Genomic DNA, 213638 nt, shown 5'->3' with positions numbered 1-213638 from the left:
GATAGAGTTACGGCGGTCATGGCGGAGGGGAAACGCCCGGTAACATTCCGAACCCGGAAGCTAAGCCCTCCAGCGCCGATGGTACTGCACTCGGGAGGGTGTGGGAGAGTAGGACGCCGCCGGACAAACATTCCAGTCGAGGGCCGCCCCATGAGGGTCGCCCCTCGACTGCGTAGCGCCGTTGGTGGCGCAATGAGGAAGGATGTACCTGTGAGTTCAGGACCGCAGGGCGGAGACCGTCCGCGCCGCCACGACGACCGTACCGACCGACCCCAGGGGCGCGGCGACAGCCCGCGTCGTGATGACCGGCCCCCTTACCGTGGCGACCGCGACGACCGCGGTGGCGCCCCGCGCGGTGGTGCCGACCGGGGTGGACGCGACGGCGGATTCCGCGGCGGCGACCGGCGTGAAGGTGGCTTCCGGTCGGGTCCGCGTGACGGTGACTCTCGTTCCGGCGGCTTCCGCAGTGGTGACTCCCGTGAGGGTGGCTTCCGCGGCGGCGAGCGTCGTGAGGGTGGCTTCCGGTCGGGTCCGCGCGATGGTGACTCCCGTTCGGGTGGCTTCCGTGAGGGTGGTTTCCGCGGCGGTGACCGTCGTGAGGGCGGTTTCGGCGGTGGCCAGCGTCGTGAAGGCGGCGGCGGCGGTGACCGTCGTGAGGGTGGCTTCCGGTCGGGTCCGCGTGACGGTGACTCCCGTCCGGGCGGCTTCCGCGGCGGTGACTCCCGTGAGGGTGGCTTCCGCGGCGGCGAGCGTCGTGAGGGCGGGTTCCGTTCCGGTCCCCGTGAGGGTGGCTTCCGTGGCGGCGACCGTCGTGAGGGTGGTTTCCGCGGTGGCGACCGCGACGCCGGTGCCCGTGGTGGTGAGCGTCCGAGCGGTGGCTTCCGTGGCGGTGACTCCCGTGAGGGTGGTTTCCGCGGCGGTGACCGTCGCGAGGGTGGCTTCGGCGGCGGCCAGCGTCGTGAGGGTGGTTTCCGCGGTGGCGACCGCGACGCCGGTGCCCGTGGTGGTGAGCGTCCGAGCGGTGGCTTCCGTGGCGGTGACTCCCGTGAGGGTGGCTTCCGTGGCGGTGACCGTCGCGAGGGCGGCTTCCGTTCCGGTCCGCGTGAGGGTGGCTTCCGTGGCGGCGACCGCGACGCCGGTGCCCGTGGTGGTGAGCGTCCGAGCGGTGGCTTCCGTGGCGGCGACTCCCGCGAGGGTGGCTTCCGTGGCGGTGACCGTCGCGAGGGCGGCTTCCGTTCCGGTCCGCGTGAGGGTGGCTTCCGCGGTGGCGACCGCGACGCCGGTGCCCGCGGCGGTGAGCGTCCGAGCGGTGGCTTCCGTGGCGGCGACTCCCGCGAGGGCGGCTTCCGCGGCGGTGACCGTCGCGAGGGCGGCTTCCGGGGTGGCGACCGCGACGCGGGTGCTCGTGGTGGCGAGCGTCGTGAGGGTGGCTTCCGCGGCGGCGACCGCGACGCCGGTGCCCGCGGCGGTGAGCGTCCGAGCGGTGGCTTCCGTGGCGGTGACTCCCGTGAGGGTGGTTTCCGTGGCGGCGACCGTCGCGAGGGCGGCTTCCGTTCCGGTCCCCGTGAGGGTGGCTTCCGTGGCGGCGAGTCCCGTGAGGGTGGCTTCCGTGGTGGTGAGCGTCCGAGCGGTGGCTTCCGTGGCGGTGACTCCCGTGAGGGTGGCTTCCGCGGCGGTGACCGTCGTGAAGGTGGCTTCGCTGGCGGCCAGCGTCGTGAGGGTGGTGCTGGCGGCGGTGAGCGTCGCGAGGGCTTCCGGGGCGGCGACGCCCAGCGGCCCGACCGGGGCGGCGAGCGTCGCCCGTACGGCGACCGCCAGGGTCGGGAGGACCGTCCGGGCTTCGACGACCGGCGTCGCGAGGGCGGGTTCGGCCCGGACCGCGAGCGGCGGGACGAGGTCGAGGGCGGGCGTACGGCCGCGCCGGCGCTGCCGGACGAGATCTCCGCGAGCGACCTGGACACAGCCGTCCGCGCCGAGCTTCTGTCGCTGAACAAGCCGGTGGCGGAGACCGTCGCCCGGCACCTGGTCGCGACCGGCCAGCTGATCGACGAGGACCCGGCCGAGGCACTCGCCCACGCCATGGCGGCGCGCCGGATGGCCTCGCGGATCTCCGCGGTGCGTGAGGCGGTCGGCCTGGCCGCGTACCACGCGGGGGAGTGGCAGACGGCCATCGCCGAGCTGCGCACCTACCACCGGATGAGCGGCCTGCAGAGTCACCTGGCCGTGCTCGCCGACTGCGAGCGGGCGTTGGGGCGTCCGGAGCGGGCCATCGACCTGTTCCGCGGCGCCGACCAGGAGAAGCTCGACCAGGCCACCGCCATCGAGCTGCTGATCGTGGCGGCCGGTGCCCGGGGTGACCTCGGGCAGAAGGACGCCGCCGTGGCGATGCTCCAGGTCCGTGAGCTGACCGCCGACTCGACCGAGCCGTGGACGGCCCGGCTGCGCTACGCGTACGCCGACGCGCTTCTCGCGGTCGGCCGTCGCGAGGAGGCCCGGGAGTGGTTCTCCCGCGCCGCCGACTCGGACACCGAGGGGGAGACCGACGCCGCGGAGCGGCTGCTCGAACTCGACGGCGTGGTGATCGAGGGTGACGAGGAGGACGACGAGCCGGCCGAGGAGATCGCCGCCGGTCCGGGTGCTCCCGGCGCGGTGCCGGCCCGGCCGGATGCCGACCTGTCCACCGCCGACCAGCGGGACGACGAGGACGACGACGACCTCGACGAGGACGAGGACGAAGACGAGGACGACCTCGACGACGAGGACGACGAGCTCGACGGCGACGAGGACGACGGCGACGAGGACCGGGGCACCGACGACGAGCTCACCGACGGGGCGGCCGCCGAGCGGGCCGGCGCCGACGACGCACCGGCAACCGCCGAGCCGACCGGTCGAGGTCCGGACGACGACCCGGCTGCCGCCGACGACGCGTCCACCGACCGCCGCGGGTCGGAGTCGGAGTCGGAGTCGGACCAGCGATGACCGAGGTCGCCGGGGATCGGTTGGTTGACGGGTACGCCCTGGTCGTGTTTGACCTGGACGGTGTGATCTACCTGATCGACCGGCCGATCCCCGGCGCGGTCGACGCCGTCGGCCGGCTGCGGGCCGACGGCCGCGCGGTGGCGTTCGCGACCAACAACGCCTCCCGCCGCTCCAGCGAGGTCGCCGACCTGCTCACCGGGATGGGCGTGCCGGCCGAGCCGCAGGAGGTGTTCACCTCCGCGGCGGCCGCCGCCGAGCTGCTGCGGGACCGGCTGCCGGCCGGTGCCGCCGTGCTGGTGGTCGGGGCGGAAGCGCTGCGCGCCGAGATCCGCGCCGCGGGCCTCACCCCGGTCGCCAAGGCCGACGAGTCACCCGCCGCGGTGGTGCAGGGGTACGGGCCGCAGGTGGGCTGGGTGGACCTGGCCGAGGCGTCGGTCGCGATCCGGGCCGGCGCCATCTGGGTCGCCACCAACACCGACCGCACCCTGCCCAGCGGCCGAGGCCCGTTGCCGGGCAACGGCTCGCTCGTGGCGGCGCTACGGCACGCCTTGGACCGCGCGCCCGACCTGGTGGTCGGCAAGCCCGAGCCGGCGCTGTTCGCCACCGCCGCCCGACGGGCCGGCGAGGGCCGGACCCTGGTGGTCGGCGACCGGCTCGACACGGACATCGAGGGCGCCCGCCGCGCCGGGCTGGACAGCCTGCTGGTACTCACCGGCGTGAGCGACGTCGCCGAGCTGCTGGCCGCTCCCGAGGGGCGGCGACCGACGTACGTCTCGGCGGACCTGGCGGGGCTCTTCGACCCGGCGGCGGTGGTGTCGGTGCCGGGGCGACCGGATTCCGGCGGCTGGTCCGCGACGGTGGTCGACGGCGGGCTGGAGCTGCGGGGCGCGGGACGGCCGCTGGACGCGTTGGCGGCGCTCTGCGCGGCGGCCTGGTCGCGGCCCGCGCTCGGGTCCGACGTGCGGCCGGGCTCTCCGGAGGCGGAACGGGCCCTCGAGGCCCTCGGTCTGGCGGACTGACCCGCCCCGGCGGGCGGGCCCCGTCAGAGCAGCTTGCGCAGTTTCATCAGATCGAACGGGTTCGCCTTGATGGAGACCCGGCGGGAGGCGACCGCCTTGGTGACGTCGAGCTGACCGTGCACCAGCGCGACCAGGTCGTCGCTGTTGGTGACCAGTGCGATCTTGGCCTTCGGGTCGTCGCCGTCGCTCAGGTCGACCAGCCGGCCACCGGCGATCCGGCCGTGGAACGCGGTCTCGAGATCGGTGACCCGGCAGGCGAGCGTCCGGTCGAGGTCGATCTTGCCCTGCACGTCGGCGTGCCGGTCCAACCGGGCGGCCAGATCCTGCAACGCCTGCCGGCACTCGTCCACGCTGGCCACATCCCGCTCCTCATCGCACGCCACGCCGTTCCCCGGCACCGTACCGCAATGGACCTCTCGGGGCGCCCGGTAGCGTGAGACCTGCACACCCCCCGCCCCCACGGAAGGACTCAGGTATGCAGGACGCGTGGCGCGCCTACCTCGAGCTGGCGACGGGCCTGACGGAGGCGCCCCGGAAGCGGGCCCAGGACGCCGTACGGCGACTGGTCGGCACCGGCGGCGCCACCGCCGCCCAGGTCCAGGCGCTCGCCGAGGAACTCGTCTCGACCGGCGCGGCCAACCGCGAGGCGCTCACCAAGCTGGTCCGCTTCGAGGTGGACCGGGCCCTCGGCGCGGTGGGGCTGGCCACCGCCGACGAGGTGGCCGAGCTGACCCGCCGGGTGCACGAACTGGAACGCCAGCTGCGCGAGGCCAAGGCCGGCCCCAGCCCGCTGCTCCCCGGCGCTCCGGCGGCCGCACCCGGCGCCGTGCCGCCGGCCGGCCCGGCCGCGCCGGTGGCGCCCGAGTCCGGCCCGGGTGCGTCAGGAGCACCCGCCCCCGCCGCCGGTACGTCGGCCTCCGCCGGGCCGGTCACCCCGCCGACCAAGGCGGTGGCGAAGAAGACCGTGGCGAAGAAGGCCATCGCGAAGAGGCCGCCGGCCGCGGTGAGCACCACCGACGGCCCGGCGCCGGTGGCCCGGCCGGTGAAGAAGGCCGTCCCGCGCAAGCGCCCGCCCGGCGGTGACGAGTGACCGCCGCCGGCCGGAGCCGGTCGTGACCGGCCCGTACCGGCCCGGTCCGCCGCCGGGGCCACGTCCGGGCCCGCCGCCCGGCGCCCGGCCCGGTCCGGCGCCGGCCGTCGACCTGGACGACGCCCACCACCCCGCCGTCGACGCCGCCGTGCAGGCGATGATCAACGCCGAGGGACTGCCCCCGGCCGACCAGATCGCCCAGTACGAGGCGGCGTACCAGACGCTGCGGGAAACCCTCGCCACCATCGACCAGTCCTGAACCGACCGGAGAACCACCCCATGGCACGTCGTACCCGGCTCGACGCCGAACTCGTCCGTCGCGGCCTGGCCCGCTCCCGGGAGCAGGCCGGCGCGCTGGTGGAGGCCGGCCGGGTCCAGCTGCGCGGGGTGGTGGCGCGCAAGGCCGCCGCGATGGTCGACCCGGCCGACCCGCTGCTGGTCACCGGCGAGGACCCCACCGCCGAGTACGTCTCCCGGGGCGGGCACAAGCTGGCCGGCGCGCTCGCCGCGTTCGCGCCGGGCGGGCTGACCGTCGCCGGCCGGCGCTGCCTCGACGCGGGCGCCTCCACGGGCGGCTTCACCGACGTGCTGCTGCGCGCCGACGCCGCCGAGGTGGTGGCCGTGGACGTCGGCTACGGCCAGCTCGCCTGGCCGCTGCGTACCGACGAGCGGGTCCGGGTCCTCGAGCGGACCAACGTGCGCACCCTCACCCCGGAGCTCATCGGCGGCGAGGTCGACCTGACCGTCGCCGACCTGTCGTTCATCTCGCTGCGGCTGGTGCTGCCGGCCCTCGCCGGCTGTACCCGGGCCGACGGCGACCTCGCGCTGATGGTCAAGCCGCAGTTCGAGGTGGGCAAGGAGCGGGTCGGCACCGGCGGCGTGGTCCGCGACCCGGCGCTGCGGGCCGAGGCGGTGCTCGACGTGGCGGCCGCGGCGGCCGGGCTCGGGCTCGGCCTGGCGGACGTGGCGGCCAGCCCGCTGCCCGGGCCGAGCGGCAACGTCGAGTTCTTCGTATGGTTACGCCGGGACGCACCACCGGCCGACCCGGACCGGGTACGGGCCGTGGTGGCGGCGGGACCGGAGGGTCCGGCGCCGTCCGGCGACCTGCCGGACGCGACCACCGAGGAGGTGGCAGGGTGAGCGCGGTGGGCGCGTGGCGGGGTCACGTGATCGTGGCGGAGAGGCGGGACCCGGTGGGCTTCAGGGACTGGGCGAGCCGGGTCGGCACCGACGGGCGGTCCTCCCGGTGAGCCGGACCGCTCTGCTGGTGACGCACACCGGGCGGCGACGCAGCACCGAACACGCCCGCGCTGTCGCCGCGGACCTGATCAGCGCCGGCTTCGAGGTGCGGGTGGTGGCCGAGGAGGCCGACGACCTGGACCTGCCCGGCGTGGTGCCGGTGACCGGCCCCGAGGCGGCCGAGGGCGCCGAGATCGTCTTCGCGCTCGGCGGCGACGGCACCTTCCTGCGTGCCGCCGAGCTGGCCCGGCCGGCCAAGGTGCCGCTGCTCGGCATCAATCTCGGCAAGGTCGGCTTCCTCGCGGAGGCGGAGATCAACGACCTCGACGTGGCGGTCCGCGACGTGGTCGGGCGCAACTACACCGTGGACGAGCGGCTCACCCTCGACGTCACCGCGGAGTTCGAGGGCGGGCCGACCATCGAGTCCTGGGCGCTGAACGAGATCAGCGTCGAGAAGGGCGAGCGGGCCCAGATGCTGGAGCTGCTCGTCGACGTGGACGGCCGCCCGCTGTCGCGGTACGGCTGCGACGGCGTGGTCTGCGCCACCCCCACCGGTTCCACCGCGTACGCCTTCTCCGGTGGCGGTCCGGTGGTCTGGCCCGAGGTGGAGGCGTTGCTACTGGTGCCGATCAGCGCGCACGCGCTGTTCAGCCGCCCACTGGTCACCGCGCCGACCTCGACCTTCGTCATCACCGTGGACCCGTTCACCACCCTGGCCGTGCTCAGCTGCGACGGCCGGCGGGTCTTCGACCTGCCCCCGGGCGCCAAGGTGACGGTGCGGCGGGGCGCCCTGCCGGTGCGCATCGTGCGGCTGCGGGACCGGCCGTTCACCGACCGGCTGGTCGCCAAGTTCGACCTTCCGGTGCAGGGCTGGCGCGGCAGCCGCCGCTGACCGGCCCGTCCCGACCAGCGCCGTCCGACCGGGCGGGAGCCACGGCTCCCGCCCGGTTCGCGCGCTCACCCGCCCGCGCCCGGGCGGTCCTCGCCCCGCCCCGCGCCACACCGCCCGCGCTCGGCCCCGCGCCCACCGCTGTCGTCGGGTGACGTGCTGTCACCGCAGGTCGGCGGCGTCCACCCCCGGTCGTGTCCAGCTGGCGACATGTCGCCGGTGCGGCGGGCCCGGGGTAGTGACCCGTGGTTGATCTCCATCGCAGACTCCGACTGGCCGCCGGCGCGCCGGCGGCCGAGTCGTCAGCGAAGGAGTATCCATGAACTGGCCCCCGCGTTGGTTCGCCCTCGGCGCCGCCGCCGTGCTGGTGACCGGCGTCGCCGCCCCGGCGTCCGCCGAACCGCCGCCCCCGCCGTCCCGACCGGCCCCGCCGGCCACCACCGGTGGACCGGCCCCGGCCCGGGTCACCCTGATCACCGGTGACGTCGTCGAGCTGGACCGGGCCGCCCCCGGCCGGACGGCGGCCACCGTCCGACCCGCGGCCGGCCGCGAGCAGATCAGCTTCCATACCCTCTCCGTCGACGGGCAGCTCCGGGTGCTCCCCAGCGACGTCGTGCCGTACCTCGCCAGCGGGGTGCTCGACCCGAACCTGTTCGACGTCGAGGAGCTCGTCGCGGACGGCTACGGCGACGCCGCCGCCGGCCGGTTGCCGCTGATCGTCCGCTACCGCGACGGCAGCGGGGAACGGGCCGGCGCGTTCGCCGCCGCCGCCGCGACCGACGTACGCCCGCTGCCGAGCATCGACGGCGCCGCCCTCGCGGTCGGCAAGAGCGACCTGGCCGGCCTCTGGTCGCAGCTGCACGCCCCGCAGGCCGGGCGGGCCGCCGCCACCGAGAGCGGCCGGCTCGGCGCCGGCATCGAACGGATCTGGCTGGACGGCCGGGTCCGGCCGGTGCTGGACCGCAGCGTGGCGCAGATCGGCGCGCCGGCCGCCTGGGCCGCCGGCCGGGACGGCGCCGGGGTCGAGGTCGCGGTGCTGGACACCGGCGTCGACGCCGGCCACCCCGACCTGGCGGGACGGATCGCCGACAGCCGGGACTTCACCGACAGCGGCAGCGTCGCCGACGGGCACGGCCACGGCACCCACGTCGCGTCCACCATCGCCGGCAGCGGCGCCGCCGCCGGCGGTACCCGCAAGGGCGTCGCCCCGGGCGCCCGGCTCCTGGTCGGCAAGGTGCTCGACAACTACGGCAGCGGGTACGACTCGTGGATCATCGCGGGCATGGAGTGGGCGGCCCACTCGGGCGCCCGGGTGGTCAGCATGAGCCTCGGCGGCGCGCCCACCGACGGCACCGACCCGATGAGCCAGGCCGTCAACGACCTCACCGCCGAGACCGGCACCCTGTTCGTGGTGGCCGCCGGCAACTCCGGCGCGGACTACACCGTCGGGGCGCCCGGCGCGGCGGACGCGGCCCTCACCGTGGGCGCCGTGGACCGGGACGACGCGCTGGCCGAGTTCTCCAGTCGCGGTCCCCGGTTGGGCGACAACGCGGTCAAGCCGGAGATCACCGCGCCCGGCGTCGGCATCGTCGCCGCCCGGGCCGCCGGCACCACGATGGGCTCACCGGTCGACGACCGGTACACCGCGGCGTCCGGCACCTCGATGGCCACCCCGCACGTGGCCGGCGCCGCCGCGATCCTGGCCCAGGAACACCCCGACTGGCGGGCCGCCCAGCTCAAGGACGCCCTGGCGAGCACCGCCCGGGCGACCGCCGGGCAGACCGTGTTCGCGCAGGGCGCGGGCCGGGTCGACGTGGCCCGGGCGTACGGCCAGCGGGTGTACGCCTCGGCGGTGGCCGACTTCCGCCGGATCGAGCCCGGCACCACCGGTGACGGGCTGCGTCGCGAGGTGGCGTACACCAACGCCGGCGGCGTCGCGCAGACCCTGCGCCTGCGGCTCGACGTCCGCAACATCGACCGCGGCGCCGACGAGCCGGACGGCTTCGCCCTCGCCGGCGACCAGGTGACCGTGCCGGCCGGCGCGACCGTGCGGGTACCCGTCACCGCCGACCCGGCGAAGCTGGACCGCGGCCGGCACGGCGGCTGGCTGATCGCCACCGGTGCCGACGGCATCGAGACGCGGACCGCGCTGGCCGCCACCCTGAGCGGCCCCCGCCACACGGTCACCCTGCGCGCGGTGGACCGGGCGGGCCGGCCGACCGGCGTCCCCGTGGTGTCCCTCTTCGGCGAGCAGCCCGAGTCGGACAGCCTCGGTTGGATCGCCGAGGGCGGACAGGTCACGTTCACCGTCGAGGAGGGCCCGTACCTGCTGCACGCGCTGATCGAGGACGGCGTCCCGCTGGACGAGCAGTCGACCCTGGTCGTCGATCCGCAGCTGCCGGTGAACCGGGACCTGGAGATCGTGCTGGACGCCCGTAAGGGCACTCCGGTGCGGATCGAGACGCCGCGCCCCGCCGAGCAGCAGACCACCCTCGCGTACTACGCGCACCGGGTGTTCGGCAACGGCCGGCAGGTCGACCACGGGGTGATGCAGTTCAGCACCGTCCAGCAGCTCAACGTCACGCCGACCCGCCGGGCGACCGAGGGCGAGTTCGAGTTCGCCTCCCGCTGGCAGTTGGTGGCGCCCATGGTGGACGCCCAGGTGACCGGCGTGACCGGGCCGCTGGACGTGAACCTGCTCTACCAGTCGCCGGACGCCGACCTGCGCCGCGACCTGCGGCTGGTCGACGCGGGCGCCGGCGCGCCGAACGAGCTGACCGGGGTCCGCGACGCCGCGGCGCTGATCTCGGTCAGCCCCGACCGGTCCGAGGAGGAGCAGATCGCCGCCGCGGCCGCCGCCGGCGCCGCCGCGGTGATGATCGTCCGGCCGGCCGACTGGAGCGCCTGGACCGCGTGGCGTCCGCTCGGCGACCGGTTCCCGGTGCCGGCCGTGGTGCTGCCGTACGACGACGGGCAGCGGGTGTTGGCGGCGGCGAAGACCGGTCAGGCCCGGGTGCGGCTCGCCATCACCGTCTCCAGCCCCTACCTGTACGACGTCTTCCAGGTCTCGCGTCAGCAGGTGCCGGCGACTGTGGTGCACCGGGTCACCGCCGACAACTCGGTCCGGCTGACCAGCCGGTACGTCGACACCGGCGGCTTCGCCTGGGCCAAGGAGCAGCGGTTCGGCTGGCGGCCCTGGCAGTCCGTCGCGCTGGAGTCGCAGCGGATCGTGCGGACCGGGACCGAACGCGAGGAGTGGGTCAGCGCAGGGGACTCGCTGTGGCGGCAGTGGGCCAGCCACCTCTACGTGTGGGACGAGATGGGCCCGATGCTCAGCGGGGCGAGCGAACCGCTGCGCCGGTACACCGGCGGGACCCGCGCCACCCAGAGCTGGTTCGCACCGGTGGTCCGGCCGGCCCTGGCCGGCGGCGGCGCGTCGGCGGCGCGCCGGACCGGTGACGTGCTCGAGCTGCGGGTGGCGCCGTTCGTGGACGCCGACGGGCACTGGGCGGGCGGTGAGCCGGACGACGCCTTGCAGGCCGTCCTGTCCCGCGACGGCGCGCCGATCGCCGACCTCTCCACCGGCTGGGCGCCGGTCACCACCACGCCGGACGCCGCGCGGTACCGGCTGGAGCTGACCACCGACCGCCCCGCCGAGGAGTGGCGCTGGGCGGGGCGGACCAGCACCGCCTGGGAGTTCACCTCGGCCCGACCCACCGGGCCGGACGCCGCACCGCTGCCGCTGCTCCAGCTGGACTACCGGGTCCCGACCGACCTGTCCGGCACCGTCGCCGGCGACCGGCCGCACCGTGTCGGGCTCGCGCTGCGCCACCAGGCCGGCCTTCCGGCGCCGACCGGCACCGCCGTCACCGTCGAGGTCTCCTTCGACGGCGGCGCGCACTGGCGACGCGTCCCGGTCCACGGGGCGGGCACGGCGTACGAGGCCACCGTGCCGGCCGGCGTGGGGAGCGTGTCGCTGCGGGTGCGGGCCACCGACGGCGCGGGCAGCACGATCGAGCAGTCCGTGATCGGGGCGTACGGGCTGCGCTGAAACGACGCCCGCGCGGACTTCCCCCCTTTCCGCGCGGGCGTCCCGCCGGGTCGCCGTGGTTTCCGCCAGGGGGTGGTGGGAACCACGGCGGCGTCCCGGCCGGTGGCCCGGCACGGTCCCGCCTTCGGGTGGCGGTGACCCCCCGGCGTCACCAGCCGGTGGTACGGGGTGTCGGGGAGGTCAGAGCCAGCCGCGGCGCGCGGCCTGGTACGCCAGGCCCGGCCGGGTGTCCACCCCGGCCAGGGTCATCAGGTCGGCGAGCCGCCGCTGGATGGTGCGGCGGCTCACCCCGAGCTGAGAGGCGATGGACTTGTCCGGCACCCCGGCCACGAAGAGCGAGAGCAGCAGCCGTTCGTCGGCGTCCGGGCCGCCGTCGGCGATCGGCGCCGCCCCGGGCAGCAGCGGGGTGGCCGCGTGCCAGTGGCTGTCGAAGAGGGCCAGCAGCGCGTCGAGCAGCTGGCTGCGGCCGATCACCGCCGCGCTGGGCTCGCCGCTGGCCCGGTCGGGCACCAACGGGCAGATCGCGGTGGTCCGGTCGGCCACGGCGAGGCGTACCGGGAGCAGGTTGGTGATCCGGGCCTGCTCGCCGCTGCGGACCGCCTTCTCCACGTCGACCAACGCGCCCGGCTCGGCCAGCAGCTCCCGTTCGTAGATCGCCCGGTAGCTCACCCCGCGGGCCAGCGCGGCGAACTCCTCCACGTTCTCCGGCCCGGGCATGGCCAGCGGGTTGGCCCGGCAGAACCAGAGCACCTCGGTCCGGGCGTCGTCCTGCAACCGCCGCAGCCGGCCGCGCAGCGCGTCGGTGCCGGTGACGATCTCCACCAGGTGGTCGGCGTCGTGCCGCCGTACGCCGGCCCGGTACTCCTCGGTGAGCTGGGCGACCCGGCGGCGGGCGGCCTCCAGGGACTGCTGCTGGCGCAGCAGCTCGTCGCCGAGGGCCACGTCCGGGGGCAGCGGCCGCAACGGCGGGTCGGGCTCGACCCCGGCCGGGGCGACCAGGCCCCGGGCCCGCAGTCCGGCCAGCGCCGCCCCGATCCGCTCGGCGGTCAGCGGCAGCTGCGTCACCAGCTGCGCCCGCCGGGCGGTGGAGAGTCGCAGCAGCGCTCGGTAGACCTGCTCCTCGTCCTCGCCCAGGCCGAGTATCCCCAGCACCTGCCGTCCATCGCTTGACCCGTTCACGAGCGGTGATGGTACGGCCGGCCGCCGCGCCGCCCGCGCCGGCTGGTCAACTGTCGGTGGCCGCGTCTACTGTCGGGTGCTGTGCTGGAAGAGCTGCGCATCACCGGACTGGGCGTCATCGAGGACACCACACTGCCGTTGACCGGTGGGATGAACGTCATCACCGGTGAGACCGGTGCCGGCAAGACCATGGTGGTGACCGGCCTCGGCCTGCTCTTCGGCGGCCGGGCCGACGCCGGGCGGGTGCGCGCCGAGCCGGGCCGGGCGGTGGTCGAGGGGCGGCTGCGCCTCGTCGGCCGGGTCGCCGCGACCGTGCACGCCCGGATCGGGGAGGCCGGCGGCGAGCCCGACGAGGACGGCTCGCTGCTGATGAGCCGGACGGTCACCGTCGAGGGCCGCTCCCGGGCCCACGTGGGTGGGCGCAGCATGCCGGTGTCGATGCTCGGCGAGGTCGGCGAGCAGGTGGTGGCGGTGCACGGCCAGTCCGACCAGCTGCGGCTGCTGCGGCCGGCCGAGCAGCGGGCGGCGCTGGACCGGTTCGCCGGCGCCGAGCACGAGAAGCTGCTCGACGCGCTCCGCGAGTCGTACGGCCGGTGGCGGCAGGTGGTCGACGACCTGGCCGACCGGCGGCGCAACGCCCGCGCGCGCAACCAGGAGGCCGACCTGCTGCGGCTGGGCCTGGACGAGATCACCCGGGTCGACCCGCAGCCCGGCGAGGACGACGAGCTCAAGACGGAGGCGCAGCGGCTGGAGCACGCCGAAGGGCTGCGCGCCGCCGCGCAGCTGGCCCAGCAGTGCGTGGCCGGCGGCGTGGAGGCGGCCGACGACACCCCGGACGCCACCACGCTGCTCGGCGCCGCCCGGCGCACCCTGGAGGCGCAGGCCGGCACCGATCCGGCGCTGGGCGAGCTGGCGCTGCGCCTGGAGGAGGCCGCGACCCTGGTCGGAGACGTCTCCGCGGAGCTGTCGGCGTACCTCGCGGTGCTGGACGCCGACCCGGCCCGGCTCCAGGTCATCTACGAGCGCCGGGCCGCGCTGCGCGCGCTGACCCGCAAGTACGCCGACGACGTCGACGGCGTGGTCGCCTGGGCCGAGCGGGCCCGCACCCGACTGTCCGACCTGGACTCCTCCGACGAACTCCTCGACGAGCTGGACCGGGAGTCGTCCCGCCTCGCCGCCGAGGTGGCCGACCTGGCCGGCCGGGTGTCGGCGTCCCGGCACGAGGCCGCGGTCCGCTTCGCCGAGCAGGTCACCGTCGAGCTGGCCGGGCTGGCCATGCCGCACGCCCGGATCGAGGTGGCGGTGGTGCCCCGGGCGGCGGGGAAGGCCGAGCCGACCCTCACCGTCAACGGCGCGACGGCCGGCATCGGCCCGGACGGCGCGGACGAGGTGGAGCTGCGGCTGCTCGCCCATCCGGGCGCGCCGTCGCTGCCGCTGCAGCGTGGCGCCTCGGGCGGCGAGCTGTCCCGGGTGATGCTCGCCATCGAGGTGGTCTTCGCCGGCTCGGGTGGCCCGCCCACGCTGGTCTTCGACGAGGTGGACGCCGGCGTCGGCGGCACCGCGGCGGTGGAGATCGGTCGCCGGCTGGCCCGGCTGGCCCGCAGCCACCAGGTGCTGGTGGTCACCCACCTGCCGCAGGTGGCCGCCTTCGCCGACCGGCACCTGGTGGTGGCGAAGGACACCGGGGGAGCGGTGACGACCAGCGGGGTACGGGTGGTGGAGGACACCGAGCGGGCCCGGGAGCTGGCCCGTATGCTCGCGGGTTTGCCGGATTCCGACCTGGGTATCGCCCATGCCGAGGAGCTCCTGGCCGTCGCCGCCAAGGAAAGGCGGCCCTGAGCGCGGCGATTGTGAGCGCAAGCACACCGGCCCGCGCCCTCGTGTGCTTCCCTGGGTAGGCGGCCCTGCTCAGGCATGTCGCGACAGAGAAGCCTGCCTCACATGCCAGGATGGTCACGATGCGTCTACCCATGTTGCGCCGGAACCGGAACACGGAACCGGGCTCAGTCCTCGGCACCGCGCGCCTCGACCGTCGGACCAAGCGCCTGGCCGGCCGGCTCCGCCCCGGCGACATCGCGGTCATCGACCACGTCGACCTGGACCGGGTCGCCGCCGACTCGCTGGTCGCCGTCGGTGTCGCCGCGGTGCTCAACGCCAAGCCGTCGGTCTCCGGCCGCTACCCGAACCTCGGCCCCGAGGTGCTGGTGGCCGCGGGCATCCCGCTCCTGGACGACCTGGGCGAGGGGATCTTCGAGCGGGTGCGGGAAGGCGACACGATCCGGATCGAGGGCAACACCGTCTTCGTCGGCGACGAGCCGGTGGCGCACGGCGAGCTGCAGGACGCCGAGACCGTGGCCAAGGCGATGGCCGACGCCCGGGAGGGCCTGTCGGTCCAGCTGGAGGCGTTCGCCGCCAACACCATGGACTACCTGCGCCAGGAGCGCGACCTGCTGCTCGACGGGGTGGGCGTACCGGACATCCAGACCCAGATGCGGGGTCGGCACTGCCTGATCGTGGTCCGCGGCTACGACTACAAGGCCGACCTGGACGTGCTGCGCCCCTACATCCGGGAGTTCAAGCCGGTGCTGATCGGGGTCGACGGCGGGGCCGACGCGCTGGTCGAGGCGGGCTACACCCCCGACATGATCATCGGTGACATGGACTCGGTCACCGACGACGTGCTGCGCTGCGGCGCCGAGGTGATCGTGCACGCGTACCCGGACGGGCGGGCGCCCGGCCTGGCCCGGGTGGAGGGCCTCGGCGTGCCGGCGATCACCTTCCCGGCCGCCGCCACCAGCGAGGACCTGGCCATGCTGCTGGCCGACGAGAAGGGCGCGTCGCTGCTGGTGGCCGTCGGCACCCACGCCACCCTGGTGGAGTTCCTCGACAAGGGCCGCGGCGGCATGGCCTCGACCTTCCTCACCCGGCTCAAGGTCGGTGGCAAGCTGGTCGACGCCAAGGGCGTCAGCCGGCTCTACCGGCAGAGCATCTCGGGTTCGTCGCTGCTGCTGCTGGTCCTCTCGGCGGTCGCCGCGATGGCCTCCGCGGTGGCGGTCTCCACCGTCGGGAAGGCGTATTTGGGCGTGGTCTCCGAGTGGTGGGACAATTTCGTGTTCCAGCTCGGCCAGCTCTTCTAGCTCCCCGACCGATCAAGAGGCTGCAAGCGTGATCAACTTCCGGTACCACGTGGTGTCCCTGACCGCGGTCTTCCTGGCGTTGGCCATCGGCCTGGTGGTCGGCACGGCCGCCCTCAACGGCCCGGTGGCCGACTCGCTCAAGGAGAATGTCAACGCGCTGCGCAAGGACAACCAGCAGATGCGCCAGTCGGTCAACAGCATGCAGAAGGAGCTGGAGCTCGAGGAGGAGTTCGCCGCCCAGATGGCGCAGGTCTACCTGCCGGGCAAGCTCGCCGGCAAGCGGGTCATGGTGCTGAGCCTGCCCGCCGGCCGCGAGCACACCGAGGGCGTGCTGAAGATGCTCCAGCTCGCCGGGGCCAACGTCACCGGCCGGGTCGACGTGCAGGACAAGTTCATCAACCCGGACAACAACACCAACCTGATGGAGCTGGCCGTCACCGCCGCCCGTCCCAGCGCCCCCGCCTCCGCGCTGCCCGGCAACGGCAACGGGGTGGAGACCTCCAGCGCCCTGCTCGCCAGCGTGCTGCTCGACCGGGGCCAGGGCGCCGCCCCGGTCACCGAGGCGGACCGTAGGGCGGTGTTGGCCGCGTACAGCAACGCCGGGTACCTCACCACCGAGGACAAGGTCACCGGGCCGGCCGAGGCCGTCGTGGTGGTCAGCGGGCAGCCGTACGTGGACAAGGACTCCGCCAAGAAGGACGAGTCGGTGGTGAAGATCGCCGAGCAGTTCGACCGGACCGGGGCGATCGTCGTCGGCGGCACCGGCGCCTCCGGCAGCAACCTGGTCGCCGTGGTGCGTGGCGACCCGGTGCTCGCCCAGACCATCTCCACCGTCGACAACGCCAACACCACCCAGGGCCAGCTGGTCACCAGCCTCGCCCTGGTGCAGCAGCTCACCGAGAAGAAGGCCGGCCAGTACGGCGTCGGCGACAATGCCGGCTCGCTGCTGCCTAGACTGCCCCAGTGAGCGAACGACGTACCGCGCTGAGCGGAAGCCGCCCGTCCGTCCCCTCCGGCGGTGCCCGGTGAGCGGGGTGGGGCGGCTGATGGCCGCCGCGCTCGGCGCCGCCGGCACCCGGTACGCGCTGCGCGAGATCCGTACCGCGCCGGTCGCCCCCGCGTTGGAGCGGACCAACTTCCGTGGCCGCACCGTCACCCTCGCCGCCGGGCCGGCGCTGGCCGTCGGCGCGTCCGCCGCCGGCGCGCTGGGCGCACCCAGCGTCCCCGCCGGGGCGGCGGCGCTGGTCGCCGGGCTCGGCGCGGGCGCGGTCGGCCTCTACGACGACGTGGTCGGCAACCGGCCCGAGCAGAAGGCCGCCAAGGGCTTCGCCGGGCACCTCGCCGCGCTGCGCGAGGGGCGGGTCACCGCCGGCATGGTCAAGGTCGGCGGGGTGGGCGCGGCCGGGCTCGCCGCGGCCGTCCTGCTCGTCGCCGACCCGACGGTCGCCGGGCACCGCCGCCGCCAGGGCCAGGGCGCGCTGGGGCGCACGGTCGACGTGCTGCTCGGCGCGGGCGTGGTGGCCGGCACCGCCAACCTGCTCAACCTGCTGGACCTGCGTCCCGGCCGGGCCCTGAAGTCCGGCGTGCTGCTCGGCGCCCCGCTGGCCCGCGGCCCGCACGGCGGGCTCGCCGCCGGCGCGGTCGGCGCGGCGTCCGGGCTGCTCGACGAGGACCTCGGCGAGCGGGTGATGGTCGGCGACAGCGGCGCCAACGCCCTCGGCGCGCTGCTCGGGGTCACCCTCGCGGCCCGCAGCGGCCCGGTCGGCCGGGCCGCGGTCCTGGCCGTCCTGGCCGGGCTCACCGCCGCCAGCGAGAAGGTCAGTTTCACCCAGGTGATCCAGCGCACCCCGGTACTGCGTGAGCTCGACGCGGTGGGCCGGCGATCCGACTGACGTGACCAGACCGGCCCCCCTCGCCGGCGCCGGCCGGGTGGCCGGAGCGGCCGCCCTGATCGCCGTCCTCACCGTGGTCGCCCGGCTCGCCGGCTTCGGCCGCACCGCCGTGTTCACCTTGGTCGTCGAGCGCAGCGACCTCGGCGGCATGTACGTCATCGCCAACACCGTCCCGAACATCATCTTCGAGATCGTCGCCGGCGGCGCGCTGGCCAGCCTGGTCGTACCGCTACTCGCCGGACCGGTCGCGGCCGGCGACCGCCGGGCGGTGGCCGCCACCACCGGCGCGCTGCTGACCTGGACGGTGACCCTGCTGGTGCCCCTCGCGCTGCTGGTGGCGCTGCTCGCCGACCCGATCATCTCGGTGCTCGCCGACGACCGGTCCCCGGCGGAGCTGGCCGCCGGCGCGCGGATGCTGCGGGTCTTCGCGCCGCAGCTGCCGCTCTACGGCGTCGGGATCGTGCTGACCGGGGTGCTCCAGGCGCACCGGCGGTTCGCCTGGCCGGTGATCGCGCCGCTGCTGTCCAGCCTCACCGTGATGGTGGTCTACCTGGTCTTCGGCATCACCGAGGGGCGGGGCGCCACCGTCGCCGGGGTGAGCCGGGCCGGCGAGCTGGTCCTCTCCGGTGGGACCACCCTCGGCGTGGTCGCGCTGTCGCTGTCCCTGCTGATCCCGCTGCGCCGGCTCGGCCTGCGGCTGCGTCCGGGGTACGCCTTCTCCGCCGACGCCCGGGCCAGGGTCGGCGGGCTGGCCCTGGCCGGCGCGGTGACGGTCACCGCCCAGCAGGCCGCCCTGGTGGTCATCCTGAACCGGGTCTCCGGCGGCCCCACCGGCTCGCCGCAGGTCTACAACCTCGCGCAGACCATGTACCTGCTGCCCTGGGCGGTGCTCGCGGTGCCGCTCGCGGTCGCCGCGTACCCGACGCTCTCCGCCGCCTCCGCGGCTGGCGACGAGGACGGCTACCGGCGGACCCTCGCCTCGACGGTGCGTGGGGTGCTGCTGTTCAGCTTCCTCGGCGCGGCGGCCCTGGTCGGCACCGCCGAGCCGGTGGCCCGGTTCTTCTTCGGCGCCGACGGGGTCGGGCCGGCCGCCGCCGCGATCGCCGGGTTCGCCCCCGGCCTGGTCGGCTACGGCCTCTTCGCCGTGCTGTCCCGGGCGCTCTACGCCCGCGGCGCCACCCGGGCGGCGACGGCCGCCATCACCACCGGCTGGCTGGTGGTGCCGGTGGTCGCCGTGCCGCTGGCGGCGCTGCTGCCCCGGGCCGACCGGGTGCTCGCGGTCACCCTGGCCAACTCCGCCGGCATGCTGGTGCTCGGCGTCCTGCTGCTCGGCGCGGTGTTCCGCGCCGCCGGCCGGCCCGCCCTGCACGGGGCCGCCCGGGCCGGGGGCGCCGGACTGCTCGCCGCCGCGCTCGCCGCCCCCGCCGGGGTGGTCGCCGCCCGGTGGCTGGCCGGCCTCGCCGACGGCACCCCGACGAAAGTCGAGGCGCTCGCGCAGGGCATGCTGTCCGGGGCCGTGGTGGGCGTGGTCTTCCTCGCCGTGGCCGGGCTGGCGGACCGGCCGGACGTCCGGCCGCTGTTCGCACGGGTGCGGCGCCGGCTCGGGCGACGACGGGCAGCCCCGCGGCGCGGCCCGCGAAGCGACGGCGTACCCCCGGAGCGGGGTGGTGACGGGAAGGAGACGGTGTCCCCATGACCGACCCGACGTCGGCGGCCCGATGGCGCGGCACGGTGGTCCTGCTGCTGGCCTCCAGCACCGGTGGGGTGGGGCAGCACATCCGGTCGGTGGCCCGTCAGATGACCGCCGCCGGGGTCTCGGTGCTGGTCTGCGGGCCCGCGGCCACCCAGGAACAGTTCGACTTCACCGGCGTCGGCGCCCGCTTCGCCCCGGTGGAGATCCCGGCCAGCCCCACCCCGACCGACGCCCGCGCGGTGGTCGCGCTGCGCCGGGCGCTCGCCGCCGAGCAGGTCCAGGTGGTGCACGCCCACGGCCTGCGCGCCGGGCTGGTCGCTGTCCTCGCCCGGCCGGCCGCCCCGCTGGTGGTGACCTGGCACAACGCGGTACTCGCCGGCGGCCTGCGCGGTCAGCTCTCCCGGCTCGCCGAGCGGACCGTCGCGCGCTCCGCCCGGGTCGCCCTGGGCGCCTCCGCCGACCTGGTGGAGCGGGCCGCCGCCCTCGGCGCCGCCGACGCCCGGCTCGCCCCGGTCGCCGCGCCCGCGCTGCCCGCGCCGCGCCGCCGCCGCGCCGCCGTCCGCGCCGAGTTCGGCGTGGCGCCACACCAGCCGCTGATCCTCTCGGTCGGCCGGCTGCACCCGCAGAAGCGGTACGACGTGCTGATCGACGCCGCCGCGCGGTGGCGTGGCCGGACCCCGCCGCCGGTCGTGGTCATCGCCGGCAGCGGCCCCGCGTACCTGCCGCTGGCCGCCCGGATCTCCACCGCCCGCGCGCCGGTGACCCTGCTCGGGCACCGCACCGACGTGGCGGACCTGCTCGCCGGCGCCGACCTGGCCGTGGTCACCAGCGACTGGGAGGCCCGGCAGCTCTTCGCCCAGGAGGCGCTGCACGCCGGCGTGCCCCTGGTGGCCACCGCGGTCGGCGGCCTGCCCGAGCTGGTCGGGGACGCGGCGGTGCTGGTGCCGGCCGGCGACGTCGACGCGGTCGACGCGGCGGTGCGGTCGCTGCTCGACGACGAGAGCCTCCGCGCCGACCTGGCCCGCCGGGGCGCCGCCCGCGCCGCCACCTGGCCCGCCGAGGAGGACACGGTCACCGCCCTGCTGGCCCTCTACGCCGAGCTGGCCCCGGACGCCGCCGGACCGGCCGGCGCCGACACCTCGTCGACGGGGCGCCGGTGATGCTGCGCCGACTCACCCCGGTCCTGCTCACCCTGCTCGTGGTGGTGCTCGGCGTGACCGCGCTGGCGGCCCGGCCGCGGACCGGCGCGCCCCGGCACACCGCCGACTTCGTGGTGGTCGCCGGCGTCGCCGGGCTGCGCTGGGACGACGTGGATCCGCAGACCACCCCGACGCTGTGGCGGATGGCCGAGCGGGGGTCGATCGGGTCGCTGTCCACCCGCTCCGCGCACCGCCCCACCTGCCCGGTGGACGGCTGGCTCACCCTGGGGGCGGGCAGCTACGCCGCCTGGAACGGCAGCCGCCAGCAGGGCGGCTGCCCGCCGGTCGGGGTGACCGTGGAGCAGCCCGACGGCATCGGCGCGAACCTGCCGGACCAGGAGGGCGTGGTCCGCTACAACGCCGACCGGCTGCCCTGGGGTGCGGTGCCCGGCTCGCTGGCGGAGTCGGTGCGCTGCTCGGTGGCGGTCGGCCCCGGCGCCGCGGTCGCCGCCGCCCGTCCCTTCGGCCGCGTCGACCGGTACGCCCCGGCGCTGCCCGCCGACCCGGCCGGGCTGCTCGGCTCCTGCGTGCTGAGCATCGTCGACCTCGGCACCGTCACCGGTACGGACCCGGTGGCCCGCCGGGCCGACGCCCGCCGCGCCGACGAGGCGCTGGCCCGGGTGCTCGCCGCCCGGCCGGCCCGCTCGATGGTCCTGGTCGCCGGGGTGTCCGACACCGCCGAGCCGGCCCGGCTGCACGTGGCCGTCGCCGACGGGCCGGGCTGGGAGCACGGCTGGCTCACCTCGGCGAGCACCGGCCGGGAGGGGTACCTGCAGCTGGCCGATCTCGCCCCGACGGCGCTCGCCGCGCTCGGCCGGCCGATCCCGGAACGGCTCTTCCTCGGCCGCCCGGCGGTCCGGATCGAGGACCGTCCGGACGACCTGGCCGCCGCCATCGCCGCCCCGGCCGACGCCGACCGCGAGGCGGGCGCCCAGCGCACCGTCGCCGGGTGGTTCTTCGCCCTGCTCGCCGGGGCGCAGGTGGCGCTCGCGGTGGCCGTGCTGCCGCTGCTGCGCCGCGCCCGGCGGCTCGCCGGCCCGCACAGCCCGCCGCCGGTCTCCCGGCGGATCGTGGCGGTCGTGGAGCTGCTGCTGGTGGCCGCCGCGCTGGCCGTCCCCGCCGCCCTGCTCGCCGACGCGGTGCCCTGGTGGCGCGGTGACCACGCCGGCTGGTGGTTCGCGCTGGTCACGGTGGCCCTGATCGGGGCGGCGACCGCCCTGGTCCGGTTCGCCCCCGGGCACGACCGCACCCTCGGCCCGCTCGGCGTGGTGGCCGGCCTGGCCACCCTGGTGGTCGGCGCGGACGTGGTCAGCGGGGCCCGGTTGCAGCTCAACGGCGTGGTCGGCTACTCGGCGCTGGAGGGCGGTCGCTTCTCCGGTCTGGGCACCGTGGGTCTCGGGGTCTTCCTGGCCGGGTCACTGCTCTGCGCCGGCTGGCTGGCGCAGCGGGTCCGCCGGGGCTGGCGGCCGATGGTGGTCGTCGCCGTGGGCGGCGCGGCCGTGGTGGTGGTGGGCAGCCCCTACCTGGGGTCGGACCCGGTCGGCGCGGTGGCGCTCACCGCCGGGGTGGCGGTCGCCGCGGCGATCAGCACCGGCGGTTGGCTCACCGTCAGCCGGCTGGTCTGGGCAGCCATGGCCGGGCTGGCGCTGACCATCGGCTTCGCCGTGGTGGACCTGCGTCGCCCCGCCGACGAGCGCGGCGCCCTGGGCCGGTTCCTGGCCGCCCTCGCCGACGGCACCGGCGGGCTCACCGTGCACCGCTCCAGTACGGCGAACTTCGAGACCCTGGTGAACAGCCCGCTGACCCTGCTGGCCGTGCTGGGGGCGCTGCTGGTCTGGTTCGCCCTGCTCCAGCCCTGGGGCGGGCTGTTGCGGCTGTTCGGCATCTACCCGGCGGTCCGGGCGGCGATGGCCGGCACCGCCGTGGCCGCGGTGATCGGCGGGCTGCTGGGTGGCTCCGCGCTGGACGTGGCCGGGGCGGCGGGTGCGCTGGTGGTGCCGATGGCGGCGCTGGCCTCGCTGCGGGTGCTCGACCATTCCACCGACCGGACCCAGCCCGGCGCCGGCCGGCCGCGCGGGGACGGGCCGGGCGGTGCGTCGGCCGGTGACGCCCCGGACGGCGGCCCGGCCGGAGGTGAGCGGGGCGACGGCGGATCCGCCGGCTCCGGGCGTACCCCCGAGGGTGGTCAGGCCGACGCCGACGCGACCGGGACCGGCGACGCGCAGGCGGCGGACGGACGGCCGGGGGAGGGCGAACGCCGCCCCGGCGCGGTGGCGGTGCCCGCCGCCCGCGCCCCCGGCGACGGCGCCGGGGCATCGACCGAGGTGACGGCGAACTGACCGGCCGACCGACTCCGGGCACGTCACCCCGGGTGCGACGCCGGACCGGGGTCGGGAAGGTGTTACCGTGGAATCCCGTGGATCGCGTGATCACTTTGCTGATCGGCACGGCGGTTCGCTTGACCGCTACGGACGACACGGGAGCAGGCCTTGGCCCCTTCAGCACGCACGACCCGGCACATCTTCGTCACCGGGGGCGTCGCCTCCTCGCTCGGTAAGGGCCTCACCGCCTCCAGCCTCGGCAACCTGCTGAGCGCGCGCGGCTTGCGCGTGGTGATGCAGAAGCTCGACCCGTACCTCAACGTCGACCCCGGGACGATGAACCCGTTCCAGCACGGCGAGGTCTTCGTCACCGAGGACGGCGCCGAGACCGACCTCGACGTCGGCCACTACGAGCGGTTCCTCGACCGGGCGCTCTCCGGCAAGGCCAACGTCACCACCGGCCAGATCTACTCGGACGTGATCGCCAAGGAGCGGCGCGGCGAGTACCTGGGCGACACCGTCCAGGTGATCCCGCACATCACCAACGAGATCAAGTCCCGGATCCTCGGCATGGCCGACCCGGACGCCGACGGCCAGCTGCCGGACGTGGTGATCACCGAGGTGGGCGGCACCGTCGGCGACATCGAGTCGCTGCCGTTCCTGGAGGCGATCCGCCAGGTCCGCCACGACCTCGGCCGGGACAACTGCTTCTACCTGCACGTCTCGCTGGTGCCGTACCTGGCGCCGTCCGGCGAGCTGAAGACCAAGCCGACCCAGCACTCGGTGGCGCAGCTGCGCAGCATCGGCATCCAGCCCGACGCGATCGTGCTGCGCTGCGACCGGGAGATCCCGGAGAAGCTCAAGGAGAAGCTCTCCCTCTACTGCGACGTGGACCGCGAGGCGGTCGTCGCCGCCCCGGACGCGCCGAGCATCTACGACATCCCGAAGGTGCTGCACCGTGAGGGGCTCGACGCGTACGTGGTGCGCCGGCTCGGGCTCTCCTTCCGGGACGTGGACTGGACCAGCTGGGACGACCTGCTGGAGCGGGTGCACCAGCCGCACCACACGGTCACCGTCGCGGTGGTCGGCAAGTACGTCGACCTGCCCGACGCGTACCTGTCGGTCAGCGAGGCGATCCGGGCCGCCGGCTTCGGCCACCGGGCCCGGGTGCAGCTGCGCTGGGTGCCCAGCGACGACTGCGTCACCCCGGCCGGCGCGGCGGCCGCCCTGGCCGGCGTGGACGGCATCCTCATCCCGGGCGGCTTCGGTGTGCGCGGCATCGAGGGCAAGATCGGCACCGCCCGGTACGCCCGGGAGAACGGCATCCCGCTGCTCGGCCTCTGCCTCGGCCTGCAGTGCATGACCATCGAGGTGGCCCGCCACCTCGCCGGCCTCGACGGGGCGAACTCGCTGGAGTTCGACGAGGAGGCGAAGCACCCGGTCATCGCCACCATGGCCGACCAGGAGGACATCGTCGCCGGCAAGGGCGACCTGGGCGGCACCATGCGGCTCGGGGCGTACCCGGCGAAGCTGACCGAGGGCTCGATCGTCGCCGAGGCGTACGGCAGCACCGAGATCAGCGAGCGGCACCGGCACCGGTACGAGGTGAACAACGCCTACCGTGACCAGCTCACCAAGGCCGGCCTGCACTTCTCCGGCACCTCGCCGGACGGCCGGCTGGTCGAGTTCATCGAGCTGGACCGGGACCTGCACCCGTTCTTCGTGGCCACCCAGGCGCACCCGGAGCTGAAGAGCCGCCCGACCCGGCCGCACCCGCTCTTCGCGGCGTTCGTCAAGGCGACCGTGGCGTACTCGGAAGCCGACCAGCTGCCGGTGGACCTCGACGCGGTGGCCGACGCCCCCGCGGCGGAGCAGGCCGCCCGCAACGGCGCCGCGGCGAAGGCCTCCTCCGCCTCGTGAGCGAGCGGAGCGAGCGAACCGGGGGGCTCAGCAGCGCGGCGCGAAGCGCCGTCGAGCACCGCTACGAGTTGCGCGGGCGCACCGAGCGGTACCGCGGCAAGATCTTCGACGTGGTCACCGACGAGGTGACCATGCCGGGTGGCGGGACCGCGCAGCGCGACTACGTCCGGCACGTCGGGGCGGTCGCCGTGGTGGCGCTCGACGACGCCGGCCAGGTGGTGCTGCTGCGGCAGTACCGGCAGCCGGTCGGCCGGCACCTGTGGGAGCTCCCCGCCGGGCTGACGGACGTCGACGGCGAGGACCTGGCGGCGGCCGCCGCGCGGGAGCTCGCCGAGGAGGCCGATCTGGCCGCCGGCACCCTGGACCTGCTGGTCGACGTGCACACCTCGCCGGGCTTCTCCAACGAGGTGGTGCGGGTCTTCCTCGCCCGCGACCTGGCCGACGTCCCCGCCGACCAGCGGCACGAGCGCCGCGAGGAGGAGGCGGACATCCAACTCGTCCGGCTCGACCTGGACGAGGCGGTCGGCATGGTGCTCGCGGGGGAGATCACCAACGGTCCGTGCGTGGCCGGGCTGCTGGCCGCGGCCCGCGCCCGCGACGCCGGCTGGTCGGTGCTGCGCCGGGCCGACGCCCCGCTGCCCCGCTGACCCCGGGTACGCCCGGAAGGGCCGCACGGCACGCCCGTGCGGCCCTTCCGCGTCGTGTCCTGGGGTTTCCGGTGGGCGGCGGCCCCGACGTGGTGCGACGATGGGGCCGGACCGTCGAGTGGAGGCGCCGGCCCGACGCCTGACACACCGTCAGGCGGATCGGGCACCGGATGTCACTGTGCTGGCTCCCGGAGGGTGGCCGCGCGCCTAGACTGCCGCCGGCGGGACCGGTGGACCGCGCCGGCAAAGGGGCCGACGCGGCACCGCGCAGTCGGGGGTGAGCTGCCCCGAGAGAGGTGTCTGCATCGTGAAGGTCGGAATCCCACGCGAGGTCAAGAACCACGAGTACCGCGTGGCGATCACGCCGGCGGGCGTCAACGAGTTCACCCGCCACGGTCACGAGGTCTTCGTCGAGTCCGGTGCCGGTGAGGGGTCGAGCATCACCGACGACGAGTTCGCCGCCGCTGGCGCCAAGATCCTGGCCACCGCCGACGAGGTGTGGGACACCGCCGAGCTGGTGCTCAAGGTCAAGGAGCCGATCGCCGAGGAGTACCACCGGATGCGCGAGGGGCAGGTGCTCTTCACCTACCTGCACCTGGCCGCGTCGAAGGAGTGCACCGACGCGCTGATCGACCGGAAGGTCACCGGCATCGCGTACGAGACCGTCGAGCTGCCGGACCGGTCGCTGCCGCTGCTCGCCCCGATGTCCGAGGTGGCCGGCCGGCTCGCCCCGCAGGTGGGCGCGTTCTACATGATGCGCACCGGCGGCGGGCGGGGCGTGCTGCCCGGCGGCGTCTCCGGCGTGTACGCGGCCAAGACCGTGGTCATCGGCGCCGGTGTCTCCGGCCTGAACGCCGCCGCCATCGCGCTGGGCCTGCAGTCCGAGGTGCTGCTGCTGGACAAGAACGTCGCCCGGCTGCGCCAGGCCGACGCCATCTACCGGGGCCACCTGCAGACCGTCGCCTCGAACGCGTACGAGATCGAGCGGGCCGTGGTCGACGCGGACCTGGTCATCGGCGCGGTGCTGGTCCCCGGCGCGAAGGCCCCGAAGCTGATCTCCAACGAGCTGGTCTCCCGGATGAAGCCGGGCAGCGTGCTCGTCGACATCGCCATCGACCAGGGCGGCTGCTTCGAGGACTCGCGTCCCACCACGCACGCCGACCCGGTCTACAAGGTGCACGAGTCGATCTTCTACTGCGTGGCGAACATGCCCGGCGCGGTGCCGAACACCAGCACCTACGCGCTGACCAACGTCACCCTGCCGTACGCGCTGGAGCTGGCCAACCAGGGCTGGCGCGAGGCGCTGCGCCGCGACCCGGCTCTCGCCCTCGGCCTGAACACCCACGACGGGCGGGTCACCTACGGCCCGGTCGCCGAGGCGCACGGCATGGAGACGCTGCCGCTGTCGGACGTCCTGGCCTGAGGGGCGACGGCTGACCGCAGCACCGGACCTCGGGGCCGGTGCGGGCCCACAGCCCGCGCCGGCCCTGCGCCGTGCCGTCCGCGGCTACCTCGACCACCTCACCGTCGAGCGGGGCCTGTCGGCGAACACCCTCTCGTCGTACCGCCGGGACCTGGAGCGGTACCTGACCACCCTGGCCTCGGCGGGCGTCGCCGACCTGGCCGCCGTCGGCCCCGGCGTGGTCGAGTCGCACCTGGCCCGGCTCCGCGCCGGCGATCCCGACCACCCGCCGCTGGCGGTCTCCTCGGCCGCCCGGGCCGCCTCCGCGGTGCGCGGGCTGCACCGCTTCGCGCTGCGCGAGGGCCTGGCCGGCGCCGATCCCAGCCGGGACGTGCACCCGCCCACCCCGCCGCGCCGGCTGCCCCGGGCCCTGCCGGTCGAGGACGTGGTCCGGCTGCTGGATACCGCCGGCCCGGTCACCGCCACCGGCGACGGGGCGGCGCTCGCGCTGCGCGACCGGGCGCTGCTGGAGTTCCTGTACGGCACCGGCGCCCGCATCTCCGAGGCGGTCGGCGCCGCCATCGACGACCTGGACGTCACCGAGGGCACCGCCCTGCTGCGCGGCAAGGGCGGCCGGACCCGGCTCGTGCCGATCGGCGGGTACGCCGTCGAGGCGCTGCGGGCCTGGCTGGTGCGCGCCCGCCCCGGCCTGGTCGCCGCCGGCCGGGGCACCCCGGCGGTCTTCGTCAACGCCCGCGGCGGCACCCTGACCCGGCAGGGCGCGTGGACCATCCTGCGCCGCGCCGCTGAGCGGGCCGGGCTGCCCGTGGACGGGCCGAGCGCGGTCTCCCCGCACACGCTGCGCCACTCGTACGCCACCCACCTGCTCGACGGCGGCGCCGACGTGCGGGTGGTGCAGGAACTGCTCGGCCACGCCTCGGTGACCACCACCCAGGTGTACACACTGGTCACCGTGGAGCGGCTGCGTGAGGTGTACGCGACCGCCCACCCGCGCGCCCGCGGCTGATCCGTCCCACCGCCGGCGGACCGGCCGGGACGGCCGACACGCCGGAGACCGGTACTGAACGCGCTGCTGGTCGGTGGCGTAGAGTCGGCTTCGGCGCGGACCTCCTGGGGCGACATCCGGGGTGCGCAGCGGCGCCGCGAAGGGTCGGAAGGCTCCGACGCCGGGTGGTCGTCGGGAGGGGGCAACGAGGACATGGCTGGCAACGGTGATCGTGCCGACGCCTGGACGTCGGAGCTCCGCGAGCAGCAGGCGTCGCTCGGCGCGGACCTGGGTCCGGCGGACCCGGCCGCGTACACGATGCGCAAGCCCATTCCGGAGCCGATGCCGACCGACCGGCACGGGCCGGCGCGGATCATCGCGATGGCCAACCAGAAGGGTGGCGTGGGTAAGACCACCACCACCATCAACCTGGGCGCCGCGCTCGCCGAGTACGGCCGCAAGGTGCTGCTGGTTGACTTCGACCCGCAGGGCGCGCTCTCGGTGGGGCTGGGGGTGAACCCGCACAACCTCGACCTGTCGGTCTACAACCTGCTGATGCAGGACGACGTCACCGCCGAGGACGTCCTGATCAAGACCGACGTGGCCGGGTTGCACATTCTGCCGGCCAACATCGACCTCTCCGCGGCCGAGATCCAGCTGGTCAACGAGGTCGCCCGGGAGATGGCCCTGGCCCGGGTGCTGCGCAACGTGCGCAAGGAGTACGACTACATCCTGATCGACTGCCAGCCCTCGCTGGGCCTGCTGGCGATCAACGCGCTCACCGTGGCGCACGGCGTGCTCATCCCGCTGGAGTGCGAGTTCTTCAGCCTCCGGGGCGTGGCGCTGTTGCTGGACACCATCGACAAGGTCCGCGAGCGGCTCAACTTCGACCTGGAGCTCGAGGGCATCCTCGCCACCATGTACGACAGTCGCACCACGCACTGCCGGCAGGTGCTCCAGCGGGTGGTCGAGGCGTTCGGCGACAAGGTCTACCAGACGGTGATCACCAAGACGGTGAAGTTCCCGGAGTCCACGGTGGCCGGTGCCCCGATCACCACGCTCGACCCGGCCTCCTCGGGGGCCCGCAACTACCGGCAGCTGGCCCGTGAGGTGATCGCCGCCCAGGCCGACCGGTAGGCCGGCGTGCACCTTCGCGTCGCCCCGCCCGGAGCGTGGACTACGGTCTTCCGGTGACCGCGCCACCGCTGGACCCGCCGACGACCCCGGAGCAGCCCGCCGTGGTGGCCGCCGAGGTCGCCGCCGAGGTGGCGACGGATCCGGGCGGCGTGCCGCAGGCCGAGGAGGGCACCGGTTTCACCGTCCGGTTGGCGAACTTCACCGGCCCGTTCGACCTGCTGCTGCAACTGATCAGCAAGCACAAGCTGGACGTCACCGAGGTGGCGCTGCACCAGGTCACCGACGAGTTCATCGCCTACATCCGGGCCATGGGCGACCAGTGGGACCTCGACGAGACCAGCGAGTTCCTGCTCATCGCGGCCACCCTGCTCGACCTGAAGGCGGCCCGGCTGCTGCCCTCGGCCGAGGTGGAGGACGAGGAGGACCTCGCCCTGCTGGAGGCGCGGGACCTGCTCTTCGCCCGGCTGCTGCAGTACAAGGCGTACAAGGAGGCGGCGGCGCACATCGCCGAGCTGGAGTCGGTCGGCGGCCGGCGGTACCCGCGCGCGGTCACCCTGGAACCCCACTACGCCGAGGCGCTGCCCGACCTGGTGCTCGGCATCGGCCCGGAGCGGCTGCTGAAGCTCGCCATCAGGGCGATGACCCCGAAGCCGGTGCCCGAGGTCTCCATCGCCCACGTGCACATGGTGCGGGTCAGCGTCCGGGAGCACGCCGCGATCCTCTCCGACCGGCTGCGCCGCGCCGGCATCGCCACGTTCTCGCTGCTCTGCGCCGACTGCGAGATCACCCTGGAGGTGGTCGCCCGGTTTCTGGCGCTGCTGGAGCTGTACCGCGAGGGGCTGGTCGCGTTCGTTCAGGAACAGGCCCTGGAGGAGCTGACCGTCCGCTGGACCGGGCCCGCCGAGGGCGGCGGAGAACTGCACATCGACGAGTACGCCGGCGAGCCGGCGCCGCCGGCCGGGCAGGCCGGGCCGTCCGACCGGGCGGCCCCCGCGACGGACGAGGCGGAACCCCCGGCGCGCCCCGTCCCGCCGGTGGGCGACGGGGACGACCCGGGAGCGACGGAGGAGTGACCCGATGAGTGACGTGGAACGCCCGGACTCCCTGGCCGACCAGGCCGCCGCCTGGGTGCCCCCGTGGGAACGCCGCCCCGCCCCCGTGATCGAGCCCGAGCCCGAGGACGACACCGACCCGGCCGTCGAGTCGGAGGAGACCTCGCCCGCGGCTGCCGAGTCCGCGGCGAGCACCGGTCCGGCCATCGCCGCCGAGCCCGCTTTAGGCGCGGTGGCGGGAGAGGGGAGGGCTGCCCGCGTACCCGGGAAGCAGCCGGCACCCCGGCGGCGGGCGACGCCCGCGCCGGAGCCGGCCCCGGAGCTGGACGACGCGGAGCTGCGCGGCGCCCTGGAGGCGATCCTGCTGGTGGTGGACGAGCCGGTCAGCGAACTGGTCCTGGCCCAGGTGCTGGAGCAGCGGCCGGAGCGGATCGGCCCGGTGCTCGACGACATCGCCGCCGGCTACACGGCCGCCGGGCACGGTTTCGAGCTGCGCCGCGCCGCCGGTGGCTGGCGTCTCTACACCCGCCCGGAATACGCGACCTACGTCGAACGGTTCGTACTGGACGGGCAGTCGGTACGACTGACCCAGGCCGCGCTGGAGACCCTCGCGGTGATCGCCTACAAGCAACCGGTGACCCGTTCGCGGATCTCGGCCATCCGGGGTGTGAACTGTGACGGGGTCATCCGTACCCTGGTCTCCCGCGGGTTGGTCGAGGAGTGCGGCACCGAACCGGACAGCGGGGCGTTCCTCTACCGGACCACCACCATGTTCCTGGAGAAGCTGGGGCTGAACTCGGTGGCCGACCTGCCTCCGCTTGCCCCGTTCCTTCCCGACGACGTAGAAGAGCTTGCCGATGCGACGCGATGACCGTGCCCCGAAACCCGACGCCCCCGTCTACGAGGGGACCGAGCGCCTGCAGAAGGTGCTCGCCGCCGCCGGCGTGGGCTCCCGACGCGCCTGCGAGGACCTGATCTTCCGGCGCCGGGTGACCGTGGACGGCCGGGTCGCCAAGCTCGGCGACAAGGTCGACCCCGCCACCGCCGTGATCCACGTCGACGGCGAGCGCCTCCAGGCCGACAACCGCCTGGTCTACCTGGCGATGAACAAGCCGCGCGGGGTGGTTACCACCATGGCGGACGAGAAGGGACGCACCGAGCTCGCCGACTTCATCGGCAACCGGGTGGAGCAGCGGGTCTACCACGTCGGGCGGCTCGACGCGGACAGCGAGGGCCTGCTGCTGCTCACCAACGACGGCACCCTCGCCCACAAGCTCATGCACCCGTCGTACGAGGTGCTGAAGACCTACCTGGCCGAGGTGGCCGGGCCGATCCCGCGCAACCTGGGCCGGCGGCTGATGGCCGGCGTGGAGCTGGAGGACGGGCCGGTCAAGGTCGACTCGTTCAAGTTGGTGGACACCCTGGGCAAGACCGCCCAGGTGGAGCTGAGCCTGCACGAGGGGCGCAAGCACATCGTCCGGCGCCTGCTGGCCGAGGTCGGGCACCCGGTGGCCCGGCTGGTGCGTACCTCGATCGGGCCGATCCGGCTGGGTGACCTGCGTACCGGGCGGATCCGGCGGTTGACCAACGCCGAGGTCGCCGCCCTGTTCAAGGCCGTGGGTGACTGACCTCCTCGTTCTGGGTAGGTGTGCCGGTAGGCTTCGACGCGGCCCGCGGGCCGGCGGGTGGCGTGGGTCGCCCCCGGCGGCGTCGCGCGCGGCCGACCCGCGAGGCGCGGGATGATTGACAGAGATACACAACCGCTCAACGGCGCCGGAGACACCGGCGACCCGCGAGGTACGGGCTGAGGAGGACAACGGTGGAGGAAAACGTACGGGCCGGGCGCTGCGTGGTCGCTGTGGACGGGCCGTCCGGTTCGGGCAAGTCCACCGTCTCGCGGCGGCTCGCCGTCAGCCTCGGTGCCCGCTATCTGGACACCGGCGCCATGTACCGGGCGATCACCTGGGCGGTACTGCGCTCCGGTGTCGACCTGACCGACGCCGAGTCGGTGGGCAAGGTCGCCGGCGAGGTCGACCTGCGCATCGGCACCGACCCCCAGGGGTACGGCGTGACCGCCGACGGCGTGATCGTCGACAAGGAGATCCGTGGCCCGGAGGTGACCGGGGCGGTCTCCGCCGTGGCCGCCGTGCCGGCCGTCCGCGCCCTGCTGGTGGCCCGGCAGCGCGAGATGATCCTCAACGCCGGCCGGATCGTGGTCGAGGGGCGCGACATCGGTTCCGTGGTGGCCCCCGACGCCGACCTGAAGGTCTACCTGACCGCCTCCGAGGCGGCGCGCGCCCAGCGGCGCAGCGCCGAGGACGCCGCGGACGTCGCGGCGACCGCCGCCGACCTGGCCCGCCGGGACAAGCTGGACTCCACCCGCAAGGCGAACCCGTTGCAGCAGTCCGCCGACGCGGTCGAGCTGGACACCACCGAGCTGGGCATCGACGAGGTCGTCGCCCGACTGCGCGACCTGCTCACCGAGCGGGGTGTGGCATGAGCGAGGACACCGTCGGCTGGGTCGAGCTGCGCGAGCCGGACATCGACGTCGAGGAGCCGACCGGGCCGCAGCCCGTGGTCGCCGTCGTCGGCCGTCCCAACGTGGGCAAGTCGACCCTGGTCAACCGGATCATCGGCCGCCGTCAGGCGGTCGTGGAAGACGTCCCCGGGGTGACCCGGGACCGGGTGCCCTACGACGCCCAGTGGAACGGCCGCTCGTTCACCGTGGTGGACACCGGCGGCTGGGAGCCCGACGCGAAGGACCGCGCCGCGGCGATCGCCGCGCAGGCCGAGACCGCCGTGGTCACCGCCGACGTGGTGCTCTTCGTGGTCGACGCGATGGTCGGTTCGACCGACGTGGACGAGGCCGCGGTGAAGATGCTGCGGCGCAGCGCGAAGCCGGTCATCCTGGTGGCCAACAAGGCCGACAACGCCGCCATCGAGATGGAGGCGACCTCGCTCTGGTCGCTCGGCCTCGGCGAGCCGCACGTGGTGTCGGCGCTGCACGGCCGGGGCTCCGGCGAACTGCTCGACGCCATCCTGGACGCGATGCCCGAGGCGCCGAAGATCGTCGAGAACCGCCCGCGCGGCCCGCGCCGGGTGGCCCTGGTCGGCCGCCCCAACGTCGGCAAGTCCAGCCTGCTCAACCGCTTCTCCGGTGAGGAACGGGCGGTGGTCGACGCGGTCGCCGGCACCACCGTCGACCCGGTCGACAGCCTGGTCGAGATCGGCGGCGAGACCTGGCAGCTGGTGGACACCGCCGGCCTGCGCAAGCGGGTCGGCAAGGCCAGCGGCACCGAGTACTACGCCAGCCTGCGCACCGCCGGGGCGATCGAGGCCGCCGAGGTGGCGGTGGTGCTGCTCGACTCCAGCGAGCCGATCAGCGAGCAGGACCAGCGGATCCTCTCCATGGTCACCGAGGCCGGCCGGGCGCTGGTCATCGCCTTCAACAAGTGGGACCTGGTCGACGCCGACCGCCGGTACTACCTGGACAAGGAGATCGAGCGGGAGCTGCGCCGGATCCCCTGGGCGATCCGGCTCAACCTGTCGGCGCAGACCGGCCGGGCGGTGGACAAGCTCGCCCCGGCGCTGCGCAAGGCGCTGGCGAGCTGGGAGACCCGGGTGCCCACCGCGCAGCTCAACCAGTGGCTCACCGCGCTGGTGCAGGCCACCCCGCACCCGGTGCGCGGCGGCCGGGCCCCGAAGATCCTCTTCGCCACCCAGGCGGGCGTGGCCCCGCCGCGGTTCGTGCTCTTCACCACCGCGCCGCTGGACGCCGGCTACCAGCGCTTCGTCGAGCGCAAGCTCCGCGAGGAGTTCGGCTTCGAGGGCAGCCCGGTGGAGATCTCGGTACGCCCGCGCAAGAAGCTCGGCCCCGGCGGCCGGGGCAAGGCGCACGGCTGACCCTGGTACGTCCCGACGCCGGGTGGCCGCCACGGTCACCCGGCGTCGCCATCTCCGCCGTCAACCCACCCTCCTAGGACGCCTTAGGGGGAGTGGCGTAGGCCGCCGGCGCCGGCGGTCGGTGGTTGGCGGGCCACGGTTCGGGTAGTCACCGGCGCCAGCCGGCGGCGGGCCGGCTCGTCGTCGGCCCGCGGCCGTACCGAGCCGCTGGCCACGCTGCGGGGGTCACGGGCCGATGTCGGATGTGTCGCAGTCCCGGCGCCAGGAGGTCTCCCGGGTCGTCGTGGAGCTGCGGGTCCACGGCGTCTCGGGCGCGGAGGCCGGGCAGGTGCTCGACCGCCCGAACGTCTACCAGGTGGCCGGCGACCGCAGCGGCGGCTTCTACCGCCCCCGGCCCGGCTACCCGGACTCCAAGGGACCGGGCGGGGTGGTGCTGGAGGCGTACCGGTGGAGCGACCTGCCCTCGGGCACCGCCACCCGGACGCTGTCCCTGGTCTTCATGCTGCCGTTCATGCTGAGCAACGTGGCGATCTGGATGCGGCCGGCGGGGCGGGGATCCGGCGCGGGCGTCAAGGTGCTGTGCCGACTCGTCGCGCTCAACCTCACCCTGCTCTACGTGCTCTCCGCAGCCGGTGTCGCCCTCGACCTGATCGCCTGGAAGTGCATGGCCTCCGCGCAGTGCCTCGCGGGTCGCAGCTGGCTGTCCTGGCTGGGCGGTCGCCCGGTCGGACTGCGCCTGGCGGTGCTGACCCTGGTGCCGGTCTCCGCCGTCGCCCTGGTCTGGCTGCTCGGCGCCCGCCCCGGCCGCTCGTACGACGCTTTCCGGACCCCCGGGGGTGAGCCCGGGGGTGACCGGCTCAACGCGGTCGGCCAGTGGGACGCCATGCCGATGGTGGGCCGGTTGCGGGCGATCCACATCGCCGCCGCGTTCGCGGTGCTGGCCCTCACCCTCCTCGCGGCCAGTGGCGCCGCCGGTCCGTCCCCGGTGACGACCGTGTTGGCCGCGCTCGCCGTGCTGGTGCTGGTGGCCTGCGCGGCGCTGCTCTGCGCCCCCACCCTGCTGGAACGGCCCGGGACCGCCCGGACGCCGGACGGGCTGACCTCGGCGTTGCGCGCCACCGCCTGCGGACTGATCGTGGCGGCCGTCGCCGTCGTCGCGCTGAATCGGACCCGGTGGCCGCCGTCGGCCGGGCTGCCCGGGTACGGTCGGATCGTCGGCTGGGTGGTCCTCACCCAGATGTGGCTGCTGGTCGTGCTGGTCGTGCTGGCCCTGTGGCGACGGTCCGGTCGGGACCCTCGTCCGGCGCTGCTGCGCGGGCTGGGAGCGCCGGTCCTCGCGGCGGTCGCGGTGGGCTTGGCCGGCGCGCTCTCCGCCGAGCTGATCTACCGGACGGCGTACTTCCTGAACCGCCGCGCGATCACCGGACGCCCGGACGACCTGGCCGCCCCGCCCCTGGGGTACAAGTGGGCGATCTTCACCTTCTTCTTCACGACGATCGCCGCGGTGCTCGTCGGTGCCGGGAGGACCCTGCTGTCCCGGCGTCGCCGTCGACGGGCCGCCGCGGGGATCGTCGCGGCGGACTTCCCGGCCGCCCCGCCGGCCGCCGCCGCCCGGATGGAGCGCGTCGAGGAGACCATCGCGCGGGCCCGGTTCACCGAACAACTCGGTCCGTTGGCCATCGCGTACGCCTGCCTGACGGCGCTGGGTCTGGCCGCGAGCGTGCTGGGGCTGTTCGGCCTGCAACCCAGCCCGTTGGCCGAACGCTTCCTCGGCGTCCCGAGCGACTTCGTGAACTTCGTGATCACCATCGGCAGCTACCTCATCGCCGGCGTCGTGGTCGCCCTGCTGGTGGGCGGGCTGTTCGCGTACCGGACGGCGGAGTTCCGCCGCTACGTCGGCGTGCTCTGGGACCTGGGGACGTTCTGGCCCCGCGCGGCCCACCCGTTCGCGCCGCCCTGCTATGCCGAGCGGGCCGTGCCGGAGCTGGCGAAGCGAATCTGCTACCTGGCCGACCGGCACGCGGGCGTCCTGCTCACCGGCCACAGTCACGGCTCCGTCCTGCTGGCCGCGACCGTGCTGCAATTGCCGCCGCAGGTGTGCCGGCGGGTCGCGCTGCTGACCTACGGGTCCCCGCTGGACCGCCTGTACGCCCGGCTCTTCCCGGCGTACCTGGGCCGGGACGTGCTGCACGAGGTGGGCGACCGGATCGGCTGGCGCTGGCTGAACCTGTGGCGGGACACCGATCCGATCGGTGGCTGGATGTTCGCCGCCCACCGGCCGGGCGATCCGCCCGCGGGCGACGCGAGCGCCGCCGTGGACCGGCGCCTGCGGGACCCGCAGGACGTGATGGCGCCGGCGGGCGACAGCGTGCCACCACCGATCAAGGGGCACTGGCCGTGCGAGTCGGACGAGCACTTCGCCGACGCCGTCCGCGAGCTGGCCGACCGACTGCGGAACCCGGGCCGGGGCTGAGCCGCCGCCGATGTCACCGTCGCGGCCGGCGGTGCGGAGGCACGGGAGCGGACGGTGAGCGCGGACGATTGCGGCGGCGAACGGTGGGCGCCGGTCTAAGCTCAAAGCTCATGAGGTTTCCGCGCTGGCGCGACGCGAGCCGCGCTCCGGCCGACCGCGTGACCTCGGTCGAGATCTTCTTCGACGTCGTCTTCGTCTTCACGCTGACCCAACTCACCCTGATCCTGGAGACAGACCTGTCGCTGGCCGGCTTCGGCCGCGTCCTGCTGCTCTTCGGAATCCTGTGGTGGATGTTCGACGGGTACGTGTGGCTGGCCAACCACGTGCCGCCGCGGATACCCGCCCAGAAGCTGCTGCTCTTCCTCGGGATGGTGGGCTTCCTGATCGCCGCGATCGGGATCCCGCGGGCCTACACCGACACCGGGCTGGTGTTCGGCGTCGGCTACCTCGTGGTGATCAGCGTCCACCTGCTGCTGTTCACCCAGGCCGACATCGGCCGGGCGTTGGCGTGGCTGGCGGCGTACAACCTGGGATCTGCCCTGCTGGTCGTCGTCGGCGGGTTGACCGAGGGCGCCACCCGGTACGCGCTGTGGCTGGCGGCGTTCGCGGTCCAGTCGGTCATCCCGTACCTGGTGCCACGCTTCTCGTGGGTGAGCGTCCAGGCCCTCTTCCGTATCCAGCCGGCGCACTTCGTCGAGCGGCACGGGCTCCTGGTGATCATCGCGCTGGGCGAGTCGGTCGTGGCCATCGGGATGGGTGTCGACGTCGACCACCTCACCACCGGCACCATTGCCGTCATCGGCCTGGCGCTGGCGCTGCCGGCGGCCCTGTCTGGACCTACTTCACCGACGCGCCGGCGGCGGAGGCCGCCATGGCCGCCGCCGGGCCCGGTCAGCGGGTCGGGCAGGCCGTGCGGCTGCTCTTCTCGCACATCCCGTTGCTGCTGGGCATCGTGGTCACCGCCGCCGGCATCCATGCCGCGGTGGCCCACCCCGGCGACCCGACGTCCTGGCAGTCCGCGTTGGCGCTCTCCGGCGGCGCGGCCCTCTACCTGACGGCGATCGTCGCGATCCGGCGTTCACTGCACATCGCGGCGGTGCGGAGCAGGGTGATCACGACCATCGCCGTGTTCGGCGCCGTGCCCGTCGGCATGGCGACGAACGCGGGACTGCACCTCACCGCGCTGGTCATCGTCGTCGTCGTGATGCTGGTGGTCGATCGCCGATACCATGCCGCCCAGATGCTCCGCGAAGCGTAGGGACAGGCGCTCCTCCGGTCGTGCGTCGACACGCTGCACCTCCGCGGTGGCTTGATCGGCGCGACCCGGTCGGGGCTCAAACTGGTCCGGCGGGGCCTGCGCGCGCGGTGCGAAGATCCTGCGCTAAGCTGTACCGGCTGTCGCGGGGGAAACCACGCGAGGGCATCGGGACGTGGCGCAGCTTGGTAGCGCACTTGACTGGGGGTCAAGGGGTCGTCGGTTCGAATCCGGCCGTCCCGACGCAGGTCAGAGGGCATATCCGATCGATGGATATGCCCTCTCTTCATGCCTGAGTGTCTAACTGAGTGTCTACGCCTCATCGTCGAAGATCCGGTCCATGGCAACGGCACCGCTCAGCAACACCGGGCGCAGTTGGTGACGGTAGACGCTCTCGGTGACGGTCGTGCCGGAGTGGCCGCAGAGGTCGGCGATCTGCTGGATGCTGACGCCGCTGTCGGACAGCAGGGACACGAAGCTGTGCCGCAGCTCGCGGGGCGTCCAGTCGCGCGGGTCGAGGCCCGCTTTGGCGACGACCGGCCGGAAGGCTCGGAGCACGTTGTGCCGGTCGAGGGGAGTGCCGGCAGCGGAGGTGAAGACGAGACGGTCGGCGGAAGGTTCGCCTTGGCGCTCGTGGTGAGTGGTGAGCGCGGTGACGCACCGGGCCGGCAGAGCCAGGGTGCGACGCGACTTCTTGGTCTTGGTGTCTCCATCGGCGCGGACCGAGCGCCATACCTGGATGGACGGGGGCACCGGCGGATTGTTGTCCGGCTTGCCGGTGAGGTCGACGTGTGCCCAGGTGAGAGCGCGGAGTTCCTCGGTGCGAGCGCCGGTCAGCAGTGAGAGCACGATGTAGGCGTGCAACGAGCTGCCCTCGGCAGCGATCAGGAGCGCCTTGGCATGGTCGAGGGTCAGGGACTTGGACGGTCGCCCAGCGCGACCTGTGGGGACAGCGCAGAGGGCTACGACGTTTCGCTTGACCTTGTCTCGCGCCATGGCCCGATTGACCGCGCGGTTCAGCAACGAGTGGAGAAGTCGCAGGGTGCGAGTGCTCAGGTGCTTGGACTTGCTCATGAGCCAGCGATCCACGTCGGTGGCGCTGAGGTCCCGCAGCTTCCTCGCACCGAGGTCGCTGATGACGTGGGAGCGCACAAGGGTGGCATAGTTCGCCTTCGTGCTCTCGGACTGTCTGCTCAGGCCGTAGGCCAGCCAATCGGTGAGAGCGTCGGCCACAGTGTGCCCATCCTGGACCAGGGCGAGGCCGTCTTCGTAGTCGCGGATCTTCTCCCGCAGCTTGGCGCGAGCTTCGGTCTTGGTCTTGCCGCTGCCTCTGCGCATGATCCGCTTGCCGGCCGGGGTGTAGCCGACGGTGACGCTGGCGATCCAGCGCTGCCGGGCTTCGTCCCAGTGCAGGCCGCCTTCTCCTCGGGCGCGGCGCATGGTCATCGGGTGCCTCCTTTCCGAGCTTCCTGTTCGAGTAGGTCGACGTACGCGGTGATCGCGGCGGCGGGGACCAGCCGAGATCGTCCCTGTCGGACGGTGCGCAGCCGGCCGGCCCGGATCTGTTCGTAGATCACGGTCCGAGACAGGCTGAGCAGGTGCATCGCCTCAGTGATGCGATAGAGCGCCCGAGCCGGCGCGTTGATGGTGGGTGCAGTCAATTGGCTCTCCTTTCGTTGCCGGTAGCTATGCGGCGGCCGGCGCGGTGTCGGCCGGGGTGGTGGCGAGTTCGTGGGCTAGTTCCTCCCGGCCGGCGGCTCGTCGCTCTCGCGCCATGGCGGCGGCGGTGTTGGCGAGGAGGGCGTCTCCGGTGGTGTGCCAGCCGACGCCGGCGAAGGTGAGGGTGCCGACGATCAGGGTGCTGTCGTGGTCGACGTGGTCGGCGGCCCGCAGGGTGGCGGTGTGCTCGTCGGCCTGGTGCTCGTGCTCGTGTCGGCGGAAGGTGACCCGGTTGTCCCGCAGAAGTTGGAAGGTCACCGAGTAGCGGCGGGCTTTGGTGAGGAAATGACCTCCGTAGCCGAGCATGTGCGCCCACCGCCGCAGCCGGGCGTAGGGATTGGTGGCCTCGGGGCTGCTGGCCGGCTGGGCGTCAAGGGCGGCTTGACGCTGGGCGATGCAGGTCAGGCAGGCGGGGTAGCGGGTGTGCGCTCCGCAGTCGGGGCACTGCCAGCGGTCGACGAAGCCGGGCAGGGGCCGAGGGTCGCAGGGCCGCTGCGACAGGGGGACCGGGGTGCCGGTGGGTCGGCCGATGCGCCAGCAGGCGTCGATGAGGCGGGCGGTGTGGTCGCCGTCGGGGTCGGCGTAGTCGCCGATCGTTTCGGCGGTGAGGCGGGTGGAGGTGTGCCCGGTGGCCTCGGTGCTCTTGGTGGCGTACTTGGCAAGGTAGCCGGCGACCATGCCGTCGGTGACGTCACCGTCAACTCCGGTGGTGATGGGGCGGATGTCGAGCTGCTCGCCCCAGGTGATGAGCCAGCCCTCGGGCCGGTCCGGGTGCGACGGAGTGCGGAAGGCGACCTGCGCGGCGGCGTGCCGGAACGCGTCGACCAGGTCGGCGATGGTGAACCCGCCCGGCGGCGGGACGATCGCGTCGGGGTCGGCCGGGTCGACGCCGTCGAGGCGGGCGATGGCGTGGAAGTGCACCGCTCCCCGGGCCTGGAGTTCGGCGACCTTCCCGGGTGACAGCCGGATCGGAGATATCTTGCGGGTACGCCCGGTGGCGGTGACGATCTCGACGCGGGGGATGCCTCGGCGGCGGGCGAGTTTGGCGAGCCACCGTTCCGCGGCTTGCTTGGTGCGGTGCCACAGCTCGCCAGAGAACAGGTTCCACACGACCTGGTGGCCGTAGTCGTAGCAGTCCAGGCACAACGGCCGCCCGAGGACGGCGTCATCGGCTTCGTGACGTGCCCAGCAGACGGCGGGCCGGCCATGGGAGCAGAGGCCGGCGGCGGGGTCGGTGGCGCGGCGGGCGTGGCACGGTTCGGCGCGGCAGTCGCAGCGGCGGCGGTTGCCGCAGGTGTGCCGCTTGACCACTCGGGCGTGAACCGGCCCGAACGAGGGGGCGGTGAAGGTCGGAAACACTGCCGGATGCGCGGCGACCGTTTCGGGGATGCCCTTGCCGCCGATGAGGCCGGCGCGCAGGAGTTGGAAGGCATCCCGTTGGTAGGTCTGGGCGCAGGCCGGGCAGACCCTAGACCGACGGTTGCCGCACGCCTTGTAGATGGCGGCGTCGGGCATGGCGTCGGTGTGCCGGGCGTCGAGGAGCCGGCCGGTGGCGGCTTCGACGGTGAGGAGCTGGCCGGCGAGGCGGATTGGTCGGGTGCAGCCGGCGGCGGCGCGGACGTGCTCGATCCAGCCGAAGTAGTCGGGGTCGGTGGCGCGGATGAAGGCGGAGCCGGCAGCGGTGTAACCGACATACGGAGTCATGGTGTCGGCGTTCGAGCCCACACCCCGGGCCGAAGCGCGGGGTGTGAGGTCCAGCGTCGAAACCATCAGGCAGCCCCACCGGGGAGGTGCCGGGTGGTGATGGTGTGTTGGGTGACGATGATCCGGCAGGCGCCGCACTGGCGGTCGGCCGGCTCGTGCCGGTGGCAGGCAATGGTGGCGGTCGTGTCGCCGCAGCGGATGGTGACCGGGGTCCGGCAAGGACCGCCGGGGATGACGTCAACGACGCTGCGTCGGATGTCGTAGGGCTGCGGCTCCTCGTGGGCCGGGCAGGTGTGGGTGACGTAGTCGATGTCGACGACGTGGATGGTCACCGGGCACCACCGACGGGGGTGCCGTTGACGGCCGGGGTGTGGCCGTTGATGGAGTGCAGCAGTTCCCGGGCGATGCCGGGAGTGACGGAGAGCAGGGCGGCGAGTTCGTCGGCGGTGATGGGCCGGCCGTGGGTCTGCTCGTGCTGACGGATGGCGAAGCGGGCGGTCGGTACGAGGTGCGCCGGAACCTCCGGCCGGGTGGCCGGGATCGGGGTGAGCGCGGGTGCCTCGATGACAGCCGGCGCGGCGACCGGCGGGATATCGACGACGGCCGCAGTGCCGACGGCCGGCGGTGTGGTGTCCGGCGTGACAACCGGCGGAATGGTTTCGTTGGTCTGCTCGGGTGTGGCCGCGAGGTTGTGCGCGGCAGTGAGCAGGGCGGCGGCTTCGGCTTCGATGGCGGCGAAGTCGGGGCGGATGCGTCCGGCGACGAGTTCGACGCCAATGACGAGGACGACGACCAGGGCGAAGACCAAGCGCAGGCCGAGGCTGCCGGGCGAGGCGAAGTTGATGGTGGCCGACAGCAGCGCGGCGGCGGCGAAGACGACCAGAGCTCCGCGCTTGGCATCCTTCGCGATGCCGGAGGTGCGCACGACGGTCAGCATCGACACCATCGCGGCGTCGAAGATCAGCGGCACCAGGTAGGCGAAGTAGCCGGCGTCCTGGGTCCACAGGTAGTGGGCCTGGTGCAGGTAGCTGGTCAGCAGCGCACCGAGCAGAACGAACCGGTTGTACCGCTTGATAGACGAGATCGCCTTGAGCATGGCCGGTACGGCGTTGCGGGCGTACTCGGCGGCGAACTGTTCGGTGACGGTTGCCGGGTCAGTGCTCGACATGGGGAGTCACCTCCGGAGCCGGGATGGTGTCCAGCGGGATGAGGTCGACCACGCCGGAGCAGTGGGCGCACATGATCGGGGCCAGGCCGAGGGCGGCCATCTGCTCGCGGAAGCAGGGCAGGCAGGTGAAGTCGGCCGGGAACAGCCCGTCGCCCTCGCACAGTGCGCAGGGGCCGAGGCAGACTGGGCAGGGCTTGTAGACGGGGCCGAGGATGTCGTGGATGCCGGCGGGCGAGCTGCCCTCGATGCACCACAGGCACGGGTCGGAAAGGTGGAAGCTCACGACGGGTTCCCTTCGTGGCAGTCGAGGCAGCAGCCGTAGCGGCGGGGGATGTAGTAGGGCTGCACCACGGCACAGAGGCGGCAGGTGCGGCGGGCCAGGAGCGCTTTGGCGATGGCGGCCCGCTGGGCCTCGGTGGCAGTGCGCTTGGGCGCGGCCATGTCGAGGCGGTAGAGGTAGGCGACGCGCTTGCCGCGCCGCCAGAGGATCTGCGCGACCGGGTCATGTCCGCCCGGTCGAAGGCCGGCGGCGCGCAACTGGCGACGGGTAGCCAACCCGTCCGGGGCGAGGCGGTAGCGGTAGGTGGGGAATTCCTCGTCAGTGCCGGCGAGGTGGTAGGTGATGGTCATGGCTTCTCACCGCCCCAGCGCTGCTGGGCGGCTTGCTTGGAGATGCCGAGCCGGGAGCCGATCTCGGCCCAGGAGTAGCCGAAGGCCCGCAGGCCGACGACGGCGTCTCCGATGGCCTCGTCGAGGTTGGCCGACAGGGCGACAAGGTCGCGGAGGGCTTCGACGTCACCGGCGGCGACGCGGCGGCCGTGGGCGCGGATGATGCGCCGAGCGAACGCGGCGAAGGCGTCGTTCTCGACGACCTCGCGGCGCTTCTGACGTGGGATGCGCGTCAAGGATGCCTTGACGGTGAACATCAGTTCCCGCCTTCCTGGTGGTGAAGGCGGTCCCACTCGTCGGCAGCCGCTTCTAGGGCGGTGATGACCTGCTCGGCGGTGCGGGTCGGGTCGTCGTTCCAGAAGTAGGGGGAAGTGTTCTCGTCGATGACGAAGCCGTCGGAGTTGACGGTGAAAACCGGCGTGGTGGTGTCGAGGTAGTCGACGAACGCGCCAAGGGCGGCGAGGTAGTCGGCCAAGGCGTCGGGGTCGAGCTGGGCGAAGTGCTCGACCTGGTGGCCGGCGCAGGCGATGCCGATGGCCCCGGCGGCGCAGGCCGGCGGGGTGAGGATGTCGGCGGGTGCGTAGTAGGTGCCCTGGTGCCAGCCGTGCCGGCGCAGGTAGAGGGCAGCCATCCGCAGCAGGTCAGCGGGTGTGACCGGTGCTGTGGTGGGCCGGTTGTGGGTAGCCTTCATGGCAGCCACGTCCTTTCAGAGGGCTGTTGGTGGAGGTCGGCAGGACCGGCAGTTGCTGCCAGGCGGTGTCCGGTCCTGTCGGCCGTTTCAGGTGGTGCGCAGCCGCAGGTAGCGGCGGTGGCGGGTGTCGTCGCCGCCCATCGGGGTCGGCGGGGACAGGTAGACGAGTCGGCCGCTAGCGGAGGCGACCTGGACCATGGCCGCGATCTCGGCCGGTTGAGCGACGATCCACAGCTCGACGAACTGCGCGGCCCGCTGGTTGTTGGCCTTGGCGTAGGTGCGTTCGCGGGTGGTCATGCCGCCATCTCCCACTCAGTGGGGTTGACCGCCGGGGTGCTGGTGCCGGTGGGGCGGCGGGTCCAGGCGGCGTAGTCGGCGATGTTGTAGATGTCGGTGTCGGTGAGGTACGCGGCCTTGATGCGGCGAGGTGTGCCGCCTTCGGCCAGGAGGTAGGCCGCGCCCTGGTTGGTGGGGGCGATGTCGGAGGCGGTGTAGCCCTGCTCGGCCCAGCCCTGACCGAGGATGATGTTCGAGCTGTTCAGCGAGGTGCAGCGGAACGCGGCCCGGTAGCCGAACAGGTCCCGCAGCGACGCGGGGATGATGTCCCAGGAGGGCCGTTGGGTGGCGGCGACGACGGGCATGCCGCAGGCGCGGCCGAGGGAGACGAGCCCGCGCAAGAGGGTCGAGAACTCTTCCTGCTGGGCTTTGGTGCCGAGCACCGTGGAGAACATGGCGAGTTCGTCGATGACGGTGAGGATGACCGACATGCCATCACCGGGGCCGAGCTTGCGGCGCCGGTTCGCCAGCAGCCAGGTGTAGCGGTTGGTGGCCACGACCAGGAGACGGCGCAGCACGTCGATGCCCTGGTCGATGTCGGGGCCGATGAACGCATCGGCCAGGTCGCGCCAGGGGCCGAGTTCGACCAGCTTGGCGTCGAACAGCACGAGGCGGGTCTTGTCGCACAGGACGCCGTGTCCGCAGATGTTGTTAACCAGGCCGGACTTCCCGCCTCCGGGCTCACCGGCGGCGAGCAGGTTGTGGTAGACGACGTCGAGGTAGACGGGCTGACCGAACTCGTCGATCCCGATGAACACCGGGTCGAACATCGACAGGCCAGCACCCACCGGCACCGCCTCAGCGGAGGTGGGAGTCGTGGTGGTCATGGGTGCCCTCCTTGGGCGGGGTGTGGGCGCGAGAAGCCACACGAACGAGCCGTCATGGCTCCTCGCGTCCCGGGTTGGTGTGGGTCAGATCCAGTCAGAGGTGTCGTCGTCCGGCGCGGACGACGAGGAAGCCGCGGGCTTGCTGCCGTTGGCGGTGGAGGCCGGCTTCTTCGCCGGCTTGCCCTGGGCCGGGAGAGTGATCGTCGGAGCGTCGACGTCCGGTAGGTCCAGGGCGGTAGGCACCGTCAGCGGTGACGCCGAGACCGGCGCGTTGCGGTCGATGGCATCGACCAGCGGAGAGTTCACCCGGGCGGTGAGCACCTCACGGCGCTTGATGTCGAACCGCAGGTAAGCGGCGTTGTTCTCCGAAGCGCGCTCGAGGAGCACCGTGGAGGCGTGACAGGTGACCGCGATCTTGTCGAGCCGGGATTCCAGGTCCTTGGCCGACAGGCCGGGGCGCAGGTAGACCCAGACCCGCTCGCCGACCGGGGTGGGGCGTGCCCACAGGATCAGAGGGAGGCTGCCGGACTGGTTGGCGATGATGAACTGCGCGAAGCACACGCGCAGCCGGTGGCGCACCACGAGGCACCAGGTCCAGGCGACCACCCGGCGGCGGAACGTGGGGATGGCGGCGGGGACGCCGACGACCAGGGCGACCACGAGCAGGGTCACCACGGTCGGGGTGTGGTTGGCGAGCTGCACCCATACGGTGAGCAGCGCGATCGCGAGGGTGGTTTCGAGGCTCCACCACCACAGCAGCCGGATTACCGGCCATACGCGGACGAGCAGCCAGACCAGGGCACCGGTCGGGACGCCGATCAGGGCACCGACGATCAGGGCCACGATGGGGTGCCAGTAGGAAGCGGCCACCACGGCCGACAGGAGGCCGACGATGACCGCCGTCAGGATGAACGCCATTTTGGCGTTGCGCGCGGAGGATCGGTGAACCTTGGCCTCGATGACCGTCACCGTTCCGGTTGACTTGCCGCCGAAGCGGCGGGGGCTAGACTTGGACACGACGAGTCCTCCCAATGCCAGTTGGGTTGGATGAGTGGGCGGCACCGGGGTCGGCAGACGTAGGAGTCAGTACCGACCCCGGGCCATTTCCTTGGGGTTGTCACCACTGCCAGGTGGCGACCGGACCGGGAGAAGTAGGAGTCAGGAACAACTCCCGGAACCGCATTGAGGTGGGGTTCAGCGGACCATCAGGCCGCTTGCGCGGTGGCCACGGACACCAGTGGCACACACAGCACGTCGTGCGAAGAGACCTACTTGGCCGCAGAACCGTTCTTCGGCTTCAGAGACACCGCCCGGAACGCGACGCCGTTGCGCCCGTTGGTCGCCCACGGAATGGCCTCCAACTGCTCGACCGCCAGGAAGTCGCCCACCTTCACGCTCGGCTTCTCACCCGCCGTGGTGATGGTGATGACCTCCCCGCCGTTCTCGTCGAGAACGAAGACCTGGGTGGACCACATGAGCCGGCCCGTGTTCTTCTCGGACTTCTGGTTGCCGTTCTGGTCGTTCTTCGGCTCCGGGTCCTTCGACGCCGTCACCTGCTTGCTCGTGGTGTCCACGTACAGCTTCACAACAGACCTCCTGTGTCCGAGCGCGTCCCCAGTGGACGACTGCTCTGCAACCAGGAAACCGCAAGAGAGCGGACACAGTAACCACAAGGGATAGTCTTTTCGGGACAGCACTTCCGGGATAGAGTGTCCCTACGGCGTCCCTTCTGCGTCCCGGCTTGGAGATTGACGATGGCAAACGAACGCCTACGGAATGCTCTACGGAGCAACAACCACACCGAGCGAACGTTTGCCGATGACCTAGGTGTTGATCCAAAGACGGTGCAACGCTGGATCACAACCGGCCGGATCCCTCACCAGACGACAGCTCAGCGCGCGGCGAAGTTGCTCGACGTGCCGATGAGTTGGCTATGGCCTGACCTAGACCGGCCGCAGGACACAAGCGCTTCGGCAGAGGTCGTGGGCTTCTATCCCCATCGCTCGGAATCACCGAAGCAACTCTGGTCGGATCTCCTGCTGGCGACGCGCGAGAGGCTGGACCTGGTCGCGTTTGCCAGCCTCTTCCTGCCTGAAGAGAACCCCGAGTCCATCGAGATCATCAAGTACAAGGCGGCCAACGGCGTTAAGGTTCGGATCGCTCTAGGCGAGCCCGGGACGCAGGAGTTGGAGCTGCGGGGACGCGAAGAACGCCTTTACGACGCCATTGACGGGCGAGTGCGGATGGCCCTCGCTTACTATCGCCCGCTGCTAGGCGTTCCCGGCATTACTTTCCACGTGCACAGGACGACGCTCTACAACTCGATTTTCCGATTCGACGATCAAATGCTAATCAACCAGCACATCTTCGGGACGTACGGCTACATGGCTCCGATTCTCCACTTGCGACGGTGCAACAGCTCGACGGACCTGTTCGACACCTACGCAACGAGCTTTGAGCGCATCTGGGAAGAGTCCAAGCCCTACGAGCCGTGAGCACCTGCTCCGTCCGCGACCTGATGTAGGGAGCGCAGAACCAGCTCCGTGTCGGACAGGTCCTCCAGAACGAGGTCGGCACCCGCCTCTCGTAGGGCTTCCACAGCGTCGACGCCGGTCGCAACGGCCAGGACGCGGGCACCACCTTGGACGCCTGCCTCGACATCACGGGTTGTATCGCCAACCAGGACTGTGTTGCCGCGGTCGAACACGGTGCCGTACTTGGTGCCGGCCTTGGCTTGGGCAGCCGCTACCAGGTCAGCGCGGACCATACTGTCGGAGCCGAAGCCCCCTACCTCGAAGTCGAGGTGCTTATGTAATCCGAAGGTGGCTAGCTTGGTGAACGCATTTTCAGGGATGTTGCCGGTAAGCACCGACTGCACGAGCGAGTCGTCCTGACTGACAGCCGTCAGAGCAGCACCAGCACCTGTCAGGGCGTGACCACGAAGCCGGAGTGCGTCAGCGTTCCGCTCCATGGCCTCGACGAGCGTTGCGAAGAGCGCATCACGGTGGGCTTGGGTCATCTCGACACCGTTGGTCGCGAAGAGTTCCGCCATGATTGATTGGTCGGTCCTTCCGTCCGTCTGAGGACGGACCGAAGGCGGATCGCCAACCAGTAGCTCGAAGGCGAGAGCGTAAGTCTCTTTGCTGACGCCACCGTTCTCGATCAACGTGTGGTCGACGTCCCAGAGGATCAGGGTCTTCGGCGTGGTCACGCTGCCATCATCTCAGCTACCTCCGATAACCACACGGTGCCGAACGGCCCTCGCGGGGGCAAGCCAGGTCGGGAGGTGGTGAGGCCGATTTCAGGCCGGCCGCCGGCGATGTGGTTCAAAGTTTCTGTACGTCTTCAAGGCGGCCCTGAACGGGCCGCACGCGCCGCCGCCAGGGCGCGCGCCGGCCGCTGCCGCTGTCGCTCTGCGGCCGTCACGCCTGATGCCCGGCGGCTGGCGCGGAGAGCGGGGAGCCCGGAGAGCCGCCGCAGAACGACAGGCGTTGACCGGTGGAGGGGTGGGCCGGCAGCCGGCCGGGCCGCGCGGCCACGAGCCCGCGCGGCGTAGGGGAGCGCACGCCGGCCGCGTCGGCGAGCTGGCGGCGGTCGCGGGGTTACCGCTACTGCGCCTCCGGCGGGGGCGCTCCGGCTCCAGGATGGCCGGGGCTGCGTCGGCGGGTCACCGTCTGTGGGGGGTTGCGGTAGGCCATCCCGCCTGCCATCGACCCGGGCAAGCCGAGCAGACCACCGCCCGACCCGCCAGCGTCCGTACGAGCCGTCAAGGTCCGCTTGACGTGGCGGGCCGGGCGGCGGCCCGCTCCCCGGGAGGGCGGGTCGAGGGCAGACGGGATGGCAGCTTAGGGTGACTCTAATTCAGCGAACCTTCGCCCTTTCCTTTCGCCAAGGCCTTTTGCGCCATCCCACGGAAGAACCAAGGCTGAGGCGGGCCGACCCAAGAAATCACGGCGGTATTGTCAGGGGTTTTTTCCGCTCCTCGCAGGAGATAAAGATTTCTGCGTGTCCGGCGCATTCGTTCTTCGACCTGCACGAAACGAGCCTCGTTGAGTTGCACCCTGCGGATCAACTCCTCGCTGCTGAGGTCGGCTAGGGATCGCTGTTCCTTCTGAATCCGCTCCCGCATTGCGATGGTGTCTTGAAATTCCTTGAACGCGCTTTCAGCGGCCCCCTCTGCCTGTTCGATCATCCGATTTAGGACATCAGCAGGAACTTCGAGTCTTTGCGGATCTTGTGGCCCGTCCTGCTCGGCAGCCTTGACGGCTTGCCGAATCGTCTCATCGCTAATTTCGGGTTGCAGAAAGGATCGCGCGTGGAACAACAAGGTGTGGGTTTGCATAATAATTGCATGCACTCCGGCGACTCGTCGCGCCTCCGCCACCAGTTCCGGTCTGCCGCAGACCGTCTTCCCGCGAAGCCTAAGAAACCAGTCTTCCTTGGCGTCGCGGGTAACAAAGAGTATGGGAAGCTTTCGGCGAGTTGCCTCCTCAAGCGTTTGAGCCCACACGAGGTAATCGCCGCTACCGTCACTCTTCGTTGCAAAATCCTTGTACCCAGGAGGGACCTTCTCTGCCGCCCTACGGCTCGCCTCTTTGATAGCTTGGAGGCGTTGGTCGGTCGGCATCTCTGATCCAACTCTGCCGTCGAAGACGTTGCGAAGCGTCTGAAGAATAGGGTCATCGACAATTGAATCCGGCTGTAGGCCATGCCGCTTGCGCATCTTGCTGAGGCGCTCCTGCGTCAAGTTCAGTCCATGCATGATGGGCGCGAGGAGACCCTGTCGCTCCCTTTCCGAGAGGCTAACCCTGTTCGCCAGCTCTGCGGCTTTCTGGCCCAAGACTTGCTCAATGGTTGCCCGGAACTCGTCTACAGCTTTGAGGGCTTGATTGTATGAGTCGTCAAAGTTGGCGATGACAGAAAGCCTGTTCTTGTGGAATTCCAAGGCTACTTGGTGCGGTATCCAAAGTCGATCGCCGAGACTCCGCAGAACAGTGAATAGCTGAACCCTTGCAGTCGGCGCAAATCGGTAGGCTTCGAGGAGAACGTTTGTATCGAGGACAACAAGTCCTTGCGTTATCGCTGTCCGGATTTCGCTTTCTGACGGCACTAGAAAGCTTTCAAAGCCGTCGCTCAGTCCCGTCATCCATTCTCCATCCCCAAAGACCAAACACGGATACCATAGAGGCTTCCATGCACTGCCGTCAGCATCCATGGGCGTTCTGCTGCTTCTGCCGTGTGGTGTGTTGGACAGGGCCGCCAGCCCGCGGACAGCGAGCGACACGGAAGCCGCCCCGGCCTGAGGGTCGGATCCTAGCGGGGCTGGCGCGCTGAGTAGCCGCGCGAGTAGCCAACGCGGCGCACGTACCGGGCGGAGCAGTTGAACAGTGCAAGGCGAGGCTGGCCGACCTTAGCCGGCTCTTGGCAGTGTGGGGCACACAGGGGGCACAAGACACCGTCAAATGTCGTCAACCAGCCACTAACGATGGCAGCCCGAGACGCTGCATGAGCAGGTCACACGCCACGTTTCCGCTGCTGGCGGGACAGCCGCTCTGAGTTCCGCTTCAACGTCTGACCGTCGCTCGGGTGGCTGCGGATAGGTTGGCCAGGTGAAGCCTGAAATGCGGCCCCTGCTGTACGAAGACCTAGCGGCGCTCCTCGGACTGAACGTGGTCCTCCACGGGCTGTTGCTGGCAGACCAGCTTCCACCTGGCGTGACGCATCAACTGATCCGACGGCTGACTGAGCACGGGCCGTTGCCAGCAGGAGCCTCAGAAGGTGATCTCAGTCTTCTCCTTCATGACCTGGCCCAGCGTCTTCACTGGGCGATGGGACACGGTGACGAGTACCCCGAAACGACGGCGCGGCAGACCACGTACTGCATCGACCTCCCGAGCCCCGCCGCCGCTGACGCATGCCGTGCAGAGTTGACGGAGTTAGGCGCGCAGCGATTGGCCACGTACCGGCCGGGCCAGACGGGCCGCCCTATGACCAACGACGAGCATGTTGCGGCAGGGTTCCATTGGCAGCTCGTTGTCGCCTTCCCCGAACTCATGCCTAGCCCAGCCTTCGAGGCACGGATGCGAGCCCTGTCCGCGATGGCTGAACGGCACGGTGGCCGCTTCGCCGGCTCCTCGATCGGCTGGCCGAACTAAGAAGCACGGGGCCGTCCCCGGGCCGCCTGGGCCGTCACCGGGCCGTCAAACGCCGACCAGGGATGACCAAAGACGACCAGCAGCAGCCGAAGAAACAGCAGGTCAGCCGCCATGTGACGGCGGCTGGCCTGGTGGGCGACGGACGTGTCGACCTGTACGCCGGATTCAGTTGGAGGCGTGGACGGTCAGCTCGGGCGTTGCCGGCGTTGGTGGGATAGGTCCGTGTGGTGGTGCCCGCCGGGGTGGCTATGCGGATCGGTGTGGACGGTTGCGCTGGTCAGCCGGGGTACGGCGTGGGTGAGCTGGTGTTCGGCGTCGGCGGCGATCTCGTGTGCGGCGATGAGGCTGAGGTGGGCGTCGACGACCAGCTCGGCTTCGGCGTGCAGGCGGTGACCGATCCAGCGCAGCCGCACCGCGGCAACATCCCGCACGCCGTCGATCGTGCGGAGCGTCGTCTCGGCCTGGTCGACGATGGCGGGGTCGACGGCGTCCATGAGGCGGCGGTAGACCTCGCGGGCGGCGTCCTTGAGCACGAAGGTGATGGCGACGGCGATGACCAGGCCGATGGCGGGGTCGGCCCAGCGCCAGCCGAGGGCTGCGCCGCCGGCGGCGGCGAGGACGGCGAGGGAGGTGTAGCCGTCGGTGCGGGCGTGCAGGCCGTCGGCGATCAGTGCGGCGGAGCCGATGCGCCGGCCGACGCGGATGCGGTAGCGGGCGACGAGTTCGTTGCCGGCGAAGCCGACGAGCCCGGCTGCGGCCACCCAGGGCAGGTGGGTCACCTCGGCGGGGTTTAGGAGCCGCGTGATGGCGGTCCAGGCGGCGGCGACGGCGGAGGCGGCGATCACCGCGACGATGACAATGCCGGCGAGGTCTTCGGCCCGGCCGTAGCCGTAGGTGTAGGCGCGGGTCGCGGCCCGGCGGCCGAGCAGGAAGGCGATGCCGAGGGGGACAGCGGTCAGGGCGTCGGCGACGTTGTGCAGGGTGTCGCCGAGCAGGGCGACCGATCCGGACAGCACGACGATGACCGCTTGGGCGACAGCCGTGATCCCGAGGCCGACCAGGGAGATCCACAGGGCGCGTAGCCCTTCCCGGGAGGACTCCAGGGCGGGATCGATTGTGTCGCGGGAGTCGTGCGAGTGCGGCGTGACCGCGTGACGCAGCCGGTGCCACCAGGAGGCGAGGCGACCGCCGCCGTCGTGATGGTCGTGCCCATGCGATTCGTTAGGCCCGTGATCGTGACCGTGGTCATGTCCGTGCTCGTGGTCGTGCATCGGTTCCCCCTACCCCGTTCGGCACGGAAGATCCGGGCCGCCTGTCGCCGGCGATAATATGTGCTCATGTACGCACGCGACAACGTTGCAAATGCCAATGACCTGCAACAACGCCTCCCTGCCGATAGCCAGGTAGAGGCAGCGACCGAGATGTTGCGGATGCTGGGCGACGGCACCCGGCTGCGGTTGATGTCGCTGCTCGTCGAGGGCGAGCATGACGTGACGGCCCTGGTGGCGGCGCTGGGGGTGGCGCGCCCGGCGGTGTCGCAGCACCTGGGCAAGCTGCGCTTGGCCGGGCTGGTCACGGTGCGGCGGGACGGCCGCCGCGTCCTGTATGCCGCCCGAGGTGGCCACGTCCGTCGGCTCGTGACCGAAGTCATGCACGCCGCCTCCCACCGGGTGGCCGGCATCCCCGAGCACGACTGAACGCAGGTGGACTACTCGGCGGGCTTGGAACGCGGGTCGGCGAACCAGTCGCGGGTGAACTCACGGACGGCGTCGACGTCCAGGGTGTCGCAGGCGATGGTGCGGTAGGCGTGGACCGCCTTGACGGCCTCTGTCTGCCCGGCGGCGGGGCCGCCGACGACACGGCCGGAGATGGGATCGGTGACCAAGGCGCGCACCTGGGCGAGCTGATCGGCGGGGAGGTCCGGACGGTAGTTCACGATCACGAAGCCGTCGCCGATGACGTGCCCGAACGAGGTTGCGGGCACTGTCTCGCCCGGCTCGAAGAAGTCCTTGACCGGGTGCCCACCACCGGCCGGGAAGATCTCGGTACGGTTGCGGACGTCGCAGCTGCCCGCAGCCTGGGCGCCGGCCTGGACCGGTCGCAGCGCCTCACCGCCAGAGGTGATAACCAGGACCGCCGCAGCGACCACGCCGACCGCGATCAGCGCGCCATGCGACAGGCGGACATCCCGCAGGCGGGGGAGGTAGTGACGCAGCACGTCACCGAGCATGAACATGGCCACGACCGCGATGAGCTGCCCGATCTCGACGCCGACGTTGAAGGCCAGCACCCGGGGGATCAGCCCGTCCGACGGCAGGCCCACGTCCTGCAACCGGGTGGCCAGGCCCAGCCCATGCACGAGGCCGAAGGCGAGCACGGCCGCGGCGAACCACGCCCAGTTTTTCGGCCTGCCCCGTAGCCCGACCACACCAACGAAGACCAGGCTCAACGCAACCACGATGTCGACCATGACCGGATTGATATGCCAGTCGGCGACCGTCGCGGTGAACAGCGTGACGCTGTGGCCCAGCGCGAACAGCGAGATCAGCTTGGCGGCCCGCCGCATCTCGCCCGACAGCAGCAGGATGCCACCGACGAACAGCAGGTGATCCCACCCGGCAAGCATGTGCTTCGTGCCCAGCCACACGAACCCGCCGACGGTCTCGCTTGATCCACCGACACCGTGTGCCCACGCCACTTGGGGGAACACGAGCATCATGCTCACCAACGCAGCACCGATGACCGCACTCCGTCGCACCGCCAGCATCCGCGCCGCCCCCCATCCCTGATCATCCGCAGGCTCGGGGCCTGCCACGTCCGTCTAGTAGTCGCTGCGCCGACCCGCTTAGTTCCCGCAGTGACCTGGCAGACAAGACGTCGATACTTCCTGGGACTGGCTCCGGGGCGCGGGTGCGTGCGTCAGGAGACGGGTAGTCCCGCTAGGCCGGCCGCAAGGCCGAGGGCAGCGCTGACAGCGAGGATGCGCAGGACTGACCACCGGGCTGGCGGTGCCAAGGTGAGTGTCTAAGTGAGTGACTACGGGTGCGAACACTGCCGCACAACCACGGACGCCGGCGCACCGTTCGCGCAGGTGAGAGGCTCAGCAACGCCAGCTCAGCGAAGCGGAATCGTTGCCTGGGGGTCAAGGGGTCGTCGGTTCGAATCCGGCCGTACCGACCGGTTGACCTGGGAAGATGAAGATCTTCTCCGGTAACGGCGGTAACGCCCGGTAACGGATGATCTTCGTTGGCGGTAACGGCACGGACCGGTGGCCGTCGGTCTGCTGGCCGTGAGACGCGCTGACCTGCTGCTTCGTTTGCGTCTTGGATGAAGCGACATTTTGGTCTCTTGATTCAGCGTCAACCGCTGCAGATGTTGCCACCTGTTGCCGTGTCAGGCGGTTCGACGAGCCCTCGGTGCGCGGCAGGATCGCCGGCTGACCCTGGTCCTGGTCTTCCTGAGGTGGCGGGTGCGCAGTAGAGCCCTGGTGATTCAGCCGCCGCCGTCGGCGTCAGCTGGTAGGCCCAGTGCACGACGATCGCGGGCGGTTCCTGGTCGTCCGGCACCTGGTCGAACCCCGGCACCACGGCCTTCGGGTTCCATCTGGCGAGCAGGAAAGAGAGCGTTGGGGATCTCCACCGCATAGCGGAGTTCGCCGTCGACGTAGGCGCCGCCCGGGGAGAGCGGCGCGCCCGCCCGGGTGCGGCCGAGCCCTTCCGTCGTGGCGAACTTCGGCGGCTGGTTAGTCGCCGACGTAGTGCGGGGCCCAGTTGCCCACCACGACCTGTACCGGGGCGAAGAGTGCGGCTGCAGTGGACGGGATGGCGAGCCCGAGGCGGTGGAAGCGGCCCCGGCGACCGCGCAATAGCGCGACGGCGTACACGCTGGCAATGCCGAAACCGGTGACCAGGAACGCCGCGATGATCATGTGTGCGGTCGGCGGCCCGGTCACCGGGTTGAACATCGCCGCCCAGGGCCGCACGTCGGTCACCTCGCCGGTGACCAGGTCGAAGCCTCGCGGCTGGTTCATCCAGGCGTTCGGGAGACCACGAAGAACGTCGACCCGGGACGTCGATCAGCTCTGCGGCTGTTGCCCCTGCGGTCCTACCAGCCGCGCCGTGACCTGCCTCAATGGCTGGCTGCTGTTGACGATCTTCTTCATCCGTTGCCACGCCGCTCGGGCCGGAGAACTGCCCAGCACGCCACCCAGACCCCCCACACCGCTGCCAGCCGCCGCCCCGCTGTTCTGAGCCAGTTGCTGGGTGGTCTGCCCGAGCTGTTGACCGACCTGCTGGGTGGCCTGCTGCAGCGTCTGCGACAGCGGCCCATTGGGCCCCAGCGCCTCCTGCGCCGTCTGCCCGACGTGGTCGAGCGTTCGCGCTAGCGGCCCCTGCGGCCCGAGCGCCTGCTGAGCTGTCTGCCCGACCTGGTTCACGGCGGTGTCCACCGTCTTCACCACCGACTCGATGATCTGAGGGTTGCGCTCGATGGTACGGAGGGCGCTGTCGAGAATGCCGCGGAGCTCTTCGAGCCGAACCTCGAGCATCGCCTCGGTCTCGACGCCCTTGATGTCGATCTTCACCGTGCCGAGATGCGCCTGAACGCCCACGTCGAGCTGGAGCAGACTACCCAGCCGGGCTCGCAGTGAGACGGAGGCGTCCAGGTTGTCGACCTCGACGTAGATCTGTTCGACCTTGACCTGCGGGATCTGGAGGACGACGTCCGGGTCTGACATCGTCTTGCTGCTGTGCCCGCCAGCCGGCTGAGGAAGGCCGCGCTCACCACTCTGCGGGACGGCGGGGCGTTCGCCGGGGTCGGCAACCGTCGGCCCGCCGGCGGCACCGATGTTCTGGCCCTGACCTGCGACTGCCCCGCCCTCCTCCGCGTCGCGCTGCCGATCGACCTGCTCGCGTGGTTGCGCGGGCGACTCCCGTTTGCCCGTGTCCCGGCTCTCCGGTTCGATCATCCCGCACTCCTCGGCCTCGCCTAGCATGCGGACCGGACGAGCCCATCATCGGTATGTGGCTCCGATCCTCGGCCCATCCCCTCGGACCGGGTCGCGGTCTACCCGTGCGCCGACGCATCAAACGGCTCAGGAGAGCAACCGCCGGTCATGAGGATCATGCCGGTCGCGCTGGTGACGGCCTGCTTGGTGGTCGTCACGTTGTTGAATCGAGCGACAGGCTGTCCCAGAATCACGGGAATTGGTCGAGCTACGCGATGAGCCGCCATCGGGCGACCACCGACCGCTGCTGACCCCGGTCATTGGGGACGACCGTCGGGTTGGCCCGGCCGATCCCTCGGTTAGGCACGCGAGCGCCACCGGTTCGACGCCGATCTCGCCTGGCTCTCGGAGGCGGCCCGCAGGCTGGCCGACCCGACGCCTGAGCGGATGGCGCGACCTCGACCGGCGCCGTCCGCCGAAACGGTCGGTGACGCTACAACATCTCCAGCGGTTGCGGGCCGGCCGGCGACGGGAACGCCGTGTCGAGTGCCGCCGCGTCCTCCTCAGTCAGATGCAGGTTGCGCGCTTCCGCGTTCTCCCTGGTGTGTTCGGGATTGGACGATCGGGGGATGGCCGCAACCATGTCCTGCCGCAGCAGCCAGGCCAGGGCGACCTGAGCGGGCGTGGCCCCGTGCCGGGCGGCGACCTCCGCGACCTGGGGGTGGCCGAGCAGTCGGCCCTGCTCGATCGGTGAATACGCCATCACCGGGATTCGGTGCTCGCGTAGCCACGGCAGCAGGTCGTACTCGGGACCGCGGCGGGTGAGGTTGTACAGAATCTGATTGGTCGCGCAGGAGTTCCCGCCCGCATCGAGTAGCTCCGTCATGTCGGAAAGATCGAAGTTGCTCACGCCCCACTGCCCGATGTCACCGGCGTCGACGAGTTCGGCGAACGCCTCGATCGTCTCCGCGAGTGGATGCGTGCCGCGCCAGTGCAGCAGGTAGAGGTGGATATGGTCGACGCCGAGTCGTTGCAGGCTGCGGCGGCAGGCCTGCACGGTTCCCCGTCGGCTGGCGTTGGACGGCAGCACCTTGTCGACCAGAAAGACCTCGGCGCGTCGTCCGCCGATCGCCTCGCCGACGAGTTCCTCGGAAGCGCCGTCACCGTACATCTCCGCAGTGTCGATCATGGTCATACCCAGGTCGAGCCCGGTGCGTAGGGCGGCTATCTCGTCCCGCCGCCTCGCGGGGCGCTCGCCCAGGTACCACGTTCCCTGGCCCAGCACGGGCATGGTCTGGCCGGACGGCAGCTCGATCGCGTCTGCAGCGAGGGTCATGTCGACCTTTCCGAAAAGCCTCGGTACCAGTGGATTGCCTGCGTTACCCGCAAAGACACTCAGCACACCCTCGTAGCGGGGCCCTTTCCCGCACAGGCCATCGCGCTGTGCAGCCGGCATGTGGCCGGATTATCCACCCTTGAGCGGCGTTCGCTGGCCTGTTTGCCGGTGCCCGCACCGGGAAGGCGACCGCGAGCGAGCGATGCGCCACCGACGGGGTGGCGCCGCGAAGGGAGGCCGCAGAAATGGCGCAGAGCCAGCAGCCACTGACCGGCAAGCGAGTGGCTTGCCTCGCCGCCGACGGGGTGGAGGACGTGGAGTACACCCAGTCCCGGGCCGCCGCGGAGCAGGCGGGGGCAGAGGTCCACCTGATCTCGTTGAAATCCGGCGAGATCCAGTCGATGAACCAGGACATCAATCCGGCCAACCACTATCGGGTGGACCGGACCGTGAACGAGGCCAATGCGGCCGACTACGACGCCCTGTTGCTGCCGGGTGGGACGGTCAACCCCGACCGGCTCCGGATGAACCCGCAGGCGATGGACTTCGTCCGGGCGTTCTTCCAGCAACAGAAGCCGGTGGCGGCGATCTGCCACGGCCCTTGGTCGTTGGTCGAGACCGGGATCGTCAACGGCCGGACCGTCACCTCGTTCCCCAGCCTGCGCACCGACATCCGCAATGCGGGCGGGAACTGGGTGGACGAACAGGTGCAGGTCGACAACGGCCTGGTCACCAGCCGGAGCCCCAGCGACCTTCCGGCCTTCTGCGCCAAGATGGTCGAGGAGTTCGCCGAGGGCAAACACGTTCGCCAGATGGCGACAGCCTGACCGGTGGGGCTCCAGGCCGGGGGGATCAGCCCGGCCGGGAGCCCCGGCCCGGTATCCCCGGCAACCGGATCTGGCGCCGCTTGGGATGCTTTCCGCTTGGGCCTGCCGGCCTGGCTGATCCAGTAGTACGCGTGCACTTGGGCGGTGCCGTGCGTGGCTTCCGGGCCGAACAGCAAGGGAATGAAGCGCTGTCGCCGGTATTCGTACCTCTTGCCGTCCTGTGTGCATAGGCCCAGGTAGTCGGCCCTCCCCAGCCATCCCAGGGCTACACCTTGCCCGGGCGGACCATTGCTGCGCCTGGGTCGGACCGCCAGCCCGCGGTCCCGGCGCCGGCCTCTGTCACGGCGACGGGAAACGACAGCACGACCACATCGAACCTCGCTGCAAGGATCAACGGGAGGGCTTGGTGGCAACGAACCACCGGCTGGCCGACCGCTCGCAGAATCGGCCGCTGCGGATCGCGATGGTGCTCCCGCCCTGGCTGTCGGTGCCTCCACCGGGCTACGGCGGGGTGGAGCACGTGGTGGCCGGGCTCGTGGACGCGCTGGTCGATCGGGGTCACCAGGTGACCCTGTTCGGGGCGGGGCCGCAGCATGGCACCGCCGCCGACTTCGTCTCGACGGTGCCCGAACTGCAGTACGAGCGGCTCGGCGAGACGCTGCCCGAGCTGGCCCACGCGGCCCGAGTCACCCACCTGATCAGCGCGGCTGACTTCGACGTCATTCACGACCACACCACCATCGGCCCGATGATCGCCGGCCGGCGCGGCGTGGCCACCGTGGCGACCGTGCACGGCAACCCGGTAGGCGAGTACGGCGACGTGCTCAGCCTCACCGACCAGAGCACCGTCCCTGGTTGCCATCTCGCACGCCCAGCGTCGAATGAACCCGCGGCTGCCCTGGGCCGGCGCCGTACATGCGATGGACCTCGCCGGCATCGCCCACAAGACGGCGCCCGGCCGGGGGCCGGTGCTCTGGCTGGCCCGGTTCAGCCCTGACAAGGGCCCGGATGTTGCCATCCCGGCGTGCCGGGCCTCCGGCCTGCCGCTGACGCTGGTTGGCAAGTGCAATGAGCCGATCGAACGCCGCTACTACGACGAAGTCATCCGGCCACTGCTCGACGAGGACGTCACGGTGGTGTTCAACGCGGGAGGCCGTGCTGCAGATGCTGATCGACGCCCGCTGCCTGATCATGCCCATCCAGTGGGAGGAGCCCTTCGGCATGGTCATGCTGGAGGCCATGGCGACCGGCACCCCGGTGGTCGCGCTCAACCGCGGCGCCGTCCCGGAACTCGTCCGACCCGGCCTGACCGGCCTGGTCTGCGGAGGCAGACGAGGAACTGCCGGCGGCGCTGCACGAAGCGACCGCACTCGACCCGGCGGCTTGCGTCGCCCACGTGGCGGAGAACTTCTCCGCGCAGCGGATGGCCCGTGGCTACGAGACGATCTACCGGCGCGCTGCGTGAATGTCTAGGACTGGTTGAGCAAATCCCTCCAACCGACTAAGCCGATGTTCGCCGCCTACCGCCGGACTGGATGGCACCCTGTGCACGTGGACTGGGCAGGGAGCTGGGGGAAGGTTGGCATCGGGATCACGGTGAACGGCCTCTGATGCGTACCGCGTCGATCGTAGTAGCCGCGCTGGCGACGGCGGCGGTCGCGGACTTGATCTCCGGCATGCTGGTCCGCCGGGCTGCCCGCGGCCGCTACAAGTGGCTGCTGGAGCCGCTGCGGCACGCATGCCGCCGCCCGACGGCCGCGGTCCTGCTGGTCGGGGCGCTGTACTACGCGCTGCCGCCCGGACCGGCCGAGTGGCAGCGTTATCTGCGGCACACCGCCCTGCTGGTCCTGATCGCCCTCAGCTCGTGGCTGGCGATCAGGATATTGAACGTCGTTGAAAAGGCCGCCTTCACCAAGCTGCCGGGCGATCTGGTCACCAGCCGGCGGATTCGGCGGGCCCGGACCCAGATCCGCCCCGTGCGGCGGCTCACCGTCGCCGTGGTTACGGTCGTCGCGATCGGCCTGATCCTGATCACCTTCCGGCCGGTACGCCTCGCCGGCATCTCCATCCTGACCTCGGCCGGCGTGATCGGCGCGGTGATCGGCCTCTCCGCGCGAACCGCGCTCGGCAACGCGTTCGCCGGCATCCAGATCGCCTTCGCCGACGGGATGCATGTCGGCGACGTGCTGGTCGTGGACGGCGAATGGGGCCGGGTCGAAGAGGTGAAGCTGACCAACGTGGTGATCCGGCTCTGGGACGATCGGGTACTCATCCTGCCGACCACGTACTTCACCGAGCGGCCGTTCCAGAACTGGACCCGCAACGAGTCGCGGGTGCTCGGCAAGGTTCAGGTCCATGTCGACCACACCGCCGACCTGGACGACCTGCGCCAGGAGGCACGCCGACTGGTCGAGTCCTCACCACTGTGGGATCGCGGCCAGTGGGTGCTCCAGATGGTCGACGCCACCCCGCAGACCGTGGTCATCCAGGTGCAGGCCTCGGCCGCGGACGGCGCCAGCGCCTGGGACCTGCGCTGCGACCTACGCGAGGGACTGATCCGCTACCTGCGCGACCACCATCCCCAATGGTTGCCCCGAACCCGCAACCAGTACCAACCCTGACCGCTTCCGTGGCCCGCTCGGCGGCGGGCCCGGCGAAGGGGAGTCAGCGGCCACTGGTAGTGGTCGCTATTCCTGCGCGTGAAGCCTGGTTGATCAGGATCCGCCCAGGCCGGTCACCAGGTTCACGGCCGCGGCGAGGATGACCGTGCCGAACAGGTAGGACAGCAGCGCATGGCCGAGGGCGGTCTTCCGGACCCGCCTACTGGCCGGTTCGCTCTCCGACACGGCAAAAGACATGCCGACGGTGAACGCCATGTAGGCGAAGTCGCTGTAGGCCGGTAGCTCGCTCTGCTTGAAGTCGATCCCGCCATCCTCGAGGTAGAACATGCGCGCGTACTTGAAGGCGAATACGGTGTTCATCAATCCCCAGGACAGGATCGCCGTGAGCACACTCACGATGACCAGGGTGACCGCGAGCGCGTCCTTGCTGCCGGACGAGTGAACGAGGGCCCAGGCCACGGCGCCGAGGCTTGCCACCGCGGCGATCAGCACCGCGCCGTCGGTGGAGCGCGAGCGGCTCTCCTCCTCGGCGAGCCGCTCCGTGCCCTCTGGCCCCTGACGCCAACTGATCCGCCAGACCCAGACCAGCACGACGCTGACGGCCACGTTCCAACCGACCAGCGGAAACAATTCGGGAAACCCGAGCACCGCCACGGCCACGGCGACGACGGCGCCGGCAGCCAGCGAGATGGACAGGCGCCGGACCGAGAGGATCCGGCCCGGCGTTCGCATTTCGACCTGACCCATGGGCCCAGGATTCCAGGCGGTCGGAGAAAGGGCGGCTGATACTCCAACGTCACTTCGCCTGTCTGCACTGGTAATGGGAACGCCGGGCTCGGGCTTGGGACGTTCGCCGCCAGATTCCCGGCGTTCACCGGCCGGTTGCCCGTGACGATGAGTGCCCGTCCGGCGGCCCGGGCCGGCAGTTTCGGTGCAGCGGTCGATTGGCGGGTTCAGGTGGGCCCCGGGGGGTATGCCGCCCCACTATTTCGCGCCCCGGTTCGCCATGAACCGGGATGCTCGGCCAGGTGCGATCGGATACGGAGGCTACCCGTGACTCGACTGGCAGCCCGAGAGGCAGGGAAGGCCAGGCAGGACGAGGTGCAGCGGCGGGGGCGAGGGCTCGGCTGGATGAGTCTCGGTCTGGGCGTGGCACAGCTGGCGGCGCCGGACACGGTGCGCCGGATCAGCGGCGTGGACGACTCCCCGACGTCCCGGGCGGTGGTGCCGCTCGTCGGGGCGCGGGAGCTGGTACACGCGGCCGGGCTCCTGACGAGCCGGCGGAAGAGCGTCTGGACGTGGACCCGGGTCGTGGGCGACGCGATGGACCTGACCTCCCTCGGAAGGGCCATCGCCCACCGTGGCGGGCGTCGCCGGTGGCGGCTCGTCGGCGTCACTGGCGCTGTCGTCGGCATCACGGTGGTGGACCTGCTAACCGCCGTGCAGGCCACCCGGGCGAAGCAGACCGGCTCCGTCCCGGCGATACGAGGCTCACGCAAAGGAGGATCCATGGAGCTGACAGCCACGACAACCATTCGCAAACCCCCGCCGGAGGTCTACGCGTTCTGGCGCGATCTGGGCAACCTCCCGACGTTCATGGCGCATCTCGAGGAGGTCCGCGCCACCGATGACCGTACGAGCCATTGGTCCGCCGCGGCCCCGTTCGGCAAGAACGTCGAGTGGGACGCGGAGATCGTCGACGAGGCGCCCGGCGAGAAGATCGCGTGGCGGTCAACCGGGAACGCCGACGTGCCGAACACCGGTACGGTCCGGTTCGTGCCCGCCCCGGACGGTGTGAGCACCGAAGTGCACGTCGTCCTGGCGTACGACATCCCCGGCGGCACGGTCGGCAAGGCGGTCGCCAGGTACTTCGGCGAGGAACCGCACCAGCAGCTCGACGACGACCTGCGCCGGCTCAAGCAGGTGCTGGAGACCGGCGAGGTGGTCCGGTCCGACGGCGCCCCGTGGGGCAAGCGGGCCCGCAAGGAGTTCCCGCAGCGTCCGGCGCAACCGCTGTCGGATTCCGAGCTCGCGAAGGGAGCGGACGCGTGAGGGCGAACACCTGGGCGGGCCGCAACAAGGTCAAAGTCCGGGACGTGCCGGACCCGAAGATCCTGAACAAGCGCGATGCCATCGTACGGATCACTTCCACCGCGATCTGCGGCTCGGACCTGCACCTGGTCGACGGGTATGTGCCCACGATGCAGGACGGCGACGTCATGGGTCACGAGTTCATGGGTGAGGTGATCGAGGTCGGCCCGGGCGTCGATCCGGATCGGCTGCGCATCGGGGACCGGGTCGTCGTACCGTTCCCGATCGCCTGCGGCGCGTGCGGCGCCTGCGCCGCCAAGCTGTACTCCTGCTGCGAGAACTCCAACCCCAACGCCGGGATCGCGGAGAAGATGTTCGGGCACCCCGTCGCCGGGATCTTCGGCTATTCGCATCTGACCGGCGGCTTCGCGGGCGGTCAGGCGCAATATGCACGAGTGCCGTTCGCCGACGTCGGTCCACTGAAGATCGAGTCCGATCTGACCGACGAGCAGGTGTTGTTCCTCTCCGACATCCTGCCAACCGGCTATATGGGTGCCGAAATGTGCGACATCCAGTCCACCGACGTGGTGGCGGTGTGGGGTGCCGGCCCGGTCGGCCAGTTCGCCATGGACAGCGCCCGGGTGCTCGGCGCCGCGAAGGTCATCGCCATCGACAAGGAGCCGTACCGGCTGCAGATGGCGGAACGGGCGGGCCACACACCGGTGAACTTCGAGGAGGTAGACGTGCGGTCCCGGCTGCTGGAACTGACCGGTGGGCGGGGACCGGACAAGTGCATCGACGCGGTCGGCATGGAGGCCAGCCACGGCAGCGCTCACGTCCACGCCTACGACCGGGTCAAGCAGGCGGTCCGCTCGGAGACCGAGCGCCCGCACGCACTGCGGCAGGCGATCCTGTCGTGCCGCAGCGGTGGCATCGTGTCGGTGATCGGCGTGTACGGCGGCTTCCTCGACAAGTTCCCCGCCGGCGCGTGGATGAACCGCTCGCTGACCCTGCGCACCGGGCAGTGCCACGTGCAGCGCTACATGAAGCCGCTGCTGCAGCGTATCGAGCGCGGGGAAATCGATCCGACCCGGGTCATCACCCACACCCTGCCTCTCGACGAGGCGGAACGCGGCTTCGAGATCTTCAAGAACAAGCAGGACGACTGCGAGAAGGTCGTCCTCAAGCCCTGACCACCGCCCGCATCCGGCCACCGCGACGCGCACGGTGGCCGGATGGGGCGTCTACCGGGGGGACGTCCAGGAGGCGCTCGGCAACTACCGTCACGTCATCCGCTGCTACGTGGTTCCGCCCGTCGGCGGGCGGCAGCTCTACGCCCTCGACCAGCGGGTCGTCCACGACCCTCTAGAGAAGCTGCCGAGGAGCGGGAGCGAGAACAGCGGACCGCTGTCGCCGACCACCGTACTGAGGCAACCCCCCAGGCCCGCCTAGTTCATGATCTGCGCTCTGATCCGCATGGGGACGACGGTGCCCGGCTGTTTGCCGCGGACGCCCCTGGGTAGGCGCGCTTGGTGAGCGGGCCAGAGACGGAGCTCGGCACCCGGTCGGACACCAGCCGTGCCGTGGCGTTCAGCGACGCCATCTTCGCCATCATCATCACGCTGCTGGTCCTGGACCTCCGGGTGCCGAACGTCCCGCCCGGCCGCCTCCTGTCCGGACTGCTCAGCCAGTGGCCGGCGTACGTCGCGTATCTCGCGTCCTACTCGTACGTGGCGGTCGTCTGGCTCAACCACAAGGCGGCGTTCAACCGCATCCAGCAGGTCGATCGCGGCCTGCACTGGATGAACCTGTTCGTGCTGTTCACCACGGCGCTGCTGCCGTTTCCGACCATCGTCGTGTCGCACGCGCTGCAGGAGCACGACAACGCGGACCAGCGTGTGGCCATCGCCTTTTACGCGCTGATCGGCGCGTCGCTGTGCGCGACTTGGCTGGCGTTCTACCACTACCTGGCCCGGAACCCCGACCTGCTGAAGGAACAGGTCAAGGACGGGTTCTTCCCCGTCGAGCGGTTCCGGGCCCTCGCCGGGGTCGTTCTGTACGTCCTGGCGGGGGTGGTCGGCTACCTGGTGGCGCCGTTGGTCGGCCTCGCCATCTTCGTCCTGCTGCCCGTCTTCTACGCCGTCACCAGCGCCGGCCTGTACCAGTTTCGGGTGACCCGCCGGATCACCCGCCGTCCTCCGCCATCGCGCGGCTGAGGGCGACGAACCGCCGTTTCACCCCGGTGGGCGCGGGTACCCGCCGCAATCCGGTTCGAGAGGGGATCCGAGGTGAACTACACCGAGTTCATCCAGTCCGTGGCAGCGCGACCGAAGGTTCCGCCGGGGCAGGCGGAACCGATCACCCGCGCCACGCTCGAGACGTTGGCAGAACGGATCACTGGCGGCCAGGCGAGGGACCTCGCCTCCCAGCTCCCTGAGGAGCTACGAGGCCTGGTGCATAGGCCCACCGAAGATCCGGAACGGTTCGGGCTCGCCGAATTCTTCGAACGGGTGCAGTCGCGGGCCGGGGTCGATCGCCAGGTGGCCGCCGAGGGAGCACAGGCCGTGCTGGATACCCTCCGTGAGTCGGCCAGCGCGAAGGAGTACGGGGACCTTGTCGACCAGTTGCCACAGGAGTTCTGGCAGTTGACCGGGCCGGGAGCGGGACGGCTCGAGCCTCGCCGGGTCGGCACCTAGCCAGGTCGTGTCTTCGCCGGGTCACAACCATTGCAGTAGTGCGGCGATGGTGTCCGTGGCCTGGTGCGAGGCGGCAGTCGTAGCGGGTCGCGACCCTGGGGGCGGACCCGGGGCCGGCCGGGTCCTGGTCGCTTCACCCGGACGGCGGCCATGACGTGGGCGAAGCGGTGCAGTCGTTGACGTTGCCGCCGGAGAGTACGAACGCCGGGGTCGGTGCTGCGGTGGCCCGGTCCAGGCGCGGGCGGCGTGTCGGCGCAGGCTGGCCAGCTCAGGGATCCGCGCTTCCCACAGATGGCGAAACCTTCAGGGGCAACACCAGGCTCGGCCACAGGCGCAGCAGAGTCGCGGCGTCCAGCCACATTGGGTGAGGTCATCCGGGGGCGGTGGCCTCGCGCCGCACGGTGAGGGGGTCGCGTCACCGTGTCGGACCCGTGCAGTCTGCGGATCGATGATCGGAACCGTCGCCGTCGAGGCGATGGAGGAACTCGGTGGAGTGGCTGGCATAGGAAGTGCTTGACGATCCGCGGTAACGAGCTCGGTAAAGAGAAGATCGCAACCTGCGGATGAGGTGGTAAGGCGCGGAACGGAACAGCATTTCGGGCCGTGCGGTTTGTCCCTTTCCAAGGATATTTCGGCCTGTTCGGTCAGGGCGTGACAGAATCGTTGTAAGACTTGGGGGTCAAGGGGTGTCGGTTCGAATCTGGCCGTCCCGACAGTATGTAGATGGGCCGCAACCGGGGCTTTTGCCCTGGTGATGCGGCCTCTACTGTTTACGGCAACCTTCTTGGGGCGAGCTAAACCGCCGGTAGCTGGGATCACTTGGGGACCGGCGAACCTTCAGGTGAGCACTCACCGCCACTCCGGCGTCCGTGATCGACTGGCGATCGGGGTGCAAGTACCGCTGGGTCGTGGTTAGCGACCCGTGCCCGGCGATCGTTCGCAGGACGTGCACCGGCACGCCGGCGTCAGCCATCCAGGTCAGCCCTGCGTGACGCAGATCGTGGCATCGAAGACGTTCGTAGCCCAGGGCAGTCACGACCTCGTCCCGGTGGGTGCTCGGGGCGCCACCCCTTTCTGGAAGGGCTGTGCACTGACCGCGAACCCGCCTAAGAGCTCCTAACTCTTTGAGTGTTGGAGTCGGCGCCAGCCGATGATGGCGCAGGCGAGGGTGAGGAAGGCTTCGTGGATGTCGTCGCGGATCTCCCACCGCACCCGCAGGCGGCGGAACCAGTGCAGCAGGGCGATGGTCTGCTCGACGACCCAGCGTCGGGTGCCGAGTCCGGAGCCGTGTGCGACGCCGCGTCGGGCGATGACGGGTGTGATGCCTCGGGTCCGTAGCGCGCGGCGGTAGATGTCGTAGTCGTAGCCGCGGTCTGCGTAGATCTGGTCGGGCCGTTGCCGGGGTCTGCCGCGGATGCCCTTGATCGGCGGGACTTTGTCGACCAGGGGCATCAGTTGGGTGACGTCATGGCGGTTGCCGCCAGTCAGGCTGACGGCGAGGGGGATGCCGCCCGCGTCGGTGATGACGTGGTGTTTCGAGCCTGGCTTGCGGCGGTCGACCGGGCTCGGGCCGGTTTTGGGCCGCCTTTGAGCGCCCGGATGTGGGAGCCGTCGATCACCGCCCGGGACATGTCCAGCTGCCCGGCAGCGCGCAGTTTGCCCAGCAGCACTTCGTGCAGTTGCTGCCACACGCCGGCGTCGTTCCAGTCCCGCAACCTGCGCCAGCAGGTCATCCCCGACCCGAACCCGAGTTCCTGGGGCAGGTGCTCCCACGGGATCGCCGTGTAGAGCACGAACAAGATCCCGCACAACACCTTGCGGTCATCCAGCGGCTTACGGCCGGGATAGCGACGCCGACGTGGTGGTCGGGGTGGCAGCAACGGCGCGATCTCGGCCCACAACTCGTCCGAGACGATCCACGGCGGCCGCTCACCCCTCCTCACGCCCGAACACTCTAGCCGACCGTCCATCAAGGACGACCGCCCCTAGATCAATCTGTTAGGGGTTCTAAGTCCGGCTGCGGGCGTGACCCGGCCGGGCCTACGTGCCAATCCGGCCGGGTTCGAGCCGGGTGGCCGCAGGCCCCGTCAGCTGCCAGAACTCCTTCGGCAACTGGGCGATGGAGTCCTCGTACTCCTTCGCGCTGACCGCGTCCCGCAGCGTGTCCAGCACGGCGCGCACCCCGTCGGTCGCCGTCTGGAACTCCACCGCGGCGCGTTGCTGCACCCGCTCGAAGAACTCGGGAAGCTCGAACGGTTCGGCCTGCTCATCGGGCTTGCGTAGGTCTCCCCGCAGCTCCTCGGGGAGCTGCGCGGCGAGATCCCGTGCCTGGCCGCCGCTGAGCCGCTCCGCCAGCGTCGCGAGCGTGGCACGGGTGATCGGCTCGGCCAGGGTCGGTGACATCTTCGGTCGCGTGGCCACCGACTGGATGAACTCCGCGTACTCCACCTCGAACCCCCTCCTGCCGCGAATGCTGCGTCTACCCGCGCGTCCAAGGGTGAAACGGCGCCCGCCGCGTCAGTGGCCGGGGGGCTCCGCGACGCGTGCCGCCGCGACGATGGCGCTCACCCCGATCCCGGCCTGGTCCATCAGCTGGGTCGGGGTACCCGAGGTGGGGAGGCCCCGTACCGCCAGGTGCTTCACCCGCACCGGCTCGGCAAGGTCGGCCAGGGACTCGAGGACCGCCGACCCCACGCCACCCTCCGGGTAGTGATCCTCGACCACCAGCAGCCGACCGCCGGTGGCCCGGACGGCGTCGAGCAACCGGTCCCGGTCCAGCGGCTTGACCGAATACAGGTCGATGACCCGGGCCTTGATCCCCTCACGTGCCAGCTCGTCGGCGGCGGCGAGGCAGTTGTGCACCGTCACCCCGGCGCCGATCAGCGCGATGTCGTCGTCGTCGTCGCCGCCGCGGAGGAGTTTGCTGCCGCCGACGGGGAAGGCGTCCTCGTTGTCGTAGAGCACCGGGTACTTGCCGCGGGTGGTGCGCAGGTAGTTGACGCCCTTGCGGTCGACCATCTGCGCGACGAGGGCCGCGCAGGACACCGCGTCGCTGGGATACAGCACCGTCGACCCCTGCACGGCGCGCATGGCAGCCAGGTCCTCCAGCCCCATCTGCGAGGGACCGTCCGCCCCGATCTCCACCCCGGAGTGCGACCCGGACAGGGCGATGTCGGCCCGGGAGATGGCGGCCATCCGCACGAAGTCGTAGGCGCGGGAGAAGAACGCCGCGAAGGTCGCGGCGAAGGGCCGATAGCCGCGTACCTGCAGCCCGACCGCGGCGGCGACCAGTTGCTGTTCGGAGATGAACATCTCGAAGAACCGGTCGGGATACGCCTCGCCGAACTTGTCGGCGCGGGTGGAGTCACTGACCTCACCGTCCAGGGCGACAACGTCCGGCCGCGAGCCCAGCGCGCGCAGCGCGTCACCGTACGCGTTCCGGGTGGCCACCTTCGCCCCCTTGTCGTACCGCGGCAGCGTGGGCGGCTCGCCGGCGGGGGCGCCGGCGGGCGCGGCGGACTCGGGTTGCGGCCCGGTGACGCGGATCTGGCGTACCCCGCCGAGAGCCTCCACGGCCCGCTCGGCCATGTCGGGTTTCAGCGGCTTGCCGTGCCACCCGGGCTGGTTCTCGACCTCCGGAACCCCCTTGCCCTTGACCGTCCGGGCGAGCACCACGGTCGGACCCGTCGCCTGCCGCGCCCGGCCGAACGCCTCGTCGATCGCGGCCAGGTCGTGGCCGTCGATGACGAGCGCCTGGCAGCCGAACGCCTCGACCCGGCGGCGGTAGGTGTCGAGGTCCCATTCCAACTCGGTCGGACCCCGCTGCCCGAACCGGTTGATGTCGACGATCGCGGTGAGGTTGCGCAGCCCGTAGTGGCCGGCCTTGTCCAGCGCCTCCCAGATGGAGCCCTCGGCCATCTCGCTGTCGCCGCACAGCGCCCACACGTGGAACGGCAGGTGGTCGAGGTACCGGCCGGCGAGCGCGATCCCGACCCCGACGGGCAGTCCCTGACCGAGCGACCCGGTGGCCACGTCGACCCAGGGCAGGGCCGGCGTGGGGTGTCCCTGCAGGCGCGACCCGAACTGGCGGTAGGTCTCGACCAACTCCTGATCAGTGATCGCGCCCACCGCTTTGAAGACCGCATACAACAGTGGCGAGGCGTGGCCCTTGGAGAAGATCAGGTGGTCGTTGGTCCGACCGCGCGGGTCCGTCCACTGGTAACGCAGGTGCCGGGAGATCAGTACCGCGAGCAGGTCCGCGGCGGACAGACTCGAGGTCGGATGCCCCGATCCCGCTTTGGTGCTGCACCGGATCGCGTCCACCCGGAGCTGGGCGGCAAGCTCACCCAGTCGGGTGAGTTCCTCCGCGCGCAGGGTGCGCTCTGCTTCCATCGTCACCGGCATCGCCTCCGCAGATACCGTAGTAAGGAAAAGACCCGCATTACGCGGTAACCGACGATTTGCCAGGGGCAGAGCGGGCCGGCCACGACCGGAAGTCGACCAGCCAGCCCGCCACCGCCAGGTACGGCACCGCGGCCAGCGCGAAGGCCACCGCGTTGCCGGCCGCGCCTGACGCCCTCGGCGGCATACCGAGCCAGCCAGTTGTGGATCGTCCGCCGCGACACCCCATACCGGGCGGCGACCTCCGTCTTCGGAGTGCCGCCCAGGCACTCCATCACCCCACTAGGTCAAGCGCCGCGCCGAAACCGACGACCGATCGGCGGCCTCGTAGATCCGTCGTGCTGCCGGGCACGAGCTCAAGCGGGCGGCGTGACCGGGGACCACACGCCGAACCACTGTTCGGCGCCCCACGCCTCGAACCGTTGCACCTCGGTGAACCCCAGCTTCGCCGCGAGGCGCATCGAGCGGTCGTTGGCGGTCTGGGTGCAAAGCACCACCGGCTCGCCGGGAAGCGCGTCGGCGAACCAGCCGAGCGCCGCCGCGCACGCCTCGGCGGCGTACCCGCGTCCCCACGCCTCTGGCAGGAACAGGTAGCCGAGCTCGGCCTCCCCGGCATCCGGACGGACATGACTCCGACGCTCCGCGTCGCGCCGGTTGAGCTCGAGACCAGCAACGCACTCAACTAATGGGTTCTGTCAGCGACATGACCAACGCGGCCAACACCTCGTACGAGGGGCGCGTCACGTCATCGGGCGCAACCGGACGGCACGGGCCGGACCGTCATGAACCTCGATACCGATGAAGCCCGGAGCATCACCCACAGCCCGGATCAAGGCATGTCGAAGGGCGCATCCGCGCGGTAGCGCTTCGACCATCGTCAACGCGCTGGTCAGGCTCGCGCTGCCCCAGTCAGCCCGTGACATGATTGCGCCCATGGGGAAGCAGCAGGACGTCGGCGGGCCCGACCGTCACAGCGGGTCAGGTACCACCGCCCACCGTGCAATCGGTGGCAGCGCCGACGCGCGGCTCGCCCTCGCGCAGGACCCCGCAACGCCACAGATGACCCTCTTCGACTTGGCGTCCGACCCTTCGGCCGTGGTCCGTAAGGCGGTCGCGGCCCGGACCGACGCACCCGCCCAGGCACTGCGACCGCTGACCCGGGACCATGATCGTCAGGTCCGGGAGGCTGTGGCGAGAAACCCTTCGACCTCGGTCGCCAATCTCCTGCGTCTCGTCAAAGACGCCGACCGGTGGGTCCGCTGGGCGGTCGCCGGCAACCCGGCTTGCGACGAGTCGGTTCGCCGGGTGATGTCAGAGGCACCCGACAAGGAGCTTCGTGGCCTCCTGGCGGAGATGCGGGACTTGGAGCCCGATCTGGCCGCCAGGCTGATCGACGACGTCTCACCCGAGGTACGGGAACGACTCGCCACCCACACCCACGACCCCGACGTGATCACCGCGCTGATGGCCGATCGCACCGTACGTGTACGCAAGGGGGTCGCCCGCAACCCGCGGACCACCGCCGAGCAGCGCAGGGCGCTCGCCCAGGACCCCGTGGTCGACGTTCGTGCCGCGCTGGTCCGCGCGGTCGAGCTGGACGAGGCGGATCTGGAACGCCTCGTTGACGATCGTTCCGTGCAGGTCCGACTGGCGATGGCAACATCCGAGGTCATCCCGCCGCACATCCGGCAGGCCCTCGGCCGCGATCCCGACGATATGGTGGCCGGCGCGGCCCGGGATTTCCGCCCGGCGTCTGGCAACTCCCCGGTGACAAGGGCTCCACGCATCGGTCACCGGCGCTCCGGGACCGGCCCAGGTCGACCGGGCGGCGCCGCGCGCTAAGGCCGGCGAGAACTACGCCGACGTGCCGGGAAGAGTGCGTTTCCTTGTCGACCGCTCGTGGCTATGGCAAGAGGTGTTCGAAGCCCTTGGCGGTGCGGGAGGGAACGAACTCTGTCACCGCATACTCGGCAAGGCCGCGCTGGCGGAACGGATCCGAGGCGAGCCTGCGCTCAAGATCTTCTCGTGAGAGGTTCCGAGCCAGAATCACGCCACCGACACGGGGAACCCGACGACCGGAAGCGATGAACACCCCGTCCGCATACTGCTGGTCCAGCCAGGCGGTGTGGTCCTGAAGCGCATCGTCGATCTGGGCGAGATCGGCGAGGTAGGTCAGTATCACCACGAACATTTCATGATCGTATGCTGGCGATGGCCTGCCCTCGTCACGGGTCCCGACGTACGAATCTGCCGGCGTCCGGGCGTTCAGTGGGGAAACGCGCGGGGGATGCGTGCGCTGAGGAGTTCGTCGCGGAACGCTTGGATGCGCGTGATGACCTGTCGCCTGCCGATGGTGTTCTCGATGCGGTCGAGGTACAGGCATCGGGCGGCGAGTTCGTCGAGGTCGACGGTGAAGTAGATTGCCATCAGCGGGTTGATGAACAGGTCGCCGCCGCCGGTGCGCCGGGTGAACCGGACGTCTCCGAACGCGCCGCTGGTGGCGGCGGCGATCTGTCCTTGGACGATGCTCGGCCGGTCCGGGGTGGCGGCCTGGGCGTCGGCAACAGCAGCGCGGTACAGCGCCGCCTCCCGGCTGGAACCGGGGATGGACAGGGCGCCGAGGTAGCCGCCATCACGGTCGAGTGCGGCGAGGTTCTCCAGCACCTGGACGTGGTTGACGCCGTCGTAGGCGTCGATGCCGAAACCGAGACTGGTCACCAGCTTGACCGGCAGGTCCACCGCGGCCACGGCGGCCAGGCTGGTGATGTCCTCCACCGGGGTGCCGAGGTCGCTTTCATCGCCGCGCAGCAGGACATCGGTGCCACCATCGACCAGCACCACAGCATCGATGTTGAGTTGTTCGACCAGGTACCGGTACGCCGCCCGTAACGGCTGGACACCGAGCGGCGGAAAGGCGTACACGGTCGACGGCAGCTCCTGAGCCGCGAACCACCGGGCGAGCGTGCGTTCGGGGAAGTACCAGTCCGGGCTGGTGGTGTCCGGCTGCACCGCGGCGACGTGCTCCGCTACCCACGCGTCCCGGTCGATCAATTCGAGCTGGGAGAAGGACAGGCTGGCCAGGTGCACCTGTGCGCCGCCGCGCCACAGGGCGAACGCCAAGGGCAGGCCGGCGTACACGTCGAACCCCCCGCCCGCTCCGGCGATGAGGATGCTCCGCGCCGGAGCCAGCGCGGCAAACAGCGGCGGAACGGCCAACGAGAACGAACTGGGGGCGGCCGGCAGCGCGGCAGGATTCATCACCGCTCAATGATCAACCACGACCATGCGATCCAAGCCCTCCTGGCCCACCGCGACTGGCAACAACGATCGGGTGTACGCACATGCCGCCGAGGGCGCTCGGCAAAGATGGCTTGCCGGCGAACCCCGGATCGTCGTTGTTGTCTGACCGCGGACATGAGCACAACCGGATCAGGGCCGCGAGCGAACCCGCCCACGGCCCGCAGTGCCTGCTCGATCTCAACGCCAAGGTGCTCCGCCGTCGAGGGCTTCTCAGGTGGTGGCCTTGGCCCATCGGCTGTCGGGCGGTTCGCTGCACGGTTCCTTCGGCAGACCTCAGCTGAGCTGTTCTGCCAGGCCGACGATGATGCCCTCCGGGCCGCGGACGTAGCACAGACGATAGACGTCCTCGTACTGCGCCAGCTCGCCGACGAGCTCGGCGCCGTGGGTACGCAGGCGGGCGACGACGTAATCGATGTCGTCGACGGCGAACATGATGCGACGAATGCCCAGCGTATTCGCCGGTGCATCCTTCGGCTCGGCGCTGATCGCCTTCGGCGTGTGGAACATCGCCAGCTCGATGCGACCGTGGCCGTCCGGGGTGCGCAGCATAGCGACGTCCTGCCGGACGTCGTCGATCCCGATGACACGCTCCACCCAACGTCCCTCGATTGGCCCTTTGCCCTCCAGCTCCATGCCAAGTTCGACGAAGAACGCAATTACAGCGTCGAGGTCGTCGACAACGATGAGGACGTTGTCCATTCGCTGGATCGCCATGCTGGGCCCCTCCCTGTGCGACCACGGTGTCCGGTTCCACTGCTGAGACGGAGCCGCCAGGGCGTTCTCGACAGATCGTGCACCATCTTCTGCGAGAAACCTCATTACGCGGCGGTGCCCATCACGCGCCGGTCGTACCGATGCAGACCAACGCACGGTACGCCCGCCGGCCCCTGAAGCCCTCCCCATAGGCGATCGTCGGCGTGTACTCCATTGCCGGCTGGGGTTTGCCGACCCTCAGCCAGGCGAGTGCCAGACGTATCCACGGCGCTGTGACATATTGCCCACACTCAGGGGCCAGCGAATCCGACAGCCGATACCTACAGTCGGGCCATGAGCACCGACAAAGGCGTGCGGGTCTGGCTCCGCCGGCATGGAGCTGAGCAGATCGCGCATCCCGGGGGCAACCTGTACGCCCACCTATGTCGAGTCAGCGAACGGCTCGCCGTGCTTGGCTGCAGCAGTGAAGTGCAAGCGGCGGGCCTTACCCACGCCGTCTACGGCACCGACGGGTTCGACCTCGTCCTGCTTGATCGGGCCGATCGTGCTGTGCTACGGGATCTCGTCGGTGTCGACGCCGAGGAGCTTGTCTATCTGTATGGCGCCTGCGACCGTAGACGCAGCTGGCGGGAGCTGGCAAAGACCGGCCAGGTGTTCGACCGCTTCGTACGTCAGGTGAGAACGCCGAATGCGGCTCAACTTCGGTCGCTCATGGACCTGAGCATCGTCAACGAACTGGACGTCATCGAGCACGATCCTGCGGTGGCGGACCGGCACGGTACCTACTTCCGGGAACTGTTCGCCTCTTGGGCCCCACTGGCCTCTGAGCAGATCATCCGCGATGCGCAGCGGGTCTTGCGGCCGTGACACCCGAACCATCGGCAGGGCCACGTTCTATAGCACGCACCCCCGGTCGCGTACGCGTGCGAGCCGTCTACCCCGGCAGCTTTGATCCCTTCACTCCCGGGCATTTGAACTGGCCGCGGTGTCTTCGACTGCGGTGCGCACGGGCGCTACCGCGTCGCTGCGTGCGAGTCGCCCTTGACCCCGGAGCCTCCGGCCCTCCGGGCCGGCAGTTGCCGGCGGGCCAGGGGCTTGCCCGGGGTACACGCGCCGCATCCCCACCACGGCTTCATCGCGTAGCAAGCCAACCTCGTCACTGCGTTAAGAGACTGTGAAGTCCGGTTGATGCGTGCGGGTGCCCGCTCCACGGAAGGGTTGTGGTCTAATCGCGCAGCACCGGTGCAAGCAGGTAATCATGACCACGCGATGACAACAGGGCCCAGGTGTGCGGTGGATATCTTCCAGAGTCAGATCGAGGCGGCACAGCGCAGTAGCGAGGATCGGATTGAGGCGGCACGCCGTAGCGGTGCCTCCTCATTGGATCTCAGTGGGCTCTCGTTGGGAACCCTGCCGGAGTCGCTGGGTGACCTGACCACCCTCACCGAGCTGTTGCTGGTCGGCAACCAGCTCACTGCGCTGCCGGAATGGCTGGGTAGCCTGACCACCCTCACCCGACTTGGCCTGGGCGGTAACCAGCTCACTGTGCTGCCGGAGTCGCTGGGTGACCTGACCGCTCTCACCTGGTTGGGCCTTTCTGGTAACCAGCTGTACACGCTGCCGGAGTCGCTTTGCGACTTGACCGCTCTCACCTGGCTGGACTTGGCCAACAACCAGCTGTCAGCACTGCCGCAGCGGGTGGGTAACCTGACCGCCCTCACCCAGCTGGACCTGACCGGAAACCGGCTCACTGCGCTGCCGGAGTCGCTGGGTAACCTGACCGCCCTCACCCGATTGTTCCTGACCGAAAACCAGCTCACCGTACTGCCGGAGTCTCTGGGTGACCTCACAGCCCTCACCCGGCTGGATCTGGCCGGCAACCAGCTCACCGCGCTGCCGGAATGGCTGCGCAACCCCACGGCCGGCGAGCCGGTTAACACACCGTTGCAAGCCTGGATCGACGACACCCGCACCACCGTGGCGGGCCCTGGCGAACTCGACGCCATCCTTGACCGCGTATCGCCCAGCGGCGTGTCGCTGATCAGCGAAGACGGGGCGCGGAGCCTGCACATCACCCTTCACGGGGACCACTCCGCACTGGTGTGGGAATGCGAGGACGAGATCATGCTCAGCTGGGGCCCGGTGCCGCCTGGCGCCCCACCCGGGCAGACAGCCGCCGACGCCGAATACGCATTCTCCGATCCGTGGTTCACCGCTCCAGATGCTGAACCCTTCGAGCTCACCGAAGAGCAGGCTCGTCAAGCAGGGCACGAATTCCTGCGCACCGGCCGGCGCCCCATCAACGTCCAATGGGTTGACAAGCCGTAGGGTTCGCTGAGCGCGGCTCAAGGCCTCTGCACACAGCTCGCCGACCAAGTGACCACCCCTGTCGACCGTGCGTCATCGCTCGGCATCGCACAGCGAGGTCGGGGAGAGAAACGGCTGGAGTGGGCCGTCGTCGACGGTCCCCGACAATCGCCGGGCCACCCCGGCGAGGAGGTCGGCGACCTGAACCCGCGGATCGTCTCGGGAGTCGACTGTCACCAGCCCAGCCAGCGGCGACACCCGGGCCGGCGACGCCCCAGCCTCGTCGGAACCTGCCGGCGACGATCCGGCGCCGTCGGCCAGTACCTGCTGAAGACGCCTCAACCGGCCGGCCGTGAGGGCGCTCTGCTCGTCGTGGATCACCAGCACCTGCCGCTGTCCGCCGCTCCAGAACAAGACGGTCTCGGCCAGCGCCGGCAGCATCGGCTCCAGCGGTGGCGGGATCGACCGGTCGTCGTCGCTCAGCCTGGTCAGGACAGCCCATACGTGGGTCCGGCTGAGCCCGTCGAGGACACCGTCGGCCTGCGCGCTGAGCCCGTTTCGTACCAGCGCATCCCGCGCCTGGAAGAATCGTTCGAAGGCCCGGCTATCCGGCCGATGCCGCCGCTTGATCCGGACCAGCTCGACGAAGGCCGCGAGGAAGACACCCCAGTCGCAACCAGCCGAGCGCCCGGCCCGGTACAAGCTGAGGGCGGCCGGACGGTGGTCCTGGCTCAGGCGGGTACCGGCCGCGTAGGACGGCTCGGCGAGGAACAGGTCGACGATCCTGGTGACGAGGAAGTACTCCTTGTCGACCAGGTGGACGTGCGCCCGGCCACTCAGCGCCGCCAGGAACCACTCCAGCGCCTCACCCGCTTTCGGGTTGCGAAGGAACTGCCCGGACTTGAACTCGTTCGGTGAGTACCGGAACCCGGACCGCAGCGCCGCGATCAGCTCGACCGCCTCGCCGACGCGCAGGTCGACACTCGCGTGCGTGATTACCGGGGTGGCCGGATCGAGCAGATTGGTGCCGGAGAACCCGGACTCGTCACAGGCGATCTCCACGACGGCGCCGGCCACCACATCCACCGGCGGCAGCCCGCCCTGAAGCGGCAACCACACCCGATCCCTCACCATGCCGACCATGCTCGCCCGCCCACCCGGATCAGACCACTGAATTGCGCTCCTCGCCGGGTGCCGGTCGAGGCCGCCCGGGTCGCCGCTGCCGATAGTTCTGCCCGATCGAGAGCACTTGATTCATCGCCGATGTGGTCGCCCAGCCGAGAGCGAGGTCCACTAGGCGCTGTCTGCTTCGAGGGCGGTCAGGGCCCGGTCGAGTTGCGCGATACGGGTCGTGGCGGTGCGGGCGGTGACGAGTTTCAGGATGACCGCGTACTGCTGGGTCTTGCTGAGTGCGCCGAACGCCTGCGCCGCCCTGGGGTTCGCTGCCAGAGCGGCGGCCAGGTCGGCCGGGATGGTGGCGGTACGAGGTGAACTGCACGACGTCCGGGGTTGGCGCCACACCGGCACTGTCGATCGGCGATCCGCCGCGGTTCTACGATGCCCGCGATACGGCTCTGCTCAGCCTGATGGCGTCCGGTCTGGCCACCATCAGTGTGATCATCGGCGTGGTGCTGACGGTGGTCGTGGCTGTCCGACGCCGCTCGCACCGGGTTCGCCCCCGCCAGCAGCCCACCGACGCCGGTCATGGATGACCTCAGGGGAGCCGGTCAGAGGGCTGATCCGGACGGCCGGGTCGGCCCTTTCTGGCGTCCTGGAGACCAAGCTCGGTCAAGTTGGCAGTGAACTGGCGCCCCTCGACCGCCTCGCGCCCGGACACTGCCAAGCCGCCGCAGTTGGGACTGTTCTCAGGCGTACGGAAGGGCGCTCGCTCGGTGGGGATCGGCGCCGGCCGTGGTGGAGCGGTTGTCGCCGTGGTCGCCGTGCCAGTCGAGGACGAGCATGCAGGCGTCGTCGGGCAGGGTGGGGCCGGCGACATCGAGGATTCCATCGCCGAGTACGCGGACGACCTCCCTGGGGTGCAGATCGGCGAGGCCCGGCAGCCGTGCGGGCAGGTCGAGGCGGGCGGCACCGCGTTCCAACATGCCGTCGGTGACCAGGATGAGCCGATCGCCGGGGCGCAGCGGGACGTCGGTCGTGCGGTAGGTGCCCTGACGCCGTACACCGAACGGCGGATCGACCGGTAGCGCGAGGGGCTGGACGGTTCCGTCGCGCACCAGGAGCGGGGTGGGGTGGCCGGCGTTGACCATGGCCAGCACACCGGTGCGCAGATCGAGCCGGCCGAGAAGTCCGGTGGCGAAGGTGAACCCGCCCGGCGGGTTCTCGATCAGCGCCGAGTTCGCGGCACGGGCCTGGTCCAGCAACGTGTGACCCCGGCGGCGGGTGTGCCGCAGGCTCCCGACGCAGAGCGTCGCGGTCAGTGCGCTGTGCACGCCGTGCCCCACGGCGTCGGTGATGCTCAGGTGCAGCAGGTTGCGCGCGAGGCTGTAGTCGAAGGTGTCTCCGCCGATGCTGGCCGCCGGCTCCAGCCACGCCGAGAGGGTGAACGAGCCGGCCTCGCAGGTGAACGAGGAGGGCAGGAGCCGGCGCTGGATCTCCGCGGCGAGGGTGAACGGAGTGGTCCGCTGACCCCATTCGAACAGGTCGGTGTGCCGGCGGGCGGCGATCACCACGAAGGCCAGCGCGTGCGCGGCCCGGGAGATCTCGGCCAGCGCGGCGTCGTCCGGCGCGACCGGCAAGGAGATCTCCAACAGCCCGATCGCCTCGCCTCGTTGCGTGACGGGCGCCATCACGACGTGATCATCTCCGCGCGGACAGACCTGCACGCGCTGGGAGCGCAGCGCCTGTTCCTGTGGCCCGCCGTCGAAAGGCAGCACGGTGGCGACGTCCTCGTCCTGCTGGCGTCTGCCGGGCCGGTCCCCGAATGGAACGTCGTGGGCCAGCCGAACGAGAGCCCGGCCGCTCATGTCCGCGACGAGGAACGACACCCATCGCGCCCCGAGGTCGACGCCGATGCCTCGGGTCACCGCCTCCACCGCGTCGACCGGGGCGGCGTCCTCGGCAGCGCGCAGTACGTTGCCCAGGTCCACGCCGCTCCACCGGTTCTCGTTCACGCGGCAGAGCATAGGCCCACCGACCCGACAAGCCGTCCAGCACGGCCCCGGGCCGGCGCCCGGGCTCAGTTGAGCGCTGCCGGCTTTCCGACCCGTGGCGCTCCGCGCCGAGAAGGTTCTGCCCCTCTGGTGGGTGACGTGCCGGGCGCTGCGATCAGCGCCGAGCTGCCCGCGGGTGCGTCTCGTACATGCGGGCCCAGGCCAGGAGGCCGGAGGCGGCGGTGAGGGCCGCGACGACCCAGATGGCGGCGCGGATGCCGGCGAGGTCGGCGACGGCTCCGGCGAGCAGCGCGCCGACGGCGAATCCGCCGTCGCGCCACAGCCGGTAGACGCCGACGGCGCGGGCCCGCCAGGTGGGGTGGGCGACGTCGCCGACGGCGGCGAGCAGGGTGGGGTAGACGGCGGCGGTGCCGGCGCCGAGCAGCACCGCGGCGGCGGCCCAGCCGGCGAATCCGTCAATGAGGGCGATCCAGGTAAGGGCGACGGCTTGGGCGAGCATCCCGGCGACGATGAACGGTTTACGGCCGTAGCGGTCGGATGCCTGCCCGGTGATGAGCTGCCCGAGCCCCCACACGGCGGGGTAGAGGGCGGCGAGGATGCCGATCTGGGTCAGGGACAGCCCGGCGGTGGCGAACAGCAGCGGGAACAGGCCCCAGGCCAGGCCGTCGTTGAGGTTGTTGACCAGGCCGGCCTGGCTGGCCGAGGAGAGCGCCGGTTCCCGCCAGGAGGCCAGCGCGGCGACCCGGCCGGTGGACAATCCGTGGTGATGCTCGGCCTTGCCGGCGATGTGGGTGGTGGCTTCCAGGTGGGCGTGACCGCGGGTTTCGCGTACGAAGGCCACGGACAGGCCGAGGCCGAGACCGGCATAGGCCAGGGCCAGCAGGAACGGGGCGGGGCGCAGGCCGTGCTCGGCGGCGAGCCAGCCGGTGACCAGGGCGGTGGTGGCCACGGCGAGGTAGCCGGCGGCCTCGTTGAGGCCCATGGCCAGTCCCCGCCGGGAGGGGCCGGCGAGGTCGATCTTCATGATGACGGTGGTGGACCAGGCCAGGCCCTGGCTGACGCCGAGCAGGACGTTCGCGGCGACGATCCAACCCCAGGACGGCGCCCAGATGATCATCAGGGGTACGGGGATGCCGGCGAGCCAGCCCGCGATCAGGACCGGCTTGCGGCCGTACCGGTCGGACAGGGTGCCGGCGAAGAAGTTGGTGACGGCCTTGGTGGCGCCGAAGGCGAGGATGTACGTCAGCGCCGCGGTGTAGGCGGCGAGGTGGAATTCCTGCTCGGCGAGGAGCGGCAGGACGGTGCGTTCCGAGCCGAGCAGCCCGCCGACCAGAGCGTTGACCGCGACGAGCAGCGTGAACTGGGCGGCGTTGGCCCGCAGGCCCAGCCGTAGCGCCGAGGTGCTCATACACCCTTCCTCAGTGTCTGGCCGGTTGGTGGCAGGTGACCGCGGACCGACCCGCGGTCACCTGCCGCTGCGATGTCCGACGCTGGCGTCAGTGTGCGGCGGGGTCGAGCATCGTCTGCCAGGCACCGTAGCCGCCGAGCAGGTCGGAGACGTCCGGCCGGCCGGCGTTGCGCAGCAGGCTGGCCGCGACGGAGGAGCGGTACCCGCCGGCGCAGTGCACCACGACCGGCCGGTCCGCCGGGACCTCGTCGAGGCGGCGGGTCAGCTCGGCGAGCGGGATGTGCAGTGACCCGGCGACGGCGCCCTGCTCGCGTTCGCCGGCGTTGCGCACGTCGAGGACCACCGGCGGCTCGGTGCGGTCGAGCGCGTCGCGCAGCTCGGTCGCGGTGAGCCGGCTGCCCGGGGTCATCTCGGACGCCAGTTCGACCAGCGCCGTCTCCGCGTCGCGGAGGTAACCGGCCACCTGGTCGAAGCCGATCCGGGCGAGCCGTACGACGATCTCCTCCGCCCGGTCCTGCGGCGCCACGACCAGCACCTTGCGGTCCGGCGCGACCACGCTGCCGGCGGTCTCGGCGAACCGGCCGTCGGCCGGGATGTTGATCGCCCCGGTCAGGTGTCCGGCGGCGAACTCCTGCGGGTCGCGGACGTCGAGCACGACCGCGCCCTCGGCGCGGGCCTGGGCGAACTCGCCGGTGGTGAGCGGACGAGCCGCGGCGGTGGAGTCGAACAGTTGGCGCGCCTTGCGGTTGAGCACGGCGTCGAAGGCGAAGTAGCCCGGCGCCGAGGGCTGGCCGCCGGTGACCAGGGCGAGGAACTGCTCCTGGCTCATCGGGGCGCAGGCGTAGTTGGTGCGGCGCTGCTCGCCGATGGTGGACTGCCGCTCGGTGGACAGGTTCTTGCCGCAGGCCGAGCCGGCGCCGTGGGCGGGGAAGACCCGCACCTCGCCGGGGAGACCCATCAGCTTGCGTTGCACGCTGTCGTAGAGCATCGCGCCCAGTTCATCGGCGGTGACGCCGAAGGAGGCGAGCAGGTCGGGCCGGCCGACGTCGCCGATGAACAGGGCGTCGCCGGTCATCACCCCGTACGGCACCGGGTCGTCGGCGTGCTCGTACACCAGCACGCTGACCGACTCCGGGGTGTGGCCCGGGGTTTCCATGATCTCCAGCGTCACGTCACCGAGGCTGATCCGCTCACCGTCGTGGAGCTTGCGGATCGGGTATTCGGTCTCGGCGCGGTGCCCGTAGCCGATCCACGCGCCGGTCGCGTCGGCGACCTCGAGGTGGCCGGCGAGGAAGTCGGCGTGGAAGTGCGTGTTGATGACGCCTTCGATGGTCAGCCCGTGCGCCCGCGCGTCGGTCAGGTACTCGCCGATGTCGCGGCGCGGGTCGACCAGCACGGCGCGGCCGGTGCTCTCGTCGGCAATCAGGTAGGACGCCTGGGACAGGCAGTCCAGGTAGTACTGGGTGAACAACATGGTGCCGAACTCCTTCGCAGCGATGACCAGCGATGCACTAACCATAGCGCATACCCCCGGGGGTATCCCTCGGGTCCAAGGTACCGTCATCGCCGGCCGTGCGGATTGGCGCCGGTGATCCAGGCGGTTCGTGACCTCGATACCGCGGCTGGGGTACGGGCGATCGCCCGTACCCCAGCCGTTTCTCATCCGGAGAGGGCGTCCAGCGCCGCCTGCAGCCGCCGGGTCGCCTCGTCGGCCACCCCCCGCAGGTCGGCGGCGTCACTCAGCCGCACCATCACCTGCGGATCGAGCGCCTGCACCAGCGTGGCGTCCGGCCCGTCGGCGCGCACCACGACGTTGCAGGGCAGGAGGGGGCCGATGTTCCGGTCGGCCTCCACGGCCCGGTGGGCCAGCGGCGGGTTGCAGGCGCCGAGGATGACGTACTCCTCGAGCTCGACCCCGAGCTTCTCGCGCAGCGTGGCCCGCATGTCGATCTCGGTCAGCACGCCGAAGCCCTGGTCCTTCAGTGCCGCCCGCACCCGCTCGACGGTCGGGGTGAATTCGGCGGGCAGCCGGACGGTCATTGCGTAGCTCATGCTCTGCTCTCCCTCAGCTGAGATGGTGCGGAATGTGGGGAATGCACCGTCGACCCTCAGGGTTGACGATACCCATGGGGGTATCCCACTAGCGAGCTGGTACCCCCTGGGGTATGGTTGATGCGGAGGTGGTCATGAAGCTTCGACCGGAGATGACGTCGGATGCGCTGACCCGGCTCAAGCGGGCCCGTGGGCAGCTCAACGCGGTCATCGAGATGATGGAGAGCGGTCAGGACTGCCGCGAGGCGCTGACCCAGCTTGCCGCCGTGTCGAAGGCGATCGACCGGGCGGGCTACAAGATCATTGCATCAGGCATGCGGCATTGTGAGGCTGCCCGCGAACGTGGCGAGGCGCCGGAGATGACCGAGGAGGAGCTGGAGAAGCTCTTCCTGGCCCTCGCCTGAGACGCAACGGCGCCGCCCACGCCGCGTAGCCGGGGCGTGGGCGGGTAACCGCGCGCAGGTCAAGAGCGGGGCGGCAGTGTGTCTCCCACATACCCCCCCGGGTATGCAGGCTTTAGAAGACGTCGGAAGGAGCACGTCACATGGCAGTCGAGGTTTCCGTCATCGCGACGTCCTCGCTCGGCGATCGCAGCTACCTCGCCTCGGACGGGCAGGTGGCGATCGTGGTCGACCCCCAGCGCGACATTGACCGCGTCATGTACCTGGCGGGGGAGAAGGGCGTCCGCATCACCCATGTGGTGGAGACGCACATCCACAACGACTATGTCTCCGGCGGGCTGGAGCTCGCCCGGATCACCGGCGCCCACTACCTGGTGGCCGCGGCCGACGAGGTCGGCTTCGACCGCATGCCGGTCTCCGACGGCGACCAGGTGGCCGTCTCCGATTCGCTGCGGCTGCGGGTGATCGCCACGCCGGGTCACACCTTCCACCACCTGTCGTACGTCCTGGATGAGGCCACCGACGGCGGGTGGCAGCCGGTCGGTGTCTTCACCGGCGGGTCGCTGCTGTTCGGCACCACCGGCCGGACCGACCTGCTCGGCCAGCAGCACGCCCACGAACTGGCCCACCACCAGCACGCCTCGGCGAAGCGGCTGGCTGATCTGTTGCCCGACGGGGCGCAGGTGTGGCCGACGCACGGGTTCGGCAGCTTTTGCTCGGCCAGCCAGGCCGACGCCCCGGAGTCGACCATCGGCCGGGAGAAGGAGAAGAACCAGGTCCTGCGGCTGGCCGCGGACGACTTCGTCACCGAGACCCTCGCCGGTCTCGACGCCTACCCGGCGTACTACGCCCACATGGGCGTGGCGAACTTCGCCGGTCCGGCCCCGGTCGACCTCACCCCGGTGACCCGCGCCGACGCCGCCGAACTGCGCGAGCGGATGGCCGACGGGCAGTGGGTGGTGGACCTACGGCACCGCAAGGCGTACGCCGCCTCGCACCTCGCCGGCACGGTCAGCCTCGGCCTCGACGGCCCGATGTCGACCTGGCTCGGCTGGCTGATCGACTGGGGCGTGCCGATCACCCTGCTCGCCGAGACGCCGGAGCAGGTCGCCGACGCCCAACGCGAGCTGGTCCGCATCGGTATCGACCGCCCGGCCGCGCAGGCCACCGGCGAGGCCGAGCAGTGGGCGGCCGAGCCCGGTCAGCTCCGCGAGCTGCGAATGACCGACTTCCCGGCCCTCGCGGCGGCCCGCGCCGGCCAGGTCCCCGCCGGCCTGCCCGCCGCGGACGTGGTCCTCGACGTGCGGATGACCAACGAGTGGCGGACCAGCCACATCGACGGCGCCGTGCACATCCCGCTGCCCGACCTGCCCGAGCGGCTGGCCGACGTACCGGCCGGCGCCGTCTGGGTGCACTGCGGCTCCGGCTACCGGGCCACCGCAGCAGCCTCCCTGCTGGCGAACGCCGGCCGCGAGGTGGTCGTCATCGACGACAAGTTCAACCAGGCCGAGGACGCCGGCCTGGAAATGGTCACCGACGCCTGACCCGAACAAGCGCGACCACCGGCCGGCGCCGTCCGGCGCCGGCCGGCATCCCCCTGCCCTTACCTGTAGCACTTCGTCCGTGAAAGAGGAGAAATGAGCACTTCCGAGACTGCCCGCCCCGCCACCCTCGACGCCGCCAGCCTGCGCGAGCTGATCGACTCCGGCCACGCGCCGCGCCTGCTGGACGTGCGTACCCCGGCGGAGTTCGAGACCTCGCACATCCCCGGGTCCTACAACGTGCCGCTTGATCTGCTCAAGGAGCACCGGGAGGAGCTGCGCAACCACCTGGACGAGGACGTCGTGCTGATCTGCCGCTCCGGCGCCCGCGCCACCCAGGCCGAGCAGACCCTGGCCGGGGTCGGCCTGCCGAACCTGAAGGTCCTCAACGGCGGCATCATGGCCTGGCAGGCGGCCAACGCGCCGATCAAGCAGGGCGCCCCCCGCTGGGACCTGGAGCGTCAGGTCCGCCTCGTCGCCGGCTCGATCGTGCTGGTCAGCGTCCTCGGCTCGGTGTTCGTGCCGCAGCTGAAGTGGGCGGCCGGATTCATCGGCGCCGGCCTCACCTTCGCCGCGGTCACCAACACCTGCGCCATGGGGATGATGCTCGGCAAGCTGCCCTACAACCGGGGCGCCAGCTGCGACCTGGACACCATCGTCGGCCAGCTGCGCGAAAGCACCGGGGGGCGGGCATGACCGCGACCCTGGCACTGACGATCGGACTGGCCGTCCTGATCGGCGTCAGCCTCGGGCTGCTCGGTGGCGGCGGGTCGATCCTCGCCGTACCGCTGCTGGTCTACGTCGCCGACCTGCCCGCCAAGGAGGCCATCGCGACCTCGCTGCTCGTCGTCGGCGCCACCAGCGCGGTGGGCGTCATTCCGCACGCCCGGGCCCACCGGGTGCGCTGGCGCACCGGCCTGATCTTCGGCTTCGCCGGCATGACCGGCGCCTACGCCGGCGGCCGGCTGGCCGAGTTCATCCCGGCCGGGTACCTGCTCACCGGGTTCGCCGTGATGATGCTGGCCACCGCGGTCGCGATGATCCGCGGCCGCCGCGGCGCCGAGGGCAAGCCCGTGCCGCACGAGCTGCCGGTGTTCCGCGTGATCATCGACGGCGTGGTGGTCGGCCTGGTCACCGGCCTCGTTGGCGCCGGCGGCGGTTTCCTGGTGGTACCCGCCCTGGCCCTGCTCGGTGGCCTGCCGATGCCGGTCGCGGTCGGCACCTCGCTGGTGGTCATCGCGATGAAGTCCTTCGCCGGCCTGGCCGGCTACCTGTCCAGCGTCCACATCAACTGGGGCCTGGCCGCCGCCGTCACCGCAGCCGCCATCATCGGCAGCTTCGCCGGCGGGCGGCTCGCCGGACGGATCCCCGCCGACATCCTGCGCAAGTCGTTCGGCTGGTTCGTCGTGGTGATGGGCGTCTTCGTCCTCGCCCAGCAGCTGCCCGCAGAGCTGCGGACCAACCCGCTGCTCTGGACCGGCCTCGGTGTTGCCGCCGCGATCACCGTGGCGGTGACCGTGCTGCGTGGCCGGAGGAAGCCGGGACCGCAGAGCGAGACGGTCACCCCGGCACCGGTCGGATCGTCGTCTCGCCACTGACCCACCGCCACCACGAGGGGCGCCCCGCAGATGGGGCGCTCCTCGCTCATCTCGTGACGTTGACCGGCGCGCGCCGCTGGCACCGCCACCCCGCCGCGCTTGCGCCACTGGGCCGACAGGACGCGAGCGACGGGTGACGTCGTCAATCACATCAGACCCGCTGTCTATCGCCTGCCCGGCCGCCCGGCCCAGGTCCTGGTCACCAGCGCCGCAGTCGACGCCCGCACCGCGTTCGGTCAGAGCAGGTCGATGGAGACTGTCGGCGGCGAGGCCAGGGTGTTGTGCACCGTGCAGTGCGACGCCACAGCCAGCAACGCCGGCCCCCGCGTCTCCGGAAATCCTTCCGGCAGCCGAATGGAGAGCCGAATGTCGGCCACCCGGGCCGGGCGATCGGCGGCCATCCGGTAGCTGACCGATACGCCCAGACCATCACGGCTCAATCCGTGACGGGTCAGGTACCGGCCGGCGTAGAACGCCACGCAGGTGGCCAACGACGCGACGAGCAGCTCCGTGGGCGTCGGTGCCTCGTCGTCACCGCCCGCATCGGAGGGTTGGTCCACCAGCATCCGGTGTCCCCGTACCGCGAACTCATAGGATTCCCCAGCCGCGAAGCGGACGTCCACCGTCCCGACGTCCTCGCCTGCGGCCTGCACGGGTGCCTGGCTCATGACCGCTCCTCTCGACGTGTGCCTCATCAGCCAACACCCGTGGCCAGCATCAGAGGTAGATCCGGCTGGCCCTGACAACGGGACCTTGGGCCTTGCCACCGAGGGCGCGACCGCTCAAGCTGACGCCCCTTCAAGAGCACGATCGTCGGCGGCGTCGCGGGCGCTGGCAAGACGAGTCGTGGCTCGATTTCTGCCCGGCTTGCCAACACGCCTTGAGTGTCGGCCCTGATCAGCGCCGCTGCGCGCTCTTTCGAAAACGGCGACCGGACAGCGGCCGGTGGAAGAGGGGCCCCAGCGTGCAGATGTCGAGTATGCCGGTGGCCACCGGCAACAGGCCGACCACAGCCAACAGCCACCACCAGCCGCCGAGCGATGCGCCGATGATGATCATCACCAGCCCGACGAGGACGCGTGCGACCCGGCCGGGCTGGGAGTAGAGGAAGCGCAGGATCGGCATCATGGCGGCTCCCCGCAGAGCGATCGGAAGACGTGTCCACCTCGGCTCAACCTACCCCTGCGGCACGCGGCCCCGGGCCTCGTTGACCCGTCCTGGCCTGGCTGAGTTACTCGCGCCGGCCTGCGGCAGCGCCGCTCAGCGGGCCTTCTTCGTCGGCCGCTTGCGGGGCGGTGTCAACAGGTCGGCGATCGCCGCGATCGCGGACGGCACCAGGCGGTAGTACGCCCAGACGCCGCGCTTCTCGCGCTCGAGCAGGCCGGCCTCGGTGAGGATCCGGAGGTGATGACTCACGGTCGGCTGGGAGAGACCGAGCGGCGCGGTGAGGTCACTCACCGACGCCTCGCCCTCCGGAGCGGACTGGATCAGACTGAGCAGTCGTAGCCGGGCCGGGTCGGCGAATGCCTTCAGCACTCCCGCGAGCCGCTCGGCATCGGCACGCTTAATCGGCTCGCCAGCAAGCGGCGAGATGGCAGGCATAGCCGTTTTCGCAGTTCCCACGTCTTGCATAGTTCCATCAACACGATGGACAGGCCGGTGGAACGAGGACCGGGTCACCGTCAGTTTGCGGGAAGCGAGCCGGATGACCGGGGGTACGGCGGCCGCCGCGCTCGTCGAGCGGGTCACCACCGCCCTGACCGGCGGCAGCGTCCTGCTCGCCCTGGCGCTCCTCGTCGCGGCGCTCATCGGCCGACCCCGTCGGGCGAACCCGCCCCGGGCGCAGGCCACGGCGAGCCGCTCGCCCTCCGCGCGGACGGCGTCCGTGGCGGCCCTGTCGCAGTAGAGGGGAGTCTTGTCTGGTCACTCTGGCGCGAGATCTTGACTCCTGGTCTCCTCAGGTGATCATGGCTTGGTGACCGAGACTGTCGTGGAGATCCACGTTCCGCTGCGGGCGACGCCGGGGCTTGCGAGCAACGCCTACCCGTTTCCCTGGATCGAGGACGTCGAGGCGTTCCTGGTCGCCGTGGAGGGCCGGGGCGAGGCGGAGGTGTACGACGACGGCGAGGAGTACGGGGGGTCTACGTCTTCTTCGTCACCGGGGCGGACGAAGACAGCCTGCTCGCCGTCGCGTCCCGGGCAGCGAAGCTCGACCGTGTTCCCGCCGGAGCCTTCGCCATGGTCACCCACGACGAAGCAGACGAGTTCGGCCAGGCGCGGCGGGTCGACCTTCCGTTGCCCTGACGGCCGATTGCTCACCTTCGGGCCGTACGGATCTCACCGGGCATGGACGAGCGCCCAGTCCAGCACCTCGTCGGCGATCTGCTGCCAACCGGGCTGGGCGGGCAGCAGGTGGGCGTAGCCGCGGTATTCCCGGTGTTCGGTGACGGTGTCCGAGGTGTAGTGCCGCGCGTTGGACTCCTGCACTGCCGGCGGCATGAGGTGGTCCTCCGAACCGGAGACGAACAGCAGCGGCGCCCGGTCGTCGTTGCCGTAGTCGACCCAGGTGTCCTGGTGGCCGGGCTGGAAGTTGGCCAGCACGCCGCCCCAGAGGATGCCGCCGTTGGCCGGTACGGCGTACCGCTCGTAGGTTGCCCGCGCGTCGGAGTCGGGGAACGTGTTGGTGAAGGCGTACTTCCACTGCTCGAAGGTGAGTGGGACCGCGCGGTGCCGGTTGGCCGGGTCCCTGAGCACCGGGAACGTCGACTTCAGCTGGGACAGCGGCGTCACCCGCACGCCCTCGGTCGGGGCGGAGTTCATCGCCACGCCGGCTGCGCCGAGGCCGCGGTCGAGCAGGAGCTGGGTGAACGCGCCGCCGGCCGAGTGACCGATGATGATCGGCGGCTCGGGCAGCGCCCGGACCACCTCCTCGAGGTGCGCGACGATCCTCGGCACGGTCAGTTCGAGGATCGGCGTCGGGTCGGCGTTGAGCGCCTCCACCTCGGCCTCGAAGCCCGGATACGCGGGCGCCACCACGCGGTGCCCCCGGCTCTCGTAGTGGCTCACCCAGTTCTCCCAGCTCCGGGGCGTCACCCAGAACCCGTGGACCAGGACGATGGGCTTCATGCGGCGTACCCCCTGAGGGCGGTGGGCGGTCCTCCCTCGCACGGTACGACGCGCCCGTCGCGCCCGTGGCCGATCCGGTGGGGCCGGCGGGGACGCGGCGGACCGCGATCGCCGGCGCGCGTTCGGGCGAATCGGGGAGCCTGGTCAGCCGGCGGTCGCGAGCAGTCGACCACGGGCCTCGACGGTCTTCAGCCGCCGTCGACCATGGCCCAGACGGTCTTGCCGTCGCCGAAGGGGAAGAAGCCCCAGTCGGCGGCGAGCGCCGCGACGATCGGTAGACCGCGCCCGCCCTCGATGACCGGGCCCGGCTCGGTCGCGACGGCCGGGCGCGGCGACCCCGCGGCCCGGTCCCGGACGCTGATCCGCAGCGCGCCCGCGACGGCGACGGTGGCGATGTCGACGTCGGTGCCGGCGTGCTGCACGGCGTTGCTGATCAGTTCCGAGGCGACGACCATGGCCCGGTCGACCAGCGCGTCGAGGCCCCGGGCGGCACAGTGCGCGGCGACCAGGCGGCGGGCGGCGGCGGGTGACCGGGGGTCGGCGGGCAGGCAGAGGTGGGCCCGGCGTGGGTCGGCCGACCCCCGCCCGACCAGGTCGTCGACGACACCGAGGACCGCGTGCCGGCTGAGGGTGGCCCGCAGCAGCCGGCCGGTGGGGGTGAGCGGGTTCGCCGCGACCATCAGCTCCGGACCCTCGTCCCGGTCGGCGGCCCACCGGGTGAGGAACGCGGCGACGGGGGCGGCCTCCGTCGTGGTCATGGCGTCGAGGTCGACCACCAGGGTCAGCGGGGCGTCGAGGCTGGCGCCGGCGAGCAGCGTCGCGAGGTGCGGCTCGGCCTCGGCGGGGAACCCGCCCGTCATCGTGACCCGCGTGCTCCCGCCGGGGAAGTCGCGGAGGATCGTCCAGTGCCGGGGTGCCACCAGGCGTCATCCGCCCTTCGACGAGCCGTAGATCGTGCCGGCCGGCGGGTTGCCCGGGCGACCCAGTGTCGCCGCCACCCCGGTGATCCGGAGGACCTCGGCGACGATTCCCCGGGCGTTGCGCAGGATCAGCACGCGTCCTCGCCGAGTGGCCAACCGGTGCACGTCGACCAACTCCTTCACCGCGCTCGAGTCGATCAGGGTGGTGTTGCGCAGGTCGACGATCACCCACTGCGAGGTGGTCGCCGCGAGGGTCGCTTCGACCAGCTCGAGCAAATGGCCCGAGAAGGACATGTCCAACTCGCCGGAGACGTGCAGCGTCCGGGGCGCCAGGCCCTCGCCGGAGGACCGGATGTGGAACACGAGGCCCTGCACCGCCCTTCCGCCCCGGGGATCCGACCCGACCGTCACCGTTACCTGCATGGATGCAGGTACCTTGTGCGGAGCTACGCTACCTGCCGGCCCCGTTCGGCCGGGTAGAGGGATTCGTCACCCTGCCGCGGGGGGTTCGCCGCGGTTGCGGGCGGGTATCGGTGTTCGTCCGCCCTGGTCCGCTCCCAGCGGCGCCACCACTCCCGTTCGGGCAGCTCCCCGGCGGCCACCACGATCGCGTCGATCAGCTCGATGGTGGTCCGCGGGCGGCCGGCATCGGCGGCTCGCAGCAGTCGGCGCAGCTCGTCGGTCCGGTACCGCATGACGTCGCCGACCAGGGTCCGGCCGGCGTCGGTCAGGGTGAGCCAGGCGACCCGCCGGTCGACGGGCCGATGATGGCGGGCGACCAGGCCGCGGCGTACCAGCCGGTCGCAGGTGCGGGTGGCCGTGGACGGGTGCACGTGCAGGGCGCCGGCCAGGTCGACCGTGCGCAGCGGCGCGCGGGAGGCCAGAATGACCAGGGTCCGGAACTGCGACAGCGTCACCTCGACGTCCATCGCGGCGAGAGTGCGGGCGGTGATCCCGACGACCGCCCGGCTGAGCGCCGCGAGGCCGTCCACCAGCTCGTCGTCCGCCGCCCCGGCCGCACCATGAAGGTCCATCCGGAAATGATTGCATGGGTGCAGGTAAACGGGCCTCCGGCAGTCAGGACGTCTGCGTCGGCTCCGCTCCCGGCACGCCACCGGCCGACTCGGTCGGCGTGGGATCGCCAGGGGGCGCGGTCGTCTCGACGGGGCCGGGGGTCTGGGTCGGCGCCTCGGTCGGGGTCGGCGTGGGCGCGTCCGGCGTCCGCGCGGGCGGCAACGGGGCCGAGCTGCCGCGTGAGGACGGCGACGGATCCGCTGTCGGCGTGGCACCGGCGTCGCCGCCCCCGGACGGTCGCTGCCCGGTGCTGGCGTCCCTGCGCCGGCCGCGCGGCGTGCCGTCTCCCGACGCCGGCTCGCCCGGACCGGCCTCCGGGGCCTCGTCGCCGGCCGGCTTGGCGCCCGTGGTCGTGGTCGTGGTCGTGGAGACGATCGACGTCGACGCCCGTCCGCAGGGTGTGCCGTTGAGCGCGAAGTCCGTCGGCTCGCCCTCGCCGGTGCCGTAGCGGCCGCGCAGGCCGATCGTGGCCGTGCCGTCGGAGCCCGTGCGGGCCACGTCGATGGTGACGCTGTCCGCCCGCTGCTCCAGGCGCACCGCCCCGCTGCTGGCGACCAGCCGCTGCCCGGCGGGAACCGCGAACGAGACGAGCCACCGCCCGGGCGTCCGCGCACCGGCCTCGGTCACGGTGAGCTCGGCGGTGAACGAGCCGTCGGGGGAGCGGTACGCGTCGTACCGGGCGGTGCAGCCGGGCGCCGGCGAGCCGGGCTGGCCGCCCGCACCCTCGGCGGCGTCGTTGGTGGAGGTCAGCCCGGGTAGTTGAGCGGCGAGCACGGCGGTCAGCGCGGTCGCCGGCACGGCCGCCATCAGCAGCCCCTGCCGGACCCCCCGACGCCGCCCCCGCGCCGGGCCGAAGACCGGCGACCGCGCCAGCGACAGGGACCGGCTCCCCGACGGGGAGAGCCGGGTGGTGAGTGCCTCCGGCGCGCCGGCCCGGGGCGCGACCGGTGCGACCGCCGCCGGCAGCCGACCCGCCGATACCTCGGCCAGCAGCGTGGCGGCCTCGGCGCTGCTCGGCCGGTCCGCCGGCTCCGGCGACAGGCACTGCCGCCGCAGCTGGTCGACCGCCGCCGGCAGGCCCGGCACGTCGATGTCGGAGAGGATGTCGGCCAGGTGGTCCCGGGCGAACAGCTCGGTGAGCGTGGCGCCCCGGCGCAGCGGCCGGCCGGTGAGGCACTCGTGCAGCAGGAGTCCGAGGCCGTACACGTCGCTGGCGGGCGCTGCGGCGTCGCCGTTCACCTGCTCCGGGGCCATGTAGCGGGGGGTGCCGAGCACCTCGCCCTGCTCGCCGATGGACCGCTGGCCCACCGCCAGGGCGATGCCGAGATCCACCACCTTCACGCCGCGCGGAGAGAGCAGCACGTTGGCGGGCTTGACGTCCCGGTGCACCAGGCCCTCGGCGTGCGCGGCGGCGAGCGCGGCCGCCACGTCGGCGCAGACCCGGACCGCCTGCGGCCAGTCCAGCGCGCCGTCGGCACGCAGCCGGGCGGCGAGCGTCTCGCCCAGGACGAACTCCATCACCAGGTACGGGGTGCGCCGGTAGCCGCCCACCCGGGTCTCGCCGTAGTCGTAGACGTTGGCGATGTGCGGGTGGTTGAGCCGGGCGGCGGCGTACGCCTCGGCGCGGATCAGCTCCCGGGAGCGGCGATCGCTGGCCAGCTCCGGAGCCAGCAGCTTCACCGCGACGGTCCGGTGCAGCAGCTCATCCTCGGCCCGCCAGACGACGGCCATGCCGCCCTGGCCGACCGGCTCGACGAGCCGGTACCGCCCTCCCAGTACCCGCACGCTGCCACCCCCCTCGGCCCCTGGATCCTATGGCCTCCCGCGTCGCTCCGGGGTACCCCACCTGCCCGCCGGGGAAACGGTCGCGCCAGGTGTCATCAGCGCAGCACGCGCGGTCGCCCGGCGACCACCCCTTGTGGACGTCCGACGCCTCCTGCCAGGCGCTCAACGACTCGGCTGCACGGTGGCCGCCGCCGCGTCGGCGTACCGGGTGGGCGAGGCGATAGGGAAGACGGACCACGCCGCGGCGCGGCGCGGACGCCTATCCTGCCAGGGGTGACCACCGTCGATACGTACGTTGTCTGTGCCACGCCCCGCACCGGCAGCTCGCTGCTGCTCGGGCTGCTCGACTCCACCGGGGTGGCCGGCCACCCACAGGCGTACTTCCGGGCGCCCGACGAGCCGCTCTGGGCGGACCGGTGGGGGATCCCCCGACGACCGGACGGCGGCTTCGACTACGCCGAGTACGTCCGGGCCGCGCTGGCCGCCGGCCGGACCGCCAACGGGGTCTTCGGAGCGAAGCTGATGTGGGGGACGCTCGACGAGGTGCTCGAGAAGCTGGTCCGGGTCCATCCGGACCTCGCCGGCGACGACCTGCGGCTCTGGGAACGGGCCTTCGGCCGCACCCGCTTCGTCCACCTGCGCCGCGATGACGTGCTCGCCCAGGCGGTGTCCTGGGCGCGCGCCGAGCAGACCGGCCAGTGGTTCGTCGGTGGCAGCGGCGAGATCGGCGGCGGCGGCGCCACCGGCGAGGCGCCCCGCTTCGACCCCGCGGCGATCGAGGCGTACGCCCGGCTGGCCACCGCCCACGACGCGGCCTGGCGGCGGTGGTTCGCCGGCCACGACGTGCGGCCCCACCCGGTCCGCTACGAGGACCTCGCCGCCGACCCGGCCGGCGTCACCCGGGGCGTCCTGGACTTCCTCGGCCTCGAGCTGCCCGCCGGGCGGGTCGTCACGGCGCGGCACCGGCGCCAGGCCGACGACCTCAACCGGGAGTGGGTGGAGCGCTACCGGTCCCGGACCGCCGACGTCCACCCGGGCTGACCGGCCGGTCCACCGGGATCGGCCGGTTCCGCTGTGAGACAGTAGCCGGATCATGAGCCGTTACGGACTGTTGATCCTGCCCGCCAGCAACCGGGTGTACGCCCAGTCGGCCGTCGACCTGACCCGGGCCGAACTGACGATCTTCGGGGACTCGGTCCTCGGCGGGCGGATCGGGGACGTCGCAACCGCCACCGTCGGCGGGGCGCGCTACGTGACGTTCGAGGCGGACGGGCTGGACGCCCGGGACGCGGCGCTGCTGGGCAACCTCTCCTCGGCGTACGCGCTCTTCGAGTTCACCGGCGAGCTGATGCGCCCGGTGGAGCTGCACCGGCTGGACCGCTACGACGACGACCTGATCACCATCCAGAAGTACGCCGGCAAGACCAACGAGCAGTTCACCAAGCTGCTGCTAAACGTGACGCTGCTCGGCTCGGCCCGGGCCGGCGAGCTGCTGGACCGGCGGTTCCGGGTCCTCGACCCGCTCTGCGGTCGCGGCACCACCCTCAACCAGGCGCTGATGTACGGCTTCGACGCCGCCGGGGTGGACCGGGACCAGAAGGACTTCGAGGCGTACCAGGCGTTCATCACCACCTGGCTCAAGCGCAAGCGGATCAAGCACCGGGTACTGGAGTCCGGCCCGGTACGCCGGGAACGCAAGGTGGTCGGCAAGCGGCTGCGGGTCGAGATGGCGCCGACCAGGGAGGCGCACAAGGCCGGCGACGTGCAACTGCTGGACGTGGTCAGCGCCGACACCACCCGCTCCGGCGAGTTCTTCCGGCCCGGCAGCTTCGACCTCGTCGTGGCCGACGCCCCGTACGGCGTGCAGCACGGCAGCCGGACGGCGGAGACGGGCCTGGCCCGCGATCCGCTGGCGCTGCTGACCGCTGCCGCGCCGGTCTGGGCCGAGCTGCTACGACCCGGCGGCGCGCTCGGCATCTCGTGGAACACGTACGTCGCCAAGCGGGAGGACGCCGCCCGACGGCTGGCCGACGCCGGGCTGACCGTCCTGGACTCGGCGCCGTACCTGGGGCTGCGGCACCGGGTGGACCAGGCGATCGACCGCGACATCCTGGTCGCCCGCAAGCCCGACTGACAGAGCGGGCGCTGCGTGAGCGCGCCCCCGATCCGGTGGCGGCGGCCGGGCCGGATGCGCGGCGCGCCGGGTAGCGTTCCCGTCGAGACGGCGGCAAGCTGCGAGGAGGACCCGGTGCAGACCACGAGGGTGGACGTCCCGACCGGCGACGGCGTCGCGGACGCGGACCTGACCGTGCCGGCCGGGGAGGGGCCGTTCCCGGCGGTGCTGTTCTACATGGACGCGTTCGGCCTGCGGCCGAGGCTGGCCGAGATGGCCGAGCGGATCGCCGCCCGGGGCTACCTCGTGCTGGTGCCGAACCTCTTCCACCGGGCGGGCCGCGCGCCGCTGTTCGACCTCTCCCGGCTGGCCGACCCCGAGCAGCGGGGTGCGCTCTTCGAGAGCCTGATGCCGCTGCTCGGCTCGCTGACCCCCGAGGTGGTCGCGGCGGACACCGGCGCGTACCTGGACTTCCTGGCGGCGCGGGACGACGTGGCGCCGGGGCCGGTGGCGATCACCGGCTACTGCATGGGCGGCACCAACGCGCTGCGGGCGATCGAGGCGTACCCGCACCGGATCGCGGCGGCGGCCAGCTTTCACGGCGGGCGGATCGTCACCGAGGCGCCGGACAGTCCGCACCTGGGCGTCGGCGCGGTCACCGGTGAGCTGTACTTCGGCCATGCCGACCAGGACCGGTCGATGACCGCCGACCAGATCGCCACGCTGGAGAAGACGCTGGACGCGGCCGGCGTGCGCTACCGCTCCGAGGTGTACGCCGGCGCCAACCACGGCTTCACCATGGCCGACACCGCCGCCTACGACGAGCAGGCCACCGAGCGGCACTTCGCCGCCCTGTTCGACCTGCTCGACCGGACCTTCCGCCGCTGACCCCGGCGGGCCGGTACGAGATCGAGCACGGCGCGCCGGCCGTGCCGGGTGCCGTCCCTGCCCCGGACCTGGCGCGGCCGGCCCGCGTGGTGAGCCGGCCGCGCCACCCGGTCAGTACGCGTAGGTGACCGCGATGGTGCTGTTCGGGCAGGAGTTCGCCCAGCTGCTCAGGGCGCTCTTCTCGACGCTGTCGACGGTGAGCCGCCAGCGGATCTTGGTGGCCACCCACTCGTTGACGTAGCGGCACCGGGCCGAGGCGTACGGCGGCATCCAGGTGCCCGGGTCCTGGTCGCCCTTGGACTGGTTGACGTTGTCGGTGACGGCGGCCAGCGGACGGCTGTCGCCCAGGTCGTTGGCGTACGCCTGCCGGCGGCTGGTGGTCCAGTTGCGCGCGCCGGAGTCCCACGCCTCGGCCAGCGGCACCATGTGGTCGATGTCCAGGTCGCCGGTGAGGGTCCAGTAGGCGTTGTCGTAGTACGAGTACCAGCGCCCGCCGGAGAGCGTGCAGGTGCCGCTGACGCTGGGGGCGGAGACGGCCTCGGCGAGCAGCACCTCGTTGCGGGTGTTGCAGCCGTCGCCGTCGGCGTCGACCCAGTGCGGGAAGAGGTCCCGGCTGTAGCCGGTGCGGACCTCGGTGGCGACCGGCAGGCCGGCGACCGCGGTGGTGAGGGAGGCGGAGTAGCCGGCGGCGCGGGCGGTGGGGGTGAGGCCGAGGGTGGCGGCCAGGATCGCGGCGAGGGTGACCGCCATGGCGCGCAGGGTACGGGTCATCGTGCTCCGTCCAGATGGGATGAGGAGGGGGTGGGAATTGCCCGCTCCCATATGGACAGACTTAAGATCCTTTAACAAGACCAGATTTGTGAACGACAGGGGACGCAGCGACACCGAACATCGGAACGGCCGGAGCAGGGCCCCGGCGCTCGACTCGACCTGCGCGCCACGCGGTCAGCCCAGGTCGAGTCGAGCGCCGGACTCCGCGGCCCGGCCGAGGGCGCACACCCGGCGTAGGCCGGCGCGCAGGTCGTCGTGGTCCGCGGCGGTCAGGCGGAGGCGGATCATCAGCCGGGTCGACGGCAGCCCCAGCTCGGCGGCGGCCGCAGGGGTGACCCGCAGCCGCAGCGCCCGATCGGTCAGCCGTACGCCGACGAGGCCGCCCGTGCTCGGCGCGTGCCGCTCGGTGACCAGACAGAGGCCCTCGTCGTCGTCCGGGTCGTAGTTCTCGTCGCTCGGGTCGAAGGCCTGGAACTCCAGGCTGCGCGGGGCGTCGTCGAGCTCCCGGCCGGCCACCGCCACGCAGTACACGCCGTTCTCCTGGACCGTGCGGACCTCGCTCGCGGTGAAACCCGTCCGGACTCGGCGGACCAGCCCGGCCGCCGCCCGGCGCAGCGGTCCGGGCGCCTCGCCCGGACCGTACAGCCGGCCGGATTCCGTCACGATCGTGTTCCGGACCAGACCGACCGCCACGTCGGGACGGCAGTACGAGATCTCGTTCACCCCGTCCGGCCCGACGAACCGCAGGACGGCCCCGGTCGGCGCGAGCCCCTGCCACCAGGCGGCGAGCGGTTCCGCCAGCACGGCCAGTGTCTCCGGCTCGTCGGCTGCGAAGAGGAGCAGTGTGCCCTTCCGGTCCACGTCGATGCCGTGCCGGTCGAGCAGGGGAGCGACCTCCGCGAGCAGTCCCGCCGGATCGGCGTTTCCGTCGCCGAGCCGCACGCTCACCATGAAGCCCACGGCCATCCGGTGCCCCCCGTCGTCGCCCTCGCCGGGCGGTCGGGCCCCGCGGTCACCGAAGGATAGGGGACCTCACGGCGACGGGAGGAAGGCAAGCGCCACGGTCAGGTCGAGCACCGTCGCGGGGTCGTTGAGCCGGTCGCCGTACAGCTCCCGCAGCCGGCCCATCCGGTAGCGGACCGTCTGCGGGTGCACGAAGAGGTCGGTGGCGACGTCGTCGCGCCGGCCCTGATGCAGCAGCCAGGAGCGCAGTGTCTCGGCGAGCCGGTGCGCGGTCGCCGGGGGCAGCTCCGACAGCGGCTGCAACACCTGGTCGCGCAGGTCCGCCAGGGCTTCCGGGTCGGTGTTGAGCACCAGCCGGGCCAGGTGCTGCTCGGTGTCCAGCGGGGCGGCCTCCGGCCGGGGCAGGCCGAGCGTCAGCGTGCGGGCCACCCGCTGGTACGACTGGGCGACCCGGGTCCACGGGCGGGCCGGGCCGAGCACGGCCCGGTGCCCGTGCAGCGCCGCGGCGAGCTGCCGGCGCCGACCTCCGTGCACGTCCGGGACGAGCAGCACGGCGAGCTCCTCGGTGAGCTCGACGCCGGGCAGCTCCTCGCCGCTCTCCAAGGCGTGCGGGCTGAGCGCGGCGAGCACGCCGCGCAGGTTGCTGCGGGGCAGCACCGCGACGGTCAGGGTCTGCGGCGGCGGCCACTCGGCCCGCTCGGCGCTGCGGCGCAGCACGTCCTCGGGCTCGCCGGCGAGCAGCTGCTGGGTGAGCCGTTCCAGGTAGCGGCGACGGGTCCGGCCCGCGCTGGCCAGCTCGTCGGCGTGCCCGGCCACGCTGGCTGCCGACAGCTCGTCGATGTAGGCGAACATCAGTTCGGCGAACTCGGCGACGGTCGCCGCGGAGAGCCCGTTCTGCACGGTGGTGGCGGACACCTCCCGCCAGGCGACCCGGGCGCCCACCCGGTACGCGGCCAGCAGCGCGTCCATGCTCCGGCCGGAGCGGGCCTCTCCGCTGCCCAGGGCGTACGCTGCCTCCAGCGCCCGGCTCAACGGCGTGCTCGGGTCGGCGGCCTCCGCCCGCTCGATGAGCTGGAGAAACGTGCCGAGCGCGATGCGTACCGCGTTTTCGATCTTGTCACGCATCTGGCCGGTGAGGGTGCCGGAGTAGTCGGGCACCTCGCCGGTGATCGCGGTCACCGTGCGCTCGGCGACCACGGGCAGCCGGCCCCGCAGCTGGTCGGCCACCCGCTCGTCCAGCTTCAGGTGGGCCGCGCGGTGGCCGGCGGCCTCGGAGCTGTCGGTCATATAGTTCTCCCCGAACAAAAACCTATGGACAATTCACCTTCGTTGGCCAAGATGTTATGCGAATGGGCGGCCACCCTGGTCCTATGACCACCACCGCCCGGCGTCCCCCGGCGAAGGTGTCCGTTCGCGCCCGGCTACTCCGGTTCGCCGAGACGGTCACCACCCCCCTGCTGCCCGAGGACTACCTCGACCTGGTCGCCCCGCTGCGCTCCGGCGCCGCCCTGCGTGGCCGGATCGTCGCCGTCACCCCGGAGACCCGCGACGCGGCCACCCTCACCATCCGTCCCGGGCGCGACTGGCGTGGGCACCGACCCGGTCAGTACGTCCGCCTCGGCGTCGACGTCGACGGGGTCCGACAGTGGCGGGCCTACTCGATGACCTCGCCGCCCGGTCGGCGTGACGGCCTGATCAGCGTCACCGTCAAGGCGATCCCGGACGGCAGGGTCAGCAACCACCTGGTCCGCCGGACCCGGCCGGGCACCCTCGTCCAGCTCGACCAGGCGCAGGGCGACTTCGTGCTGCCCGACCCGGCCCCGGAGCGGATCCTGTTCCTCACCGCCGGCAGCGGCGTCACCCCGGTCATGGGGATGCTGCGGGCCGGCGCGCACACCCGCTCCGACGTCGTGGTGGTGCACTCCGCCCCCACCCCGGCCGACGTGGTCTTCGGCGCCGAGTTGCGGGAGCTGGCCGAGCAGGGCGCGATCCGGCTGGTCGAGCGGCACACCGACACCGCCGGCGTGCTCGGCGTGGACGAGCTCGCCGGGCTGGTCCCCGACCACCTGGAGCGGCAGACCTGGGCCTGCGGCCCGATCGGCATGCTGGACGCCGTCGAGGAGCACTGGCGGTCGGCCGACGCCGCCGACCGGCTGCACACCGAGCGGTTCCGGCCGACGGTGATCTCACCCGGCGCGGGCGGCACGGTCACCTTCGCCCGGTCCGGGCTCAGCGTGCGCGCCGACGGCGCCACCCCCATCCTGGACGCGGGGGAGGCCGCCGGGGCGCTGATGCCCTCCGGTTGCCGGATGGGCATCTGCTACGGCTGCGTCCTCCCACTGCGCCAGGGTGCGGTCCGGGATCTACGCACCGGCGAGATCACCACCGCCGTCCCCGGCGACGGCGTGCTCATCCAGACCTGCGTGTCGGCGGCGGCCGGTACCTGCGACATCGACCTGTAGACAGGAGGCCGGACGTGACCGTGATCCAAAAGAAGTCCGACAACCCGATCGCCCACCTGAGCGCCGCGGACATCGAGATCATCGGCAAGGAGCTCGACGCGATCCGGGACCGGGTCATCGCCGACCGGGGCGAGCGCGACGCGAAGTACATCCGCAAGGTGATCAAGACCCAGCGGACGCTGGAGATCAGCAGCCGGGCCGTGCTGCTCTTCTCGCTCTTCCCGCCCGCCTGGGTGGTCGGCACCGCCGGCCTGTCGGTGGCCAAGATCCTGGAGAACATGGAGATCGGCCACAACATCCTGCACGGCCAGTACGACTTCATGCGCGACCCGAAGATCCACTCCACCACCTGGGAGTGGGACCACGTCTCGCCGGCCGACCAGTGGAAGCACTCGCACAACCAGCTGCACCACACGTACACCAACGTGCTCGGTAAGGACAACGACCTCGGGTACGGCATCATGCGCGTCGACGAGGACCAGAAGTGGCACCCGATGCACCTCGGCCAGCCGCTGTGGAACCTCATCAACGCCTGCTTCTTCGAGTACGGCATCGCCGCGTACGACCTGGAGCTGGGCAAGAACCTGCAGAAGGGCCGGCACAAGGCGCCGGAGTTCCGGGCCCGAGCCCGGGCCGTCGGCCGCAAGATCCGCCGTCAGGTGCTCAAGGACTACGTCGTGCACCCGCTGCTCTCCGGCCCGTCCTTCCTCAGCACCCTGGCCGCCACCTTCACCGCCAACCTGGTCCGCAACCTGTGGAGCCACTCGGTGATCATGTGCGGGCACTTCCCGAACGGCGTGGAGACCTTCGAGAAGAGCTCCATCGAGGGCGAGACCCGGGGCGAGTGGTACCTGCGGCAGATGCTCGGCTCGGCCAACATCAGCGGCAGCAGGCTGATGCACATCATGACCGGCAACCTGTCGTTCCAGATCGAGCACCACCTCTTCCCCGACCTGCCCAGCAGGCGCTACCAGGAGATCGCCCCGCAGGTCCGGGCGCTGTTCGACCGGTACGGGCTGAAGTACACCACCGGCCCCCTGCCCAAGCAGGTCGCCTCGGCCTGGTGGAAGGTCATCCGGCTCTCCCTGCCGAACCGGGACTCCGGGCGGCCCGCGCCGACCGACGAGCTGACCACCCGTACCCTCGCCCCCACCGGGGCCTGACCCGCGACGACGCCGCCCGGCCCGGAAATGGGCTGGGCGGCGTCGCCGTCGCGGAGCTAGGGTCGGGGCATGCACATCGGGCGTCCGACCACCGCCGCCGCGCGAGCTTCCCGCTCGCCGGCCGCCGCCGCCTGATCTCCCGCACTCCCGCCGGCGACCGGAAACGGTCCGCCGGCTCTCGTGTCTCCTGACGTCGTACGGCGGACCCTTCCCGGTCGCACCCACCCGGAAGGCCCCGCCATGACACCCGAGCAGCTGGTCCACACCTTCGTCACGCACTACCGCGAGCGGGGCCACCGCCCCGCGCCGGAGAGTTCGCTCGTCCCACCGCCGGGCGACCCGGTGCTCTTCACCACCTCCGGGATGCACCCGCTCACCCCATACCTCGAAGGCCGTCCGCACCCGTCCGGCCGGCGGCTGGTCAACGTGCAGCGCTGCCTGCGCACCACCGACCTCGACGAGGTCGGCGACCCCACCCACCTGACCGTGTTCGAGATGCTCGGCACCTGGTCGCTGGGGGACTACGACATCGGGCAGAGCATCCGCTGGGGGCACGACCTGCTCTGCGCGGGCTTCGGAATCGATCCCGTCCGGCTGTACGCGACGGTCTTCGCCGGCGACGACCAGCTCGGACCCGACGAGGACGCGTGGCGTACCTGGACGGCGCTGGGCGTGCCGGTCGAGCCGACCCGCGAGGAGAACTGGTGGTCCAACGGGCCGACCGGGCCGTGCGGGCCGGACACGGAGATCTTCGTGTGGACCGGCGACGGGCCGCCGGTCGGGACGCCGAGCACCGACGATGGCTGGACCGAGGTGTGGAACCACGTCCGGATGGGCTGGCACCGGCACGACGACGGTCGGCTGGAGCCGCTGCCACAGCCGAACATCGACACCGGGATGGGCCTGGAACGGCTGGCCATGGTGCTGCGCGGGGACCGGTCGGTCTTCTCCGGCGACGGCCTGCGCCCCTGGGTGGACACCGTCTCCGAACGGTGGCCGCTCGACGTGGTGGCGCAGCGCCGGGTCGTCGACCACCTGCGCTCCGCGGTCGTGGTGATCGGCGACGGGGTCCGGCCGTCCCACACCGGCCGGGGGTACGTGCTGCGCCGGCTGGTCCGGCGGGCGCTGACCGAGCTGTGGCGCGACGACCCGGCGCGGACCCTGTCGGAGCTGCCCGACGGGCCGTACCGGGACACCGGCCGGCGGTTCCGGCAGGGCGTCGACGTCGAGCTGGTCCGCACGGTGCTCGCCGACGAGGAGCGCCGGTTCCGTGACCTGCTCCGCCGGGGGCGGCCGGTGGTCGACCGTCGCCGCTCCCGGGGGCCGTTGACCGACCGGGACTACCGCTGGCTGCACGACACCCACGGGCTGCCCCGCGACCTGGTCGACGGGCTGCTCGGCGCGTCGGACCGGTCACCGATCGTGGATTGATCTGGACGTGCGCTGGGTATCCGCTGTGGACCGCCACCGGACGGCCGGTGGCGGTCCACTCTCTCGGGGAGGTGTCCGGTGACCACCCGTGCCGTGGCGAGCGCGCTCGCCCTGCTGCTCACCCTGACCGGCTGTGGCGTCGTCCGGGACGTCGCCGGCGACCAGGCCGACGCCTCGCCGCGGCCCTCGTCCGCCGAGGAGTTGCGGGCCGCCGCCGACGCGCTGGACCGCGGCCCGTACAGCTTCCAGTACCGCACCCCCACCGTCATCGGCGCCGGCGCGGTCGACGGCCAGGACGGCTGGCTGCGCACCCGGATCGTCGGTGGGGACGTCGGCAAGGCCCACCTGACCTTCGAGGTGCTGAGCAAGTCCGGCCAGCACCTGGTCCGCAGCGATCCGCTGACCGACGATCAGTGGACCCGGCTGGACCTGGCGAAGGTCCACCCGGGACGACGGCCCGCCGTCACCCGCTTCACCGAACCCGCGCGGACCCGCCAGCTCTTCGCCGGAATCCGGGATGCCGAGCCGAACGGCGACCGAAGCTACCGCGGCACCCTGGACCTGACCAAGGTGGACGACCCGGGCGCCAGCCGCCTGCTGGACCGCGAGCACCTCGGCGCGTTCACCCCGCAGCAACTCGGCGCGGTGCCCTTCGAGGCCACCGTGGACGCCCAGCGGCGCCTGGTCGGCCTGCACCTCACCCTGCCGGCGGCCGGCGGCGAGCCGGAACAACCGGCGGAGATCAGCTACTCCGGGCTCGGCTACAAGCCCGACCTCGCCGCGCCCTTCCAGGGGAAGATCGGGCCGGCACCGGCGAGCGTCTACGAGCTGATCAACAGCTGATCAGTCCGCGTCCACCTCGATCACCTTGCCGGCCGGACGCCGCGGCGCCGCCGGCACCCCGGCCGGCGGGCCCCAGCCCACCCGTACCACCAGGTACGGCTCGCCGACCCCGCAGAGCAGCTCCCGCATCATCCGGCGCGGCCAGGCCAGCTCGATGGCGTCGCTGATCGGCGCGGTGGCCAGCCCCTCGGCGGTCGCGGTGAGCAGCAGCGCCGACAGCGCCTCGCCGCCGCGCAGCCAGCCCGCCGGGTCGTCCCCGTCGCCGAAGAGGATGACGTAGGCGGCCCCCCGGTCGAAGCCCGCGCCGGCGACCAGCCCGCCCGCCCCGCCGGGGGCGTAGTCGCGCACCGGCACCCGCCGTGGCGCCGGCCGGACCGCCGTGCTGGCGGGCACCCCGTCCCCGCTCGTCTCCGGCCGGTGCGTCCACCGGTGCAGCTCCTCCCGGTACGCCGGGTCGGCCAGCTCGGCGTCCGCGGCCCGGGCGGTGGAGACGGCGAGCATCGGCATCTGGTCGGGGCGTACCACGTGCAGGTGCCCGCCCTCGGCCTCGACGGCCTCCCGCAGCCGGGCCAGCAGCTCCGCCGGCACCGGTCGGTCGCCGTACGCGCGGCGGTCGGTGCGTCGTCGGGGGATCGCGTCGGTCAGCCGGGCGGCGGCCAGATCCAGGACACCGGGCCCGGTGGCGCGCAGCCGGGCCAGCAGCGTCGGCTCGGCCGGATCGGGCAGCCGCGCGACGTCGACCGCCCAGCCGGCGCCGGCCAGCGCGACCCGGGCGTGGTGCAGCACCGCGCCGCAGCTCAGCGCCAGCAGCCGGCCGTCGGGGTCGGTGCTGGCCAGTTGCCGGGTCGGGTCGGCGCGCAGCTCCAGCAGCTCCCCGCTGATCCGCCAGCGCCACGGCTGGGTGTTGAACACCGACGGGGCGTACAGGGACAGCCGGGCGGCGGCCTCCAGCTCGCGGACGGTCGGCCCCTGGTCGGCGCGGGTGGTCGGTCCGGTCATCGTCGAACACCTCCTGGCTGCGGTGCCTCCAGCGTCCGCCCGGCCCCGGGGCGCCGGACAGGGCCGGAGGACCCTCTCCGGCGGGACCGGTGGGCCCCCTGGTCAGGTCAGCGCCCGGGTCGGGCGGGCGCCCCGGCCGTCGGCCGATCCGTGGCAGCGCGGCCCCGGGAGTGTCAGACTTGCCGCGGGCACCACCGAGGTGAGGGGCGGCGTATGACGGCACACGGGTATCCACTGCGGCCGGACACCGAGACCCTGGACCTGCTCGGCGCCCGGGTCACCGTGGTCGACGCCGCCGGCCTGCTGGCCGACGCCGACACCCTCCCGGTCCCGCTGCTCACCGACGCGGCCTTTCCCGCGCCGGTCCGCCAGCTGCGCTTCACCCTGCGCGCCGCCACCCGCGACGGCCGGCGGACCCACCACTTCGAGGCGTACCTGCGGGCCGGTGCGAACCCGGCGGCGGTGGGCCTGCTCGCGCTCGGGCTGGCCGGCCCGGCCGGCCTGCTGCTGGCCCACCGCTTCGCGGCCGGCGACCCCCTCGCCGGACGGGTGGTGGCCGGCGCCGAACGGATGGCCGCCGAGGCGTCCCGCCGGCTCGGGCTGCGCCCGCCGACCCCCACCGTGCTCGCCGAGCCGGCCCGCGACGAGGCCGGTGCGGCCGTGCTGCGCCGCGCGGAGGAGCTGGGGCTGCACCCGGAGATCGCGCACGACGCGGAGTCGGGCGGCCGGACGGTGACCGTGCGCGGCGCCGTGCCCAGCGACCAGGTCACCCCGGCGCACCTGCACGCGATGGTCGCGCTGGTGCTCCAGGCGGTCCGTGAGCTGGCCGGTGACAGCGCCCAGCCGGCGGTGCTGCGCGGCCGGTCGTACACCGTGGGCCGGCGGCCCGAGGTGGCCGCGGCCCCGGTGGGCAGCGCGGCGGTGACCCTCGATCAGGTCGGCGGCCTGGACGAGGTGGTCGCCCGGTTCCGGGAGATCGCCGTGTCGTTCCGATACCCGCAGGTGATGGCCCGCTGGGGCGCCCGCCGCCCGCAGGGCATCCTCATGTACGGCCCGCCGGGCACCGGCAAGACCATGCTGGCCCGGGCCCTGGCCAACGAGATCGGCGCGGACTTCCGGGAGATCCGTACGCCGGAGATCCTGGACAAGTACCTCGGCGGGTCGGAGCGGAACATCAAGCAGATCTTCCGCGAGGCGCGCGGCTACCGGCAGCCCACCGTGATGCTCTTCGACGAGTTCGACAGCATCATCAGCTACGCCGGCGCCGGTGGGGACGCCGCGAGCCAGGCGGTCAACGCGGTCGCCGGCATCTTCAAGCAGGAGATGAACACCCTCATCGAGGAGAACCCGGACGTCATCGTGGTGGCCACCACCAACTTCCCGCACCGGGTCGACGCCTCGCTGACCCGCTCCGGCCGTTTCGACGTCAAGCTCGCCATCCCGTTGCCGGACGAGGGCGGCCGGGCCGAGATCATCGCCAAGATGATCCGCGAGCTGATCGACCGGCACGAGCGGCCCGGCTTCCGGATGTTCGCCGCCGACGTCGACCCGCGTGCGCTGGCCGCCCTCACCCCGGGCCTCACCGGCGCGGACATCCGGGAGGTGCTGCGCCGGGTGCAACTCGCCAAGGCGATGCGTGAGGCGACCGAGGGTGCGCCGACCGGCCCGATCAGCCAGGATGACCTGCGGGAGGCGGTCGCCGGCCTGCACCGCGGCTGACCTCCCCGACGAAAAGGAGAGCCGTGTCGTCCACCCTGCTGTCCCGGCGTGACCTGTCGTTCCTGCTCTACGAGTGGCTCGACGTGCCCCGGCTCACCGAGCGTCCGCGCTACGCCGAGCACTCCCGGGAGACCTTCGACGACGTGCTCGACCTCGCCGAGCGGGTGGCCACCGAGCACTTCGCCCCGCACAACCGGGCGGCCGACACCAGCGAACCCACCTTCGACGGCGGCCGGGTGCACATGATTCCCCAGGTCAAGGCCGCCCTGGACGTCTTCGGTCGAACCGGGCTGCTCGCCGCGAGCATGGACGAGTCGGTCGGCGGGATGCAGCTGCCACACGTCGTCTCCGCCGCCGCCTTCGCCTTTCTCCAGGCGGCGAACGTGGGCACGTCGGCGTACCCGTTCCTGACCCTGGGCAACGCCAACCTGCTGCTCGCCCACGGCAGCGCCGCGCAGATCGACACGTACGTCCGGCCGATGGTCGAGGGCCGGTTCTTCGGCACGATGTGCCTGTCCGAGCCGCAGGCCGGTAGCTCGCTGGCCGATATCACCACCCGGGCCGAGCCGCAGGACGACGGGGCGTACCGGCTCTTCGGCACCAAGATGTGGATCTCCGGCGGGGAGCACGAGCTGGCGGAGAACATCGTCCACCTGGTGCTGGCCCGGATCCCGGGCGGCCCGCCCGGGGTCAAGGGCATCTCCCTGTTCATCGTCCCGAAGGTGCTGGTCGGCGACGACGGCACGCTCGGCGCCCGCAACGACGTGGTGCTGGTCGGGCTCAACCACAAGATGGGCTACCGGGGAACCACCAACACCCTGCTCAACTTCGGCGAGGGGGTGCACCGCCCGGACGGGAGCGCCGGCGCGGTCGGCCACCTGGTGGGGGAGCCACACCAGGGGCTGGCCCAGATGTTCCACATGATGAACGAGGCGCGTATCGGCGTCGGGGCCGGCGCCACCGCCCTCGGCTACACCGGCTACCTGAAGTCCCTGGCGTACGCCCGGCAGCGCCCGCAGGGCCGGCCCGCCACGGACAAGGACCCGACCGCGCCGCAGGTGCCGATCGTCGACCACGCCGACGTGCGGCGGATGCTGCTGGCCCAGAAGAGCTACGCCGAGGGCGCGCTGGCCCTGGTGCTCTACTGCGGTCGGCTGCTCGACGAGCAGAAGACCGCACCCGTCGAGGCGGACCGGGAGCGGGCGCACCTGCTGCTCGACATGCTCACCCCGATCGCGAAGAGCTGGCCGTCGCAGTGGTGCCTGGCCGCCAACGACCTGGCCATCCAGGTGCACGGCGGTTACGGCTACACCCGCGACTACGACGTTGAGCAGCACTGGCGGGACAACCGGCTCAACCCGATCCACGAGGGCACCCACGGCATCCAGGCGCTGGACCTGCTCGGCCGCAAGGCCACCATGCGGGGAGGGGCCGGGCTGTCGCTGCTGCTGGAGACGATCCGCGCCACGATCGGCCGGGCCTGGAAGGCCGACGGGGAGGCCGCCGAGCTGGCCGGGCAGCTGAGCGCCGCGGTGGACCGGATCGCCGCCACCACCCGCCGGCTGTGGAGCGCCGGCGACCCGGCGGTGGCCCTGGCCAACGCCAGCGCCTACCTGGAGGCCGTGGGCCACGTGGTGATCGCCTGGATGTGGCTGGAACAGCTGCTGGCGGCGGGCGCCGCGACCGGTCCGGCGGCGGGCGGCGAGGAGGCCCCACCCCGGCACGGTGTGGACACCGCCTTCTACGCCGGCAAGCGGCAGGCGGCGCGGTACTTCTTCCGCCACGAACTGCCCCGTACCGCAGTGCAGTTCGACCTGCTGGACAGCCTGGACCGGACCACGCTGGACATGCGCGACGACTGGTTCTGAGCGTCGGCGGGCCCGCGTGGCCCGCCGACTCAGCCCTCGGCGAGCAGCCGGTCGCGGACCTCGCGGCGCAGCACCTTGCCGATCTGCGAGCGCGGCAGGTCCTCGACGACCACCACCCGGCGCGGCACCTTGTACGCGGTGAGGTGCGCGCGGCAGGCCGCCCGGATGCCCTCCGGGTCGGTGGCGCAGTCGGCGTGCAGCACCACCACGGCGACCACCTCCTCGCCGCCGTGCCCGCCGGGCAGGCCCACCGCGGCGGCGTCCAGGACGCCCTCGACCCGGCGCAGCGCGTCCTCCACCTCGGACGGGTAGACGTTGAAGCCGCCCGTGATGATCAGTTCCTTGATCCGGTCGACCACGCCGACGAAGCCGTCCGCGTCCATCACCACGATGTCGCCGGTGCGCAGCCAGCCGCCGGGCAGCAGGACCGCGGCGGTCTCCTCCGGCCGGTTCCAGTAGCCCGCGAAGACCTGCGGGCCGCGGATCAGCAGCTCGCCGGCCTCGCCGGGGGCGCGGTCCCGGGCGGGGTCCTCCGGGTCGACGATGCGTACCTCGGTGGAGGGGAACGGCACCCCCACCGTGCCGGGGCGGCGGGCCGGGGAGACCGGGTTGCCGAGCGCCACCGGCGAGGTCTCGGTCATCCCGTAGCCCTCGACGAGCAGGCCGCCGGTGACCGACTCCCACAGCTCCACCGTGGACGAGGGCAGGGCCATCGCCCCGGAGATCGCGTACCGGGCGGAGGAGAGGTCGACGCCGCGCTCCCGGGCCGCGGCGGCGAGCCGCTCGTAGATCGGCGGGACGGCGGGCAGGAAGGTCGGCGGGCGGCGGCGTACCGCGGCGAGGGTCTGGTCCACGTCGAAGCGGGGGAAGAGCACCAGCGTGGCGCCGATGCTCACCGAGAAGGTCAGGCAGAGCGTGAGCCCGTACGCGTGGAACAGCGGCAGCACGGCGTACACCGTCTCCTCGCCGTCGCGCAGGCCGGGCACCCACGCGCGGCCCTGCGCGGCGTTGGCCCGCAGGTTGCGGTGGGTGAGGATGGCGCCCTTCGGGGTGCCGGTGGTGCCGCCGGTGTACTGCAACAGCGCGGTGTCGTCGGCGGCCGGCGCCGGGTGGTAGGCGGCCAGCGGGCTCGCCCCGGCCAGCAGGTCGGCCCAGCGCAGCGCGCCCGGCGCCGGGGCGGTCATCGCGGCCCGGGCCGTGCGCGCCTTCGCCAGCGGCAGGCGCAGTGCCCAGCGCTGAAGCCGGGGCAGCGCCGCGCTCAGGTCCACCGCGACCACCGACTCCACCGCGCCGGCGCCCGTCACCTGCGGCGCGACCTTGTCCCAGACCACCGCCACCCGGGCGCCGTGGTCGGTGAGCTGGTGGGCCAGCTCCTGCGCGGTGTAGAGCGGATTGTGCTCGACCACCACCGCGCCCAGGCGCAGCACGGCGTAGAAGGCGACCACGTGCTGGGGGCAGTTCGGCAGCACCAGGGCCACCCGGTCGCCGGCGCCGACGCCGAGTCGGCGCAGCGCCTCCGCCGCCCGCGCAACCTGAATGTCCAGCTCGGCGTACGTGGTGGTGGCGCCGAAGAAGTCCAGCGCGACCCGGGGGCCGAACCGGCGGGCCGCGGCGGTGAGCAGGTCGACCAGCGACTCGTCCGACGGCGCGATGGTGGCCGGCACGTCGGGCGCGTAGCTGCGCAACCAGGGCCGTTCGGCGGTCAGGTCCATCGGTCTCCCATCGCTGGTCAGGGCGGGGGGCCAGGCTCCGGCATCGCCCGTTCCAGCTTAAACTACGGGCCAGTAACCTACGGTCTCGTAGGTGCCACCCCGACGCGATCGTCCGGCCCGCTGACCGCCACCGTAAGGGACAGCGCCGCCCTCGATGATCGACTAATGTGTCGCGATCAGTGACGACCACGGGGGAACCACCACATGACCATCCGCTCGAACGTCCGCCTCGCGGTGGCCGCCGCCATCGTCGCGACCAGCGTCGCCGCGCTGCCCGGCGCGGCGGTGGCCGCGCCAGCCCCGGGCGACCCGGCGAGGCTCGCCGCCGTCACCGAGCGGGACCCGGCGACGGGGCGGAACATGACCTACCGGGTCGGCCCGGGTGAGGTGGCGCCGGTCGTGCTCGGCGTGACGAACGTCGGGGACGCGCCCGTCACAGGCCTTGTCGCCCAGGTCCGGGTCTTCAACGACCTCGACCCCGCGGGCCGGTACGAGAACTGCTGGTACGCCGTGGACAGCAACGCCGACAGCGCCTGGTGCGAGTTCCCCGACCAGCTCGCCGTCGACGCCACGCTGGCCATCACCGCGCCGGTGGTCGCGACCGCGCCGAACGCGCAGCCCGACCGGCTGCCGGCCGTGGTCTTCCGCTGGTTGAGCAAGGAGTGGGTCGACGCGCACGGCGGCGTGCAGGCGTACGCGGACGGTTCGGCGGGCCAGGGCACCACGGCGCAGCGCGGCACCGCGGGCACCCTGACCCTCGAGGCGCGCACGCTGCCGCTCACGGAGTCGAAGAACTCGATCAACTTCGCCTACGTCGGTCTGACCACCCCGCCGACCGGTCAGCCGACGCCCACCGCGTCGCCCACGCCGTCGTCCACCGCTTCCGCGACGCCGACCGGGGCGCCCGCGACCGCTCCCACCGCGGCCCCGGCCACCCCCGGTGACGGCGGCGCGGGCGGCGGGCTGCCGGTGACCGGCGCGCAGACCGCGAGCGTGGTGGGCGTCGGCGCGGCGCTGCTGCTCCTCGGCGCTGCCGGCTACCACGTCGCCCGGCGACGCCGGACCCGCTTCGTCGCCTAGTTCCCTGCGCCTTCTCCGCCGGTCGGCTACCGCCGGCCGGCGGAGGGGTGTCTGAGTTCGCGGCCCTGCCTTCCCGCTGCGCGACCGGCCATGCCGGCCGGCGGCCGTTCGCCGCCCGGTCCCTGGGTCATCCACCACGGGCAGCGGCGCCGGGTTCAGCGCCGGGCGACGTAGACCGTGTTGGCCGACTCGCCGCCGGTCAGCGGGTTGGCGAACGGGACGACGTGGGCCTGCCAGGCCGCGAACACCTCGGCGAGCGCGGCGCCGAAAGCCTCGTCCGGCGGGTCGTCCGACCAGAGCGCGAAGACCCCGTCCGGGTGCAGCAGCGCGGCGAGCCGGCGCAGGCCGTCCGGGGTGTAGAAGGCGGCGTGGCTCGGGTGCAGGACGTTGCGGGGGGAGTGGTCGACGTCCAGCAGCACGGCGTGGAAGCGGCGGTCCGGGGCGTCCGGGTCCAGGCCCGCGCCGCCGGCGACGGAGGCGAAGAAGTCGGCGCGGACGAACCGGGTACGCGGGTCCACCGCCAGCCCGGCGGCGAACGGGAGCAGTTGCCGGCGGTGCCAGTCGATGACGTCCTCGATCGCCTCGACCACCACCACCGACCGGACCCGCGGGTCCTCCAGCGCGGTGCGCGCGGTGTAGCCCAGGCCGAGCCCACCGACCGCCACGTCGAGCGTGTCGCCGGTCAGCGGCGCCAGGCCCAGCCGGGCCAGCTCGATCTCCGCGACCGGGAAGAGGCTCGACATCAGGTACTCGTCGTCGAGTTTGACCTCGTACACGTCGACGTCGAGCGCCGGGTCGCGGCGGCGGCGCAGGCTGATCGCCCCGATCGGGGTCTCTCGCCAGGCCAGTTCCTCGAATCGCGTGCCCATCCGGCCCGCCTTCCTGCTGTCGCCGTCGTCCGGGGATGCTACCGGTGCGCCCGCCGGGCGCGGGTATCTCCGCCGGACGACGTGCATCGCCGTCCCCGGTGGGGGTAACCGAGTGGATCACGGACGTCGACGGTGGAGGAGCACGTGGTGGCGGAGATGCTGGCCGGACGGTTGCACCTGACGGAGCGGGCGCTGCGAATGGAGACCGTCCCGGTGCCCGAACCGGGACGCGGGCAGGTACGGATCAAGGTGGCGGCCGCCGGGGTCTGCCTCTCCGACGTGCACCTGATCGACGGCACCCTCACCCCGCTGTACCTGCCGGAGGACGTGGTGACCCTCGGCCACGAGGTGGCCGGCGTCGTCGACGTGCTCGGCGACGGGGCCGAGGGCTGGACGCCGGGGCAGCGGGTGCTGCTCCAGGCGGGGGAGCGGGACCGGCACGGCACCGTCTTCACCCGGGGCGTCGACTACGACGGCGGCTGGGCCGAGTATGCCCTGGCACGGCAGGACACCCTGGTCCCCATCCCGGACGACCTCTCCTTCGAGCAGGCCTGCATCATCCCCGACGCGGTCTCCACCCCGTGGGCGGCAGTCACCGACACCGGTCGTACCCGGCCGGGGGAGGCGGTGGGCGTCTGGGGTGTCGGCGGGCTCGGCGCGCACGCCGTACAGCTGCTCCGGCTGGTCGGCGCCGCGCCGGTGATCGCCGTGGACCCGCTGCCCGCCGCCCGGGAGCGGGCCCTCACCCTCGGCGCGGACGCCGCCCTGGACCCCGCCGACCCCGGCTTCCGGGCCGCGGTCAAGGAGCTGACCGGTGGTCGTGGCCTCGACGTGGCGTTCGACTTCGCCGGGGTCACCCCGGTCCGCGAGCAGGCCCAGACCCTGCTGGGCCGGCGTGGCCGGCTGGTGCTCGCCGGCATCGCCAACAAGCCGGTCACCATCGCCTCGGACAGCCCCTTCAACTACCTCCAGCAGGCGGTGCTCGGGCACTACGGCTCGGAGGCCGAGCACGTCGAGCAGCTGGTCCGGCTGGCCGGCGCGGGCCGGCTCGACCTGTCCGCCTCGGTCAGCGACGTGCTGCCGCTCGCCGACGCCGAGGAGGCGGTCCGCCGGGTGCAGTCCAAGGAGGGCAACCCGATCCGGCTCATCCTGCGTCCCTGACCGTGGTGTCCGGCGCCCGGCCGGTGGTCACGCCGGCCGGGCGGCCACCACCAGCGTGTCGAGCGCGTCCACGGTCGACCCGTCCACGGCGACCGGCCGGCGGACCGTCTCCGCCCGGGCGATCCGCAGGCCGTCCAGCCCGGCGGTCACCGCCTCCGGGGTCAGCAGGATCTCCGGGTCGCGGGGGCCGCCGACGCCGTGGGCCAGGTTGGCCCGGTCGTGCCCGACCACGACGAGCGTGCCGCCCGGGCGCAGCGCCGCCCGCGCCCCGGCCAGCGCCGTCGCCAGCGCGGCCGGCGGTAGGTGCAGGTAGGCGATCAGGACCAGGTGGTACCGGTCGGGCTCGGGGACGTCGGCGGTGACGTCGGCGACCCGCCAGCGCACCGGTACGCCCCGGCCGGCGGCCAGCTCCCGGCCCCGGGCCACGGCCACCGGGGAGAAGTCGACGGCGATGACCCGCCAGCCCCGCTCGGCGAGCCAGACCGCGTTGCGGCCCTCCCCGGCGGCGAGGTCCAGCGCGTCGCCCGGGGGCAGGTCGGCGACCGTCTCGACGACGAAGCGGTTCGGCTCGGCCGTCCAGACCAGCTCCGTCGAGGCGGCGTACCGGGCGTCCCAGTCGTTGCTGTCCATCGTCCGGTTATACGCGACGGGTGGGACCGGACCGCGGGGAACCCGGATGCGACCGGGACGGTGGCGACGCAGGGTCTCCGGGGCATCGACGGAACGCATATCCTGTGGCCGACGAATCGCCGGAAGGGACGCCATGCCGTCGCGGCAGGATCAGCTCCACTCGTACCAGTTCACCGTGCAGCGGGCGGTCGCCGCGCTGGTGATGCGGGAGACGGACCCGGCGCAGTCGCCGTTCCGCCGGCTGGCCGGCGCGGGCCTGGCCAGCGTCCTGGTGGCGGTGATCGGGCTCGGCGGGTTCGCCCTGTACGGCCTCTTCGCAGGCGGCGGTACCAAGTGGCGGGACACCGGCGCGGTGATCGTCGAGAAGGAGTCCGGCGCCCGCTTCGTCTACCGTGACGGCCGACTGCACCCGGTGCTCAACTACGCCTCCGCGCTGCTGATCATCGGGGCGGAGCGGGCCAGCACGGTGCTGGTGTCCCGCCGGTCCATCGAGGGCGTGCCGCGCGGCCGCCCGCTCGGCATCGCCGACGCGCCGGATTCCCTGCCCGCGCCGGGGCGGCTCTCGACGGCCCCGTGGACGGTCTGCTCCCTCACTCCGACCGGGGCCGACCGGGCCGCCCCCCGGTCGGCGCTGCTGATCGGCCGGAGTGCCACCGGCGGGCGGGCCCTCGGCGAGGAGGGCCTGCTGGTCCGGCCCCCGGACGGCAGCCTGCACCTGGTCTGGCACCAGCGGCGCTACCTGCTGCGGGACACCAGCCGGGTGCTGGCGGCGCTGGCCGCCACCCGGGAACGGGCCGTACCGGTGGCGCCGGCGCTGCTCAACGCCCTGCCGGCGGGCGCGGACCTGGCGCCGCCCGCCGTGGCGGACCTGGGCGAGCGGTCCGACCGCGTCTCGGGCGCCACGGTCGGCGACGTCTACCTGGTCCGCAACTCCGGCGGCGGCCGGCAGTACGCCGTCGCGGAGCGGAACGGGCTGGCCGGGATCACCGAGCTCCAGGCGGCGTTGCTGATGGCCCGCACCGGCCAGGGGGAGCCGGAGCCGGTCACCCTCGGCCGCTTCGCCGAGCTGCCGAAAATGCCGGATCTCGTGCCCACCGGTCCGACCGCGCCGCCCTCCTCGCCGCCCCGGCTGGCCGGGGTCGACGGGAGCGCGCTCTGCGGCCGGGTGGGCGGCGACGGGGAGGTCCGCGACGTCCGGCTCGGGGTCGCGGTGCCGGATCTGACCGCGGCCGCCCGGACCGGCGGGCAGGGCCGTTGGGTGCTGGCCGACCACGTGCTGGTCGAGCCCGGCGGCGGCGCGGTGGTCGAGTCGGTGGCCGCGCCGGGTGCGACCGGCGGCGCCGTCTCCGTCGTCACCGACCTGGGCCGGCGGTACGTGCTGGCCGACCCCGAGGTGCTCGGCATGCTCGGATTCCGGGGGGTGAAGCCGGTCCGGCTGCCCGCCGGGCTGGTCGCCCTGGTGCCCGCCGGCAGCACCCTGGACCCGGCCGCGGCCCGGGCGGTCGCCGCCCCGGCCTGAGCCGTCGCGGCAAGCCGTCCGGGACCGGCCACGGGCCGGCCGGCGGGACGTGTCCGCCGGCCGGGGTGCCAGGGTCGGCGGTCAGTCGGCGGGCCGGCGGAGCAGGCTGACCGCGAAGTCCGCGTCGTCGTGCCAGGGCCGGAGGTCCCAGGTGGCGAAGCGCTGCTCCCGGCGCAATCCCGCCGCGGCGACGTCGGCGTCGAAGTGGTCCAGCCGGTAGCCCCGGTCGAGGCCGAAGCCGACCAGCACCACACCGTCCGGCTTCACGTGCGCCCCGATCCGGGCCAGGACGTCGCGTTCGGTGCCGGGGGCGACGAAGGCCATCACGTTGCCGGCGACCACGGCGGCGTCGAAGGGCTCCCGCTCGCCGGCCGCGGCCAGGTCCAGCTCGGCGAGGTCACCGACGAGCCAGCGCGGGCCGGGGTGATCGGCGCGGGCCGCCTCGACCAGCGCGGGGTCGGCGTCCACCCCGACCACCCGGTGGCCCCGGGCGGCGAGCGCGGCGCCGACCCGGCCGGTGCCGCAGCCCGCGTCGAGGATCCGGGACCCGGGCGGCACCACCGCGTCGACCAGCCGGGCCTCGCCGGCGAGGTCCACGCCCTCGGCGGCGAGCTTGCGGAAGCGGTCGATGTACCACTGCGAATGTCCGGGACCGGTCTCGGTCGCCCAGCGGGTCGGGTTGGTCATGTCGCCACGGTAACCGGCGACCCGGCGGGCGACCCGGCGGTCAGGGCACCCGGGCGACGGTGATGAACTCGTTGTACGTGAAGACCTTGCCGGCCGCCCGGGGGAACGGGAAGGAGTACTGCTTCGCCACGGTCAGCCCGAGGTCACGCACCGCCTGGGCCGCCTCGTCGAAGCCGACGAACCGGACGTGGCTCGCGTCGCTGGCGTACCCGCGCTCCTGCGGGGTGATGAGCACGACGGTGCCGCCGGAGCGGACGAACGGCAGGTAGGAGGAGATCACCTCGAGCGCCTGTGGGCCGGGCAGGTGCTCCAGCAGGTGGGCGGCGAGCAGCGCGTCGAAGGCGCCCGGCCGGGCGTGCGGGGTCTGGAAGAACTCGTCGACCGTGTACGCCTCGTACCCGAGGGACCGGGCGTGCGCGATCGAGGTGGGGTTGTGGTCGACGCCGACCGCCCCCTCGCCGAGGTTGCCCAGGTTGCGGCCGAGCCCGCAGCCCACGTCGAGCGTGCGGCCCAGTTCGAGCCGGCGCAGGTTCCACCGGTACGGCGCCTGCACGTCGAGCGCCTGCTTCCAGCGCGCGCCACCGAGCCGCTGGAGGCGCTCGGTGTAGTCCTCGCCCTCGGTGCCCGTCGGGGCTTCCCGCCCTGCTCGATCCATTAGCCCGGCTCCCCTGCCTGCCATTGTGCGGACGGCCACGCCGGTCAGCCCCCGGCGTCGTACGCGGCGCCGGCCCTCCCGTACGGCCGGCACCGATGGTACGGATCACACGGGCGCCCGTCAGCAGCCGGACAGGGTTCTCATCGGGTGTGTCCGGTCGCTGGCGGAGGGTGACGACGGTTCGCCACCCTCCGCCGGCGCCGCTGTCAGCCCTTCTCCGCGCCCGCGGTGAGGCCCTCGGTGAGCAGCCGCTCGCTGGCGAAGAAGAGGATCACGATCGGCAGGGTGAGGATCACCGAGCCGGCCATCAGCACCGTCTTGGGTACCTCGACCCCGTCGGAGAGCAGGGACAGGCCGAGCGAGACCGTCCACCGGTTCGGCTTGTCCACCAGGAAGAGCAGCGCGAAGAGGAACTCGTTCCAGGCGATCATGAAGTCGTAGAGGGCGACCGCCATGATCGACGGGGCGGCGAGGGGGAGGCTGACCCGCCGGATGATGCCGAGCCGGCCGGCGCCGTCGATGGCGGCGGACTCCTCCAGGCTGATCGGGATGGTCTCGAAGTAGTTCTTGAGCATGTAGACCGAGACCGGCAGGGTCTGCGAGATGTAGACCAGCACCAGCCCGAAGAGCGACCCGCGCAGCCCGGCCCGGGTGAAGACCACGAAGAGCGGGATGGCGATGACGATGGACGGGAACAGGTAGACCGCCAGGAACAGGAAGTTGACCTGGCGGCGGCCGAAGAAGCGCAGCCGGGACACCGCGTACGCCCCGGGGATGGCGACCACCAGCGTCAGCAGCGTCGCGGCGACCGCGACGATGCCGCTGTTGCGGATGAAGGTGAGGAAACCCTGGCCGCCGTCCTCGGCGGCCTTGAGCACCTCGGTGTACGTGGCCACGGTGAGCTCGCCGAACGGCACCCAGAGCGAGCCGGGGTCGAGCAGCAGCCGCTCGATCGGGCGCACCGAGAGCACCAGCATGTACCAGAACGGCAGCAGGGTGATCAGCAGGAACGCGGCGATCACCAGCCGGCGCAGCCAGCGCAGCGAGACGGTCTCGAACTGGTCGCGGTCCATCACGCCTCCTTCCGCGCGGTGAAGAAGCGCAGGTAGATCGCGACGAACACGATCAGCACGACGGCCAGCACGACCGCCTGCGCCGCCGCCGCGCCGACGTCGGTCCGGGCGGTGAGGAACTGGTAGACCCGGACGCTGACCACCTCGGTGCCGGCGGAGCCGCCGGTGAGCAGGTAGACGTCGTCGAACTTGTTGAAGGTCATGATGAACCGCAGCACGGAGAGCAGCGCTATCACCGGCAGCAGCTGCGGCAGCAGGATGTGCCGGAACCGCTGGGTCGGGGTGGCGCCGTCGACCTGGGCGGCCTCCTCCAGCTCACCCGGCACGGCCTGGAGCCGGGCGAGCAGGAACAGGAACGCGAACGGGAAGTAGCGCCACGCCTCGAACGCGATCACCGTCCAGAGCGCCGTCGAGTCCTGGGACAGGAACGGGATCGGCGAATCCCAGCCGAGGAACCTCCGCCCCCAGTCGTTGACGATGCCGAGCTGCGGGTCGAGCATCACCTGCCAGACGAAGGCGACCGCGACCACCGGCGCCACGTACGGCAGCAGCATCGACGCGCGGACCAGGGTGCGGCCCCGGAACGGGCGGCGGACCACCAGCGCCGCGACCAGGCCGAGCAGGATCGACCCGAAGGTGCCGCCGACGCTGTAGAGCAGCGTGGTCCAGAGGCTGTCGGCGAACCCGGGGGTGTGCAGCACCCGGTCGAAGTTGCTCAGCGTCAGCTCGCCGAAGAGGCCGGTCTTGCGCAGGGTGGCCAGGCGTACCCGTTGGAAGGCCAGCACCACCGTCCAGACGATCGGGATGCCGATCACCGCGATGACCACGAGCAGGGTCGGGGCGACCAGGGCGAGGCCGGCCCGGGACTCGCGGCGGCGCAGGGTGAGCGGGCGTCGGCGGCCGGGGCGCGGCCGCTCCCGTGCGGGGGAGCGGCCGGTCTCCGGCGGGGCGGTGGTCAATTGACGCCTGCCTTGATCGCCTCCACGTCCTTCTTCGCCCGGGCGGCGGCCGCACCGGCGTCCGACTTGCCGCCGACCACGTCCGCGAGGGCCTTCGGCACGGGCAGCTCACCGAGGATCGCCCCGACCAGCTTGCCCTGGCCCTGCGGCAGGCCCCAGCGCTGGAAGGTGTCCGGGCTGCGGCGCAGGGTGGCGAGCACGTCGGGGCCGTACACCTCGGAGAGCGGCTTCTTCGCGTCCACCCCGGCCGGGCTGGTGTTCCAGGCGGTGAGGAACTTCTCCTTGTCCTCCGCGGTGCCCTTGCGGACCGGGAAGCGGCCCTCCGGGGACATGCCGAACCAGCGCGGGTAGCCGTCGGAGAGCATGTACTCCACGAAGGACTTCGCCGGGCCGGTGGCGGCGCCGTCGAGCACCGCCCAGGAGCTGATCTCGCCGTACTGGGCCGGCTCGGTGCCGTTGGGTCCCTTGATCGCGGTGACGAAGCCGCTGTTCTTGGCGAGGAAGGTGGGGTCCTTCGCGCACTGCGGGCAGGTCGGCTTGGCGTCGTTACGCAGCCCGGCCAGCTCGTCGAGGATGAACGGGGACCAGATCACCATGGCGGCCTTGCCGGCGAAGTAGGTGGCCCGGGTGGTGTCGACGTCCTGGGCGCCCCGGACCGAGTGGTTGCGCATCAGGTCGCCGTAGAACCGGAACGCCTCGACGCACTCCGGCGAGTCGAGCTTGACCGCCCCGGAGTCGTCGGTGAGCTGGCAGTTGTTGGCCAGCGCCAGGTGCTCGAAGGTCTGCTGAGTGAAGACGTCGCCGGGGGCGGTGGCCGCGGTGATGCCGGCGACGCCGCGGGTGTTCAGCTTCGTGGCCGCGGCGGTGATCTTCTCGTACGTGTCGGGTGCGGGCAGCCCGGCGGCGTCGAACAGGTCCTTGCGGTAGACCAGCAGCTGCCCCCAGCCGTCGCTGGGTACGGAGAGCTGCTTGTCGTCGTCGGAGGTCAGCTCCAGGGCGCGGGGGGAGAAGGTGTCCCGCCCCAGCGAGTCGACGATCTCGGAGTTGGCGTCGGGGTGGAGCAGTTGGTTGCCGGCGAGGGTCTGGATGCCGGCCAGCGAGACCGAGCCGACCACGTCGGGCAGATCGCCGGCGGCGGCGCTGGAGGCGATGAGGGACGGGAACTGGTCCTCGTTGACGGTGACCAGCTTGACCTTGACGCCGGTCTTGGCGGTGTAGTCCGCGGTGATCGCCTTGGTGGCGGTCACCCGGTCGGCGACGTCCTCCAGGCTCCAGACCGTGATCTGCGAACTGTCACTTTCCGGCTCGTCGTCGCTGCAGGCCAGCAGTCCCACCCCGGTAAATGTCATGATCAGGGTGGAGGCGACGATCCGCATCGAGGGTGATGGCATCGGTGGCACTCCTCTCGAAGGGTACACAATGGATTCAACGCCCTCGATTGATCAATAACAAGACATATGACGATTTTTTGTTAAGATTGAGCCCGGTACTTCCCGGGAGTGACGCCATGAGCAATTGGGTTGTCTCTCTGGCCGGCCCGCGGTGCGTCAGCCTCGAGCCCTGCGCCTCCGATCCGCTCGGCCCCGGGCAGGTGCGGGTCCGCACCTGCTTCTCCGGCATCTCCGCCGGGACCGAGCTCACCCTGTTCCGAGGCAGCAATCCCCGGCTGAGCAAGGACTGGGACGACGTCAGCCGGATGTTCGTCCCCCGCCAGACCCCGGTGCCGTACCCGCTGGTCGGGTTCGGCTACGAGGAGGTCGGCGAGGTCGTCGAGGCCGCCCCGGACGTCACCGACCGACGTCCCGGCCAGCTCGTCTGGGGCATCTGGGGGCACCGCGCCGAGGCCGTCGTACCGGCCGCCGCGGTCAGCCCCCTCGCCCCCGGGCTCGACCCGCTCGCCGCCGTCTTCGCCCGGCCCGGCGCCATCGCGCTCACCGCCGTCCTCTCCGGAGACCTGCACCTCGGCGACTGGGTCGGCGTCTTCGGGCAGGGCGTGATCGGGCTGCTCGCCACCCGGCTCGCGGCGCTCTCCGGGGCCCGGGTGGTCGCGGTGGACCGGGTGCCGGCCCGGCTGGCGATGGCCACCCGGTTCGGCGCCCGGCGCGCCGTCGACGCCGGCGCCGAGTCGGCCGCCGCCGTGCTGCACGGGCTCACCGAGGGCCGGGGCGCGGACATCTGCCTGGAGCTGTCCGGGGCGTACCCGGCCCTGCACGAGGCGATCCGGGCCACCACCCACGCCGGCCGCGTCGTGGCCGCCGGCTTCTACCAGGGCCAGGCCGACGGCCTCGGCCTCGGCGAGGAGTTCCACCACAACCGGATCCAACTGGTGGCGGCCCAGGTCTCCGGCCCCGCCCCGGCACCCGGCCTGGCCGGCCGGTGGACCGGTGCCCGCATCGCCCACACCTTCATGGACCTGGTGGCCGAGGGCAGCGTCGACCCGCTGCCGCTGGTGAGCCACGTCGTGGACGCCCGCGCGGTGGCCGACGCGCTGGCGCTGCTCGACCGCGGTGCCGATGACGTCCTCCAAGTCGTACTGAGGTTCTGACCATGGCCGTTCCGCTCGCCTGCCAGGAGCAGCTGCTCCCGGGCGCCACCCTGTCCCAGAAGTTCGCCCTCGCCACCGCCCTCGGCTACGGCGGCATCGAGCTGCGCGGCCGGGGCGAACTCGCCTTCGCTCGCCGCCTGCCTGAGCTGCGCCGGGCCCGCGCCGAGGGGGTGGTCATGCCGACGGTCTGCGTCGAGATGGACCACTTCATCGGCGACTTCGACCCGGCCCGCTCCCGGGACGCGGTGGCCAACCTGCGCTCCCAGCTGTCGGTGATCGCCGAGCTCGGCGGGATCGGCGCGATGACCCCGGCCGCCTGGGGGATGTTCTCCCGCCGGCTGCCGCCCTTCGAACCGCCCCGGTCGCCGGCCGGCGACCGGCAGGTCCTCGTCGACGCCCTCGGCGTCCTCGGCGAGCACGCCCGCACCGAGGGGGTCACCCTCTACCTCGAACCGCTCAACCGGTACGAGGACCACATGGTCAACCGGCTCGACGAGGCGGTGGCGCTCTGCGCGGCCGTGGGCCTGCCCTCGGTACGGGTGGTCGCCGACACCTTCCACATGAACATCGAGGAGGACGACGTGCACGCGGCGCTGCGGGCCGCCGCGCCCTACCTCGGGCACGTGCAGGTCAGCGACTCCAACCGGTACCAGCCGGGAGCCGGGCACCTGGACTGGCCGGCGCTGCTGCGCACCCTGGCCGAGATCCGCTACCCCGGCTGGCTGGCCCTGGAGTGCCGGCTGCGCGGCGACCCGGTCCGGGCCCTCCAACAGGCGGCCACCGTGCTGCGGCACGCCCAGCCGCGGCAGGCCGCCGCGTGAGCGCCGGCACACCCGCCGGCCGGAGCAGCGCGGGCGGGCCCGCCACGGCGGGCGCGCCCGGCACCCGCCCCGCCGGCCCGACCCGTGGAGAGCGGGCCACCGCGCTGCGCAGGCTCGCCCTCTCCACCCTGGACGGCAACTGGGAGCACGACCACACCGTCCCGTCACGCACCCTCTACCCGCACCAGTGGAGCTGGGACTCGGCGTTCATCGCGATCGGGCTGGCCCACGTCCGGCCCGACCGCGCCTGGCGGGAGCTGCGGACCCTCTTCGCCGCCCAGTGGGCCGACGGGCGGGTGCCGCACATCGTGTTCAACCCGGCGCTGCGGGTCGGGTCGTACTTCCCCGGGCCGGAGTTCTGGGATTCCGCGGTCGCGGCCGGCGCCCCGGCCGCCGCGACCTCCGGCATCGTCCAGCCGCCGGTGCACGCCCTGGCCGCCTGGTTGGTGCACCGCCGCGCCCCGTCCGAGGCGTCGGTACGGCACCTGCGCGCGCTCTATCCCCGACTGGTCGCCGCCCAGCGCTACCTGACCGGCCGGCGGGACGTCGGCGGCGGCGGGCTGGCCGCCATCGTGCACCCGTGGGAGTCCGGGCTGGACAACAGCCCGGCCTGGGACGCCCCGATGGCCGCGGTGCCCGCCGACGCCGAGGTGATGCGGGCGTACCGGCGGCACGACACGGCGCACGCCGACGCCGCCCACCGCCCCACCGACCTGGACTACGCGCGGTACGTCGCGATGGTCGCCGCCTACCGCGGCCGGGCGTACCGCGACGACGGCCTCTTGGGGCGGCGGCACCCCTTCCTGGTGGAGTGCCCGCTGGTCAACGCGGCGCTGGGCGCGGCCGAGCACGCCCTGGCCCGGATCGCCACGGTGGTCGGCGCGGACCCCGGACCGCACCGGGACCGGGCCGCCCGGATCACCCAGGCCGTGACCGACCGGCTGTACGACCCGGTCACCGGCACCTTCCACCCGCGCGACCTGCGCACCGACCGGCTGATCCCGGCCCGGACGGTGCTCGGGCTGATGCCGCTGATCCTGCCCGACCTGCCGGCCCAGCAGGCCGCGGCGGTGGTGGCCGAGGCCGGCTCGGCGCGGTTCGGGGTGGCCCCCCGGATGGCGCGTCCGCTGCCCAGCCACGACCGGACCGCGCCGGACTTCGAGCCGCTGCGCTACTGGCGCGGGCCGAGCTGGCTGAACACCAGCTGGTTGCTCTGGCGGGGGCTGCGCACCCACGGCCGGCCCGATCTGGCGGCCGGGCTGCGGGAGTCCATGCTGGAGCTGGTCGCCACCGGGGGCTGCCACGAGTACTTCCACCCGGACACCGGCGCGGGCCTGGGGTCTCCGGCGTTCAGCTGGACGGCGGCGCTGCTGCTCGACGCGCTCGCCGAGGGCTGAACCGTCGGGTTTGCCGGCGCACGCCAACCGGGAAGAGGGATGCATGGGCTTCTTTCGCCGGCGGCGTCCGCCCGCCCCCCTCTACGCGGCGATGGGCGTGGTCGTCGTCGTCGGGTTCGCGATCGCCACCTGGCAGGTGTGGAACAACGACAACGCGCTGCGCGACCGGGGTCGCGAGGCCCCGGCGCGGGTGGTGGAGATGAACCGCAGCCGGGCTACGGTCGAGTTCACCACCGACGACGGGCGCCGGGTGCGTGCCAGGATCGGTCAAGGCGACGCGGCGCCCGGGCCGCGCGCCGTCGTCGGCGACGCGGTGACCATCGTGTACGACCCGCGCCGGCCCACCGACGACGTACGGGACGTGCGTGCCCCGGAGAACCACCGCTCGGCGTACCTGTTGCTCGGTACGACCATCTTCGGGCTGGTCGGGGTGCCGCTGGCCACCTGGGGCATCGTCCGCGCCGACCGGCGGGAACGCGCGGCCCGGTGACGGGCCGCGCGTCGGGGGACGGATCCGCGGGTCAGGCGATCCCGGCCGGGGTGGCGGCGCCGGCGCGCAGCGCGGCCAGCGGGGCGTCGTCGATTGCGTAGCCGAGCGCGTCGACCACCTCGACCACGCCGCTGACCTGCATGGTCAGCCGCAGTGCCAGGTGCACGGACGACCAGCGGTCGAGCTGGCCGGTGAGGGTCACCACGCCGCCGTGGACGGTCACGTCGACGACGCCGTCTCCGACGCCCAGCACCCGGTGCAGCACGTCACCGACCACGTCCCGGCGGATGTCGGCGTCCGGGCGCAGGTGCACCTTCAACAGGTCGCCCCGCGTCACGATGCCCACCAGCCGGCCCAGGTCGTCGGTCACCGGTAGCCGCTTGACCTGCCGCTTCTCCATGATCCGGGCGGCCTCCACCAGGGAGACGTCGGGGGAGACGGTCACGGCGGGGGCGGTCATCAGGTCGGCGGCCAGGGTGGCGCCGGCCTTGATCCGGGCCTCCCGGTGCCGGCGGCTGGGAAAGATCCGCCGCTCGTGCGGCTGGCCCAACAGCTCCACCTTGTGCAGCAGGTCCGCCTCGGAGACCACCCCGAGCACCCGCCGGGCCCCGTCCACCACCGGCGCCGCGGTGACGTGCCGGCCGGTCAGCACGTCCACGATCTCCCGGTACGCGGTGCCCTCCCGTACCGTCGCGACGTCCGTCGTCATCACGTCCTGCACCTGCCACGTCCGCATAACGACCTCCTCGTTCCCGCCTCCGACGCTAGGCGGCGGGGCGGGTGCGGAGCAGGGGCGCAGGGACCGTGCCGGCCGGGCCGGAAGTCCCGGGTCAGGCCGTGCGGAGCTCGGCGAGCAGCCGCTCGACCCGGATGCGGATCTCGTCGCGGATGGGGCGGACGGCCTCGACGCCCTTGCCGGCCGGGTCTTCGAGCTTCCAGTCCTCGTAGCGCTTGCCGGGGAAGACCGGGCAGGCGTCGCCGCAGCCCATCGTGACGATGACGTCGGAGGACTCGGCCGTGGCGTACTCGAGGAGCTTGGGGGTCTGGTCGGTGATGTCGATGCCGACCTCGCGCATGGCCTCGACGGCGGCGGGGTTGACGGTGTCGGCGGGGGCGGAGCCGGCGGAGCGGACCTCGACGGTGTCGCCGGCGAGGTGGCGCAGCCAGCCGGCGGCCATCTGGGAGCGGCCGGCGTTGTGCACGCAGACGAACAGGACGCTGGGCTTGTCGCTCATGGGATGCCTCTCGGGGTACGGGATCGCAGGGTGGTCAGGACCGGTCGTCGCGGGCCAGGTCGGGCTCGGCCGGGACGACGACCTGATCGGCGGCGTCGCCGGCGTCGGGGTAGAGCGCGGCCAGCAGGCCGACCCCGACGGCCAGTCCGACCAGTTGGGCGACCACGAAGCCGGGGACCGAGGTGGGCGCGATGCCGGCGAAGGTGTCGCTGAACGCCCGGCCGATGGTCACCGCCGGGTTGGCGAACGAGGTGGACGAGGTGAACCAGTACGCGGCCCCGATGTACGCGCCGACCGCGGCGGGGGCGACCGGGGCGCGCCCGGAGCGGGCGAGCGCGAAGATGAGCAGGATCAGCCCGGCCGTCGCGACCACCTCGCCCAGCCAGAGGTGGCCGCCGGTGCGGTCCTTGCCGGAGAGGGTGACGGCGCCGAGGTCGAACATCAGGTTCGCCAGGATCGACCCGGCGATCGCCCCGAGGATCTGGGCGGCGATGTAGCCGGCGAGATCGCGGGCGGTGAGGCCGGCGCCGGCGCGGCGACCGAGGAACCAGTCGGCGGCGGAGACCACGGGGTTGAAGTGGGCGCCGGAGACCGGTCCGAAGATCAGGATCAGCGCGCCGAGGGCGAACGCGGTGGCGATCGAGTTCTCCAGCAGTTGGAGCCCGACGTCGCCGGGGGAGAGGGTGGTGGCCATGATGCCGGAGCCGACCACGGCGGTGACCAGCAGGGCGGTGCCGGTGAACTCGGCCAGCAGGCGCCGCCGGAGGGCGATGGTCATCGGTCTGTTCTCTCCTGTGGTGTGACGTGCCGGGGCGGGGCACCCGGGCTGTTGTTCAGCGGGCTGACGGCGGGGGCAAGCCGGTCGATCCGGTCGGCCAGGTCGGCATACGCCGCCTCGAACGCCTCGTCGGTGTCGACCCGGACCGGGTCCGGCACCGACCAGTGCAGCCGGGGCCGCACCGGACCGGTCAGCTCCTCGTGGGCGTTGTCGCAGACGGCGACCACGAGGTCCTGGTCGCGGACCACGTCGGCCACGTGCGCGGTGCCCGTGGGATCGAGGTCCAGCCCGTGCCGGTGGGCGACCGCGACGGCGCGGGGGTGCACGCGGACCGCGGGCTTCGTGCCGGCGGAGGCGGCGGTGGCGCGGGTGCGGTGCCGCCACAGGGCGGCGGCGAGCTGGGAGCGGGCGGAGTTGTGGGTGCAGACGAAGACCACCCGGTCGACTCCGGCGAGCGGCGGCGGGGCCAGCGCGGCCAGGGTCGCCGGTCGCAGCCGCAGGTAGGTGCGGCGGCGGTCGCCCTCGGAGCGGCCCCGGACGACGAGGCCGGCGTCGGCGAGCACCTTGACGTGGTGGGCGACCAGGTTGGTCGGCATGTCGAGGCTGCGGGCGATCTCCCCGGGGGAGGCGTCGCCGAGGGTGAGCGCGTCGACGATCGCGAGGCGCGCCGGGTCGCCGAGGGCGGCGTGGACCCGGGCCCGGCTCGTCAGGGAATCAACCTCAGCGCTCATTGACTCAACTATCACTGAGTAAAGCCGGCCCGTCAAGTCGGCGGGTGGATCAGCCGGACTCGACCGCGAGCAACGCGGCGAGCTGACGCAGGATGGCGGGCCGGGCGCGGTACCAGACCCAGGTGCCGCGCCGCTCGGCGTCCACCAGGCCGGCCTCCCGCAGAGCCTTCAGGTGGTGCGAGATGGTCGGCCCGGTGAGGTCGAAGGCCGGGGTCAGGTCGCAGACGCACACCTCGCCGCCCTCGGCGGAGGCGATCATCGACATCAACCGCAGCCGCACCGGGTCGCCGAGCGCCTTGAAGGCGGGGGCGAGCACCGCCGCAGTCTCCGCCGGGACCTGACGCTGGGCCAGCGGGGCGCAGCAGGGTGCGTCGGCGGTGAGGTCCACCAGGGTGCGGGGCGCGTCTTGCTTCGACATGACCCTAGGTTGACATCCATCTAATCAACGTGCAACTCTCTGCTTCGACCGATGTCGAGACAGGGCGTCGGAATGCTGTTAGACTCCATCGCTTATCGGCGATAAACGATCGAGGAGTGGGTGTGGACGAGCTGCTCGCACGGGAGACGGCGCAGACGTACGCGTCGTGGTTCCGCGCGTTGGCGGACCCGACGCGGGTGCAGATCGTGGCGTACCTGGCCCGACAGGCCCGACCGACGAGCGTGGGGGAGATCGTCGGTGCGATCGGGCTCGCCCAGTCCACCGTCTCGCAGCATCTCAAGATCCTCAGCGAGGTGCGGTTCGTGCTGGCGGAGGCGGCCGGCACCGCCCGCCACTACCGGATCAACGAGGCCTGCGTCGGGTGCTTCCCGTCCGCCGCCGACGTCGTCATGGGCCGCCCCGCCCCGCGCCCGGAGGGGGTCCGCTGATGGCCGACACCACCGTCCGCCCGATGACGGCCGACGACGCCGGCCCGGTCCTGGCGATCTACCAGGCCGGCCTCGACGGCGGCCACGCCAGCTTCGAGACCACCGCGCCGACCTGGGCCGTCTTCGACGCGGGCCGGCTGCCCGAGCACCGCTTCGTGGCCGTCGACCGCGACGGCACCGTACGCGGCTGGATCGCGGTCTCCCCGACCTCGGCCCGGGCGGTCTACGCCGGGGTGGTGGAGCACTCCGTCTACGTCGATCCCGCCGCCCGGGGGCGCGGCGTGGCGCGGCTGCTGCTGGCCACGCTGATCGGCTCGACCGAGGCCGCCGGGATCTGGACCATCCAGTCCGGCGTCTTCCCGGAGAACACCGGCAGCCTGGCGCTGCACCAGCGGGCCGGGTTCCGGGTGATCGGCGTCCGCGAACGAGTCGGTCGCCACCACGGCCGGTGGCGCGACGTCGTCCTGCTGGAGCGGCGCAGCCCCGCCATCACCTGACCGGCGTCGGTCCCGCGCCCCCGGCCACCGTCCGCGCTCTTGATTAGATGTTTATCAACACAGAGGAGTTTGCGATGAGCACCCTGGACAACCTTCCCGTCGTGGTGATCGGCGCCGGCCCGGTCGGCCTGGCCGCCGCCGCGCATCTGCACGAGCGCGGCCTCGCCTTCACCGTCCTGGAGGCCGGTGACCGCGCCGGCGCGGCGGTCCGGCAGTGGGGACACGTGCGGGTGTTCTCGCCGTGGCGCTACAACATCGACCCGGCCGCCCGGCGGCTGCTCGACGAGTCCGGCTGGGTCGCCCCCGACCTCGAGGCCCTGCCCACCGGCGCCGAACTGGTCGCCGGCTACCTCCAGCCCCTGGCCGACCTGCCGCAGCTCAAGCCGCACCTGCGCTACGGCGCCCGGGTGGCGGCGATCAGCCGCCTCGGCCTGGACCGGCTGCGCACCGCCGGCCGCGAACACACCCCGTTCCTGGTCCGCCTCGCCGACGGCGACGAGCTGCTCGCCCGCGCGGTGATCGACGCCTCCGGCACCTGGGGCACCCCGAACGTGCTCGGCGCCTCGGGTCTGCCCGCCCGGGGCGAGACCGACGTCGCCGCGTACCTGGAGCACGCGCTGCCCGACGTGCTCGGCGCGGACCGGGAGCGGTTCGCCGGCCGGCACACCCTGGTGGTGGGTGCCGGCCACTCCGCCGCCAACACCCTGCTCTCCCTGGCCGGGCTGGCCGCCGAGGAGCCCGGCACCGAGGTGACCTGGGCGATCCGGTCCACCTCGCCGGCGCGCAGCTACGGCGGCGGCGACGCCGACGCCCTGCCGGCGCGCGGTGCGCTCGGCGCCCGCCTACGCGCGCACGTCGACGCCGGCCGAGTCCGGCTGCTGACCGGCTTCTCGGTGCACGCCCTCAGCCCCGCCGACGGGCGTGTCGCGGTGGTCGTCCGGCACGCCGACGGTGGGGAGGAGCGGGTCGTGGTGGACCGGATCGTCGCGGCCACCGGCTTCCGTCCGGACCACTCCATCGCCGCCGAGCTGCGCCTCGACCTGGACCCGGTGCTGGGGGCCACCCGGGCCCTCGCCCCGCTGATCGACCCGAACGAGCACTCCTGCGGCACCGTCCCTCCGCACGGCGTCGACGAGCTGTCCCACCCCGAGGCCGGGTACTACGCCGTCGGGATGAAGAGCTACGGGCGTGCGCCGACGTTCCTGATGGCCACCGGTTACGAGCAGGTCCGCTCCGTGGTCGCCGCCCTCGCCGGGGACTGGGACGCCGCCCGTGACGTCCGGCTCGACCTCCCGGAGACCGGGGTGTGCAGCAGCAACCCGGACGACGCGGTCGGCGGCGAGAGCTGCTGCGGTCCGACGCCCGCCGCCGTCGGCCTCGCCACCGGCATCTCCGGCGGGCTGCTGGCCACGCCGCTGAACCTGGTGAGCCTCGACGCCGTTCCCGCCGGCGGTCAGGCCGGCGGCTGCTGCGGCAGCTGAGCGCGGCGCGGCGGCGGCGTCGCCGCACAGTCAGTCCAGCCGGCGCCAGTCCACGCCGGCTGGACGCTCCGGCGACTCGAGCGCCGCCAGCATCACCGCCTCGACCTGCTCCGGGGTGAGCTGCTCGCGGTGGTCGGCGCCGGGGACGTACGCGCCCCAGGACCGGTCCTCGCCGTCCGCCATGACGACGCCGGTCCCGTGCCGGCGGTCGCTGACCGCCGCGACGGTGCCCCACGGCCGGTGGACGAACACCTGCTGGTCGAGATCCGGGTCCAGTTCGCGCAGCCAGCGTCGGACGGTCTCCCGGTCGGCGAGGGCCGCTGTCTCACCGACGACCCGGAACAGCCCCGGTCTGCTCAGTCGTTCGGCCACGTCCCGCTTCGGCTCCCGCCGGCCGCGCCACCAACCCATCCCGCGCTCCTTTCGGATGGAATGCCGCCGAAGGCGGAATGCCCCGCCGACCGTCCCCGGGAAACCCGCGCCGCCGACCCCGTCGTTTGTCCGGGACGGCTCCGGGTATTCGCGTCCGGCCCGGACCCGCCGGGCCCGGCGGGGAGGTGGACCCGGATGCGCTTCCCGATCTTCGTCAACGCGGTGGCCCGTCGCGCCCAACTGCCGCCGGAGCGGGCGGCCGCGATCTCCCGCGCCGCCCTGGTGACGCTGGCGGAGCGGGTCAGCGCCGGGGAGGCCGACGACCTGGCGGCCCAGCTGCCGGACAACCTCGGCGGCTACCTCGCCGGGCCGACCCCGGCCGAGGCCGGCACGGGCCTCGGCGCGGAGGTTCCCGGGGGGCCGGTGGGCGACGGGGCGGCCGGGTACGGGCCGGTGGAGTTCCTGCACCGGGTGGCCGAGCGGGCCGGGGTGGAGCCGGCGACCGCGGAGGTGGGCGTACGGGCGGTGTTCGCGACGCTGCGCGAGGCGGTCACAGTCGGGGAGTTTCAGGATCTGGTGTCGCAGTTGCCGAAAAGTTTCATCCGGGGCGTCGATCCCGGGCCGGTCCCGCCGTACGATCGTTGACGTACGACAACCTCCGGCAGCGCGCTGACCTGCTGTTGAGGAGTCATTCCGGCGGAAAATCCCCGGCCTGCAAGCTCTTTCACCGAAAAATTACTCGTCAGTACCTGCTTAGGCGGTAACTCCTGGCCGCGCTAGAGGGATGATCGGCCGAATTTCGGCACCCGATCTCCGTCCGGTCGTCGCCTCTTCGGGTCGACTCCGATCAATGATCTGTTCCCCGGGACATCGAGCCCTATGCTGGCTCCATTGTGAAGTCCTGGGGGGGATCATGATCACAACTGTAGATGGCTGCGCCTATGTCCACTCAGGAGCGAAGTCTGCCTCCTGACATGGCGCAACCATCGATCGTTCATCGCTTCGCGGACGTCGCCGCCGCTCGACCCGAGCAACCGGCGATCATCGGCGAGACCCACGAGGTCCGCTACACCGCACTCGCCCTGACCGCCGGCGGGCACGCCGCCGCCCTCACCGCCGCCGGCGCCCGCACCGGCGACCGGGTCGCCCTGCTCACCGGGCACGGCGCGCCCACCATCGCCGCGATCCTCGGCACGCTCGCGGCCGGCTGCGCGTACGTGCCGCTGGACCCGGAGTTCCCGACCGGGCGGCTGCGGCACATGCTCGCCGCCGCCGACGTCCGCCTGCTGGCGTGCACCCCGGCCCACCGGACGCTGGCCGAGCAACTCCGCGCCGACGTGGCGGACCTGCGCGTGCTCGTCCTCGACGACGACGCCGCCGCGCCGCTGGGCCCCGCGCCGGTCGACCCGGACGCCCCGGCGTACGTGCTGTTCACCTCCGGCTCCACCGGGACGCCCAAGGCCGTCGCGCAGACCCACCGCAACCTCGCCCACGTCGTCGACAACCAGATCCGCACCCTGTCGATCGGCCCCGACGACCGGCTCAGCCTGCTCGCCTCGTTCAGCTTCGACGCGGCCATCCCCGACCTCTACCCGGCGCTGCTCACCGGCGCGGCCGTCGTCCCGGTCGACCTGCGCCGGCACGGGCTGGCCCACGCGGTGGGGCGGCTGGACCGGCACCGGGTCACCGTCTACCACTCCACCCCCACCGTCTACCGGTTCCTGCTCGACACCCTCGGCCAGCGCCGGCTCGACGCGGTGCGGGTGGTCCTGCTCGGCGGCGAGCAGGCCACCGGGGTCGACGCGGCCCGCGGTCGGGACCGGTTCGCGGCGGACTGCGTGCTGGTCAACGGCTACGGCGCCACCGAGATGACCTTCGCGGCGCGGCACGTGCTGCCGCTGGCCGGGGCCGACCCGACGGCCACCGGGCCGCTGCCCATCGGCGCCGCGCTGCCCGGGTACGCGCTGCGGCTGACCGACGCCGGGGAGATCGTGGTGCGCAGCCGGCACCTGGCCCCCGGCTACCTCGGCCAACCCAGCGACCGGTTCGCCGTCGACCCCGACGGGGTGCCCACCTACGCCACCGGTGACCTGGGCGAACGGCTGCCCGACGGCAGCCTGGTCTGCCTCGGCCGGCTCGACCGCCAGGTCAAGGTGCGCGGGTTCCGGGTCGAGCTGACCGAGATCGAGGCGGTCCTCGCCGAGCAGCCCGGCGTCGCCGCCGTCCGCGCGATCGCCCGGGACGGCGAGTTGCTGGCGTACGCCACACCCGCCGGCGGGACCCCGGACCCGGCGGCCCTGCGCGCCGCCCTCGCCCGGCGGCTGCCCGACTACGCCCTGCCCCGCGCGGTGGTCGTGCTCGACGCCTTCCCGCTCACCGTGACCGGCAAGGTCGACGAGCGGGCGCTGCCCGACCCGACCCGGCAGGTGCCGCCCGGGCAGGAGCCGGCCACCGACACCGAGCGGGCGGTGCACGACATCTGGTGCGCGGTGCTCGGCCGCGGCGCCGTCGGCCGGCAGGAGAGCTTCTTCGACGCCGGTGGCCAGTCCCTGCTGCTCGGCCAGGTCCAGCAGCGCCTCGCCGAACGGTTCGGGGTGACCCTGCCGATGGCCCGGCTCTTCGCCCGCCCCACCGTGGCCGCGCAGGCCCGGCTGCTCGACGCGCCGGCCACCATGGAACCCGCCCCGCCGCTGCCCGCCCCGGCCGCGCCGCCGGTCGCCGGTCGGGAGTACACCGGCGACGAGATCGTGGTGGTCGGGCTGGCCGGCCGCTTCCCCGGCGCCGGAGACGTGGCGACCTTCTGGTGGAACCTCTGCGCCGGGGTGGACTCCATCCACGACCACACCGACGAGGAGCTGGCCGCCCTCGGCATCGGCCCCGCCCTGCGCGCCGACCCCCGGCACGTGCGGGCCGCCGGCCGGCTCGACGGGGTGGACCGGTTCGACGCCGAACTCTTCGGCATGGCCGCCACGGAGGCGGCCCGCACGGACCCGCAGCACCGGCTCTTCCTGGAGGCGGCGTGGGAGGCGCTGGAGGACGCCGGGCACGACCCGACCCGCTTCCCCGGCCTGGTCGGCGTCTACTCGGCCACCTCCGCCAACCGGTACTTCCTGTTCCACCTGATGGACAACCCGGCGGTGGTGGGCGAGGTCGACCCGGACGACTGGGAGACCCGGCTGATCGGCCGGCAGTTCACCGACCACCTGCCCGGCCAGGTCGCGTACCGACTGGGGTTGACCGGGCCGGCGGTGGCCGTGCAGAGCGCCTGCTCCAGCTCGCTGGTCGCGGTCTGCCTCGCCGCGCAGAGCCTCGCCGACTACCAGTGCGACATCGCCCTCGCCGGCGGGGTCAACGTGACCTGGCCGCGCTACCGGCACACCCCCGGCGGGCTGGCCTCACCGGACGGCCGGTGCCGCGCCTTCGACGAGGCCGCCACCGGTTCCGGCTTCGGCTCCGGCGTGGGCGTGGTCGCGCTGCGCCGGCTCGCCGACGCCCGGGCCGACGGCGACCGGATCTACGCGGTCCTGCCCGGCTGGGCGGTCACCAACGACGGCCCGGACCGGGCCGGCTTCGCCGTGCCCGGGCCCGCCGGCCAGGCCGCCGCCGTGGCCAACGCGCTCGCCGCGGCCGAGGTCGCGCCCGGCGAGGTCCGCCTCATCGAGGCCCACGGCAGCGGTACGCCGCTCGGCGACGCCATCGAGGTGGCCGCGCTGCACGAGGTGTACGGCGGGGCGGCGCCGGCCGAGTCCTGCGCGCTCGGCTCGGTCAAGACCAACATCGGCCACCTCGACGCGGGCGCCGGCATCGCCGGCCTGATCAAGACGGTGCTCGCCGTGCGGCACGGGCTGATCCCGCCGAACCTGCACTTCACCCGCCCGCACCCCGAGATCGACCTGGCCGGTGGCCCGTTCTACGTCCCGACCAAGGCCCGGGACTGGCCGCCCGGCCCGCGCCGGGTCGCCGGGGTCAGCTCCTTCGGCCTCGGCGGTACCAACGCCCACGTGGTGGTCGAGCAGCCACCGCCCGACGAGCCGCCGGACGGCCCGCCGGCCGCCGCGCAGCTACTGCCGGTCTCGGCGCGTACTCCGCAGGCGCTGCGGGAGGCGGTGACCCGGCTGCGGGCGCACCTGGTCGGCGCCGCCCCGGCGCTACCCGACGTCGCCGCCACCCTGGCCCTCGGCCGGCGGGCCTTCGACTGCCGGGCCGCGGTGGTCGCCACCGACCCGGCCGGCGCGGTCGCCGCCCTCGACGAGCTGCTCGCCACCGGCGCTCCCGTCGCCGGCCAGCCCGGCGAGCTGCGCGACCTGGCCACCGCGTGGGTCGCCGGCCAGGACGTCGACTGGGCCGCGCGGTATCCGGAGAACAGCTTCCGCCGCACCGGACTGCCCGGCTACCCGTTCCAGCGCCGTCGGCACTGGATCGACCCTCCTCAGAAAGGCACGCGGTGAACTGGTTCGTCTCGCCCGGAAGCCGACCCCAGGCGCCGGTGCAGCTGTTCTGCCTGCCCTACGCCGGCGCCGGCGCGAGCGCGTTCCGGCGCTGGCAGGAGGGGATCGGCGCGGACGTCGAGGTGCTGGCCGTGCAGCTGCCCGGCCGGGAGAACCGGATCAGCGAGGATCCGGCGTTCACCGTCGCCGACGTCGCCACCGCGATCGCCGACCGGGCCGACCGCCCGTACGCCGTCTACGGGCACTCGATGGGCGGACGGCTCGGGTTCGAGGTGGTCCGCGAGCTGCGCCGCGCCGGCCGTGAGCTGCCGCGGCGACTGTATGTGGGCGGGGCCCGGGCGCCGCAGGTCACCGCGGCGAGCCTCTTCGACGGCCTCTCCACCGTGGACGACGACGAGCTGTTGCGCCGGCTCGGCGAGGGCGGCGGCCTCCCCGCCGAGCTGCTGGCCCACCCCGAGCTGGTGGAGCTGCTGCTGCCCCTGCTGCGCGCCGACTTCGGCCGGGTGGACGGCTACCGCTACCTCCCGGGGGAGCCGCTGCCGGTGCCGATCGTCGCGTTCAGCGGCCGGCGGGACCGGGCGGTGAGCCGCGAGCAGAGCGCTGCCTGGGCGGAGCACAGCGCCGCCGGGTTCACCCTGCACGAGATCGACGGCGGGCACTTCTTCCTGCACGACCAGCTGCCCGACCTGCTCGCCGCGATCCGCGCCGACCTGACCGGCGCCGCCACCGCCGGGGTGCCCGCCTCCGGGATGCCGGCCACCGCCGGGATGCCGGCCGCCGGGCGGCCGGTCGGTGAGCAGGGGAGCGGCCCCGGCGCGCACCGGGTGCCGCTCGGCGACACCGGCTGGTCGGTGTGGCGGGACGCCATCCTGCGGACCACCGGGTTCCCGGCCGACGGGCTGACCCTGTTCGCCGCCCCGCGGGCCGCCGCCGCGGCCGACGACCTGCTCACCACCGGCGCCGACGACGGCCAGTTCGACAAGGAGTTCGACGAGGCCGTCCGGTCCGGTGCCCACCGGCTCAGCGAGCTCGCCGCCGACCCCCTGCTGCGGGAGGCGATCACCTGGCAGAACCGGAGCGCGCTGGTCGCGCTGAACGGGCTGGCCCGCGGCGGTGGGGACGCGCCGCGCAACGTCCGCCGCCGGGACCGGGAACGCGCCCTGCTCAAGTACTGGCAGCGGTACGGCGGCAAGAACGAGACGGTCGGCTTCTTCGGGCCGAGCTGCTGGGTCACCCTCGACCCCGCGCAGGCCGAGGTCGCCCGGATCGCCCCCGGGCCGCAGCTGACCCGCCGCCGCTGGGTGTGGTTCGAGTCCTGGGCGCTGTCGGCGTACGCCGACCGGATCGGCGCCGACCTCGCGGTGCGCCGCTGGTGGCCACCGATGCTCGGCGTCCACCTCAGCGTGCGCGACCGGGCGGTGCTGCGCCCGGGCCGCCCCCCGGTGCCGCTCTCCCCGGTGGAGGCCGCGCTGCTCGCCGCCGCCGACGGCCGCCGCCCCGCCCACGAGCTGGTCGCCGACCCGGCCGTCGGGCTGCGCCGCCCTGAGGACGGGTACGCGCTGCTGGACCGGCTCGTGGAGCGCGAGCTGATCACCTGGGACGCGGCCCTGCCGGTCAGCCCGGAGGCCGAGGACGTGCTCCTCGCCCGGATCGACGGCATCGGCGACGAGCCGGTACGACAGGCCGCGCGCGCCGGGTTCGACCGGCTGCGCGCCGCCCGGGACGAGGTCGCCGCGGCCGCCGGTGACCCGGACCGGCTGCGGGAGCGGCTCGACGCCCTCGACGCCGCCTTCACCGAGCTGACCGGTCAGCCGGCCCGCCGCCGCGCGGGACAGATGTACGCCGGCCGGACCATCTGCTACGAGGACGCCAGCCGCGACCTCGACGTCGTCTTCGGCGCGCCGCTGCTCGCCGAGCTCGCCGCCCCGCTCGACGTGCTGCTGCGGGCCGCCCGGTGGATGGTCACCGCCCTGGAGCAGGCGTACGCGGCGGTCTTCCGGGACCTCTACGACGAGCTGCGCGCCGAGGCGGGCGACGGGCCGGTGGCCCTGTCCGACCTGTGGTTCCTCGTCCAGGGGCTGTTCTGGGGCACCGGGCAGCGGCCGGTGGACGAGGTGGCCGCCGAGTTCGCCGCCCGCTGGGCCGAGCTGTTCGGGCTGGCCGACCTGCCCGCCGGCAGCCCCGAGGTGCGACTGCCGGTGGCCGACCTCGCCGACCGGGTCGACCGGGCCTTCCCGGCCACCCGACCCGACTGGTCCAACGCGGTCATGCACAGCCCGGACCTGCAGATCTGCGCCACCGACGCGGACGCGCTGCGGCGCGGCGACTACACCGTGGTCCTCGGCGAACTGCACGCCGCCTGGTCCTCCTTCGACTGCGCGGTGTTCACCCCGTCGCACCCCGACGTCGAGCGGCTGCGCGCCGCGCTCGCCGAGGACCTCGGCGCGCACCGCGTCCGGCTGCTCTTCCCCGCCGAGTGGCCGCGCCGGACCAGCCGTACCTCCGAGACGCTGACCGGACCGACCGACCGGCACCTGGCGTTCCAGCCGGCACCCGGCGGTGAGCCGGGCCGGGTGCTGCCCACCGTCGACCTCACCGTCACCGACGAGGACGGCCGGCTGGTCGTCACCGGCCGTGACGGCCAACGCTGGACCCTCACCGAGATCTTCGCCGAGCTGCTCAGCGCGCACGCGGTCGACGGGTTCAAGCTGGTCGCCGCGGCCCCGTACACGCCCCGGATCACCCTGGACCGGCTGGTGGTGGCCCGGCAGACCTGGCGGACCACGGTGGGGGCGAGCGGCCTGGGCACAGTGACCGGTGAGCGGGAACGGTTCCGCGCGATACGCCAGTGGCGCCGCCGGCTCGGCCTGCCGGAGCGGGTGTACGTCAAGCTCGGCACCGAGACCAAGCCCTGCTTCGTCGACCTGGGCAGCCCCGCCTTCGCGAACATGTTCTGCGCCATGGTCCGGGCCGCCCGCGCCGACGGCGGCGACGACACCTCCCTGGTGGTCAGCGAGATGCTGCCGACACCCGACCAGGCCTGGGTGCCGGACGCCGCCGGACGCCGCTACTTCAGCGAGCTGCGACTGCACATCGTGGACGCCCCGGCGCCGGAGGTCGGCCGATGAGCCACCTGCTGCCGTTGGGCGACACCGGCTGGTCGGTGTGGCGGGACGTCCTGCTGCGGACCGCGGGCTTCCCCGCCGACGGGCTCGCGGCCTTCGCCGCCCCCGAGGCCGCCACCGCCGCCGACGCGCTGCTGGCGGGCGAGGGCGGCGCCGAACTGTTCGACAAGGCGTTCCGGGACGCCGTGCTGGAGGCCTCCGTCCGGCTGGCCCGGATCGCCGCCGACCCGCTGCTGCGCGAGGCGGTCACCTGGCAGAACCCCGGCATGCTGGTGGCCCTGGACGGCCTGGTGACCGGCCACCCGGCGGCCCGCAACTGGCGCCGGCGCAGCCGGGAGACCACGCTGCTGCGGTACTGGCAGCGGTACTGCGGCAAGGCCGAGACGATCGGCTTCTTCGGACCGGTCTGCTGGGGCTCGGTCGACCCGGCCGGGTCGACCCGGCTGATCCCCGGGCCGGGGCTGGTCCACCGCCGCGAGGTCTGGTTCGAGGCGTGGGCGCTGCTGGCGTACGCCGACCGGCTCGCCGAGGACCTGGCGGTGCGCCGCTGGTGGGCGCCCGCCCTGCCGCCGCACCTGAGCGTCGAGGGGCGTCGGCTCTGCCGGCCGCTGCACCCGCCGGTCGAGCTCACCGCCCTGGAGGCGCGGCTGCTGGCCGCCTGCGACGGGCGGACCCCGGCCGAGGCCGTGGTGCGGGAGGCGCTCACCGACGACGGGGCGGGCCTGCGCACCGTCGACGACGGCTACCTGCTGCTCGACCGGCTCGTCGCCCGGGGACAGCTGGTCTGGGACGCCGGACTGCCGTACAGCCCCCGGGCCGAGCAGGTGCTGGCCCAGCGGATCGCGGCGATCGGCGACCCGGCCGTCCGGGCCGAGGTGACGGCCGGCTTCGACCGGCTGCGGGGCGCCCGGGACGCGGTGGCCGCCGCGGCCGGCGACCCGGACCGGCTCGGCGCCGCCCTGGCCGCGCTGAACGCGACCTTCGCCGGGCTGACCGGGCAGGCGGCGACCCGGCGCGGCGGCGAGATGTACGCCGGCCGCACGGTCGCCTACGAGGAGACCGCCCGGGACCTCGAGGTCACCGTCGGGGGCTCGGTGCTGGAGGCGCTGGCCGCCCCGCTGGCGGTGCTGCTGCGGGCGGCCCGCTGGCTCACCGCGGAGATCGGCGCCGACTGCCACCGGCTCCTCGTCGAGCTGCACCGCGAGCTGGCCGCCGAGGGGCCGGTCCGGCTGGCCGACCTCTGGTCGCTGGCCCAGGGGCTGCTGCTCGCGCCGGACGGGCCGGTCAGCACGGCCAGCGCGGGGTTCGCCGCCCGCTGGGCCGAGCTGTTCGGCCTCGCCGACCTGCCGCCGGAGCAGCCGGAGCTGCGGCTGGACAGCGCCGAGCTGGCCGCCCGGGTGGCCCGGGTCTTCCCCGCCGAGGCGCCCGGCTGGCCGTCGGCCCGGATCCACAGCCCGGACGTGCAGATCAGCGCGACCGACCTGGACGCGGTGGACCGGGGCGAGTTCCAGCTCGTGCTCGGCGAGCTGCACCCGGCCATCACGCCCTTCGACAGCGTCGTGTTCACCCCGTTCCACCCCGACCCGGCGGCGCTGCGCGCCGGGCTCGACGCCGACCTGGGGCCGACCCGCACCCGGGTGCTCTACCCGGCGAGCTTCCCCCGGCTCACCACCCGCACCACGTACGCGCTGACCGGCCCCGACGACCGGCAGCTCGGCATCGACACCGCCCGCGGTGCCGACGCCGAGCGGCTCGTCCCGGCCACCGCGGTCCGGGTCGAGCTCGACGGCGGCGAACTCGTGGCGATCTTCCCGGACGGCTTCCGCTGCCCGCTGGTGGAGATCTTCGGCAGCATCCTCGGCGTGCTGCTGCTGGACAGCTTCAAGCTGCTCGACCCGGCGCCGCACACGCCCCGGATCACCATCGACCGGCTGGTCGTGGCCCGGCGCACCTGGCGTACCACGGTCGACGCGTCCGGGCTGGCCGGCGTGGTCGGCGAGGCGGAGCGGTTCCTGGCGGTCCGCCGCTGGCGGGACCGGCTCGGCCTGCCCGAGCAGGTCTTCGTGAAGGTCGGTACCGAGGTCAAGCCCTGCTACGTCGACCTGACCGGCCCGCTGTACGCCCAGTCGCTCTGCGCCATGGTCGACGCCGCCGCGAAGACCGGCCCGGACGTCGCCCTGGCGGTCAGCGAACTGCTGCCCGGCCCGGCCGACGCGTGGATCACCGACGCCGCGGGCCGCGGCTACGTCGGCGAGCTGCGCTTCCAGATCACCGACCCAGCCACCTACCGGGGAGTGAACGGGTGACCGACATCCTGTCCATCAGCGCCGTCGCCGGGGAGCACCTGCCCTGGCCGGACGCGACGCTGGCCGACCTGATCACCGACCGGGCCGCACGTTGCCCGGACGCGGTGGCGGTCCGCCAGTGGGACGACCGGCTCACCTACCGGGAGCTGGTCGGCCGGGCGGCCGGGCTGGCGGCCGCGCTGCGGGCCCGCGGCGTGGGCCGGCAGACCCGGGTGGGCGTCTGCGGGCAGCGCCGCCCCGACCTGGTGGTCGACGTCCTCGGCGTGCTGCTCGCCGGCGGCTGCTACGTCCCGCTGGAGCCGGGCGGCCCGCGCGAGCGGCTGCGCGAGATCGCCGTCGACGCCGGGGTGTCGCTGGTGGTCGGCGACGCCGCGGCGGAGAGCTTCGCCGACGTGCCGGGCGTCCAGGCGGTGACCGCGCCCGGTCCGGCCCCGCTGGCGCCCTGCCCGGCCCGCCCCGGCGACCCGGCGTACGTGCTGTACACCTCCGGCTCCACCGGCCGGCCCAAGGGCGTGCTGACCACCCACCGCAACGTGGTCGAGTTCGTCACCGGCTGCGCGGCGCTCAGCGGCGCCGACGCCGAGGTGCGCAGCCTCGGCATCGCCTCGCTCGGCTTCGACGCGGCCACCATGGACCTGTTCGTGCCGTTGCTGCTGGGCGGCAGCGTGCAGCTGCTCGGCGCGGACGACCGGTCCGACCCGGCCCGGCTGGCCCGGTTCATCGCCGCGCACGAGGTGAACTGGGGCTTCATCACGCCGACCGTGCTGTCCATGCTGGACCCGGCCGAGGTGCCGGACTGGCGCACGATCCTCTGCGGCGGCGAGGCCGTCCCCGCCGAGCTGGCCGTCCGGTGGGCGCCCGGGCGGCGGTTCCTCAACGGGTACGGCCCGACCGAGACCACCGTGCTCGCCGTCAGCGGGCCGCTGGCCGCGGACGAGACCGACCCGGTGCCGATCGGCTCCCCGCTGCCCAACCACCGGGCGTACGTGGTCGACGCCGACCTGCGCCCGGTGCCGCCGCGGGAGACCGGCGAGCTGCTGCTCGGCGGGCCCGGCCTGGCCGACGGGTACCTCAACCGGCCCGGCCTCACCGCCGACCGGTTCGTCCCCGACCCGTTCTCCGGCCTGCCCGGCGAGCGGCTCTACCGCACCGGCGACCTGGTCCGGCAGCGCGCGGACGGGCGGATCGTCTACCTGGGCCGGGCCGACCGGCAGGTCAAGGTCCGCGGGCAGCGGATCGAGCTGGGTGAGGTGGAGGCCGTGCTGGCCGCCGCGCCCGGCGTCGACGGGGCCGCCGTCGAGGCGGTGCCCGGGCCGGCCGGCACCACCCTGGTCGCGTTCCTCACCCCGGCCGACGCGCCGGACGACGCGGCCCTGCGGGCGTACGCCGGGTCGCGGCTGACCGCGGCGATGCTGCCGGCCCGGGTGCTGCGCCGCGACGGGCTGCCGGTCAGCGCCGTCACCGGCAAGCTGGACCGGCCCGCGCTGCGCGCCCTCGCGGTCGCCGCGCTGGCCACCGACGACCCGGCGGACGGGGCGGCCGACATCGCCGACCCGGTCGAGCGGGCGGTGGTGCGGATCTGGACCCGGCTGCTCGGCGTCGCCCCCGGCCCGGACACCGACTTCCTCGCCGCGGGCGGCAACTCCATCGTCGCCATGCGGCTGGTCGCCGCGCTCCGCGCCGAGCTGGGCCGGCACGTCGACACCCGGGACGTGCTGGCCGGCCGGACCCGCGCCGGCCTGGTCGCCCGGCTGCGCGCCGCCGCCCCGGCCGACGCCGACGGGCTGACCACCGGCAACCCGCCCACCCTCTCCGCGCCGCAGCGCCGGCTCTGGTTCGTCGACCAGCTCGCCCCGTCCAGCGCGCCGTACAACATCGCTGTCGCGCACCGGCTGCGCGGCCCGCTGGACACCGCGGCGCTCGGTGCGGCGCTGCGGGCCGTCGCGGAACGCCACGACGTGCTGCGCTGGCGGATCCCGCAGACCGCCGGCGTGCCGTACGCGGTCTGCGAGGAACCCACCGACGTGGCGGTGCCGGTGGTGGACCTGACCGCCGTCGCCGACCCGGAGGCCGACCTGGCCGCCATGCTCGCCGCCGGCGCCGCGCACGCCTTCGACCTGGCCACCGGGCCGCCCTGGCAGGTGACCGTCTACCGGCTCGGCGCCGACACGCACGTGCTGGCCATCACCGTGCACCACGCGGTCTTCGACGGCTGGTCCGAGGCGGTCCTCTACGACGACCTCGCCGCCGCGTACGCCCGGGCGGTCGACGGCGCGGACCCGGCCCTGCCGCCGCTGGCCGCCACGTACGCCGACTACGCGGTCTGGCGGGCCGAGCGGGACCGCCGGCGCGGCCCGGCCGACCTCGCCTGGTGGGCCGCGCACCTGCGCGACGTGCCCACCGTGCTGGAGCTGCCCCGCGACCGGCCGCGCCCGGCGGTGCAGACCTACGCCGGCGCGGAGGCCGCGGTGCTCCTGCCGGAGCCCGCCGACCGCGCGGTCCGCGCCCTGGCCGCGCGGCGCGGTGGCACCGTCGCGGCGGTGCTGCTGGCCGGCTTCGGCGAGCTGCTGCGCCGGCTCACCGGCGCCGCCGACCACGTGGTCGGCGCGATCGTCGCCGACCGCCGGCTGGCCGCCTTCGACGACGTGGTGGGCTTCTTCATCGACACCGTCCCGGTGCGGGTACGCACCGGCGGGGCCAGCTTCGCCGAGCTGGTCGACCGGTGCGCCGCCGAGCTGCACGAGGCCACCGCCCACCCCGGCGCCCCGCTGGAACGGATCGTCGAGGCGCTCGGCGTCGGCCGGGACACCTCCCGGGCGCCGCTGGTGCAGGTGCTGTTCAACGTGCTCAACTTCGCCCCGCCCCGGCTGGCGCTGACCGGGCTGACCGGTGGGCCGGTGCCGGTGCCCAAGCCCGGCTCGCCCTTCGACATCACCGTCTACGTGGTGGAGCGCGACGGCCGGTTCGGCGTCGACGTGGTCTACAACCCCGACCTGTTCGACGCCGACCGGGTCGACGCACTCCTCACCGACCTGGCCGCGCTGGTCGGCGCGCTCGCCGCGGACCCGGACAACCTCGCCGACACCGTCGCCGCCGAGCTGCCCCGCCCCACCGTCCGGGTGGCGGCGCTCGGCGCTATGACGGTGGCCGCCGCCGAGGCGCCCCGGACGACCGCGGTGCCGGCCGGCCCGCACGTGCTCACCGAGACCGAGGAGCTCGTCGCCGGCATCTGGCGGGAGGTCCTGGAACGCGACCGGGTCGGGGTCGCCGACAACTTCTTCGACATCGGCGGGCACTCGCTGGCGCTGGCCGCCGTGCACGCCCGGCTCACCGCCGCCACCGGCCGCTCGATCACCATGCTCGACCTGTTCCGCCACCCCACCATCCGGTCGCTCGCCGCCAGCCTCGACGGCGCCGTCGACCGACCCGAGCTGGCCCGCGCCGCCCTGCGCGCGGCCGCCCGCCGCAGCCGTACCCGCCGCAACCCACCCCGCCGCCCCGGCGGCACCGCGCAATGAAGGACACGCAGATGGACAACGCGTTCGCTCCGGACCTCCCCGCCGACGACGGCATCGAACCGATCGCCATCGTCGGGCTGGCCGCGCGGCTGCCCGGCGCCGCCGACGTCCACGAGTTCTGGCGCAACCTGGTCGACGGCGTCGAGTCGGTCACCGAGCTGACCCGCGAGGAGCAGATCGCCCGCGGCGTCCCGGTGGAGGAGGTGGACGACCCGGGCTGGGTCAATCGCTCCCCGCTGATCGACGGCTACGACGAGTTCGACGCCGGGCTGTTCGGGATGACCGCCCGGGAGGCCGAGGTCACCGACCCGCAGCACCGGCTGTTCCTGGAGACCTGCCACACCGCCCTGCAGGACGCCGGCTACGACCCGTCCCGCTACGAGGGGGCGGTCGGCGTGTACGCCGGCACCGGCGCCGCCTCGTACCTCAACCGCAACGTGCTGCGCAACAAACGCGTCGGCGGCAACCCGCACAGCGCGGTCTCCATCGCCACCAGCAACTCGCCCAACTACGTGGCGACCAACGTGTCGTACCGGTTGGACCTGCGTGGGCCCAGCCTCACCGTGCACACCGCCTGCTCCACCTCGCTGGTCGCGTTCCACCTGGCCTGTGAGGCGCTGCGCAACGGCGAGTGCGACATGGCCCTGGCCGGCGGGGTCAACGTCGAGCTGCCGCACGCCGGCTACCTCGGCATGGACGGCTTCACCTCGCCCGACGGCCGGTGCCGCCCGTTCGACGCCGGCGCGAACGGCACCGTCTGGGGCAGCGGCGTCGGCGTCACCCTGCTCAAGCGCCTCTCCGACGCGATCGCCGACGGCGACACCGTCCGCGCGGTGGTGCTCGGCAACGCCATCAACAACGACGGCGCCGGCAAGGTGGGCTTCACCGCCCCCAGCGTCGACGGGCAGATGGAGGCGATCGCGCAGGCGGTCGGGATGGCCGGCATCGATCCGCGCACCATCAGCTACGTCGAGGCGCACGGCACCGGTACCGCGATGGGCGACCCGATCGAGGTGGCTGCCCTCTCCGCCGTCTACGCCGAGGACACCGACGACCGGGGCTGGTGCGGGATCGGTTCGGTGAAGTCCAACATCGGCCACCTCAGCCAGCCCTCCGGCATCGTCAGCGTGATCAAGACGGTGCTGGCGATGGAGCACGGCCTGATCCCGCCCACCATCAACTACGAGACGCCGAACCCGGCGATCGACTTTGCCGACACCCCGTTCTACGTGGCGAACACCCTCACCAAGTGGGACACCGACGGTGGGCCGCGCCGGGCCGGGGTCAGCTCGTTCGGCATCGGCGGCACCAACGCCCACGTGGTGCTGGAGGAGGCGCCGGTGGCGCACCGGGCCGAGCGGCCGGTCCGCCCGGCCCACCTGCTCCAGGTCTCGGCGAAGACCGCCACCGCGCTGGACGCCGCCGTGCAGCGGCTCGCCGACCACCTGGCCGGGGTCACCGACGGCGGCCCGGAGCTGCTCGCCGACGTGGCGTACACCCTGCGGTCGGGCCGCCAGGAGTACCCGCACCGGGCCGCGGTGGTCGCCACCGAGCTGACCGACGCGGTGACCGCGCTGCGTACCCCGCGCCGCCGGCAGGGCGGCGCCGTCGACGGCCCCGCCCCGCGGGTCGGGTTCCTCTTCTCCGGCCAGGGCTCCCAGTACGCGGGCATGGCAGCCCAGCTGTACGCCGAGGAGCCGGCCTTCGCCGCCGCCGTCGACGAGTGCGCCGAGCTGCTCCGCGCCGACCTGGGCCTGGACATCCGCGACCTGATCCTGGGCCGTGACCCGGCGGCGGGGGAGAAGCTCACCGAGACCCGGTGGACCCAGCCGGCCCTCTTCGTGGTCGAGTACGCCCTCGCGACGCTCTGGCAGCGGTCCGGAGTACGGCCCGCCGCGATGCTCGGCCACTCGATCGGCGAGTACGTGGCGGCCACCGTCGCCGGCGTGCTGGACCTGCCGGACGCGCTGCGGGTGGTCGCCGCCCGGGGCCGGCTGATGCAGTCCCTGCCGGCCGGGTCGATGCTCGCCGTCGCCCTGGACGAGTCGGTGGTCGCCCCGAAGCTGCCCGAGGGGCTCTCCATCGCCACCGTCAACGGCCCCGGCACCTGTGTGGTGGCCGGCGAGAGCGCCGCGGTCGCGGCGTTCGCGGAGAGCCTCGGCGGTAAGAACAAGAGCAAGGCGCTGCGCACCTCGCACGCCTTCCACTCGCCGATGATGGAGCCGATCCTCGCCGAGTTCACCGCGCTGATGGCCACCGTGCCGCTGCGCCCGCCGGCGATCCCCTTCCTGTCCAACGTGACCGGCACCTGGATCACCGACGCGCAGGCCACCGACCCGGCGTACTGGGCGGCGCATCTGCGTCAGCCGGTGCGCTTCGGCGCCTGCGTGGCCACCCTGCTGGCCGAGGGCACCTGGGCGCTGCTGGAGTGCGGCCCGGGGAAGCAGTTGGCGAACCTGGCCCGGATGCAGGTCGCCAAGGCCGCGCCGGCGCAGCGGGCGCTGACCCCGCTGGGCAGCCTGCCCGGCCCGGGCGACCCCACCGGCGAACTGGCCACCCTGCTCGCCAGCGCCGCCGCGCTCTGGTGCGCCGGCGTCGGCGTCCGGTTCGACGCCGACCCGGCGGCCCGGCGGGTGCCGCTGCCCACGTACCCCTTCGAGCGCCGCCGTTACTGGGTCGACCCGGACCCGGTGGAGGAGGCGGCGACCGCGCCGGTGGAGACGGGCCCGCGCCCGCTGCCGGAGTGGTTCGCCGTGCCCGTGTGGCGGCAGTCCGCCGCCGAGCCGCGGACCGCGCCGCTGGGCCGCTGCCTGGTCCTCGCCGACGGCCCGCGTGGCGACGCGCTGGTCGCGGCGCTGCAGGCGGCCGGCGACGAGCCGGTGGTGGTCCGCGCCGGCGACGGCTTCGCGGCGGTCGACGGCGGCTACCGGCTGCGCCCCGGCGTCCGGGAGGACCACGACGCGCTGGTCGCGGCGGTGACCGCCGACGGTCTGCCGGAGCGGCTGGTGCACGCCTTCGCCCTCGACTCCGCGCCGGCCGGCACCGACATCGCCGCCGGCTGGGCCGCCCAGGAGCGCGGCTTCCTCGACGCCCTGCACCTGGTGCAGGCGCTCGCCGGGGCGGGGCTGACCGCCGACGAGCGGCCCCTCACCCTGGACCTGGTCGCCTCCGGCATCGGCGACGTCACCGGCGCCGACCTGGTCCGCCCCGAGCACGCCACCCTCGCCGGTCTGGTCCGGGTGCTCCCGGTCGAGCTGCCCGGGCTGACCGTCCGGCTGGTTGACGCCGATCCCGCCGCCACCGGCGCGGACCCCGTCGCCGCCGAGCTGCGCCGCCCGGTCGACCCGGAGCGCGCCGAGGTGGCGCTGCGCGGCACGCGCCGCTGGCTGGTCGGGTACGAGCAGGTCACCGTGGACGCAGAGGGCGAACCGGGCGCGCTGCGCGACGGCGGCCGGTACCTGGTCACCGGCGGTGTCGGCGGCATCGGCATCACCCTGGCCGAGGACTTCGCCCGACGACACCGGGCGAAGCTGGTGCTGCTGTCCCGCTCCGGGCTGCCCGCCCGCGAGGAGTGGGACGAGCACCTCGCGGTGCACGGCGGCGCGGACCGGGCCGGCCGGGCCATCGCCGCGATCCGCCGGATGGAGGCCGCCGGGGCCGAGGTGCTGGTGCTCGCCGCCGACGTCACCGACCCGGCCGACCTGCGGCGGGTGCGGGCCGCCGCCGAGGCCGCGTACGGGGGGATCGACGGCATCGTGCACGCGGCCGGCCTGCCCGGCGGCGGCATGGCGGAGGTCAAGGAGCGCGCCGAGGCGGAGCGGGTGCTCGCGCCGAAGCTCGCCGGCACCCTGGCGCTGGCCCAGGTCTTCGGCGACCTGCCGCTGGACTTCGTGGTGCTCTGCTCCTCGATCACCGCGGTGATCGGCGGCTTCGGGCAGGTCGACTACTGCGCGGCCAACAACTTCCTCGACGCGTACGCCCGCTCCGGAGCCGGCTTCCGGGCGCCCGTCGTGTCGCAGAACTGGGGCGGCTGGGCCGAGGTGGGCATGGCGGTGGAGACCGACTCCCCGGCCGGGTTCCGGGCCGCGGGACGGGACACCGTCACCAGCCCGGTGGCGCACCCGGTGCTCACCACGAAGGTGGTCGGGCCGGACGGGACCGTGCTGCACGGTCTGGTCTCCGCCAGCACCCACTGGCTGCTCGACGAGCACCGCATCGGCGGGGTGCCGGTGGTGCCGGGCACCGCCCACCTCGAGTCGGTCCGCGCCGCGGTGGTCGCCGCGCTGCCCGCCCCGGCCGACGACGCCGCGGTGGAGCTGCGCGACGTGGTCTTCCTGGAGCCGTTCTCGGTGCCGGACGGCACGGTCGCCCAGTACCGGGTCGAGCTGACCGGAAGCGACGACGGCGTCGACTTCGCCGTCCGCAGCCTCGCCGCCGGCCAACTGCGCACCCACGTGCGGGGCGCGGCCGGCTGGACCACCGAGGCCGCGCCGCCGGCCCGGATTCCCACGGTCGCCGGCCGGCGGGTCGACGACGACGCCTCCTTCGGCCGGGGCCGCACCAGCATGCTCACCTTCGGGCCGCGCTGGGCGTCGCTGGCCGAGCACCGGCTCGGCGAGGGGGAGGAGCTGGCCCGGGTCGAGGCCCCCGCCGAGGCGGTCGGCGAGCTGCCCGGGTGGGGGCTGCACCCGGCGCTGCTGGACGTGGCCACCGCCTTCGGTCGGGGCCAGGGCTCCGGCACCTACCTGCCGCTGTCGTACGGCCGGATCGTGGTGCGCGGGCCGCTGCCGGCGGTGTTCCTCAGCCACCTGCGGCACCGCCCCAGCACCACCGACGAAGTGGTCGCCGCGGACCTGTCCCTGGTGGACGCCGGCGGCCGGGAACTCGTCGCGATCGGCGACTTCGTGCTGCGCCGGGTCGACCAGGGCGCGGTGACCGGCGGGCTGGCCACCGCCGCCGCACCGGCGGGGGAGGCGGCCCCGTCCGGCGCGCCCACCGAGGACATCCGCCCGGTGGACGGCGCGGAGGCGTTCCGGCGCAGCCTCACCGCCGGCCTCGGCGCCCAGGTCGTGATCGCCACCCGGACCGTGGCGGACATCCGCCGCCGCGCCGCGCGGGTGACCACCGACAGCCTGGCCGGAGACCAGGAGCCGACGGCCACCGCCCCGGCGGCGTCCGGCGGCGGCTCGGCCGCCCCGCGCACCGAGCTGGAGGCCACCATCGCCGGGGTCTGGCGGGACGGGCTCGGGGTCAGCGAGGTCGGGGTGGATGACGACTTCTTCGCCCTCGGCGGCAACTCGCTGGTCGCCGTGCAGCTGATCGCCGCGATGCGCAAGGCGACCGGGGTGCGGCTGCCGATGCGCAGCCTGTTCGAGACCCCCACCGTCGCCGGCCTCGCCGCCCGCATCGAGGAACTGCGCGCCGCCGCCCCCGCCGACGAACCGGCGACACCGGCCACCATCCCCGCCATCCCGCGGCTACCCCGCGGCTGACGGCCGAGAAACAGGAGTGACAGAGCAATGAGCGACACGATCGCCACCCTGCCGGTGGTCGTCGAGAACGACGGCACACCGCTGACCGAGCTGATCGACCGGCGGCGGGCCGAGCTGCGCGCCACCCTGGCCGAGCACGGCGGGCTGCTCTTCCGCGGCTTCGACGTGGGCGGGGTGGACGGCTTCGACGCTTCGGTCCGGGCGCTCTCCGGCGAGCCGCTCACCTACACGGAACGGTCCTCGCCCCGGCACGCCATCAAGGGGAAGGTCTACACCTCCACCGACTATCCGCCGGACGAGGAGATCTTCCTGCACAACGAGAACTCGTACCAGGCGCGCTGGCCGTTGACGCTGTTCTTCTACTGCATCACCGCCCCGGACACGCTGGGCGCCACTCCGCTGGCCGACATCCGCCGGGTCTACGCCGAGATCGACCCGGCGGTCCGGGAGGAGTTCGTCCGGCGGCGCTGGATGCTGGTGCGCAACTTCCACGCCGACTTCGGCGCCCGCTGGCAGGACGTGTTCGGCACCGACGACCGTGCCGAGGTCGAGGCGTACGCGGCGGCCAACCGGATCGCGGTGGAGTGGATCGGCCGGGACGGGCTGCGTACCCGGGCGGTCCGCGACGTGGTGCACCACCGGCCCGGCTCGGACGCCCCTCGCTGGTTCAACCACGCCACCTTCTTCCACCTGAGCACCCTGCCGAAGGACTACCAGGAGGGGCTGCTGGCCATGTTCGGCGCGGACGGGCTGCCGTCGAACACCTACTACGGCGACGGCGGCGAGATCCCGGCCGACGTCATGGACCACCTGCGGGCCGCGTACCGGGCGGCCAGCGTCCGCTTCGACTACCAGCGCGACGACGTGCTGGTGGTGGACAACATGACCGCCGCGCACGGCCGGGAGCCGTTCACCGGTCCCCGCCGGATCGCCGTCGCGATGGCCGAACCGCACACCCCCGAGACCGCTGGAGAGAAGTGATGGCCGAAGCCCGATTCCTGGTCGTGCGCAACGACGAGGAGCAGTACTCGATCTGGTCGGCCGACCGCGAGCTCCCCGCGGGGTGGCAGGACGCCGAGTTCGCCGGCACCCGCGAGGAGTGCCTCGCCCACGTCGAGACCGTCTGGACGGACATGCGCCCCCGCTCGGTACGGGAGGCCGTTTCATGACCCGCGAGTGGACCTTCCCGGCCTCCTTCGCCCAGGAGCGGGTCTGGATGGCCAACCAGCTCGACCCCGCCTCGCCGGTCTACAACATCTCCGCCCCGTTCATCTTCCCCGCCGAGCTGGACACCGACGCCGCCGGCGGGGTGTTCCACCAGGTCGTCGCCCGGCACGAGGCGCTCCGTACCCACCTGCGGGTCGACGACGGCGCGCTGGTCCAGGTGGTCCGGGAGCACGAGCCGGTCGACCTGCCCGTCCACGACCTGCGGGAGCTGCCCGCCGACGAGCGGATCGGCCGGTACGAGGCGCTCCGCGACGAGCTGGCCCGCACCCCGATCCCGCTGGACTCCCCGCCGCTGTGGCGGGCCCGGCTGATCCGCCTCGACGATGCCTGGACGCTGCTGTTCGTGGTGCACCACGCCGTGTTCGACAGCCACTCGGCGGTGCTGCTCCGCGCCGAGCTGACCGCGTTCAGCCGGGCCGCGGTGACCGGCGCGCCGGCCGCCGTGCCCGAGCTGCCCATCCAGTACGCGGACTTCGCCGTCTGGCAGCGCGGCCAGCTCACCGGCGCGGAACTCGACCGGCAGCTCGCCTTCTGGGCCGACCACCTGGGCGGCGCGCCGCTGGTCAGCGGGCTGCCGCTGGACCGGCCCCGCCCGGCGCAGCTCGGCTTCGCCGGCGACGAGGTCCGCTTCGACCTGCCCGCCGGGCTGCTCGACCGGGTCGGCCGGCTCGCCGCCGGCTCGTCGGCCACCCCGTACATGGTGCTGCTGGCCGGGTTCGCGGCGCTGCTGTCCCGGATCTCCGGCGATCCCGACGTGGTGGTGGGCGTCTCCACCGCGGGTCGGGACAGCGCCGAGCTCACTCCGCTGATCGGCATGTTCGTCAACCCGGTGGCGTTGCGCTGCGACGTGGGCGGCGATCCCACCTTCGCCGAGTTGGTGGGGCGGGTCCGCGACGGTCTGGTCGACGCGATGGAGCACGGGCAGACCCCGTTCCAGCGGATCGTCGAGGCGGTCGCGCCGGAGCGGGACCCGTCGGTGCAGCCGATCTTCCAGACCGCGCTGAACTTCATCCCCGACTCCGGCCTGGACCCCGCGGAGCTGGGCACCACCAAGGACGACCTGGCCCTCGACATCACCACCGGGGAGAGCCGGCTGGTCTACCGCACCGCGCTGTTCGACCGGGCCACCGCCGAGACGGTGGTCACCCGCTACGTCCGGCTGCTCGCCGCCGCCGTCGACGACCCGGCGTCACCGGTCTCCGCGCTGCCGCTGCTCGACGACGCGGAACGCGACCTGGTGCTGGGCTCCTGGAGCGGCGTGGGCACCACCGGCCCGCTGCCGACCGTGGTCGAGCAGGTGCAGCGGCAGGCCGCCGCCACCCCGGCCGCGCCCGCCCTGGTCTGCGACGGCGTCACCCTGACGTACGCCGAACTCAACGGGGCCGCCAACCGGCTGGCCCGGGTGCTGGTGTCGCGCGGCGCCGGCCCGGAGTCGCGGGTGGCGCTGGCCCTGCCCCGCTCCTGCGAGCTGGCGGTGGCGATCCTGGCCGTGCTGAAGGCCGGCGCCGCCTACGTCCCGGTCGACACCGGCTACCCGGCCGGGCGGATCGCCTACCTGCTCGCCGACGCCGCGCCGGCGCTCGTGCTCGCCGTGCCGCAGACCGCCGCGCTGGTCCCGGCCGGCGCGCTGGTGCTCGACGGCGAGGTCGGCGCCGACCATTCCGACGCCGACCTGACCGACGCCGACCGGGCCGCCCCGCTGCGCGCCGGGCACCCGGCGTACGTGCTCTACACCTCCGGCTCCACCGGCCGTCCGAAGGGCGTGGTGGTGGAACACCGGGCGGTCGCGGCGTACCTGACCTGGGCGCGGGAGACATACCCGGGGCTCGCCGGGACGGCGCTGCTGCACTCGCCGGTCTCCTTCGACCTCACCGTGACCGGCCTGCTCGGCCCGCTCACCGCCGGCGGCACCGTCCGGCTGGCCGCGATCGACTCCCCGGCCGCCCGGGTCGGCGGCCCGCCGGCCTTCCTCAAGGTCACCCCGAGCCACCTCCCGCTGCTCGACGCCGACCTGTCGCCCACCACCGACCTGGTGATCGGCGGCGAGGCGCTCACCGGCGAGCAGGTGGCGCAGTGGCGGGCCGCGCACGCGGGCGTGGCGGTCGTCAACGAGTACGGCCCGACCGAGGCGACGGTCGGCTGCGTGGCCGCCCGGATCGCGCCGGGCGAGCCGGTGGCCGCCGGGCCGGTGCCGATCGGCCGCCCCACCGCGGGCGCCCGGGCGTACCTGCTCGACGCCGCGCTCCAGCCGGTCCCGTCGGGCGTGGTCGGCGAGCTGTACATCGCCGGTGACCAGCTCGCCCGCGGCTATCTCGACCGGCCGGGCCGCACCGCGGAGCGCTTCCTGCCCTGCCCGTACGGCCCGCCCGGGCAGCGGATGTACCGCACCGGCGACCTGGCCCGCCGGCGCGCCGACGGCACCCTGGACTATCTGGGGCGCCGCGACGACCAGGTCAAGGTGCGCGGCATGCGCATCGAGCTGGGCGAGATCGAGGCGGTCATGCTGGCCCACCCCGAGGTCCGCGAGGCGGCGGTGGCCGTGCGCACCGAATCGGGGGAGCCCGCGCTGGTCGGCTACCTGGTCGGCACCGCCGACCCGACGGCGCTCGCCGCCGAGCTGGCCCGGGAGCTGCCCGCCCACCTGGTGCCGGCCGCGCTGGTGCCGCTGGACGCGCTGCCGCTGACCCCGAACGGCAAGCTGGACCGGGCGGCGCTGCCGGCCCCGCCGGACGCGGTGACGGCCGACGCCTACCTGCCGCCGCGCACCGACGCGGAGACCCTGGTCGCCGAGGTGTACGCCGAGATCCTCCAGGTCGAGAAGGTCGGCGCGCTGGACGACTTCTTCGCCCTGGGCGGCAATTCGCTGCGCGGCATGCGGGCGATGGCCCGGATCCGCGCCGAGGTGGACGTCGACCTGCCGATGCGGGCGTTGTTCAGCAGCCCGGTGGTGGCCGACCTGGCCGCCGAGATCGAGCAGCGGATCGCCGCCGAGCTCGACGAGCTCTCCGACACCGAGGTCGCCGCGCTGCTGGCGGCGGAGAAGGACACTCCCGCATGACGGACCTGAAGGATCCCGCCCGCGACGCCGCCCGCGCCGCGCTGATCGCCCAGCGGCTGCGCAGACGGCAGGCCACCCCGGCCGCCCGCGTCACGCCCCGGCCCGAGGGCGCCGAGGTGCCGCTGTCGTACGCCCAGGAGCGGGTCTGGTTCATGGATCAGCTCGCTCCGGGCGAGGCGGCGTACCACATCGCCGTGCCGCTGCGGGTGCGTGGCCCGCTCGACGTCACGGCGCTGCGCGCCGCCCTGGCCGGACTGACCGCCCGGCACGAGTCGTTGCGGACCCGCTTCCCCGCCGACGCCGACGGCCGGCCCACCGTGGTCGTCGCGGACGCCGTCGAGGTGCCGCTGACCATCGTGGACGCCCCGGACGCCGCCGCCGCGCAGGCGCTGGTGGACGCCGCCGCGGCGGAGCCGTTCGACCTGGCCACCGGCCCGCTGCTGCGTGCCCTGCTGATCCGGCTCGCCGACGACGACCACGTGCTCTTCCTCGGCAAGCACCACATCGTCGGCGACGGCTGGTCGGTGGACGTACTGCTGCGCGACCTGATCACCCTCTACCGGGGCGGCCAGCCGCCCGCCCTGCCCGTCCAGTACGGCGACTTCGCCGTCTGGGAGGGCCGGGAGCTCGACGGGCCGGCGGCCCGGGGGCACCTGGACTGGTGGAAGTCCCGGCTCGCCGGGATCACCCCGCTGGAGCTGCCGACCGACCTGCCCCGCCCGGCCACCCAGACCTACCGGGGCGACTTCGTCGAGTTCCAGTTGGACCCGGCGGAGACCGAGCGGCTCACCGCGCTCAGCCGGGCCGGCGGCGGCACCCTGTTCATGACGCTGCTCGCCGCGTACCAGGTGCTGCTGGCCCGGCACGCCGGCCAGGACGACTTCGCCGTCGGCGCCTCGGTGGCCGGCCGTTCCGCCCCGGAGCTGGAGAACGTGGTCGGCATGTTCATCAACATGCTGCCGCTCCGCGCCGAGCTGGCCGGCGATCCCACCTTCACCGAGCTGCTGGCGCGCACCCGGCGCAGCGTGCTGGACGGCTTCGAGCACGCCGAGGTGCCGTTCGCGAAGGTGGTCCACGAGCTGGGCCTGCCCCGCGACGTCAGCCGCTCGCCGGTGTTCCAGGCCATGTTCGTGCTGCAGAACTACGAGATGGGCCGGTTCACCGGGGTGTCCGGCGACACCGACGTGACGTTCGAGTGGACGCCGATGGAGCTGCGGGCCACCCGGTTCGACTTCGAGCTGCACGCCGTGGAGACGCCCGACGGGCTCTGGGGCAAGCTGGTCTTCAACACCGACCTGTTCCGCCGGGACACCGTGCAGCGGTTGGCCCGGCGCTGGTGCACCCTGCTGCGCGCGGTGCTCGCCGACCCGGACGTCCCGGTCTCCGCGCTGGACCTGCTCCCCGCCGACGAGCGGGAGCTGCTGGCCGCCTGGAACGACACCGCCGCCGACTTCCCGACCGCCCAGACCCTGCACGGGCCGATCGAACAGCGGGCCGCCCGCACCCCCGACGCGGTGGCGGTCACGATCGACGGCCGGTCGGCGACCTACGCGGAGCTGAACGCCGCAGCGAACCGGATCGCGCACCGGCTCCGCGCGGCCGGCGTCGGCCCGGAGACCCTGGTCGGGGTCTGCGCCGAACGCTCGGTCGAGCTGGTCGCCGGGCTGCTCGGTGTGCTCAAGGCCGGCGGGGCGTACCTGCCGCTGGACCCGGAGTACCCGGCGGACCGGCTGGCGTTCATGGTGGACGACGCCGCCGCGCCGGTGGTGCTGGTGCAGGAGCGCCTGCGCGACGTGCTGCCCGCGGTCGGCGCGACCGTGCTGGCGTTGGACGACGTGGCCGTCTGGGCCGACCAGCCGAGCACCGACCCGGTGCCGTCGGCCGGCCCCGAGCACCTCGCGTACGTCATCTACACCTCCGGCTCCACGGGCCGGCCCAAGGGGGTGCCGAACACCCACCGGGGCATCGTCAACCGCCTCGACTGGATGCAGAAGACCTACCGGCTCGGCGCCGACGACGCGGTGCTGCAGAAGACGCCGGCCAGCTTCGACGTGTCGGTGTGGGAGTTCTTCTGGCCGCTGCGGGAGGGCGCCCGGCTGGTGCTGGCGAAGCCCGGTGGGCACAAGGACGCCGGCTACCTGCGTGACCTGCTGGTCGCCGAGCGGATCACCACCGCCCACTTCGTCCCGTCGATGCTGACCGTCTTCCTGGCCGAGGAGGGGATCGGGGCGGCGACCGCGCTGCGCCGGGTGATCTGCTCCGGTGAGGAGCTGCCGCTGGCCACGGCGGTGGAGTTCACCGCCCGGCTGCCGCACTGCGCGCTGCACAACCTGTACGGCCCGACCGAGGCGGCCATCGACGTCAGCGCCTGGCACTGCGACCCGGCCGTCCTACCCGGGCTGACCGGCGTGCCGATCGGCGCGCCGATCGCCAACCTGCGGTTGCACGTGCTCGACGAGCGGGGCGACCCCTGCCCGGTCGGGGTGGCCGGCGAGCTGCACATCGGCGGGGTCGGCCTGGCCCGCGGCTACCACCGCCGGCCGGCGCTGACCGCCGAGCGGTTCGTGCCGGACCCGTTCTCCTTCGAGCCCGGGGCGCGGCTCTACCGCACCGGCGACCTGGCCCGCTGGGTCATCGACCCGGCGGGCGGCGCCGTGCCGGCGGCGGCCGGCGGGCCGAGCCGGCCCGCCGGGGTGATCGAGTTCCTCGGCCGGATCGACCATCAGGTGAAGCTGCGCGGCCTGCGGATCGAGCTGGGCGAGATCGAGAGCGCCCTGCGCGAGCAGCCCGACGTGGCCGAGGCGGCGGTGATCGTCCGGGAGGACACCCCCGGCGACAAGCGGCTCACCGCCTACCTGGTGGGGGCGGCCGAGCACGCCACGCTGAAGGCGGCGCTGAAGCAGACCCTGCCGGAGTACATGGTCCCGGCCGCGTTCGTCACCCTCGACGCGCTGCCGCTGACCCCCAACGGCAAGCTGGACCGCCTGGCGCTGCCCGCCCCGGTGGTCACCCGGGAGACGTCGGTGGCGCTGGTCGCGCCGCGTGACGACACCGAGCGGCTGCTCGCCGGCATCTGGTCGGAGGTGCTGGGCGTGGCGACGCTCGGCATCGACGACGACTTCTTCGACCTGGGCGGGCACTCCATGCTCGCCACCCAGGTGGTGGCGAAGATCCGCAGGGCGGAGCACGGCGGCCGGGCGGTCGGCGTGATGGACCTGTTCCAGCAGCGGACCATCCGGGAGCTGGCCGCGTTCATGTCCGGCGACGCCGAGGCCGACGGGCCGCGCCGGCTGCTCTACGAGCTGACCGGGCCGATCCCGGCGGCGAAGCGGGTACTCACCTACGTCTGCGTCCCGTACGGCGGGGGCAGCGCCATCGTCTACCAGCCGCTCGCCGACGCGCTGCCCGACGGGTACGCGCTCTGGTCGCTGGCGATCCCCGGGCACGACGTCGGGCTCTCCGAGGACGGGCTGCCCTTCGACGAGCTGACCGGCCGGGTCGCCGAGGAGATCCTGGAACGGATCGAGGGGCCGGTCGCGCTCTACGGCCACTGTGGCGTGGGCAGCGCGATCGTCGCCGAGGTGGCCCGCAGGGTGGAGGCCGCCGGACGGGAGCTGGAGGCCCTCTACATCGGGGCGATGTTCCCGTTCGCCCGCCCCAAGGGGGCGTTCGCGGCGATGCGCAACCGGCTGGAGCAGCTGCGCAGCAACCGGCACTACGCCAGCTGGCTGAAGTCGATGGGCGTGGACACCGACGAGCTGGAACCGGAGCAGGCCGACCGGATCATCAGCAACATGCGGGCCGACTCGCGGGCGTCGGAGGAGTACTTCACCGGCCTGCTCGACCGGGGCGCGGCGAAGCTGCGTACCCCGATCGTCTCGGTGGTCGGCTCCGAGGACCCGGTCACCGACTACCACACCGAGCGGTACGCGGAGTGGCAGTTCCTCAGCGACACCCTCGGCCTGGTGGTGCTCGACCAGGCCGGGCACTTCTTCCTCAAGTACCGCGCCGAGGAGCTGGCCGAGATCGTCACCCGGGTGCACCCGGCGGTGCGGGCCGGGGACGTCTCAGCGCTGACCGCCGACGCCCGCGAGGAGGACGCCGGCTGGGTGGTCGCCGACCACCAGCGGGTCGGCGTCGACGAGGTGCCGGGGAAGGCGGTGGTGAAGCCGAGCATGGGCCGGTTCGTCGCGATCACCGCGGGTCAACTGGTCTCCAGCACCGGCTCGGCGCTGACCGCGTTCGCCCTGCCGATCTGGCTTTTCACCCGGACCGGCTCGGTGGCCGACCTGGGCCTGCTCTGGTCCCTGGCGCTGATCTGCGGCGTGCTGACCCTGCCGGTCGCCGGTGCGATCACCGACCGGGTGAGCCGGCGCGGGATCATGATGATCGCCAGCTCCGTCGCCGGGTCGATCCAGCTGGTCCTCGCCGCGTTGCTCTGGACGGACAACCTGGTCCTCTGGCACATCTACACCCTGGTGGCGTTGAGCCAGGTCGCCGGGTCGTTCCAGCGGATCGCGTTCCAGTCCGCCGTGCCGCAGCTGGTGCCGAAGCGCTACCTCGGCCACGCGATGGGCATCACCCAGCTCTCCACCGGCGTGGCGATGCTGCTCATGCCCGTCTTCGCCGCCGGCCTGCTCGCCGCGATCGAGCTCAAGGGCATCCTGCTCATCGACGTGGCGAGCTACCTGGTGGCGGTGGTGACCCTGGCCGTGGTCCGCTTCCCCGACCTGCTCGGCTGGCGGCCCCGGGAACGGCTGCTGGTGGCGATCGCCAACGGGATGCGCTACTCCTGGCAGCACCGGGGCTTCCGGCTGATGCTCGGCTACTTCGCGCTGGGCAACGTCTTCCTCGCCCCGGCATTGGTGCTGACCACCCCGCTGGTGCTCTCCTTCGGCACCGCCACCCAGCTCGCGCAGGTGGCGCTGGCGGAGGCGCTCGGCGGGGTCGCCGGCGGCGTGCTGATGTCGGTCTGGGGCGGCCCGCGGCACCGGCGGATGATCGGCGTGCTGCTGGGCAACCTCGGCACCGCGATCGGTTGTGTGCTGATCGGCCTGGACGCCTCGGTGGCGATGATCTCCGTCGGCGTCTTCTGGCTGGCCTTGGCGATGACCACCGCCCAGTCGATCTACGCGACCATCGTGCAGGTCAAGGTGCCGCAGCGGTTCCACGGCCGGGTGTTCAGCCTGAACCAGACCATCACCTGGTCGACCCTGCCGATCGGGTTCGCGCTGCTCGCCCCGGGCGCGACCGCGCTGTTCGAGCCGATGCTCGCCCCCGGCGGGTCGCTCGCCGGGTCGGTGGGCGCGGTGCTCGGCACCGGTCCGGGCCGCGGCATCGGCTTCGCGTACGTCTGCTTCGGCGCCGCCCTGGTGCTGATCACCGTCGGCGGCTTCGCGATCCGGATGCTGCGCCGCTTCGACCTGGAGGTGCCGGACTCGCTCCCCGACGACCTGATCGGGGCCCAGGAGCGGCAGCGGCGGCTCGCGGAGCGGGCGGCGGTGGCGCAGGAGGAGCGGGAGGCGGTGCCGGTCTGACCTCGCGGCGGGGGGACCTCCGGCCTTCCGGAGGTCCGCCCGCGCGGTCAGAACCCTCCGGGCGGGTCGACCCGGTCACTCTGCGCGGGCTCCTCCGGCTCGGCCACCCAGGCCGAGAAGACCGGCACCCCGTGCCACGGCCCGGTGCCGCCGCCGCGCCGGTCGGTGGTCACCGCGACCACCGCGTACGGGTGGCCGAAGCGCAGCTCCGCGCTGCGTACCACGCCCTCCGGCGCCATGCTGACCAGGGCGAACGCCGCGGTGACGGCGGCCGCCTCGAAGCCGTACCGGCCGTAGCGGGCCATCGCCGCCTGGCGCGCCCGCACGTCCAGCTCCGCCTCGCCGAGCAGCCCGGCCAGCACCCGGGACACCACCGGGAAGCCCAGCGCCGGGGCGGTCAGGTCGTGCTCGTCGGTCGCCGACCAGCAGGGCAGCACGGCGGCGTGCCGCTCCTCCCGGCCGCCGGGCGCCCGGGTGGGCCGCCGCTCCTCCCGCAGCGACCAGAGCGGACCCTCGCCCAGCGGCAGGTCGAACAGCGACCGGCGCCCGGCGGGCTCGGACTGCTCGTCGACCGCCGCCCCGGCCACCTCGTAGGCGGCGGCGAGCACCCGGGCCGCCGGCAGCTCCGGATCGGCGGCCACGGACACCACGACCAGGCCCGCCCCGTCGGCCTGCACCGCCGGCGCCGCGTGCACCGCGACGTCCCCGGCGGCGTCGGTGGCCGCGATCCAGGCCCGGTGCCCACGTTCCGGGGTGCGCAGCGCCTGGCCCAGCCGGCCGGCCCAGGCGCCGCCCGCCCCCAGCGCCGTGGCCGGCACGAGGTCGAACGGGTCGGCCCAGGAGATCCGGGTGGCCAGGGCGCTGGCCAGCGCGAGCACCACCCGGGGCGACACGGTCAGCGCGAACCGTTCGATCAGCCCGAGGGTGTGTTCCCGCGCCCAGGCGTCCAGCGCCGCCTGGCCCGGCAGCGGCCCGGTCGCCGTCGCGTGGGGCAGCCCGGCCCGCCAGTCGGCCAGCGGACCGGCGTCGTACCCGGGCCGGTGCCAGACGGCGCTGGCGGAGGGGACCAGCGGGTGCGGGTGGTCCAGCAGGGCGGCGGCCGTCGCGGCGGCGGTGCCCGCGTCGGTGCCCAGCACGTCGTCGAGCTCCGCGCGGACCGGGCCGGTCGCCGCCGGCGCGGCCAGCGCCAGCAGCAACCAGGCGCCGAGCGGGGAGGCGACGTGGTGCCGGTCGCCGATGGCGGCGTGCAGCCGGGCCGCGTACCGGGCCAGTGGGGCGTACGGGGTCGTCGTCATGCCTCCCACTGTGCCCACCGCCGGCCCGCTCGGCATGTCAGGAGAAGAGTTCGAACGGCTCATCGATCTCCTCGCCGGCCAGGAACGGGGCGAGCAGGCCGGGCAGCCGGCCCGGATAGAACCGTTCCCGACTTGCCACCACCTCCTCGACCGGCCACCAGCGGAACCCGAAGTAGTCCTCCACCTCGTAGTCGAGACGCTCGGCGCCGTCGACGTCCGGGCCGGGCACGTCGAGCCGTACGGTCAGCACCACCTCGTCCTGGACGTGGCGCCGCCAGCGGTGGATGAAGCTGGCCCGGCGTCGCCACCGGGGCGGGCCCAGCCGGTCGGCGGTGACCACGATGCCGGTCTCCTCGCGCAGCTCGCGCAGCGCCGTGTCGGCGTACGTCTCGCCCGGGTCCATCCCGCCGCCGGGCAGTTCCCACCAGGTGCCCAGCCTGGGGTGGTCCGGGTCGCGGGTGTGGAACAGCAGCACCCTGTCGTCCCGGTCGCGCACCACCAGCCGCACGGCGGTGCGGACGACGACGGGCAGGTCGTCGGGGAGGTTGTCGGGCAGCTCGGTCATCGGTCTCCTTCCCGGTGCCCCCGCGGACCTGGACCCGGTGCCGGGGACGGGGCGTGGCGGATCTGTCCGGCGCGGTGGCGGCCGTCCCCGTCGAGGGTCGGCCCACCGGCCTCGCCGACGCCATCCTCGCCTACTCGCCCGGCGGTCTCCGCGCCGATCCGCCGGGCCGGCGGCGGACCTCCGCGTCGCCTCGGCCCTGCCTCGCCGGTTCAGGTGGACGTCGCGTCGATTCTGGCCGCCAGCTCGTGCGGCAGTGGATAGGGACGCTCCGGCGGGAGGGCCGCCGCCGCGGCGGTGTCGTCACCGGCATCGAGCAGCGCGCGGATCTCCCGGGCCCGGGCGGTGAGGTCGGTCAGCCCGACGAGCCACTCGTCGACGTACCGGTCGGCGGTCGCGCCGGAGAGTCCGAGCTGGAGGGACCGGTACGGCAGCGGCGCCAGCCGCAGCGACCGCTCCGGGTCCCACTGCACCCGTACGTCGCTGGTCTTCAGCTCGCGGGCCCAGGTCGCGCGGTCGGCATGCCGTCCCGGCCGGTAACTGCTCGGGCAGGCCCGGCCGAGCGCCTCCTCGAACCCGGCCCGGGTCAGCTCGACCGCGAGGACCCGCTCCTGGCCCGGCTTGCCGGCCCAGCCGCAGCGGTACATCAGCCACCGGAACGACGGCTTGATCCAGGTCATCCGGCCACGCCGGAACGGCGGCACGAACCGTCCCTCGGCCAGCGCGGCCTCCGCGATGTCCGGCGGGTACGCCTGGTAGACCACGATCGCCGTGTCGGTGAAGTCGGCCCGGATCTGCCGCTGGGGGATGTCCACCGCCGGATCCTCGCCGCTGCGCCTCCCGTCGGTCCATCGGTTTGCGCTCCCGGCGCCGTGATCGGCGCGGGGCCGCCGCCCGGCGGTGCCCGGCGGCGGGGCGTTAGGCTGCCCGCCGTGGCAGGTCTGTTGAGGAACGTGGCCGCCCGGCTCGGCCGGGTGACCGGTGGCGCCGGCGCGCAGCAGCGTACCGCCGGTCCGATCCCGGCCCAGGTGGCGCGGCGGCGGCAGGTCAGTGCCCTGCAACGTCGGGAGCTGGCGTACGCCCCCGAGCTGGACGGCCAGGCCGACCCGGGGGAGATCGTCTGGACCTGGGTGCCCTACGAGGACGACCCGAGGCAGGGCAAGGACCGGCCGGTGCTGGTGGTCGGCCGGCAGAGCCGGACGCTGTTCGGGCTGATGCTCTCCAGCCAGGGCGAGCGGGACGGCCAGCGGCACTGGCTGTCGCTCGGCCCGGGGGAGTGGGACCGGGACAGCCGGCCCAGCTGGGTGCGCCTCGACCGGGTCCTCACCATGCGGGAGGACAGCATCCGCCGGGAGGGCGCGGTGCTGGACCGGGGCCGCTTCGACCGGGTCGGTCAGGCGCTGCGCGCCGGCTACGGCTGGCGTTGACCGCCGCAACCGGGTCGCCTCGCGTACCGGCCGGGTGGCATGGTGTGCCGGTGGACGACGCGGGCAGGCAGGTGGCGGACTGGGTCGCCGATGACTTCGGCGTCGACCTCACCACCGTGGAACGGGTGGATCTCGGCGCGGACGAGTCGGCCGAGCTGTGGCGCGGGGTCGCCGATGACGGATCCCGCTGGGCGGTCAAGCTGAGCGGTGGCGGCACGCCGGCGGGGCTGGTCGCCTCGGCGTACCTCGCCGGCCGGGGCGTGCCGGGAATCGCCGCCCCGCTGGCCACCGACGACGGCGCGGCCTGGCGGATCCGCGGCGGGCGCCGGCTGTCGGTGGTGCCGTGGGTCTCCGACCGGCGGGCCCTCGACGGCGGGATGGAGACCGCCCACTGGCGCGCCTTCGGCGAGGTGCTGGCCGCGGTGCACGCCACCGAGGTCGGCGACGACCTGGCCCGGCTGCTGCCGGTCGAGGACCACGCCCACCGGCCGGTCGCCGCAGCCGTCCGGCGGACCGGGCAGCTGGTGGCCGGCCCCGCCGGCGCGGCCGACGAGGTGGCCCGCGACGCCGCCCGCGAGTGGCGGGACGCGGCCGACCTGGTGGCGGCCCTGCTGGCCGAGGCGGACGTGCTCGGTGCCGAGCTGCGCTCCCGGGCGGTCGGCCCGGTGGTGTGTCACGGCGATCCGCACCTGGGCAATCTGATGCTCGGTGCCGGCGGGCGGGTCTGGTTGATCGACTGGGACGACGCGGTGCTCGCCCCGCGGGAACGGGACCTGATGTTCGTCACCGTCGGGGTGCTGGCCTTCGCCCCGGTCACCCCGGTCGAGCGGGCCGCCTTCTTCGCCGGGTACGGCCCGGTCGATCCCGATTCGGTCCGGCTGGCCTACCACCTCACGGTGCGGGCGCTGGACGACCTCTCGAGTTGGACGGCCCAGGCCCTCGACCCCGGCTACGACGACGCGGAGCGGGCCTTCGCGCTGCGGATCGTCCGGGGGCTGCGCTGTCCCGTCGGCCTGGTCACCCTCGCCGCGGCGGCGCTGCGCGACCTCGGTCGGCTCGACCCGTCCACCGCGGGCTGACTCAGCACTCCGCCAGTCGGGTGGCGTGCAGCTGCCGCGGTGGGCGGCGCGCGTCGACCCCCTTGGCCCGGTACATCGCCGCGTCGGCCCGGCACAGTGCCTCGGCGAGCTGGGTCGCACCGGTGACCGGGGCGAGGCCGACGGAGGCGGTGACCCGGACGCTGCGCCCGCCGAGCGGAATGGGCGCGGCCATCGCCTCGCAGAGCCGCCGGGTGGCGTGGTCGATCCAGCGTCGGTCGACCGAGGGGCTGCTGAGCAGGCCGGCGAACTCGTCGCCGCCGAGCCGGGCGACCAGGTTGTCGCCGGCGAAGGCGGCGAGCCGTTGGGCGACGCTGATCAGCACCTGGTCCCCGGCGGCGTGTCCGTAGCGGTCGTTGACCTGCTTGAAATCGTTGAGGTCGAGCACCACGGCGATCAGCGGCGGCCCGCCCGGCTCGGTGAGCAGGGCGGCGGCCAGTCGGTGGAAGGCCCGCCGGTTGGGCAGCCCGGTGAGCGGATCGTGGCTCGCCGCGTGCCGTTCGGCGGCGAGCTCGGCCTGGAGCTGCTCGATCTCGGCCTCGGCCCGCAGGGCGCGTCGGCGCAGCTGCCACACGGAGACGAGGGTCCCCGCCGCGGAGATGCCGGATGCGACGGTCAACGGATCCGGCACGAGCCCTCCCTCGCGGCGTCGGCGCAGGACCGGGCGGGGTGCGGCCGTTGCGCCGCGCCGACCCGTCGTTTTCCCAGGTGGCTGCCCGGGTGGGGTAACCCAAAGTGAACGGATGGGCACCGTGCACGTGCGTTATCATGCTCGCTGTCCGATGCAGATGCAATAGCAGATGCACGTGCAGAATGGCCCGGATCCGTTGTCACGTGGCCCCTGCCGCCGCGGCACCGTCCACTCGCGACGCCGGCGCTCCTCACAGAAAGACGCCTCATGCAGCAGCCTCAGAACGGCGTGCCGACCACCCAGCTACCCCCGCTGCGGTGGCAGAAGAGCCGGCGGAGCAACCCCAGCGGCAACTGCGTCGAGCTGGCCCCACTGCCCGGCGGGGCCGGCATCGCGGTGCGCAACTCGCGGCACCCCGAGGGCCCGGCACTGATCTACACGGTGGACGAGATCGCGGCCTTCGTCCTCGGCGCCCGGGACGGCGACTTCGACCACCTCATCGACTGATCGTCGATCCCGTCCACGGGACCGATCGTCCGTCCGGAGGAGTTCATCTCACCGTCGGTCCATGGCATGCTTACTCGTCGGTCGGGCGGGGGCCTGGCGACCGATCTGACGCGTACGCGGAGGGGCGGCACGTGACGATGGTTTCCGCCGACGGCGGCCCGGCCACCGGGCCGACCGTGCTGCGCATGCTGCTCGGCGCCCAGCTGCGCCGGCTGCGGGAGGCCAGCGGAGTCTCCCGTGAGGGCGCCGGCTGGGAGATCCGGTCCTCCGAATCCAAGATCAGCCGGATGGAGCTGGGCCGGGTCGGTTTCAAGGAGCGTGACGTCGCCGACCTGCTGACCCTCTACGGCGTGACCGCCGCCGACGAGCGCACGGCGCTGCTCAAGCTCGCCCGGGACGCCAACAGCCCCGGCTGGTGGCACCGGTACGGCGACGTGCTGCCCAGCTGGTTCCAGTCGTACCTGGGGCTGGAGGCCGCGGCGGCGATGATCCGCAGCTACGAGGTGCAGTTCGTCCCCGGGCTGCTGCAGACCCCGGAGTACGCCCGGGCGGTCGTCCTGCTCGGGCACCGCGGCGCCTCGGCCGCGGAGATCGAGCGGCGGGTGGAGCTGCGCATGCAGCGCCAGCAGCTGCTCCACCGCGCCGACCCGCCGCAGCTCTGGGCGGTGGTGGACGAGGCCGCCCTGCGCCGACCGATGGGTGGCCCGCAGGTGATGCGCGCGCAGCTCACCGCGCTGATCGAGGCCACCTCGAGCCCGCACGTGCGGGTGCAGGTCATCCCGTTCGACGCCGGTGGGCACGCCGCCGCGAGCGGCGCCTTCACCATCCTGCGGTTCGGCGACGACGACCTGCCGGACATCGTCTACATCGAACAGCTCACCAGCGCGATCTACCTCGACAAGCGCGAGGACCTCGACTACTACGCGGTCGCCATGGAGCGGCTCTGCGTGGAGGCCGCGCCGCCGGAGCGTACGCCCGAGATCCTCACCCGGCTGCGCGATCAGCTCTACCCAGCGTGACGCCTCGCCCGGGGCGACCTCCGGGCCGCGACTGGCCTTACCATGGTCGCGACCGGCGACAGTGGACGGACGCCATCCCGACCGATGGCGCAGAGTCATGGAGGCGACTGTGACCACCGAGGCCCCGGGCACCGCCCACCCGAGCGACCGGATCGACACCTCCGTCGCCCATCCGGCCCGTCGGTACAACTACTGGCTCGGCGGCAAGGACAACTTCCAGGCCGACCGGGACTCCGGCGACGCCATGGCCGCGGCGTTCTCGACCATCCGCACGTCCGCCCTGGAGAACCGGCGCTTCCTCCAGCGTGCGGTCGGCCATCTGGCCCGTGAGGCCGGCATCCGGCAGTTCCTCGACATCGGCACCGGCATCCCGACCGCGAACAACACCCACGAGGTGGCCCAGTCCGTGGCCGCGGAGTCACGGGTGGTCTACGTGGACAACGACCCGATCGTGCTGGCCCACGCGCGGGCGCTGCTGACCAGCTCGGGCGACGGCGCCACCGCATACATCGACGCCGACCTGCGCGACCCGGAGAAGATCCTCACCCACCCGGATCTGCGCGGCACCATCGACCTGTCGCAGCCGGTGGCACTGATGCTGGTGGCCATCCTGCACTTCGTCCCGGACGGCGACGACCCGTACGCGGTGGTCGCCCGCCTGCTCGACGCGCTGCCGCCGGGCAGCTACCTGGCCGCCTCGCACGCCACCCACGACTACCTGCCCCCGCACCTGGCCGAGGAGGCCAGGGCGGCCGCCCGGGGCGGCGGCCCGCACGGCACGATCAACCTGCGCAGCCTGGCCGAGTTCACCCGTTTCTTCGACGGCCTGGAGCTGGTCGAGCCGGGGATCCGCTCGGTCGCCGAGTGGCGGGCCGAGGGCGAGCCGCAGCCGCGTCCGTCGGTGGTCGAGGTGAGCATGTACGGCGGGGTGGCCCGCAAGCCCTGACCCCGCCACGACGGCGGGCCGCACCATGACGGCGTCGGCTCCGGCCGGCGTCGTTCGCCGTCTTCGTCCTCTGTGGTTGACCGCCGACGTCGGCTCCGGCTAATCTCTGAATCGATACAGACTGAATCGATCCAGAAGGGTTGGCGGAGTGAAGTCGAAGCCGACGTTGCAGGACGTGGCGACCGCGGTGGGCGTCTCCCGCAGCACCGTGTCCAACGCCTACTGCCGCCCCGACCAGCTCTCCGCCGCGCTGCGCGCCCGCATCCTGGAGGCCGCCCGGCAGCTCGACTACCCCGGTCCCAACCCGACGGCCCGCTCGCTGCGCCGGGGCGTGGTCGGCGCCATCGGGGTGCTCTTCACCTCGCAGCTGTCGTACGCCTTCACCGACCCGTTCGCCGTCCGGTTCCTGGCCGGCGTGGCCGAGTCCGCCGAGCGGCACGGCACCAGCCTGCTGCTCGTGCCGCTGCCGACCGACCCGACGCAGGCGAGGGTCGCCGTGGAGAACGCCGCGGTCGACGGCTTCTGCGTCTACTGCGCCGACGACGAGAGCTGGGCGCCGGACGTCATCCGGCGGCGCGGCCTGCCCTTCGTCACCACGGCGCCCCGGCCGGACGCCGGCGCGGACCGCTACGTCGGCATCGACGAGCGGGCCGCCGCCCGGGCCGCCGCCGACCATCTGGTGAGCCTCGGCCACCGGCGGGTGGCGCTGCTCGGCGACAGCGTCCGGCCGGACGCCCCGGTCGGTGCACTGCGGCTGTCCAGCGTCGACGACGTCCCGCATCCCACCACCCGCCAGCGGCTGGCCGGCTTCGCCGACGCGCTGGCCGCCGTGGGCGTCGGCTGGGGCGACCTGACACTGCTCAACGCCGCCGGCAACAGCCGGGCCGCCGGCGCGGCGGCGATCGCCGACGTGTTCGTCGGCGACCAGCCGCCGACCGCGGTGCTCGCCTGCTCCGACGTGCTGGCCCTCGGCGTCCTGGACGCCCTGGCCGGCCGGGCCGCCGACGTCTCGGTGACCGGCTTCGACGACGTTCCCGACGCCGCCGCTGCCGGTCTCACCACCGTCCGGCAGCCGGCGGAGGAGAAGGGCCGGATCGCCGCCGCGCTGCTGCTCGACCCGCCCGCGGAACCGGCCGCCGGACACGTCCTGCTCCGCACCGAACTCGTCGTCCGTACGTCCACCCGTCCCGTCCCCAGGAGTTGACCATGGAACAGCCGACCGGTTTCATCCTCGCCCTCGACGCGGTCCACCGGCACGTCAACTCGGCCCGGCCGGACGCGCCGGTCCGCCCCGACCCGCTGCGTCGTGACCGTTTCGCACCGACCCGGCTGGCCGTCGCCGGCGTGCTGCGCCGCCTCGCCAATGTGATGGAACCGGCGGTCGCGCCGGTCCCGCCCTGCCGGCCCTGACCCGCCGCCGCCCGGGTGGTCGGGGCCACTCGGGCGGCTCGCATACCGGGATAATCGCCGACACGCGGGTATCAAAAGGGCACCACGGCTGGTGTCCACCCGGGCGGTCCCGGCAGACTGGGCCACCATGTCGTCGTTCACGCCCACCCTGCGGCTGCACGATCGGTACGTCCTCCGCGAGCGCATCGGCCTCGGCGGGATGGCCGAGGTGTGGCGCGCCGACGATGAGGTCCTGCACCGTCCGGTCGCCGTCAAGGCGCTCGCGACGCCCCTCGTCGCCGACCCGGAGCTGCGCGCCACCATCCAGCGCGAGGCGCGCGCCGCCGCCCGGCTCACCCACCCGCACGTGACCCAGGTGTACGACTACGGCGAGGCGCCGCTGCCCGGCGGCGCCGTCGTGCCGTACCTGGTGATGGAGCTCGTCGAGGGGCGCAGCCTGGCCGACCGTCTCTCCGCCGGCCCGTTGGCCTGGCCGGACGCCGTCCGGACCGCGGGTCAGGTGGCGGCCGCGCTGGCCGCCGCGCACCGGCTCGGCGTGGTGCACCGCGACGTGAAGCCGGCGAACGTGATGCTCACCGAGACCGGCGCCAAGGTGCTCGACTTCGGCATCGCCGCCCTGGCCGGTCCGCGTTCCCCGCTCACCGGCCAGCCCGGCGAGCTGATGATGGGCACACCCGCCTACTTCGCCCCGGAGCGGATGACGCCCGGCCCGCCCAACCCGGCCAGCGACGTGTACGCCCTGGGCGCCCTGCTCTACCGCAGCCTGACCGGCCGAGCCCCGCTGCCCGTGCAGACCTGGGAGGACGCGCTGGAGGTGCACGCCCGGCGGGCCCCGGTGCCGCCGCTGTGCATCCCCGGCCTCCCCGCCGACCTCGCCGCGCTGACCCTGGCCTGCCTGGACGCCGACCCGGGGAGACGGCCCACCGCCGGACAGCTCGCCACCCGGTTCGGCGCCGGCCGCTCGGTCGAGCCGGTCACCTCGGTGCTGCCCACCGTCGCCGGACGGGAACGGGCCGCCGACGCCGGCGAGCCGCACCCGCCGACCCTGATCGACCGCGTCCTGGCGACCGCCCGGCCGGTGGACGCCGTCGAGCTCGGCCCGTCGTACCGGCCGGCCGGCGTGCTCCCGGCGCGGCGGTCGAACCGCCTGCTCGGGGTGCTGGTCGCGGCCGGGCTCGCCCTGATCGTCGGGGTGGTCGGCGTGTTCGCCCTCGACGACGACCCCGCCACCGAACGCACCCCGGCTGCGCCGCTGACCGTGGCGCCGGTGGAGGACGAGCCGGGCACCACCGCGCCGACCCCGACCGCGCCGCTCAGTGCGACCGTCGACCCGACCCCCGCCGCTCCGTCCCGGGGTGAGCGGCCGGCGCCCCGGACGGCCGGTGAGCTCGCCGCCGGTTTCTCCGCGGTGCTCGACGCCGCGGAGAGCGGCGGCGAGCTGGACGGCCGGACCGCCGACCAGCTGCGGGACAAGCTGTACGAACTGGTGGAGGGCAAGCCCAAGGACCGGACCAAGCGGCTGGGTGAACTGACCGACCTCATCACCGAGGGCGTCGCGCGTGACCGGATCGACGACGGCACGGCGGACGACCTGCGCGAGCTGCTGGCCGCCTGGCCCCGTTCGCGGGGAAACGGCTGATCGCGCTCAGACCAGCTCGACCGGGTCGCCGACCCTGACCCGACCACCCCGGGCCACCACCGCGTACGCCCCGACGCACGGCTGCGGGCCGAGGCCGGGCAGCGGCACCACCCGGTTGAGCCGGGCCGGCGCCCGCAGCGCCTCCGGCTCGCCGGGGAGGAGACCGTGGGCGAGCGTGGGCACCGCGCAGCGCGGGGTCGGCGCCAGCACCCGCAGCGTCAGCTCGGCGCCGATCCGCAGCTCGCGCCCCACCCAGTCGTTCTCCACGAAGCCGCCGCCGGCGGACTCGACCACCAGGTTCGGCCGGTAGCGCGCCGGATGTCCGCCCCCACCGGCGGTGCGGATCGCGTCCAGCGTGGCCGAGGCGATCAGGTGGACCGGCGCGAAGTCGACCAGACTGCCCGGCGGGGCGGCCCCGCCCAGCGCACCGGGCGTCGCGGGCACCGTCGCCTCGATCCCGGCCGCCAGCACCGCGTCCGGGTCCGCCCGGTCCAGCACGGCCTCGGCGGGTACGGCGCCGGTCAGCGTCACCGGCCGGCCCAGCAGCGTGGAGAGCGCCTCGTGGACCGACGCGTCCGAGGTGGACAGGGTGGTGCCGTCGGGGAGGAGCAGGCGGCCCACGTCGGGTGCCGCGCCCACCGCCCGGACGGTGAGCAGGCCGCGCCAGAGCCGGGGCTGCTTGGCGCTGGCCACCCGGCCCGTCGCCGGGTCCAGCACGGCCAGCCGCCGGTCGCCGCACAGGCCGCGTTCGTCGACGTCCACCGTGTGCAGTGCCTCGCCCAGCATCGACTTGACCGGGTAGCGGCGCAGCTGGGCGACGCGACCGGTCATCGGTGCGCCACCGATCGGACCAGCGCCGCGGCCTCGGCCAGCCGATCGTCGCCGAGTGGCCCGGCGCCGCGCCGCCGGGCGACGGCCTTGGCCAGCAGTCGCGGCGGCCCGGCCTCCGCCAGGAACGCCGCCAGCAGCGCCCGAGCCGGCCCGGCCAGCGCGGACGTCGGGTCGGTGGCCACCTCGGCGACGATCAGCGCGGTCATCGCCCCGTCCAGCTCCGGTGGACCCTCCGTCGTATCGCGCCAGTCGATCACCGCCGGACCGTCGGCGGTCAGCAGGACGTTGCCCGGGTGCAGATCGAGGTGCAGCACCCGCACGGCCGGATCGGGTGAGCGCCGGGCCGGCAGGGCGTGCAGTCGTCGGTGCAGGTCCGCGAGGATCCGCGCGCCGGAGCGGGCATCAGCGGCGCCGCCGATGAACGCCTCGGTGAGCGTCGGGCCGGCGAGCCGGGTCAACTCCAACTCCGGGCCGTCGGCGCGGAACACCTCGGGCACCGGGTACCCGTGGCCGCGCAGGTACCTCATCACCTCCGCCTCGGTCCGCACGTCGCCGCCGTCGCGGTAGCGGCGCAGCACCCGGTGGTCGCCGAGGGCGTACACGTCGGCGGTCCGGCCGGAGGCCAGCGGGAGATCAACGCTCACCGTCCCACGGTAGTTGCGGTGAACGAGTCAGCGCAGCCCCGCCCGAACCAGCTCACCGGCGCCGGCGCCCGCCCGCGCCACCGGTGTCCCGTCCGGATCCCACACCGCGGAGCGGCCGGCGGTCCGCGGGTAGGCCGGACCGGCCGGGCCGGCGAAACTCGCCATCGCCACCCAGATGCCGTGGTCGGCGGCGATGCGGCGGGCCCGCTGCTCCGGTACGGCCGCGTCCGCCGGCGCCTCCACCACCCCGGCCAGGTAGCCGTCGACGCCGAGCGCCGCGGTCCGCGCCGCGTGCTCGGGCACGCCGGTGTCCTTGCAGATGGCCAGGCCCAGGCGCCAGCCGTCGAGCGCCAGCACCGCCGGCTCGCGGCCCGCGACGAACCGTTCCGGCTCCGCCCCGCCCAGGAACATCTTCCGGTACGCCACCCGCGCGCCGGCCCCGTCGACCACGAGCATCCCCAGGTACGCCGCCCCGGCGTCGTCCCCGACGGGCGCCCCGACCAGGGCGGTGGCCTCGGCGTCGGCGCACGCCCGGACCAGTGGCGCGAGGCGTGGATCGGCCGGGTCCACTGTGGGCAGGTCGAGGTCGTACCCGGTCAGCGAGAGTTCGGGGAAGAGCACCAGCCGGGCCTCGGCGGCGCGGACGGCGGCCGCGTGCGCGAGCGCGTTGGCGGCAACGTCCCCCGGTACGCAGGCCGGCTGGGCGACCGCGAGGGTCAGCGGCGTACGCATCCGTTCCTCCCGGTGTCACGGCGAAGCATAGGGCGGGTGTCGTGGTCGATCTTCGTGTCGCCTCGAAACTTTGTCGAGTGATCAGAGGCTCCCTGGCGCTCAGCCCGCGCACGGTCGTGTCCGCAGCCGAACCGTCCTCCGAGGGTCCGGTCGGGTATGTCACTGGCCTGGTGGAACGGCTCGGCGGTCCGGGGGCGGGGCTGGCGGTGGCGCTGGAGAACCTCTTCCCGCCGATTCCCAGCGAGGTGATCCTGCCGCTGGCCGGCTTCACCGCCGCGCAGGGCCGGATCAGCCTGGTCGGGCGATCTTCTGGACCACTCTCGGCTCGGTGCTCGGTGCTCGGTGCTCGGTGCTCGGCGCCTGGGTGCTCTACCTGATCGGCGCGGCGCTGGGCCGGGACCGGATGCGCGCCGTCGTGGCCCGCCTGCCGCTGGTGAAGCTGAGCGACGTCGACCGGACCGAGGCGTGGTTTCTCAGGCACGGCGTCAAGGCGGTGTTCTTCGGCCGGATGATCCCGATCTTCCGCAGCCTCATCTCCATCCCCGCCGGGAACGGATGCCGATGGCCACCTTCCTGCTCTACACCACGCTGGGCAGCCTGATCTGGAACACCACCTTCGTCCTGGCCGGCTATCTGCTGGGCGACAACTGGCACGTCGTCGAGGGGTACGTCGGGTCGTTCCAGAAGGTCGTCATCGTCGCCTGCGTGGCGGCCGCCGGCTGGTTCGTGTTCACCCGGGTCCGCCGGGCCCGCGCCGCCGCTGGCGGCCCCACGACGCCACTGGCGACCGGGGAGCAGCGGAAGTACCGGGGCACCCTCTACCGCGGCGGCATCTGGGAGCGCGACCGACCCTGACGTCGTCGCCCGACCCCGCTCCGGAAGCCGGAGTAAGCGGACAGCCGCCCCCGCCCGGCCACCCCCTCCACTAAATTGTTGATCAAGAGGTTTGGGCACGCTGTGACGCCCGATGAGTGCGCAAACTTCTTGATCAACGGGGTGTTCGGTGGCGCGTTCGGCCGGGGAGACGGGGCGCGCGGGTGTCGGGTTGGCGGGTGAGTGGTGACGGTGGGTTGGTTGTCCGGTTCGGGGTCTGTGACGCGTCCTGTCGGTGCGCCGCGGGTTCGCGTGGCTGTTCGGGCTGCAGGGAGGGCGGTGGCTTGGCCGGGTGCCGGGTCTGTGCCGGCCTGGCCCTGAGGTCCCGTGACCGGCGGCACCCTGAGCCCGGAATCGTGGCCGGCCCGGGGTCGTTACACATCCCGTACGACCGCAGTACCAGCCCCCTCCGGCCCGCCCGGATGGATACGGTGGCCCCGGAATGACGGCGGGCCGGCGGTCGTTACATCCTCTGCACGACCGCACTAGCAGCCCCTCCCGGCCTGGCCGGATGGATGGCCAAGCCCCGGAATGATGGCGGGCCGGCGGTCGTTACACATGGTCCCGGCGCCCGAGCCCCCGCTCGTGAAGCCAGCCGGACGAAGACTTTCCCCTGTGCTTTGAGCGCCCCTGTTCGTGGTGCTTGCCCGCCCGTGACCGTCCCCCTGGTTCGGGTTGGGCCAACCCCCGAAGGAGCTTCTCTGATGAAGACCACCATGCTGCGTAAGAGTGTTCTGGGTATCGCTGGTCTGGCCTTCGCCGGTGGCGTGTTCGCCGGTCCGATGGCCGAGGCGCACGCCGCCCCGGCGGTGGACGCCAAGCCCGTCGCGGTGGCCGTGCAGGCCGACAAGCCGGGCGTGGACAAGGCCAAGCTGATCCCGCACGGTGTGCAGGGCGCCCAGTCGCGCATCGACCTGAACGATGAGCAGACCGCGAACGTGAAGGCGATCATCGCCGGGACGAAGAAGTCGGGTCTGGACGAGCGGGCCGCGGTCATCTCCATCGCCACCAGCCTGCAGGAGTCGAAGCTGGAGAACCTGGGCCACCTCGGCGACCGTAACGACCACGACTCGCTGGGCCTGTTCCAGCAGCGCCCGTCCTCGGGTTGGGGCAGCCCGGAGCAGATCACCGACCCGATCTACTCCACGATGGCCTTCCAGAAGGGCCTCAAGCAGATCGACGGCTGGCAGGACATGCCGCTGACCGAAGCCGCCCAGACCGTGCAGGTCTCCGCCTACCCGGACGCCTACGCCCAGTGGGAGCAGCAGGCCGCCGACCTCGTCGCCAAGCACTGGAACAGCTGACCCCGATAAGCGAACGCTGGCCGGCACCCCTCACGGGGTGCCGGCCAGCGGCATATCCGAATCCTGGACGGCTACGGTCCCCAGCTGACGGCAAACCGTCCAAGATTTCCCCACCTCCGCCCTCCCACCCGCGTTGATCATGAGGTTGACGGCAGCGGAGGAGATCCACACCGCCGGTAACCCCATGATCAACGGGTGGGTCAGGGGCGGGAAGCGCGAGGCCAGGGGCGAGGGCGGAGGCGTGCGAGGCCAGGAGCGGGCGCGCCAGGGCAGGCGCGGGGCGCGCCGGCCAGAAGGGCGCGCGGGGGAGCGCCTGGGGTGGTGGGCGTGGGGAACTGATCCGTTGGGGCGTCGGGTACGTACTTCCGGCGGGGGGACCGCGGAAGGGGAACACCATGGCGGAGCCGGGCCGGCGGCACGGGGCGACGGCGGGGGAGCAGCGACCGGAGCCGGTCGTCGAGGTGTCGGGCGAACCGGTCGACGGGCTCGGGCCGTACCGGCCGTCCTGGCCGCGTGGGGCCCGGCTGCTGGCCGCGGCGGCGGTCCTGGTTGTGGGGCTGGGCGCGGTCGCGGTGGTCGCCACGCTGGCCAACCCGGACCGGCTCGGGGTCGCCTTCTCCGGTGGCCGCGGCGGGCTGCCCAGCGACACCGTCGGCGCGGAACCGGGCGGGGCGGGCGCGGCCGAGCCGGCCGCCGAGCGGATCGGGACCGCCCCGGTCGCCGGCCGCCGCCGGGCCACCTTCGAGCTGGTCGACGGGGTCACCGCGGTACGGCTGCGGACCGACGACCTCGGCGACGAGCTGTACCGGATCAGCGCGCCGGTGGACTCCGGCGTGCTGCCGCGGCCGGAGGTGCTCGGAGACCGGGTGCAGCTGCGGGTGGAGAAGAGCGACCGGCCCGGGCGGGACGCCGTGGACGTGGTCCTCAACTCCCGGCTGGTCTGGCGGCTGCGCCTGGTCGGCGGGGCCAGCGAACACCTGCTCGACCTGACCGGCGCCCGGCTCGCCGGGGTGGAGCTGATCGGCGGCGCCACCCGGGTCGACCTGCGGCTGCCCGAGGTGACCGGCACCCTGACGGTGCGAATGAGCGGCGGCGTGAACCAGTTGGCTGTCCGCGCGCCGGGCAGCCCGCCGGTCCGGATCCGCGCCGCCTCCGGCGCCGGTGGCATCACGCTGTACGGCGACCGCCGGGACGGCGTCGCCGCCGGTCAGCTGATCGGCTCACCGAACTGGGACCGCTCGGTCGCGCGGATCTACCTCGACCTGGTCGCCGGCGCGAACACCGTCACCGTCGCCCGGGACTGAGCCGGACCCGACCGGGGGGTCGGGAGGGGGTCGCGCGGCATAGAGTCGGGCGGTGGACCGTACCGAATCGCTGCCGGCGCAGACCCGACCACCCGGCGTGGCGCCGGTCGACCCGGGCAGCGTGCTGTTGCCCGGGCATGACGTTCCGCTGGGCCGCTACACCACCGTGCGGCGGCTGTTGCCGCAGCGCCAGCGGCGGATGGTGGGGGCGTGGTGCTTCGTGGACCACTTCGGCCCCGACGACGTGGCCGAGCGGCCCGGCATGGAGGTGCCGCCGCACCCGCACAGCGGCCTGCAGACCGTGACCTGGCTGGTGGACGGCGAGATCGTGCACCGGGACAGCCTCGGCAACGTCCAGCCGATCCGGCCCGGCCAGCTCAACGTGATGACCTCCGGCCACGGCATCGCCCACTCCGAGCGGTCGCCGGCGACCCGCCCGCCGCTGATGCACGGCCTCCAGCTCTGGGTGGCCCTGCCGGACCCGGCGCGGGCCGGCGCGGCGGACTTCGCCCACCATGCCGACCTGCCCCGGTGGTCCGACGGCGACTGGGATGTCACCCTCCTCGTCGGGGAGCTCGCCGGCGAGCGGTCCCCGGCCGTGGTGCACACCCCGCTGCTCGGTGCGCAGCTCGAGGCCCGCGGGCCGGCGCCGGCCACGCTGCGGCTGCGCCCCGACTTCGAGTACGCGCTGCTGGCGATGTCCGGCGCGGCGAGGATGGGGGGCCATTCCCTGGCCCCCGGCGCGCTGCTCTACCTGGGCGCCGGGCGGGACCTTGTGGAGCTGACCGCCGAGGCGGGCACCCGCCTGATGCTGCTCGGCGGTGAGCCGTTCGACGAGCCGCTGGTCATGTGGTGGAACTTCGTCGGCCGCTCGCACGAGGAGGTGGTCGCGGCGCGGGAGGAGTGGATGGCCGGTCGCCGCTTCGGCGTGGTCGCCGACGACGACGCGCCGCCGCTGCCCGCCCCCGAGCTGCCGACCACCCGGCTGAAGGCCCGCGACCGGCGCGGCGGCTTCCGCGGCTGAGCAGGCGTGCTCGCCGGCCCGACGGGTAGTCGCGGGGCATGACTCGCAGTGTGATGTCCCGTACCGAGGATCAGAAGCGCCTGGTCCGGCGGCTCGCCGGGGACCGCGGCTTCGCCGAGCAGTACGGCTTCCGGGTGACGAACAACCCGTCGAGCCTGTTCCAGCTGCTCTGCCTGGCCGTCCTGCTCGCCCGCCGGGGCGACTTCCGGCGCGCCGTGGACGCCGCGCACGCCCTGCCCGACCACGGCTGGGACAGCGCCGCCCGGCTGGCCCGCTCACTGCACGCCGACCGGGTACGGGCGCTGCGCGACGCCGGCCAGCGCGGCGACGTCGACGCGCTGGCCGACGTCCTGGGTGACCTGGCCCGCACCGTCGTCGAGCGGTACCGGGGCGACCTGCGCCGGCTGCGCTCGACGGCCGGCTACGACCCGGCCCGCGAGCGGGCGTTGCTCACCGCGCTGCCCGGGGTGGACGACGAGGTGGCCGACCTGTTCCTGCGCGAGACGCAGGCGCTGTGGCGGGAGGTGGCGCCGGTCGCCGACCGGCGGGCGCTGACCGCCGCGCGTCGGCTGGGGCTCGGCCGGTCCGCCGCCGACCTGGCCGATCTGGCCGGCAGCGGCGAGTCGGAGCGGCTCGCCTGGCTGGTCGGGGCGCTCGCCCGGGTCGACCTGGAACAGCGGTACGCCGAGGTGACCCCCTGACGGGGGAGGGTGCGTTGTCCCACAGTTCCGCCGAAAATCAGCCGTACGGATGATGCCCGTCGTATGATGATCGTGGCAGAGATGCCCCGCCCGGTTCGGGCGAAGAAAGTCCACCTCTCGGCGGTTCGCCGGGTGAACAGGTGCGCGTGGCGCCCCAGGTCAGCGGTTCGCGGCCCGGGGCGCCCGCCTGTTTCCGGGCCCGTCTCGACCGGCAGCGGGTTCACCGGGCCAGACTGGCCACCAGGTTAACCGTCGTGGCGATGATGATCGCGCCGAACAAGTACGACAGCATTGCGTGCCGCAGCACCGTCCGGCGCATTTCGTGGCTGGTCAGGTCGGTGTCGGAGACCTGGAAGGTGGCCCCCACGGTGAACGCCAGGTACGCGAAGTCGGTGTAGCACGGCCGGCCGGGCTGGTGGAAGTCCACGCCGCCGTCGTCGCCGGTGTAGTAGATCCGGGCGTACCGGGCGGTGTAGACGGTGTGTACGACGGTCCAGGACAGCAGCACGCTGAGGACCGCGAGGCCGCCGTAGAGGTCCCGGGTCAGCCCCGGACTGGTGGCGTGCGCGGTCAGCACCAGGACCACCGCCAGCAGGCTGGCCAGGCAGGCGACCAGCAGCAGGATGTCCCGGATGGCCCGGTTCGGATCCTCGTACACGGCAAGCCGCGCGGTCCGGTCGCCGTCCAGCGGCCAGAGCGTCCGCCAGACCAGCGCCAGCCAGCTCGCCGCGGCGGCGTCCCAGCCGACCAGCGGGCTCAGCGCGGGTGAGACCAGCGCGGCCCACAGGCCGGCGGCCACCACCCCGATCAGACCCATGACGATGAGCTGGACGACCGCGGGGGTGTGCCCGTGCGGCGCCCGCCGGATCACCGGTGGCACGCCAGGCGTCCGCCGACCGTGCGCACCGGCGGCGGGTCAGATGCCGCGCAGGTGCTGGGACACGCGCGGGTGCCTGTCACGGGCCTGGGCCGCGCGCTGGGACCGGCTCACCTCCGGGGCGGCGTCGATGCCGGCGGAGCGGGCCACCTCGTTGCCGTTGGCGTAGTCCACCGGGGGCAGCGCGCGCAACGCCTTGAGCACCTCCGGCGGGGCGCCCTCCCGCTCCGCCTCACGCACGACGTCGTCCTTCTCCGCCGGGTAGTCCAGGCTGGACAGGTACTGCAGGACGTCGGTGTAACTCGCCATGGGGTGGGCTCCCTCGCCGCCTCGATACCGGTTCCGACCGGCCGCGGTTACCCGACCGCCGGCCGCTCACGCGCCGTCCGCCCCGAAAATTCGCCCGGTTTTCCGAGCGTCGGGCCGGGTACGCGAGCTGCCCCATGCGGAGGGAGCAGCGCCATGGACTACGACACCTTCGTCGACCAGGTCGCCCGGCGGACTCGGACCGGCTCGGAGCGGGCGGTGGAACTGACCCGGGCCACCCTGGAGACGCTCGCCGAGCGGCTGACCGGGGGTGAGGTGCTCGACCTGGCCGCGCAGCTACCCGCCCCGTTGCGGCTGGCGCTGCGGCCGAGCCCGAGCGGCGAGGCGGCCGACCGGTTCGGGGCGGCGGAGTTCGTCGCCCGGGTGGGGCGGCGGGCGAACGTCGACGAGCCGGCGGCCCGGGACGCGGTCCGCGCGGTCTTCGTGACCGTGCGCGAGGCGATCACCGGCGGCGAGTTCGACGACATGGTCGTCCAACTGCCCCGCGACTACCGGGAGATGGTCGAGCCGGCGCTGACCCCGGGTGCCAGCACGATGCGCCGCGCCTGATCCCGGGCTCCGGCACCGCCGCGCCTGACCGCACCGACTCGCCGCGGCCGGGCCGAGTGGCGCGAGCAGCCGTGCCCGGCCCGGCCCGGCGGCCGTGCCCGGCCGGGCGGGCAGGCATCGGCCGCCGGGCGGTCGAACGTCCTCAGGCGACCGTGCCGGCGGCGCGCAGCGCGGCGATCCGGTCGGCGTCGAAGCCCGCCTCGGCCAGCAGCTCGTCGGTGTGCTCGCCGGGCTCCGGCGGCGGCCGGCGGACGGAGGTGGGGGTGGCCGAGAACCGGGGTGCGGGTGCCGGCTGGGTCACCCCGTCCTCGGTGACGAAGGTGCCCCGGGCGGCGAGGTGCGGGTGCTCCGGCGCCTCCCGCCAGTCCAGCACCGGCGCGACGCAGGCATCCGAGGTGGCGAGCAGGTCGGCCCACTCGTCCCGGGTCCGGGTACGGAACAGTCGCGCCCAGGCCGCACGCAGCGCCGGCCAGTTCGCCGGGTCCGTGCGGTCGGGCGCGTCGTCGCCGGGGAGCGGGAAGCCGGTGAGCCGGACCAGCTCGTCGTAGAAGCGCGGCTCCAGGGCGCCGACGGCGAGGTGCCGCCCGTCGGCGCACTCGTAGGTGTCGTAGAACGGCGCGCCGCCGTCGAGCAGATTCACCCCGCGCGGGTCCTGCCACATCCCGAACCGGCGCAGCGCGTGGATCTGGGTGCTGAGCACCGAGACGCCGTCGACGATGGCCGCGTCGACCACCTGGCCGGGGCCGCCGGCGCGGACGGCGTACAGGGCGGAGACGATGCCCAGGGCGAGCATCATGCCGCCGCCGCCGAAGTCGCCCAGCAGGTTCATCGGCGGCACCGGGCGCTGACCGGGGCGGCCGATGCCGTGCAGCGCCCCGGTCAGCGCCAGGTAGTCGATGTCGTGGCCGGCCGTCTGGGCGAGCGGACCGTCCTGGCCCCAGCCGGTCATCCGGCCGTACACCAGGCGGGGGTTGACCTCCAGGCAGTCCGCCGGGCCGAGGCCGAGCCGTTCGGTGACGCCCGGCCGGTACCCCTCGACCAGCGCGTCCGCCCCGCGGACCAGGGCGAGCACGACCTCGCGTCCCGCGCCGGACTTCAGGTCGACGGCCACCGACCGGCGGTTGCGGTTCAGCAGGTCGCCCGGCGGGCTGCCGAAGGCGGCCGGGGCGGTGCGGTCGACCCGGACCACGTCCGCGCCGAGATCGGCCAGCATCATCGCGGTGAACGGTCCGGGTCCGATGCCGGCCAGCTCCACCACGCGGACGCCGGTGAGTGGGCCGACCGGAGCGGCGGGGGCATTGTCGGTCATCGGGCCACGATAGGCGCAGCCCGCTCGGGGCGTCGCACCCGAGCCCGGCGGAAGCGTCCACACAGCGGTTGACCAGGGCAACCAGGTGGTGCGGGAGTTGGCGGACGGGGTGAGCCTGCCCTAACCTTGACGCACGAGGGGAGTACTTCCCACGAGCCATTCCGGTCAGTACGGCGCGCCCCGGGCGCGCCTCGGGTGGTTGCCCACGATCGGTGGGTGAAGGAGACCTCGAACATGGCACGGTGTTCGAGGAGGCTCCATGACGGACATGTCGTACCTGGCTGCCGAGCTCCAGTCGGTCGGCACACCCACGCTCTGGGCGGTGACCATCGCCGGCGTGCTCGCCCTGCTGGTGCTGGACTTCCTGGTCACCCGCAGGCCGCACGAGGTGTCCATCAGGGAGGCCCTCGGCTGGTCGGCGTTCTACATCGCTCTGCCGCTGGCCTTCGGCGCCTGGATCTGGTCCCGCTTCGGCTCCCAGCAGGGTGTCGAGTACCTCACCGGTTACCTGGTCGAGAAGTCGCTTTCGGTCGACAACCTTTTCGTCTTCATGCTGCTGCTGGCCGCGTTCGCGGTGCCCGCGGTGCTCGCCCAGCGGGTCCTGCTCTACGGCATCGCCGGGGCGCTGGTGCTGCGCGCCATCTTCATCGCCCTCGGCGCCGCCGCCCTGCAGACCCTGGACTTCGCCTTCCTGCTCTTCGCCGTCATCCTGATCGCCACCGCGGTCAAGCTGCTGCGCGATGCCCTCGCCGGGCACGAGCAGGAGTTCGACATCAACAAGATGCGGTCGGTGAAGCTGCTCCGCAAGGTGATGCCGGTGGTCGAGGACTACCACGGCACCCGGATGATCATCCGGCAGCACGGTCGCCGGGCACTCACCCCGTTCGCCCTGGTCGTGGTGGCGGTGCTGGCCACCGACATCGTCTTCGCCGTCGACTCGGTGCCCGCCGTCTACGGCATCACCGAGGACCCGTACCTGGTCTTCGCCACCAACGCCTTCGCGCTGCTGGGGCTGCGGGCGCTCTACTTCGTGCTGCACGCCGCGCTGAGCCGCCTCGTCCACCTCAGCTACGGCCTGGCCGTCATCCTGGCCTTCATCGGCGTCAAGCTGGGCCTGCACTGGGCGCACGGAATCTGGTCCGGCGTGCCGGAGATCCCCACGCTCGCCTCGCTCGGCGTCATCATCGGCGTCCTCGTGGTCGTGACCCTCACCAGCCTGCGGGCCACCCGCGACCGGACGCCCGGCGACCACGACGCGGTCCCCGGCCGGCACTGACCCGGCCTGCGCCGGCGGCGACCCGATCAGGGCCGCCGCCGGCTCCGCGCCCGGCCACCGGTGCCGGGTACGCCCGAACGATCCCGCCGCCGCCCGCCGGGTGGTACGACTGACGGGTGGGAATCGTCTCTCCGGGCTTTCAGGGCCGACGTCGCACGACCGGACCGGATCTGCCCCCGGGGCAGTACCTGACCGAGGACTTCCCGGTGCTCTCCGCCGGGCCGACACCCAGGGTCCCGCTGGACACCTGGGAGTTCGTCGTCACCACCGAGGCCGGCGCCGAGTTCCGCTGGTCCTGGGACGAGCTGATGGGCCTGCCGCAGGAGACGCCGACCGTCGACATCCACTGCGTCACCCGCTGGTCCAAGTTCGGCACCAGCTGGCAGGGCGTCTCGCTGGACGTCCTGCTGGACGGGATCGACACCGCCGCCGACTACGTGCAGGCCCACTCGTACGGCGGGTACACCACCAACCTGCCGCTGGACGACCTGCGCGACGGGCAGGCGTGGGTGGTGCACGGCTACGACGGCGACCCGCTCCCCGCCGAGCACGGCGGGCCGGTCCGGCTGCTGGTGCCGCACCTCTACCTGTGGAAGTCGGCCAAGTGGGTGCGCGGCATCCGGTTGACCGTCGAGGACGAGCCGGGCTTCTGGGAGACCGCCGGCTACCACGACTACGGCGACCCCTGGCGCGAGCAGCGCTACCAGGGCGACTGAGGTGGCCGCGACGACGACCGGCGGTCGGGTGAGCGGCCCTCTGAAGTGGCGGGTTGGCCGGCTGGTGGAGCGCCGGGTCGAGACGCCGTCCGCACAGACTCTCGTGCTGGAGGTGCCCGACTGGCCGGGGCACCTGCCGGGGCAGCACGTCGACGTCCGGCTGACCGCCGACGACGGCTACCAGGCCGCCCGGTCGTACTCGCTGGCCGGCCCGGCCGACGGGGACCGGATCGCGCTGACCGTGCAGCGGGTGGCCGACGGCGAGGTGTCGCCGTACCTGACCGACGTCTACGCCGAGGGCGACCCGGTGGAGATCCGCGGCCCGGTGGGTGGCTGGTTCGTCTGGCGGCCCCAGGAGACCGCGCCGGTGCTGCTGATCGCCGGCGGGTCGGGGGTGGTGCCGCTGATGGCGATGATCCGGGCCCGCCGGGCCGCCGGCAGCCGCACGCCGTTCCGGCTGATCTACTCGGTGCGCACCCCCGCCGACGTCATCTACGCCGACGAGCTGCGCGCCCGGGCCCGCGACGACCTGGGCCTGGACGTGATGTACGTGTACACCCGTGAGGCCCCCGAGGGCTGGCGGGGCGAGCCGCACCGGGTCGGCCTGGCCGACGTCAACACCCACGGCTGGCCGCCGGACCTGGAACCGCTCTGCTACGTCTGCGGTCCCACCGGCTTCGTCGAGACCGTGGCGGACCTGCTGGTGGGGCTTGGCCACCAGACCCGGCGGGTACGGACCGAACGGTTCGGACCCACCGGTTGACCGGCGAGGAGAGCCGATGACCGATATGTCCTACGTGGACGGCAACATGCTCGACGGGCCGCTGCGGGAGCTGTTCGCCGTCGACCTGAGTGCCGCGACCGGGCGCTGCGAGTCGTGCGGGACGGTCGGTCCGATGGGCGGGCTGCACGTCTTCTCGCACGCGCCAGGGCTGGTGGGCCGCTGCCCGGTCTGCACGGAGGTGATGCTCCGGCTGGTCCGCGCACCCGACCGGGCCTGGCTGGACCTGCGCGGCACCACCTTCCTCCAGGTGCCGATGCCGGCGCAGCAGCCGTTCCCGCGCCCGCTCTAAGTGCGGCTTACGTCCCGTCGGGCCGGTAAACCCGTCGATCCCCGCTGCCGGGTCGCCTACCGTGCCACCGATGACGTATCAGCACCCGCTCGCCTTCCTGCTCGGCCTGGAGGGGGTCGCGCTGCTGCGGGCAACCGCGGGCGACCCGGGCCTGGACCGGGCCTTCGTGCAGGCGCGCGTCGCCGAGGTGCGCCGGCTGCTGGACGAGGCCGCGCCCACTCTCGGCGACGGGATCGAACTGGGTGAGCTCGACACCGTGGACGGCTACCGGGCCTGGTCGGCCACGTACGACCAGCCGGGAAACCCGCTGATCGAGGTGGAGGAGCCGGTGGTCCGGGCGATCCTGGACGGGCTGCCGCCGGGGCGGGCGCTCGATGCCGCCTGCGGCACCGGCCGGCACGCCGCCCACCTGGCCGCGCGGGGACACCGGGTGACCGGGGTGGACAGCTCGCCGGAGATGCTCGACCGGGCCCGGGTGAACGTCCCCGACGCCGAGTTCGTCGCCGGTGACCTGCGCCGGCTGCCCGTACCGGACGGCGGTGTCGATCTCGTGGTCTGCGGTCTGGCCCTCGCCCACGTCGCGGAGCTGCCTGAGGTGATGGCCGAGTTCGCCCGGGTACTGCGCCCGGGCGGGCACCTGGTCGTCTCCGACGGGCACCTGCTGTCGCTCTACCTCGGCGGGGTCGCGCACGCGGTCGGACCGGACGGCCGTCCCGGCCTGCTCCCGGCGTACCGACGGTCGGCGGCCGACTACCTGGCCGCCGCGCTGCCGGCCGGCTTCCGGGTGCGGGGCTGCGCCGAGCCGGGCTGGCCGCGCAGCGGGTACGCCGGCGGCCCGCAGGCCCGCCGCTGGTGCCCGGAGGCGGCCGACGTCGCCTACACCGGCACCCCCGCCGCCGTCGTCTGGCACTTCACCCGGGAAAGCTGACCGGCTCGTGGACGGTCGGGCGTCCGGCGTGGGCGGCCATGGGGCCCGGCCGCCGCGCGCGGCGGCCGGGCCCCGGCCGGTCAACCGCCCGCCGCGGCGGCGACCGGACCCCGCCGGCTCAACCGCTTGTCGCGTCGAGCCGCCGCCACACGGCGACGGTGAGCACCGTCAGGACTCCGGCCGCCGCCCAGAAGGGCGCGGTGATGAGCCCGGTGCTCTGGGCCAGCACGCCACCGAGCGCGGTGCCGATCGCCGCACCGCCCAGGTCGGCCAGCGCGTACACGCTGTTCACCCGTCCGCGCAGCCGGTCCGGGACGAGGCGCTGGCGCAACGACACCACCAGCACGCCCCAGACCATGGCGTGGACGCCCCAGACGGCCAGCGCCGCCCCGGCCACCCACGGCTGCCGGGTGGTGGCCAGCACCAGTTGGAGCCCGACCTCGATCAGCAGCCCGGCGCGCAGCAGGGCCGGGGTGCCGAACCGGGCCCGCAGCCGGGTCGCCAGCGCGGTGCCGGCCAGCCCGCCCGCGGCGGACGCGGTGAGCAGCAGCCCGTAACCGACATCGCCGAGCCCGAGCCGCTCCCGGGCGTAGAGCACGAACACCGCGAACGCCGCGCAGAACGCCACGTTCATCACCGCGATGCAGACGGCGAGCGCCCGCAGCACCGGCACCGACCACAGTGCCCGTACCCCGGCGGCGATGTCGGCGCGCAGCGATCGCCGCTCACCACCGGGCGCGGCGTCGACCGGCGGTGGCACCGGCCGCCACCGCAGCAGCGCCACCAGCAGCGCGGCCAGCCCGAAGCTGGCCGCGTCCACCGCGAACGGCAGCGCCGCCCCGACGGTGAACAGGTACGCCCCGAGCGGCTTCGCGGCGAACTGGTTGCCCACCACGAAGGTGGCGAAGAGCCGGCTGTTGGCCCGCTCCAACTGCTCCGCGGGCACCACCGACGGCAGCAGCGCGCCGGAGGCGGTGTCGGCGAGGGTCTCCCCGACACCGGTCAGGAAGAACGCCAGGCAGACGACCGGCACGGTGGCGGTGCCGGTGACCACGGCGACGGCGAGCGCGGCGAGCACCGCGCCCCGGGCGAGGTTGACCCCGACGATCAGCCGGCGTCGGTCGAGCCGGTCCACCAGCGCCCCGCTGACCAGGGCGAAAAGCAGCCACGGCAGTTGCGGGGCGAGCGCGGCGGCGGCCACCGCGGCCGGCTCGTCGCTGATCGAGGCGACCAGCAGCGGGCCGGCGACCATGGTGACCCCGTCGCCGAGATTGGAGACGGCGTTGGCGGTCCAGAGCCGGGCGAAGTCCCGCCCGAGCCGGGGCTTCCCGGCGGCGACGGCGATCATCGGGACCACCAGAGAATGTGGCGACGTCCGGGCACGCGGAGGCGCCCGCACGGAGACTGCGGAAACACGAGGAACTCCCTCGGAAGCGATGTGGTGGCGTGCGGACACGCCGGGACGGGGGACCCGCGCGGTGGCGGGTCACCTGATCGCTTCGCGACGGACGACGGGTGCGGCCCGGAAGGGCCGGCGAGGGGCGGCGGCGCCGCCGGGACTCAGGACACCAGGACGATCGCCCGCGACGAAGCGGAAGCCAGCATCGTGCCGAGAGGAGCCATGCCCATGATCAGCCTCCGATCGTGGTGGGGTCCCGATCACCGTAGGGGCCGGCCCGTCCCTGCGCCACCCCGGTTTCCGGCTGGACACCGCCGCGCCGGCCGGCGAGAGTGGTCGGCCGTGAGATACCTGCGCAGCTCCGGCGCGGTCGGCATCCGCCGGCCCCGCCCGGCCGACGAGGCCGAGTTCATCGCCGCCGCCCGGCGCAGCCGCGACCTGCACCACCCCTGGCTGACCGCCCCGGACGCCCCGGAGAAGTACGCCGCGTACCTGGCGAAGAGCCGTCGCCGCGACCAGCAGAGCTTCCTCATCTGCGACCGGCCGAGCGGGGAGATCGCCGGCTACGTCAACATCAGCGGCATCATCATGGGTCCGCTGCGCGGCGGGTTCATGGGCTACGCCGCGTTCCTGCCGTACGCCGGGACGGGGCACGCCTCGGCCGGCATCGGGCTGGTGCTGGCGCACGCCTTCGACACCCTCGGCCTGCACCGGGTGGAGGCCAACATCCAGCCGGCGAACGAGCCGTCGAGGCGGGTGGCCCGCAAGCTCGGCTTCCGGCAGGAGGGGTACTCGCCCGACTACCTCTTCATCGACGGGGCGTGGCGCGACCACGAGCGCTGGGCGATCACCTCGCCGGTGCCCGCCCGGCGGTGAGCGGACACCGGGGACGCCCGGCGGAGTGGATTTCCGGATGAGCGATATGACGCAGAGGCATGAATATGCCTCTGCGTCATATCGCTCGTGACGACAACAGGGTGCGCGGTGGTGACTGCGCGTGACGTCCGTTCGACCGCCTGGCAGGTCGCCATCCGCGTCGTCGATCGGGCGCGACCAGGGGTCTCAGCTGCCGGGGCGGGGGAACGCGACCGGGCTGCGGTGACCGGCCTGATCGACGGCCCGGACGCCGAAGAAGACGTTGTCCTTCGACAGGTCGACGGTCACCTCGGTGACGTCGCCGACCGGGATCACCCGCTGCCACTCGGCCGCGGTGGTCTCCCGCCACACCACCTCGTAGCCGGCCAGGTCCGGCTCGTCGCCGCGCCGCCAGCGCAGCGTGGTGTCGTTGGTGAGGTTGGTGGTGACGATGATCGCGCCCTTCGGGGTGCCCGGCGCCTGGGCCAGCGACCAGAGTGTCGCGCCGTTGACCCGGGCGACCCGGGTGATGTAGTCGAAGTCGCAGAACTGCGGCAGGTCGCCGTACTGGACTCCGTCGACCACTCGGACGTCCTGGTGCTGGTGGGCGAAGTCCTCGTTCGGTTCGGTGAACCGGCCGGCCGGCCAGCCCTCTCGCAGGAACGGGATGTGGTCGCTGCCGCGCAGGTAGCGGTCCCGCCGGTAGATGACCCGGACCCGCATCCCGGTGGCGCCGTTCTCGGCCACGTCGCTGACGAACCGGGCCAGCTGCCGCGACGGGGAGTCGTTCTCGCCGCCCACCGACTGGCGGGTGGTCGCCTCGGCCGGCGTCTCGGCAGTCGGCACGCCCTCGGCGAAGAGTCGGACGCTGCGCGGGTCGCGGGTGCCGTCGTCGGCGGTGCTGGAGCCGATGATGTCGTTGCTGAACATGCCCTGAATGTCGACGCCGGCGGCCTTGAACTGCTGCGCCAGGTACGTCGAGCCGTACAGGCCCTGTTCCTCGCCGGCCACCGCGGCGAAGACGATGGTCGCCTCGGTGCGCCGGGTGGCCATCACCCGGGCCAGCTCCATCAGCACCGCCACGCCGGAGGCGTCGTCGTCGGCGCCCGGCGCGTCGCTGACCGCGTCCATGACGTCGGTGGCGCGGGAGTCGTAGTGGCCGGTCACCACGTACACCCGGTCGGGGTGGGTGTCGCCGCGCAGGGTGGCCACCACGTTGGTGATCCGGGTGGCGACCGGGATGCGGGAGGCGGGCTGCTGCACGTACGACTGGAGGGCGACGGTCATCCGGCCGCCGGAGGCGGCGGCGTACCCGGAGAGCTGCGCGAAGATCCAGTCACGGGCGGCGCCGATGCCCCGGGCCGGGTCGTCCTGGCTGGACAGGGTGTGCCGGGTGCCGAACGCGGCGAGCCGGCGGACGGTGGTCTCGATCCGGTCGCGGTCCACCTCCCGGAGCAGGGCCCGCAGCTCGCGGTCCGGTTCCTGCGGGTGGATCGGGTGGCCCGGACCGGGCGGCGGCGCGGCGTCGTGGGCGGCGGCCGGTCCGGCGGCCAGCGGTACGGCGACGGTGGCGGCGGTGGCGACGGCGGAGGCGGACAGGAAGGTGCGGCGGGTGGACCTCGTGGGCCGGCCGCCGGTGCTCTCGTATGCTCCCATGAATGGCATCCTCACCACATTCGATGCCGTCTGTCCATATACATCAGTACGGATCGAGTGGTTTTCACCCAGAGCGGGTGACGACGGCCGGTGAGCCGCACTCCTAGCGTGAGAGGCATGGCCTCCGTGCGTCCGACGCCCGCCGACCCGATGCCCGGCCTGCGCACCACCACGCAGAGCGGCGACCAGCGAGCGATGCCGCCCGAGCTCGGCCCCGACTCCATCGCCGTGCTCAGCGGCCCCACCTTCATGTACTCCGACCGGTGCGGCGACGTCCCGCCGCGGAGCATCGGCGGCCTGGTCCATCTGGACACCCGGCTGCTCAGCGGCTGGTTGCTCACCGTCAACGGCGGCCGGCTGCTGGCGCTGCGCTCGCAGACCCTCCAGCACTACTCGGCCCAGTTCGTGCTGACCAACCCCGAGCTGCCCGGCCTGCCCCCGGACAGTCTCGGCATCCGGCGGCTGCGCTACGTCGGCGACGGCTTCCACGAACGGGTCGAGCTCTTCTCGTTCCGCCCGGAACCGGTCCACATCGAGCTGCGGCTCGCCGTGGCGGCCGACTTCGCCGACCTGTTCGAGATCAAGTCCGGTGTCCGGGACCGGTCCGCGGACGTCACCCGCACGGAGACCACCCAGGGGACCGCGTTGGAGTTCTCCTACGCCAGCGGTGACTTCACCGCGCGGACCCGGGTCCGCTGCTCACCGCCCCCGCACCGGGTCGAGGGCGACGACCTGGTCTGGGACGTGGACCTCTCCCCCCGACAGGAATGGAAGCTGGATCTGCACGTACCACTGGCGCCGGGGCTGGGAGTGGTCGAGGGGGTCCGCGGCGACATCACCGAGGTGGTACAGGGCCGGGTCGACGACCCGCTGCGCCGCTGGGTGGTCGACCGGGCCGCCCTGTTCAGCGACAACCCGGTGCTGGAGAAGACCGTCCGGAAGTCCCGCGACGACCTCGGCGCGCTCCGCCTCGACCTGGAGATCAAGGGTCAGCGGGTGATGCTGCCCGGCGCCGGGCTGCCCTGGTTCCTCACCGTCTTCGGCCGGGACACCCTCGTCACCGCGTACCAGACCCTGGTCGCCGGGCCGACGCTGGCGCAGGGCGCGCTGCTCGCCCTGGCCCGGTTGCAGGGCACCCGGTGCGACGACTTCACCGACGAGGAACCCGGCAAGATCCTGCACGAGTACCGCAGCGGCGAGCTGACCCGCACCGGGGTCAAGCCGTACACGCCGAACTACGGCACCGCCGACGCCACCCAGCTCTGGCTGATCCTGCTCTCCGAGTACTGGCGCTGGACCCGCGACGACAACACCGTGCGGTTCCTGCGCGACCACGCGCTGGCCGCGCTGCGCTGGATCGACGAGTACGGAGACCGGGACGGCGACGGCTACGTCGAGTACGCCACCCGGTCTCTGGAGGGCCTCGGCAACCAGTGCTGGCGGGACTCGCCCGACGGGGTCTGCTTCTCCGACGGCCGCATCCCGGTGCTCCCCATCGCCACCAGCGACCTGCAGGGCTACACGTACGACGCCAAGGTGCGGCTGGCCGAGCTGGCCGACGGCCCGCTCGCCGACCGGGAGCTGGCCCGGCGGCTGCGCGCCGAGGCCGCCGAGCTGTACGAGCGCTTCAACCGGGACTTCTGGATCTCCGAGCGCGGCGGCTACTACGCCGTCGGCCTGGACGGCGACAAGAACCGGATCGACTCCAAGACCTCCAACATGGGTCACCTGCTGTGGAGCGGCATCGTCCCGGCCGAGCGCGCCGGACAGGTGGTGGGGCAGCTGATGTCGCCGGACATGTTCTCCGGGTGGGGCGTCCGCACGCTGTCCCGGGAGGACCGGCTGTACAACGCCCTCGGTTACCACCTGGGCACCGTCTGGCCGCACGACAACTCGCTGGCCGCCCTCGGGATGGTCCGCTACGGGTACCGGGCCGAGGCCAACCGGATCGCCCTGGCCATGTTCGAGGCGGCGGAGCAGTTCGGCTACCGGCTCCCCGAGGCGCTCAGCGGCTACCCCCGCGAGACGATGATGTTCGCGGTGCCGTACCCGACCGCGTGCAGCCCGCAGGCCTGGGCGACCGGCGCGCCACTGGCCCTGGTCCGGGCGATGCTGGACCTCAACCCGGTCGACGGTCGGCTGGTCCTCGACCCCGACATCCCGGCCGAGTTCGGTCGGATCACCGCCGGGCGGGTCCGGGCCTTCGGCCACTGCTGGGAGATCGAGGCGGTCGGCCGCGCCGGGTACGTCCGCCTGCAGGCCGGCTGAACGGCCACGTTTGCCCGGCGGGTCGACGGGAACGGCACCGGGCATGACGAAACCTCGTGTGGTGATCGTGGGGGCCGGGTTCGCCGGTTACCACGCGGCGAAGACGTTGAGCAAGATGGCCCGCGACCGCGCCGAGATCGTGGTGCTCAACTCCACCGACTACTTCCTCTACCTGCCGCTGCTGCCCGAGGTGGCCGCCGGCGTGGTGGAGCCGACCCGCATCTCCGTGCCGCTCAGCGGCACCCTCAAGGGGGTGCGGGTGGTGGTCGGCGAGGCCGACCAGGTGGACCTGCAGAACCGCTGGGTCGGCTTCACCCAGCCTGAGGGGGACCGGGGCCGGCTCGCGTACGACCGCCTCGTGCTCGCCGTGGGCAGCGTCAACAAGCTGCTGCCCATCCCCGGGGTGACCGAGTACGCGCACGGCTTCCGCGGCCTGCCCGAGGCGGTCTACCTGCACGACCACGTGATCCGCCAGATCGAGCTCGCCGAGCAGGCCGAGGATCCGGCCGAGCAGCGGGCCCGGGCCACCTTCGTGGTGGTCGGCGCCGGGTACACCGGCACCGAGGTGGCCGCGCACGGCCAGCTCTTCACCGACGCGCTGCGCGCCCAGCGGCCCGACCTGAAGATCCGTCCGCGCTGGATGCTGCTGGACGTCGCGCCCCGGCCGCTGCCCGAGCTGGACGAGCGGATGTCCCGTACCGCCGACCGGGTGCTGCGCCGACGCGGCGTGGACGTGCGGATGGGCACCTCCGTCGCCGAGGCCACCGCCGACGGGGTGAAGCTCACCGACGGCGAGTTCGTGCCGACCTGCACCCTGGTCTGGTGCGTCGGGGTACGCCCCGACCCGTTCGTCGCCGACCTGGGCCTGCGCACCGAGAAGGGCCGGCTGGTGGTCGACGAGTACCTCAACGTCCCCGGCTTCCCCGAGGTGTACGCCTGCGGCGACGCCGCCGCCGTGCCGGACCTGGTCCGCCCCGGGCAGATCTGCACGATGACCGCGCAGCACGCGCAGCGGCAGGGCAAGCTCGCCGCGCAGAACATCGCCGCCTCGTACGGGCAGGGCACCCGGCGGCCGTACAAGCACCACGACCTGGGTTGGGTGGTCGACCTGGGCGGCAAGGACGCGGCGGCGAACCCGTTGAAGGTGCCGCTGTCCGGGCTGCCGGCCAAGGCGGTCACCCGCGGGTACCACCTGCTGGCGATGCCCGGCAACCGGACCCGGGTCGGGGCGGACTGGGCGCTCGACGCCGCGCTGCCGCGCTCCGCCGCCCAGCTCGGGCTGGTGCCCGCGCACGTCGTACCGCTGGAGAGTTCGTCGCCGGAGGTGCCCGCCCGAATGCGCTGACCGGTGGGGGGACCGGGCCGGCGTGCCGGCCCGGTCGTCAGCGCCGGTTCTCGGTGGGGTCGGGCAGCGAGCGCTTCCCGGTGGGGGTGAACTCGCGCAGCAGGATCTGCCCGACGCCGGCCGCCGGGATGGCGAGCAGGGCGCCGAGCAGGCCGGCCAGCTCGGCCGCGACCAGCACGCTGACCAGCACGGTCAGCGGGTTCAGCCGGACCGCCCGGGACATGATCACCGGTTGCAGCAGGTGGTTCTCCACCTGCTGATAGACGACGAAGAAGACCAGCACCACCACGCCCGCGGTGGGGGAGTGCCCGGCGGGCAGTGGCCCGGTCCTCGGCGGCACTCATCCGGCGCGGCTACCCAACGCGACGCCGCGAAACCCCGTCAGCCCGCGGCGAGACCCGCGTCGGTAGCCGGGCGTGCCCCACCGACGAACCCGTCGAGCGCCGGGCCGTGCAGCACCCCGCCGGGCACGACGTCGGCGCCGGCGCGGCCGGCCAGCCGGCGGACCGGCAGCCGGTCCGGGCGGTGGGCGGCGGCCAGCACCACGTTGCCGTACCGGCGCCCGCGCAGCATCCGCCGGTCGGCGACCAGGCAGACGTCCGCGAAGACCGACCGCAGGGTGGCCACCTGCACCCGGGTGAAGACCAGCGGGGGCAGGTCGGTGACGTTGACCAGGTACATCCCGTCGGGATGCAGCGTCCGTCCCACCTCGGCCACGAACTCCCGGGCGGCCACGTGGGCCGGCATCCGGGCCGCCCGGTAGATGTCCGCCAGCACCAGGTCGTACGCTCCGGCCGGCGCGTCGGTCACCGCCTCCCGCGCGTCGGCCACCTCCACCCGGACCTCCGGCGGCAGCGGCGGCAGCTCGCGGGCCACCAGCTCCACCACCGCGGCGTCCCGCTCGACTACCCGCTGCGGCGAGCCGGGCCGGGTGGCCGCCACGTAGCGGGGCAGGGTCAGGGCGCCGCCACCGAGGTGCAGCACCCGGCACGGGTGGCCGGCCGGTGCGGCCAGATCGACCAGGGTCGCCATCCGGCGGACGTACTCGAAGTGCAGGTGGCGGGGGTCGGCGACGTCCACGTACGACTGGGCCACCCCCGCCGCGAGCAGCGTGCGACCGGTCCGCCGGGCCGGATCGACGACCAGCTCCAACCCGTCCGCGGCGGCACTGTCCATGCCCCGGCACGCTAGCCGACGGCACCGGTCCCGCCCGGCGCCCGGGTCCACCGCCGTCGGGGTTCCGTACGGGCGGGGGCCGGGGCCGGCGGGCGTACCGCCCACCGGCCCCGGCCCGCTCACCGCGCGGCTCAGCCGGCGGCCATCCCCGCGCCGGCCTCCTCGATCGCGTCGTCGACCCGGTGCGCCAGGTCCACGTCGAGGGACGTCACCGCGTCGCCCTGCCGGGTACGGACGGTCAACACCGCGTTGTCGGGGTCGGGGCGGCCGATCTGCGGCCCCCGGCCCGTGTCTACGCGGAGCTGGTCGAGCCGGTCGAGCACCCGGTCGAGGTTGCCCGCCGGCAGCTCGATGGTGCGCACCAGCGACCGCCGGTCGCTCGACCAGTACGGCAGGTCGGCCAGGGCGTCCCGCAGCTCCTGCTCGGTCAGCGGCGCGGTGGCGCTGCGCGAGCCGACCAGACCGCCACCCGGCTCGGGCGGTGCCAGCAGGTCACGCAGCCCGTCCGGGACGTCCAGCGACTCGACCAGGTCGCCGTCGTGGGCGGCCAGCGCGGCGAGCGTCGCCTCCGCCTGGTAGCGGGCCTCTTCCGGGGTGAGGCGGCTGCGCCGGCTCACCTCGGCCAGGAATCCCGGCAGGTCCTCGTGCCGCTCGATGCCGTCGACCGGCAGCACGTCGTGCAACTTCGTCGGCACGGCCTCGAGCAGTCGTGCGCGTTCCGCCTCGCCCAGCGCCCAGGCCAGGGTCAGCACGGTCGCCTCGGCGGCCACCTTCGCCGTGGAGAAGTCCGCCCCGGATCTGCGGCCCACCTCGTCGACCAGCTCCCGGTAGCCCATCGGCCGTCCCGCCGGCCGTCCCGCGTCCGGCATCGGCCGGGGCGCGGTCGCCACCGCCGGGGGCGGCGGAGCCGGTCCGCCCCGGGTGCTGTCCGGCTTGCGCCGGCCAGCCGGCGGGGGACCGGACCGCTTACCGCGGTCGAGGCTGGTGATCTGCTTGGACGCGCTCAGGGTGGAACCGGTCTCGCTGGGCAGCCGACCCTGTTCCCGGGCCTGGCGGGCCAACGCTCGACGGCGCTGGTTGTCGCCCTCCATCTGCTTGCGCATGGTGGACCTCGCTCCCTGTCGGGTTCACCTTCCCCGACCGCGTTCCCGCCGCCGTGCGGAAGGTAACGGCCGGCGGCCGCCGACAGGTTCACTCCCGGCGGGTGAGGGGTGCTCACCCGTCCCCGCCGCAGTCTCGGAACCGGACCGCAGTTCTTCCGACGCACGCGGAAGGAAGGTCGTCATGAAGAGGATCGTCGAGATCGTCCCCGCTCGCCCCGGTTGGTACGCCCGGTGGCAGGTGGCCCCGGAAGGGACCCGGAGCTACCCGGTCAGCCTGTGGGCGCTGCTGGAGGAGTCCGACGGCTCGGGCCGCGAGGTGATCGGCGTCGACTGCGCCGGACAGTGGCCCGGATCGGACGACAACGAGGCGGCTGGGGAGTTCGTCCGGTACCTGTTCCAGACGCCTGATTCCGGTGCGCCCGAGGACGCCGAGCCGCCGTCGACGGCCGAGCTGCGGTCGACCGGTCCGCGACTGCAACCGGTCACCGCCTAGACCCTCCTCCGGCCCCCGGCCCCTGGTCCCAGGGTCGGGGGCCACCCCGTCCACCGGGGAGGCCCCGGGCCGGCCGCCGGCGAGGCGGTCGGCCCGCGGGGCTGCCGCTCAGCCGGTGCTGCTGCTCAGCCGGCCTCGCGCGCGTCGTCGACGGCGCTGAGGCCGCGGTCGACGGCGAGCAGCTCGGCCAGGCCGGTGCGGTCCAGCAACTGCTGCAACTGGGGGCTGACGCCGGTGAGCCGGACCGGTCCGGCACCGGCGCGGCTGAGCACCACGAACGCGCTGAGCCCCGAAGAGTCGCAGAGGCCGACCCCGTGGAGGTCGAGCAGCAGCTCGCGGTATCCGTCCGCCCGGGCCACCTCAGCCGCGGCGATCAGCTCCGGCGCCGTGTCGAAGTCGAGGTCGCCCGTCAACCGCAACCGGGCGCGCCTGGCGTCGAGCCGGGTCACCTCGATGGAGAGCAGCGGGGAGGGCATGCGTACATGTTCCCAGCCCGTCGCGATCGGGAAACGCCCGGGGCTCAGGCGGAGGCGGCGGAGCGGTCGGGGTGGCCGAACTCCGGGCGCACGGCGCTCCGGTCGGGCAGCGGGCGGGCGAGCAGCCCCGTGACGCCGGTCATGTCGAGGATGGTCTGCAGGAAACGCGGCGTGGCGCGCAGCCGGACGGCGGTGCCGCCCTGCTGACCCTCCCGCCAGGCGTGCACGATGACCGACAGCCCGGTGCTGTCGATGAAGAGCAGATCGGCGAAGTCGAGGACGAGCACCGCCGGACCGGTCGCGAGCACGCGGTCGATCTCCGTGCGCAGTGGCGCCGAGGTGGTGAACGCGAGGTCGCCGCCGACGGAGATGACCGGCGCGGCCGGGTCCGAGTGGTCCACCGAGATGTTCAGCGCGGTGGCCTCGGGCTTCCTCGCAATGGGCACCAGAACACGCCTTTCCGCCGGGCTGCCGGTCGGGCAGAGGGATTCCCGGGATCGTAACAACACCGGGCGGAGCCCGCCCGGCACGCGATCCGGCGCCCGCCGGCCGTGGGGTGGCGGTCCCGGCACACCGGCGTAGGGTGGGGCGAAGAGATTGGAACACACCGGGCGTTTCCCCCGGACCGCGGGTGTCGACACGAGGAGTGGGGCTCAGCTGGTGACTGCTGCCGACGTCAGGGGCTCGGACCCGGGCGACGGGCGGATCTCCACGCCGAGTGCCGCACGGGCTCCGGCGTGGCCCGCCGACCCCGTCGTCCGCCGCTCCGGCGTGCTGCCACCGCTGGCCCCCGACCGCGGCCACCCCGAGCCCGACTGGTCGGAGGTCGTCGAACACTTCCGCGAGGGCCTGGTCATCTGTGACGCCCACGGCGTGGTCCGGCACCTCAGCCCGGTCGCCGAACGGCTGCTACCCGAGGTGACCGTGGGGCACACGCTGGCGGCCACCGGGATCGCCGAGCTGACCGACGAGGCCGGCTCGCCCGGGTTCGGCCGCGACGACCGCCGGCTGCGGGTCCGGCGGGTCCCGCTCTCCGGCGGCCGGGTCTGCCTCTACGTCGAGGACGTCACCGAGAGCGTCAGCCGGGCCGACGCGCTCCTCGCCGAGCGGGCCCGCTCGGCCTTCCTCGCCGTGGTCGGCGAGAAGCTCGGCAATCCGCTGCACCCGGACCGGGCCGCCGCCGCGGTGGTCCGGCTCACCGTGCCGACGCTGGCCGAGGTCGCCGTGCTGGTGCTCGCCCCCCGCTCGGGGCGGGCCCGTTGGTGGCGGGCCAACCGCGTCGACGACGATGCGCCCGCCGTGGACAGCGGCATGCTGCCCGCCACCGAACTGCCCGGGGCCATCGCCGAGGGGCTCACCGGCGTCGAGCCGCACGCGGTCGACTGGCTGGTCGAGCAGGCGGTCGAGGCCGGCTGGCTGCCCGGCCTGACCGCCCGCGAGGTGACCGCCCGGGTGATCCCGCTGCCCGGCCCCGACGCCCCGGCCGGCGTGCTGCTGGTGGCCCGCCGCGCCACCCGCTGGTACGACGAGGCCGACGTGGAGCTGGTGCGCGCCTTCGCGGCCCGGGCCGGCGCCGCGCTGACCACCGCGGTGCTCTACCGCGACCAGGCCGAGGTGGCCGACACCCTCCAGGCCAGCCTGCTGCCGGTGGAACCGGCCAGCATGACCGGGGTGCAGTGGGGCACCGCGTACCGGCCGGCGCAGGCGAGCCTGCGCATCGGCGGCGACTTCTACGGCGCGCACCGGCTGCCCGACGGGGGCTCGGTGTTCTTCCTCGGCGACGTCTCGGGCAAGGGCGTCGAGGCGGCCGTCTTCACCGGCCAGCTGCGCCAGTGCCTGCAGGCGCTGCACCGGGTGGAGTCCCGGCCGGCCCGGCTGTTGAAGCTGCTCAACGACGCGTTGCTGGAGACCACCCAGGCGCATGGCCAGGGCCGCTTCGCGACCATGGTGCTCGGCGTGGTGCGCCCGCAACGCGACGGGGGCCTGACCCTGACCATGGCCGGCGGCGGTCACCTGCCGCCGTTGGTGCTACGCGCCTCCGGCGAGGTCGAGACGGTGCCGTTGACCGGCATGCTGATCGGCGTGGTGCCGGATCCCCGGATCGGCGAGGTGACCGTCCGCCTCGAGCCGGGCGAGACCTGCCTGCTCTACAGCGACGGGGTGACGGAGGCGCGCGGTGGCCGGCGCGGTGACGAGCAGTTCGGCCAGGAGCGGCTGGTCAACGCGATCACCGACTGCTACCGGGTGCCCGCCCCGGCGCTCGCCGAGCGGGTCGAGCAGGTGACCTGCGACTGGCTCGCCCACGGCGACCACGACGACATCGCGGTGCTCGCGCTGCGCGCCATCGGCCCCGGGGGTCGGCCGCCGCGGCACCTGCACGCCGTACCCGGCGAGGGTCGGCCCGGTGAGGCGAGGGAGAACCGAACGTGACCACCGTGACCACGCAGACCGACCCGGCGCGCGCGTACCGCGACTTCCTGGAGTCGTTGGCGGAGGCCGACGAGTACGGCGCCATCGACGTGGCCCTCACCCTGCTCGACGCCGGCATGCCCGCCGAGCGGGTGCTGCTCGACCTGGTCGCCCCGGCGCAGACGGAGGTGGGGGAGCGCTGGGCCCGCAACGAGTGGAGCGTCGCCCAGGAGCACGCCGCCACCCACATCAGTGAGCGGGTGGTGGCCGCGGTGGCCGCCCACGCCAACCCGCGACCCACCCGGGGCCGGATCGTGGTCGCCTGCATGGACGGCGAGTGGCATGCCCTGCCGCCCCGCCTGGTGGCGGAGGTGCTGCGGCTGCGGGGTTGGCAGGTGACCTTTCTTGGGGCGAGTGTCCCGGCCGCGCACCTGGTGTCGTATCTGCACCGGCACGACGCGCACGCGGTGGCGCTGGCCTGTGCGCTGCCGATGCGGTTGCCCCACGCGCACCGGATGATCGAGGCGTGCCGCCGCAGCGACGTTCCGGTCGTCGTCGGTGGCCGCGGGTTCGGCGACGATGGCCGCTGGGCGCGCGGGCTCGGGGTGGCCTGGGCGCCGGACGCGCCGACCGCGGCAGACCTGGTGGCCGACGAGCGGGCGCTGCGCCGGGTCCGTCCGGCCGATCTGCCGCACCTGGCCGACGACGAGTACGCCAGCCTGGTCAAGCGGCGCGGCGAGTTGATCGACTCGGCCCTGGCCGACCTGCGCGACCGGGTTGCGTCCGTCAACGACTACACGCCGGCCCAGCTCGACTCCACGGTCAGTGACCTGGGCTACATCGTGGACTTCCTCGCCGCGGCGCTCTACGTCGACGACAGCACCCTGTTCACCGAGTTCGTCGCGTGGCTGGTGGAGATCCTGGCCAGCCGCGGGGTGCCGGCCGGGGCGGTCGCCCTGACCCTCGGGCACTACCACCGGTCGCTGCGCGACTTCCCCCGGGCCGCGCGGTTCCTGACGCTGGCCGAGGTGGAGGTCCCGGCGCTGCGCGGCGCCGGCCGGGGCTGATCGCGGGTCGGTCGGCCCCGGACCAAACCCCGCGTATACTTGCGCGACTGCAAGGGTCGGCCTGCGGTGGTGAGCGAGAGGGACGACGTTGACCTTCACCGTCACGCACGCCCCGTGGAATGGTGCCGGGGTGTACCTGCGGCTCGCCGGTGAGCTGGACCTGAGCACCGCCGGTGAGCTCAATGCCGAGATCGACCGGCTGGCCGCGGCCGGTGAGCGGCAGTTCCTGCTGGACCTGACCGACCTGACCTTCTGTGACTCGACCGGGATCGCGGCGTTCGTCCGTGGGGACAACCGGGCGGCCGCCGCCGGGGGGTGGCTCCGGATCACCGGGTCGACCGGTCGGGTCGACCGGGTGCTCCAGGTCACCGGCCTCGCCGAGGTGCTGCTGTACCAGCCGGAGGCGCTCGACCCGCCCTCGCGTGCCGCCGGGTGATCGACTAGATTTCCCCGCCAGTGGGTACCAGGCGGTTCCCATCGTCACGCGAGACAGGTTGATCCCCATGGGCCCAGACACCCCGAACCCCGTTCGCATCCTGGTGGTGGACGACGACCCAGGTGACGTCCTCATGATCGAGGAAGCCCTCGAGGACTCGGAGATCGACAAGGTCATCGACGTGGTCAGCGACGGCCAGGAGGCGATGGAGTTCCTCCGTCAGGAGGGCCGGCACACCGAGGCCCGGCGACCCGACGTGATCCTGCTCGACCTCAACATGCCCCGGATGGACGGCCGGCAGGTGCTCGGCGAGGTCAAGCAGGACGAGGACCTGCGGACCATCCCGATCGTCGTGCTGACCACCTCCAATGCGGACACCGACATCGTCGGCAGCTACACGTTGCAGGCCAACGCCTACGTGACCAAGCCGATCGACCTGGACGACTTCAACGATGTGGTGCGCCGCATCGACGAGTTCTTCGGGCGCGTGGTGGTGCTTCCCAAGCGGTCCTGACGCCCGCCGCGCGGCGCGCGCCTCAGTTGCTGAACATTTTTCCCGAACCCCCTCGGCGGTGGTCGACAGCCGCGAGGATCGAGCTGGGGAAAGACGTACCAGCTGCCTGGGGGGCGACAGTATGAGGTTCTCCGTCGTTGAGACCGGATACGACCAGCGGCAGGTCGACTCCTGCCTTGACGAGCTCGGCGTCCGGTTGACCCGGCTCGCCGCGCGGGCCCAGGTGGCCGCCGGCGCCGGTCGGGAGTGGGACCAGATCCGGCAGGAGGCCACCTTGCTCTGCGGTCTCGTCGACCGGCACGGCCCGGTGGCCGACGTGCTGGTGGCCCGGCGCGAGGCCGCTGCGGTCGAGCGGGAGGCCGCCGAGATCCTGAGCCGGGCCCGCGGCGTGCTCGACGCGGCGCGCGAGGAGGCCCGGCAGCTGCGCGAGCGGGTGTACGCCGAGGCCGTGCAGGCCCGGCGGGAGTTCGAGGCGGCGCTGCACGAGCGGCGGCGTCGCGAGGCCCGCGTCGACGAGATCCTGACCGGGGTGGCGGTGGAGGTGGTGCCGAGCGACACGCCCACCGCCGCGGCGGCGATGTCGGGCGGGGTCCCGGCGACCCGGGTCGCGACGGGCGCCGACGAGGTGACCGTGGAACGGCCCGAGCCGGGCACCCGGGTGGCCTGACGCGGCCGCGCCTCAGGTCAGCGCGTCGACCACCGTGGTGGCCCGCTCCTCGTGCTGGGCGTACGCGTCCGGGTACGCGGAGATCTGCACGGCCTGGGCGGCCTCGGTGACGCTGAGCTCCTGCCAGCCGGGAATCTCGGCGAGCGCGAGGTAGAACGCCCGGGCCGCGTACGCCGGCCGCATGAGCTGGGCGATCGTGCCCCAGCCGCTGCTGGGCCGCTGCTGGAAGAGGCCGACCGAGTCGTGGTCGGCGCCGCTGCCCTGGTGCGGGTAGTCGTAGGACTCCGGCAGCACGTCGCTGGCGAGGTTGTACAGGTCGCTCTCCTGCATCGCGGTGGACACGGCGACCACCAGGCCGCGCTTCGGCATCCGCAGGGCCAGGCCCGCGTCGACGATCGCCCGGGCGTTGTCCATCTGTGCCTCGGTGAGGCCGGCGACCGGGCGGGGGTGCTTCGGCCGGACCGTCCGCCGTGGTGGCGGCTTGCGGGTCGCCGACGGGCTGGGGCTGGCCGTGGCGCGCGGGGTGACCGGGACGGCGAGCGGGGAGGCGGCCCGGTCCAGGGAGCGGGAGGCGCGCTGCTCGTCGACTGCCCGGTCGGCGAGCACCTCCGGCACCGGCTCCCGACGGTCGCCGGTGTCGTGCGCCCCGACGAACGCCACCAGGCCGAGGCAGCAGCTCACGCCGCCGGCCAGGGCAACCCGCGCGGAGGTGGTGGCGAGCAGCGAACGGGCGCCTCGGCGGGGTCGTTCGGGGGCGCGGTGCCGCCCGATCCTCTTTTCGTCGGATGCCGCATCGGTCGTACGGGTGGCCGGTCGGGTCTCGGTCAGCTGCCGCTCAGGGGACTCGTCGGGATGCACCCGCCGAGGCTAGGCAGCTTCCTGATGTTTGCCATCGGGGTCATTGGTGGCATGCGTCACAATGTGCCGGTTTTGAGGCGGTCAATAGCCGTGGCGAGCTATGAAAGGTGCCAAGCGACTGAATCGCCCTTATCCGCTATTACCCTTTTGCTGGGAGCTCTCGGGCGGCCCATGGGATGGATGCTCGTGACTGTCCGGCTCCTCCGTTCGGCCGATGAGGTGGGTGTCCTATCGGGGCGCTGACCCCCGCCCGGGCGGCGGGCGTCATACCGAGCGGCGGTTGCCGGCATCGCCATCCGGGGCGAAGCATCGGCTCGGTACGATGCGGACGGTGACCGAGAGCATGATCGACGAGTCCGTCCGCGGTGGCGCGGGCCGGTCCGGCCGGCGGCGGGGGATGGTCCTCGTCGTGCTCGCCGTGCTCCTCGCGGCCGTGCTGGCCGGTCATCGGGCGATCCCCAACGTGCACGGCGTCGGCAGCCTGCTTGACAGCGTGACCCCCCTGCTCGGCCTCGGCGTGCCGGTGCTGGCCGTCGCCGCGTTGCTGCGCCGCGCCCGGTGGGCGTTGCTCGCGGTGCTGCTGCCTGCCCTGGTGTGGGCGTTGACCTACGGCGGCGCCTGGCTGCCGGCCGCCTCCGGCGCCGGACCGGCCGGCCTCCGGGTGGCCAGTCAGAACCTACGGGCCGACAACCCCGATCCGGTCGCCACGGTGACCCCGCTCGCCGCCTCGGGCGCCGATCTCATCGCGCTGCAGGAGGTGGCCGACGGCGACCGGGTCGCTCCCGCCCTGCGCGAGCGGTACCCGCACCGGGCGGCGGTCTCCACCGTGGCGCTCTGGAGCCGCTACCCCATCCGGGAGTCCGCCGGGGTGGACACCGGCCTCGGCTGGACCCGGGCGCTGCGTGCTGTCGTCGCCACCGGCGACGGGGACCTCGTGGTGTACGTGGCGCACCTCGGCTCCGCCCGGGCCGGGCAGACCGCCACCCGCGACGAGACGGTCCGCGCCCTCGCCCGCGCGGTCCGCGCCGACCCGGCGGACCGCCTGGTCGTGCTGGGTGACCTCAACACCGCCAGCACCGACCGGGTCTTCACCCCGCTGACCCGGCTGCTGCACGACGCCCAGGCCGACGCCGGTCAGGGCTTCGGCTTCACCTGGCCCTCCGGGCTGCCGGTGACCCGCCCGGACCACGTCCTGTACCGGGGGATCACCCCGACTGCGGCCGGGGTGATCCGGACACCGGACTCGGACCACCGGGCGGTGACCGCCGGCTTCCGCTGGTGACCTCGTCGGGTCAGTGCCGGCCGCCGTCGGCCGGGGTGACGGTCAGCCGGTGCCGGCTGCTGTCCCCGCTGGAGAACGGCCAGAGCCGGTCGGCGTGCTCCACCAGGTCGGCCAACTGGTCCCGAGTCAGCCCGGCGGACGAGATGGAGGCGTGCACGTCGGCCCGGTAGCGGCCGTCGTCGTCGCGACCCAGCTTCGCCTCCGCCGTGACCTGGACGGTGTGCGCCTCGTTGGTGATCTCCCCGGCCGCCTCCACCGCCGCGTGGTGCAGGCAGGACGCGAAGGCGGCGGCGAGCAGCTGTTCGGGTGTCAACCCCGTGCAGTGTGGCGCGAGCGGCGATGCCAGCGCGCTGGACAGGCCCCCGTCGTCGGTGCGTACGTGACCGCCCGCCGCGGTCGCCGAGGCCTCATGCAGCCAGGAACTGGGATCCGGCATCGCGTTCCTCCCGTCGCTCATCCGGCGGGTTCCCGGCCTCGGTCCGGCGAAACGCCTGGCGACAGGGGCCAGGATCAGGCCGGGCCGGCGCGGGACCAGTCGTCCAGGGCGACCGCCTCGGTCGCCTCGGTGGCCGCGCGCTCGGTCCACGGGGAGACGGGCGCGACCCGGGGGCGGGGCGCCGACGCAAGCATCGGCACGTACACCCGGGCGTCCACCGCCTCGGCCAGCAGGAGCGCGGCCATCAGGCTGGTCGGCCGGGCGGTGGGGTCGTCGTCGAGGCAGCGCCGACACAGGTCGGCCACCTCCGCGGGCAGCCCGTCGACCGGCGGCAGCGGCTCGGGAGCGACCTGCCTGCGGGCGCCGATCAGCTGGGTGGCGGTCGTCCCGGCCGCGTACGGCAGCCGCCCGGTGAGGCAGTAGTAGAGCAGCACGCCGAGGGCGTACATGTCGGCGGCGGGGGTGGCCGGCTGCCGGTCGAACTGCTCCGGGGCCAGGTACGCCGGGGTGCCCACCACGATGCCGTCGGGGCTCTGGTCGGGGGCGCCGGCCGGGCTGGCGATGCCGAAGTCGAGCACCTTCACCCCCGAGGGGGTGAGCATGACGTTGGCTGGTTTGACGTCGCGGTGCACGATGCCGTGCGCGTGCGCGGCGGCCAACGCGGCGGCCACCTCCGCGCAGACCCGTACCGCGATCCGCCAGTCCAGCGGCCCGGCCCGCAGGTGCGCGGCGAGCGTCTCCCCTTCGGCGAGCTCCATGACGATGTACGGCGCCTCGCGTCCGGGCAGCGTGGACGAGGTGCCGAAGTCGTGCACGCTGGCGACGTTGGGGTGCACCAGCCGGGCCGCGTTGCGCGCCTCGGCCCGGATCCGCTCCACCGACGTCTCCTCGCCGTGCTGTCCGGGGGACATCAGCTTCACCGCGACCGGACGGTCGAGCACCACGTCGTGTGCTCGCCACACCTCAGACATCCCGCCCAGGGCGATGCGCTGTTCGAGCTGGTACCGCCCGGCCAGCGTCCTCATCGTGGCTGCTCCTGTCCGTCTCGCCCCGGTCGTTACCGGCGTTCCGGTCGCGGTACCCGGGGGGCGAGCTGGGCAAACCGTGGTCGGCCGGGTCGGAGCCGCCGCGTCGCGCCGACCGGTGCGGTAGCTTGCCAGGCAGGGGGCGTCCGGCGGGAGGGGGTCACACGGATGAGCGAGGTGAGCGTCCGCTTCGTCGGCGGCCCGGCCCACAACCTGGTGCGGGCGCTGCCCGCGGGGCCGGACGGTGGCCCGCCCGCGCGCTGGGTGCTGCGCCATCCCGACGGGAATCCGGCCCCGGGTGCGGGCGGCCCCGACCATCTCTACGCGCGCGGCCGGCGCGACGGCACCGGGGTGTGGACGATGAGCTTCGTGCGCACCTACCCGGTGGGCGCGGGCGAGTAACCCGGTTCAGCGGCCCGCCGCCGTGGTCTCCAGGATCACCGCCGCCACCCGCTCGGGGTCGTCCGGCATCGGCACGTGCCCGCAGCCGGTCAGGTCCAGGTGGCGGGCCTGCGGAAGCCGCTGCCGGGCCAGCGCGGCCTGCCGGTACGGCAGGATCCGGTCACGGGTGCCCCAGGCGACGGTGACCGGCACCGTGGGCGTGCCGGCGAAGGCGTAGCCGCGGCCCGCCCGGGCCACCGCGCGGAAGGCGCGGGCGTCGCGCAGGGCCCGTGAGTCGGCCAGGGCCGCCTCCACCGCCAGCCGCTCCGGCCGGGCGACGATCATGCCGAAGGCCAGCGACCGGAGCGGGGCCGAGCCGAGCACGGACCGGACGACCGGGGCGGGCAGCCGGGCCGCCGCCCGGTGCAGGCTCAGCACGGTCAGCGCCCGGCGCAGCTCCCGCGGGGTGCAGAAGCCGGCGGGGGAGAGCGCGGTGGCCGAGGCGGCCAGGCCGGCGGCGGCGAGTTCGAGGGCGATCGCCCCGCCGAGGCTGTTGCCGGCGACGTGCGGCCGGTCCAGGCCGAGCGCCGCGCAGAACTCGGCAACCGCGGCCACCACCTGCGTCATGTCCCGGGGCAGCCCGCCCGCCGGAACCGGGGAGCGGCCGAAGCCGGGCAGGTCGAGCGCCACCACGTCGTGCCGGGCGGCGAGCAGGTCGAGCACCGGCAGCCAGGCCGCCCAGTGGTGGCCGATGCCGTGCAGCAGCACCAGCGGCGGGCCCGCGCCGCGCCGTTCGAAGACGACCGGCAGGGCCCCGGCCGGCCCGGGGGAGCGATCGGCGTCCATGGCCACGCCCGGAAGTTACCATCGGGTAGCCGGCTGGGGAAGGGTACGTCATCCGTCGAGGCCGCGCTCGGAGGCTGGAGCGGACGTGGGTCGGGCCGGTGGCGGTGCGGTGCGTCGGCGGCCGGTGGCCGTCGCGGCTCGCCCGTCGGGGTCCCGCCGCAGGCCGGGGCGACGGGGTACCGTCGGACCGAACCGGGGTGGCGCGCACAGGTGGCGCACAGGATGCGCACAGTTCAGGGCCAGCCGGGCCGCCCACGATGGGGGCATGGTGATGGACGGGCAGACCGCGCAGACCCGGATCGAACTCCGCCGCCCCGACGGCGAACCCGTCCGGGTGCTGGTCGTCGACGACGAGCCGACCCTGACCGACCTGCTCTCGATGGCCCTGCGCTACGAGGGCTGGCAGGTGCGCAGCGCCGGCAACGGGATGGCCGCGTTGAGCACCGCGCGGCAGTTCCAGCCGGACGCGGTGGTGCTCGACGTGATGCTGCCCGATCTCGACGGCTTCCAGGTGCTCCGCCGGCTGCGCGAGCAGGCCCCGACCGTGCCGGTGCTCTTCCTGACCGCCCGGGACGCCGTGGAGGAGCGGATCGCCGGGCTCACCGTCGGCGGCGACGACTACGTCACGAAGCCGTTCAGCCTGGAGGAGGTCATCGCCCGGCTGCGCGCCCTGCTGCGCCGCTCCGGCTTCGCGGTGGCGGCGCGGGAGGACGCGGTGCTCACCGTCGGCGACCTCAGCCTGGACGAGGACAGCCACGAGGTGCGCCGCGGCGACGACCTGATCACCCTGACGGCCACCGAGTTCGAGCTGCTGCGCTATCTGATGCGCAACCCGCGGCGGGTGCTGAGCAAGGCGCAGATCCTCGACCGGGTGTGGAACTACGACTTCGGTGGCCAGGCCAACGTCGTCGAGCTGTACATCTCGTACCTGCGTAAGAAGATCGACGCCGGCCGGGACCCGATGATCCACACGCTGCGCGGCGCGGGCTATGTCCTCAAGCCCGCGAACTGACCGGCGAGGTCGGCTGCGCTCCTGGCTGGCCGGCCGGTCGCTGCGGACCCGGCTGGTCGCCGCGGTGGTGGCGCTGCTCGCCCTGGTCAGCATCGGCATCGGCGGGCTGACCACGGTCGCGCTGCGACATTTCCTGGTGGCCCAGGTGGACGACCAGCTCACCGTGGACAACCGCCGGCGGGAGGGTCCGCCATCCTGGTTTCAGCAGCTCGCGGAGCGGCAGCGGGCCGACCAGGACCGGCCGCTCGAACCGCCGCCCGGCTTCCCGCCGGACTCCATTGCCGTGAAGATCGTCGATGGCGAGGTGACCTCCGCCCTCATCCGCAACGCCTCGGGTGCTGCCGAGGCGCTGCCCACCGGCGGCCTCACCGCGGTCACCGGGCTGCCCGTCGACGGGCAGCCGCGCACGGTGGACCTCAGCGAGCGGGGCGACTACCGCGCGGTGGCCCGGCAGGCGTCCGACGGTGACGTGCTGGTCTTCGCGATCCCGCTCGCCGAGGCGCAGGAGACCGTCTGGTGGATGGTGGTGGCCCAGGCGGGCGTGGCCACCGCGGGCCTGCTGATCGCCGGCAGCCTCGGCGCGCTCATCGTCCGGGCGACGCTGCGCCCACTGAACCGGGTCGCCGCCACCGCCGTCCGGGTCACCGAGCTGCCACTGGACCGTGGCGAGGTGGCGCTGTCGGTGCGGGTGCCCGAGGCGGACACCGACCCGCGTACCGAGGTCGGCCAGGTCGGGGCCGCGCTCAACCGGATGCTGGGCCACGTGGGCGCCGCCCTCGCCGCCCGGCAGGCCAGCGAAACCCGGGTACGCCAGTTCGTCGCCGACGCCAGCCACGAGCTGCGTACCCCGTTGGCCGCGATCCGGGGCTACGCCGAGGTGGCCCGGCGCGGCCGGGACCGGGTGCCGCCGGACGTGGCGCACGCGCTGCGCCGGGTGGAGTCGGCCAGCACCCGGATGACCAGCCTCGTCGACGACCTGCTGCTGCTCGCCCGGCTGGACTCCGGCCGGCCGCTGGCCACCGAGCCGGTCGACCTGACCGCGCTGGTCGTGGACGCGGTCAGCGACGCCCACGTCGCCGGCCCCGAGCACCGCTGGCAGCTCGACCTGCCCGACGAGGCCCTGGAGGTGCCCGGCGACGCCGTCCGGCTGCATCAGGTGGTGGCGAACCTGCTGGCCAACGCCCGGGTGCACACGCCGCCCGGCAGCACGGTGACCACCCGGCTCACCCGGGTGCCCGGCGCGGTCGAGGTCAGCGTCACCGACGACGGCCCCGGCGTGCCGCCCGAGCTGCGCGACGAGGTCTTCGAACGCTTCGCCCGCGGTGACAGCTCACGCTCGCGCGAGCACGGCAGCACCGGGCTCGGGCTGGCCATCGTCGCGGCGGTGGTCGAGGCCCACCACGGCACCGTACGGCTGGAGTCCCGGCCCGGCCGGACCGTGTTCACCGTGCGGCTGCCGGATCCCACAGCCGACGCATAGGCAGATCATGGGGGCGGCTCAACGGGCTGGCCCAGGCTTGCCGGCATGGACAGAACAGAGAGCCTGCTGACCGCGCCGGGGAACGCCCCGGCCGCCGAGACCGCGCCACCGGCCACCCCCGCGCCGGAGCCCGTACGCGCCGAGGCGGAGCCGCCGCCGACCCGTCGGGACCCGGCGTGGGCCCGACCGGCCCTGCTGGTGCTGCTGCTGGCCACGGGCCTGCTCTACCTGTGGGGCCTGGGCGCCTCCGGCTGGGCCAACTCGTTCTACTCGGCGGCGGTGCAGGCCGGCGCGGAGAGCTGGAAGGCGTTCTTCTACGGCTCGTCGGACGCGGCGAACTCGATCAGCGTGGACAAGACCCCCGCGTCGCTCTGGCTGATGGCCCTGTCGGTCCGGGTCTTCGGGCTGAGCAGCTGGTCGATCCTGGTGCCGCAGGCCCTGCTGGGCGTCGCCTCGGTCGGCGCGCTGTACGCCACCGTCCGGCGCTGGTACGGCCCGGTGGCCGGCCTGATCGCCGGGGCGGTGCTGGCGCTCACCCCGGTTGCCACGCTGATGTTCCGGTTCAACAATCCCGACGCCCTGCTGGTCCTGCTGCTGGTGCTCGGCGCGTACGCGACCGTGCGGGCGGTGGAGACGGCCAGCACCCGGTGGATCGTGCTGGCCGGGGTGCTGGTCGGCTTCGGCTTCCTCACCAAGATGCTCCAGGCCTTCCTGGTGATCCCGGTCTTCGCCGGGGTCTACCTGCTGGCCGCGCCGACCGGCCTCTGGCGGCGGATCCGCCAGCTGTTGCTGGCCGGGCTCGGCGTGGTGGTGGCCGCCGGCTGGTGGGTGGCCGTGGTCGAGCTGGTGCCGGCGAGCGCCCGGCCCTACATCGGCGGTTCGCAGCACAACAGCATCCTGGAGCTGACCCTCGGCTACAACGGCCTGGGCCGGATCACCGGCGACGAGGAGGGCAGCGTCGGTGGCGGCGGCCCGACGGGCGGCGGTGGGGGCGGCCCGTTCTCCGGGCAGACCGGCTGGCTGCGGATGTTCGACACCGAGGTCGGCGGTCAGATTTCCTGGCTGCTGCCGGCGGCGCTGATCCTGCTGGTCGCCGGGCTGGTGCTGGCCGGGCGGGCGGCGCGTACCGACCGGCGGCGCGCGGGCCTGCTGCTGTGGGGCGGGTGGCTGCTCGTCACCGGCCTGATCTTCAGCTTCATGTCCGGCATCTTCCACGCCTACTACACGGTGGCGCTCGCCCCGGCGGTCGGCGCGGTGGTCGGCATCGGGGCGGTGCTGCTCTGGCGGGAACGCGCCGTCACCGGCCCGGTCGATCTCGTCGCCGCCGCCCCGGCCGCGTCGCGCCGGTGGGGGAACCGCCGCGCGTTCGCGGCGACCGTCACCCTGGCGGTGACCCTCGCGGTGAGCGCCTGGTGGTCCTGGCGGCTGCTCGGCCGCAGCCCCGACTGGTACCCGTGGCTGCGCACGGCGGTGCTGGTCACCGGTCTCGCGGTGGCGGTGCTCGTCGTCCTCGCGGACCGGCTGCCGCGCCGGTTGGTCCCGGTGGTCCTCGCCCTCGGCGCGACGGCCGCGCTCGCCGGTCCCGCCGCGTACGCGCTGGACACCGCGGCGACCCCGCACACCGGCTCCATCCCGAGCGCCGGCCCGGTCGTGCAGGGCGGTTTCGGCCCGGGCCGTGGCGGATTCGCCGGCGGCCGGCCGCCGCGCGGCGGCCAGTTCCCCGGCTTCCCCGGTGCCAACCAGACCGGCCAGACCGGCGGCCAGCTCCCGACCCTCCCGGGTGGCGGCCAGCTCCCGACCCTCCCGGGTGGCGGCCAGCTCCCGACCCTCCCGGGTGGGCAGGACGGCGGCGCCGGCCGGGCCCAGCGCGGTGGCAACATGGGCGGGCTGCTCGACTCCCGCGAGCCGAGCGCCGAGCTGAAGGCCCTGCTGGAGTCCGACGCGGACGCCTACACCTGGGTGGCGGCGACGATCGGCTCGAACAACGCCTCGGGCTACCAGCTGGCCACGGGCGAGCCGGTGATGGCGATCGGCGGCTTCAACGGCAGTGACCCGTCGCCGACGCTGGCCCAGTTCCAGCGCTATGTCGCCGACGGCAGGATCCACTACTTCGTCGGCGGCGGCGGCTTCCGGGCCAACGGTGGCAGTTCCGCCTCCCAGGAGATCTCCTCCTGGGTCGCCGAGAACTTCCCGTCCAAGACCGTGGACGGGGTCACCGTCTACGACCTGAGCAGCGGAAAGCAGGGCTGAGCCATGACGTACCCGAGCACCCGCCCGGCCGTCGCCGTGGGGGTCGCCGCGCCCACCGCGGTGCTGGACGTGGTCGTCCCGGTGCACAACGAGGAGGCCGACCTCGGCCCCTGCGTGCGGCGGCTGCACGCCCACCTGAGCGCGCACTTCCCGTACCCGTTCCGGATCACCGTGGCCGACAACGCCAGCGTCGACGGCACCCTCGCGGTCGCCGAGGCGTTGGCCGCGGAGCTGCCGCACGTCGAGGTACGCCACCTCGCGGCCAAGGGGCGCGGCCGGGCCCTGCGGGCCGCCTGGTCGGCCTCGGACGCCCCGGTGCTCGCCTACCTGGACGTGGACCTCTCCACCGACCTGGCGGCGCTGCTGCCGCTGGTGGCGCCCCTCATCTCCGGCCACTCCGACCTGGCCATCGGCACCCGGCTGGCCCGGAGCTCCCGGGTGGTCCGCGGCGCCAAGCGGGAGGTGATCTCCAGGGCCTACAACCTGCTGCTGCGGGGCACCCTCGCGGCCCGGTTCTCCGACGCCCAGTGCGGGTTCAAGGCCATCCGCTCCGACGTGGCCCGGGAGCTGCTGCCGCTGGTCCAGGACACCGGGTGGTTCTTCGACACCGAGCTGCTGGTGCTGGCCCAGCGGGCCGGGCTGCGCATCCACGAGGTGCCGGTGGACTGGGTGGACGACCCGGACAGCCGGGTGGACATCGTCGCCACCGCCCTGGCCGACCTGCGCGGCATCGGCCGGCTGGGCCGGGCGTTCCTCACCGGCGCGCTGCCCCTGGCCCAGGTGCGCGAGCAGCTCGGTCGGGCCCCGCTGACCGCTCCGCCGGGGCAGGTGCCGGTCGGGCTGCCCCGGCAGCTGGCCCGGTTCGGCGCGGTCGGGGTGGCCAGCACCGTGGCGTACCTGCTGCTCTTCGTCGCCACCCGGGGCGTGTTCGGCGCGCAGGCGGCGAACCTGCTGGCGCTGCTGGTCACCGCCGTGGCGAACACCGCGGCCAACCGGCGGCTCACCTTCGGGGTGACCGGCCGCCGGCACGCCGGCCGGCACCACCTCCAGGGGCTGGTCGCCTTCGCCCTGGGGCTGGCGCTGACCAGCGGGTCGCTGGCCGCGCTGCACGCCGTGACCGCGACCCCGCCGCGAACGGCGGAGCTGGCGGTGCTGGTGGCGGCGAACCTCGCCGCCACGGTGCTGCGCTTCGTGCTGCTCCGCCTCGGCATGCACCACCGCCGTCCGGTCACGGACTGAGCGCGGGCCGGGGGCCCCGACCGGGAGTCGGGGCTTCCGTCGCGCCCGTGGTCACCCGGCCCCCCGGGTGGCAGGGTGGACCGCGTGTACCGGGAACGCCCCGCCGCCCTGCCCGGCGCCGTGCTCTGGACCAGCGTCAGCACCGGCGCGCCGGTGCGGGTGCTGCCGCACGGGTGTCTGGACCTGCTCTGGTCCAGCCGGTCGGGGCTGCTGGTCGCCGGACCGGATCGCACCGCGTACCTGACCGGTGCCGTGCCCGGCGAACGGTGGCTGGGGCTGCGGCTGCCGCCGGGGGTCGGCCCGGCGGTGTTCGGCGTCCCGGCTCAGGAGCTGCGGGACCGGCGGGTGCCGCTGGACGCGCTCTGGGGCCGGCCGGCGGGCTTCCTCACCGAGCGGTGGGGCGACCGGCCGACCGGCGCCGACCTCGAGGCGGTCGCCGCGGCCCGGCTGGCCGCCGCCGGCGGCCCCGACCCGCTCGGCACGCGGATCGCCGCGCTGCTGGCGGCTGGCGCCACGGTGACCGCGACCGCCGCCGAGGTGGGCCTCGGCCCGCGCGCCCTGCACCGGCGCAGCCAGCTCCTCTTCGGGTACGGCCCGAAGACCCTCGCCCGGATCCTGCGGATGCGCCGGGCCCTGGCCCTGGCCCTGGCCGGTGCCCCGTTGGCCGAGGCGGCCGCCCGGGCGGGATACGCCGACCAGGCGCACCTCACCCGGGACGTGCGCGAGCTGGCCGGCGTCCCGCCGACGGCGCTGACCGGTTGACGCCGGCGCCCCGGCTCCCGTCGAGGTGACGGTCAGCCCAGCGGGGCGTAGAGGTCCACGCCGTTGCCGTCCGGGTCGTGCAGCACGGCGTACCGCTGGCCCCAGAAGGCGTCCCAGGGAGCCAGCTCGCCGTGGAAGCCGGCCCCGGTCAGCTCGGCCCAGCACCGGTCCACCTCGGCAGGGTCGGCGCAGCGGAAGGCGAGGGTGGCGCGGGGACTGCCGGTCGGCGGCGTCCAGTCGGGGTGGAAGGTGCGGACCATGGCGACCGCGTCCCAGGCGAGCCGTAGGCCGCCGGGGAGGGTCACCTCCACGTGGTCCTCCGCGTCGGCGCCGGGCGGGACGTCCAGCCCCAGCCGGCGGTAGAAGTCGAGACTGCGGGCCATGTCGGCGACCGTGATGCCGACGAGATCGAAGCGAGGTGCCATGCGGCCACGGTAGGGCGGCGGGCGCCGGTCGTCTTGAACGGAACGGACGGGGGCGGAGTGATCCGTGTGCCCCTCATGGCCGCCCCGGGCGGGCTACTGTCGAGGACAACTCCGGCTATTTGGGTCAAACGCCTCAGGGCGCACCCGGTCGGTTCCACGACGGCGAGGGAAGGGAGCGGTCGGTGATGCATCTGGCCTACCTGGACGCGGGTTCCGGCAGCCTGATCGTGCAGGCGGTGGTCGGCGGCGTGGCGGGCGCGGCGGTCGCCGCCAAGCTCTACTGGCGGCGGCTGACCTCCCGGTTCCGTCGGCGCCCCACCGACGTGCCGACCGCGCCCGACGGTGGGCAGCAGCGACAGTCCGTCGACACCTGACCGGCCGGCGATGACCACCTCCGACGCCCGGATCCGGGTCGAACCCGGCTCCTTCCGCGACCCGGCCAACCGGGTCTTCCACGCCGGGGAGGCGGTGCTGCGCGGGCTCGACCCGGGGGCCACCGCCGACTGGCAGGCGCTGGCCGGCACCGAACTCTTCGCCGCCCTGCTGGCCGAGGGGAAGGTCTGCGGCACGGAGGTCGTCGACCCGGCCGTGCTGCCCGGCTGGGCGACGGTGCTGCGGCACGAGCGGATCCCGTTCGTCTCGCACCCGTACGAGTGGTCGTTCGCCATGCTGCGCGACGCCGCGCTGCTGCACCTGGAGATCCTGCGTCGGGCCCTGGCCGCCGGGTTCACCACCAAGGACGGCTCGGCGTACAACCTCCAGTGGCGCGGCAGCACCCCGGTCTTCATCGACATCGGCTCCTTCGCGCCGGCCCGCGACGGCGAACCCTGGGCCGGGTACCGCCAGTTCTGTCAGACCCTGCTCTATCCGCTGCTGCTCCAGGCCCACCTCGGCCTGGACTTCCAGCCCTGGCTGCGGTCTCAGGTGGACGGCATCGAGCCGGACCAGATGCGCCGTCTCTTCGGCGGGGTCCGACGGCTGCTGCCCGGCGTGCCGACCCACGTCCACCTGCACGGCGTGATGCAGGCCCGCAACGCGGCGGCCAGCACCACCGACGTCCGGGCCCAACTGCGGGCCGCCGGGTACTCCCGGGAGCTGGCGCTGGCCACCGTGCGCGGGCTGGAGAAGCTGGTCCGCCGGCTCGACCGCCGGGAGTCGGGCAGCCACTGGGCCGACTACCAGCGCACCTGTGGCTACACCGCCCAGGACCGGGCCGACAAGGAGACGTTCGTCGCCGATGCGGTGACCGCCGCCGGCACGCCCCGCCTGGTGCTCGACCTCGGCGCCAACGACGGCCGGTACGCCCGGATCGCCGCCCGGCACGCCGCGCGGGTGGTCGCCGTCGAGCAGGACCCGGCGGTGGTCGACGCCCTCTACCGGGCGCTGCGCGCCGAGGGCGACCGGCGGATCCTGCCGCTGGTCATGGACCTCGCCGACCCGTCGCCCGGTGGCGGCTGGCGGGGCGTCGAGCGGGCCTCCTTCGCCAGCCGGGCCCGGGCCGACGTGGTGCTCGCCCTGGCCGTGGTCCACCACCTCGCCATCGGACGCAACATCCCGCTGCCCGACCTGCTCGACCAACTGGTCGGGTACGCGCGCCCCGGCGGCCGGCTGGTGGTCGAATTCGTCCACCCCGAGGACGCGATGGCCCGCCGGCTGCTGGCCAACAAGCCAGACGGGCTCTTCCCCGCCTACCGCCGGGAGGAGTTCGAGCGGCACCTCGCGGCCCGCTGCCGGGTGGAGCGGCAGCGGGACCTGCCATCGGGCACCCGCACGCTCTACCAGGCGGTGGTGGGTGGCTGACTCGACGCTGACCGCCCCATGGCGCCCCGCCGACGCCGGCCGCCCGGCGCCCGCGGCGGCGGTGCCGTCGGCCCGCCGGCTCGAGCTGCGCCGGCTGCTGGAGGTCACCGCGCTGATCGGCCTGGTGGTCACCCAGCCGTTGCTCGACGTGCTCGGCCGCAGCCCCGACTTCTTCCTGTTCCACCGGGCCACCACCGCCGACATCCTGATCCTGGTCGCGATGATCGCGCTGCTGCCGACGCCGGCCGTCGCGCTGCTCGGGTGGGCCAGCCGGCTCGCCGGCCCGCGCGCCCGCAGCGCCACTCACCGGCTGCTCGTCGGGCTGCTGCTGGCCGCCCTCGCCGTGCAGGTCGGTCGGCACGCCACCGGGCTGCGGGGCGTACCGCTGGTGTTGGCCGCCGCCGTGGCCGGCGCGGCCGGGGCGGCCGCGCACCGGCGGTGGTCGGCGATCGGCCGGATGCTGCGGGTCGCGGCGCTCGGGCCGCCGGTCTTCGTCGTCCTGTTCCTCTTCGCCTCGCCCG

194 protein-coding genes, 1 tRNA gene, 1 rRNA gene and 5 pseudogenes (1 of these 201 running past the window's edge) are annotated in these 213638 nt (G+C 73.4%); 115 read left to right on the top strand and 86 right to left on the bottom strand.

Going from position 1 to position 213638, the window contains the following annotated elements; translation table 11 throughout:
* Window positions 1–8: 8 nt before the first annotated feature.
* The 3 genes from rrf (at window position 9) to AC5RWQ_RS11470 (ending at window position 3998) form a co-directional block, all read left to right on the top strand.
* A 5S ribosomal RNA gene (gene rrf, locus AC5RWQ_RS11480) occupies window positions 9–125 on the top strand.
* Window positions 126–2079: 1954 nt separating this feature from the next.
* Entirely contained in the window at window positions 2080–2979 is a 900-nt protein-coding gene (locus AC5RWQ_RS11475; protein ID WP_494282704.1) for a tetratricopeptide repeat protein, read from the top strand.
* On the top strand, window positions 2976–3998 hold the full coding sequence (locus tag AC5RWQ_RS11470) for an HAD-IIA family hydrolase (protein ID WP_494282703.1): 1023 nt from the start codon (window positions 2976–2978) through the stop codon (window positions 3996–3998). Before AC5RWQ_RS11475 ends, AC5RWQ_RS11470 begins: the two co-directional genes overlap by 4 nt.
* A gap of 23 nt (window positions 3999–4021) precedes the next feature.
* Here AC5RWQ_RS11470 and AC5RWQ_RS11465 read toward each other — a convergent pair whose 3' ends face one another.
* A complete protein-coding gene (locus AC5RWQ_RS11465) occupies window positions 4022–4357 on the bottom strand; it encodes an SCP2 sterol-binding domain-containing protein (RefSeq protein ID WP_494282702.1) in 336 nt (111 codons plus the stop codon).
* Window positions 4358–4473: 116 nt separating this feature from the next.
* On the opposite strand from AC5RWQ_RS11465, the gene AC5RWQ_RS11460 reads away from it, so the two are divergent.
* From AC5RWQ_RS11460 to AC5RWQ_RS11440, 5 genes are all read left to right on the top strand, one after another.
* Window positions 4474–5088, top strand: coding sequence for a phasin family protein (locus AC5RWQ_RS11460; protein ID WP_494282701.1), 615 nt, complete (start codon window positions 4474–4476; stop codon window positions 5086–5088).
* A gap of 22 nt (window positions 5089–5110) precedes the next feature.
* The gene (locus AC5RWQ_RS11455) at window positions 5111–5347 is read left to right on the top strand and encodes a hypothetical protein (protein WP_494282700.1); all 237 of its coding nucleotides are present in this window, start codon (window positions 5111–5113) and stop codon (window positions 5345–5347) included.
* Between the two features lie 20 nt (window positions 5348–5367).
* A complete protein-coding gene (locus AC5RWQ_RS11450; RefSeq protein ID WP_494282699.1) occupies window positions 5368–6228 on the top strand; it encodes a TlyA family RNA methyltransferase in 861 nt (286 codons plus the stop codon).
* A 106-nt stretch (window positions 6229–6334) separates the two neighbouring features.
* Window positions 6335–7219, top strand: a complete 885-nt coding sequence (locus tag AC5RWQ_RS11445; RefSeq protein ID WP_334493579.1) for an NAD kinase — start codon at window positions 6335–6337, stop codon at window positions 7217–7219.
* Window positions 7220–7535: 316 nt separating this feature from the next.
* Complete coding sequence (locus AC5RWQ_RS11440) at window positions 7536–11267, top strand: S8 family serine peptidase (protein WP_494282698.1); 3732 nt, start codon at window positions 7536–7538, stop codon at window positions 11265–11267.
* A 180-nt stretch (window positions 11268–11447) separates the two neighbouring features.
* Here the strand turns inward: AC5RWQ_RS11440 and AC5RWQ_RS11435 are convergent, their stop codons facing one another.
* Complete coding sequence (locus AC5RWQ_RS11435; RefSeq protein WP_494282697.1) at window positions 11448–12419, bottom strand: TrmB family transcriptional regulator; 972 nt, start codon at window positions 12417–12419, stop codon at window positions 11448–11450.
* A 108-nt stretch (window positions 12420–12527) separates the two neighbouring features.
* On the opposite strand from AC5RWQ_RS11435, the gene recN reads away from it, so the two are divergent.
* The 21 genes and pseudogenes from recN to AC5RWQ_RS11330 all read left to right on the top strand — a co-directional run bounded on the left by recN (window position 12528) and on the right by AC5RWQ_RS11330 (window position 37726).
* Complete coding sequence (gene recN / locus AC5RWQ_RS11430; RefSeq protein ID WP_334493572.1) at window positions 12528–14285, top strand: DNA repair protein RecN; 1758 nt, start codon at window positions 12528–12530, stop codon at window positions 14283–14285.
* 119 nt (window positions 14286–14404) lie between these two features.
* Complete coding sequence (gene steA / locus AC5RWQ_RS11425) at window positions 14405–15583, top strand: putative cytokinetic ring protein SteA (RefSeq protein WP_494282696.1); 1179 nt, start codon at window positions 14405–14407, stop codon at window positions 15581–15583.
* A gap of 28 nt (window positions 15584–15611) precedes the next feature.
* Window positions 15612–16550: a copper transporter gene (locus AC5RWQ_RS11420; protein ID WP_494282695.1), complete on the top strand. Its 939-nt coding sequence runs from the start codon at window positions 15612–15614 to the stop codon at window positions 16548–16550.
* A gap of 79 nt (window positions 16551–16629) precedes the next feature.
* On the top strand, window positions 16630–17475 hold the full coding sequence (locus AC5RWQ_RS11415) for a hypothetical protein (protein WP_494282725.1): 846 nt from the start codon (window positions 16630–16632) through the stop codon (window positions 17473–17475).
* Between the two features lies 1 nt (window position 17476).
* Entirely contained in the window at window positions 17477–19171 is a 1695-nt protein-coding gene (gene murJ / locus AC5RWQ_RS11410; RefSeq protein ID WP_494282694.1) for a murein biosynthesis integral membrane protein MurJ, read from the top strand.
* On the top strand, window positions 19168–20328 hold the full coding sequence (locus AC5RWQ_RS11405; RefSeq protein WP_494282693.1) for a glycosyltransferase family 4 protein: 1161 nt from the start codon (window positions 19168–19170) through the stop codon (window positions 20326–20328). The genes murJ and AC5RWQ_RS11405 overlap by 4 nt, the downstream gene beginning before the upstream one ends.
* Entirely contained in the window at window positions 20328–22706 is a 2379-nt protein-coding gene (locus AC5RWQ_RS11400; protein ID WP_494282692.1) for a hypothetical protein, read from the top strand. The genes AC5RWQ_RS11405 and AC5RWQ_RS11400 overlap by 1 nt, the downstream gene beginning before the upstream one ends.
* 150 nt (window positions 22707–22856) lie before the next feature.
* Window positions 22857–24608, top strand: a complete 1752-nt coding sequence (gene pyrG / locus AC5RWQ_RS11395) for a CTP synthase (RefSeq protein WP_494282691.1) — start codon at window positions 22857–22859, stop codon at window positions 24606–24608.
* On the top strand, window positions 24605–25255 hold the full coding sequence (locus tag AC5RWQ_RS11390) for an NUDIX domain-containing protein (RefSeq protein ID WP_494282690.1): 651 nt from the start codon (window positions 24605–24607) through the stop codon (window positions 25253–25255). Before pyrG ends, AC5RWQ_RS11390 begins: the two co-directional genes overlap by 4 nt.
* 307 nt (window positions 25256–25562) lie before the next feature.
* The gene (gene ald, locus AC5RWQ_RS11385; RefSeq protein WP_494282689.1) at window positions 25563–26678 is read left to right on the top strand and encodes an alanine dehydrogenase; all 1116 of its coding nucleotides are present in this window, start codon (window positions 25563–25565) and stop codon (window positions 26676–26678) included.
* Between the two features lie 10 nt (window positions 26679–26688).
* Window positions 26689–27684, top strand: a complete 996-nt coding sequence (locus tag AC5RWQ_RS11380; protein WP_494282724.1) for a site-specific tyrosine recombinase XerD — start codon at window positions 26689–26691, stop codon at window positions 27682–27684.
* Window positions 27685–27876: 192 nt separating this feature from the next.
* Window positions 27877–28800 (top strand): ParA family protein, encoded by a 924-nt coding sequence (locus AC5RWQ_RS11375; protein ID WP_334493009.1) that lies wholly within the window; start codon window positions 27877–27879, stop codon window positions 28798–28800.
* 53 nt (window positions 28801–28853) lie between these two features.
* Window positions 28854–29873: a segregation and condensation protein A gene (locus AC5RWQ_RS11370; protein ID WP_494282688.1), complete on the top strand. Its 1020-nt coding sequence runs from the start codon at window positions 28854–28856 to the stop codon at window positions 29871–29873.
* 4 nt (window positions 29874–29877) lie between these two features.
* Window positions 29878–30723, top strand: a complete 846-nt coding sequence (scpB, locus tag AC5RWQ_RS11365) for an SMC-Scp complex subunit ScpB (RefSeq protein WP_494282687.1) — start codon at window positions 29878–29880, stop codon at window positions 30721–30723.
* Entirely contained in the window at window positions 30710–31480 is a 771-nt protein-coding gene (locus AC5RWQ_RS11360) for a pseudouridine synthase (RefSeq protein WP_334493012.1), read from the top strand. The genes scpB and AC5RWQ_RS11360 overlap by 14 nt, the downstream gene beginning before the upstream one ends.
* Before the next feature lie 191 nt (window positions 31481–31671).
* Complete coding sequence (cmk, locus tag AC5RWQ_RS11355) at window positions 31672–32352, top strand: (d)CMP kinase (RefSeq protein ID WP_494282686.1); 681 nt, start codon at window positions 31672–31674, stop codon at window positions 32350–32352.
* The gene (der, locus tag AC5RWQ_RS11350) at window positions 32349–33755 is read left to right on the top strand and encodes a ribosome biogenesis GTPase Der (protein ID WP_494282685.1); all 1407 of its coding nucleotides are present in this window, start codon (window positions 32349–32351) and stop codon (window positions 33753–33755) included. Before cmk ends, der begins: the two co-directional genes overlap by 4 nt.
* 235 nt (window positions 33756–33990) lie before the next feature.
* Window positions 33991–36228 (top strand): hypothetical protein, encoded by a 2238-nt coding sequence (locus AC5RWQ_RS11345; RefSeq protein WP_494282684.1) that lies wholly within the window; start codon window positions 33991–33993, stop codon window positions 36226–36228.
* Window positions 36229–36338: 110 nt separating this feature from the next.
* A pseudogene (locus AC5RWQ_RS11340) lies at window positions 36339–37046 on the top strand (low temperature requirement protein A); the annotation flags it as partial.
* A gap of 53 nt (window positions 37047–37099) precedes the next feature.
* Window positions 37100–37486 carry a low temperature requirement protein A gene (locus AC5RWQ_RS11335; protein WP_494282683.1) on the top strand — a complete coding sequence of 129 codons (387 nt, stop codon included), beginning with the start codon at window positions 37100–37102 and terminating at the stop codon, window positions 37484–37486.
* Between the two features lie 166 nt (window positions 37487–37652).
* Window positions 37653–37726 (top strand) — tRNA-Pro (locus AC5RWQ_RS11330).
* 69 nt (window positions 37727–37795) lie between these two features.
* Here the strand turns inward: AC5RWQ_RS11330 and AC5RWQ_RS11325 are convergent.
* From AC5RWQ_RS11325 to AC5RWQ_RS11265, 13 genes are all read right to left on the bottom strand, one after another.
* Window positions 37796–38929 (bottom strand): site-specific integrase, encoded by a 1134-nt coding sequence (locus AC5RWQ_RS11325; protein ID WP_494282682.1) that lies wholly within the window; start codon window positions 38927–38929, stop codon window positions 37796–37798.
* Window positions 38926–39144, bottom strand: a complete 219-nt coding sequence (locus tag AC5RWQ_RS11320; protein WP_494282681.1) for a helix-turn-helix domain-containing protein — start codon at window positions 39142–39144, stop codon at window positions 38926–38928. The genes AC5RWQ_RS11325 and AC5RWQ_RS11320 overlap by 4 nt, the downstream gene beginning before the upstream one ends.
* 25 nt (window positions 39145–39169) lie before the next feature.
* Window positions 39170–40972, bottom strand: a complete 1803-nt coding sequence (locus AC5RWQ_RS11315; RefSeq protein ID WP_494282680.1) for a replication initiator — start codon at window positions 40970–40972, stop codon at window positions 39170–39172.
* A complete protein-coding gene (locus AC5RWQ_RS11310) occupies window positions 40972–41238 on the bottom strand; it encodes a hypothetical protein (protein ID WP_494282679.1) in 267 nt (88 codons plus the stop codon). The genes AC5RWQ_RS11315 and AC5RWQ_RS11310 overlap by 1 nt, the downstream gene beginning before the upstream one ends.
* On the bottom strand, window positions 41235–42074 hold the full coding sequence (locus AC5RWQ_RS11305) for a DUF2637 domain-containing protein (RefSeq protein WP_494282678.1): 840 nt from the start codon (window positions 42072–42074) through the stop codon (window positions 41235–41237). The genes AC5RWQ_RS11310 and AC5RWQ_RS11305 overlap by 4 nt, the downstream gene beginning before the upstream one ends.
* Complete coding sequence (locus AC5RWQ_RS11300) at window positions 42061–42357, bottom strand: hypothetical protein (RefSeq protein ID WP_494282677.1); 297 nt, start codon at window positions 42355–42357, stop codon at window positions 42061–42063. The genes AC5RWQ_RS11305 and AC5RWQ_RS11300 overlap by 14 nt, the downstream gene beginning before the upstream one ends.
* Window positions 42354–42704, bottom strand: coding sequence for an RRQRL motif-containing zinc-binding protein (locus tag AC5RWQ_RS11295; RefSeq protein ID WP_494282676.1), 351 nt, complete (start codon window positions 42702–42704; stop codon window positions 42354–42356). Before AC5RWQ_RS11295 ends, AC5RWQ_RS11300 begins: the two co-directional genes overlap by 4 nt.
* Complete coding sequence (locus AC5RWQ_RS11290) at window positions 42701–43000, bottom strand: hypothetical protein (RefSeq protein ID WP_494282675.1); 300 nt, start codon at window positions 42998–43000, stop codon at window positions 42701–42703. Before AC5RWQ_RS11290 ends, AC5RWQ_RS11295 begins: the two co-directional genes overlap by 4 nt.
* Window positions 43000–43434, bottom strand: coding sequence for a DUF6197 family protein (locus AC5RWQ_RS11285; RefSeq protein WP_494282674.1), 435 nt, complete (start codon window positions 43432–43434; stop codon window positions 43000–43002). Before AC5RWQ_RS11285 ends, AC5RWQ_RS11290 begins: the two co-directional genes overlap by 1 nt.
* Window positions 43435–43521: 87 nt before the next feature.
* The gene (locus AC5RWQ_RS11280; protein ID WP_494282673.1) at window positions 43522–43731 is read right to left on the bottom strand and encodes a hypothetical protein; all 210 of its coding nucleotides are present in this window, start codon (window positions 43729–43731) and stop codon (window positions 43522–43524) included.
* Window positions 43728–44597, bottom strand: a complete 870-nt coding sequence (locus AC5RWQ_RS11275; protein WP_494282672.1) for an FtsK/SpoIIIE domain-containing protein — start codon at window positions 44595–44597, stop codon at window positions 43728–43730. Before AC5RWQ_RS11275 ends, AC5RWQ_RS11280 begins: the two co-directional genes overlap by 4 nt.
* An 84-nt stretch (window positions 44598–44681) precedes the next feature.
* Window positions 44682–45566, bottom strand: a complete 885-nt coding sequence (locus tag AC5RWQ_RS11270; protein ID WP_494282723.1) for a hypothetical protein — start codon at window positions 45564–45566, stop codon at window positions 44682–44684.
* A gap of 299 nt (window positions 45567–45865) precedes the next feature.
* Window positions 45866–46183 (bottom strand): hypothetical protein, encoded by a 318-nt coding sequence (locus AC5RWQ_RS11265; RefSeq protein ID WP_494282671.1) that lies wholly within the window; start codon window positions 46181–46183, stop codon window positions 45866–45868.
* 168 nt (window positions 46184–46351) lie between these two features.
* Here AC5RWQ_RS11265 and AC5RWQ_RS11260 point away from each other — a divergent pair, with 168 nt between their 5' ends.
* Window positions 46352–47092: a helix-turn-helix domain-containing protein gene (locus AC5RWQ_RS11260; RefSeq protein WP_494282670.1), complete on the top strand. Its 741-nt coding sequence runs from the start codon at window positions 46352–46354 to the stop codon at window positions 47090–47092.
* Here the strand turns inward: AC5RWQ_RS11260 and AC5RWQ_RS11255 are convergent.
* A complete protein-coding gene (locus AC5RWQ_RS11255; protein WP_494282669.1) occupies window positions 47080–47808 on the bottom strand; it encodes an HAD family hydrolase in 729 nt (242 codons plus the stop codon). The genes AC5RWQ_RS11260 and AC5RWQ_RS11255 overlap by 13 nt on opposite strands.
* 645 nt (window positions 47809–48453) lie before the next feature.
* Window positions 48454–49743: a PIN-like domain-containing protein gene (locus tag AC5RWQ_RS11250; RefSeq protein WP_494282668.1), complete on the bottom strand. Its 1290-nt coding sequence runs from the start codon at window positions 49741–49743 to the stop codon at window positions 48454–48456.
* A gap of 463 nt (window positions 49744–50206) precedes the next feature.
* Between AC5RWQ_RS11250 and AC5RWQ_RS11245 the strand changes: the two genes are divergently transcribed.
* On the top strand, window positions 50207–50752 hold the full coding sequence (locus tag AC5RWQ_RS11245) for a hypothetical protein (protein ID WP_494282667.1): 546 nt from the start codon (window positions 50207–50209) through the stop codon (window positions 50750–50752).
* 185 nt (window positions 50753–50937) lie between these two features.
* Here the strand turns inward: AC5RWQ_RS11245 and AC5RWQ_RS11240 are convergent, their stop codons facing one another.
* Complete coding sequence (locus AC5RWQ_RS11240; protein ID WP_494282722.1) at window positions 50938–51912, bottom strand: cation diffusion facilitator family transporter; 975 nt, start codon at window positions 51910–51912, stop codon at window positions 50938–50940.
* A 177-nt stretch (window positions 51913–52089) separates the two neighbouring features.
* On the opposite strand from AC5RWQ_RS11240, the gene AC5RWQ_RS11235 reads away from it, so the two are divergent.
* Window positions 52090–52449, top strand: coding sequence for an ArsR/SmtB family transcription factor (locus tag AC5RWQ_RS11235; RefSeq protein WP_494282666.1), 360 nt, complete (start codon window positions 52090–52092; stop codon window positions 52447–52449).
* An 11-nt stretch (window positions 52450–52460) separates the two neighbouring features.
* Here the strand turns inward: AC5RWQ_RS11235 and AC5RWQ_RS11230 are convergent, their stop codons facing one another.
* From AC5RWQ_RS11230 to AC5RWQ_RS11215, 4 genes are all read right to left on the bottom strand, one after another.
* Entirely contained in the window at window positions 52461–53519 is a 1059-nt protein-coding gene (locus AC5RWQ_RS11230) for a HupE/UreJ family protein (RefSeq protein WP_494282665.1), read from the bottom strand.
* Between the two features lie 975 nt (window positions 53520–54494).
* Window positions 54495–54782: a cytochrome ubiquinol oxidase subunit I gene (locus AC5RWQ_RS11225; RefSeq protein ID WP_494282664.1), complete on the bottom strand. Its 288-nt coding sequence runs from the start codon at window positions 54780–54782 to the stop codon at window positions 54495–54497.
* Window positions 54783–54827: 45 nt separating this feature from the next.
* Complete coding sequence (locus AC5RWQ_RS11220) at window positions 54828–55718, bottom strand: hypothetical protein (protein WP_494282663.1); 891 nt, start codon at window positions 55716–55718, stop codon at window positions 54828–54830.
* A 472-nt stretch (window positions 55719–56190) separates the two neighbouring features.
* Entirely contained in the window at window positions 56191–57153 is a 963-nt protein-coding gene (locus AC5RWQ_RS11215) for an aldo/keto reductase (RefSeq protein ID WP_494282662.1), read from the bottom strand.
* 125 nt (window positions 57154–57278) lie between these two features.
* On the opposite strand from AC5RWQ_RS11215, the gene AC5RWQ_RS11210 reads away from it, so the two are divergent.
* The 3 genes and pseudogenes from AC5RWQ_RS11210 to AC5RWQ_RS11200 all read left to right on the top strand — a co-directional run bounded on the left by AC5RWQ_RS11210 (window position 57279) and on the right by AC5RWQ_RS11200 (window position 60481).
* The gene (locus AC5RWQ_RS11210) at window positions 57279–57860 is read left to right on the top strand and encodes a type 1 glutamine amidotransferase domain-containing protein (protein WP_494282661.1); all 582 of its coding nucleotides are present in this window, start codon (window positions 57279–57281) and stop codon (window positions 57858–57860) included.
* Between the two features lie 463 nt (window positions 57861–58323).
* A pseudogene (locus AC5RWQ_RS11205) lies at window positions 58324–59325 on the top strand (glycosyltransferase).
* A gap of 145 nt (window positions 59326–59470) precedes the next feature.
* Window positions 59471–60481 (top strand): mechanosensitive ion channel family protein, encoded by a 1011-nt coding sequence (locus tag AC5RWQ_RS11200; RefSeq protein WP_494282660.1) that lies wholly within the window; start codon window positions 59471–59473, stop codon window positions 60479–60481.
* Between the two features lie 93 nt (window positions 60482–60574).
* On the opposite strand, the gene AC5RWQ_RS11195 is transcribed toward AC5RWQ_RS11200, so the two are convergent.
* Entirely contained in the window at window positions 60575–61228 is a 654-nt protein-coding gene (locus tag AC5RWQ_RS11195; protein ID WP_494282659.1) for a DUF1345 domain-containing protein, read from the bottom strand.
* 384 nt (window positions 61229–61612) lie between these two features.
* Here AC5RWQ_RS11195 and AC5RWQ_RS11190 point away from each other — a divergent pair, with 384 nt between their 5' ends.
* The 4 genes from AC5RWQ_RS11190 to AC5RWQ_RS11175 all read left to right on the top strand — a co-directional run bounded on the left by AC5RWQ_RS11190 (window position 61613) and on the right by AC5RWQ_RS11175 (window position 65208).
* Complete coding sequence (locus AC5RWQ_RS11190; protein ID WP_494282658.1) at window positions 61613–62533, top strand: SRPBCC family protein; 921 nt, start codon at window positions 61613–61615, stop codon at window positions 62531–62533.
* Window positions 62530–63705, top strand: coding sequence for a zinc-dependent alcohol dehydrogenase (locus tag AC5RWQ_RS11185; protein WP_494282657.1), 1176 nt, complete (start codon window positions 62530–62532; stop codon window positions 63703–63705). Before AC5RWQ_RS11190 ends, AC5RWQ_RS11185 begins: the two co-directional genes overlap by 4 nt.
* A gap of 339 nt (window positions 63706–64044) precedes the next feature.
* Entirely contained in the window at window positions 64045–64728 is a 684-nt protein-coding gene (locus AC5RWQ_RS11180; RefSeq protein WP_494282656.1) for a TMEM175 family protein, read from the top strand.
* A 72-nt stretch (window positions 64729–64800) separates the two neighbouring features.
* Window positions 64801–65208, top strand: coding sequence for a DUF2267 domain-containing protein (locus tag AC5RWQ_RS11175; protein WP_494282655.1), 408 nt, complete (start codon window positions 64801–64803; stop codon window positions 65206–65208).
* Between the two features lie 763 nt (window positions 65209–65971).
* Here AC5RWQ_RS11175 and AC5RWQ_RS11170 read toward each other — a convergent pair.
* The 6 genes and pseudogenes from AC5RWQ_RS11170 to AC5RWQ_RS11145 form a co-directional block, all read right to left on the bottom strand.
* Window positions 65972–66265: pseudogene (locus AC5RWQ_RS11170) on the bottom strand (tyrosine-type recombinase/integrase); the annotation flags it as partial.
* 59 nt (window positions 66266–66324) lie between these two features.
* Window positions 66325–67178 (bottom strand): IS5 family transposase gene (locus AC5RWQ_RS11165; protein WP_494282654.1). Its coding sequence is split into 2 segments (ribosomal slippage): window positions 66325–66788 and window positions 66788–67178, totalling 855 coding nucleotides; the frame shifts between segments, so codons are not numbered across the junction.
* A 70-nt stretch (window positions 67179–67248) separates the two neighbouring features.
* Entirely contained in the window at window positions 67249–67656 is a 408-nt protein-coding gene (locus AC5RWQ_RS11160) for a DUF2267 domain-containing protein (protein ID WP_494282653.1), read from the bottom strand.
* A gap of 69 nt (window positions 67657–67725) precedes the next feature.
* Entirely contained in the window at window positions 67726–69600 is a 1875-nt protein-coding gene (locus tag AC5RWQ_RS11155; RefSeq protein WP_494282721.1) for a transketolase, read from the bottom strand.
* Window positions 69601–69602: 2 nt separating this feature from the next.
* Window positions 69603–69884 (bottom strand): helix-turn-helix domain-containing protein, encoded by a 282-nt coding sequence (locus tag AC5RWQ_RS11150; RefSeq protein WP_494282720.1) that lies wholly within the window; start codon window positions 69882–69884, stop codon window positions 69603–69605.
* Window positions 69885–69965: 81 nt separating this feature from the next.
* A pseudogene (locus AC5RWQ_RS11145) lies at window positions 69966–70241 on the bottom strand (GNAT family N-acetyltransferase); the annotation flags it as partial.
* 301 nt (window positions 70242–70542) lie between these two features.
* Between AC5RWQ_RS11145 and AC5RWQ_RS11140 the strand changes: the two are divergent.
* Window positions 70543–71451, top strand: coding sequence for a hypothetical protein (locus AC5RWQ_RS11140; RefSeq protein WP_494282652.1), 909 nt, complete (start codon window positions 70543–70545; stop codon window positions 71449–71451).
* A gap of 61 nt (window positions 71452–71512) precedes the next feature.
* Here the strand turns inward: AC5RWQ_RS11140 and AC5RWQ_RS11135 are convergent, their stop codons facing one another.
* The 3 genes from AC5RWQ_RS11135 to AC5RWQ_RS11125 all read right to left on the bottom strand — a co-directional run bounded on the left by AC5RWQ_RS11135 (window position 71513) and on the right by AC5RWQ_RS11125 (window position 73623).
* Complete coding sequence (locus AC5RWQ_RS11135; RefSeq protein WP_494282651.1) at window positions 71513–71800, bottom strand: YciI family protein; 288 nt, start codon at window positions 71798–71800, stop codon at window positions 71513–71515.
* 74 nt (window positions 71801–71874) lie between these two features.
* Window positions 71875–72867 carry a DUF1152 domain-containing protein gene (locus AC5RWQ_RS11130; RefSeq protein WP_494282719.1) on the bottom strand — a complete coding sequence of 331 codons (993 nt, stop codon included), beginning with the start codon at window positions 72865–72867 and terminating at the stop codon, window positions 71875–71877.
* 315 nt (window positions 72868–73182) lie between these two features.
* On the bottom strand, window positions 73183–73623 hold the full coding sequence (locus AC5RWQ_RS11125) for a VOC family protein (protein WP_494282650.1): 441 nt from the start codon (window positions 73621–73623) through the stop codon (window positions 73183–73185).
* 333 nt (window positions 73624–73956) lie between these two features.
* On the opposite strand from AC5RWQ_RS11125, the gene AC5RWQ_RS11120 reads away from it, so the two are divergent.
* Together AC5RWQ_RS11120 and AC5RWQ_RS11115 are read left to right on the top strand one after the other, a co-directional pair.
* A complete protein-coding gene (locus tag AC5RWQ_RS11120) occupies window positions 73957–74490 on the top strand; it encodes a DUF6817 domain-containing protein (RefSeq protein WP_494282649.1) in 534 nt (177 codons plus the stop codon).
* 426 nt (window positions 74491–74916) lie between these two features.
* The gene (locus AC5RWQ_RS11115) at window positions 74917–75951 is read left to right on the top strand and encodes an Imm1 family immunity protein (protein WP_494282648.1); all 1035 of its coding nucleotides are present in this window, start codon (window positions 74917–74919) and stop codon (window positions 75949–75951) included.
* 72 nt (window positions 75952–76023) lie between these two features.
* Here AC5RWQ_RS11115 and AC5RWQ_RS11110 read toward each other — a convergent pair whose 3' ends face one another.
* Together AC5RWQ_RS11110 and AC5RWQ_RS11105 are read right to left on the bottom strand one after the other, a co-directional pair.
* On the bottom strand, window positions 76024–77064 hold the full coding sequence (locus AC5RWQ_RS11110) for a DUF3800 domain-containing protein (RefSeq protein ID WP_494282647.1): 1041 nt from the start codon (window positions 77062–77064) through the stop codon (window positions 76024–76026).
* Window positions 77065–77223: 159 nt separating this feature from the next.
* A complete protein-coding gene (locus AC5RWQ_RS11105; protein WP_494282646.1) occupies window positions 77224–77451 on the bottom strand; it encodes a YdeI/OmpD-associated family protein in 228 nt (75 codons plus the stop codon).
* Here AC5RWQ_RS11105 and AC5RWQ_RS11100 point away from each other — a divergent pair.
* Window positions 77418–77642, top strand: coding sequence for a hypothetical protein (locus tag AC5RWQ_RS11100; RefSeq protein WP_494282726.1), 225 nt, complete (start codon window positions 77418–77420; stop codon window positions 77640–77642). The two genes, AC5RWQ_RS11105 and AC5RWQ_RS11100, sit on opposite strands and share 34 nt — an antisense overlap.
* Window positions 77643–77795: 153 nt before the next feature.
* Here the strand turns inward: AC5RWQ_RS11100 and AC5RWQ_RS11095 are convergent, their stop codons facing one another.
* The 4 genes from AC5RWQ_RS11095 to AC5RWQ_RS11080 all read right to left on the bottom strand — a co-directional run bounded on the left by AC5RWQ_RS11095 (window position 77796) and on the right by AC5RWQ_RS11080 (window position 82521).
* Window positions 77796–79061: a PP2C family protein-serine/threonine phosphatase gene (locus AC5RWQ_RS11095; RefSeq protein ID WP_494282645.1), complete on the bottom strand. Its 1266-nt coding sequence runs from the start codon at window positions 79059–79061 to the stop codon at window positions 77796–77798.
* A 154-nt stretch (window positions 79062–79215) separates the two neighbouring features.
* Complete coding sequence (locus AC5RWQ_RS11090) at window positions 79216–80469, bottom strand: MFS transporter (protein WP_494282644.1); 1254 nt, start codon at window positions 80467–80469, stop codon at window positions 79216–79218.
* An 88-nt stretch (window positions 80470–80557) separates the two neighbouring features.
* Complete coding sequence (locus AC5RWQ_RS11085) at window positions 80558–81943, bottom strand: MBL fold metallo-hydrolase (RefSeq protein ID WP_494282718.1); 1386 nt, start codon at window positions 81941–81943, stop codon at window positions 80558–80560.
* A 185-nt stretch (window positions 81944–82128) separates the two neighbouring features.
* Window positions 82129–82521 carry a DUF302 domain-containing protein gene (locus tag AC5RWQ_RS11080; RefSeq protein WP_494282643.1) on the bottom strand — a complete coding sequence of 131 codons (393 nt, stop codon included), beginning with the start codon at window positions 82519–82521 and terminating at the stop codon, window positions 82129–82131.
* Window positions 82522–82655: 134 nt separating this feature from the next.
* Here AC5RWQ_RS11080 and AC5RWQ_RS11075 point away from each other — a divergent pair, with 134 nt between their 5' ends.
* From AC5RWQ_RS11075 to AC5RWQ_RS11060, 4 genes are all read left to right on the top strand, one after another.
* Window positions 82656–82925 (top strand): metal-sensitive transcriptional regulator, encoded by a 270-nt coding sequence (locus AC5RWQ_RS11075; RefSeq protein ID WP_355663428.1) that lies wholly within the window; start codon window positions 82656–82658, stop codon window positions 82923–82925.
* 140 nt (window positions 82926–83065) lie between these two features.
* Window positions 83066–84466, top strand: a complete 1401-nt coding sequence (locus AC5RWQ_RS11070) for a rhodanese-like domain-containing protein (protein WP_494282642.1) — start codon at window positions 83066–83068, stop codon at window positions 84464–84466.
* Between the two features lie 93 nt (window positions 84467–84559).
* On the top strand, window positions 84560–85159 hold the full coding sequence (locus tag AC5RWQ_RS11065) for a rhodanese-like domain-containing protein (RefSeq protein ID WP_494282641.1): 600 nt from the start codon (window positions 84560–84562) through the stop codon (window positions 85157–85159).
* The gene (locus AC5RWQ_RS11060) at window positions 85156–86061 is read left to right on the top strand and encodes a sulfite exporter TauE/SafE family protein (protein WP_494282640.1); all 906 of its coding nucleotides are present in this window, start codon (window positions 85156–85158) and stop codon (window positions 86059–86061) included. Before AC5RWQ_RS11065 ends, AC5RWQ_RS11060 begins: the two co-directional genes overlap by 4 nt.
* A 236-nt stretch (window positions 86062–86297) precedes the next feature.
* Here AC5RWQ_RS11060 and AC5RWQ_RS11055 read toward each other — a convergent pair whose 3' ends face one another.
* The 3 genes from AC5RWQ_RS11055 to AC5RWQ_RS11045 form a co-directional block, all read right to left on the bottom strand.
* A complete protein-coding gene (locus AC5RWQ_RS11055) occupies window positions 86298–86729 on the bottom strand; it encodes an OsmC family protein (RefSeq protein WP_494282639.1) in 432 nt (143 codons plus the stop codon).
* 229 nt (window positions 86730–86958) lie between these two features.
* Window positions 86959–87189 carry a YgaP family membrane protein gene (locus AC5RWQ_RS11050; RefSeq protein WP_494282638.1) on the bottom strand — a complete coding sequence of 77 codons (231 nt, stop codon included), beginning with the start codon at window positions 87187–87189 and terminating at the stop codon, window positions 86959–86961.
* A 132-nt stretch (window positions 87190–87321) separates the two neighbouring features.
* Window positions 87322–87693 carry an ArsR/SmtB family transcription factor gene (locus AC5RWQ_RS11045; RefSeq protein WP_494282637.1) on the bottom strand — a complete coding sequence of 124 codons (372 nt, stop codon included), beginning with the start codon at window positions 87691–87693 and terminating at the stop codon, window positions 87322–87324.
* A 73-nt stretch (window positions 87694–87766) separates the two neighbouring features.
* Here AC5RWQ_RS11045 and AC5RWQ_RS11040 point away from each other — a divergent pair, with 73 nt between their 5' ends.
* The gene (locus tag AC5RWQ_RS11040; protein ID WP_494282636.1) at window positions 87767–87967 is read left to right on the top strand and encodes a hypothetical protein; all 201 of its coding nucleotides are present in this window, start codon (window positions 87767–87769) and stop codon (window positions 87965–87967) included.
* A 431-nt stretch (window positions 87968–88398) separates the two neighbouring features.
* Here AC5RWQ_RS11040 and AC5RWQ_RS11035 read toward each other — a convergent pair whose 3' ends face one another.
* From AC5RWQ_RS11035 to AC5RWQ_RS11015, 5 genes are all read right to left on the bottom strand, one after another.
* The gene (locus AC5RWQ_RS11035) at window positions 88399–89187 is read right to left on the bottom strand and encodes an alpha/beta hydrolase (protein WP_494282635.1); all 789 of its coding nucleotides are present in this window, start codon (window positions 89185–89187) and stop codon (window positions 88399–88401) included.
* Between the two features lie 188 nt (window positions 89188–89375).
* Window positions 89376–90107, bottom strand: coding sequence for an ATP-binding protein (locus AC5RWQ_RS11030; RefSeq protein WP_494282634.1), 732 nt, complete (start codon window positions 90105–90107; stop codon window positions 89376–89378).
* A 6-nt stretch (window positions 90108–90113) separates the two neighbouring features.
* Window positions 90114–90482: an STAS domain-containing protein gene (locus tag AC5RWQ_RS11025; protein ID WP_494282633.1), complete on the bottom strand. Its 369-nt coding sequence runs from the start codon at window positions 90480–90482 to the stop codon at window positions 90114–90116.
* 71 nt (window positions 90483–90553) lie between these two features.
* Entirely contained in the window at window positions 90554–91141 is a 588-nt protein-coding gene (locus AC5RWQ_RS11020; RefSeq protein WP_494282632.1) for a MarR family winged helix-turn-helix transcriptional regulator, read from the bottom strand.
* Between the two features lie 43 nt (window positions 91142–91184).
* Window positions 91185–92966 (bottom strand): serine/threonine-protein kinase, encoded by a 1782-nt coding sequence (locus tag AC5RWQ_RS11015; protein ID WP_494282631.1) that lies wholly within the window; start codon window positions 92964–92966, stop codon window positions 91185–91187.
* A 273-nt stretch (window positions 92967–93239) separates the two neighbouring features.
* On the opposite strand from AC5RWQ_RS11015, the gene AC5RWQ_RS11010 reads away from it, so the two are divergent.
* From AC5RWQ_RS11010 to AC5RWQ_RS11000, 3 genes are all read left to right on the top strand, one after another.
* The gene (locus AC5RWQ_RS11010; protein WP_494282630.1) at window positions 93240–94007 is read left to right on the top strand and encodes a Stf0 family sulfotransferase; all 768 of its coding nucleotides are present in this window, start codon (window positions 93240–93242) and stop codon (window positions 94005–94007) included.
* A 52-nt stretch (window positions 94008–94059) separates the two neighbouring features.
* Complete coding sequence (locus AC5RWQ_RS11005) at window positions 94060–95100, top strand: TRM11 family SAM-dependent methyltransferase (RefSeq protein ID WP_494282629.1); 1041 nt, start codon at window positions 94060–94062, stop codon at window positions 95098–95100.
* 114 nt (window positions 95101–95214) lie between these two features.
* Window positions 95215–95967, top strand: coding sequence for a dienelactone hydrolase family protein (locus AC5RWQ_RS11000; RefSeq protein WP_494282628.1), 753 nt, complete (start codon window positions 95215–95217; stop codon window positions 95965–95967).
* A gap of 111 nt (window positions 95968–96078) precedes the next feature.
* On the opposite strand, the gene AC5RWQ_RS10995 is transcribed toward AC5RWQ_RS11000, so the two are convergent.
* From AC5RWQ_RS10995 to AC5RWQ_RS10985, 3 genes are all read right to left on the bottom strand, one after another.
* Window positions 96079–96738 (bottom strand): HNH endonuclease family protein, encoded by a 660-nt coding sequence (locus AC5RWQ_RS10995; protein ID WP_494282627.1) that lies wholly within the window; start codon window positions 96736–96738, stop codon window positions 96079–96081.
* 174 nt (window positions 96739–96912) lie between these two features.
* Complete coding sequence (locus tag AC5RWQ_RS10990; protein WP_494282626.1) at window positions 96913–97704, bottom strand: Imm10 family immunity protein; 792 nt, start codon at window positions 97702–97704, stop codon at window positions 96913–96915.
* A gap of 66 nt (window positions 97705–97770) precedes the next feature.
* On the bottom strand, window positions 97771–98988 hold the full coding sequence (locus AC5RWQ_RS10985) for a PucR family transcriptional regulator (protein ID WP_494282625.1): 1218 nt from the start codon (window positions 98986–98988) through the stop codon (window positions 97771–97773).
* An 83-nt stretch (window positions 98989–99071) separates the two neighbouring features.
* Here AC5RWQ_RS10985 and AC5RWQ_RS10980 point away from each other — a divergent pair, with 83 nt between their 5' ends.
* From AC5RWQ_RS10980 to AC5RWQ_RS10965, 4 genes are all read left to right on the top strand, one after another.
* The gene (locus AC5RWQ_RS10980) at window positions 99072–100163 is read left to right on the top strand and encodes a ferredoxin reductase (RefSeq protein WP_494282624.1); all 1092 of its coding nucleotides are present in this window, start codon (window positions 99072–99074) and stop codon (window positions 100161–100163) included.
* Window positions 100164–100177: 14 nt separating this feature from the next.
* Window positions 100178–101326: a fatty acid desaturase family protein gene (locus tag AC5RWQ_RS10975; protein ID WP_494282623.1), complete on the top strand. Its 1149-nt coding sequence runs from the start codon at window positions 100178–100180 to the stop codon at window positions 101324–101326.
* 240 nt (window positions 101327–101566) lie between these two features.
* Complete coding sequence (locus AC5RWQ_RS10970) at window positions 101567–102757, top strand: alanine--tRNA ligase-related protein (protein ID WP_494282622.1); 1191 nt, start codon at window positions 101567–101569, stop codon at window positions 102755–102757.
* Window positions 102758–102835: 78 nt separating this feature from the next.
* On the top strand, window positions 102836–103600 hold the full coding sequence (locus tag AC5RWQ_RS10965) for a hypothetical protein (protein WP_494282621.1): 765 nt from the start codon (window positions 102836–102838) through the stop codon (window positions 103598–103600).
* On the opposite strand, the gene AC5RWQ_RS10960 is transcribed toward AC5RWQ_RS10965, so the two are convergent.
* The gene (locus AC5RWQ_RS10960) at window positions 103601–104599 is read right to left on the bottom strand and encodes an Acg family FMN-binding oxidoreductase (protein ID WP_494282620.1); all 999 of its coding nucleotides are present in this window, start codon (window positions 104597–104599) and stop codon (window positions 103601–103603) included. It lies immediately after the preceding gene.
* A 213-nt stretch (window positions 104600–104812) separates the two neighbouring features.
* Between AC5RWQ_RS10960 and AC5RWQ_RS10955 the strand changes: the two genes are divergently transcribed.
* Together AC5RWQ_RS10955 and AC5RWQ_RS10950 are read left to right on the top strand one after the other, a co-directional pair.
* Window positions 104813–106318, top strand: a complete 1506-nt coding sequence (locus AC5RWQ_RS10955; RefSeq protein ID WP_494282619.1) for an ATP-binding protein — start codon at window positions 104813–104815, stop codon at window positions 106316–106318.
* A 23-nt stretch (window positions 106319–106341) separates the two neighbouring features.
* The gene (locus AC5RWQ_RS10950; protein WP_494282618.1) at window positions 106342–108186 is read left to right on the top strand and encodes an acyl-CoA dehydrogenase; all 1845 of its coding nucleotides are present in this window, start codon (window positions 106342–106344) and stop codon (window positions 108184–108186) included.
* A 29-nt stretch (window positions 108187–108215) separates the two neighbouring features.
* Here AC5RWQ_RS10950 and AC5RWQ_RS10945 read toward each other — a convergent pair whose 3' ends face one another.
* Complete coding sequence (locus tag AC5RWQ_RS10945) at window positions 108216–109898, bottom strand: long-chain-fatty-acid--CoA ligase (RefSeq protein ID WP_494282617.1); 1683 nt, start codon at window positions 109896–109898, stop codon at window positions 108216–108218.
* Window positions 109899–110102: 204 nt separating this feature from the next.
* Here AC5RWQ_RS10945 and AC5RWQ_RS10940 point away from each other — a divergent pair, with 204 nt between their 5' ends.
* Window positions 110103–110978: an LPXTG cell wall anchor domain-containing protein gene (locus AC5RWQ_RS10940; RefSeq protein WP_494282616.1), complete on the top strand. Its 876-nt coding sequence runs from the start codon at window positions 110103–110105 to the stop codon at window positions 110976–110978.
* A gap of 155 nt (window positions 110979–111133) precedes the next feature.
* Here AC5RWQ_RS10940 and AC5RWQ_RS10935 read toward each other — a convergent pair whose 3' ends face one another.
* On the bottom strand, window positions 111134–111847 hold the full coding sequence (locus tag AC5RWQ_RS10935) for a polyamine aminopropyltransferase (protein WP_494282615.1): 714 nt from the start codon (window positions 111845–111847) through the stop codon (window positions 111134–111136).
* 132 nt (window positions 111848–111979) lie between these two features.
* Between AC5RWQ_RS10935 and AC5RWQ_RS10930 the strand changes: the two genes are divergently transcribed.
* Entirely contained in the window at window positions 111980–113008 is a 1029-nt protein-coding gene (locus AC5RWQ_RS10930; protein WP_494282614.1) for a zinc-binding dehydrogenase, read from the top strand.
* A gap of 27 nt (window positions 113009–113035) precedes the next feature.
* Here AC5RWQ_RS10930 and AC5RWQ_RS10925 read toward each other — a convergent pair whose 3' ends face one another.
* A complete protein-coding gene (locus AC5RWQ_RS10925) occupies window positions 113036–113638 on the bottom strand; it encodes a methyltransferase domain-containing protein (protein ID WP_494282613.1) in 603 nt (200 codons plus the stop codon).
* Between the two features lie 133 nt (window positions 113639–113771).
* Between AC5RWQ_RS10925 and eccB the strand changes: the two genes are divergently transcribed.
* The gene (eccB, locus tag AC5RWQ_RS10920) at window positions 113772–115157 is read left to right on the top strand and encodes a type VII secretion protein EccB (RefSeq protein WP_494282612.1); all 1386 of its coding nucleotides are present in this window, start codon (window positions 113772–113774) and stop codon (window positions 115155–115157) included.
* Between the two features lie 81 nt (window positions 115158–115238).
* Here the strand turns inward: eccB and AC5RWQ_RS10915 are convergent, their stop codons facing one another.
* The 5 genes from AC5RWQ_RS10915 to AC5RWQ_RS10895 form a co-directional block, all read right to left on the bottom strand.
* The gene (locus AC5RWQ_RS10915; RefSeq protein ID WP_494282611.1) at window positions 115239–115844 is read right to left on the bottom strand and encodes a class I SAM-dependent methyltransferase; all 606 of its coding nucleotides are present in this window, start codon (window positions 115842–115844) and stop codon (window positions 115239–115241) included.
* 40 nt (window positions 115845–115884) lie between these two features.
* Window positions 115885–116499 carry a methyltransferase domain-containing protein gene (locus tag AC5RWQ_RS10910; protein WP_494282610.1) on the bottom strand — a complete coding sequence of 205 codons (615 nt, stop codon included), beginning with the start codon at window positions 116497–116499 and terminating at the stop codon, window positions 115885–115887.
* 206 nt (window positions 116500–116705) lie between these two features.
* Window positions 116706–117572: a carbohydrate ABC transporter permease gene (locus AC5RWQ_RS10905; protein ID WP_494282609.1), complete on the bottom strand. Its 867-nt coding sequence runs from the start codon at window positions 117570–117572 to the stop codon at window positions 116706–116708.
* A complete protein-coding gene (locus AC5RWQ_RS10900; protein WP_494282608.1) occupies window positions 117572–118531 on the bottom strand; it encodes a carbohydrate ABC transporter permease in 960 nt (319 codons plus the stop codon). The genes AC5RWQ_RS10905 and AC5RWQ_RS10900 overlap by 1 nt, the downstream gene beginning before the upstream one ends.
* Window positions 118528–119922, bottom strand: a complete 1395-nt coding sequence (locus AC5RWQ_RS10895; protein WP_494282607.1) for an ABC transporter substrate-binding protein — start codon at window positions 119920–119922, stop codon at window positions 118528–118530. The genes AC5RWQ_RS10900 and AC5RWQ_RS10895 overlap by 4 nt, the downstream gene beginning before the upstream one ends.
* A gap of 116 nt (window positions 119923–120038) precedes the next feature.
* Between AC5RWQ_RS10895 and AC5RWQ_RS10890 the strand changes: the two genes are divergently transcribed.
* The 4 genes from AC5RWQ_RS10890 to AC5RWQ_RS10875 all read left to right on the top strand — a co-directional run bounded on the left by AC5RWQ_RS10890 (window position 120039) and on the right by AC5RWQ_RS10875 (window position 123784).
* Window positions 120039–121076: a zinc-dependent alcohol dehydrogenase gene (locus AC5RWQ_RS10890; protein ID WP_494282606.1), complete on the top strand. Its 1038-nt coding sequence runs from the start codon at window positions 120039–120041 to the stop codon at window positions 121074–121076.
* 2 nt (window positions 121077–121078) lie between these two features.
* A complete protein-coding gene (locus tag AC5RWQ_RS10885) occupies window positions 121079–121897 on the top strand; it encodes a sugar phosphate isomerase/epimerase family protein (RefSeq protein WP_494282605.1) in 819 nt (272 codons plus the stop codon).
* A gap of 104 nt (window positions 121898–122001) precedes the next feature.
* Entirely contained in the window at window positions 122002–123294 is a 1293-nt protein-coding gene (locus AC5RWQ_RS10880) for an MGH1-like glycoside hydrolase domain-containing protein (protein WP_494282717.1), read from the top strand.
* 43 nt (window positions 123295–123337) lie between these two features.
* The gene (locus AC5RWQ_RS10875) at window positions 123338–123784 is read left to right on the top strand and encodes a DUF3592 domain-containing protein (protein ID WP_494282604.1); all 447 of its coding nucleotides are present in this window, start codon (window positions 123338–123340) and stop codon (window positions 123782–123784) included.
* A 31-nt stretch (window positions 123785–123815) separates the two neighbouring features.
* On the opposite strand, the gene AC5RWQ_RS10870 is transcribed toward AC5RWQ_RS10875, so the two are convergent.
* From AC5RWQ_RS10870 to AC5RWQ_RS10850, 5 genes are all read right to left on the bottom strand, one after another.
* Complete coding sequence (locus AC5RWQ_RS10870; protein ID WP_494282603.1) at window positions 123816–124520, bottom strand: CBS domain-containing protein; 705 nt, start codon at window positions 124518–124520, stop codon at window positions 123816–123818.
* 94 nt (window positions 124521–124614) lie between these two features.
* Window positions 124615–125019 (bottom strand): arsenate reductase ArsC, encoded by a 405-nt coding sequence (locus tag AC5RWQ_RS10865; protein ID WP_494282602.1) that lies wholly within the window; start codon window positions 125017–125019, stop codon window positions 124615–124617.
* A 34-nt stretch (window positions 125020–125053) separates the two neighbouring features.
* Window positions 125054–125797, bottom strand: a complete 744-nt coding sequence (locus AC5RWQ_RS10860; protein WP_494282601.1) for an aquaporin — start codon at window positions 125795–125797, stop codon at window positions 125054–125056.
* The gene (locus AC5RWQ_RS10855) at window positions 125794–126528 is read right to left on the bottom strand and encodes an arsenate reductase/protein-tyrosine-phosphatase family protein (protein WP_494282600.1); all 735 of its coding nucleotides are present in this window, start codon (window positions 126526–126528) and stop codon (window positions 125794–125796) included. The genes AC5RWQ_RS10860 and AC5RWQ_RS10855 overlap by 4 nt, the downstream gene beginning before the upstream one ends.
* Before the next feature lie 49 nt (window positions 126529–126577).
* Entirely contained in the window at window positions 126578–126946 is a 369-nt protein-coding gene (locus tag AC5RWQ_RS10850; protein WP_494282599.1) for an ArsR/SmtB family transcription factor, read from the bottom strand.
* 122 nt (window positions 126947–127068) lie between these two features.
* Between AC5RWQ_RS10850 and AC5RWQ_RS10845 the strand changes: the two genes are divergently transcribed.
* The 3 genes from AC5RWQ_RS10845 to AC5RWQ_RS10835 all read left to right on the top strand — a co-directional run bounded on the left by AC5RWQ_RS10845 (window position 127069) and on the right by AC5RWQ_RS10835 (window position 129373).
* Window positions 127069–127395: an ArsR/SmtB family transcription factor gene (locus AC5RWQ_RS10845; protein WP_494282598.1), complete on the top strand. Its 327-nt coding sequence runs from the start codon at window positions 127069–127071 to the stop codon at window positions 127393–127395.
* Complete coding sequence (locus AC5RWQ_RS10840; protein ID WP_494282597.1) at window positions 127395–127892, top strand: GNAT family N-acetyltransferase; 498 nt, start codon at window positions 127395–127397, stop codon at window positions 127890–127892. The genes AC5RWQ_RS10845 and AC5RWQ_RS10840 overlap by 1 nt, the downstream gene beginning before the upstream one ends.
* 74 nt (window positions 127893–127966) lie before the next feature.
* Window positions 127967–129373 carry an FAD-dependent oxidoreductase gene (locus AC5RWQ_RS10835; RefSeq protein WP_494282596.1) on the top strand — a complete coding sequence of 469 codons (1407 nt, stop codon included), beginning with the start codon at window positions 127967–127969 and terminating at the stop codon, window positions 129371–129373.
* A 30-nt stretch (window positions 129374–129403) separates the two neighbouring features.
* On the opposite strand, the gene AC5RWQ_RS10830 is transcribed toward AC5RWQ_RS10835, so the two are convergent.
* A complete protein-coding gene (locus AC5RWQ_RS10830; protein WP_494282595.1) occupies window positions 129404–129784 on the bottom strand; it encodes a hypothetical protein in 381 nt (126 codons plus the stop codon).
* 156 nt (window positions 129785–129940) lie between these two features.
* On the opposite strand from AC5RWQ_RS10830, the gene AC5RWQ_RS10825 reads away from it, so the two are divergent.
* The 10 genes from AC5RWQ_RS10825 (at window position 129941) to AC5RWQ_RS10780 (ending at window position 158456) form a co-directional block, all read left to right on the top strand.
* A complete protein-coding gene (locus tag AC5RWQ_RS10825) occupies window positions 129941–130390 on the top strand; it encodes a DUF2267 domain-containing protein (RefSeq protein WP_494282594.1) in 450 nt (149 codons plus the stop codon).
* Window positions 130391–130719: 329 nt separating this feature from the next.
* Complete coding sequence (locus AC5RWQ_RS10820) at window positions 130720–134193, top strand: AMP-binding protein (RefSeq protein WP_494282593.1); 3474 nt, start codon at window positions 130720–130722, stop codon at window positions 134191–134193.
* Window positions 134190–137321: a thioesterase domain-containing protein gene (locus AC5RWQ_RS10815; RefSeq protein WP_494282592.1), complete on the top strand. Its 3132-nt coding sequence runs from the start codon at window positions 134190–134192 to the stop codon at window positions 137319–137321. Before AC5RWQ_RS10820 ends, AC5RWQ_RS10815 begins: the two co-directional genes overlap by 4 nt.
* A complete protein-coding gene (locus AC5RWQ_RS10810) occupies window positions 137318–139624 on the top strand; it encodes a lantibiotic dehydratase (RefSeq protein ID WP_494282591.1) in 2307 nt (768 codons plus the stop codon). The genes AC5RWQ_RS10815 and AC5RWQ_RS10810 overlap by 4 nt, the downstream gene beginning before the upstream one ends.
* Window positions 139621–143142: an amino acid adenylation domain-containing protein gene (locus tag AC5RWQ_RS10805; protein ID WP_494282590.1), complete on the top strand. Its 3522-nt coding sequence runs from the start codon at window positions 139621–139623 to the stop codon at window positions 143140–143142. The genes AC5RWQ_RS10810 and AC5RWQ_RS10805 overlap by 4 nt, the downstream gene beginning before the upstream one ends.
* A gap of 11 nt (window positions 143143–143153) precedes the next feature.
* On the top strand, window positions 143154–148634 hold the full coding sequence (locus AC5RWQ_RS10800; protein WP_494282589.1) for a type I polyketide synthase: 5481 nt from the start codon (window positions 143154–143156) through the stop codon (window positions 148632–148634).
* A 27-nt stretch (window positions 148635–148661) separates the two neighbouring features.
* Window positions 148662–149615: a TauD/TfdA family dioxygenase gene (locus AC5RWQ_RS10795; RefSeq protein ID WP_494282588.1), complete on the top strand. Its 954-nt coding sequence runs from the start codon at window positions 148662–148664 to the stop codon at window positions 149613–149615.
* On the top strand, window positions 149615–149803 hold the full coding sequence (locus tag AC5RWQ_RS10790; RefSeq protein ID WP_494282587.1) for an MbtH family protein: 189 nt from the start codon (window positions 149615–149617) through the stop codon (window positions 149801–149803). Before AC5RWQ_RS10795 ends, AC5RWQ_RS10790 begins: the two co-directional genes overlap by 1 nt.
* The gene (locus AC5RWQ_RS10785) at window positions 149800–152919 is read left to right on the top strand and encodes a non-ribosomal peptide synthetase (protein ID WP_494282586.1); all 3120 of its coding nucleotides are present in this window, start codon (window positions 149800–149802) and stop codon (window positions 152917–152919) included. Before AC5RWQ_RS10790 ends, AC5RWQ_RS10785 begins: the two co-directional genes overlap by 4 nt.
* Window positions 152916–158456, top strand: a complete 5541-nt coding sequence (locus AC5RWQ_RS10780) for an amino acid adenylation domain-containing protein (protein WP_494282585.1) — start codon at window positions 152916–152918, stop codon at window positions 158454–158456. Before AC5RWQ_RS10785 ends, AC5RWQ_RS10780 begins: the two co-directional genes overlap by 4 nt.
* A gap of 47 nt (window positions 158457–158503) precedes the next feature.
* On the opposite strand, the gene AC5RWQ_RS10775 is transcribed toward AC5RWQ_RS10780, so the two are convergent.
* The 3 genes from AC5RWQ_RS10775 to AC5RWQ_RS10765 all read right to left on the bottom strand — a co-directional run bounded on the left by AC5RWQ_RS10775 (window position 158504) and on the right by AC5RWQ_RS10765 (window position 161128).
* Complete coding sequence (locus AC5RWQ_RS10775) at window positions 158504–159751, bottom strand: hypothetical protein (protein WP_494282584.1); 1248 nt, start codon at window positions 159749–159751, stop codon at window positions 158504–158506.
* A gap of 37 nt (window positions 159752–159788) precedes the next feature.
* The gene (locus tag AC5RWQ_RS10770) at window positions 159789–160316 is read right to left on the bottom strand and encodes an NUDIX hydrolase (RefSeq protein WP_494282583.1); all 528 of its coding nucleotides are present in this window, start codon (window positions 160314–160316) and stop codon (window positions 159789–159791) included.
* A gap of 209 nt (window positions 160317–160525) precedes the next feature.
* Window positions 160526–161128, bottom strand: a complete 603-nt coding sequence (locus AC5RWQ_RS10765) for a DUF4291 domain-containing protein (RefSeq protein ID WP_494282582.1) — start codon at window positions 161126–161128, stop codon at window positions 160526–160528.
* Window positions 161129–161245: 117 nt separating this feature from the next.
* Between AC5RWQ_RS10765 and AC5RWQ_RS10760 the strand changes: the two genes are divergently transcribed.
* Both AC5RWQ_RS10760 and AC5RWQ_RS10755 read left to right on the top strand, forming a co-directional pair.
* Window positions 161246–161740, top strand: coding sequence for a type II toxin-antitoxin system PemK/MazF family toxin (locus AC5RWQ_RS10760; RefSeq protein ID WP_494282581.1), 495 nt, complete (start codon window positions 161246–161248; stop codon window positions 161738–161740).
* Between the two features lie 50 nt (window positions 161741–161790).
* Entirely contained in the window at window positions 161791–162819 is a 1029-nt protein-coding gene (locus AC5RWQ_RS10755) for a phosphotransferase (RefSeq protein ID WP_494282580.1), read from the top strand.
* A gap of 1 nt (window position 162820) precedes the next feature.
* On the opposite strand, the gene AC5RWQ_RS10750 is transcribed toward AC5RWQ_RS10755, so the two are convergent.
* Complete coding sequence (locus tag AC5RWQ_RS10750) at window positions 162821–163468, bottom strand: GGDEF domain-containing protein (protein WP_494282579.1); 648 nt, start codon at window positions 163466–163468, stop codon at window positions 162821–162823.
* Between the two features lie 267 nt (window positions 163469–163735).
* On the opposite strand from AC5RWQ_RS10750, the gene AC5RWQ_RS10745 reads away from it, so the two are divergent.
* The 6 genes from AC5RWQ_RS10745 (at window position 163736) to AC5RWQ_RS10720 (ending at window position 168989) form a co-directional block, all read left to right on the top strand.
* Window positions 163736–163975: a DUF397 domain-containing protein gene (locus tag AC5RWQ_RS10745; RefSeq protein ID WP_334490441.1), complete on the top strand. Its 240-nt coding sequence runs from the start codon at window positions 163736–163738 to the stop codon at window positions 163973–163975.
* A gap of 137 nt (window positions 163976–164112) precedes the next feature.
* A complete protein-coding gene (locus AC5RWQ_RS10740; protein ID WP_494282716.1) occupies window positions 164113–164994 on the top strand; it encodes a Sco1979 family transcriptional regulator in 882 nt (293 codons plus the stop codon).
* Between the two features lie 97 nt (window positions 164995–165091).
* Entirely contained in the window at window positions 165092–165940 is an 849-nt protein-coding gene (locus AC5RWQ_RS10735) for an SAM-dependent methyltransferase (protein WP_494282578.1), read from the top strand.
* 148 nt (window positions 165941–166088) lie between these two features.
* Window positions 166089–167144 carry a LacI family DNA-binding transcriptional regulator gene (locus AC5RWQ_RS10730; protein WP_494282577.1) on the top strand — a complete coding sequence of 352 codons (1056 nt, stop codon included), beginning with the start codon at window positions 166089–166091 and terminating at the stop codon, window positions 167142–167144.
* Window positions 167145–167146: 2 nt separating this feature from the next.
* On the top strand, window positions 167147–167350 hold the full coding sequence (locus AC5RWQ_RS10725; RefSeq protein WP_494282576.1) for a hypothetical protein: 204 nt from the start codon (window positions 167147–167149) through the stop codon (window positions 167348–167350).
* Window positions 167351–167477: 127 nt separating this feature from the next.
* Entirely contained in the window at window positions 167478–168989 is a 1512-nt protein-coding gene (locus tag AC5RWQ_RS10720) for a serine/threonine-protein kinase (protein ID WP_494282575.1), read from the top strand.
* 6 nt (window positions 168990–168995) lie between these two features.
* On the opposite strand, the gene AC5RWQ_RS10715 is transcribed toward AC5RWQ_RS10720, so the two are convergent.
* From AC5RWQ_RS10715 to AC5RWQ_RS10705, 3 genes are read right to left on the bottom strand one after another with little or no spacing between them, the layout of a single operon-like run.
* Complete coding sequence (locus AC5RWQ_RS10715) at window positions 168996–169820, bottom strand: MOSC domain-containing protein (protein ID WP_494282574.1); 825 nt, start codon at window positions 169818–169820, stop codon at window positions 168996–168998.
* The gene (locus tag AC5RWQ_RS10710) at window positions 169817–170464 is read right to left on the bottom strand and encodes a phosphotransferase (RefSeq protein ID WP_494282573.1); all 648 of its coding nucleotides are present in this window, start codon (window positions 170462–170464) and stop codon (window positions 169817–169819) included. The genes AC5RWQ_RS10715 and AC5RWQ_RS10710 overlap by 4 nt, the downstream gene beginning before the upstream one ends.
* A 27-nt stretch (window positions 170465–170491) precedes the next feature.
* Complete coding sequence (locus AC5RWQ_RS10705; protein WP_494282572.1) at window positions 170492–171196, bottom strand: carbon-nitrogen hydrolase family protein; 705 nt, start codon at window positions 171194–171196, stop codon at window positions 170492–170494.
* Between the two features lie 77 nt (window positions 171197–171273).
* Between AC5RWQ_RS10705 and AC5RWQ_RS10700 the strand changes: the two are divergent.
* The 5 genes and pseudogenes from AC5RWQ_RS10700 (at window position 171274) to AC5RWQ_RS10680 (ending at window position 176402) form a co-directional block, all read left to right on the top strand.
* Window positions 171274–172051, top strand: a pseudogene (locus AC5RWQ_RS10700) (DedA family protein).
* Window positions 172052–172773: 722 nt separating this feature from the next.
* Window positions 172774–173373, top strand: coding sequence for a hypothetical protein (locus AC5RWQ_RS10695; protein WP_494282571.1), 600 nt, complete (start codon window positions 172774–172776; stop codon window positions 173371–173373).
* Between the two features lie 395 nt (window positions 173374–173768).
* Window positions 173769–174677 carry a hypothetical protein gene (locus AC5RWQ_RS10690; RefSeq protein WP_494282570.1) on the top strand — a complete coding sequence of 303 codons (909 nt, stop codon included), beginning with the start codon at window positions 173769–173771 and terminating at the stop codon, window positions 174675–174677.
* A gap of 52 nt (window positions 174678–174729) precedes the next feature.
* The gene (locus tag AC5RWQ_RS10685) at window positions 174730–175701 is read left to right on the top strand and encodes a pirin family protein (protein ID WP_494282569.1); all 972 of its coding nucleotides are present in this window, start codon (window positions 174730–174732) and stop codon (window positions 175699–175701) included.
* 53 nt (window positions 175702–175754) lie between these two features.
* A complete protein-coding gene (locus AC5RWQ_RS10680) occupies window positions 175755–176402 on the top strand; it encodes a hypothetical protein (protein WP_494282715.1) in 648 nt (215 codons plus the stop codon).
* Window positions 176403–176622: 220 nt separating this feature from the next.
* Here the strand turns inward: AC5RWQ_RS10680 and AC5RWQ_RS10675 are convergent, their stop codons facing one another.
* Together AC5RWQ_RS10675 and AC5RWQ_RS10670 are read right to left on the bottom strand one after the other, a co-directional pair.
* A complete protein-coding gene (locus AC5RWQ_RS10675) occupies window positions 176623–177282 on the bottom strand; it encodes a DUF1345 domain-containing protein (RefSeq protein ID WP_494282568.1) in 660 nt (219 codons plus the stop codon).
* Between the two features lie 36 nt (window positions 177283–177318).
* Window positions 177319–177588, bottom strand: coding sequence for a DUF2795 domain-containing protein (locus AC5RWQ_RS10670; protein WP_494282567.1), 270 nt, complete (start codon window positions 177586–177588; stop codon window positions 177319–177321).
* Window positions 177589–177741: 153 nt separating this feature from the next.
* Between AC5RWQ_RS10670 and AC5RWQ_RS10665 the strand changes: the two genes are divergently transcribed.
* The gene (locus tag AC5RWQ_RS10665) at window positions 177742–178155 is read left to right on the top strand and encodes a DUF2267 domain-containing protein (RefSeq protein ID WP_494282566.1); all 414 of its coding nucleotides are present in this window, start codon (window positions 177742–177744) and stop codon (window positions 178153–178155) included.
* A 142-nt stretch (window positions 178156–178297) separates the two neighbouring features.
* On the opposite strand, the gene AC5RWQ_RS10660 is transcribed toward AC5RWQ_RS10665, so the two are convergent.
* A complete protein-coding gene (locus AC5RWQ_RS10660; protein WP_494282565.1) occupies window positions 178298–179464 on the bottom strand; it encodes a CaiB/BaiF CoA transferase family protein in 1167 nt (388 codons plus the stop codon).
* Between the two features lie 259 nt (window positions 179465–179723).
* On the opposite strand from AC5RWQ_RS10660, the gene AC5RWQ_RS10655 reads away from it, so the two are divergent.
* The 5 genes from AC5RWQ_RS10655 to AC5RWQ_RS10635 all read left to right on the top strand — a co-directional run bounded on the left by AC5RWQ_RS10655 (window position 179724) and on the right by AC5RWQ_RS10635 (window position 183457).
* Window positions 179724–180740 carry a TerC/Alx family metal homeostasis membrane protein gene (locus AC5RWQ_RS10655; RefSeq protein WP_494282564.1) on the top strand — a complete coding sequence of 339 codons (1017 nt, stop codon included), beginning with the start codon at window positions 179724–179726 and terminating at the stop codon, window positions 180738–180740.
* A 116-nt stretch (window positions 180741–180856) separates the two neighbouring features.
* A complete protein-coding gene (locus AC5RWQ_RS10650; protein WP_494282563.1) occupies window positions 180857–181456 on the top strand; it encodes a sulfite oxidase-like oxidoreductase in 600 nt (199 codons plus the stop codon).
* 1 nt (window position 181457) lies between these two features.
* Window positions 181458–182219: a ferredoxin reductase gene (locus tag AC5RWQ_RS10645; protein ID WP_494282562.1), complete on the top strand. Its 762-nt coding sequence runs from the start codon at window positions 181458–181460 to the stop codon at window positions 182217–182219.
* Between the two features lie 16 nt (window positions 182220–182235).
* On the top strand, window positions 182236–182529 hold the full coding sequence (locus AC5RWQ_RS10640; protein ID WP_494282561.1) for a DUF6510 family protein: 294 nt from the start codon (window positions 182236–182238) through the stop codon (window positions 182527–182529).
* Window positions 182530–182599: 70 nt separating this feature from the next.
* On the top strand, window positions 182600–183457 hold the full coding sequence (locus AC5RWQ_RS10635; protein ID WP_494282560.1) for a class I SAM-dependent methyltransferase: 858 nt from the start codon (window positions 182600–182602) through the stop codon (window positions 183455–183457).
* 118 nt (window positions 183458–183575) lie between these two features.
* Here AC5RWQ_RS10635 and AC5RWQ_RS10630 read toward each other — a convergent pair whose 3' ends face one another.
* Window positions 183576–184805 carry an MFS transporter gene (locus tag AC5RWQ_RS10630; protein WP_494282559.1) on the bottom strand — a complete coding sequence of 410 codons (1230 nt, stop codon included), beginning with the start codon at window positions 184803–184805 and terminating at the stop codon, window positions 183576–183578.
* Window positions 184806–185198: 393 nt separating this feature from the next.
* Between AC5RWQ_RS10630 and AC5RWQ_RS10625 the strand changes: the two genes are divergently transcribed.
* Window positions 185199–185732, top strand: coding sequence for a GNAT family N-acetyltransferase (locus tag AC5RWQ_RS10625; protein WP_494282558.1), 534 nt, complete (start codon window positions 185199–185201; stop codon window positions 185730–185732).
* 186 nt (window positions 185733–185918) lie between these two features.
* Here AC5RWQ_RS10625 and AC5RWQ_RS10620 read toward each other — a convergent pair whose 3' ends face one another.
* Complete coding sequence (locus tag AC5RWQ_RS10620; protein WP_494282557.1) at window positions 185919–187367, bottom strand: M20/M25/M40 family metallo-hydrolase; 1449 nt, start codon at window positions 187365–187367, stop codon at window positions 185919–185921.
* 117 nt (window positions 187368–187484) lie between these two features.
* On the opposite strand from AC5RWQ_RS10620, the gene AC5RWQ_RS10615 reads away from it, so the two are divergent.
* Together AC5RWQ_RS10615 and AC5RWQ_RS10610 are read left to right on the top strand one after the other, a co-directional pair.
* A complete protein-coding gene (locus tag AC5RWQ_RS10615) occupies window positions 187485–189635 on the top strand; it encodes an amylo-alpha-1,6-glucosidase (RefSeq protein WP_494282556.1) in 2151 nt (716 codons plus the stop codon).
* A gap of 43 nt (window positions 189636–189678) precedes the next feature.
* Window positions 189679–190980 (top strand): NAD(P)/FAD-dependent oxidoreductase, encoded by a 1302-nt coding sequence (locus AC5RWQ_RS10610; RefSeq protein ID WP_494282555.1) that lies wholly within the window; start codon window positions 189679–189681, stop codon window positions 190978–190980.
* A gap of 37 nt (window positions 190981–191017) precedes the next feature.
* Here AC5RWQ_RS10610 and AC5RWQ_RS10605 read toward each other — a convergent pair whose 3' ends face one another.
* The 3 genes from AC5RWQ_RS10605 to AC5RWQ_RS10595 form a co-directional block, all read right to left on the bottom strand.
* Complete coding sequence (locus AC5RWQ_RS10605) at window positions 191018–191320, bottom strand: AI-2E family transporter (RefSeq protein WP_494282554.1); 303 nt, start codon at window positions 191318–191320, stop codon at window positions 191018–191020.
* A gap of 41 nt (window positions 191321–191361) precedes the next feature.
* Window positions 191362–192156 (bottom strand): spermidine synthase, encoded by a 795-nt coding sequence (locus AC5RWQ_RS10600; protein ID WP_494282553.1) that lies wholly within the window; start codon window positions 192154–192156, stop codon window positions 191362–191364.
* A 131-nt stretch (window positions 192157–192287) separates the two neighbouring features.
* On the bottom strand, window positions 192288–193259 hold the full coding sequence (locus AC5RWQ_RS10595; RefSeq protein ID WP_494282552.1) for a DUF2267 domain-containing protein: 972 nt from the start codon (window positions 193257–193259) through the stop codon (window positions 192288–192290).
* A gap of 181 nt (window positions 193260–193440) precedes the next feature.
* On the opposite strand from AC5RWQ_RS10595, the gene AC5RWQ_RS10590 reads away from it, so the two are divergent.
* Window positions 193441–193752 carry a hypothetical protein gene (locus AC5RWQ_RS10590; protein WP_494282551.1) on the top strand — a complete coding sequence of 104 codons (312 nt, stop codon included), beginning with the start codon at window positions 193441–193443 and terminating at the stop codon, window positions 193750–193752.
* A 125-nt stretch (window positions 193753–193877) separates the two neighbouring features.
* Here AC5RWQ_RS10590 and AC5RWQ_RS10585 read toward each other — a convergent pair whose 3' ends face one another.
* Together AC5RWQ_RS10585 and AC5RWQ_RS10580 are read right to left on the bottom strand one after the other, a co-directional pair.
* The gene (locus AC5RWQ_RS10585; protein ID WP_494282550.1) at window positions 193878–194228 is read right to left on the bottom strand and encodes an STAS domain-containing protein; all 351 of its coding nucleotides are present in this window, start codon (window positions 194226–194228) and stop codon (window positions 193878–193880) included.
* A 44-nt stretch (window positions 194229–194272) separates the two neighbouring features.
* Window positions 194273–194674, bottom strand: coding sequence for an STAS domain-containing protein (locus AC5RWQ_RS10580; RefSeq protein WP_494282549.1), 402 nt, complete (start codon window positions 194672–194674; stop codon window positions 194273–194275).
* A gap of 214 nt (window positions 194675–194888) precedes the next feature.
* On the opposite strand from AC5RWQ_RS10580, the gene AC5RWQ_RS10575 reads away from it, so the two are divergent.
* The 5 genes from AC5RWQ_RS10575 (at window position 194889) to AC5RWQ_RS10555 (ending at window position 199321) form a co-directional block, all read left to right on the top strand.
* Entirely contained in the window at window positions 194889–196658 is a 1770-nt protein-coding gene (locus AC5RWQ_RS10575; RefSeq protein ID WP_494282548.1) for a PP2C family protein-serine/threonine phosphatase, read from the top strand.
* A complete protein-coding gene (locus tag AC5RWQ_RS10570) occupies window positions 196655–197704 on the top strand; it encodes a cobalamin B12-binding domain-containing protein (protein ID WP_494282547.1) in 1050 nt (349 codons plus the stop codon). The genes AC5RWQ_RS10575 and AC5RWQ_RS10570 overlap by 4 nt, the downstream gene beginning before the upstream one ends.
* 88 nt (window positions 197705–197792) lie before the next feature.
* Window positions 197793–198140, top strand: a complete 348-nt coding sequence (locus AC5RWQ_RS10565) for an STAS domain-containing protein (protein WP_494282546.1) — start codon at window positions 197793–197795, stop codon at window positions 198138–198140.
* Window positions 198141–198207: 67 nt separating this feature from the next.
* Window positions 198208–198654 (top strand): response regulator, encoded by a 447-nt coding sequence (locus AC5RWQ_RS10560; RefSeq protein ID WP_494282545.1) that lies wholly within the window; start codon window positions 198208–198210, stop codon window positions 198652–198654.
* Window positions 198655–198775: 121 nt separating this feature from the next.
* Window positions 198776–199321, top strand: coding sequence for an ATPase (locus AC5RWQ_RS10555; RefSeq protein ID WP_494282544.1), 546 nt, complete (start codon window positions 198776–198778; stop codon window positions 199319–199321).
* Window positions 199322–199333: 12 nt separating this feature from the next.
* Here the strand turns inward: AC5RWQ_RS10555 and AC5RWQ_RS10550 are convergent, their stop codons facing one another.
* Window positions 199334–200179 carry a hypothetical protein gene (locus AC5RWQ_RS10550; protein ID WP_494282543.1) on the bottom strand — a complete coding sequence of 282 codons (846 nt, stop codon included), beginning with the start codon at window positions 200177–200179 and terminating at the stop codon, window positions 199334–199336.
* 331 nt (window positions 200180–200510) lie between these two features.
* On the opposite strand from AC5RWQ_RS10550, the gene AC5RWQ_RS10545 reads away from it, so the two are divergent.
* Complete coding sequence (locus AC5RWQ_RS10545) at window positions 200511–201461, top strand: endonuclease/exonuclease/phosphatase family protein (protein ID WP_494282542.1); 951 nt, start codon at window positions 200511–200513, stop codon at window positions 201459–201461.
* A 10-nt stretch (window positions 201462–201471) separates the two neighbouring features.
* Here AC5RWQ_RS10545 and AC5RWQ_RS10540 read toward each other — a convergent pair whose 3' ends face one another.
* Window positions 201472–201897 carry an OsmC family protein gene (locus AC5RWQ_RS10540; RefSeq protein WP_494282541.1) on the bottom strand — a complete coding sequence of 142 codons (426 nt, stop codon included), beginning with the start codon at window positions 201895–201897 and terminating at the stop codon, window positions 201472–201474.
* Between the two features lie 74 nt (window positions 201898–201971).
* Window positions 201972–202922: a serine/threonine-protein kinase gene (locus AC5RWQ_RS10535; protein WP_494282540.1), complete on the bottom strand. Its 951-nt coding sequence runs from the start codon at window positions 202920–202922 to the stop codon at window positions 201972–201974.
* A 168-nt stretch (window positions 202923–203090) separates the two neighbouring features.
* Between AC5RWQ_RS10535 and AC5RWQ_RS10530 the strand changes: the two genes are divergently transcribed.
* Window positions 203091–203324: a DUF8847 domain-containing protein gene (locus tag AC5RWQ_RS10530; protein ID WP_494282539.1), complete on the top strand. Its 234-nt coding sequence runs from the start codon at window positions 203091–203093 to the stop codon at window positions 203322–203324.
* A gap of 6 nt (window positions 203325–203330) precedes the next feature.
* Here AC5RWQ_RS10530 and AC5RWQ_RS10525 read toward each other — a convergent pair whose 3' ends face one another.
* Window positions 203331–204149, bottom strand: a complete 819-nt coding sequence (locus AC5RWQ_RS10525; protein WP_494282714.1) for an alpha/beta fold hydrolase — start codon at window positions 204147–204149, stop codon at window positions 203331–203333.
* Window positions 204150–204420: 271 nt separating this feature from the next.
* On the opposite strand from AC5RWQ_RS10525, the gene AC5RWQ_RS10520 reads away from it, so the two are divergent.
* The 5 genes from AC5RWQ_RS10520 to AC5RWQ_RS10500 all read left to right on the top strand — a co-directional run bounded on the left by AC5RWQ_RS10520 (window position 204421) and on the right by AC5RWQ_RS10500 (window position 210892).
* Complete coding sequence (locus AC5RWQ_RS10520; protein WP_334490033.1) at window positions 204421–205161, top strand: response regulator transcription factor; 741 nt, start codon at window positions 204421–204423, stop codon at window positions 205159–205161.
* Window positions 205139–206641 carry a sensor histidine kinase gene (locus tag AC5RWQ_RS10515; protein ID WP_494282538.1) on the top strand — a complete coding sequence of 501 codons (1503 nt, stop codon included), beginning with the start codon at window positions 205139–205141 and terminating at the stop codon, window positions 206639–206641. Before AC5RWQ_RS10520 ends, AC5RWQ_RS10515 begins: the two co-directional genes overlap by 23 nt.
* A 45-nt stretch (window positions 206642–206686) precedes the next feature.
* Window positions 206687–208891 carry an ArnT family glycosyltransferase gene (locus tag AC5RWQ_RS10510; RefSeq protein ID WP_494282537.1) on the top strand — a complete coding sequence of 735 codons (2205 nt, stop codon included), beginning with the start codon at window positions 206687–206689 and terminating at the stop codon, window positions 208889–208891.
* Between the two features lie 3 nt (window positions 208892–208894).
* Window positions 208895–210130 (top strand): bifunctional glycosyltransferase family 2/GtrA family protein, encoded by a 1236-nt coding sequence (locus tag AC5RWQ_RS10505; protein WP_494282536.1) that lies wholly within the window; start codon window positions 208895–208897, stop codon window positions 210128–210130.
* 84 nt (window positions 210131–210214) lie between these two features.
* Window positions 210215–210892, top strand: a complete 678-nt coding sequence (locus tag AC5RWQ_RS10500; protein WP_494282713.1) for a helix-turn-helix domain-containing protein — start codon at window positions 210215–210217, stop codon at window positions 210890–210892.
* Between the two features lie 32 nt (window positions 210893–210924).
* Here the strand turns inward: AC5RWQ_RS10500 and AC5RWQ_RS10495 are convergent, their stop codons facing one another.
* Window positions 210925–211317: a VOC family protein gene (locus AC5RWQ_RS10495; RefSeq protein WP_494282535.1), complete on the bottom strand. Its 393-nt coding sequence runs from the start codon at window positions 211315–211317 to the stop codon at window positions 210925–210927.
* A gap of 182 nt (window positions 211318–211499) precedes the next feature.
* On the opposite strand from AC5RWQ_RS10495, the gene AC5RWQ_RS10490 reads away from it, so the two are divergent.
* The 3 genes in view from AC5RWQ_RS10490 to AC5RWQ_RS10480 are tightly spaced (at most 10 nt apart) and all read left to right on the top strand, a layout consistent with a single transcriptional unit that may run on beyond the window.
* Window positions 211500–211691, top strand: a complete 192-nt coding sequence (locus AC5RWQ_RS10490) for a hypothetical protein (RefSeq protein ID WP_494282534.1) — start codon at window positions 211500–211502, stop codon at window positions 211689–211691.
* 10 nt (window positions 211692–211701) lie between these two features.
* Window positions 211702–213117, top strand: coding sequence for a methyltransferase (locus AC5RWQ_RS10485; protein ID WP_494282533.1), 1416 nt, complete (start codon window positions 211702–211704; stop codon window positions 213115–213117).
* Window positions 213110–213638: the beginning of a sulfatase-like hydrolase/transferase gene (locus AC5RWQ_RS10480; RefSeq protein WP_494282532.1), read on the top strand. 1526 nt of this gene lie beyond the right edge of the window; only the first 529 of its 2055 coding nucleotides appear in the window; the start codon lies at window positions 213110–213112; the stop codon falls past the right edge of the window. Before AC5RWQ_RS10485 ends, AC5RWQ_RS10480 begins: the two co-directional genes overlap by 8 nt.

It is taken from the genome of Micromonospora sp. BS32 (assembly GCF_059089345.1).
This window is presented reverse-complemented; position numbering and strand designations above follow the sequence as displayed.

What these genes read in the sequence shown, in the direction of transcription:
- AC5RWQ_RS10635 (WP_494282560.1), top strand. Translation starts at nt 182,600, where the DNA reads ATGACGTATCAGCACCCGCTCGCCTTCCTGCTCGGCCTGGAGGGGGTC.
- AC5RWQ_RS11090 (WP_494282644.1), bottom strand. Translation starts at nt 80,469, where the DNA reads ATGAGCACCTCGGCGCTACGGCTGGGCCTGCGGGCCAACGCCGCCCAG.
- AC5RWQ_RS10915 (WP_494282611.1), bottom strand. Translation starts at nt 115,844, where the DNA reads ATGACCAACCCGACCCGCTGGGCGACCGAGACCGGTCCCGGACATTCG.
- AC5RWQ_RS11470 (WP_494282703.1), top strand. Translation starts at nt 2,976, where the DNA reads ATGACCGAGGTCGCCGGGGATCGGTTGGTTGACGGGTACGCCCTGGTC.
- AC5RWQ_RS10940 (WP_494282616.1), top strand. Translation starts at nt 110,103, where the DNA reads ATGACCATCCGCTCGAACGTCCGCCTCGCGGTGGCCGCCGCCATCGTC.
- AC5RWQ_RS10890 (WP_494282606.1), top strand. Translation starts at nt 120,039, where the DNA reads ATGAGCAATTGGGTTGTCTCTCTGGCCGGCCCGCGGTGCGTCAGCCTC.
- AC5RWQ_RS10715 (WP_494282574.1), bottom strand. Translation starts at nt 169,820, where the DNA reads ATGACCGGTCGCGTCGCCCAGCTGCGCCGCTACCCGGTCAAGTCGATG.
- AC5RWQ_RS10810 (WP_494282591.1), top strand. Translation starts at nt 137,318, where the DNA reads ATGAGCCACCTGCTGCCGTTGGGCGACACCGGCTGGTCGGTGTGGCGG.
- AC5RWQ_RS11235 (WP_494282666.1), top strand. Translation starts at nt 52,090, where the DNA reads ATGTACGCACGCGACAACGTTGCAAATGCCAATGACCTGCAACAACGC.
- AC5RWQ_RS11045 (WP_494282637.1), bottom strand. Translation starts at nt 87,693, where the DNA reads ATGCAAGACGTGGGAACTGCGAAAACGGCTATGCCTGCCATCTCGCCG.
- AC5RWQ_RS11020 (WP_494282632.1), bottom strand. Translation starts at nt 91,141, where the DNA reads ATGGACCTTCATGGTGCGGCCGGGGCGGCGGACGACGAGCTGGTGGAC.
- AC5RWQ_RS10840 (WP_494282597.1), top strand. Translation starts at nt 127,395, where the DNA reads ATGGCCGACACCACCGTCCGCCCGATGACGGCCGACGACGCCGGCCCG.
- AC5RWQ_RS11400 (WP_494282692.1), top strand. Translation starts at nt 20,328, where the DNA reads ATGCTGCGCCGACTCACCCCGGTCCTGCTCACCCTGCTCGTGGTGGTG.
- AC5RWQ_RS11055 (WP_494282639.1), bottom strand. Translation starts at nt 86,729, where the DNA reads ATGAGCCAGGCACCCGTGCAGGCCGCAGGCGAGGACGTCGGGACGGTG.
- AC5RWQ_RS10825 (WP_494282594.1), top strand. Translation starts at nt 129,941, where the DNA reads ATGCGCTTCCCGATCTTCGTCAACGCGGTGGCCCGTCGCGCCCAACTG.
- AC5RWQ_RS10895 (WP_494282607.1), bottom strand. Translation starts at nt 119,922, where the DNA reads ATGCCATCACCCTCGATGCGGATCGTCGCCTCCACCCTGATCATGACA.
- AC5RWQ_RS10855 (WP_494282600.1), bottom strand. Translation starts at nt 126,528, where the DNA reads ATGAGCGCTGAGGTTGATTCCCTGACGAGCCGGGCCCGGGTCCACGCC.
- AC5RWQ_RS11295 (WP_494282676.1), bottom strand. Translation starts at nt 42,704, where the DNA reads ATGACCATCACCTACCACCTCGCCGGCACTGACGAGGAATTCCCCACC.
- AC5RWQ_RS10525 (WP_494282714.1), bottom strand. Translation starts at nt 204,149, where the DNA reads ATGGACGCCGATCGCTCCCCCGGGCCGGCCGGGGCCCTGCCGGTCGTC.
- AC5RWQ_RS11140 (WP_494282652.1), top strand. Translation starts at nt 70,543, where the DNA reads ATGGGGAAGCAGCAGGACGTCGGCGGGCCCGACCGTCACAGCGGGTCA.
- AC5RWQ_RS11335 (WP_494282683.1), top strand. Translation starts at nt 37,100, where the DNA reads ATGGCCGCCGCCGGGCCCGGTCAGCGGGTCGGGCAGGCCGTGCGGCTG.
- AC5RWQ_RS11125 (WP_494282650.1), bottom strand. Translation starts at nt 73,623, where the DNA reads ATGGCGATCCAGCGAATGGACAACGTCCTCATCGTTGTCGACGACCTC.
- AC5RWQ_RS10695 (WP_494282571.1), top strand. Translation starts at nt 172,774, where the DNA reads ATGAAGACCACCATGCTGCGTAAGAGTGTTCTGGGTATCGCTGGTCTG.
- AC5RWQ_RS10790 (WP_494282587.1), top strand. Translation starts at nt 149,615, where the DNA reads ATGGCCGAAGCCCGATTCCTGGTCGTGCGCAACGACGAGGAGCAGTAC.
- AC5RWQ_RS11360 (WP_334493012.1), top strand. Translation starts at nt 30,710, where the DNA reads ATGCGACGCGATGACCGTGCCCCGAAACCCGACGCCCCCGTCTACGAG.
- AC5RWQ_RS10955 (WP_494282619.1), top strand. Translation starts at nt 104,813, where the DNA reads ATGACGGCACACGGGTATCCACTGCGGCCGGACACCGAGACCCTGGAC.
- AC5RWQ_RS10640 (WP_494282561.1), top strand. Translation starts at nt 182,236, where the DNA reads ATGACCGATATGTCCTACGTGGACGGCAACATGCTCGACGGGCCGCTG.
- AC5RWQ_RS10945 (WP_494282617.1), bottom strand. Translation starts at nt 109,898, where the DNA reads ATGGACCTGACCGCCGAACGGCCCTGGTTGCGCAGCTACGCGCCCGAC.
- AC5RWQ_RS10670 (WP_494282567.1), bottom strand. Translation starts at nt 177,588, where the DNA reads ATGGCGAGTTACACCGACGTCCTGCAGTACCTGTCCAGCCTGGACTAC.
- AC5RWQ_RS11460 (WP_494282701.1), top strand. Translation starts at nt 4,474, where the DNA reads ATGCAGGACGCGTGGCGCGCCTACCTCGAGCTGGCGACGGGCCTGACG.
- AC5RWQ_RS11080 (WP_494282643.1), bottom strand. Translation starts at nt 82,521, where the DNA reads ATGAGCTACGCAATGACCGTCCGGCTGCCCGCCGAATTCACCCCGACC.
- AC5RWQ_RS11345 (WP_494282684.1), top strand. Translation starts at nt 33,991, where the DNA reads ATGTCGGATGTGTCGCAGTCCCGGCGCCAGGAGGTCTCCCGGGTCGTC.
- AC5RWQ_RS11190 (WP_494282658.1), top strand. Translation starts at nt 61,613, where the DNA reads ATGAGTCTCGGTCTGGGCGTGGCACAGCTGGCGGCGCCGGACACGGTG.
- AC5RWQ_RS11150 (WP_494282720.1), bottom strand. Translation starts at nt 69,884, where the DNA reads ATGGAGTGCCTGGGCGGCACTCCGAAGACGGAGGTCGCCGCCCGGTAT.
- AC5RWQ_RS11085 (WP_494282718.1), bottom strand. Translation starts at nt 81,943, where the DNA reads ATGTTGTTCACCCAGTACTACCTGGACTGCCTGTCCCAGGCGTCCTAC.
- AC5RWQ_RS10720 (WP_494282575.1), top strand. Translation starts at nt 167,478, where the DNA reads ATGTCGTCGTTCACGCCCACCCTGCGGCTGCACGATCGGTACGTCCTC.
- AC5RWQ_RS10690 (WP_494282570.1), top strand. Translation starts at nt 173,769, where the DNA reads ATGGCGGAGCCGGGCCGGCGGCACGGGGCGACGGCGGGGGAGCAGCGA.
- AC5RWQ_RS11220 (WP_494282663.1), bottom strand. Translation starts at nt 55,718, where the DNA reads ATGATCGAACCGGAGAGCCGGGACACGGGCAAACGGGAGTCGCCCGCG.
- der (WP_494282685.1), top strand. Translation starts at nt 32,349, where the DNA reads ATGAGCGAGGACACCGTCGGCTGGGTCGAGCTGCGCGAGCCGGACATC.
- AC5RWQ_RS10735 (WP_494282578.1), top strand. Translation starts at nt 165,092, where the DNA reads ATGGAGGCGACTGTGACCACCGAGGCCCCGGGCACCGCCCACCCGAGC.
- AC5RWQ_RS10850 (WP_494282599.1), bottom strand. Translation starts at nt 126,946, where the DNA reads ATGTCGAAGCAAGACGCGCCCCGCACCCTGGTGGACCTCACCGCCGAC.
- AC5RWQ_RS11325 (WP_494282682.1), bottom strand. Translation starts at nt 38,929, where the DNA reads ATGACCATGCGCCGCGCCCGAGGAGAAGGCGGCCTGCACTGGGACGAA.
- AC5RWQ_RS10725 (WP_494282576.1), top strand. Translation starts at nt 167,147, where the DNA reads ATGGAACAGCCGACCGGTTTCATCCTCGCCCTCGACGCGGTCCACCGG.
- AC5RWQ_RS10610 (WP_494282555.1), top strand. Translation starts at nt 189,679, where the DNA reads ATGACGAAACCTCGTGTGGTGATCGTGGGGGCCGGGTTCGCCGGTTAC.
- AC5RWQ_RS10540 (WP_494282541.1), bottom strand. Translation starts at nt 201,897, where the DNA reads ATGCCGGATCCCAGTTCCTGGCTGCATGAGGCCTCGGCGACCGCGGCG.
- AC5RWQ_RS10830 (WP_494282595.1), bottom strand. Translation starts at nt 129,784, where the DNA reads ATGGGTTGGTGGCGCGGCCGGCGGGAGCCGAAGCGGGACGTGGCCGAA.
- AC5RWQ_RS11035 (WP_494282635.1), bottom strand. Translation starts at nt 89,187, where the DNA reads ATGAAGCCCATCGTCCTGGTCCACGGGTTCTGGGTGACGCCCCGGAGC.
- AC5RWQ_RS11405 (WP_494282693.1), top strand. Translation starts at nt 19,168, where the DNA reads ATGACCGACCCGACGTCGGCGGCCCGATGGCGCGGCACGGTGGTCCTG.
- AC5RWQ_RS11135 (WP_494282651.1), bottom strand. Translation starts at nt 71,800, where the DNA reads ATGTTCGTGGTGATACTGACCTACCTCGCCGATCTCGCCCAGATCGAC.
- AC5RWQ_RS10620 (WP_494282557.1), bottom strand. Translation starts at nt 187,367, where the DNA reads ATGGGAGCATACGAGAGCACCGGCGGCCGGCCCACGAGGTCCACCCGC.
- AC5RWQ_RS10680 (WP_494282715.1), top strand. Translation starts at nt 175,755, where the DNA reads ATGTCCCGTACCGAGGATCAGAAGCGCCTGGTCCGGCGGCTCGCCGGG.
- AC5RWQ_RS11040 (WP_494282636.1), top strand. Translation starts at nt 87,767, where the DNA reads ATGACCGGGGGTACGGCGGCCGCCGCGCTCGTCGAGCGGGTCACCACC.
- AC5RWQ_RS10785 (WP_494282586.1), top strand. Translation starts at nt 149,800, where the DNA reads ATGACCCGCGAGTGGACCTTCCCGGCCTCCTTCGCCCAGGAGCGGGTC.
- AC5RWQ_RS10925 (WP_494282613.1), bottom strand. Translation starts at nt 113,638, where the DNA reads ATGGACAGCAACGACTGGGACGCCCGGTACGCCGCCTCGACGGAGCTG.
- AC5RWQ_RS10905 (WP_494282609.1), bottom strand. Translation starts at nt 117,572, where the DNA reads ATGGACCGCGACCAGTTCGAGACCGTCTCGCTGCGCTGGCTGCGCCGG.
- AC5RWQ_RS10615 (WP_494282556.1), top strand. Translation starts at nt 187,485, where the DNA reads ATGGCCTCCGTGCGTCCGACGCCCGCCGACCCGATGCCCGGCCTGCGC.
- AC5RWQ_RS11275 (WP_494282672.1), bottom strand. Translation starts at nt 44,597, where the DNA reads ATGACCACCACGACTCCCACCTCCGCTGAGGCGGTGCCGGTGGGTGCT.
- AC5RWQ_RS10585 (WP_494282550.1), bottom strand. Translation starts at nt 194,228, where the DNA reads ATGCCCTCCCCGCTGCTCTCCATCGAGGTGACCCGGCTCGACGCCAGG.
- AC5RWQ_RS10985 (WP_494282625.1), bottom strand. Translation starts at nt 98,988, where the DNA reads ATGACCGACAGCTCCGAGGCCGCCGGCCACCGCGCGGCCCACCTGAAG.
- AC5RWQ_RS11450 (WP_494282699.1), top strand. Translation starts at nt 5,368, where the DNA reads ATGGCACGTCGTACCCGGCTCGACGCCGAACTCGTCCGTCGCGGCCTG.
- AC5RWQ_RS10980 (WP_494282624.1), top strand. Translation starts at nt 99,072, where the DNA reads ATGACCACCACCGCCCGGCGTCCCCCGGCGAAGGTGTCCGTTCGCGCC.
- AC5RWQ_RS11130 (WP_494282719.1), bottom strand. Translation starts at nt 72,867, where the DNA reads ATGAATCCTGCCGCGCTGCCGGCCGCCCCCAGTTCGTTCTCGTTGGCC.
- AC5RWQ_RS11415 (WP_494282725.1), top strand. Translation starts at nt 16,630, where the DNA reads ATGGCCGCCGCGCTCGGCGCCGCCGGCACCCGGTACGCGCTGCGCGAG.
- AC5RWQ_RS10665 (WP_494282566.1), top strand. Translation starts at nt 177,742, where the DNA reads ATGGACTACGACACCTTCGTCGACCAGGTCGCCCGGCGGACTCGGACC.
- AC5RWQ_RS10590 (WP_494282551.1), top strand. Translation starts at nt 193,441, where the DNA reads ATGAAGAGGATCGTCGAGATCGTCCCCGCTCGCCCCGGTTGGTACGCC.
- AC5RWQ_RS10780 (WP_494282585.1), top strand. Translation starts at nt 152,916, where the DNA reads ATGACGGACCTGAAGGATCCCGCCCGCGACGCCGCCCGCGCCGCGCTG.
- AC5RWQ_RS11120 (WP_494282649.1), top strand. Translation starts at nt 73,957, where the DNA reads ATGAGCACCGACAAAGGCGTGCGGGTCTGGCTCCGCCGGCATGGAGCT.
- AC5RWQ_RS11110 (WP_494282647.1), bottom strand. Translation starts at nt 77,064, where the DNA reads ATGGTGAGGGATCGGGTGTGGTTGCCGCTTCAGGGCGGGCTGCCGCCG.
- AC5RWQ_RS11225 (WP_494282664.1), bottom strand. Translation starts at nt 54,782, where the DNA reads ATGAACCAGCCGCGAGGCTTCGACCTGGTCACCGGCGAGGTGACCGAC.
- AC5RWQ_RS10520 (WP_334490033.1), top strand. Translation starts at nt 204,421, where the DNA reads ATGGACGGGCAGACCGCGCAGACCCGGATCGAACTCCGCCGCCCCGAC.
- AC5RWQ_RS11260 (WP_494282670.1), top strand. Translation starts at nt 46,352, where the DNA reads ATGGCAAACGAACGCCTACGGAATGCTCTACGGAGCAACAACCACACC.
- AC5RWQ_RS11215 (WP_494282662.1), bottom strand. Translation starts at nt 57,153, where the DNA reads ATGCCGGCTGCACAGCGCGATGGCCTGTGCGGGAAAGGGCCCCGCTAC.
- scpB (WP_494282687.1), top strand. Translation starts at nt 29,878, where the DNA reads ATGAGTGACGTGGAACGCCCGGACTCCCTGGCCGACCAGGCCGCCGCC.
- AC5RWQ_RS10910 (WP_494282610.1), bottom strand. Translation starts at nt 116,499, where the DNA reads ATGGATCGAGCAGGGCGGGAAGCCCCGACGGGCACCGAGGGCGAGGAC.
- AC5RWQ_RS11210 (WP_494282661.1), top strand. Translation starts at nt 57,279, where the DNA reads ATGGCGCAGAGCCAGCAGCCACTGACCGGCAAGCGAGTGGCTTGCCTC.
- AC5RWQ_RS10935 (WP_494282615.1), bottom strand. Translation starts at nt 111,847, where the DNA reads ATGGGCACGCGATTCGAGGAACTGGCCTGGCGAGAGACCCCGATCGGG.
- AC5RWQ_RS11230 (WP_494282665.1), bottom strand. Translation starts at nt 53,519, where the DNA reads ATGCTGGCGGTGCGACGGAGTGCGGTCATCGGTGCTGCGTTGGTGAGC.
- AC5RWQ_RS10630 (WP_494282559.1), bottom strand. Translation starts at nt 184,805, where the DNA reads ATGATCGCCGTCGCCGCCGGGAAGCCCCGGCTCGGGCGGGACTTCGCC.
- AC5RWQ_RS10740 (WP_494282716.1), top strand. Translation starts at nt 164,113, where the DNA reads ATGGTTTCCGCCGACGGCGGCCCGGCCACCGGGCCGACCGTGCTGCGC.
- AC5RWQ_RS10560 (WP_494282545.1), top strand. Translation starts at nt 198,208, where the DNA reads ATGGGCCCAGACACCCCGAACCCCGTTCGCATCCTGGTGGTGGACGAC.
- AC5RWQ_RS10775 (WP_494282584.1), bottom strand. Translation starts at nt 159,751, where the DNA reads ATGACGACGACCCCGTACGCCCCACTGGCCCGGTACGCGGCCCGGCTG.
- AC5RWQ_RS11075 (WP_355663428.1), top strand. Translation starts at nt 82,656, where the DNA reads ATGAAGCTTCGACCGGAGATGACGTCGGATGCGCTGACCCGGCTCAAG.
- AC5RWQ_RS11060 (WP_494282640.1), top strand. Translation starts at nt 85,156, where the DNA reads ATGACCGCGACCCTGGCACTGACGATCGGACTGGCCGTCCTGATCGGC.
- AC5RWQ_RS10835 (WP_494282596.1), top strand. Translation starts at nt 127,967, where the DNA reads ATGAGCACCCTGGACAACCTTCCCGTCGTGGTGATCGGCGCCGGCCCG.
- AC5RWQ_RS10495 (WP_494282535.1), bottom strand. Translation starts at nt 211,317, where the DNA reads ATGGCACCTCGCTTCGATCTCGTCGGCATCACGGTCGCCGACATGGCC.
- AC5RWQ_RS10595 (WP_494282552.1), bottom strand. Translation starts at nt 193,259, where the DNA reads ATGCGCAAGCAGATGGAGGGCGACAACCAGCGCCGTCGAGCGTTGGCC.
- AC5RWQ_RS10860 (WP_494282601.1), bottom strand. Translation starts at nt 125,797, where the DNA reads ATGACCATCGCCCTCCGGCGGCGCCTGCTGGCCGAGTTCACCGGCACC.
- AC5RWQ_RS10885 (WP_494282605.1), top strand. Translation starts at nt 121,079, where the DNA reads ATGGCCGTTCCGCTCGCCTGCCAGGAGCAGCTGCTCCCGGGCGCCACC.
- AC5RWQ_RS11005 (WP_494282629.1), top strand. Translation starts at nt 94,060, where the DNA reads ATGAGCCGTTACGGACTGTTGATCCTGCCCGCCAGCAACCGGGTGTAC.
- AC5RWQ_RS10870 (WP_494282603.1), bottom strand. Translation starts at nt 124,520, where the DNA reads ATGCGGACGTGGCAGGTGCAGGACGTGATGACGACGGACGTCGCGACG.
- AC5RWQ_RS10865 (WP_494282602.1), bottom strand. Translation starts at nt 125,019, where the DNA reads ATGAGCGACAAGCCCAGCGTCCTGTTCGTCTGCGTGCACAACGCCGGC.
- AC5RWQ_RS10535 (WP_494282540.1), bottom strand. Translation starts at nt 202,922, where the DNA reads ATGAGGACGCTGGCCGGGCGGTACCAGCTCGAACAGCGCATCGCCCTG.
- AC5RWQ_RS11285 (WP_494282674.1), bottom strand. Translation starts at nt 43,434, where the DNA reads ATGAAGGCTACCCACAACCGGCCCACCACAGCACCGGTCACACCCGCT.
- AC5RWQ_RS10770 (WP_494282583.1), bottom strand. Translation starts at nt 160,316, where the DNA reads ATGACCGAGCTGCCCGACAACCTCCCCGACGACCTGCCCGTCGTCGTC.
- AC5RWQ_RS10505 (WP_494282536.1), top strand. Translation starts at nt 208,895, where the DNA reads ATGACGTACCCGAGCACCCGCCCGGCCGTCGCCGTGGGGGTCGCCGCG.
- AC5RWQ_RS10990 (WP_494282626.1), bottom strand. Translation starts at nt 97,704, where the DNA reads ATGGCCGTGGGCTTCATGGTGAGCGTGCGGCTCGGCGACGGAAACGCC.
- AC5RWQ_RS10960 (WP_494282620.1), bottom strand. Translation starts at nt 104,599, where the DNA reads ATGACCGGACCGACCACCCGCGCCGACCAGGGGCCGACCGTCCGCGAG.
- AC5RWQ_RS10530 (WP_494282539.1), top strand. Translation starts at nt 203,091, where the DNA reads ATGAGCGAGGTGAGCGTCCGCTTCGTCGGCGGCCCGGCCCACAACCTG.
- AC5RWQ_RS11155 (WP_494282721.1), bottom strand. Translation starts at nt 69,600, where the DNA reads ATGGAAGCAGAGCGCACCCTGCGCGCGGAGGAACTCACCCGACTGGGT.
- AC5RWQ_RS11195 (WP_494282659.1), bottom strand. Translation starts at nt 61,228, where the DNA reads ATGGGTCAGGTCGAAATGCGAACGCCGGGCCGGATCCTCTCGGTCCGG.
- AC5RWQ_RS10510 (WP_494282537.1), top strand. Translation starts at nt 206,687, where the DNA reads ATGGACAGAACAGAGAGCCTGCTGACCGCGCCGGGGAACGCCCCGGCC.
- AC5RWQ_RS10660 (WP_494282565.1), bottom strand. Translation starts at nt 179,464, where the DNA reads ATGACCGACAATGCCCCCGCCGCTCCGGTCGGCCCACTCACCGGCGTC.
- AC5RWQ_RS11475 (WP_494282704.1), top strand. Translation starts at nt 2,080, where the DNA reads ATGGCGGCGCGCCGGATGGCCTCGCGGATCTCCGCGGTGCGTGAGGCG.
- AC5RWQ_RS11315 (WP_494282680.1), bottom strand. Translation starts at nt 40,972, where the DNA reads ATGGTTTCGACGCTGGACCTCACACCCCGCGCTTCGGCCCGGGGTGTG.
- AC5RWQ_RS10745 (WP_334490441.1), top strand. Translation starts at nt 163,736, where the DNA reads ATGCAGCAGCCTCAGAACGGCGTGCCGACCACCCAGCTACCCCCGCTG.
- AC5RWQ_RS10820 (WP_494282593.1), top strand. Translation starts at nt 130,720, where the DNA reads ATGGCGCAACCATCGATCGTTCATCGCTTCGCGGACGTCGCCGCCGCT.
- AC5RWQ_RS10600 (WP_494282553.1), bottom strand. Translation starts at nt 192,156, where the DNA reads ATGGACAGTGCCGCCGCGGACGGGTTGGAGCTGGTCGTCGATCCGGCC.
- AC5RWQ_RS10875 (WP_494282604.1), top strand. Translation starts at nt 123,338, where the DNA reads ATGGGCTTCTTTCGCCGGCGGCGTCCGCCCGCCCCCCTCTACGCGGCG.
- AC5RWQ_RS10800 (WP_494282589.1), top strand. Translation starts at nt 143,154, where the DNA reads ATGGACAACGCGTTCGCTCCGGACCTCCCCGCCGACGACGGCATCGAA.
- AC5RWQ_RS11070 (WP_494282642.1), top strand. Translation starts at nt 83,066, where the DNA reads ATGGCAGTCGAGGTTTCCGTCATCGCGACGTCCTCGCTCGGCGATCGC.
- AC5RWQ_RS11250 (WP_494282668.1), bottom strand. Translation starts at nt 49,743, where the DNA reads ATGACGGGACTGAGCGACGGCTTTGAAAGCTTTCTAGTGCCGTCAGAA.
- AC5RWQ_RS11065 (WP_494282641.1), top strand. Translation starts at nt 84,560, where the DNA reads ATGAGCACTTCCGAGACTGCCCGCCCCGCCACCCTCGACGCCGCCAGC.
- steA (WP_494282696.1), top strand. Translation starts at nt 14,405, where the DNA reads ATGCGTCTACCCATGTTGCGCCGGAACCGGAACACGGAACCGGGCTCA.
- AC5RWQ_RS11050 (WP_494282638.1), bottom strand. Translation starts at nt 87,189, where the DNA reads ATGATGCCGATCCTGCGCTTCCTCTACTCCCAGCCCGGCCGGGTCGCA.
- AC5RWQ_RS11280 (WP_494282673.1), bottom strand. Translation starts at nt 43,731, where the DNA reads ATGACCACCCGCGAACGCACCTACGCCAAGGCCAACAACCAGCGGGCC.
- AC5RWQ_RS10795 (WP_494282588.1), top strand. Translation starts at nt 148,662, where the DNA reads ATGAGCGACACGATCGCCACCCTGCCGGTGGTCGTCGAGAACGACGGC.
- AC5RWQ_RS10995 (WP_494282627.1), bottom strand. Translation starts at nt 96,738, where the DNA reads ATGACCCGTACCCTGCGCGCCATGGCGGTCACCCTCGCCGCGATCCTG.
- AC5RWQ_RS10485 (WP_494282533.1), top strand. Translation starts at nt 211,702, where the DNA reads ATGACCACCTCCGACGCCCGGATCCGGGTCGAACCCGGCTCCTTCCGC.
- AC5RWQ_RS10705 (WP_494282572.1), bottom strand. Translation starts at nt 171,196, where the DNA reads ATGCGTACGCCGCTGACCCTCGCGGTCGCCCAGCCGGCCTGCGTACCG.
- AC5RWQ_RS11375 (WP_334493009.1), top strand. Translation starts at nt 27,877, where the DNA reads ATGGCTGGCAACGGTGATCGTGCCGACGCCTGGACGTCGGAGCTCCGC.
- AC5RWQ_RS10555 (WP_494282544.1), top strand. Translation starts at nt 198,776, where the DNA reads ATGAGGTTCTCCGTCGTTGAGACCGGATACGACCAGCGGCAGGTCGAC.
- eccB (WP_494282612.1), top strand. Translation starts at nt 113,772, where the DNA reads ATGCCGTCGCGGCAGGATCAGCTCCACTCGTACCAGTTCACCGTGCAG.
- AC5RWQ_RS11200 (WP_494282660.1), top strand. Translation starts at nt 59,471, where the DNA reads ATGCGTACCGCGTCGATCGTAGTAGCCGCGCTGGCGACGGCGGCGGTC.
- AC5RWQ_RS10970 (WP_494282622.1), top strand. Translation starts at nt 101,567, where the DNA reads ATGACACCCGAGCAGCTGGTCCACACCTTCGTCACGCACTACCGCGAG.
- AC5RWQ_RS11440 (WP_494282698.1), top strand. Translation starts at nt 7,536, where the DNA reads ATGAACTGGCCCCCGCGTTGGTTCGCCCTCGGCGCCGCCGCCGTGCTG.
- AC5RWQ_RS10655 (WP_494282564.1), top strand. Translation starts at nt 179,724, where the DNA reads ATGACGGACATGTCGTACCTGGCTGCCGAGCTCCAGTCGGTCGGCACA.
- AC5RWQ_RS10515 (WP_494282538.1), top strand. Translation starts at nt 205,139, where the DNA reads ATGTCCTCAAGCCCGCGAACTGACCGGCGAGGTCGGCTGCGCTCCTGG.
- AC5RWQ_RS11305 (WP_494282678.1), bottom strand. Translation starts at nt 42,074, where the DNA reads ATGTCGAGCACTGACCCGGCAACCGTCACCGAACAGTTCGCCGCCGAG.
- AC5RWQ_RS11290 (WP_494282675.1), bottom strand. Translation starts at nt 43,000, where the DNA reads ATGTTCACCGTCAAGGCATCCTTGACGCGCATCCCACGTCAGAAGCGC.